General features: G+C 52.3%; 165 protein-coding genes and 4 tRNA genes (2 of these 169 cut by a window edge). 92 read left to right on the plus strand and 77 right to left on the minus strand.

Translation table 11 applies throughout. The features are described from left to right. Together DCC81_RS20250 and DCC81_RS20255 are read left to right on the plus strand one after the other, a co-directional pair. Positions 1–226, plus strand: the 3' portion of a protein-coding gene (locus tag DCC81_RS20250) for an ABC transporter ATP-binding protein (RefSeq protein WP_108688506.1). 407 nt of this gene lie to the left of the window's left edge; 226 of the gene's 633 nt are visible here — the last part of the coding sequence; the start codon falls outside the window, past its left edge; the stop codon is at positions 224–226. Further along, positions 223–1,323: a hypothetical protein gene (locus tag DCC81_RS20255; RefSeq protein WP_108688507.1), complete on the plus strand. Its 1,101-nt coding sequence runs from the start codon at positions 223–225 to the stop codon at positions 1,321–1,323. Before DCC81_RS20250 ends, DCC81_RS20255 begins: the two co-directional genes overlap by 4 nt. 48 nt (positions 1,324–1,371) lie before the next feature. Here the strand turns inward: DCC81_RS20255 and DCC81_RS20260 are convergent, their stop codons facing one another. Further along, the gene (locus DCC81_RS20260; RefSeq protein WP_133177739.1) at positions 1,372–1,779 is read right to left on the minus strand and encodes an SDR family NAD(P)-dependent oxidoreductase; all 408 of its coding nucleotides are present in this window, start codon (positions 1,777–1,779) and stop codon (positions 1,372–1,374) included. Here DCC81_RS20260 and DCC81_RS20265 point away from each other — a divergent pair. After that, positions 1,765–2,145, plus strand: a complete 381-nt coding sequence (locus DCC81_RS20265) for a winged helix-turn-helix transcriptional regulator (protein WP_108688509.1) — start codon at positions 1,765–1,767, stop codon at positions 2,143–2,145. The genes DCC81_RS20260 and DCC81_RS20265 overlap by 15 nt on opposite strands. Before the next feature lie 153 nt (positions 2,146–2,298). On the opposite strand, the gene DCC81_RS20270 is transcribed toward DCC81_RS20265, so the two are convergent. The 6 genes from DCC81_RS20270 to DCC81_RS20295 form a co-directional block, all read right to left on the minus strand. Next, positions 2,299–5,091, minus strand: a complete 2,793-nt coding sequence (locus DCC81_RS20270) for a M16 family metallopeptidase (protein WP_108688510.1) — start codon at positions 5,089–5,091, stop codon at positions 2,299–2,301. 27 nt (positions 5,092–5,118) lie between these two features. Continuing rightward, on the minus strand, positions 5,119–6,288 hold the full coding sequence (locus tag DCC81_RS20275) for a TlpA disulfide reductase family protein (RefSeq protein ID WP_108688511.1): 1,170 nt from the start codon (positions 6,286–6,288) through the stop codon (positions 5,119–5,121). Between the two features lie 82 nt (positions 6,289–6,370). Then, on the minus strand, positions 6,371–7,831 hold the full coding sequence (locus tag DCC81_RS20280) for a RagB/SusD family nutrient uptake outer membrane protein (protein WP_108688512.1): 1,461 nt from the start codon (positions 7,829–7,831) through the stop codon (positions 6,371–6,373). 12 nt (positions 7,832–7,843) lie between these two features. Then, positions 7,844–11,131, minus strand: coding sequence for a SusC/RagA family TonB-linked outer membrane protein (locus DCC81_RS20285; RefSeq protein WP_165806668.1), 3,288 nt, complete (start codon positions 11,129–11,131; stop codon positions 7,844–7,846). 290 nt (positions 11,132–11,421) lie between these two features. Further along, positions 11,422–12,549, minus strand: a complete 1,128-nt coding sequence (locus tag DCC81_RS20290) for a FecR family protein (protein WP_108688514.1) — start codon at positions 12,547–12,549, stop codon at positions 11,422–11,424. A gap of 62 nt (positions 12,550–12,611) precedes the next feature. Next, positions 12,612–13,208, minus strand: a complete 597-nt coding sequence (locus DCC81_RS20295; protein ID WP_165806669.1) for an RNA polymerase sigma factor — start codon at positions 13,206–13,208, stop codon at positions 12,612–12,614. Positions 13,209–13,482: 274 nt separating this feature from the next. On the opposite strand from DCC81_RS20295, the gene DCC81_RS20300 reads away from it, so the two are divergent. Beyond that, a complete protein-coding gene (locus DCC81_RS20300) occupies positions 13,483–14,253 on the plus strand; it encodes a lipopolysaccharide kinase InaA family protein (RefSeq protein WP_108688516.1) in 771 nt (256 codons plus the stop codon). 94 nt (positions 14,254–14,347) lie between these two features. Here DCC81_RS20300 and DCC81_RS20305 read toward each other — a convergent pair whose 3' ends face one another. After that, positions 14,348–16,243 carry a twin-arginine translocation signal domain-containing protein gene (locus DCC81_RS20305; protein ID WP_165806670.1) on the minus strand — a complete coding sequence of 632 codons (1,896 nt, stop codon included), beginning with the start codon at positions 16,241–16,243 and terminating at the stop codon, positions 14,348–14,350. Positions 16,244–16,375: 132 nt separating this feature from the next. Here DCC81_RS20305 and DCC81_RS20310 point away from each other — a divergent pair, with 132 nt between their 5' ends. Further along, the gene (locus DCC81_RS20310) at positions 16,376–18,532 is read left to right on the plus strand and encodes a DUF5703 domain-containing protein (RefSeq protein ID WP_108688518.1); all 2,157 of its coding nucleotides are present in this window, start codon (positions 16,376–16,378) and stop codon (positions 18,530–18,532) included. A 140-nt stretch (positions 18,533–18,672) separates the two neighbouring features. Then, the gene (locus DCC81_RS20315; RefSeq protein WP_108688519.1) at positions 18,673–21,807 is read left to right on the plus strand and encodes an AsmA family protein; all 3,135 of its coding nucleotides are present in this window, start codon (positions 18,673–18,675) and stop codon (positions 21,805–21,807) included. Between the two features lie 185 nt (positions 21,808–21,992). Here the strand turns inward: DCC81_RS20315 and DCC81_RS20320 are convergent, their stop codons facing one another. Continuing rightward, entirely contained in the window at positions 21,993–22,394 is a 402-nt protein-coding gene (locus DCC81_RS20320) for a hypothetical protein (RefSeq protein ID WP_108688520.1), read from the minus strand. Positions 22,395–22,596: 202 nt separating this feature from the next. Between DCC81_RS20320 and DCC81_RS20325 the strand changes: the two genes are divergently transcribed. Both DCC81_RS20325 and DCC81_RS20330 read left to right on the plus strand, forming a co-directional pair. After that, a complete protein-coding gene (locus DCC81_RS20325; RefSeq protein ID WP_165806672.1) occupies positions 22,597–24,474 on the plus strand; it encodes a sensor histidine kinase in 1,878 nt (625 codons plus the stop codon). Further along, positions 24,461–25,105, plus strand: coding sequence for a response regulator (locus DCC81_RS20330; RefSeq protein ID WP_108688522.1), 645 nt, complete (start codon positions 24,461–24,463; stop codon positions 25,103–25,105). Before DCC81_RS20325 ends, DCC81_RS20330 begins: the two co-directional genes overlap by 14 nt. 57 nt (positions 25,106–25,162) lie before the next feature. Here the strand turns inward: DCC81_RS20330 and purT are convergent, their stop codons facing one another. Further along, positions 25,163–26,335, minus strand: a complete 1,173-nt coding sequence (purT, locus tag DCC81_RS20335; RefSeq protein ID WP_108688523.1) for a formate-dependent phosphoribosylglycinamide formyltransferase — start codon at positions 26,333–26,335, stop codon at positions 25,163–25,165. 115 nt (positions 26,336–26,450) lie between these two features. Here purT and DCC81_RS20340 point away from each other — a divergent pair, with 115 nt between their 5' ends. Further along, on the plus strand, positions 26,451–26,864 hold the full coding sequence (locus DCC81_RS20340; protein WP_108688524.1) for a YybH family protein: 414 nt from the start codon (positions 26,451–26,453) through the stop codon (positions 26,862–26,864). On the opposite strand, the gene DCC81_RS20345 is transcribed toward DCC81_RS20340, so the two are convergent. Next, complete coding sequence (locus tag DCC81_RS20345) at positions 26,861–29,113, minus strand: tetratricopeptide repeat-containing sensor histidine kinase (protein WP_108688525.1); 2,253 nt, start codon at positions 29,111–29,113, stop codon at positions 26,861–26,863. The genes DCC81_RS20340 and DCC81_RS20345 overlap by 4 nt on opposite strands. A 123-nt stretch (positions 29,114–29,236) precedes the next feature. Continuing rightward, a complete protein-coding gene (locus tag DCC81_RS20350; protein ID WP_165806673.1) occupies positions 29,237–31,090 on the minus strand; it encodes a DUF3472 domain-containing protein in 1,854 nt (617 codons plus the stop codon). Positions 31,091–31,609: 519 nt separating this feature from the next. Here DCC81_RS20350 and DCC81_RS20355 point away from each other — a divergent pair. The 5 genes from DCC81_RS20355 (at position 31,610) to DCC81_RS20375 (ending at position 40,761) form a co-directional block, all read left to right on the plus strand. Continuing rightward, positions 31,610–34,828 (plus strand): SusC/RagA family TonB-linked outer membrane protein, encoded by a 3,219-nt coding sequence (locus DCC81_RS20355; RefSeq protein WP_165806674.1) that lies wholly within the window; start codon positions 31,610–31,612, stop codon positions 34,826–34,828. Positions 34,829–34,848: 20 nt separating this feature from the next. Next, complete coding sequence (locus tag DCC81_RS20360) at positions 34,849–36,420, plus strand: RagB/SusD family nutrient uptake outer membrane protein (RefSeq protein WP_108688528.1); 1,572 nt, start codon at positions 34,849–34,851, stop codon at positions 36,418–36,420. Positions 36,421–36,446: 26 nt separating this feature from the next. Continuing rightward, a complete protein-coding gene (locus DCC81_RS20365) occupies positions 36,447–37,166 on the plus strand; it encodes a fasciclin domain-containing protein (protein ID WP_108688529.1) in 720 nt (239 codons plus the stop codon). Between the two features lie 3 nt (positions 37,167–37,169). Beyond that, a complete protein-coding gene (locus DCC81_RS20370; protein ID WP_108688530.1) occupies positions 37,170–38,255 on the plus strand; it encodes a DUF5007 domain-containing protein in 1,086 nt (361 codons plus the stop codon). A gap of 163 nt (positions 38,256–38,418) precedes the next feature. Further along, a complete protein-coding gene (locus DCC81_RS20375; RefSeq protein WP_108688531.1) occupies positions 38,419–40,761 on the plus strand; it encodes a histidine kinase dimerization/phosphoacceptor domain -containing protein in 2,343 nt (780 codons plus the stop codon). Here the strand turns inward: DCC81_RS20375 and DCC81_RS20380 are convergent. Next, the gene (locus tag DCC81_RS20380; protein WP_108688532.1) at positions 40,758–41,867 is read right to left on the minus strand and encodes an acyltransferase family protein; all 1,110 of its coding nucleotides are present in this window, start codon (positions 41,865–41,867) and stop codon (positions 40,758–40,760) included. The two genes, DCC81_RS20375 and DCC81_RS20380, sit on opposite strands and share 4 nt — an antisense overlap. 147 nt (positions 41,868–42,014) lie before the next feature. On the opposite strand from DCC81_RS20380, the gene DCC81_RS20385 reads away from it, so the two are divergent. Next, on the plus strand, positions 42,015–42,974 hold the full coding sequence (locus tag DCC81_RS20385; RefSeq protein WP_108688533.1) for a quinone oxidoreductase family protein: 960 nt from the start codon (positions 42,015–42,017) through the stop codon (positions 42,972–42,974). Between the two features lie 20 nt (positions 42,975–42,994). Here the strand turns inward: DCC81_RS20385 and DCC81_RS20390 are convergent, their stop codons facing one another. Together DCC81_RS20390 and DCC81_RS20395 are read right to left on the minus strand one after the other, a co-directional pair. Further along, complete coding sequence (locus DCC81_RS20390) at positions 42,995–43,972, minus strand: phosphotransferase (RefSeq protein ID WP_108688534.1); 978 nt, start codon at positions 43,970–43,972, stop codon at positions 42,995–42,997. 5 nt (positions 43,973–43,977) lie between these two features. Continuing rightward, on the minus strand, positions 43,978–44,964 hold the full coding sequence (locus DCC81_RS20395) for a hypothetical protein (protein WP_108688535.1): 987 nt from the start codon (positions 44,962–44,964) through the stop codon (positions 43,978–43,980). Between the two features lie 133 nt (positions 44,965–45,097). On the opposite strand from DCC81_RS20395, the gene DCC81_RS20400 reads away from it, so the two are divergent. Next, the gene (locus DCC81_RS20400; protein WP_240613034.1) at positions 45,098–46,042 is read left to right on the plus strand and encodes a sugar phosphate isomerase/epimerase family protein; all 945 of its coding nucleotides are present in this window, start codon (positions 45,098–45,100) and stop codon (positions 46,040–46,042) included. Positions 46,043–46,095: 53 nt separating this feature from the next. Here DCC81_RS20400 and DCC81_RS20405 read toward each other — a convergent pair whose 3' ends face one another. Next, on the minus strand, positions 46,096–46,752 hold the full coding sequence (locus tag DCC81_RS20405; protein WP_108688537.1) for a spermidine synthase: 657 nt from the start codon (positions 46,750–46,752) through the stop codon (positions 46,096–46,098). A gap of 110 nt (positions 46,753–46,862) precedes the next feature. Further along, positions 46,863–47,921, minus strand: a complete 1,059-nt coding sequence (locus tag DCC81_RS20410) for an alpha/beta fold hydrolase (protein ID WP_108688538.1) — start codon at positions 47,919–47,921, stop codon at positions 46,863–46,865. A gap of 240 nt (positions 47,922–48,161) precedes the next feature. On the opposite strand from DCC81_RS20410, the gene DCC81_RS20415 reads away from it, so the two are divergent. The 5 genes from DCC81_RS20415 to DCC81_RS20435 all read left to right on the plus strand — a co-directional run bounded on the left by DCC81_RS20415 (position 48,162) and on the right by DCC81_RS20435 (position 52,790). Then, positions 48,162–49,577 (plus strand): aldehyde dehydrogenase family protein, encoded by a 1,416-nt coding sequence (locus tag DCC81_RS20415; protein ID WP_108689262.1) that lies wholly within the window; start codon positions 48,162–48,164, stop codon positions 49,575–49,577. 228 nt (positions 49,578–49,805) lie between these two features. Then, a complete protein-coding gene (locus DCC81_RS20420; RefSeq protein WP_108688539.1) occupies positions 49,806–50,072 on the plus strand; it encodes a hypothetical protein in 267 nt (88 codons plus the stop codon). A 306-nt stretch (positions 50,073–50,378) separates the two neighbouring features. Next, positions 50,379–50,807: a rhodanese-like domain-containing protein gene (locus DCC81_RS20425; protein ID WP_108688540.1), complete on the plus strand. Its 429-nt coding sequence runs from the start codon at positions 50,379–50,381 to the stop codon at positions 50,805–50,807. A 24-nt stretch (positions 50,808–50,831) separates the two neighbouring features. After that, positions 50,832–51,503 carry an ArsR/SmtB family transcription factor gene (locus DCC81_RS20430; RefSeq protein ID WP_108688541.1) on the plus strand — a complete coding sequence of 224 codons (672 nt, stop codon included), beginning with the start codon at positions 50,832–50,834 and terminating at the stop codon, positions 51,501–51,503. A 15-nt stretch (positions 51,504–51,518) separates the two neighbouring features. Then, complete coding sequence (locus DCC81_RS20435) at positions 51,519–52,790, plus strand: MFS transporter (protein WP_108688542.1); 1,272 nt, start codon at positions 51,519–51,521, stop codon at positions 52,788–52,790. A 6-nt stretch (positions 52,791–52,796) separates the two neighbouring features. On the opposite strand, the gene DCC81_RS20440 is transcribed toward DCC81_RS20435, so the two are convergent. Beyond that, positions 52,797–53,783 (minus strand): aldo/keto reductase, encoded by a 987-nt coding sequence (locus tag DCC81_RS20440; protein WP_108688543.1) that lies wholly within the window; start codon positions 53,781–53,783, stop codon positions 52,797–52,799. A 148-nt stretch (positions 53,784–53,931) separates the two neighbouring features. Between DCC81_RS20440 and DCC81_RS20445 the strand changes: the two genes are divergently transcribed. Beyond that, the gene (locus DCC81_RS20445) at positions 53,932–54,834 is read left to right on the plus strand and encodes a helix-turn-helix domain-containing protein (protein ID WP_108689263.1); all 903 of its coding nucleotides are present in this window, start codon (positions 53,932–53,934) and stop codon (positions 54,832–54,834) included. Between the two features lie 55 nt (positions 54,835–54,889). On the opposite strand, the gene DCC81_RS20450 is transcribed toward DCC81_RS20445, so the two are convergent. Both DCC81_RS20450 and DCC81_RS20455 read right to left on the minus strand, forming a co-directional pair. Beyond that, positions 54,890–55,951: an NHL repeat-containing protein gene (locus DCC81_RS20450; protein WP_108688544.1), complete on the minus strand. Its 1,062-nt coding sequence runs from the start codon at positions 55,949–55,951 to the stop codon at positions 54,890–54,892. Next, the gene (locus DCC81_RS20455; RefSeq protein ID WP_108688545.1) at positions 55,923–56,972 is read right to left on the minus strand and encodes a sterol desaturase family protein; all 1,050 of its coding nucleotides are present in this window, start codon (positions 56,970–56,972) and stop codon (positions 55,923–55,925) included. Before DCC81_RS20455 ends, DCC81_RS20450 begins: the two co-directional genes overlap by 29 nt. 293 nt (positions 56,973–57,265) lie before the next feature. Between DCC81_RS20455 and DCC81_RS20460 the strand changes: the two genes are divergently transcribed. The 3 genes from DCC81_RS20460 to DCC81_RS20470 are packed head-to-tail and all read left to right on the plus strand — an operon-like array spanning position 57,266 to position 60,808. After that, positions 57,266–58,324, plus strand: a complete 1,059-nt coding sequence (locus tag DCC81_RS20460) for a sensor histidine kinase (RefSeq protein ID WP_108688546.1) — start codon at positions 57,266–57,268, stop codon at positions 58,322–58,324. Beyond that, entirely contained in the window at positions 58,321–59,034 is a 714-nt protein-coding gene (locus DCC81_RS20465) for a LytR/AlgR family response regulator transcription factor (RefSeq protein ID WP_205686394.1), read from the plus strand. The genes DCC81_RS20460 and DCC81_RS20465 overlap by 4 nt, the downstream gene beginning before the upstream one ends. A gap of 31 nt (positions 59,035–59,065) precedes the next feature. Continuing rightward, complete coding sequence (locus tag DCC81_RS20470; protein WP_108688547.1) at positions 59,066–60,808, plus strand: CocE/NonD family hydrolase; 1,743 nt, start codon at positions 59,066–59,068, stop codon at positions 60,806–60,808. 5 nt (positions 60,809–60,813) lie between these two features. Here DCC81_RS20470 and DCC81_RS20475 read toward each other — a convergent pair whose 3' ends face one another. Continuing rightward, positions 60,814–61,719, minus strand: a complete 906-nt coding sequence (locus DCC81_RS20475; RefSeq protein ID WP_240613035.1) for a pseudouridylate synthase — start codon at positions 61,717–61,719, stop codon at positions 60,814–60,816. Between DCC81_RS20475 and DCC81_RS20480 the strand changes: the two genes are divergently transcribed. Beyond that, entirely contained in the window at positions 61,720–62,223 is a 504-nt protein-coding gene (locus DCC81_RS20480; protein WP_133177740.1) for a hypothetical protein, read from the plus strand. A 190-nt stretch (positions 62,224–62,413) separates the two neighbouring features. On the opposite strand, the gene DCC81_RS20485 is transcribed toward DCC81_RS20480, so the two are convergent. Continuing rightward, the gene (locus DCC81_RS20485) at positions 62,414–63,643 is read right to left on the minus strand and encodes a hypothetical protein (protein WP_108688550.1); all 1,230 of its coding nucleotides are present in this window, start codon (positions 63,641–63,643) and stop codon (positions 62,414–62,416) included. Between the two features lie 161 nt (positions 63,644–63,804). On the opposite strand from DCC81_RS20485, the gene DCC81_RS20490 reads away from it, so the two are divergent. Then, entirely contained in the window at positions 63,805–64,143 is a 339-nt protein-coding gene (locus DCC81_RS20490) for a zinc ribbon domain-containing protein YjdM (RefSeq protein ID WP_108688551.1), read from the plus strand. A 146-nt stretch (positions 64,144–64,289) separates the two neighbouring features. Here the strand turns inward: DCC81_RS20490 and DCC81_RS20495 are convergent, their stop codons facing one another. Further along, on the minus strand, positions 64,290–65,066 hold the full coding sequence (locus DCC81_RS20495) for an SDR family oxidoreductase (RefSeq protein ID WP_108688552.1): 777 nt from the start codon (positions 65,064–65,066) through the stop codon (positions 64,290–64,292). Positions 65,067–65,265: 199 nt separating this feature from the next. On the opposite strand from DCC81_RS20495, the gene DCC81_RS20500 reads away from it, so the two are divergent. Beyond that, complete coding sequence (locus tag DCC81_RS20500) at positions 65,266–65,628, plus strand: winged helix-turn-helix transcriptional regulator (protein ID WP_108688553.1); 363 nt, start codon at positions 65,266–65,268, stop codon at positions 65,626–65,628. Positions 65,629–65,997: 369 nt separating this feature from the next. Further along, a complete protein-coding gene (locus DCC81_RS20510) occupies positions 65,998–67,104 on the plus strand; it encodes a TlpA family protein disulfide reductase (RefSeq protein WP_133177741.1) in 1,107 nt (368 codons plus the stop codon). 175 nt (positions 67,105–67,279) lie between these two features. Here the strand turns inward: DCC81_RS20510 and DCC81_RS20515 are convergent. After that, a tRNA-Leu gene (locus DCC81_RS20515) sits at positions 67,280–67,361 on the minus strand. 99 nt (positions 67,362–67,460) lie between these two features. Here DCC81_RS20515 and DCC81_RS20520 point away from each other — a divergent pair. Further along, positions 67,461–67,889, plus strand: coding sequence for an acyl-CoA thioesterase (locus DCC81_RS20520; protein ID WP_108688556.1), 429 nt, complete (start codon positions 67,461–67,463; stop codon positions 67,887–67,889). Positions 67,890–67,946: 57 nt separating this feature from the next. On the opposite strand, the gene DCC81_RS20525 is transcribed toward DCC81_RS20520, so the two are convergent. Further along, positions 67,947–68,330 (minus strand): hypothetical protein, encoded by a 384-nt coding sequence (locus DCC81_RS20525; RefSeq protein ID WP_133177742.1) that lies wholly within the window; start codon positions 68,328–68,330, stop codon positions 67,947–67,949. A 296-nt stretch (positions 68,331–68,626) separates the two neighbouring features. On the opposite strand from DCC81_RS20525, the gene DCC81_RS20530 reads away from it, so the two are divergent. The 3 genes from DCC81_RS20530 to DCC81_RS20540 all read left to right on the plus strand — a co-directional run bounded on the left by DCC81_RS20530 (position 68,627) and on the right by DCC81_RS20540 (position 70,606). Then, entirely contained in the window at positions 68,627–68,986 is a 360-nt protein-coding gene (locus tag DCC81_RS20530) for a SnoaL-like domain-containing protein (RefSeq protein WP_108688558.1), read from the plus strand. Between the two features lie 141 nt (positions 68,987–69,127). After that, positions 69,128–69,886: an MBL fold metallo-hydrolase gene (locus DCC81_RS20535; RefSeq protein ID WP_108688559.1), complete on the plus strand. Its 759-nt coding sequence runs from the start codon at positions 69,128–69,130 to the stop codon at positions 69,884–69,886. Positions 69,887–70,102: 216 nt separating this feature from the next. After that, entirely contained in the window at positions 70,103–70,606 is a 504-nt protein-coding gene (locus DCC81_RS20540; protein ID WP_108688560.1) for a hypothetical protein, read from the plus strand. 20 nt (positions 70,607–70,626) lie between these two features. On the opposite strand, the gene DCC81_RS20545 is transcribed toward DCC81_RS20540, so the two are convergent. From DCC81_RS20545 to DCC81_RS20555, 3 genes are read right to left on the minus strand one after another with little or no spacing between them, the layout of a single operon-like run. Continuing rightward, on the minus strand, positions 70,627–72,222 hold the full coding sequence (locus DCC81_RS20545; protein ID WP_205686395.1) for an MFS transporter: 1,596 nt from the start codon (positions 72,220–72,222) through the stop codon (positions 70,627–70,629). Then, positions 72,206–73,276 (minus strand): HlyD family secretion protein, encoded by a 1,071-nt coding sequence (locus DCC81_RS20550; RefSeq protein WP_108688562.1) that lies wholly within the window; start codon positions 73,274–73,276, stop codon positions 72,206–72,208. The genes DCC81_RS20545 and DCC81_RS20550 overlap by 17 nt, the downstream gene beginning before the upstream one ends. A 1-nt stretch (position 73,277) precedes the next feature. Next, positions 73,278–74,603: a TolC family protein gene (locus DCC81_RS20555; RefSeq protein ID WP_108688563.1), complete on the minus strand. Its 1,326-nt coding sequence runs from the start codon at positions 74,601–74,603 to the stop codon at positions 73,278–73,280. 101 nt (positions 74,604–74,704) lie between these two features. Between DCC81_RS20555 and DCC81_RS20560 the strand changes: the two genes are divergently transcribed. The 10 genes from DCC81_RS20560 (at position 74,705) to DCC81_RS25880 (ending at position 93,816) form a co-directional block, all read left to right on the plus strand. After that, on the plus strand, positions 74,705–75,490 hold the full coding sequence (locus DCC81_RS20560; protein WP_108688564.1) for a helix-turn-helix transcriptional regulator: 786 nt from the start codon (positions 74,705–74,707) through the stop codon (positions 75,488–75,490). 149 nt (positions 75,491–75,639) lie between these two features. Further along, a complete protein-coding gene (locus DCC81_RS20565) occupies positions 75,640–78,066 on the plus strand; it encodes an ABC transporter permease (RefSeq protein WP_240613036.1) in 2,427 nt (808 codons plus the stop codon). A gap of 61 nt (positions 78,067–78,127) precedes the next feature. Next, on the plus strand, positions 78,128–78,796 hold the full coding sequence (locus DCC81_RS20570; protein WP_108688565.1) for an alpha/beta hydrolase family protein: 669 nt from the start codon (positions 78,128–78,130) through the stop codon (positions 78,794–78,796). Positions 78,797–78,970: 174 nt separating this feature from the next. Further along, a complete protein-coding gene (locus tag DCC81_RS20575) occupies positions 78,971–80,089 on the plus strand; it encodes a 5-(carboxyamino)imidazole ribonucleotide synthase (protein WP_108688566.1) in 1,119 nt (372 codons plus the stop codon). 5 nt (positions 80,090–80,094) lie between these two features. Further along, entirely contained in the window at positions 80,095–80,589 is a 495-nt protein-coding gene (gene purE, locus DCC81_RS20580) for a 5-(carboxyamino)imidazole ribonucleotide mutase (protein WP_108689266.1), read from the plus strand. Between the two features lie 487 nt (positions 80,590–81,076). Further along, complete coding sequence (locus DCC81_RS20585; RefSeq protein WP_108688567.1) at positions 81,077–81,592, plus strand: DUF4402 domain-containing protein; 516 nt, start codon at positions 81,077–81,079, stop codon at positions 81,590–81,592. A gap of 77 nt (positions 81,593–81,669) precedes the next feature. Further along, entirely contained in the window at positions 81,670–82,548 is an 879-nt protein-coding gene (locus tag DCC81_RS20590; protein WP_133177743.1) for a fimbrial biogenesis chaperone, read from the plus strand. A 188-nt stretch (positions 82,549–82,736) separates the two neighbouring features. Then, positions 82,737–90,620 (plus strand): T9SS type A sorting domain-containing protein, encoded by a 7,884-nt coding sequence (locus DCC81_RS20595; RefSeq protein ID WP_108688569.1) that lies wholly within the window; start codon positions 82,737–82,739, stop codon positions 90,618–90,620. A 70-nt stretch (positions 90,621–90,690) separates the two neighbouring features. Further along, the gene (locus DCC81_RS20600) at positions 90,691–91,161 is read left to right on the plus strand and encodes a DUF4402 domain-containing protein (RefSeq protein ID WP_165806675.1); all 471 of its coding nucleotides are present in this window, start codon (positions 90,691–90,693) and stop codon (positions 91,159–91,161) included. A gap of 6 nt (positions 91,162–91,167) precedes the next feature. Continuing rightward, the gene (locus DCC81_RS25880) at positions 91,168–93,816 is read left to right on the plus strand and encodes a carboxypeptidase-like regulatory domain-containing protein (protein ID WP_240613037.1); all 2,649 of its coding nucleotides are present in this window, start codon (positions 91,168–91,170) and stop codon (positions 93,814–93,816) included. Between the two features lie 620 nt (positions 93,817–94,436). Here the strand turns inward: DCC81_RS25880 and DCC81_RS20610 are convergent. The 3 genes from DCC81_RS20610 to DCC81_RS20625 form a co-directional block, all read right to left on the minus strand. Continuing rightward, positions 94,437–95,924 carry a hypothetical protein gene (locus tag DCC81_RS20610; RefSeq protein ID WP_108688571.1) on the minus strand — a complete coding sequence of 496 codons (1,488 nt, stop codon included), beginning with the start codon at positions 95,922–95,924 and terminating at the stop codon, positions 94,437–94,439. Between the two features lie 747 nt (positions 95,925–96,671). Beyond that, positions 96,672–96,753: transfer RNA gene (locus tag DCC81_RS20620), tRNA-Leu, on the minus strand. Between the two features lie 118 nt (positions 96,754–96,871). Then, positions 96,872–97,684 carry a 2,3,4,5-tetrahydropyridine-2,6-dicarboxylate N-succinyltransferase gene (locus DCC81_RS20625; RefSeq protein WP_108688573.1) on the minus strand — a complete coding sequence of 271 codons (813 nt, stop codon included), beginning with the start codon at positions 97,682–97,684 and terminating at the stop codon, positions 96,872–96,874. 112 nt (positions 97,685–97,796) lie between these two features. On the opposite strand from DCC81_RS20625, the gene DCC81_RS20630 reads away from it, so the two are divergent. The 5 genes from DCC81_RS20630 (at position 97,797) to miaA (ending at position 102,852) form a co-directional block, all read left to right on the plus strand. Beyond that, complete coding sequence (locus DCC81_RS20630; protein ID WP_108688574.1) at positions 97,797–98,924, plus strand: glycosyltransferase family 4 protein; 1,128 nt, start codon at positions 97,797–97,799, stop codon at positions 98,922–98,924. Positions 98,925–98,934: 10 nt separating this feature from the next. Continuing rightward, positions 98,935–99,507, plus strand: coding sequence for an L-threonylcarbamoyladenylate synthase (locus tag DCC81_RS20635; RefSeq protein ID WP_205686396.1), 573 nt, complete (start codon positions 98,935–98,937; stop codon positions 99,505–99,507). A gap of 142 nt (positions 99,508–99,649) precedes the next feature. Then, complete coding sequence (locus tag DCC81_RS20640; RefSeq protein WP_108688576.1) at positions 99,650–101,092, plus strand: CCA tRNA nucleotidyltransferase; 1,443 nt, start codon at positions 99,650–99,652, stop codon at positions 101,090–101,092. A 117-nt stretch (positions 101,093–101,209) separates the two neighbouring features. After that, the gene (locus DCC81_RS20645; protein ID WP_108688577.1) at positions 101,210–101,791 is read left to right on the plus strand and encodes an IS1096 element passenger TnpR family protein; all 582 of its coding nucleotides are present in this window, start codon (positions 101,210–101,212) and stop codon (positions 101,789–101,791) included. 164 nt (positions 101,792–101,955) lie between these two features. Further along, positions 101,956–102,852: a tRNA (adenosine(37)-N6)-dimethylallyltransferase MiaA gene (miaA, locus tag DCC81_RS20650; RefSeq protein WP_108688578.1), complete on the plus strand. Its 897-nt coding sequence runs from the start codon at positions 101,956–101,958 to the stop codon at positions 102,850–102,852. Positions 102,853–102,943: 91 nt separating this feature from the next. On the opposite strand, the gene DCC81_RS20655 is transcribed toward miaA, so the two are convergent. Further along, positions 102,944–104,509 carry an OmpP1/FadL family transporter gene (locus DCC81_RS20655; protein WP_108688579.1) on the minus strand — a complete coding sequence of 522 codons (1,566 nt, stop codon included), beginning with the start codon at positions 104,507–104,509 and terminating at the stop codon, positions 102,944–102,946. A 108-nt stretch (positions 104,510–104,617) separates the two neighbouring features. Further along, entirely contained in the window at positions 104,618–105,532 is a 915-nt protein-coding gene (locus DCC81_RS20660) for a hypothetical protein (protein WP_108688580.1), read from the minus strand. 417 nt (positions 105,533–105,949) lie between these two features. On the opposite strand from DCC81_RS20660, the gene proS reads away from it, so the two are divergent. The 3 genes from proS to DCC81_RS20675 all read left to right on the plus strand — a co-directional run bounded on the left by proS (position 105,950) and on the right by DCC81_RS20675 (position 111,363). Next, positions 105,950–107,425, plus strand: a complete 1,476-nt coding sequence (gene proS, locus DCC81_RS20665) for a proline--tRNA ligase (protein ID WP_108688581.1) — start codon at positions 105,950–105,952, stop codon at positions 107,423–107,425. 258 nt (positions 107,426–107,683) lie between these two features. Continuing rightward, positions 107,684–110,605 (plus strand): sensor histidine kinase, encoded by a 2,922-nt coding sequence (locus DCC81_RS20670; protein ID WP_108688582.1) that lies wholly within the window; start codon positions 107,684–107,686, stop codon positions 110,603–110,605. Then, positions 110,602–111,363 carry a LytR/AlgR family response regulator transcription factor gene (locus tag DCC81_RS20675; protein WP_089713214.1) on the plus strand — a complete coding sequence of 254 codons (762 nt, stop codon included), beginning with the start codon at positions 110,602–110,604 and terminating at the stop codon, positions 111,361–111,363. The genes DCC81_RS20670 and DCC81_RS20675 overlap by 4 nt, the downstream gene beginning before the upstream one ends. Before the next feature lie 189 nt (positions 111,364–111,552). Here the strand turns inward: DCC81_RS20675 and DCC81_RS20680 are convergent, their stop codons facing one another. Beyond that, positions 111,553–113,091, minus strand: coding sequence for a trypsin-like peptidase domain-containing protein (locus DCC81_RS20680; protein ID WP_108688583.1), 1,539 nt, complete (start codon positions 113,089–113,091; stop codon positions 111,553–111,555). 234 nt (positions 113,092–113,325) lie between these two features. Beyond that, on the minus strand, positions 113,326–114,315 hold the full coding sequence (locus tag DCC81_RS20685; RefSeq protein ID WP_108688584.1) for an aldehyde dehydrogenase family protein: 990 nt from the start codon (positions 114,313–114,315) through the stop codon (positions 113,326–113,328). A gap of 94 nt (positions 114,316–114,409) precedes the next feature. On the opposite strand from DCC81_RS20685, the gene DCC81_RS20690 reads away from it, so the two are divergent. The 4 genes from DCC81_RS20690 (at position 114,410) to DCC81_RS20705 (ending at position 117,121) form a co-directional block, all read left to right on the plus strand. Further along, positions 114,410–114,757 (plus strand): 4Fe-4S dicluster domain-containing protein, encoded by a 348-nt coding sequence (locus DCC81_RS20690; protein ID WP_108688585.1) that lies wholly within the window; start codon positions 114,410–114,412, stop codon positions 114,755–114,757. Between the two features lie 156 nt (positions 114,758–114,913). Continuing rightward, entirely contained in the window at positions 114,914–115,906 is a 993-nt protein-coding gene (locus DCC81_RS20695) for a D-alanine--D-alanine ligase (RefSeq protein WP_108688586.1), read from the plus strand. Positions 115,907–115,951: 45 nt separating this feature from the next. Continuing rightward, complete coding sequence (locus tag DCC81_RS20700) at positions 115,952–116,749, plus strand: PASTA domain-containing protein (protein ID WP_108688587.1); 798 nt, start codon at positions 115,952–115,954, stop codon at positions 116,747–116,749. A 63-nt stretch (positions 116,750–116,812) separates the two neighbouring features. Continuing rightward, positions 116,813–117,121, plus strand: a complete 309-nt coding sequence (locus tag DCC81_RS20705; RefSeq protein WP_108688588.1) for a rhodanese-like domain-containing protein — start codon at positions 116,813–116,815, stop codon at positions 117,119–117,121. 88 nt (positions 117,122–117,209) lie between these two features. Here the strand turns inward: DCC81_RS20705 and DCC81_RS20710 are convergent, their stop codons facing one another. The 6 genes from DCC81_RS20710 to DCC81_RS20735 form a co-directional block, all read right to left on the minus strand. Continuing rightward, positions 117,210–117,494: a hypothetical protein gene (locus tag DCC81_RS20710; protein ID WP_133177744.1), complete on the minus strand. Its 285-nt coding sequence runs from the start codon at positions 117,492–117,494 to the stop codon at positions 117,210–117,212. Between the two features lie 39 nt (positions 117,495–117,533). Then, positions 117,534–118,727, minus strand: a complete 1,194-nt coding sequence (locus DCC81_RS20715) for a hypothetical protein (RefSeq protein WP_108688590.1) — start codon at positions 118,725–118,727, stop codon at positions 117,534–117,536. Between the two features lie 9 nt (positions 118,728–118,736). Continuing rightward, the gene (locus DCC81_RS20720; protein ID WP_108688591.1) at positions 118,737–119,546 is read right to left on the minus strand and encodes a type 1 glutamine amidotransferase; all 810 of its coding nucleotides are present in this window, start codon (positions 119,544–119,546) and stop codon (positions 118,737–118,739) included. Positions 119,547–119,705: 159 nt separating this feature from the next. After that, the gene (locus tag DCC81_RS20725; RefSeq protein ID WP_108688592.1) at positions 119,706–120,806 is read right to left on the minus strand and encodes a carboxylate-amine ligase; all 1,101 of its coding nucleotides are present in this window, start codon (positions 120,804–120,806) and stop codon (positions 119,706–119,708) included. 109 nt (positions 120,807–120,915) lie between these two features. Next, positions 120,916–122,121 carry an ATP-grasp domain-containing protein gene (locus tag DCC81_RS20730; RefSeq protein ID WP_108688593.1) on the minus strand — a complete coding sequence of 402 codons (1,206 nt, stop codon included), beginning with the start codon at positions 122,119–122,121 and terminating at the stop codon, positions 120,916–120,918. Between the two features lie 86 nt (positions 122,122–122,207). Beyond that, a complete protein-coding gene (locus tag DCC81_RS20735) occupies positions 122,208–122,918 on the minus strand; it encodes an esterase family protein (RefSeq protein ID WP_240613038.1) in 711 nt (236 codons plus the stop codon). 144 nt (positions 122,919–123,062) lie between these two features. Between DCC81_RS20735 and DCC81_RS20740 the strand changes: the two genes are divergently transcribed. Continuing rightward, on the plus strand, positions 123,063–123,821 hold the full coding sequence (locus DCC81_RS20740; protein ID WP_108688594.1) for an alpha/beta hydrolase: 759 nt from the start codon (positions 123,063–123,065) through the stop codon (positions 123,819–123,821). A 91-nt stretch (positions 123,822–123,912) separates the two neighbouring features. Here the strand turns inward: DCC81_RS20740 and DCC81_RS20745 are convergent, their stop codons facing one another. Continuing rightward, the gene (locus DCC81_RS20745) at positions 123,913–127,140 is read right to left on the minus strand and encodes a TonB-dependent receptor (RefSeq protein ID WP_108688595.1); all 3,228 of its coding nucleotides are present in this window, start codon (positions 127,138–127,140) and stop codon (positions 123,913–123,915) included. A gap of 364 nt (positions 127,141–127,504) precedes the next feature. Here DCC81_RS20745 and DCC81_RS20750 point away from each other — a divergent pair, with 364 nt between their 5' ends. After that, entirely contained in the window at positions 127,505–128,713 is a 1,209-nt protein-coding gene (locus DCC81_RS20750) for a bifunctional 3,4-dihydroxy-2-butanone-4-phosphate synthase/GTP cyclohydrolase II (protein ID WP_108688596.1), read from the plus strand. 184 nt (positions 128,714–128,897) lie between these two features. Here DCC81_RS20750 and DCC81_RS20755 read toward each other — a convergent pair whose 3' ends face one another. The 5 genes from DCC81_RS20755 to ggt all read right to left on the minus strand — a co-directional run bounded on the left by DCC81_RS20755 (position 128,898) and on the right by ggt (position 137,681). Next, on the minus strand, positions 128,898–133,658 hold the full coding sequence (locus DCC81_RS20755) for a translocation/assembly module TamB domain-containing protein (RefSeq protein ID WP_133177745.1): 4,761 nt from the start codon (positions 133,656–133,658) through the stop codon (positions 128,898–128,900). Between the two features lie 216 nt (positions 133,659–133,874). Continuing rightward, complete coding sequence (locus DCC81_RS20760) at positions 133,875–134,738, minus strand: TraB/GumN family protein (RefSeq protein WP_108688598.1); 864 nt, start codon at positions 134,736–134,738, stop codon at positions 133,875–133,877. Between the two features lie 58 nt (positions 134,739–134,796). Further along, positions 134,797–135,222, minus strand: coding sequence for a hypothetical protein (locus DCC81_RS20765; RefSeq protein ID WP_108688599.1), 426 nt, complete (start codon positions 135,220–135,222; stop codon positions 134,797–134,799). 28 nt (positions 135,223–135,250) lie between these two features. Beyond that, positions 135,251–135,802: a DUF1572 family protein gene (locus tag DCC81_RS20770; RefSeq protein ID WP_108688600.1), complete on the minus strand. Its 552-nt coding sequence runs from the start codon at positions 135,800–135,802 to the stop codon at positions 135,251–135,253. A 139-nt stretch (positions 135,803–135,941) separates the two neighbouring features. Further along, positions 135,942–137,681 carry a gamma-glutamyltransferase gene (gene ggt / locus DCC81_RS20775; RefSeq protein ID WP_108688601.1) on the minus strand — a complete coding sequence of 580 codons (1,740 nt, stop codon included), beginning with the start codon at positions 137,679–137,681 and terminating at the stop codon, positions 135,942–135,944. Positions 137,682–138,397: 716 nt separating this feature from the next. Here ggt and DCC81_RS20780 point away from each other — a divergent pair. The 15 genes from DCC81_RS20780 to DCC81_RS20855 all read left to right on the plus strand — a co-directional run bounded on the left by DCC81_RS20780 (position 138,398) and on the right by DCC81_RS20855 (position 177,768). After that, entirely contained in the window at positions 138,398–140,614 is a 2,217-nt protein-coding gene (locus tag DCC81_RS20780; protein ID WP_133177746.1) for a hypothetical protein, read from the plus strand. A gap of 11 nt (positions 140,615–140,625) precedes the next feature. Then, on the plus strand, positions 140,626–141,717 hold the full coding sequence (locus DCC81_RS20785; RefSeq protein WP_133177747.1) for a hypothetical protein: 1,092 nt from the start codon (positions 140,626–140,628) through the stop codon (positions 141,715–141,717). A gap of 45 nt (positions 141,718–141,762) precedes the next feature. Beyond that, positions 141,763–147,504: a PA14 domain-containing protein gene (locus tag DCC81_RS20790; protein WP_108688604.1), complete on the plus strand. Its 5,742-nt coding sequence runs from the start codon at positions 141,763–141,765 to the stop codon at positions 147,502–147,504. 78 nt (positions 147,505–147,582) lie between these two features. Then, positions 147,583–148,017 carry a hypothetical protein gene (locus DCC81_RS20795; RefSeq protein ID WP_108688605.1) on the plus strand — a complete coding sequence of 145 codons (435 nt, stop codon included), beginning with the start codon at positions 147,583–147,585 and terminating at the stop codon, positions 148,015–148,017. Positions 148,018–148,065: 48 nt separating this feature from the next. Beyond that, positions 148,066–151,557 (plus strand): hypothetical protein, encoded by a 3,492-nt coding sequence (locus DCC81_RS25415; protein WP_133177748.1) that lies wholly within the window; start codon positions 148,066–148,068, stop codon positions 151,555–151,557. Positions 151,558–151,578: 21 nt separating this feature from the next. Then, positions 151,579–152,328: a hypothetical protein gene (locus DCC81_RS20805; protein WP_133177749.1), complete on the plus strand. Its 750-nt coding sequence runs from the start codon at positions 151,579–151,581 to the stop codon at positions 152,326–152,328. An 82-nt stretch (positions 152,329–152,410) separates the two neighbouring features. Beyond that, entirely contained in the window at positions 152,411–160,927 is an 8,517-nt protein-coding gene (locus DCC81_RS20810) for an RHS repeat domain-containing protein (protein WP_165806676.1), read from the plus strand. After that, positions 160,917–161,516: a hypothetical protein gene (locus tag DCC81_RS20815; protein WP_108688609.1), complete on the plus strand. Its 600-nt coding sequence runs from the start codon at positions 160,917–160,919 to the stop codon at positions 161,514–161,516. Before DCC81_RS20810 ends, DCC81_RS20815 begins: the two co-directional genes overlap by 11 nt. Positions 161,517–161,730: 214 nt before the next feature. Continuing rightward, positions 161,731–162,369 carry a hypothetical protein gene (locus tag DCC81_RS20820; RefSeq protein WP_108688610.1) on the plus strand — a complete coding sequence of 213 codons (639 nt, stop codon included), beginning with the start codon at positions 161,731–161,733 and terminating at the stop codon, positions 162,367–162,369. A 643-nt stretch (positions 162,370–163,012) separates the two neighbouring features. After that, positions 163,013–165,946 (plus strand): hypothetical protein, encoded by a 2,934-nt coding sequence (locus DCC81_RS20830; RefSeq protein WP_133177751.1) that lies wholly within the window; start codon positions 163,013–163,015, stop codon positions 165,944–165,946. A gap of 101 nt (positions 165,947–166,047) precedes the next feature. Continuing rightward, entirely contained in the window at positions 166,048–169,266 is a 3,219-nt protein-coding gene (locus DCC81_RS20835; RefSeq protein WP_133177752.1) for a tail fiber domain-containing protein, read from the plus strand. A gap of 120 nt (positions 169,267–169,386) precedes the next feature. Beyond that, a complete protein-coding gene (locus tag DCC81_RS20840; RefSeq protein ID WP_133177753.1) occupies positions 169,387–172,335 on the plus strand; it encodes a tail fiber domain-containing protein in 2,949 nt (982 codons plus the stop codon). A 5-nt stretch (positions 172,336–172,340) separates the two neighbouring features. Continuing rightward, positions 172,341–174,533, plus strand: a complete 2,193-nt coding sequence (locus DCC81_RS20845; RefSeq protein WP_108688615.1) for a beta strand repeat-containing protein — start codon at positions 172,341–172,343, stop codon at positions 174,531–174,533. 5 nt (positions 174,534–174,538) lie between these two features. Further along, positions 174,539–175,180 (plus strand): DUF5977 domain-containing protein, encoded by a 642-nt coding sequence (locus DCC81_RS20850; RefSeq protein ID WP_108688616.1) that lies wholly within the window; start codon positions 174,539–174,541, stop codon positions 175,178–175,180. Positions 175,181–175,260: 80 nt separating this feature from the next. After that, entirely contained in the window at positions 175,261–177,768 is a 2,508-nt protein-coding gene (locus DCC81_RS20855) for a M14 metallopeptidase family protein (protein WP_108688617.1), read from the plus strand. Positions 177,769–177,772: 4 nt separating this feature from the next. On the opposite strand, the gene DCC81_RS20860 is transcribed toward DCC81_RS20855, so the two are convergent. The 8 genes from DCC81_RS20860 to miaB all read right to left on the minus strand — a co-directional run bounded on the left by DCC81_RS20860 (position 177,773) and on the right by miaB (position 187,051). Next, positions 177,773–178,375 (minus strand): redoxin family protein, encoded by a 603-nt coding sequence (locus DCC81_RS20860; RefSeq protein ID WP_165806677.1) that lies wholly within the window; start codon positions 178,373–178,375, stop codon positions 177,773–177,775. 54 nt (positions 178,376–178,429) lie between these two features. After that, entirely contained in the window at positions 178,430–179,404 is a 975-nt protein-coding gene (locus DCC81_RS20865) for a YihY/virulence factor BrkB family protein (protein WP_108688619.1), read from the minus strand. Positions 179,405–179,528: 124 nt separating this feature from the next. After that, complete coding sequence (mltG, locus tag DCC81_RS20870; RefSeq protein WP_108688620.1) at positions 179,529–180,593, minus strand: endolytic transglycosylase MltG; 1,065 nt, start codon at positions 180,591–180,593, stop codon at positions 179,529–179,531. Between the two features lie 251 nt (positions 180,594–180,844). After that, positions 180,845–181,192: a preprotein translocase subunit SecG gene (secG, locus tag DCC81_RS20875; protein WP_108688621.1), complete on the minus strand. Its 348-nt coding sequence runs from the start codon at positions 181,190–181,192 to the stop codon at positions 180,845–180,847. A gap of 6 nt (positions 181,193–181,198) precedes the next feature. Then, entirely contained in the window at positions 181,199–183,706 is a 2,508-nt protein-coding gene (locus DCC81_RS20880; RefSeq protein ID WP_108688622.1) for a hypothetical protein, read from the minus strand. 21 nt (positions 183,707–183,727) lie between these two features. Continuing rightward, a complete protein-coding gene (gene lptE, locus DCC81_RS20885) occupies positions 183,728–184,234 on the minus strand; it encodes an LPS assembly lipoprotein LptE (protein ID WP_165806678.1) in 507 nt (168 codons plus the stop codon). 99 nt (positions 184,235–184,333) lie between these two features. Beyond that, positions 184,334–185,584: a sigma-54 interaction domain-containing protein gene (locus tag DCC81_RS20890; RefSeq protein WP_108688624.1), complete on the minus strand. Its 1,251-nt coding sequence runs from the start codon at positions 185,582–185,584 to the stop codon at positions 184,334–184,336. A gap of 36 nt (positions 185,585–185,620) precedes the next feature. Continuing rightward, positions 185,621–187,051: a tRNA (N6-isopentenyl adenosine(37)-C2)-methylthiotransferase MiaB gene (gene miaB / locus DCC81_RS20895; RefSeq protein WP_108688625.1), complete on the minus strand. Its 1,431-nt coding sequence runs from the start codon at positions 187,049–187,051 to the stop codon at positions 185,621–185,623. A gap of 175 nt (positions 187,052–187,226) precedes the next feature. On the opposite strand from miaB, the gene DCC81_RS20900 reads away from it, so the two are divergent. Both DCC81_RS20900 and DCC81_RS20905 read left to right on the plus strand, forming a co-directional pair. Beyond that, positions 187,227–187,583 (plus strand): hypothetical protein, encoded by a 357-nt coding sequence (locus DCC81_RS20900; protein WP_108688626.1) that lies wholly within the window; start codon positions 187,227–187,229, stop codon positions 187,581–187,583. 35 nt (positions 187,584–187,618) lie between these two features. Continuing rightward, positions 187,619–188,146, plus strand: a complete 528-nt coding sequence (locus DCC81_RS20905) for an ORF6N domain-containing protein (protein WP_205686397.1) — start codon at positions 187,619–187,621, stop codon at positions 188,144–188,146. Between the two features lie 716 nt (positions 188,147–188,862). Here the strand turns inward: DCC81_RS20905 and DCC81_RS20915 are convergent. Continuing rightward, positions 188,863–188,935, minus strand: a tRNA-Gly gene (locus tag DCC81_RS20915). 142 nt (positions 188,936–189,077) lie between these two features. Between DCC81_RS20915 and DCC81_RS20920 the strand changes: the two genes are divergently transcribed. Further along, a complete protein-coding gene (locus tag DCC81_RS20920; protein ID WP_133177754.1) occupies positions 189,078–189,617 on the plus strand; it encodes a hypothetical protein in 540 nt (179 codons plus the stop codon). Between the two features lie 189 nt (positions 189,618–189,806). Here the strand turns inward: DCC81_RS20920 and DCC81_RS20925 are convergent, their stop codons facing one another. From DCC81_RS20925 to DCC81_RS20935, 3 genes are read right to left on the minus strand one after another with little or no spacing between them, the layout of a single operon-like run. Continuing rightward, positions 189,807–190,313, minus strand: coding sequence for a hypothetical protein (locus DCC81_RS20925; protein WP_108688629.1), 507 nt, complete (start codon positions 190,311–190,313; stop codon positions 189,807–189,809). A gap of 27 nt (positions 190,314–190,340) precedes the next feature. Further along, positions 190,341–191,120: a (Fe-S)-binding protein gene (locus DCC81_RS20930; protein WP_108689269.1), complete on the minus strand. Its 780-nt coding sequence runs from the start codon at positions 191,118–191,120 to the stop codon at positions 190,341–190,343. 19 nt (positions 191,121–191,139) lie between these two features. Continuing rightward, positions 191,140–192,456 carry a (Fe-S)-binding protein gene (locus DCC81_RS20935; RefSeq protein ID WP_108688630.1) on the minus strand — a complete coding sequence of 439 codons (1,317 nt, stop codon included), beginning with the start codon at positions 192,454–192,456 and terminating at the stop codon, positions 191,140–191,142. 136 nt (positions 192,457–192,592) lie between these two features. Here DCC81_RS20935 and DCC81_RS20940 point away from each other — a divergent pair, with 136 nt between their 5' ends. Continuing rightward, the gene (locus tag DCC81_RS20940; RefSeq protein WP_108688631.1) at positions 192,593–193,090 is read left to right on the plus strand and encodes a phosphoribosyltransferase family protein; all 498 of its coding nucleotides are present in this window, start codon (positions 192,593–192,595) and stop codon (positions 193,088–193,090) included. A 126-nt stretch (positions 193,091–193,216) separates the two neighbouring features. Here DCC81_RS20940 and DCC81_RS20945 read toward each other — a convergent pair whose 3' ends face one another. After that, entirely contained in the window at positions 193,217–194,944 is a 1,728-nt protein-coding gene (locus DCC81_RS20945; protein WP_108688632.1) for a phospho-sugar mutase, read from the minus strand. Between the two features lie 184 nt (positions 194,945–195,128). Here DCC81_RS20945 and DCC81_RS20950 point away from each other — a divergent pair, with 184 nt between their 5' ends. Continuing rightward, entirely contained in the window at positions 195,129–195,800 is a 672-nt protein-coding gene (locus tag DCC81_RS20950; RefSeq protein WP_108688633.1) for a protein-L-isoaspartate(D-aspartate) O-methyltransferase, read from the plus strand. Between the two features lie 75 nt (positions 195,801–195,875). Here DCC81_RS20950 and DCC81_RS20955 read toward each other — a convergent pair whose 3' ends face one another. The 3 genes from DCC81_RS20955 to DCC81_RS20965 form a co-directional block, all read right to left on the minus strand. Beyond that, positions 195,876–198,464 (minus strand): TonB-dependent receptor domain-containing protein, encoded by a 2,589-nt coding sequence (locus tag DCC81_RS20955; RefSeq protein ID WP_165806679.1) that lies wholly within the window; start codon positions 198,462–198,464, stop codon positions 195,876–195,878. Positions 198,465–198,769: 305 nt separating this feature from the next. Further along, on the minus strand, positions 198,770–199,324 hold the full coding sequence (locus DCC81_RS20960; RefSeq protein ID WP_165806680.1) for a DUF445 domain-containing protein: 555 nt from the start codon (positions 199,322–199,324) through the stop codon (positions 198,770–198,772). A gap of 387 nt (positions 199,325–199,711) precedes the next feature. Continuing rightward, a tRNA-His gene (locus tag DCC81_RS20965) sits at positions 199,712–199,785 on the minus strand. A gap of 268 nt (positions 199,786–200,053) precedes the next feature. On the opposite strand from DCC81_RS20965, the gene DCC81_RS20970 reads away from it, so the two are divergent. Continuing rightward, entirely contained in the window at positions 200,054–201,268 is a 1,215-nt protein-coding gene (locus DCC81_RS20970) for a hypothetical protein (protein WP_108688636.1), read from the plus strand. A gap of 162 nt (positions 201,269–201,430) precedes the next feature. Here the strand turns inward: DCC81_RS20970 and DCC81_RS20975 are convergent, their stop codons facing one another. Further along, entirely contained in the window at positions 201,431–202,528 is a 1,098-nt protein-coding gene (locus DCC81_RS20975; protein ID WP_108688637.1) for a lipase family protein, read from the minus strand. A gap of 107 nt (positions 202,529–202,635) precedes the next feature. Between DCC81_RS20975 and aspA the strand changes: the two genes are divergently transcribed. Next, on the plus strand, positions 202,636–204,042 hold the full coding sequence (gene aspA / locus DCC81_RS20980) for an aspartate ammonia-lyase (RefSeq protein WP_108688638.1): 1,407 nt from the start codon (positions 202,636–202,638) through the stop codon (positions 204,040–204,042). Between the two features lie 249 nt (positions 204,043–204,291). On the opposite strand, the gene DCC81_RS20985 is transcribed toward aspA, so the two are convergent. Together DCC81_RS20985 and DCC81_RS20990 are read right to left on the minus strand one after the other, a co-directional pair. After that, positions 204,292–204,816, minus strand: a complete 525-nt coding sequence (locus tag DCC81_RS20985; protein ID WP_108688639.1) for a 5' nucleotidase, NT5C type — start codon at positions 204,814–204,816, stop codon at positions 204,292–204,294. A 105-nt stretch (positions 204,817–204,921) separates the two neighbouring features. Then, on the minus strand, positions 204,922–207,381 hold the full coding sequence (locus DCC81_RS20990) for a hypothetical protein (RefSeq protein ID WP_165806681.1): 2,460 nt from the start codon (positions 207,379–207,381) through the stop codon (positions 204,922–204,924). A gap of 147 nt (positions 207,382–207,528) precedes the next feature. On the opposite strand from DCC81_RS20990, the gene DCC81_RS20995 reads away from it, so the two are divergent. After that, complete coding sequence (locus tag DCC81_RS20995) at positions 207,529–208,755, plus strand: BaiN/RdsA family NAD(P)/FAD-dependent oxidoreductase (RefSeq protein WP_108688641.1); 1,227 nt, start codon at positions 207,529–207,531, stop codon at positions 208,753–208,755. Between the two features lie 3 nt (positions 208,756–208,758). On the opposite strand, the gene DCC81_RS21000 is transcribed toward DCC81_RS20995, so the two are convergent. Together DCC81_RS21000 and folK are read right to left on the minus strand one after the other, a co-directional pair. Continuing rightward, complete coding sequence (locus DCC81_RS21000) at positions 208,759–209,385, minus strand: deoxynucleoside kinase (RefSeq protein ID WP_108688642.1); 627 nt, start codon at positions 209,383–209,385, stop codon at positions 208,759–208,761. 22 nt (positions 209,386–209,407) lie between these two features. Beyond that, the gene (gene folK / locus DCC81_RS21005) at positions 209,408–209,890 is read right to left on the minus strand and encodes a 2-amino-4-hydroxy-6-hydroxymethyldihydropteridine diphosphokinase (protein WP_108688643.1); all 483 of its coding nucleotides are present in this window, start codon (positions 209,888–209,890) and stop codon (positions 209,408–209,410) included. 93 nt (positions 209,891–209,983) lie between these two features. Here folK and sppA point away from each other — a divergent pair, with 93 nt between their 5' ends. The 4 genes from sppA (at position 209,984) to DCC81_RS21025 (ending at position 214,444) form a co-directional block, all read left to right on the plus strand. After that, positions 209,984–211,747 carry a signal peptide peptidase SppA gene (gene sppA / locus DCC81_RS21010; RefSeq protein ID WP_108688644.1) on the plus strand — a complete coding sequence of 588 codons (1,764 nt, stop codon included), beginning with the start codon at positions 209,984–209,986 and terminating at the stop codon, positions 211,745–211,747. 316 nt (positions 211,748–212,063) lie between these two features. Beyond that, on the plus strand, positions 212,064–213,161 hold the full coding sequence (locus tag DCC81_RS21015) for an ABC transporter permease (protein ID WP_108688645.1): 1,098 nt from the start codon (positions 212,064–212,066) through the stop codon (positions 213,159–213,161). Positions 213,162–213,230: 69 nt separating this feature from the next. Beyond that, on the plus strand, positions 213,231–213,818 hold the full coding sequence (locus tag DCC81_RS21020; RefSeq protein ID WP_108688646.1) for an SRPBCC family protein: 588 nt from the start codon (positions 213,231–213,233) through the stop codon (positions 213,816–213,818). Positions 213,819–213,937: 119 nt separating this feature from the next. Then, positions 213,938–214,444 (plus strand): DUF2911 domain-containing protein, encoded by a 507-nt coding sequence (locus DCC81_RS21025; protein ID WP_108688647.1) that lies wholly within the window; start codon positions 213,938–213,940, stop codon positions 214,442–214,444. Between the two features lie 245 nt (positions 214,445–214,689). Here DCC81_RS21025 and DCC81_RS21030 read toward each other — a convergent pair whose 3' ends face one another. The 3 genes from DCC81_RS21030 to DCC81_RS21040 all read right to left on the minus strand — a co-directional run bounded on the left by DCC81_RS21030 (position 214,690) and on the right by DCC81_RS21040 (position 216,935). Beyond that, complete coding sequence (locus DCC81_RS21030; protein WP_108688648.1) at positions 214,690–215,964, minus strand: sensor histidine kinase; 1,275 nt, start codon at positions 215,962–215,964, stop codon at positions 214,690–214,692. Between the two features lie 9 nt (positions 215,965–215,973). Further along, positions 215,974–216,648 carry a response regulator transcription factor gene (locus tag DCC81_RS21035; RefSeq protein ID WP_108688649.1) on the minus strand — a complete coding sequence of 225 codons (675 nt, stop codon included), beginning with the start codon at positions 216,646–216,648 and terminating at the stop codon, positions 215,974–215,976. Between the two features lie 74 nt (positions 216,649–216,722). Further along, on the minus strand, positions 216,723–216,935 hold the full coding sequence (locus tag DCC81_RS21040; RefSeq protein WP_108688650.1) for a hypothetical protein: 213 nt from the start codon (positions 216,933–216,935) through the stop codon (positions 216,723–216,725). Positions 216,936–217,153: 218 nt separating this feature from the next. Between DCC81_RS21040 and DCC81_RS21045 the strand changes: the two genes are divergently transcribed. Next, a complete protein-coding gene (locus tag DCC81_RS21045) occupies positions 217,154–217,378 on the plus strand; it encodes a hypothetical protein (protein WP_108688651.1) in 225 nt (74 codons plus the stop codon). Between the two features lie 21 nt (positions 217,379–217,399). Continuing rightward, entirely contained in the window at positions 217,400–217,603 is a 204-nt protein-coding gene (locus DCC81_RS21050; protein ID WP_108688652.1) for a hypothetical protein, read from the plus strand. Positions 217,604–217,673: 70 nt separating this feature from the next. Here DCC81_RS21050 and DCC81_RS21055 read toward each other — a convergent pair whose 3' ends face one another. Next, on the minus strand, positions 217,674–218,771 hold the full coding sequence (locus tag DCC81_RS21055) for a Gfo/Idh/MocA family protein (protein WP_108689270.1): 1,098 nt from the start codon (positions 218,769–218,771) through the stop codon (positions 217,674–217,676). 20 nt (positions 218,772–218,791) lie between these two features. After that, the gene (locus tag DCC81_RS21060) at positions 218,792–220,942 is read right to left on the minus strand and encodes an outer membrane protein assembly factor BamB family protein (protein ID WP_108688653.1); all 2,151 of its coding nucleotides are present in this window, start codon (positions 220,940–220,942) and stop codon (positions 218,792–218,794) included. 111 nt (positions 220,943–221,053) lie between these two features. Between DCC81_RS21060 and DCC81_RS21065 the strand changes: the two genes are divergently transcribed. Then, positions 221,054–221,785: a DUF481 domain-containing protein gene (locus tag DCC81_RS21065; protein ID WP_240613039.1), complete on the plus strand. Its 732-nt coding sequence runs from the start codon at positions 221,054–221,056 to the stop codon at positions 221,783–221,785. Positions 221,786–221,794: 9 nt separating this feature from the next. Here the strand turns inward: DCC81_RS21065 and DCC81_RS21070 are convergent, their stop codons facing one another. After that, positions 221,795–222,220, minus strand: a complete 426-nt coding sequence (locus DCC81_RS21070; protein WP_108688654.1) for a Fur family transcriptional regulator — start codon at positions 222,218–222,220, stop codon at positions 221,795–221,797. Positions 222,221–222,418: 198 nt separating this feature from the next. Between DCC81_RS21070 and DCC81_RS21075 the strand changes: the two genes are divergently transcribed. The 3 genes from DCC81_RS21075 to DCC81_RS21085 are packed head-to-tail and all read left to right on the plus strand — an operon-like array spanning position 222,419 to position 225,847. Beyond that, the gene (locus tag DCC81_RS21075; RefSeq protein ID WP_108688655.1) at positions 222,419–224,512 is read left to right on the plus strand and encodes a TonB-dependent receptor; all 2,094 of its coding nucleotides are present in this window, start codon (positions 222,419–222,421) and stop codon (positions 224,510–224,512) included. A 30-nt stretch (positions 224,513–224,542) separates the two neighbouring features. Beyond that, complete coding sequence (locus tag DCC81_RS21080; RefSeq protein WP_108688656.1) at positions 224,543–225,112, plus strand: hypothetical protein; 570 nt, start codon at positions 224,543–224,545, stop codon at positions 225,110–225,112. Between the two features lie 6 nt (positions 225,113–225,118). Further along, complete coding sequence (locus DCC81_RS21085; RefSeq protein ID WP_108688657.1) at positions 225,119–225,847, plus strand: hypothetical protein; 729 nt, start codon at positions 225,119–225,121, stop codon at positions 225,845–225,847. Positions 225,848–225,967: 120 nt separating this feature from the next. Here the strand turns inward: DCC81_RS21085 and DCC81_RS21090 are convergent, their stop codons facing one another. Next, positions 225,968–226,390, minus strand: a complete 423-nt coding sequence (locus DCC81_RS21090; RefSeq protein WP_108688658.1) for a Fur family transcriptional regulator — start codon at positions 226,388–226,390, stop codon at positions 225,968–225,970. Between the two features lie 387 nt (positions 226,391–226,777). Between DCC81_RS21090 and DCC81_RS21095 the strand changes: the two genes are divergently transcribed. Beyond that, positions 226,778–227,176: a MerC domain-containing protein gene (locus DCC81_RS21095; protein ID WP_108688659.1), complete on the plus strand. Its 399-nt coding sequence runs from the start codon at positions 226,778–226,780 to the stop codon at positions 227,174–227,176. A 52-nt stretch (positions 227,177–227,228) separates the two neighbouring features. Here the strand turns inward: DCC81_RS21095 and DCC81_RS21100 are convergent, their stop codons facing one another. Further along, a complete protein-coding gene (locus DCC81_RS21100) occupies positions 227,229–227,879 on the minus strand; it encodes a metal-dependent transcriptional regulator (RefSeq protein WP_108688660.1) in 651 nt (216 codons plus the stop codon). A 102-nt stretch (positions 227,880–227,981) separates the two neighbouring features. On the opposite strand from DCC81_RS21100, the gene DCC81_RS21105 reads away from it, so the two are divergent. Further along, positions 227,982–230,261 carry a TonB-dependent receptor gene (locus DCC81_RS21105; RefSeq protein ID WP_165806682.1) on the plus strand — a complete coding sequence of 760 codons (2,280 nt, stop codon included), beginning with the start codon at positions 227,982–227,984 and terminating at the stop codon, positions 230,259–230,261. Here DCC81_RS21105 and DCC81_RS21110 read toward each other — a convergent pair. Then, positions 230,258–230,686, minus strand: the end of a protein-coding gene (locus DCC81_RS21110; RefSeq protein ID WP_205686398.1) for an ABC transporter ATP-binding protein. Its footprint extends 1,428 nt past the window's final position; the window shows 429 of its 1,857 coding nt (coding positions 1,429–1,857); the start codon falls outside the window, past its right edge; its stop codon occupies positions 230,258–230,260. The two genes, DCC81_RS21105 and DCC81_RS21110, sit on opposite strands and share 4 nt — an antisense overlap.

Genomic DNA, 230,686 nt, shown 5'->3' on the forward strand with positions numbered 1-230,686 from the left:
GTCCCTGGCCCTTGCCTTCCTGGGCCAGCCGGACTGGATACTGCTGGATGAGCCCCTGATCACCATGGATGCCGCTGCATTGGAGGTGTTATACCAGTGGATCGCTGCATGCAGGGCGGCCGGTGTGCACTTCATACTATCATCGCACCAGGCCCTGGATGCCACGTTCCTGCCGGGTTTACAAACCCTGGTGGTGGAAGATAAAACTGTAAAGCCCCTTGCATGAAAGCCCCGCTCACCCATGTGCTCATCCGCAGCATTGGTAAAGGATTTTACCGCGTACATGCGGGTATGTTGCTTTTCTTTTTCATTGCCGCTATCAGTTATTGCTTCTTTATTAACTACGCCGGCACTTTGCCTACGGAAAGTATTTCATTGGCCAACTTAGTGCTTACGCTGGCCTTCATTACCTCGCCATTCATGATGGTGGCAGCTTTCGTGGTGTGGGCGGTATACACGGGCAAAGCCTGGCAATACACCATGGCTCAACTGGCCCTGCCGGCTAATCAATATTTGTTTTACAGCGCCACGGCTTTTGCAAAAACGCGCCAGTGGGCCAGCTGGTTCCTGCTGCAGTTGTTCCTGCTGCTGCCGGCGCTGTGTTATAGTGGGTTTGCGCTGGCGCTGGGTATCCTGTATGGGCATCTGCTCCTGCCTTTGCTGGCGTTGTTGTACCTCCTGCTACTCACGGGGGTGAGTGCGGCGTATTATGTTTTGCTGGCCAACCGGTTGCAGGGGAGTGGCCGCACGCTGCGCTGGCTGGCCCGCCTGCCCAAGCCTTATTTCAGCTTGTTCCTTTACCAGCTGCTGCACCGGCATAAACTTTCCATTGCGCTGGTAAAAGGCTTGTCCCTGGCGGTGATGGCGTATGTGGCCCTGTATGGGGTAGATGATTTCCGGGCCTTGCAGATCGTGGTGTTACTGATGGTGATGGGGCATTGTTACCTGCTGCTGCAGGAGCAGCGGTTTGAAGTTTTGCAGTTACAGTTTGGACTGAATTTTCCGTATAGCCGTTACCGTTTGCTGGCGTTTATGTGCCTGCGTTATACGGTGTTGCTATTGCCGGAAATAGCGTGGCTGTTGCGTTTCCGTATGAGTTGGGGACTGCCGGCTGCCGGCTTCCTGCTGGCCATGGTAATGGCTTTGCGCTGCTGGCTGTATGTAATAGGACCGCATGCGGGCCGCTACCTGCGCGGGGCGTTTACGTTCTTTATCCTGGCTACGCTGGGGATCATGGGTGGCTTGTTATGGCCCATTATGTCAGGATGCCTGGTCTTTTCACTGGTGGTGTGTGCCATCAAAAAACTGCGGCTGCTTTCCTGAAAACTTAAAGCCCCTGCAGTGGCTTTAAGTGGCGGAAAGAGGGCAGGCCTACCAGGGAATAACGGCCTTGTCGCGGTAGAACTGGCCACTGGGGCTGCCTTTGGGCAGGTGTGCGGCCCACACAATGCCGGCCGCACTTTCGGGGATCGGACGGGCGCCGCGATCTTTGTAGCCAGGGTAAGTGTCGGTAAAGCCGGGGTCAACAGCGTTCACCGTGACACCATCCGCCGCCAGGTTTTTCGCCGCTTTGAGCGACAGGCCGTTCTGGGCCAGTTTGGCCACGGAATAAATACCGATGGTGTTGGGCACGTGATGAAAGCCAAACACCGCATCGTCATAAGAACCGAGACCGCTGGTCACGTTAAGGATGCGGGCGTGCCGGCTCTTCTTGAGCAGGGGCAGCATGGCCTGCATCACCCGCCAGGTGCCTACCACGGTGAAATGAGAAAGACGCAATCTACCAATAGCCTGAACGCCACTACTATCATTGAAAATTGTGGGATGGCCATTTCCATGACCATTTTTGGCGGGCGCTGGAAGCCGGCTATCCTCTTTTACCTGAGTGAGGGCCGCATGCGTTATGGCGCCCTCCGTGCGGCCATCCCGGGCATTTCAGAGCGCATGCTCATACAGCAGCTGAAGGAGTTGGAGAAATACGACATCGTGCGCCGCATTGCCTACCCGGAGGTGCCGCCGCGCGTGGAGTATGAGCTTACAGACAATGGTCTTACACTGGTGCCCCTGATGAAAGCCATGTCTGCCTGGGGAGAAAGCCAGCGGGAAAACATGGCCCGTTTCCGGTTTGCTGCAGTGGAGCAATGATCCGGCTACATTGCGCGGCTGGGGTGTGGTGGCTGGTTTGCGGTGAATGGAGGAAGTGAGGCAGTGGAGCGGAAATGACGATGGCGTTGTTAAACCATTCAATAAGCAGTGGCTAAATAACCGTCGCTTATTGAATGGTATTATTTGATCAACCTAGTGTTTACTTGTTTCGGGCAGCAACGCAAATATGATCCGGTTCTTGTCGCTGTAAAAGAGATCTGCCGCTTCCGTCAGGGAAGTTACATCGAGGCTGTCGGCCTGCTGTTGCAGTTGCAGCACCTGTTGCGGGTCTTCCTGGTTCTCATACTGGCCGGAGAGATAACCCAGCCAGAAATTATTGTCCTTTAGTACCAGTTCCAGGTTCTTGCTGTAGGCTGCTTTGAATTTGTCTACATTTTCTTGTGAGGGCCCGTTGGCGCTCATCTCCTGCATTAGTTGCCCCACGCGTTCCACCAGGTGGTCTACGTTGCCGGGGGCACAACCAAAAGATACGACCATGGCATAGCGGCTTTTGGGCAACTTGTTATACTGCACCTGCACCGCGGGGCTGTACACTTCCCCTTCGGCTTCGCGCAGGTCTTCCGTGAGCCTGATCTGCAGGATGTCTCCCAGGGCTTTTAACTGCAGGTTATGCAGCTGGCTGTACGGATAATCGCCGCTGTATACGATCCGTACCAGCGCTTTATTTTCCAAACCTTTGTATACTTTCTTTATCCACTGCCCCGTGGGAATGTGAATGCCCAGGTCGCGTGCCTGTTCCTTTTTGTAGGTAGCGGGCAGTGCACCCAGGTATTGCGCTATCAGCGGGGCAATACTGTCTGTATTGAAGTTACCTACAAACACGAACGTGAAGCCGGCGGCGTCGCTGAAGCGTTCCCGGTAGATATCGTAAGCCCGCTGCAGGGTGATCTTGTCCAGCTTTTCCGGGGTAGGCGGACCACTGCGGTAGCTGTAGTTGCCCATCACCTGCGCGATGGTGTCGCTGAATACATTGGTGGGATCTGCGAGCCGGTTCGTCACCATGGCTTTGGCACTGCTGATCGTACTGGCAAACAGTGTGCTGTCGCGCCCAGGCTGGGTAAACTGGAGGTAAGCCAGCTGCAGCGCGGTTTCCAGGTCTGCCGGGGTGGTCACCCCGCTGAGGGTCTGGCTGCGTGGCTGTATATTCGCACTTACGTTTACCACTTTGCCGGTGAGCGCCTGGTTTAGTTGTATGGGGTTCAGTCCTGCCAGGCCAAAGCGGCTTACCAGGCCAGCTGCTGCCGCGGCGGCGTCAAAATCATTATCATCGTACAAAGAGGTGCCACCGCTGCTTACCCCGCTGAAACGGATCTCGTTGTTCTTAAAATCAGTGGGTTTCAGGATCACTGTTACGCCGTTGCTCAGTGTCAGCCGGGTGAGTTGCAGGGATGCCACGTAACTGCGGTCTGTGATATGCCCGGGCAGGGGCTTGGTGGTCATCAGCGGGCGTTGGAGGCTGTCTTCCCGGAAAGGCGTGAGCGGTTGTGTGCGTACCGCCTGCATCCAGCCACGCACGGTGGCTTCACCGGGCAGTTGTGCTTTCACCGCTTCCGGTGCGGAGAGGATGATATCCAGGTTTTTGTTGTCCAGGTAATGCTGCAACAGTGCGTTGATATCCGCCAGCGTAATGCCGTTGATATGCGACGCGGTAAAGGCCTGTTCCCAGCGTATGCCGGGGGCGGCTTCCTGGTGGAGGAACAGTTGCTGGTATTCCTTTACAAAATTGATGGAAGGCGTTTTATCCTGCTCCTGCAGCGCTGTTTCCAGGGTGCGCAGGTAGCTGGTCTTGGCGCGGGCCAGCTCCCCGGCGGTGAAGCCGTAGCGGCGCACATTTTCCAGGATCTGCCAGGCCTGTGTAAAGCCCTGTTCATATTGCCCGGGCTTAAGCGTTACATCAAAAAAGAAAAGGGACAGCCCGCCCAGGAAGGGTTGCAGGCCTGCATTCATATTAGCATATGCCGGTTGCTGTGCACGGCTGATGGTGGCATAACGGCGGGAGGAGAGCATTTGCAACAGCAGCTGGCGCTGCACGAAACAGAGGTAATCCGCCGCGGTCACCATCGGATCGGCCTTTTGTTTGAAAAGCAATTCTATTGCTGCTTCCGAGGCTTCTGCATCCGTTACCGCCAGGAACTGAGAACGGCCGGTAAGGGCTACTGCATAAGCAGGGCGGGGCCTTTCCGGTTTGGGATTTTCCAGGTCGGAGAATTGGGCCCGCACCATTGCTTCCGTTTTCACCGGGTCAATATCACCCACCACGATCAGTGCCTGCAGGTCCGGGCGGTACCAGTCGTGATGGAACTGCCGTATCACGGCGGGTTTAAAATGTTTTAACACGGTATCCAGGCCAATGGGGATACGGTCTGCGTAGCGCGAGTGGTTCAGCAGCACCGGGTAGTACTGCCTGCTCATGCGGTCTTTGGCGCCTTTGCCCAGCCTTTCTTCTTCCAGCACAATGCCTCTTTCTTTTTCAATTTCAAGACTGTCCATCGTAGCTTCCTGTGCCCAATCGCGCAGGATGCGCAGGCCATCCGGCAGCATGCCGGCCGGAACGGGCAGCTGGTAAACGGTTTCATCGAAACTGGTGTAAGCGTTCAGGTCTGCACCAAAGCGCACCCCTGCTTTCTGGAGGTAGTTCACCAGTTCATTTTTAGGGAAATGCGTGGAGCCGTTAAAGTTCATGTGCTCCATGAAATGTGCCAGCCCGCGCTGATCCTCATTTTCCAGGATGGAGCCGATCTTATTGACCAGGTAAAGCTCCGCGCGCTGCTGTGGTTGTGTGTTGCGGCGGATGTAGTACGTAAACCCGTTGGGCAGGCGCCCGGTGTGCAGGGCGGTATCTGCCGGTATTTCCTGGGCCTGTCCGCGCAGTGCGCAGCACAGGCCCAGGGCCACAACGGGGAGTGATAAAGTACGGAACAGCATGGGTTGTTTTTTTGATGTTTTATGCTGCTAGTGCAGGATCTCAGACAGTTTTTGTTCCAATGCATCGCCCCGCAGGTTTTTGGCAATGATCTTTCCATCGGGGCTTACCAGGAAGTTCTGGGGAATGGAAGTAACACCGTACATGGCCGCCACATCACTGGTCCACCCTTTCAGGTCGGATACCTGCTTCCAGGGCAGGCCGTCTTTTTCAATGGCAGCCACCCATTTATCCTTTTGCTTGGCCACATCCAGGGATACGCCCAATACCGTAAAACCTTTGTCTTTGTAAGCTTCAAACGCCTTCAGCACATTCGGGTTTTCTGCGCGGCAGGGGCCACACCAGCTGGCCCAGAAATCCACCAATACATACTTGCCTTTATAGGAAGAAAGGCTCACCGGGTTACCGGCGGGATCATTCAGGGTAAAGTCCATGGCAGGAGTGCCTAATGCTGTCTTTTTAGCAAGGGCTTCTTTTTCTGCCTGTTCCTGCTGCCGTTTGGCGTAAATGGTTTTGATGGCGTTTTCCACGGTAGCCTTTGAAGCAGCCGGCAGCACGGTCATCAGCGTATCCACCTGCTGTGTGCTGGTAAGGGGGCTGCTAGCTACGCTGTACACCAGGTAAGGCGTGATTTGCGCACCGGGGTGTTGCTTTGCATAGGCCGCCATCTCATCATTCATGGGTTTAAACAGGTTGGATACGCGGTACATTACCTGTTGCTGTAACTCCCGGTCAGTCTTGTATGCCGCGGAAGCCGTGATCCTGCGGAGGCTGTCCGTTACCAGCAAAGTGTTGTGGATAGCCTGTTTGTATTGCCCGTCTGCTATGGCTCCGGGGCCGCTTAAGTGAAAATTGGACAGCGCACTGTCTGCCGTGAGCTCCGTGTTGCCGACACCCAGCACAAAGCTCATGCGCTCACTTACCGTTATGCTGATGCCCTGGTTCTGGGCAATCCTGCGCGGTACGATCCATACACTCTGGGCCTCCGCAATGCGGCCGCTGAACTGGAAGTTGCCATCCTTTACCACCGCGCTGTCCAGCTGGCGGGGAATGAAGCTGCTGTCGTACAGGAGGTACAACGTGGTGTAAGCCTGCGGCATATGTGTGAGTTTGCCGCGGAGGGTAAATTGTTTTTGTTGTGCCGCTGCTGGCAGTGTCATGGCACAAAGCAGGGCCATGCCTAAATTACGTATAGTCATTTCCGTTATATTTATAAAATGGGTCAACAGGGCGGGCGTTTTTTACACACCCGTTGCTGTTGTTGACCACTATTTAAAAAAACTAGTTCTGGTAACCGGTGTTCTGGTGCAGGTTCAGGTCCTGTATCAGGTCGTTGCTGGGCAGGGGCCACAGTGCTTTGAAGCTGGCCCAGGTGCCGCCGCGTTTTTCTGCTACGGCGGTCATTACATTATCAATGGTGCCGCTGCGTTTCAGGTCAAAGAAACGCTGGCCGCCTTCTGTGAAATATTCCACGCGGCGCTCCTGCAAAATGGCTGTGAGCAGGGCGGCCCCGCTGGCGTTAGTATTGCCCAGGCCTGCGCGGTTACGCACCGTGTTCAGGTCTGCCTGCGCGCCGGCCAGGTTGTTGCCAAGGTGGGCGCGGGCCTCTGCGCGGATCAGGTATTGTTCTGCAAAGCGCAGCTGTACCGAGTTTTCAGGGCCTGGCGTAGCAGAGCGGTACTTGTTGATGAGGTAGAAGGTATCTGCAGGATTGCTTCCGCCGGCGGGCGCTATCGCGGGGCGCAGCCAGTGGGAGAAGCGGTTGTCGCCGCTTTCAAAAGCCGCTACCAGTTCATCGCTGGCCACGTAGCTGATGCCGTATTTGAAAGGTGTTTCGCCGGGTTGCATGGTAGCAGGTGTGGAGTTGTTGTATTGTGCAAAATCGTAAGTGGTATTTACCGTCGCCCCGGGGATGCTCATCAGCGCCAGCTCCCATACGGATTCCCGGCTACCCACCAGGAATACGGAATCCAGTGCTTCCAGGTGGTAGGTCCCTGTGGCATTGATCACCGTTGTTGCCTGGGCTTCCGCGTTGGCCCAGTCTTCGTTGTAGAGATAAGCCCTTGCCAGGAGGGCCGTTGCGGCAAGCTTGTTTGGCCGCACACGGGCGGTGGTGGGCAGGCCGTACCCGTCGCTGTAATTATCCGGCAGCAGTGACTGGGCTTTCAGCAGGTCTGCGATGATCTGTTTGTACACGTCTGCCTTGGGGCTGCGGGAAAGATGGTTGTTGGTTTGCAGATCAGAGGTAGTGGCCAGAGGCAGATCCCCGTAAAGATTGGCCAGGTGGAAGTACATCCAGGCGCGCAGGAAGTAGGTTTCTCCCAGCCACTGGTTCTTGTGCTCAATGGCCGCGGTGGTGCTGTTCAGTCCTTCCAGCGTGGTATTGATGCGCCAGATCTGGTTATAGAGACTGCCCCATTGGCCCACGTTCGTTCCTGCCAGGTCGTTCAGGTAGAAGGCCTGGTTTTGCGGGTTGGTGGTGAACAGGTTGCGCAGGTCATCTATGTAGCCGGCGGTACGGAAGGGAATGGATTCCGGCCCGTTGAATTGTAGCATGGTGTACATGTTGGCAAAGTTGCCGGTGGATGCCGCCCCGGCGGAAGCGTCGGATACATAGGCCCCGTTGCCGGCTATCTGGTCCACCGGGAGCGGGATCTGGAGGTATTTTTTACAGCTACCCATTGCTGCCATTACCAGGGCGCCCAGGAGCAGTTTCGTTGTATGTGCAGTGAATCGTTTCATGTTTGCGCGCGTTTAAAGATTAATACTGAGGCCACCAGTGAGAATGCGAAGCGGCGGCATGCTACCCGGTGTCAGGTTTTCGGGGTCCAGGCCACCTTTATATTTGGAAATGGTGAGCAGGTTCTGGGCCTGGAAGAACACGCTGGCGCCGGTCATACGGGCTTTCCTGACCAGCTTGGGCGACAGGCTGTAGGAGAGGTTCAGGTTACTCAGGCGGGCGTAGGTGGCGCGCTCATATGCACCCGTGCTGAGTGCAAAATTGCCTTGCCCCAGGATGGCCGCAATGCCTTGCGATACCTTGGGTACGTCCGTATGATCGCCGGGATGTTGCCAGCGCCGCAGCCATTCCGTTGTGGTATTGACATTGAACTGGCCGGGCATCTGGGACTGGGAGCCCAGGAAGTTCCTGCCAATGCGGTTCCTGAATTCGAAGAACACATCCAGGTGCAGGCGGTTGTAGGTAAAACTATTGCCAATGCCGCCGAAGTATTTTGGCGCAAGATCCACGTACTGCGTTTTATCTTTTACCTGGTCCAGTTGCACCGGCGAGAGGAAAGGCGTAAACGGGCCTTTATCTCCTTTGGCATTGATATAAGTATAACTACCGGTTTCAGGATCTACCCCTGCATAGTTGTAAAGCTTCTGCAGGAAGGGCGATTTGCCGATCACATAGGAAGTGCTCACCGCGGAGGTACTCAGGCCGGGATAGGCCACCAGTATGGATTTGGGGATGGTCATGTTAATAGTGGTAGACCAGGTGAAATGATGATTCCTGACATTATAGGTAGTGAGGCTCAGTTCCCATCCACTGGTGCGGATCAGCGCAGGGGAGTTCAGCGGGTATTGTGTAAAACCGGTTACAGACGACAGGAAGCTGGTCACCAGCTGGTGGGAGGTCATGTCGTTATAGTAATCACCGTCAAAGGTGATGCGGCCTTTGAAGAACTCCAGGTAAAGGCCCAGTTCCCGCTTTTTGATCTGCTCCCATTGCAGGTTGGGATTGGCCAGGCGTGTGGGCGTAAGGCCCGCTACACCGCCATAGGAGCGGGTGGTGGAGTAAGTGGAAAGGTACTGGTAATCCTTGATGCCATCATTGCCGGTGATGCCGTAACTGCCACGCAGTTTACCAAAAGAGAGGCCGGGAACCTGGTCTTTCACCCAGGGTTCTTCGGTAAAGATCCAGGCGGCGCCTACGGAGCCAAATGCGCCGAACTGTTTATTCTCTCCAAACTTGGTAGACCCGTCGTAGCGGCCATTAAGACTGAGCAGGTATTTATCAGCCCAGTTGTATTTGACAATACCAAAATAACCCAGGTTGCGGCCGGGTGTCTGGCTATAGTTAGCAGTCACCGTTGTCGCAAGGGATGGATTGTACAGCAGTGCATCGCCAATAAAACCGGTGCCGGAAATAGAACTGTAAGGATTGAATTTATCCACGAGGGTCACCCCTACGCGGGTGTCCATGGTGCCCTTTTTGCCGAGCTTAAAGGTGTAGGCAATGTTGGGGTCCAGTGTCCAGGTGCGGATGTTGTATTCCCCGCGGGCGGAGTTAATGCGTAACGCCACATTGCCTACCGGCTGGAAATAATCCGTAGGCGCCGCCCGGAAATCCCGTCCCATCAGGAGGTTGTAGCCGATCGTTGCATTGAAGGTAAGCCCTTTCACCGGCTCATAACGCAGCACGGTATTGCCCAGCAGGTTATTGGTGGTACTGTTGTACAGCAGCTTGATGTCTGAAAGCAGGTTCTGATTGCTGCCGATGTCGCTCCAGTTTAGCTGCCCGTCCGGCCCCAGCAGGGGTGGCGCATTGGGGGCCAGGGTGGAGATGCCCAGGTTGGAAAGGTCGCCTGGTTTGGTGTTATTCATGTTGGAAGAAAAACCACCGGACATATCGAAGTAGAATTTCTTGTTGGGCGAAGTGCTGTTCAGGTCAAAGCGCAGGCCAATGTCCCTGGTATTGCCGCCCCCCAGTTGCACGCTTCCCTGCTGGTGGAAAAGCCCGCTGATGCGGTAATTCACCATCCCATTGCCGCCGCCGTAGGCTGCGTTCACCTCTGTATTCACCGGGTGCAGGCCGGTGGCGTAGCGTTGCCAGTCCGTGTAGCGGGTGGTGTCCCAGGTGCCATTCAGGTCCAGGTCTGCGGCCTTGGGCTGTGCGTTGTCATTGGCAAAGGCTTCGCGCCGGAGGGCCAGGTATTGCTGGGTATTGAGCAGCTTGGGCATGCTGCCGCGCATGGATACGCCGCTACGCGCATTTACCGAAAGCTGGGGTGTGCCGGCCTTGCCTTTCTTCGTGGTGATGAGGATCACCCCGTTGGCCCCGCGTGAGCCATAGATAGCGGTAGCGTCTGCGTCTTTCAGCACCGTTACACTTTCTATTTCAGAAGGCGACAGGAAGTTGAGCGCACTGCCGCCCTGGGATATAACGTTGTTCAGATCTCCGTTGTTGAGGTAATTCAGTGTTTCATTGGCAGGGTAGGTAACGCCATCCACCACGAAGAGCGGCTGGGATAAATTAAAGCTGCTGTTGCCACGGATCTGTGTTACGTAAGACGCATTGGGCAGGCCGGAGTTCTGCGTGATATAGAGTCCCGGTACGCGGCCCTGGAGGGCGGAGAGCACGTTGGTCACCGGGTTGATGCTGATCTCTTTGGCCGTTACCGTTGTTACGTTACCGGTGAGCAGGCGCTTGCTGGTCTGGCCGTAAGCGAGGATCTGTACCTCGTCCAGGGCGCTTACGTTGTCTTTCAGGATGATGTTGAACGGGTTGGCCAGTTCCTTGCCGGTGATCTCCCGGGTGGTGTAGCCAATGAAAGTCACGACCACTACAGATCTTTCCCGGTCAGGTACGAAGAGGGTGAACTGCCCTTCGTTGTTGGTTACCGCGCCGGTACTGGTATTCTTTACCTTCAGCGTTACGCCGGGTAAAGGATTGCCTGCTTCATCGGTCACTTTACCAATGAGTACAATAGGCTGTGCTGCGCTGATGGGTTTATAGAAATCCATGTTGCGGTGGGTGATCACCACCGTGTTGTCGATCACGGCATAACGCAGTGGCAAGGCCTGGAAACAGGCGTCCAGGGCCTCCTGCAGCGTGGCGTTGTGAATGTCTACGTTTACATGCGGGGCCTGCCTTACCAGGTCCGCATTGTAAAAGAACGTGTAACCGCTCTGTTTTTCGAGTTGGTTTAAAATGCTTTTAAGACTGGCATCCCTTTCGGAAAGGTTGATATGTTGGCTGAAAACGGAAGCGCTGACGTGCAGGCATCCAATGAGTGATAGAACACTGGTTAATTTCATAACCACAAAGATTTTTTTGCACCGGCGCAAAGTGGCCAGTGATAAGGAAAAACGGGAAATTTCCATACATTTGTTTGGTTTTGGGCTTTTGGTTGATAATTAGTTTAGACAATAGCTGTTAGCGATCAGTCCCTGACCTTTTTTCGCCGGCATGTGGTCGTAACACATGCCGGTTTTTTTGTCATTGACCAATTTAATTCCAGCACAGCAGCGGTGCTGTGCAATGTGTTGGTATGGATGAAAAGTTGTGGTAAGGCGGAATGCCGTTATGGCGGATCTTTTGGTTGATATTATCTCAATATGATCTTTCTCCCTTCTATTTTAAAGTTAATGCCACTGGCGGCCAGCACCTGCAGGGCGGTAGAGGCCTTTACGTTGCGGGAGATCTTCCCGCTGAAGCGCTCTGCCGGCAGGGGACCGTCAAACACCACGTCTACATCGTACCAGCGGCCCAGCTGGCGCATGATGGCGGATATGTCTGCATTGTTGAAGGCAAACTGCTCATGCTGCCAGGCCATGGCGGTGGCGGTATCTGCTTCTTTTACCAGGCTGAGGTGCCCTTTGCCGAGCAGGGCCTGACTACCTGGTTGTAACAAGCAGGAGTCCTGCAGGCCCATCACCCGTACGCTCCCCTGGGTAAGGGTGGTGGTGATCACCGGTTCGTCGGTGTATGCATTTATATTAAAGTGAGTGCCCAGTACATCCGTTCTTTGCTGACGGGTGATGACGTGAAAAGGTTTGGCCGCATCGGGGGCTACTTCAAAGTAAGCCTCCCCATCAAGGGTCACCGTGCGTTCATTGCCGGCAAAGTAGACCGGGAAACGCAGGCTGGAAGCGGCATTCAGCCACACCTTGGTGCCATCTGTCAGCACTATTTCATAAGTGCCGCCCCTGGGCGTGCTGATCGTGTTCATGATGCCGGCATCAGCCTTGGAGGCCGGGGCATCATTGTTATAGCGGATCAGCCCATTGGCCTGTATTGCTTTGCCGGTAGGTACCAGTGCGCTGACATTATTTACCAGAGAAATATGCTGCCCGTCCTCCGTGATCAGCGTGGCGCGGCGGGTGCCGGGTGCAAGGTCTGCGGCGGCAGTCACGGCCACTGGCTGCACTGGCTGGCGGTACTGCTGAACGTAAAGGACACCTGCGCCGGCCACCAGGATAAGGACGGCTGCGGCTATGGCCCGCCAGTAACGGCCCCCCCTGCGTTTCACTACCCGCAGCGGCAAAGCCTGCCCGGTAGTGGATTGCAGCCGCTGGTGCAATTGCATTTCCTTGTTATGCCATTCCCTGTCATCCAGTACGGGTTCTTCCCCGTGTATGCTGTCGTACCACGCTTCAATAAATTCCTGCTCGGCCGGCGTAGCCTGGCCGGCATTATATTTTGCGATCAGTTGCCTGAGTTCTTGCAGTTCCAAAGCGCGCTTTTTTAATTATCAGGTAAGGAAAGAAAAAGTACTAAGTAGGCCTGAATTTTTTTTCAAAGCTGGTGCAGCCCGGAAAATAACAGGAAGCCCATTACCAGCAAGGGATTTTCATAGCGGCGGATGCGCTCCCGCAGGCGGGCGGTGGCCGCATGCAACTGGTTCTTAACAGTTTGTTCGGAAAGGGAAAGCTGCCCGGCGATGGCCTTAATAGAGAGGTGCTGGTCGCGCCGCAACAAGTAGATGGCGCGCATGCGCTCCGGCATGCGGTCGGTTTCTTCGGAGATCACAGCCTGTAGTTCTTTATTCACCAGCAGGTTATAACCGGAGGGGGCGCGGTGTTCCGGTTGGGCTGCTACTTTCATGGCATAGCGCAGGCGTACTTCGTTCTTCTCAAAATGCTGGAGTACTTTATTGCGCAGGATGCCGTACAGGTAGGGGAGCAGGCGGGTGTCCGGCGCCAGCTGGTCCAGGTTGTGCCAAAAGGCTATATAGGTTTCCTGCACCAGGTCCTGTGCGAGGTCGTCCTGTTGTACTTTACGGAAGGCTTGCAGGTAAAGGGATTGCCAATACTGGCGGAAGGCCAGTTCAAAAGCCTTGTGCCGGTCGGAGCCGGCGGTAGCCAGTATGTCGTCGTCGGGAACATGCACCATAATTTCGGTCGATCGCCCGGTAAGGTACATATTATTTGGGGCAAATACCCCGGGGATATACAACATTTTGGCCGGGATCATCCTCCATGGAATTTGCTGCGCCCACAAAAAGGAATCAATTTTGTTGTGTATCTTAGTGGCCGGTTTTTTCCACCCTGCCTTAACCTGCAACTATGCCAGACCGGTTTCACCGGCCAGGATTTCCTTACACTGCAACGCTGACAAGACACGAATCATCAGAACAATTTTTTACCTGTAGCACAAACGAAGGACCATGAGCGTTCACATTGAGGTAGCGTCCCATTATGAATTTCTAAGAGCGTATGTAGAACAAATACCGGCCAGCTTTAACAGTATGGGAACCGCCGTGCACTCCGCACGGAACGTTATACGCGTTGATATACAAAACAACATAAAGCTGGTGATCAAATCCTACCGGCAGATCTACATCTTTAACCGCTTCTTCTATGCCAATATAGTGCCCTCCAAGGCCAAGCGCGCTTTCCTGTATGCCCAAAGGCTGATCAGCAAAGGGTTCCAGACACCCACACCGGTTGCATACATCGAGTGCGTAGATAATGGATTAATGCGGGACAGCTATTTTATCAGCACCTACATAGATTACCAGCCATTGAAAGACATTTACCAGTTGCCAAGGGAAGAGGCTTTGCAGATCCTGGACCAGCTGGCCGCATTCACCTGCCACCTCCATGCAGCAGGTATTTATCACAAGGACTATTCCATCGGCAATATCCTCTTTAAAAAGAACCACGAAGGGTACTACGATTTTTCGCTGGTGGATAATAACCGCATGCGCTTTGCCAAGGGCTCGTTTGCAGACCGGATGAAGAACCTGCGCCGCCTGGACCTGCCGTTGCCCATGCTGGCCTATTTCTGCCAGCAGTATGCGCGGGTGAACGGGGAAAATGATCTGCTATCGCTCACTACCATGCTGAACTACCGTAAGCACCGCCTGGTGTACCGCACCCGTAAGGACAGGATGAAGCATATTTTCAGGTGGTTTTTACCGTTCGGACAAGCGTGATCCTTTTGGTTTAATAAACTGTAAGTTGTTTGCACGAGATCAAACACCGCGCAGGCATATAGTGCGGCGTTCTACGCCTGCAAGGCGTTGGCCGTTATGCAAAGGAAAGCCGCACATCCAGGTGCGGTGCGTTTGTATAAAAAGGTAATGCTTCCAGGCCGGGCACGTAGTTGAAAATACGGGAGCCGGTGGTGGAGGCTAATTGCAGGGGCTTGTTTGTAATCACCTGCAGGGTGCCGCCATTACGGGCCAGGCGTATGCTTTTGCCATGGTGTTGCAGTGTCTCCGTGGAAGGGGAGATGAGTGGCAGCCAGGTTTTTACCTGTGTGCTCCCGTTATGGGAGTATTGCAGGCGTACGCCGGTGGGGGTAAACTGGTAGACCAGCTTACAAAGGATAGCGCCGGTGGGGGGTGCCTGCTGGTCTTTGTTTACCAGCGCTGCATGCACGGTTACCGTAACGGTATCCCCTTTGGTGCGCGTTTCCATGCTGGCGCCAAAGTCATTGATATTCGTATATGTGTTACCGTTATACTCCAATGATATGCGCGGTGTAAGCGGTAGGCTGTGTGGATCTTTATCTTCCTGCATGTTGTGGGCTTCGTACAGCTGGTATTCGTTCATACTGGCGCAAAGCAGGATGCCTGCCGTTGTGTGCCACAGCATAGACAGTGCACCGCCGCTGGCATGGCCGGCTTTGTAGTCTTTATAATCACGGTCGTACCCGGTGATGGTGGCGCGGTATGGGCCGGTGGCCACGAGGCCTGTTTGAATATCAGCGAAGAAACGGCTGCCGTAGGCCTGCTCCCGGGGCAGCTTTACCGGCGCAAAAGTAGGCGGGGGCTGGGGAATGCCGTGATCCAACAAGGTAACCTGTGCCTTTAAATGACAGAAAGTATGGTGCAGGCCCGATGTAACTCCATGTGAAAAATAATGCGGCCCGCCATACAGCAACCCATCATGGGTATGCCGTTCCAGTAACTGCGTATTACGCAATGCTGCCATATAAAACTCCGGGGACTGCCCGCCCAGCAAGGCATACGCCGGCTGGCAGCCGTCGGAGGTGCGGCTGCCCCAGTAGGTCCATTTATAATTACGGGTGCCCCAGCTGTTGTCCCATCCACCATCCGGCAGCATAAACTGCAGGTGTGCCTGCATGCTTTCCTGCACTGCTTCCAGCACTTCCCGGTCACTGGTGTGCAGGGCATAGAGCACCAGGTTAGGGAGCGATTCTTCTACGTTGTAGCCCAGGTCTACGGAGTAGCAGCCTTTGGGGCTGGGTGTTTTGTAAGGCGTTCCTTCGCCCGTTAGCAGCTTATCTTTTTTACTGATGAAGGTGATGGCCTGTTTTGCAAGGCTGGCGGCCTTTTCCCGGTATTGCGGTCTGTCCAGCAGGTCTGCCAGGAGGGCCAGTGCATAGGTGGCCGAAATGGGATAGTTGATGTTACCGTATTCAATGTTGAAGTTGTTATAAATGAAGTCACCTGCTCTGGCAATGCGTTCCTGGAGGGTTTTCCGGAAGGAATTGTCCAGCAGTTGCCCGTGGTTTTTGAGGGCTTCCGCCAGTGCTATACTGCCAAACACGGTGGTGCCTTTCCAGGAGCCTTTTTCCGGTTCGTTCAGCCAGGAGCCGTCTTCCTGGCTCACGGTCCTTTCCATCCAGTTGTAGAGCAGCAAGGCAGCATCCACATAGCGGTGGTCATTGTGGCGCGCAGCCAGGTGCAGGAAGGGGTAAATGCATTCCCCCATGCGCCCGTGTATCATGTGCTCTTCCGGGGAGATGATGGTGCCGTAGTGCGGGTGATGCTGGTCAGTGACCTGCAGGGAGCGTAGTTTTTGACCCCAGGTGCCGGAAAGGGAGGTGGCAAGGGCCTGCAGGTCACCGGCAGCAGGTATTTGCGGCCAGGCAGCAGCGAAGTGGTGGGAGAGTAACAGGCCGGCGGCGCCTGCGGTGCTGTGTTGCAGGAATTGTCTCCTGGAATAGGATGGCATAACGGGAACGGGTGTTAGTGGAAATACAATATCGGGAATTTGGCTATAATATTTTAAAGCCAGGACTGCATTTGTCCTGGCTTTTTTTATATCTTGATCCCAGGAACCCATGTAACTTTTTATGCTCCCGTTATGCATTTCAAAAAAAATCTGCTGCCGGCACTAGCCCTGCTGATGGGCTTTTCCACGCATGCCCAGCAAAAGCAGGCTTCCATGCCTGTTAATTCGCTATCCGCCTTTAATGTACAATGGAATGAGCCTGGCCCCACCGCTGCGCAATCCATGCCTACCGGCAATGGTGACATTGGCCTCAACGTATGGACTGCCGCAAACGGTGACCTGTGCTTCTTCATCGGCAAAACAGATGCATGGGGTGCCGCTGCCCCGGATGAAAAAAATAACTGGGTAAAGGAAGGCGGTGTGCTCATGAAACTGGGCATGGTGCGCGTAGCGGTGAGCCCCAGTCCGTTGGCTACAGGTGCGGCTTTCAGCCAGGTACTGCGCCTCCATGAAAGCGAAGTGCTGGTAAAAGAAGGCCACCTGCAAATGCGGGTATGGGTAGATGCCAATCATCCCGTGATCCGCGTGGAAACTGAAAGCCCCACGCCAGTGACGGTAACGGCTACCCTGCATAACTGGCGCTTTCAAAACGGCGATACGCTCGTGCCGGAAAAGACGGATGCCATCACCTGGTATCATGCCAACCCGGCTACTGCCAATGAACACCTGCAGGGCATCGTGTTTGGCGCTGGCATGGCCGGCAAAGGTATGCTGCGCAAAAATGATACAACCCTGGCTACCACTGCCGCGGTGAAGTCACAGCTGTTGTCCGTATATCCGCTCACCGTTACCCACGCAGATAAAAGCAAATGGTTGTCCGCGCTGCAACAGCAGCAGCGCACCATTGACGCACTTCCCCTGGCCCAAACGCGTGCCGCACACCTGCGCTGGTGGAACCAGTTCTGGGACCGCAGCTGGATATTCCTGGAAGGGGATAGCCTGGCCCGCAAAGTAAATGAAGGCTATGTGCTACAGCGGTACGTGACGGCATGCGCCGGGCGCGGTGCTTATCCTATCAAATTCAATGGTTCCATATTCGTGGTGGACAACCCGGATTACAAACCCAATAGAGCGGCGCCCGCACGCGCCATAGACGCGGACTTCCGCGAATGGGGCGGCCAGTACTGGTTCCAGAACACCCGGCCTATGTATTGGCCCCGGCTGGCGGCGGGCGACTTTGACATGATGCTGCCCCTGTTTAAAATGTATGCCGGCATACTCCCGCATAACGCTGCGCAGGTAAAGCAATATTACCACCACGATGGGGCCTACTTTGCGGAAACAGCACCTTTCTGGGGCGGCCTGCTGTACATGGGGCCTGAAGTACCGGAGAACTGGACCGGCCACTATTTTACGCCCATCCTGGAACTGAGCATGATGATGCTGGACTACTATGATTACACCCGGGACGCGCAGTTTGCAAAAAACACGCTGCTGCCGGTAGCGGGTGCGGGCATGACGTTCTTTGACCAGCATTTTTCCCGCGATGCGCAAGGCAAGCTGTTGCTGGACCCGGATAACTCCATTGAAATGTTCTGGAAAGTGCATAACCCCGCACCGGATATTGCAGGCCTGCATGCGGTGGTCACCCGGTTGCTGGCATTGCCATCCTCGCTGACCTCCCCTGCTTCCCGTGCACAGTGGGAGCGCCTCCTGGGAGAATTACCCCCATTGCCACAAGGAGAAAAGCAAGGCAAAAGTGTATTGCTGCCTTACACCGGCCCGCAAACGGCGAAGGGGCATAACCTGGAAAACCCGGAGCTGTATGCCGTATACCCGTTCCGGTTATATGGACTGGGTAAGCCGGACCTGGAAGTGGCGGTGAATACATTCAACGCCCGGGCCTTCCGCGATAAAGGCTGCTGGGTACAGGACCCCATACAGGCGGCCATGCTGGGCATGACACAGGTGGCGAAGACCTATACTGCGTATAACCTTACCCGTAGGGAACCTGCGTTGAAGTTTCCCGCATTCTGGGCCACGGGGCATGATTATGCACCGGACGAAGACAACGGTGGCAACGGGGAGCAGGGGTTGCAGCAAATGCTGTTGCAAACAGATGGTAACAGGATCTACCTGCTACCTGCCTGGCCCAGGGAGTGGAATGCCTCGTTCAAACTGCATGCGCCACAAAACACTACGGTGCAAGGGAGGGTAGAGAATGGCAAAGTGGTGGACCTGCGGGTAACACCGGAATCGCGCCGGCAGGATGTGATCAGTGGGTTGTAACAAACACAGCGCGGTAAGCCCTGCCCAATACCGGGTCGCTAAAAGTGGGGCGGGATTTTAAAATGGGCTATCTTTGCGTGCTGGACCATTCCGTTGGTTAGGTATGCAACTTTTCGTCTATATATTTCGCCGTCATTTCTATGCGCAAGAAGCCTTTATTTAAAGCATTAAAGATTTTTGTTATAACAGTGGCCACTATTTTTGCCCTGTTGTTTTTATTACCGATCCTTTTCCCCAACACAATTGCTAACAAGATCAAGGCATGGACGAATAAGAGTATTACCGGTGATATGAATTTTTCCCGGGCACGTTTGTCTTTCTTCAACCACTTCCCGTCGCTCACGCTTACCCTGCATGATTTTACGTTGAAGGGGGCTGCACCTTTTAAAGAAGATACCCTGGTTGCTGCCAGTGAAGTGGCATTGGGCGTAAACCTGTCCAGTGTATTTTCCGGCTCCATTAAGATCGATAAGATCTTTTTGACGGAAGGCGATATTCACGTGATGGTGGACTCCGCGGGACATCCCAACTATGACATTTACAAATCGGCCCCCGCCAGCAACAACACGCCGGACAATGACAGCAGCAGTGCGTCTTTGAAGATAGAGCGCATCCAGATAGAGCATTGTAATATCATCTATGACGACCGTTCCCTGCCCCTGTACATCCGCGCCAGGGCGGTGGACTATGTGGGCAAAGGGGACCTGAGCAAGGCGCAGTTTGACCTGCAATCCGCGATCAACATCGGCTCCTTTGACCTGAGCTATGGTGGTACATCTTATATACAATCCAAGAAACTGAACGGAAACCTCATCACCAAGATCAACACCCACTCCCTGGACCTGATCTTTGAAAAGAACGAGATCCGCATCAATGAGCTGCCCGTTCAGCTTACCGGTACGTTTGGCTTCCTCAAGAACGGCTACCATATGGACTTTAGGCTAAGTTCCCTGGAAAGCAGTCTGCACGCCATTTTCAGCGCCCTGCCGCCGGAATACGTGACCTGGCTGGAACATACGGATGTGGAAGGCTTTGCAGATGTTACGGCCAGTCTTTCCGGTTCCTACATAGCCGCTACGAATATGATGCCCAGCCTGGCTTTCAACATGAAAGTACGGGACGGGATGATCACCAACGACAAAGCACCTGCTCCCATCAAGCATGCATTCCTCAACCTGGAAACCCGCCTGCCCCAGCTGAACATGGACAGCTTGTATATAAACGTGGATTCCATCTTCTTCAATATAGACAAGGATTTCTTCAGCGCCATTATCCGGGTGAAAGGCCTGCGGTCGCCGGAAGTGCATATGAAGATGAACACAGACATAGACCTGGAAAAATGGAACAAGGCCATCGGCAATAAGGACTTCGAGGTAAAAGGCCGGCTGAATGCCCGCCTGCAGGCAGATGGCAAATACGCAAAAGGAGTGGTGTACAAAGGCCTGCAGCACAAGCCGGACACGGTATTGACCAGCATCCCGGTGTTTGATCTGAAGGCTGCTTTCCGTGATGGCTATTTTAAATTTACTTCCTTCCCGGCTGCGGTGAATAATATCAGTTTTAACCTGGCGGCATCCTGCCCGGATAACGATTACGCACATACGCAGGTGAATGTGGAGAACATCAATGCTAACCTGCTGACCAATTATATCAGGGGTTTCTTCCGCATGCACAATGCAGCCGCCCCCGTGGTGGATGCCCAACTGGCGGCGGTATTACACCTGGCAGACGTGCAGCAGTTCTATAAAACAGACAGCCTGGCCATGGCCGGCGACCTGCATATGGACCTGACCACCAAGGGCACTTACCAGCCGGCCAGGCGCCTCTTCCCGGTTACCAAGGCCCACCTGACCATGAATAACGGCAGCGTACAAACGAAATACTACGCCGCACCGGTAGAAAAGATCAATGTAGACGCCACCATGACCAATACCGCCGGCACCCTGCGCAGTATGCAGGTGGACCTGAAGCCGGTGGCCTTTGAATTTGAAGGCCAGCCCTTCACCCTCAAAGCAGACCTGAACAACTTTGATGACCTGCGCTACAACATCAGCTCCCGCGGGGTGATAGACCTGGGCAGGATCTATAAAGTGTTTGCCGTGAAAGGCTACGACCTCAAAGGCCTGATCAAAACAAACCTGGCCCTGAGCGGCACCCAGCGAGACGCCACCAGCGGGCATTACGACCGCCTGCACAACAGCGGTACCCTGGTGATCCACGATGTGGCCCTCAGTTCGGAACTGTTCCCGTTGCCTTTCGTGATAAAAGACGGCACTTTCCGTTTTGACCAGGATAAGATGTGGTTCGACCAGTTCAATGCCAGCTATGGCAGTTCCCTCATCAACCTGAATGGTTACCTCAACAACGTGATCGCCTATGCATTGCAGGATCAAAAGCTGCAGGGCAATTTTACCCTGAAAAGCAACTACCTCCTGGTAGATGAAATGATGGTGAACGCCCCGGCCCCGGCAGGTAAAGCCCCGGAAAACACCGTCCCCACAGGCGCCCCCGGAGTAGTAATGGTACCGGCAAACCTGGACGTGACGCTGGATGCCGCTGTTAAAAAGATCGTATTCAAGGGTGTGAATATAGACAGCTTTTACGGCCAGCTGGTGATAGACAGTGGCAGGCTGCAAATGAACAAGACCGGCTTCAATATCATTGGCGCACCGGTAGAAATGGAGGCCACTTATGCCAGCCTTTCCCCGGATAAGGCCATGTTTGATTACCACATTAATGCCCATGAATTTGATATTAAACGGGCGTATAACGAGATCAAGATCTTTCATGACCTGGCTTCATCCGCGGCCAGCGCCAGCGGCATTGTGGGTTTGGACTACCAGCTGAGTGGCCGCCTGGATAAAAATATGAGCCCGGTATACCCCTCCATTAAAGGCGGTGGCGTGCTGTCTGTGAAGAAAGTGAAGATGAAGGGTTTTCGTTTATTCAATGCCGTGAGCAGCGCCACCGGAAAGGATGAGGTAAAAGACCCGGACCTTTCTAAAGTGGAGATCAGGTCGACCATCAACAACAATATCATGACCATCGCCCGCACCAGGATGAAGGTGGCCGGGTTCCGCCCGCGCTTTGAAGGCCAGGTAAGCCTGGATGGTAAATTGAATCTCAGCGGCCGTTTAGGCCTGCCCCCGTTGGGCATCATCGGCATTCCCTTCACAGTATCCGGTTCGCAGAGCGCGCCCAAGGTAAAACTGCGCCGGGAGCGGGATAGTGACAAGCTGGAGGAGACGGAAGACGGGGAGGATGATAATAAGTAGCGGTGAGGCATGATCAGCGTGCTAAAAAGATAAACCCCGGTCTCAAAGGCCGGGGTTATTTGTTGGGGGATTAACAGCTATACGTTCACATTGAAAGGAAGTATTGATCTCTGTATTAATACCAGGTAGCAGTTATTTGCTGTACAGGACAGCCGTCATAACTATTACATAATACCTGGTTGCAATTACTTACAGTATACTTGCAGCACCTTGTAGCTCTTATACGCATTGCCTGCGCCATAATCTACAGATGCGGTAGCAGAGCCGGTTGCGCCGGCGGCAAGGTTGGTAATGGTGAGGATGGTTTCCTCTTCGTAGGTTTTGCCGCTGGTAGTGGTGGCCTGGAGTTTAACGTATACCGGGTTGCTGCCGCTGCCCACGTCATAGGTTTCACTGCTGGTGTTCTTTACATCGAAAGTTACCTGCAGGTCGTGGAGGGCGGAAAGGTCACTGACCTTGGTTTCAGTGAGCTGCATTTTATCCGCCATGCATTGGCGTTGCGGCGTACCGGGCCCGTCTGACTTTTTGGAACAGCTGCCCAGGAATGCTGCGGCAGCCAATGCGCTATAGAGAGCGATCTTTTTCATGTTGATATTTTAGAAGGTGTGTTTAATGAATATGGTCTTTGCAAAATTACCGGCGGGGTGGGCGGTGTACAATACCAAACCATTGGTAATTTTAACTACCAGATAGTTGGTAGTTACAACATTGCCCCAGCTTTTGTATTTTTATTGCATGACCCGATTTAGCAGCATGTTGCTCCTGTTGTTAGGAATCCGCTGGTGCGCTATGGCACAGCTTTCCCTGCCACTGGATGAGCGCGCGTACACCGATAGCCTTGACAATATTTTACACCATGCCCCTTCTGACAGTACCCGGGCACGGGTGTGCTTCCAGCTGGCCGAGTACTGGCGCGGCAAAGACACTGTAAAAGCCCGCAGTTTCCTGGACCAGGGCGCCCGGCTGGCGCAGCGTTTTCCTTTGCCGCACGCATTGCATGCCTTTTATGAAGGACAGTTTTATTTCAATACGGACGCCCCCAAGGCAGCAGATGCATTTTTCCGCTCGCAGCAGCAACTGGCCGCTTTTCCCACAAAGGAGGCCACCCGGTTCCGTGCCATGGCGTGGTTCAATTATGGCATTATGCAGCGGGGTGCTAAGGGAGACGACTTCGTGATTGACACCTGGCTTACGCACGCCATTCCCCTGGCGGAGCAGGGGGGTGATGAAGATAAACTGGCACTGTACTACACGCAACTGGGCACCTTGTTGATGTACAACGCCCGGTTTGATAAAGCGCAGGTGTACATTGATAAGGGATTGACCATCCTGGAAAAACATCCGGGCTCGCCCAACCTGCTGTTTGCTTATTTTGCGGCCACCAGTAATGCCATTTACAGTAAGCATATTGCCGCCGCCAAAGGTTACCTGGATAAGGCAAAGGCCCTGCTGGCGCCTTACCCGGAGTCTGCCAATTATCCTAATTATTACTACAACGAATCATTGTACTACACTGCGGTCAATGAGTTTGGCAAGGCCATGGGCAGCCTGGATAAGGGCATTGCCATGGCCCGTAAACTGCAGCAACCACAGGTACTGCAAATGCTGGTGTTCCGTAAATACAATATCCTGCAGGAGTCTAAAGCCTATGGCCCTGCACGGCAATTGCTCCTGGACATTCTCAAAGAAGGGACGCTTACTAAAGAGGTGAACAACCGGAAGACCATTTACCAGCAACTGGCCTCCATTAACGCCAGCATGGGGGATATGAAACAGGCCTATGACTGGCAGGTAAAATACGCCACGCTGAGCGATAGCCTGCAGGAAGCCAAGCTGCAAGCCCATATCCAGGAGCTGGAGATCAAGTATAATAACGCTGAAAAGGAAAAGAAAATAGCACAACTGGAAGTTGTGAATGCAAAGGCAGCACTGGCGGCCCGCAAGAATAAACAACTGGCCGGCTTGTTTGGCATGGCCGCGGTGCTGGCATTGGTAGTGGCCTTGTTTGCTACCTGGTTTTACCGGAAGAACAAACAGCTGGCGGCTGCACAGCTGAAAACCCAGGTGGCGCAGGCATTATTGCAAGGGGAAGAAAATGAACGGGCGCGCGTGGCCCGTGACCTGCATGATGGCTTGGGCGGGCTGCTGGCAGGCATCAAGCTGCATCTCTCTGCCGTGGCCCGGCCGGAGCTGCACAAGGTCATAGACCAGCTGGATCACTCCTCCGCGGAACTGCGGCGTATTGCACATAACATGATGCCGGAAGCCCTGTTGAGCTATGGGCTGGTGGCGGCGTTGCAACAGTTGTGCGCATCGCTGGAAACGCCCGCTTTGCAGGTGTCATTCCAGCCTTTTGGCATCCAGGACAACCTGCCGCGCATGACGCAGGTGACCATTTACCGCATTGTGCAGGAAGCGCTCTCCAATGCATTGCGCCACGCACAGGCATCCAGCGTGGTGGTACAATGCTCACAGGAAGGGAGCACTTTCTTCATTACCGTGGAAGACAACGGGCGCGGTTTTGACAAGCACAGTATTTCAAAGGAGAAAGGCATAGGGCTTAGCAATATTGAACGGCGCGTGCTTTTCCTGAATGGTAAAATGGATATTGATGCGGCCGTGAATGAAGGCACCACTATAAATATTGAACTCAATGTGGCAGGATAAACAACCTATTGCTTTGGTGATCGTAGATGACCACCCGGTGGTGCTGCATGGACTGGAAACCTTGCTGCAGCAGGATGAGCGCATAGCGGTAAGGGGTGGGTTCACCACCGGCATGGAAGCGCTGGCCTTTGTACAGCAACATACGGTGCATGTAGTGCTGCTGGATATTTCCCTGCCGGACATTCACGGTGCGGAGCTGTGCCGCCGCATTAAGCAGGTGTCGCCGGCCACGGTGGTATTGGGTTTCAGCAATCATGCGGAAAGGCTGCTTATTTTGCAGCTGCTGCAAAACGGCGCCAGTGGCTACTTGCTGAAGAATGTGGCTGCGGCGGAACTGATGACCTGTATGGAAGAAGCACTGAACGGTCAGGTGGCCTTCAGCAGTGAAGTAAAGCAGATCATGGCCCGTGCTGCTGTGCCGGATGTAAAGGCAGTGGCTCCTTTGACCAAACGGGAAAAACAGATCCTGCGCCTCATTGCAGATGGCCGGACCAACCAGCAGATGGCAGATGAATTGTCCCTGAGCGTGCTCACGGTAGAAACCCACCGCAGGAACCTCATGCAAAAGTTCGAGGTGAAAAATGTGGCAGCGTTGCTGAAAGCTGCCATGGCAGAAGGATTGCTTTCCTGATGCACTCCGGCCGGCTGCGGCACAAGGGGCGCGCCCTGCCCCCGGCAGCAACATTTCTTATTTCGAGGGCTCCACCTTCACCAGCCGGGCCAGCGCTATCGCCCGTGCTTTAATAGCCTCCACGTCTGCATCCGGCTTGTCATACGTGAGCACCACGCCCATGCGGCGGTAGGGGCGTGTGGTGGGCTTACCAAACAAACGGATGTCTGCGTTCGGCTGGCTAAGTACCTCTGCTACGCCGGTGAACACCGGCTCACTGCCTTCCCGGTCCGCCAGGATCACGGCGCTGGCGCCATTGCGCTCATGCGTGATAGCTGCAATGGGCAGCCCCAATACCGCGCGGGCATGCAGGTCAAATTCGCTGAGGTTTTGGGTACCGGCCAGGGTTACCATGCCGGTATCGTGGGGGCGGGGAGACAGTTCTGAAAAGTAGACGCCTTCCGGTGCCAGGAAAAATTCCACCCCAAAGATCCCGGCGCCGCCTAGTGCCTGGGTTACCTTAGCCGCCATGTCCTGCGCTTCCGCCAGTTGATCCACGGGTACGGCCGCGGGCTGCCAGCTTTCCTGGTAGTCGCCGCGCTCCTGGCGGTGGCCTATGGGCAGGCAAAACAGCGTAGGGCCTTGTTGCTGGGTCACCGTGAGCAGGGTGATCTCGGAGGTAAAATGAACGAACGCCTCCACGATCACTTCCACCTGGTCGCCCCGCTTGCCATGCTGGGCGTAGTTCCAGGCGGTTTCAATATCTGCGGCAGACCTGATCACGGATTGTCCCTTGCCGGACGATGACATCAGCGGCTTTACCACGCAGGGCATGCCCACCGCTTCCACGGCGGCTTGCAGCGCTTCCAGTGTGCCGGCGTAGCGGTAATTGGCGGTGCGCAGGCCCAGCTCCCGTGCCGCCAGGTCGCGGATGGCGCGGCGGTTCATAGTGAAATTGGCCGCCTTGGCGCTGGGCACCACCTGTATGCCTTGCGTTTCATAATCGTAAAAACGTTCGGTGCGGATAGCTTCTATTTCAGGAACGATAATGTCGGGTTGATGTTTGGCCACGATGCGGTCCAGCTCCGCGCCATCCAGCATGTTGATGACTTCCCGCGCATCGGCCACTTGCTGGGCCGGTGCATCATGGTAGGAATCTACGGCAATCACGTATTGCCCCAGTCGTTTTACGGAGATCACAAATTCTTTACCGAGCTCCCCCGAGCCGAGGAGCATGATCTTTTTCTGCATAATCGTTGGCTTGAGGGCACAAAGCTAGGGATTTAATACAAATGCCCCCTGCATTTGGCGCGTATACCCGCCTTCTGTTCACGGGCTGGATATTATTTTCACCAAAAGTTTTTCCATGCAGGTACATGAACTAATGGACCGTTACCGCGATACGGTTTTCCGCAAAGATGTAGCAGGTTTTATGCAGTTGTTTGACCCCGCGGTGCGGGTGTTTGACATGTGGGAGCGATGGAGCTTTGAAGGCGCGGCGGCGTGGCAGGGCATGGCGGAAGACTGGCTGGGCAACCTGGGCGAGGAGCGTGTAACCGTTACGTTCAGTGAGGTGCAGGTGCGGGAAGATGCGCAGCTGGCCACGCTCACGGCCTATGTGCGCTTTGCCGCCATCAACACGCAGGGGGCGGAATTACGCTACCTGGAAAACCGCCTTACCTGGGTGGCCGCCCGCCACGCGGATAGCTGGAAGATCATCCACCAGCATACATCCTCGCCCATTGATTTTGCGAGCATGAAAGTGAGGCTGCAGCGTTAGGCATACACCTCCGCCATTTCAAACGCAAGCCGGATCTCCACGCCCTGCTTGCTTTCAATGACCAGGTCGGCTTCCAGTTGCAGGCTGAGGCCCGTGATCAGGGAGAAGCCCAGGGATTGGCTGGCAGCAGTATCAAAGTTCGGCGGCAGGCCTATGCCATTGTCTTTAATGCGGAAATGCAATTGCCTGCCCTGCTGGGTCAGCGAGATCTCCACGTTGCCGTGCTGGCGGCCGGGAAAGGCATACTTGAAAATATTGGTCACGGCCTCGTTAAGGATCAGCCCTAAAGGTACGGCCTTGCCGGTGTCCAGCATCACATCGGCCAGGTGCAGTTCAAAGTGTACGCGCTGCCAGGCGCCGAAGCTGTCTTTCAGGTAGTCCAGTATTTCCTGGATATACGTCTTGATGTTTACCAGGCGGGCATCGTCGCCCTGGTAAAGCTTTTGGTGCACCAGGGAGAGAGACTTCAGCCGGTGCTCACTGTCATTGATGGCCTGTATGGCGGCTTCATTATCGAGGAACCGGCGCTGGGAGCTCAGTAAACTCATGGTAAGCTGCAGGTCGTTCTTCACCCGGTGGTGTATTTCCTTGAGCAGGAATTCTTTTTCCCCTAACAACTTATTCTTTTCCTTCATCAGGTCTTCCAGTGTTGCGTAGGCACCACTGATCTGGTCCTGCTGTTTACGCAGGATGGTGTTGCTTCTTGTCTTAATGCGGTAGCGGTTATACAAGACCAGCAGTAACAGCAGCAGGATAGCGCATCCCACCAGGATCGACTTTTTCAGCAGGTTGTCTTTCTCAATCGTTTTAGTTTGCAGGGCGCTTTTTTCCCGCAGCAACTGGTTATCTTTTTCCTGGTTATCCAGGTCAAATTTGGCCTGCATTTCCGCCGCCTGTTTTATTTTTTCAATGGCGAAGGCGGAATCAGACAACTGGTTGTACAACAGTAAATGCTGCACGGCGCTGGCCAGGTCGCCCCGGGCAGCGTCCATGCGGAACTGCAACAGGCTTACTTCCCGGCTGGTGGGCAGGTCGCGGTAACGGGGATCTCCTGCCAGCACCCGGTCCAGGTAAGGCGCTGCTTTTTTGTATTGATGCCGGTCCAGGTAAAAGCGGCAGATCTTCATCAGGTAATTGTTCACATCATCGCCATCGCCCAGTTGATCAGCATATTGCAGGTAATAAAATTCTGCCCGGGCATCATCTCGCTGCGCCAGGTAACAATCTGCCATGGAAAAAGAAAGCGAGATCTTGTCGTGGATATCAGAAGGCGGTTGTTGCTGTTTTACCATCAGCAGGTAGTGCAGGGCTTCATCTACCTGCTGTCTTGCGGTAAGCAGGTCTGTAAGCTCGCCCAGGATGTGGTACAACAGTGCGGAAGGATAGCGCAATTGGGCCATCAGCGCCTTTTTCAGGTATACCTCCCGCTGCGCCGTATCCTTGTTGTCCTGGTAAGCGGCGGCCAGCCGCCAGTAAAAATTGCCCAGGATGCCGGAGTCTTTTGCCAGTTCCGCGGCCTGTATGGCGGCATACGCATTGGCCTGCGATTCTGCAAAATTGCCCCGCCAGTGGTTCACGGCGGAGAGCAGGTCGTACGTGTAATAGATCTTTGTATAGTGGTGGGCTTTGTAAACTTCCAGCACCTGTTTAAGCTCCTGTTCTGCCATTTTATACTGGCCCATGTTCAGGTGCACATCTGCCAGTTCTTTCCGGGCGGTTGCCGCTTCCAGTGGCCTGTGTGCGGCTTCATACAGGTGAATGGCCGTATCCAGGTAGGCTTCCCGCAACTGGAAGCTGTTATTGTTTTTACCCATATCCGTCCATACGTCTGCTTCCAGGGCCTGGTCTTGCAGTGCACGGCTGTAGGTCAGCGCCTTTTGAAACCATGCATCTTTCTTTTCATTTTCGTTAGTGTGGTAATACATCTCGCCATAGCTCATGGCTATTTCCAGGCGCTGGCGCGTCCAGTGCATGCGCTGGCAGATGCTGTCTGCTTTTGCGAGGTAGAGGATGGCGGTATCTATATCGCCTTTCAGGCTGCCGGGCCTGGACTCCGCCGCGGTTGCAATCTCCACCATCACCTTCACTTTCATGGAGTCTGTGGTTTGCCGGTTCAGGAGGGCCAGCAGTTCCCGGTTCGTAAACCGGCTACGCTGGTAGGCAGCCATCTTTGACAGGTCTTGCGCCGCGGCGGTAATGCTCACCAGCAAAAAAAAGCATAACAGATATAAGGCGTGTGATCGCTTCATGTAGTGTTGTGGTCTGGTGTGGCAAGGTTTTTCCGGTAGCTAAATTAGACAAATTGATGGCTAAAGCCAAGAAAGGCCGCTTCACACGGGGAGAAGCGGCCTTTTCATGAGGCTTGCGCCGGTTTATTGTTTGATGAATTTCTTTGTGGCGCCATTCACCGTTACCAGGTAAACGCCCGGTGGCAGCTGGCTTACGTCTATGCTGCCCGGGGCGCTCATGTTCTGCATTTTTACCCGCCTGCCGGAAAGATCGGTCACAAAAACCTGGGCATAGTGCGCATTTTTTTCCAGGGCAAACTGTACATGCAGTTGCGATGCCACCGGGTTGGGATATACCTGCATATTCTCCGTGGTGGCGGATGATGTCAGTGTAACATTTTTAAGCCCCGTAGCTTCCGTGGCCTGGGTGGCCGCCAGGCCGCTTACGGTTTCCAGCGTCCATTGCTGGTTGGCGCTGCCACTACCGCTGTAAGAATACAGGATAATGCCGGTACCACTAATGGTGCTGCTGGCAGAGTCGTCGAGGATGTAGTGATTGGAGAGGTTACTTTGAATGAGGTAATGGCCGCTGCCTGCGGAAACCAGCGTCCATTGCTGGTTTGCGCCGCCCCCGTTCAGTGTGTACTGGATAGGGTGCGTGCCCGGGGTTTGTGCGCTGCCCGGCAGGTCGATGGCTTTACCGCTGTTGCGGTTTACAATGGTGGTAATGCCGCTGGTGGCCAGTTGCCATTGCTGGCTGTAGCTGCTGCTGGATGCGCTTTGCACCAGGGTGGCGGAGTTGGCGGTGCTGCTGCCCTGCACATCCAGGTACATGCCGCTGTACACATTTTTCAGCTTGTACCAGGTAGTGCCGCTGATGGTGAAGCTGGCGGTAACCGGTGTGGCTATGCCGTTGAAGATGTCTTCCACTGTTACCCTGGCGGTGTAAGTGCCGGCTGCCAGGCTGGTAGTGAGCGTATCTGCGCGGCGCTGGGGCACTGTGTCGGTAAAAGACTGCACCACGGAGGTACCGCTCAGGATCTCCACTTTTGCGGCCAGCTGGGGGCTTTTGGTATTGTCCGTGACCCAGTTTACATAGATCTTACCATTGCTGTAAGATGCGCTTACACTGCTTACGCTGGCCGTGGTAAGCGTGGGGGCGCTGCCCTGGTTGGTCTGCGCAGGGAGGCTGAGGGTGCGGCCCCCGTTGAAGCCCGCGCTGGGTGTTACCCCGGCACCGTGTTCCATGAAGTAGGCATCTTCCGTGGCATCATAACCACTGTTAAAGGCCAGGTCATAAATACCGTTGCGGCCTGCATCGCCGGCATTGGCACTGAAGGTGCGTGCACTGTGCTTGGTCCAGTTGCCGTTTACATCCATGTTCCAGCAATCCTTGAAAAATGCTTTGCGCTTGAAACGCCCGTCCCAGTTGGCATTGCTGCCATCCCAGTTTTCCAGGAAGCAATCATTGCCAGATCCCAGGTAACCGCTCGGTGCTGGCTCGGAAAGGATGGAGGTGAGAAACCATTGGTTATTGCCGCTGCTCTGGATGAAGGTGGCAATATACAGGTTGCCGGCCGCTTTCCAGCTACGGATGGCCACCGTGTACCAGGTGTTCAGGACCCAGTTGTAAGGGTTGATGGACTGCCAGCCGTCGCCCTCGCCGCCAAAGCGGCCGGTGTACGTATTGGGCGCGGCGTAGTACACACTGGAGTAAATACCGCCGCTGGTGTTGGGGTCCCACAGGGAAGCAAGGAGCGTGTGGGAGCTGCCATGGGAGCTGTCCGGCGTTTGTTGCAGGCCGTTGTAGCCCCCATTGTAATTGTGCACGGAGAAGTATTCCGTGTAGGCAGATTGGGTGATCTTGATCCGGTGGATCTTGGCCACCGCATCTGAGGGGAAGGTGAAAAAAATGTGCTCGGAAGGGGCCGCGTTGCTCTGCGCGTGGAGCACGGTGCCTGTGAGTACCAACAGGCATGCCAGTAACGTTGTTTTCATATTTGGTTGAATAGATGGTGAACGGGGGAAACGAGGTAGAATAAGGCCGGGCTGCACGATGCCGAAAGTAGGATAGAACCTCCTCGCAAAGACACACAAACGTTTGCGTGGCCAACTCAAACGTTTGTGCATGCGTAGGGGCCGCCCGGGCATTTTTATTTTATAGAAAACAGCCCTACTTTAGTTAAAGCGCTGTTAAAGTATAAAAAGCGCGTCAACCAAAAATCAAAGCGTAAAAGCGTTTGCAGGAGGGCCACGATCACAGGCATCGTAGCGTATGAGGGATCAGCCGCCTGTAACCAACCAGATCTGATAGCTGAACATAGTTTTTTCCGTCAATCAAAGTAAATCAACGTACAAGTAACTATTGCCTTAAGGCCAACCAAACCTGTATTAAAGCCAATAGTTCATCCAAACTTTCTCCATCGCAGTTACCTGTAAATTTTCACTTTCCCCGTGAAGAACGGGACGTGGTATGTCATGTCGTCATCGAACACTAACGCTCAAATAAAAAATCAAATGAGGGTACTTGTACTTTTTCTATTCCTTTTAGGGTGGGTGCAGCTTTCCACGGCGCAGCAACTGAAGGTAACCGGTGTAGTCACCGATACTTCAGGACAGCCGCTGGTGGGCGTTACCGTGCGGGAAGCCGCGACGAAGAACGGCACCGTGAGCAGGGAGGATGGCTCCTTTGCGCTTACGCTTACTAACAATGCCGCTACACTCAACTTTTCCTACATTGGCTATGCCCCGAGAAAATTACCCGCGCAAAGCGGCCGGATGAAAGTGGTGCTGCAGCATGATGCCAAATCCAGGCTGGATGAAGTAGTAGTGATCGGTGCGCAGCAACAGAGCCGCCGCCTTACCACCGCGTCTTATTCCACTGTAACGGCGCAGCAGATCGAAAACTTACCCGCCGCCAGCGTGGATGCGCTGCTGCAGGGACGTATAGCAGGTATGAACGTACAGATCACTTCCGGCGAGCCGGGGGTAGCGCCCACGGTAGTGGTGCGCGGCAACAGCCGGGTAAACACCAATATCGGTAACTCGCCTAACGTGGCCCAGGCCCAGGCCATGAGTGGCCCGCTGTACGTGATAGACGGCTTTCCCGTAAACCCTGAAGATATTGCCAATTCCAGTGAAGATGCCAATGGTAATACCAACATTACCGGTACCAACTACCTGGCTGGCATTAACATCAACGATATTGAATCGGTGGACGTGCAGAAAGATGCCGCCGCTACCGCCGCCTGGGGCTCCCGCGGTGCAAACGGGGTGATCTATATTAAAACCCGCAAAGGGAAAACCGGCAAACCGGAATTCCGCGTGAACGCGTACGATGGTTTTACCCAGCAACCACAATTGCTGAAGACCTACACCGGTGATGCAGAAAGAAAACTGAAGATGGATCTCATACGCCAGTATGCATCGCCCTCGCAGTTATTGAGCCTGCCGCATATCCTGGTAGACAGTCTCAATCCTAACTTTAACAACAATACCGACTGGCAGGGCCTGTTTTACCGCAACGGGGCCGTACGCAATGGGGATGTAACCATGTCCGGCGCCAGCGACATAGCCAACTACCGCGTAAGTGGTAACTACTACGATGAAAAAGGCATCATCGAGCAGTTTGGTTATAAACGCTATGCGCTGCGCGGTAATTTCGGGTTCAACATCAGCCCCAAACTCAGCGCACAACTGATCGTATCCCTCTCCAAGGGGGACCGCCAGCGCGGGCGCAAGATCAATAACAGTGACGACAACACGCCTTTCAGCGGGAAAGACCAGCCGGCGTCGTTCTACCGGCTCACTGCGTTTGACTCCGCCAATTTCTCAGGCCTGTACAGCAAGTTGCGCAACCTCAATACCGATAACTATTACAGTGCCTCTTTCTCCCTTAATTATCACATCCTGCCCTGGCTTAATTATACCTTCCAGGGATCTGGTAACGTGACCAGCACCAACAAAGATTATTTTGTGCCTTCTAACGTGGATGCCATTGCCGCCATGGACCCGGATGCAGATCCCCAGCCTTCCTACGCGGAGTCTGACCAGAGCAAATATTCCACTTACTTCATGAGCAACAACCTTACGGCTTCCCGCCGCTTTGGCCAGCATAACTTGGTGCTCACCGCCGGGCAGCAGTTCAATACGGACGAATCCACCGGCAACAGCGTATCCGGCTACAATGTGCCAAATAATGATATCCACGTGGTGAGCGGTATCCCGCAATCCGACCTGGCCGGGTTCTCTTATTACAAGAAAGATGCATTGCTATCACTCATGGGCCAGTTGCAGTACGACTACAAACGTAAGTACCTGCTTTATGGTTCTTACCGTGGCGATGCCTCTTCCCGCTTTGGAGCCAACAGCAAATGGGGATATTTCCCCGCGATCGGCGCCGGCTGGATCGTGTCTGAAGAGCCCTTTATGAAAGGTGAACAACTGGGCAAGATCGTAAGCCTGCTGAAACTGCGCGCCAGCTGGGGGATTTCCGGTTCCCAGTCGTCAGACTTTTACGCGCCTTACAACTCTTACGAGGTGTCCGGTACGTACGGCGGCTCTACCGCCATACAACCCAGCTACACCAATGGTCTTACCAAGAATGACCTTACCTGGTCCAAGACAGAGCAGAAGAATATTGGTATAGACCTGTCCCTGCTGGACAGCCGCATCAACGTAACGGTGGATGCTTACGATAAAGTATCCAAGGATGATTACTACAACTTCAACCTGCCATTCTACACCGGTTTCCAATCCGTGATGTTCAACGCACATGACCTGTGGGTGAGCAACCGCGGTGCGGATATTACCATCAATACGCATAACCTTTCACCCCGCAGCAAGCTCCAATGGAACTCACAGCTGGTGTTCACTTATAATAAGAACGCCATTGCGAAGCTGCCTAACAACAACCGGACGTTTGTAGTGGACGACTGGTATGGCGTATCCCGCCTGTATGCCGTGGGCCAACCCATTTACCGCATGTTCCAGATGCAGTACCAGGGCGTGTATAACAAAGCCGGCGATATTCCTTTCAATAAGCTGACCGGTAACCCGCTTACTTACTTCAAAGGCAACCACAAAGTATCCCCCGGTGACCCGATCTGGAAAGATGTGAATGGCGATGGTGACGTATGGAGCGGTGAAGATAATGGTGACCAGTATGGCGACCGCGTGGCCACCGGCGATCCCAATCCCCGCTTTACCGGTGGGTTCACCAACGACTTCTCCTACAAGAATTTCAGCCTTTCCGTGGTGTGCACCTTTACCTGGAAACGCACGGTGGTGAATACTTTCTACCAGCAGCAGATGGACGCCATTGGTGGTAGCATCAACAACTTTGCAGAGCGCCGGCTGCCCAACCTGGATGGAGTGAATTACTGGTCGCCAGCAAAAGCAGCGGCCGATCCGAACTACAAGGCAAACTTCCCTGCTATCAACCCGTTCAGCGGTTACTTCTACCAGTTCTTCCCCTTCTCGGATATGTGGAATGTGGATGGCAGCTACTTCAAGGTGAAGTCTGTTATTGCCGGCTACAGCCTGCCCCAGCAGCTTGTTAAACCGTTAAAGCTGAAAAGCATCCGCTTCTATTCTGTGCTGGACAACCTGGTGATCATCAAGAATAAAAAGAACACCATGCCGGACCCCGAAGCGGTGGACCAGCTTGGGATCTATACAGGTGGCCTGTTTCCGCAAGCCAAGAAGTACACACTGGGCGTAGACGTTCAATTCTAGAATCAACAAAACTGCTGACGATGAAATTTTCAATGTATAAAAAACTTTTAGGGATAGCGGCTGTGGCAACGGTAATGGGCACGGCGTGCAAGAAGCAGCTGTACCAGGGGCCCATTAGCTCTACCTACAGCCAGGAGTTCTGGACATCCCAGGGCTCCGTGGAGCAGGCTGCCGTGACCATGTATGGCCAGTTCCGGGCTAACCTGCGGGCCACCCCGGGAGGCATAGACCAGATGGAAGCTGCTCATTTTGTTTTCGGCGACCTGACCACCGGCTTATTCCTGCCGGCAGGGGGCGATGTGTTCCTGAACTATGGCGTGGCTTCCCCCAAGTTTAATTTCTCTTACATCCCTTACTGGGAAGGCACCCTGCTGAACTGGTCCCGCTTTTACCAGCAGATAGCGCAGTGCAACCTTATTCTGCAGAATGTGCCCGCCATGCCGGCATCTGCATTCACTTCGGAATCCGTACGCCAGGGTTACCTGGCAGAAGCCCGCTTTATGCGCGCCTATGCTTATTTCTACATGACCCGTGTATGGGGCGATCCTGTATATGTGAGCAACACGTATAACGATGTGGATTATGGTAAAATTCCGCCCCTGGCCCGCACACCGGAAAGCCAGGTGCTGGACAGCTGCCTGGATGATCTTCGCAAAGCCGCACCGGTACTGGATTTCAGTGGAGGGGACCCTGCCAAGACTACCCGGGCAAACCGTGGCAGCGTATACGCATTGATGGCACATGTCTTTGCCTGGAAACACCAGTATGACAGCGCACATTATTATTGCCAGCAGGTGATAGACCATGGTGGCTATAGTCTGGAGCCTATGAACAGCTACACGAATATCTGGGCGGGCATGTCTTCCCATGAAAGCATTTTTGAGCTGCCGATGCTGTACAATGCCAATGATCCCAACTTTAAAGGTGGAGGCGACTGGGCGGAAGCGCAGTTCAACTGCTTTGGCACTTTCCTGAAAGGGCAGATCGTGGATGACAAGCACAGCTCCTGCTGGATTGCCCCTGCGGGCAATGACCACCTGTTTGAAGGCGTGCTTTTTGACACGGCCACAGACCTGCGTTATCATGCTGCTTTCAAGTATATGCCGGCTGGCAATGGAGACCTTGCGGGTTACATGCTCACCAAGTACACCCGCTTTGCTTACGGGGACGCTTCTGCCAAACAATATGCTTACGTGAATAATGACCTGGTGCTGCTGCGCCTTTCCGACATCTACCTGCTCAACGCGGAAGCCCTGGGCTACCTGGGCGATGTAGCGGGTGCCAAGACTAACCTGGCCTTTACAGAAGACCGCGCGGGCATCAGCAATTATAAAGCCGTCACAGACGCCTACTCCGTGATAGATGAAGCGGTGATGGAGCGGGGCCGCGAGCTGGCCGGTGAAGGCACCTGGTTCTATGACCTGGTGCGCACAGAGCCCACGCAGCAATGGCTGGAGTACATCGGCTATACGGCAGACCGCGTGCAGCCCAGCCAGAAAGGCTATTACTGGCCGCTGGATATGGCGAGCCTTTTCCCGTATGATAATCTGCTTACTCAAAATATTTACTGGGCCGCGCACAGTGGTAAATAGGCTTTACGGACTTAAAACAACTTTGTATGAAAAAACACTTTATAACTGGTATGGGCCTGTTGCTGATGGTGCTTGTTTTCTGTGCATCCTGCAATAAGGATTACATCGTGGGTGGTGTAAAGACCGATCCTAACCAGTACAAGAACACCAGCACCTATGACGTAATGAAAGGCAACCCGCTGCTTTTTGATACCGTGCTGCAATTGATAGATGCGGCGGGTATCAAGGACCAGGTGAATGCCAGTGGCACTACTTTCTTTGCACCCACGGACAACGCGGTGTACTATTATATGCAAAGCCGTACAGTGCTGCTGCAAGGCACGGTGGACCAGTATGCGAAATTTGGGCTGGACTCCCTGTTGTATTACCTGAAGAACAATATCGATGGCACCCGTGACTCACTGCAAATGTACCTGGTGCATACGCCGCTGCCTTTCAGCGCGCTGACGAACCATGGGACTAAATATCCCACCGGCCTGTTAAACGATACAGCGATCGTTTCCTATGAGTTTACCAAAGACGAGAACCTGGGGTATAACTCATTGGTGTCTAATGTGCCGCAGGTGGAATACTACACGCACCTGTGGGCGCCTTTCCCACTGGGACCTAATTTGCCGATAGATAGCATGCCTTCTGAAATTGGTGTGCACTCGCTCATGCAAACGGCCGGCGTCACCACCCAGAACGGGGTGCTCAATGTGTTTGCCACCGGGCATATCTTATTCTTTTACGGTACCAAACAATAATAAATGATGAAGCAGCAATACCTGAAGATCATGGGCATGGTACTGGCCCTCTCTGCCTGTACCAAAACAGGGGACGGATTCCTGAGCCCCACAATGCAATACTCGGTGACCACCTTCACGGTGAAGAAAGGCCAGATCGCGTCTTCCAACTCACTGGTGTCTGATGGGTCTACCATTCCCCTCACCGTAAAGTGGACCCACATCTACGATGAAAAGGGAAACATTGTAGACACGATGTTCACTCACAAATACACCGTGGGTGTATGGACCTCTGGGTACAATGCGGCTACTGACAGCAATTATGCGCTGATCATGGCCAAACGCAGTACGGAAGAACTGCCCCCGCTGATCGTCAATGAAACCAGTGGTGTGATACAGGCCAACAGTGGCACCCTGAACCTGCCCGCCGGCACTTACACCATGGACCTGGAAGTTTCCAACGCTGCGGGCAAGCAGGAACTGAAACATGCCATGACCATTGTACTGCAGGAGGGCAAAACAATAGAGACCTCGCCGGAAACCGGCAACTATAGCCTGGGACGGCTGAATGCCAATACCGCCGGCGCGCCGCCCAACTCCGGGATCTTCAACAATACCAACAATCCTTTTGTGATGGAAACCATCACCCGGTTGGCAGACACGCCCAATACGCTGCTGGTAAAGATCCAGGACCGTTTTGGCACACCGTTCAATCCCAAGAAAGGGGAGTGGAAGAAGCGCCCCGCCTCCGGCCTGAACCCGGTGCCGCCTTACCTGCAAAACCTGGAATACTATTCCCCGGATACGTACGAGGCCAGGGACGAAGGAATGTTCATCCGCTTCCCGCTTACGCCCTTCCCGATCAATTCACTGGGGAATGGCTATAACATGTACTACATCCTGCCCACCAAGTTCGTGCACATAGACAGCACCTCCTCCTGGTCTGCCAATACCGCGCCGGGCACGTATTACAAGGGGACGGCAGATAGCCATTACCTGGGCGTGTTCAAAGACGACCTGTACGATTTCTCGCTGCGCATTCCGCTGCGCATCCAGGTACCGGGATCATATGAGATCACGTTGAAGATGCTGGATGTAACCCACCGCTGATAGTTTTTAGTTCATAACGGGAGCCCGCGCAGCGTATGCTGTGCGGGCTTTTGCATTTGTACAAATGAGCCGGAATGTTGCATATTTTGATACCGGGAACGGGGCCCTGCGCTTTTCCGCGGCGGCCGGTGGAAAAGCGGTAGAAAAAGCTTTAATTTAGAGGGTGTTTCCCTTCAAAATATGGTACGCCTTCCACTACTTCGGGCGCTTCCGCGCACCGGCCCTGCTATGCGCCATATTCACGGTGCTGGGCGGCCCTGTGTCCTTTGCACAGGAGATCAACCGGGCGATGGTCAATAAACTGAAAACGGAGCTGGCGCACACCGGTGCGGATACCAACCGGGTGCGGGTGCTGGTGGAACTGGGGGAATACCAGTTGTTCAAACCCGGGGAAGCCACGGCAGATCTGGACACCGCCCGCCACTACCTGGATGAGGCGCAACGCCTGAATGACGCACTCGGCTCGGGGAAATGGGGGCAGCGCATTGAAAGCGTGAACGTGATGTGGTATATGGAAAAGGGCGATTCCCTGGTCTCGCGCCAGCGCTACGCGCGCCTGCTCCAGGCATGTGTTAATGCGGGGAACTGGGACTGTGCTGGCCTTTCAGCCCTGCGCATGGGCGTGTGGCTGAACAATGCGCCCCACAGCCATGCGGACGCCCTTCAGCAGTATGCAATGGCCACCGCATTTTACCGCGCTGCAAAGAACAAGGAAGGGGAGCTGGCCGTAGCCCGGGAAATAGCGGTGGTGCACATGTACGAAGGCCGGAACGACCTGGCGGAAACCGAACTGCTGGACGTGCTGGCCCGCTATAAAGCAATGGGCTATTCCCGTGTACAGGTGATCTACAACCTGCTGGCTACCATTTACCGCATGAAGGGTGATTTTAAAACGGGGCTGGATTACAGCCTGAAATGCGTGGAGACCATGGAGCGCACCGGCGATACCGCGCGGGCCCCCGCTTTCTATGGCGACCTGGCCCGCATGTACTATGAAGTAGGCAACCGGGATAAGAGCATGGAATATTACCAGCTATCACTGGCCAAATGGAGGCAGGAAGCCTTGCCGCACTTTGCCATGTACCTCACTGCCGGCTACATTGTACGGGATATGATCGCACAGGGGAAAGCACCGGAAGCCCTGCACCTGTTGCGTGGGCTGGTGGCGGATATTCCACCCATTACCCGCATCCAGAAAGCATGTGTGGCCCAGCACCTGGCCTATTGCTATGATGCGATGGCTGATGATGCACAGGCCGAAAAATATTACCTCGAAGCGGTGGACCTGTTTGAGAAAAAACAATTATCAGAAATATCACTGGAAGCAGAGCGCGACCTGGGTGAATTTTATATGCGCAAAAAGCAATGGGCCAAAGCTTCCGCTGCGCTGGAACGCGCGCTCACCGGTCAGCCGGATCAAACCGCCCTGGCCACCATGCGCGACCTGCACCTCATGCTCTTTACCGTGGATTCTGCACTGGGCAATTACCGCGCGGCCATCCATCACCTGCACCTGCAAAAGCTGCTCAACGATTCCATCTTTGGCGGTAATAAAACACAGCAGATAGAAGAACTGCAGGTGCGTTATGAAACCTCGAAGAAGGAGCAGGAAATACGCCTGCTCATGCAACAGGCACAATTGACACAGGCGGAGCTGGACCGGCAAAAGCTGATGCGCAATGTGATCATCGTGATGACCGCCCTGCTGCTCCTGCTCTTTATCATGGGCTTTAACCGGTATCGCCTCAAGCAAAGGAACCATCGCCTGCTGGAACAGCAACAGCAGCTGATACAGCAAAAAAATGTATCGCTGGAAAACATGATATCGGATATGGATGTGCTGCTGCAGGAAAAGGGAAAGCTGCTGGATGAAAAGGAATGGCTGGTCCGCGAGATCCATCACCGTGTGAAGAATAACATGCAGATCGTTATCAGCCTGCTGAACAAGCAGGCCGGTTATCTTTCCAATGCAGATGCAGTAGCGGCCCTGCGCGAAAGCCAGCAACGGTTGCAGGCCATGTCACTCCTGCACCAGAAGCTGTACCAGGAAGATGCACTGTCCGTGGTGAGTATGGCCGTTTACATCCAGGACCTGGTACGTGATATCCGTGAATCGTTTGACCGTCACACCCGCTTTGAATTGCACATTGCACCGGTGGTGCTGGAGGTTTCCAATGCGCTGCCGCTGGGCCTTATCCTCAACGAGGCTATTACCAACGCGCTGAAGTACGCCTTCCCCGCTGGCCGCGATGGCCGCATCCGCATTGTGCTGGAGGAAGCAGCGCATGGGGAATTGCGCCTCACAGTAGAAGACAACGGCGTAGGACTGCCGCCGGATTTTGACCTGGAAACCCACAGCTCCATGGGCCTGCACCTCATAAAAATGATGAGTGAGCAACTCAATGGCACCTTTCATATTCACAGCCATGGCGGTACGGTACTGACCATTCACTTCCACAATATGAAAACCACCGACGGGCCCACGGTCTTGCTGGCGGCAAACTAAGCCCACTTCTTTTGCAGCCACCTCCGCACCGGCTCATCGTACCACTTTAAGCAGGCATATGCTACGGCAATGGAGCCAAAGAACACGAGTGCAGCCACGGGCCAGGCCTGCGCCAGGCTTTTGTGGGTGGCACTGATCCAGCCCGTGTAGATGTAAATGAAAGGATAGTGCGTGATGTAAATGGGATAGGAGATGTTGCCCAGGAACTTACAGAAACGGGCGGCTTTGCCTGTGAGCACTGCACCACTGGCGCCCATGTAAATGATGAGGGGAAATACCAGGATGATCACGGCAGATTCGTATAAGCCATTCATCCACGGATGCTCCAGGCCACCCAGGCGCGGGAAGGCCAGTACAAAGAGCAGGAGCAGGGAGCACCACAGGAACGCGTTTTTTACGTGTGTGAGTTGGGCCGCGCGGTAGAGGAGCAGGCCTGCAAAGAAAGGATAACACAGGCGGCTGAAGCCAATGCCGGTTTGCTTCCAGTCCAGCGCCCATCCACCTATTACATCACCCTGCCCGCTGCATACGGTTTGATACACCAATGCACCGGCCGACAAAACCACCAGTACCCCCAGCAGGAATTTAGGGAAATGCCGCACCACCAGGGCATAGAGGATGTTGCCAATGTATTCAAAATAGAGGGACCATGCCGGCCCGTCCAGCGGGTGCATTTCAGACCAACCGCGGATGTCCTGCGATACCGGCAAAGGCAGCAGGGTAGCGCCGAGCAGCATACACGCGATCACCTTCCATGCTGGCACCGAGGCAATGATCGGAAAAGCAGGGGAGGTACCCCAGTAAAAGCAGATGGCGCCGATCACGGAACCCATGACCACCATGGGTTGCAGGCGGATGAGGCGGCGTTTGAAAAAGCCGGCAACGGTCATTTGTCCCCAGCGGTTGTCGTACGCATAACCGATCACGAAGCCGGATAAAAGGAAGAAAAAATCTACTGCCAGGTAACCGTGGTTGATAATAAGATTTACGGGTTCCGGTGCATGGGTTTCGCAGAGGTGGAAGAGCACTACCTGCAGGGCGGCAACGCCGCGCAGGCCGTCCAGGATCATGAAGTGGGGACGGGTGGTCGTGGAATTGGCATTCATGTCAGTAAAAAGGATTTTGGCTACAATTACAGAAAATTGGAAAAATGACGGGTAAGATAGGGAAAAGGGGGAGAAACGCTACTCACTTTTTTGATAACATTTGTTATTGTTTTCTACGCTTCCCCGGGGGTACTTTGAGAAAAAAACATGCAAGCAGCCGTAATCTATCCGCAGGGCGGAATGCCAGAATACACTACATGCCCCGAGCCGCAAGCCCAGGGGGAAGACCAGGTACTGGTCGCCGTAAAAGCGGTATCACTCAAGCATTTTGATAAAGGCCGCGCCACCGGCCAGCACTATTCATCTTCCGCACCCCGCGAGGGTGGCCGCATTCCCGGTGGTGATGGTGTATGCCTGCTGCCGGATGGGCGCCGCGTATATGGTATGGGCACCACCGGCATGCTGGCAGAAAAAGCGGTGATCGAGAAAGACCGCATCGTGCCTGTGCCGGATAACCTGGACGATGCCATCGCCGCTGCGCTGCCCAATGCCGTGATAGGAGCCGCCATGGCACTGCGCTTCAAGGCAGACATACAACCCGGTGACGTGGTGCTCGTGAACGGTGCCACCGGCTTCACCGGCAGGGTAGCAGTGCAACTGGCCAGGCACTATGGCGCTGGTAAGGTGATCGCTACCGGGCGCAATGTAGCGTCCCTGGAAGAACTGAAGTCCCTGGGCGCAGATGACACGGTGTCTCTTTTACAGGACGATGAGGCCCTGCTCACGCAATTCAAACAACTGCAGCCGGACGTCGTAATAGACTATCTCTGGGGCCACAGCGCGGAGCTGATCCTGGCCAGCCTGAAAGGCCAGGGCGGCTTTACACCGCACGTACGCTTTGTATCCGTAGGCGCCATGGCCGGCGACATCATCCAGCTCTCCGCCGCAAATCTGCGCAGCGTGAACCTTCAGCTCACCGGCTCCGGCCTGGGCGCCTGGACCCGCGGGCAGGTAAAACAATTATTCAGCACCCTCTTACCGGAAGCCTTTGCACTGGCAGCGGCAGGTGCGTTGCAGGTAAAGACCACCACCGTACCCCTGGAAAATATCAGCACGCTCTGGAACCAGGATGTATCCAACGGAGAAAGGCTGGTGGTACTCATTTAACCATTGCAACGAACAACTGGCTAACCAACTGTTTGCAACGCCGCCTCAAACCGCGCGCTCCGCATGTTGTGCAGCGCTTCGTTGAACATTGCATGTCCGTAAAAGAGCTGGCTTTTTGCACCGCGGAGATCCAGCTGGCCCGCCTGCGCCATCTCACCGATCTGGCGTAGCCGGGTTTCCTGTATTTGCGGGTATTCCGCCAGCAGCGCAGGAATAGCGGGAGCAGCCAGCTGGAACATCATCAACGCATACACGATGTAACAGGTTTGCCGCATTAAAAAGAGACGGGCCTGTTCAAATGTGCCGGGTGCATCAAAATAAGTGCTGAGCAGCGCGGCTTCCAGCTCAGGGGAGGATGCAAAGGAGTTGGCCGCAATGGCCAGGTCTGCATAACGGTCATTGGTGAAGGCTGCATCCCAGTCAATGACGTACACCTGTGTGCCGTCATAGAGCACGTTGGTGGGGTTCAGGTCGTTGTGGCTGGCCACCAGGTCCACGTGGTGCCAGGGTATTTTTGCATACCCGCTGAATACCTCATCATATAGTGCTCCCTGGAGCGTGGCCGCCTTGCGGAAACCCGCTATCAGTTGGGCAACAAGCGCCTGCATGTTACCTTGCCTGGCAAAGGGCGGCATGTCATGCATGCGGCGGATGGTCTGTGCCACGGCGGTCACCATCTCTACCGGCGAGGCGAATGCACTGCGTACTGGTTTGCCGGCAATGAAAGCACTGATGCAGATGCCCTGCGCTTCGCTGGCATACAGCACCGCTGGCGCTATACCCGCGCTGGCGGCGGCCTGCTGGCATTCGTAATTGGTGCCGGGAGCATCTAATTTCAATACATAGGCGTTGCCGGCCGCCTCCACGCGGTAAACGGTGGCATTGGAAAGACCGCCAGATAACTGGCTAACGGTAACGGGCATACGCTCAAAAGCAGCGGTCAGCGCTTCGGTTACGGCAGCTTGGCGTTCTGCGGGAATGAATTCGGGAAGTTGCATGTTAGTTATTTTTTTACAATGCTGTTGATCTCGGCGAGCAGGCGCTCAATTTTACGGGAATCGCGCAGGGTGGCGATGGGGAGGTTACCGGTTTTACCGGAGCCTGCCCGCTGATATTTGAGGCTTACGGCAGTGTGGGTGTATATCCCGTTCCTATGGTGGCGCACCAGGTGCACATCCACGATGTTGTCAAAAGGAATTTGGGTGCCGCCGGCCCAGCTGGGTGCTTTCTTTTCAATGAGGCGGGTGCGGGTGTTGAAATTGATAGGGGTGAAGAGTGTGCCCAGTATGATGGCGCCCACCACCACGCACGCGCCGCCAATGCCCCATTGCCTGATGGCCCCCATATCACTGCCCGCATAGAGGATGTAAACGCCCAGGGCTATTGCACACGTCCCCACGATCACGTTGGTCGCCTTTTTTACTTTTACCGTAAACACATCGTCCGCCCAGGTGAAGTATTCATATTCCGTGATCACGGTGGGCTGGGGTGCGGCTGCGGGTGCGGCGGCATCCAGGAATTGATGCACGGCAGGGATCACGGTCTGGCTGAAATCCTCGGCCCGCTTGTCTTTTTGGCCATAACCACTGGATACGGTAATGCCTTTGCCGTATTTGTCGGCATTGTACACCAGGCGGTATACGATACCCGCGCCGGCACCGACACGCTGTATCAATTTAATGCCATAGAGTTTTTCAAACGGTACATTCAGTACCGGTATGAATCCGAACAATACCTTGCGCATGCGCAGGGTGTTACGGTCAAATTCAATGTAGGTAAAGCCATGCAGGATAAAGCCGGCAGATACCAGCAGGGCCAGTACCAGCAGGGTATTGTACTCGGGGAGCTGGTTACCTGGCAGCAGGTGGAGCGCGGTGATCAATCCAATAAAAATGAGGCCTAATGCGCCACCAAGAATGAATAGTTGTCCGAAGGGGTAGAGTGTGATACGGTCTGCTGTAATGTTCCAGCGGGTTTTTGAGATTGACATAATTTAGTTTCGTTTAACAAATGGCGCCCAAAGGTAATGCTAAACAGTGAATTTTATCCGGTTTAGTGAAGGAGAATGCTTATATTTCATTCAAATATTCCACATTATGTACAACAGGCGTAATTTCCTACAGATGACGGCCCTTGCGGCTGCCGGCACCATGCTGGCATCCAAAGGCCTGCTGGCCAAGCCGGCCCCCGCCGCGCTTAATGCCGTGGGCTTACAACTTTACACCCTGCGTGATGAACTGGCCAAAGATGCAAAAGGCACGATCGAAAAAGTAGCCGCCGCTGGCTATGCCCACGTAGAAACTTTTTACCACTACACCACCGCTACTGCAAAAGCGGATTACTGGGGACTTACACCCAAAGAACTGAAAGCGCTGCTGGCAGCCAACAACCTGAAGACCTACAGTGGCCACTACCAGCTCAATGATTTCCTGACCCGCGGCAATGGCAATATGGATGCGCTCAAGATCCAGCTGGAAATTGCCCAGGAGTTGGGCCAGCACTACCTGGTGGTGCCCGTACCGCCCTTCATGCTCATTGACAAAATGAAAGCAGCAGACTACCAGTTCATGGCGTCCCAGATGAATAAAGCCGGGGAGCTGTGCAAAAAAGCCGGTATGCAACTGGGCTACCACAACCACTTCTGGGAATTTAAAACCCAGGACAACGGTAAAACCGGCTACGACATCCTGCTCAGCGAAACCCAGAAAGACCTTGTGATCTTTGAACTGGACCTGTTCTGGATCACCAAGGCAGGCTTCAAACCCACAGATTATTTTAAGAAGTATCCCGGCCGGTTCCCCATGTGGCACGTAAAGGATATGGACAAGAATATGCCCAATCCCATTCCTGCAGACAGCCTCAATCACGGGCATGTAATGAATATTGTGCAGTCTATCCGCTACGCAGAAGTAGGTTCCGGGGTGGTGGATTTCAAGGATATTTTTGCCGCGCAAAAGACCGCGGGCTTAAAACACATTTTCGTAGAGCAGGACAATATTTACATGAGCGATAAGTTTGAAAGCATCAAACAAAGCATCGATTACATTAAGCAACACCTGCTCAAATAATAACACGTTCTTAAAATTTTTGAAGGGCTGCATTCACCTGGATGCAGCCTTTTTTATTGCACGGCCGCATGGCATACAAACACATGGTTCACGCCAAATTCAATGACATCCGTGTCCGGGAAAGCCGCGTAGATCATGGCTTCCAGCGCCAGGAACTGGTCCCGGTCATTGCGGATATAATTAAGGATGAGGATGCCCTGGGGGGCCATTGCAGCCTGGCATTGGGCAAAGAACGCCGGCGTGCGCACGTAATCCGGCACGCTCTGTCCCAGGAAAATGTCCACGATGAGCAGGTCATAATGGCGGCGTTGCTGCTGCAGGTATTGGTATGCATCCGCGCATACCAGTTCCGCATCTGTATGTGGGGGCAGCAGTTGCGCCGCTATCTGCAGGATGCTGTCGTCCACATCCACCAGTGTGTAGCGGGGATGCACGCCATATTGGTGCAGCAGGTGCACGCCCGCGGCCAGGCCGGTTCCCAGCATAAGCACCTGGTGTATATGGGGAAAGTGGCGGCGGATGGTGGGCAGGGATTTGGCCAGGGGGCGGTATCTACGGAGATCGCTGTACAATGCGTCCTTGGTGGAGAGTTGTAACTGTCCCCGGTACAGGTGCAGGTCCAGCACGGGATGTACGCCGCTGCTTTGTGTTTGCAGCAACACAGGGGTGATAAAACTGAGTAAGCGTTTACCTGGGGTGATCTGGTGCATGATGCAAGGATTCCTGCCATTAGCATCAAAATTTGCGCCTGAAATAAATGGACAGCGGCACGCAGGCTCACGGGCCGCATGCCGCTGTTGTATATATGGAGTGATTGTATTTATGCCATGTGCGCTGCTTCCACAATGGCTGCCGCAAAGGCTTCCGGGGCTTCCTGGGGCAGGTTGTGGCCAATGCCGCCGGTGATAGTATGGTGCACATACTTGCCGGCAAACTTACCTGCATACGCCGCCGGTGCAGGATGGGGTGCGCCGTTGTTGTCGCCTTCCAGCGTAATGGAGGGCACCGTGATCACGGGGAAGACGGCCAGTTTCTGTTCCAGGGTATCGTACTGGCGTTCACCATCTGCCAGGCCCAATCGCCAGCGGTAGTTATGGATCACGATGGCCACGTGGTCGGGGTTTGCTTCCAGCTCTTTGACAGAAGCAGCGAAGGTGGCATCGTCAAACTTCCAGGAAGGGGAGGCCGTTTGCCAGATCAGCTTTGCAAAATCAGCGGTGTGCTGCTGGTAACCCTGCTGGCCGCGCTCCGTGGCAAAATAGAACTGGTACCACCAGCTGAGCTCTGCCGCGGGGGGCAAGGGAGCCTTGTTAGCCTGCTGGCTGCCAATGAGGTAACCGCTTACAGACACCAGCGCCTTGCAGCGCTCCGGCCACACGGCGGCCACAATGCAGGCGGTCCTGGCCCCCCAGTCGAAGCCACCGATAACGGCGGTTTTAATGTTCAGTGCATCCATAAAGGCAATAACATCGGCTGCAATAGCACCCTGCTGCCCGTTGCGCGGTGTTTGCGCTGCAAGGAAACGGGTGGTGCCGTGCCCGCGCAGGTGGGGCACCAGTACGCGGTAGCCCTGTATGGCCAGTTGCTGTGCCGCCGCCGCAAATGCGTGGATGGTGTAAGGCCACCCGTGCAGCAGGATAACGGGCTGCCCGTTTGCCGGGCCTACCTCCGCATAACCAACATCCAGTACACCGGCCTTCACCTGTTTAATGTCTTTGAAAACAGGGGACGGTGCAGGCAGGCGGTTGTTATCACTGGTCGTGGACAGCCGTTTGCCGGTAGCGGCCAGGCCTTGCAGGGGATTCAATGCAGCGGCCAGCAGGGTGAGGGCACCGGCGCCTAAAAAACTTCTGCGATCATACGGAGTAATTGCTTTCATGACGTTCTTTTTTATGGATCGCTGTAATAAGTGTTGGTGTGTTGGGATGATGTAAAGGTAGGAGGGGGGCAGCTTCCCGGCCAGCAGTTTTAGGGTGAACCGGGCAAATCCGGGACTGAAACAGACAAGTATATAGCTTAATAAATGAGGTAGATCCCGGAGCTTTAGCACAAAATTATTTGAGCTGTGCAACAAAATTGAGGCTTGCACCGCGATGTAGTTTTGCATAAAAACAAAGCCATGAAACAGATAGATCGTATTTACATCAACGGGCAGTTTGTAGCCCCGAAAGGAACAGCAACCGCAGACATTATCAGCCCGGTGGATGGCACCATTGCTTCCCGGCTCACGTATGCCAATGAAGCCGACGCGCAGGACGCCATTATCGCCGCCAGCCGTGCACAGGCCACTTATGCGCAATCCACGCTCCCGGAGCGCGCGGGCTACCTGCAACGCATACACGATGAGATCATGCTGCGCATGGATGCACTGATAGAAGCTACCATCGTGGAGTACGGCGCCACCCGCGAGCGCGCCAAATGGTCTAACATGCTGGCGGCTACTACTTTTACCGGCTTTATCCCGGTGATGGAAAAATATGCATTTGAAAAACCGGTCAATGAATCTACCGTGATCATGGAGCCGGTGGGCGTATCTGCCATTTTTACCCCGTGGAATTCCAGTTCCGGCTCCATCGCCGTAAAGCTGGCGCCCGCGCTGGCAGCTGGTTGCGCGGTGATCATCAAGCCCAGTGAATTCAGCCCCTGGCAGGCGCAGCTCATCATGGAAGCCATCCACGCAGCAGGATTGCCCGCCGGTGTGGTGAACATGGTGAATGGCCGCGGGGATGTGATCAGTAAAGCACTGATGGAAAGCAACAGCGTTACCAAGATCGCTTTCACCGGCTCCACCACGGTAGGTAAAATGATCGCACAGCAAGCTGTGCGTACGATGAAACGACTCACCCTGGAACTGAGTGGTAAATCTGCCAACATTATCCTGGAAGATGCGGATCTCTCCAAAGCCTTGCCCCTGGCCCTGCAGGCCATCTTCATGAACAACGGGCAGGCCTGCATTGCGGGTTCCCGCCTGCTGGTACCGGCCGGTAAACTGGACGAAGTGAAAGTGGGTTTACTGGAAGCCTATCAAACATTTAAAGTAGGCAACCCCAATGATGCCACGGTGAATATAGGCCCTGTAGCCAGCCAGCAACAATTTGACCGCATACAGCGGTACATCCAGGTTGCGCTGGATGAAGGCGCCACACTGATTGCCGGTGGCCTGGGCCACCCTGAAGGCCTGGAACAAGGGTTTTATGTGAAGCCCACGATCTTCATGGATGTAAATAACCAGATGCGCATCGCCCGCGAGGAAGTGTTCGGCCCCGTGCTCACAGTTATACCGTATCAAAATGAAGACGAAGCCATTGCCATTGCCAATGATACGGAGTATGGTCTTATGACCTACTTCAGCACCACCGATGTGGACCATGCTAAACAACTGGCCCGCCGCGTGCAGTCTGGCCGTGTGCTCATCAATACCCTGAAACATGATCCCCTGGCTCCTTTTGGTGGTTTCAAACATTCCGGCATAGGCCGCGAGAACGGAGACTTTGGCATAGAAGCCTTCCTGGAACCGAAGGCGTTGATTGTTTGATCGTACAGCGTACAGTGTACAACGTACAACGTACTTTCCCCTGTTGTGTGATGGCCTTGTTAAATTTAATGGATGATGTTGTTTGAAAATTACAGGTTTAACAATCGCGGTACGTTGTACGTTGTACACTGTACGTTGTACATTTGTTAACGGAATCTTAAAAAGCGCCGTGGCATGGCAAAACGGAATCATTCTTGTTTTACCGTACACGAACTAAAAATTTGAACCATGGCAAAGAACAACATCGAACACGTAAAGAACGAAATTCAACAGCTGGCCATCGGCAACTACAGGAGCTATCCGCAGGATTACGAAACTTCCGGTACAGCAGTAATACAGAACATCGAATCTTTGGCAAAAGGATATTGGGACAGCCGCATGGATAAAGAAATAACGCGCGACGAGCGTTTAGGTATTAGTCTCAACGATTACCAGCAATGGACCAAGGAAGCCTACGATGCATTTATGAAGGCAAACGGACATTCTTTGAACTAAAACATACCTTGGATACACGAAAGCGGGAAGATCAGTGGTGGTCTTCCCGCTTTTTTTGTAACCGGTGTAAGTGGTGATACTGGTGGTTTGCGTTCTACTGCAGGCCGTTGTGAACCTGGCCCACGTATTAAAACCCTCATTAAAAGTATTGATGAGATTGCCTTCCAGTTTACTTTCCCGGCAATGGTGGTATAGGCTTTGATGAGGGCACTGAGTGTTTGCGGTTGTCAGTTTTTCAATCCCCGGGCAAAAACCTATTCAACGAGTTTATTGAATAGTTGTTTACCTTTGAAGTAAAACGATCTCATGAAGTACATAATATCCTGCCTGTTCCTGCTGGCCGCATTCATCCTCCCCACGCATGCGCAGCAAAAAGACCCGTGGACGAGCGCCCAGTTGATGGAACCGGGTACACTGGCCGCCAGGATCAATGCCGGCCAGACCAAAGACCTCGTGGTCCTCTGCATTGGCCCCGGTGCCCTGGTAAAGGGTTCTGTGGACATAGGCCCTGCCCACGAAGCGGCCGGCTTGCAGCACCTGAAAGCCTACCTGCAGCAGGTAGACCGTAGCAAGACCGTTGTGATCTACTGCGGCTGCTGCCCGTTTGACAAATGTCCTAACATCCGCCCGGCTTTTGCAGAACTGACGGCCATGGGTTTTAAGAATGCCCGCTTGCTGGATCTGCCCCGGAACCTGAAAGCGGATTGGCTGGATAAAGGGTATCCGAAACAATAACGCCATGGCCCTCAATCCTGCCATATGAATAAGCGAGATTTCAAGGATAAGGTGTATGCAGAGCTGACCAGGGTAACGAAGGCGCTGGCCAACCCCCACCGGCTGGAGATCATAGACCTGCTGGCACAGGGCCCGTTTGCAGTGGAAGTAATAGCCGGCTACACAGGATTGTCTGTAGCCAATGCCTCCCAGCACCTGCAAACGCTTAAACAGGCAAACCTGGTGAGCATGACACGGGACGGCAATTTTATACGGTACCGCCTGGCCGGGGAAAATGTGTTCAGCGCATGGTCCGCGCTGCGGGAACTGGGCACGGCCTGCAATGCTGCTGTGGAGAAAGTGGTCACTGACTTCCGGAAGGGCCATGGTGGCCTGGATGCGGTAGATGCCATGACCCTGGCTAAAATGCTGGCAAAAGGACAGGTGATCCTGCTGGATGTAAGACCGGAGGAAGAATATGACCGCGGGCATATTCATCGGGCTATTTCCATGCCAGTGGCGCAGCTCCGCAAACACCTCGATGCATTGCCGAAAAGCAAGCTGATAGTGGCCTATTGCCGTGGCCCTTTCTGCGTGTACGCGGATGAAGCGGTGGCATTATTGAAGAAGAAAGGATACAAAGCCACCAGGTTAAATGAAGGATTCCCGGACTGGGCCCTGATGGGATTACCGGTGGAGGTGCCGGCACTGTCCTGAAAAATAGATTATGTAATGAACAGCAGTATCAGGCTGGGATTAAAAGAGAATTGGCGGCAATTCACGCTGCTGGTGCTGGTGAATATGCTGGTAGGCGGTATGGTAGGCCTGGAGCGTACCGTGGTACCTCTGGTGGGCACATCGGAGTTTAAGATAGGTGCAGATCTTGTTGTGTTTTCCTTCATCATTGCCTTTGGTGTAGTGAAGGCATTTACCAATCTTATTTCCGGTGTGCTGGCAGATAAATATACCCGCAAACGCGTGCTGGTACTGGGCTGGCTGGTAGGCTTGCCCGTGCCGTTCCTGCTGGCCTGGGGCCCTTCGTGGCGCTGGATCATTGGGGCCAATGTGCTCCTTGGCATCAGCCAGGGACTGGCCTGGTCTATGACGGTGAATATGAAAGTAGACCTGGTAGGTCCCCGGAAGCGTGGGCTGGCCATGGGATTGAACGAGGCGGCAGGTTACGGTGCGGTAGGCATTACCGCGTTGCTGACCGGCTATATTGCAGCCACACACGGGTTAAGGCCCCAGCCGTTTTACATCGGTATTGTTTACGCCGTAGCAGGGCTGCTGTTGTCCGTTTTTGTGGTGAGAGATACCCGCCCCTACGCACAATTGGAATCCGCGCAAACGCCCGTCACTACCGCAGGAGAGCCGGCACATAAACCAGGGCTGGGCTGGGTGTTCCGGGAAACTTCGCTGCGCAACAGCAACCTGTTTGCCGTATGCCAGGCAGGCCTGATCAATAACCTCAATGATGGCATGTCCTGGGGCGTATTTCCCTTGTTATTTATTTCGCTGGGCGTGGGGCTGGAAGGAGTGGGATGGATCAAGGCCATTTATCCCGCTGTCTGGGGCATGGGGCAGGTCTTTACCGGGCCGCTGGCAGACCGCATCGGGCGCAAACCGCTCATTGTATGGGGCATGTTCGTGCAGGCCGTGGGGCATGTGGTGATAGGTGCAGAGGTATGGTCTCCGCTTACATCCGGCATTGCGGGCTCAGTGCTGCTGGGCGCTGGCACTGCTATGGTGTATCCCGCGCTGCTGGCCGCGGTGAGCGATGCAGCGCATCCTTCGTGGCGGGCTTCTTCACTGGGTGTGTACCGCTTCTGGCGGGATATCGGTTATGCCGTGGGTGCTTTGATGGCGGGCGTTGTAGCCAGCCGGTTCGGGTTGATCTGGGCCGTGCATCTTGCAGGGCTGATCACTTTTCTTTCCGGGGTACTGGTCTGGGTGAAAATGGTGCCGCCCCTTAAAAAAGAGGCGGTGCACTTAAATACGGTATAAAAAGTGTTAGGCCTTATCAACCATTTTCTGGAAACTTTCCGGGTAACGGGCACCCTGGATCTGCAGTTTATCGGCTGCTTCTGTGATGGTCTTTAGTTCTGCGGCAGATAATTCAATGTTCACCGCTGCATTATTTTCCTCCAGGCGATGGAGTTTGCTGGTACCGGGGATCGGTACGATCCAGGGCTTTTGTGCCAGCAGCCATGCCAGCGCTATTTGTGCCGGGGTAGCATGCCTGGTGGCGGCCAGGTCCCGCAGCAGGTCTACCACCACCTGGTTGGCCCTGCGGTTGTCTTCAGAAAAGCGGGGAGAAATATTCCGGAAATCATTTGCACCAAACTGCGTATCCGCGCTGATAGCGCCGGTGAGAAAACCCTTGCCCAGCGGGCTGAATGGCACAAAGCCAATGCCCAGTTCTTCCAGCGTGGGAATGATCTGCTGCTCCGGTTCCCGCCACCACAAAGAGTATTCGCTTTGCAAGGCGGCCACGGGCTGTACCGCGTGGGCTTTGCGGATGGCAGTTACGCCGGCTTCAGACATGCCCCAGTGTTTTACTTTGCCTTCGCTGATCAGCTGCCCGATGGTGCCTGCCACTTCTTCAATGGGCACGGTAGGATCTACACGGTGCTGGTAGAAGAGGTCTATGTGGTCTGTTTTCAGTCTTTTCAGTGATGCTTCTGCCACGGCGCGGATGTTTTCCGGGCGGCTGTCTGTGCCTTGCGCGGGTATGCCGTTCTTAAAGCCAAACTTGGTGGCAATGACCACTTGGTTGCGGAAAGGGGCCAGTGCCTCGCCCAGCAGCTCCTCGTTGGTGCCGGGGCCATAAGCTTCGGCCGTGTCAAAGAAAGTAACGCCTGCATCATACGCTGCGCGGAGTAATTTTATGGCATCCTGCCTGTCCGGCGTAGGCCCCAGTCCAAAGCTAAGGCCCATACAGCCCAGGCCGAGCGCGGACACTTCCAGGCCACTTTTACCTAAGATTCTTTTTTCCATAGTTTTAGTTTTACAGCACAAATGTCGGATGCAAAAACGGGCTCGTACTTATACAGATCACTGGTTCTCCTACCAAGATCACAGGTGGGCTGCTGCCGTAGCGGGTGTGCAGCCGGAAAGGGTTAACTTTGGCATAGAAACCGTAGTTATGGAAGAGATTGTTAAAATAGACAGCGTAGACCTGTACAATAAATTGCGGGGCGTTCCCACCCAGCACCCGCTGGTGTCTGTAATAGACCTGTCTAAAGCACAGCTGATGCCGGCCAGGTCCTTCAATTTTGGCTTGTACGCTATTTTCCTGAAGTTACTGGACTGCGGCGAGTTGCGCTATGGGCGCCATCATTATGATTACCAGGAAGGCACGCTTGTTTTCATTGGCCCCGGCCAGGTGATCGGTGTAAAGAGAAAAATGGAGGTCGTTGCGCCTAAAGGCTGGGTAGTGGTCTTTCACCCCGAGTTAATAAAAGGCACGGCCCTGGGCCGTCACATGCAGGATTATTCTTTCTTTTCCTACGATGTGAATGAGGCCCTGCACCTCTCCGAAGAAGAACGGGAGATTGTACTGGACTGCTTCCGGAAGATCCAGTATGAACTGCAGCACAGCGTGGACCATCACAGTAAGACGCTGATCACTTCCAACATTGAACTGTTCCTCAATTATTGTAACCGCTTCTACGACCGCCAGTTCATTACGCGCGACAATGCACATAAAGGTGTGCTGGAAAGATTTGAAGCATTGCTGCTGGATTATTTCTCGGCCGGGAAACCGCAACAGGAAGGGCTGCCATCCGTGGCCTGGTGTGCACGGCAACTGAACTTGTCCGCCAATTATTTTGGCGACCTGGTGAAAAAGGAAACCGGCGTTTCCGCCCAGGAGTATATCCAGGGTAAGGTGATCGACATGGCAAAAGAGCGGGTGTCTGATATGGAGAAGTCCATCAGTGAGGTAGCGTACGATCTCGGTTTTAAATATCCCCAGCACTTCACGCGCCTGTTTAAACAGAAGGTAGGGCTGGCACCCAATGAATACCGGAAATTATACACTGCATAAAAGTGACAAGGGCTGTATCAAAAAAAGATACAGCCCTTGTTTTATCTGGGCGTCATTACACTCTTTTCAGTTTATAAGGATACACCTTCCCAGATGCCCACTGCGCCACGTACAGGTTATGATCCCGGTCCACGCACACATCATGCGGGTGTACAAAGATCTTGTCCGTCTGCGACATGGGTTGCAGTTGTCCGTCCACGTATTTCGGTTCACTGCCACCAATATTGCTGATCACTTTATTGTGTTTGTCCAGGATCGTTACAAACCCGCTGCCTTCCTTATTCATGTCCGGTGAGCGAAGTACGGCCGCATACAGGTAATCGCCCTGCACTACCGGGCGGCATACGCAGGCGCCGGGCAGGCGGATGATCTCCAGCAGCTTCCCCTCCCGGGAGAAACGCTTAAAGCAGTTGCGGGTACGGTCTGTAACCAGCAGGGAGCCATCTTTCCGGCGCGGGTCCAGCAGGATGCCGTGTGCATTGTCCAGGTGCTCGTCACCATCCCCGCGCCCGCCAAAATAGTTAAGTAACTCCCCCTTGCTGTTGTAATGCAGGATGTATTGTTCCCCGTAGCCATCGGCAATGAAGATGTCGCCATTGGATGCGATGGTGGTTTCTGTGGGTACAAATTTTTCCGGTTTTTCATACAGCTTCGCATCTGCCGGGGCATCTATGGTGAGCAGTATTTCCCCGGTCATGGTGGTTTTATACACCTGGTGTTTTACCGTGTCGGTGATGTAAAGAAATTCTGTACCATTCTCATCGTGCAAGGTGAGGCCGTGCGCACCGGGGAAGTGGTGTCCCCATGCATCCAGGACCTGTCCCCTGGTGTCGTAGACCAGCACATTGTTCTTGGTTTCGTTGGTGAGCAGGAGGATGCGCCCTTTTTTGTCCTGCACCATTTCATGGCAGTCATTCACCGGGTATTGCTGTGGCGTGCACTTGCTCCAATGCGTGTCCAGCGTGTAGCGCACTTCGTTGTGGCCGTACACTGGTTCTTTGCTGCTGCCCAGCAGGTTGTTCGTGAGCCACAGGCTGCCAATGGTGAGGGATGTGTTGCGGATAAACTGGCGGCGGGAAGAGCCGGTATCAGTTGGTTTGTTGCTGTGCTGTTTCATATAACGTGGTTTGTGGTGCAGCGATAGGCTGCTCCTGCTTTAGTGATTCGAGATAAGCCCGCCTTACTACAACGGCTGTTTTGTGAGCGCCCGTGTGGCTCCAGCCGGGCGGCATAAAAATGTAGCGTACCTTATTCCACAGGCCGGGTGCTTTCCATACATCCAGCGCCAGGTAATAAAATTCACCGAAGTAAACGTCCAAGAAGTTGCGGTTGTTCACATCCCTGGATACGCCATACTCAATGGGCAGGTTGGGTACTTCATGCTGGAAAGTACCAAACACACGGTCCCATATATTGAGCAGGTTACAGAAGTTGGTATCCATGTAGAGCGGGTTTTTAGCGTGATGCACCCGGTGGTGGGAGGGCGTTAAGATCCACCGGTTCAGGAAGCCAAGGCGCCCGTCTTTGACCACGTTTTCACCTGCGTGGATAAAGCCACCCCAGGTGCCATCAATGAACATAATGAAAAAGAGCAATGGCGGGTTTACACCAGCCAGCATGCACACCGTGGTACGGATGCAGTCTGCATAAGCACCTTCCAGGAAGAAGTGCGCATAGCTTACAGAAAGGTTCATGCTTTGCGGTGTGTGGTGCGTGGCATGCAGGCACCAGAACAAGCGTACACGGTGCCCCCAGAAGTGGTACAGGAAGTGCCCAAACTCCCAGATGATATACCCGTAAATGAGCCAGTACCACGTGAAGGTGGTTTTAAACAGTGCATACTTTTCAAACACCCCGATGCAGAATGCCACGGCCGCAATAGATAAAAAGCGGCCAATGACACGGTTGATGATGAAGATAAAAAAGGGCATGCGGTAATCTTCGATCTTGAACCGTTTGTATACAATGGCGCGTATAATTTCAATGACCAGTAAAAAGGGCAGTACGGGCGAAACAGCCCCCAAAATACCGTTTAAAGTAAGCAAGGCTTTGTAGTTACCTGTTTGATACATATCGAGCAGGGAACGCAGCCCCATGAAGCCGATCAGCTCGTCATATAGGTTGTGCATGATTTCCATACGTGGAATATTTGGTAGTTGGAAACTAATGAAAAATGAGCAATGACGGGTAGTTGGAAGGAAAGGAGTTTTTAATTATTGACAAAAGCGTGAAGAACTTGAAACATGGGGTGCAAACATAAGTAGGTGTATGTCTTGTTCTATTTGTATGGTTTGTTTTGGCCGCCAGTGATCATGCTTGGGCCGCCGTATTGCCAGGGCTACGCCTGCTGCCGCACTCACCACCCCCTTTGCCGCGCTCCGCTACTTTTCCCCCTGCCATTTCGCGGGAATGTATTTCCTTTGAGCCTGGTATGAAACAACGCCCGCATATATCCCGCTATTGGAAATGCCAGCTCATTGGCTGGTCTGCCGCTGCCTTGTATTGGGGCGTTACAGGATGGATGGGGCAAGGCTTCCGGTGGTCACTGGCGGTATCCTATTTTGTGTCGGACGTGGTGCTGTACATCCTGCTCACACATGCTTACCGCAACCTGGTGTTGCGCCTGGGATGGCAGCGGTTACCATTGCCGCAATTGTTGTGGCGCATCATTCCCGCTGACCTGGTATTGTCGCTGGCCTATATGGTCACCACTATCACGAAGATCTACCTGCTGCGGATGGCCATTACCGGGTTCTCACAGCCTTTCGCCGTGTTTTTTGCAGACAACTGGCTGCCTGTGCTGGTAGCGGGTTTGCGGCTTATGACCATTTGGGTACTGGCTTACCACCTCTATCATTATGCGCAGCGGGAGATCATCATTGCCCGGGAAAATGCACGGCTGGAAGTGATCACCAAAGAAGCCCAGCTCAATAATTTATCCGCCCAGCTGAACCCGCATTTCTTTTTTAATTCACTCAATAATATCAAGTCCCTGATCATTGAAAACCCCACTGCTGCCCGGCGGGGCGTGGACCTGATGGCAGCACTGCTGCGCTCATCGCTGTACAACGGTGACCGGCAGCAGGTAACGTTACAGGCGGAGCTGGACCTGGTAAATGACTACCTGGAACTGGAAAAAATGAGACTGGAAGAGCGCTTGCGGTACCATATTTCCGTGGATGATGCCTTGCTGGAGCAGCACCTGCCGCGACTGAGCGTCCAGACCCTGGTGGAGAATGCCATCAAGCATGGTGTATCTGTGCAGAAGGCTGGTGGTGATATAACGGTAACGGTTATACGTAATAACGGGATGATCGAGATAAAAGTACAAAACCCCGGGCAGCTGGATGTTGCCAGGTCTAACATGGGATTGGGCCTGAAGAACCTGGGCGAGCGTATACGGCTGCAATATCCTGCACACGGCGTGTTTGAGATAACCGCGCAGGAAGATGGAACTGTTTTGGCTACCTTGTTAATTCCTGTCACATGAAGCAGATCCGTGTTTTAGTGATTGATGATGAACGCGCAGCCCGCAACGAAATGAAAAGGTTGCTGGCGCTGTATCCCAGCCTGGAGCTGGCAGGAGAGGCGCGGGATGCCGATGAGGCCAGGGCGCTGATAACCACCCTGCACCCCGACCTGGTCTTCCTGGATATAAAGATGCCGGGCCAGTCCGGTTTTGAGCTGCTGGAGTCATTGCCCGAGGTGCCGGAAGTGATCTTTACCACGGCCTATGATACCTACGCAGTGCAGGCTTTTGACATCAATGCACTTGATTACCTGTTGAAGCCTATCCGCGAAGAGCGTTTTGCCCGGGCCATGGAAAAGGCGTTGCACAAGCTGCAGGAGCCTAATGGATCAAACACCGCCCTGGCGCAACGGCGCATCTTCATTAAGGACGGTAGTAAATGTTACTTCGTGGAGCTGGGCAAACTGCGCCTCATTGAATCCGCAGGGAACTATGCCTGCCTGTATTTTGAAGATAAAAAGGTGCTCCTTAAAAGCTCCCTGAGCCAGCTGGAAGAAAGGTTGGGCACAGCATTCTTCCGGGCCAACCGCACGCAATTGGTCAATACCGCTTACATCAAAGACGTTTATCCGCCAGAGAACGGCCGGATAAAGATCACCCTTCAAACCGGCGAACAGTTGGAACTGTCTGACAGGCAATCTGTGAAATTCCGGCAGGGTGGCTGGTTTTAACCAATAGCATTTCCCCCTAAAACAATTAAAGATGAAAAGGATTTTTCACCTGGCCTTGCTATGCCTTTTCCTGGCGCATAGCGGATGGGCGCAGTCTGCCCCGCAGGCAAACATTGATAGTACCTACCTGGTTAAAGACAGCATCCTGCTTACAACACCGGATGGCGCTGCATTGTCCGTGATGGTGGTGCGCAAAAGAGCCATAAAGGTACCGCTGCCCGCAGTATTGTATTTTACGATTTATACCAATCCTGCCCGTTACCTGAAAGAAGCCAAAGACATAGCAGACCGTGGGTATGTAGGCGTGGTGGCCGAAACGCGGGGCAAGCATCTCAGCCCGGATGCCATCCTGCCTTATGAGCATGAAGTAAATGATGTGAACGTGGTGATAGACTGGATCAGTAAACAGCCCTGGTGTAATGGTGGCGTGGGTATGTACGGGGGCAGTTATGTAGGCTTTGCGCAATGGGCCGCCACCAAGCACCTGCATCCTGCTTTGAAGACCATAGTGCCATACGTGGCGGCCATTCCCGGCCAGGGACTGCCAATGGAAAATAACGTTTTCCTGAATGCCAATTACCAGTGGGCGTTTTACGTAACCCACAACAGGTACCTGGACACGGCCGTGAATAACGATGAAGAGCGCTGGCGCCGGATGCGCAACACCTGGTTTGCCAGTGGTGCCGCCTATCGCAGTATTGACAGCATTGACGGGGAGGCCAATCCTTTACTGCAACGCTGGTTACAGCACCCTGCATACGATGCGTACTGGCAGCACATGGTACCTTACAAAGAAGATTTTGCAAACATCAACATCCCGGTGCTCACCATAGAAGGTTATTATGACGATGGGCAGATCTCCGGGCTGCACTACATGCGGGAGCATGTGCGGTATAACAAAAATGCGGAGCATTACCTGGTCATTGGCCCCTATGATCACTTTGGAACACAGGTGGGTGGCAGGCCGGTGCTGCGTGGGTACAAGGTAGATTCCGTAGCGCTGATCAACACCCGGGAGATCACCTTTCAATGGCTGGATTATATTTTACGGAATGGACCTAAGCCCGCAATACTCAAAGACAAAGTGAACTATGAAGTGATGGGTGCCAATGAATGGCGGCATGCGCCTTCATTGGAAAAAATGAGTGATACCACGCTGACATTTTATCTCTCCAACAAGCCAGCCGCTGGCAACTACCAGTTAGTGAGCTCCCGGCCCGCCCGCACCGGCGCCGTGTTACAAACGGTGGACCTGGCAGACAGGACCCGCTTTAACAATGATTACTACCCGGCCCCGTTGATCCGGGAACGGCTGTCGCGCAGCACAGGCCTGTATTTCATCAGCCAGCCGTTTGATAAGCCGGTGGTGGTCAATGGGGCCTTTTACGGCCATCTCAAGGCCGTGATCAACAAAAAGGATATGAACTTTGGCGTCACCCTGTATGAGGTGACGCCGGACGGGCAGTATTTTGAATTATCCTATTTCCTGGGATGCGCCAGCTATGCAAAAGATCCTACGAAACGGCAGCTGCTGGAGCCCGGCAGGATAGCGGACATCCCCTTCACCGAAACCCGGCTGGTGAGCCGCCAGCTGCGTAAGGGAAGCCGCTTGTTAGTGATGCTGGATATTGACAAGAACCCGTTTGCGGAGATCAATTACGGAACTGGTAAGGATGTAAGCACAGAAACGATAGCCGATGCCGGTGCGCCTTTGAAGATCCGCTGGTTGAGCGACAGTTATATCTGTGTGCCGGTGAATACGGAAGAACAATAAAATGCTTATGCCCCGCCGCCTAGCATAAACGCCAGGATGGGCGCACATTTCTCGCGGCAGGGCGCATAGAAATGCCCATGCTTCCAGGTGGCAGACTTGGGGGAGAGGCCCCACCAGAATTCCGTGAGGGCCAGTGGGGTGAGGCCGTGCTGGAAAGCATATTGCAGGAGCTTTGGCGCCGCGCATTCGCCCGCACCCGCTGGTGGCTGCTGGTAGCCGGCGGTTTTAAAAAGCGAGAGCAAGTTTTTGCGGCGGCCTGCTTTGTTTACGAAATGATAGTGTTCAAAGATGCGCTGCTGCAGGCGGATGGAGTGGGTTTTGCGCGCCGCTTTCAGCCGGTCTATTTCCGGTGCGTTGGAGGGTTGTTCACCCAGCGCGTGGATGGCTGCATTGAGCGCAGTGAGTTGCTGCATGCCGGCATTTACAAAGCCGCCGTCTGCCAGCGTATCAAAGACCGGCGGCACAAAACGCGCGTGTTGGTTGGCGCCCGCCAGTTTGCCGGAAAAGGCGGCCAGGTAAGCCAGTGTGCCATCCGGCTTGCGAACGGCCAATACGCCGAACATTTTCCCGGCCACACGGCCACTGGTAGTGGGAGAAAGGCCGAAGTTGTGCTGCCATTCCTGTTGGTCCCGAAGGTAATCCTGCAGCTCCATGGCGGCCAGGAGGCAGAGTGGGTGCGGGTTTTCCGAGAGGGAAAACGCCAGGTCCCGGGCCAGGGAAGCGGCGCCAGCTTCGTTTTTGAAAGGGATGCAGTACATGTTGGCAGGCAGGCTGGTATGGCTGATGCAGCCCGCGTTTACGGTGTTTTTAAAGAATGCCCGCAAAGGTACGGAATAGCCATCAATTGTGACAGGGGAGGGGCGCCCGACATTTAACAGTTCTGAAAGCGATGGATACGTATCTTTATGCATATGAAACGGATACTTTTCATAACTGCGTTGTTAGTGGCGGTCGTGGGCACAAATGCCCAGACGCCCGTTCCTTTCGGAGGGGTGAGCACCAGCCCGCTTTCGTTTGGGCGTTATAACCATGCGATCGATACCAATGGCCTGCGTTCAAAATGGTCACTGGTGAAGTATGCCAGCATTTCCACGGGATTTGTGGCGTTCAGGGGCGGCAGTGGTTCGTTTTTATCGGCTCCGCTGGGGTTGCAGCTAAACCGGCAGCTGACCGAACACCTGACCGCATTTGGTGGCATTTCCATTACGCCATCCTATTTCTATGGTAATAATGCGTTTTACCAGCCAGGCTTCAAGAATGGGAGCTTTGGCGGGAGTTATATGAACAGGGGCAGCTTTGGCACCTATCCTGCGGCGCAGGTAGGGGTGATGTACACCAATGACCAGCACACATTTTCCATTTCGGGCAGTGTGAGCGTCAGCCGGAATACTTATGGAGGGTTTGCGCCGTTTTAAATGATGAATATCCAACTGGAAAGGGATCATAAAAAAAAGGGGCTGTCTCAAAACTTCGAGACAGCCCCTTTTCATTCGGGTACCTGATGGAGAAAATTTTCGTACAGGCGATTCTCAGAGCCTTCATTTTACTTATGAGACAGCCCCTTTTTTTTATGAAAAGATGTGATCGTTTTATCGAAAAATTGCGTCAGTGAAAGAGCGTTTTGATCGTCTCTTCCTGCGAGTATCCAATGGGGCAGGCGAGGCTCCTGGTATTGGCCCGGTAGCTGCCTTGTGAGGTGTTAGGACAAGTGATCATGCGGCTACCCGGCATTTCCAGGTGCCCGTTCGGGTCCGTTCTTTTGATCCAGTTGTGTGCATATTGCAGCCAACTGTTCCGGTAGGCTTCCGGTTGCAGCGAAAGCCAGGAGATCTCATCCCACCCCCAGACGAAATGGGAAGTTGTATCCGCCACATTGGGTTTATCACTGCGGCCAAAGTTGTCAAACTCTACGAGGTAGGGCAGGTGCTCACACGGCCAGCCACTGGGAGAAATGCCGCCTTTGCTTTTGTTGTAAATGCCATCGAGGTAATTGACCTGTAGTTTTCCTTTGCAGGGCTTTTCCGGGATCTCTTTGATGCGGAGCGGGAAGGAATTAAAATCGAGCAGGCTTTTGCCATCTTTCAGCATGCCGCCGCCAGGAACGTGCGCATCCAGCAATACCCAATGCCTGCGGGCGTGCGCTTTGGCATAGTCCCTGATCTTACCGGTTATCTTTTCCCATGCATCCCTGCCGGGATCGTTCATGCCGATCAGTTCCACCTGCCCTAGGTGGAATGCCTCGCAACCCATGTTGATATAAGAACAGGCCAGGAAATAGAACCAGAGCTGTGTTTCCTGCTCAGTGATATCCGGCACGCTGCTGCCTTTGCGCCAATGGTCAACGAGTTTTCCCTGGCGGTTCAGCATGGCGTTGTAATTAAAATTCCGCGATGTTACCGGAAGACCATATGCCTGGAACACCCAGGCCGGTACGCTTACCTGGTTCACATCGGTGGTAACGATCTCGAACAGGCACCCCTGGAAGATGATATCCGGGTCGTACGCATGCAGTTCGTGGATGATGGCACGGGCAGTATCCCAGAATGCGGGCTTGTTTAACATGCTTTCACCACCCCAGCGGTAAATGGCCCTGCCAATGAATTTTGCACCAGTGTTTTTGACCATGCGGATATCATCTGCGTGATAGGGATAGGGCCGGTTGCCCTCCGGCTTATCCGGGGTAAGCAGGTATACCATGGTGATGGCTTTGTCCAGGTAGTTTTCCAGTACCTGGCGGGAAATGCCGTTTTCGTTGAATGCGTATGATTTTTTTTGTGCACCTGCCATGAAGGGGAGCAGGAGCAAGGTGAGTAATGAAGCAATGGTGCGTTTCATGAGCGTGGTTTGTTTTAACGTGGTTCCCGTAGCAAAGGAGTAAAATACGCAGAAGAATTGGAAATAATCAGTTGGATGGGGCGTCTTTGCCGGGGGGCTCTTTGTTGATAACTGGGCACAGTGCCTGGAATTTTTTATCTTTGCGCCCAAAAAATAACATCATGGCTGAATTAGCTCCCTGTCCCTTGTGCAAATCGACGTTTACTTATGAAATGGATAACCTGCTGGTATGTCCGGAATGCGGGCATGAATGGAATCCCGAGGAGAAAGAGGCGGCAACGGAGGGGTTTGTCGTGAAAGATTGTAACGGGAATATTCTCCAGAACGGGGATGCTGTGGTGACGATCAAGAATTTACCGGTGAGGGGCTCTTCCCAGAGCATAAAGGCCGGGACCAAAGTGCGGAATATCCGGTTGGTGGATAGTGATCATAATATTGACTGCAAGATTGATGGTTTTGGGGCCATGGCACTGAAATCGGAGTTTGTGAAGAAGGCGTAGGCGCCCACGTGAATAGGATCATGCCCAATGATCCGGTTATGATTTTCATCTGTTCACTTTTCAGTGATACAAATCACTGCAACGGAAGCTGCATTTTTCTAACCGGATCTGGGATGTTGTAGCTAAGTATTGGTTTTGGGAATGGCCTAAACAACGGGGCTCAGCCCACCGTCAATTAAATAATTGGCACCTGTAATATATTTTGCTTCGGGAGAAGCCAAAAACGCCACCAGGTTGGCAATTTCTTCGGACTCTCCCATTCTGCCCATGGGGACTTCGCCCACTCTATTCATCACAGATCTGAAAGCTTCATCCACTGATATATTTGACGATTGGGCGATGCCTTCAATGAAGTCCTGCATCAGGGGCGTTTTTACGACTCCCGGGGAAACTGCGTTTACGCGGATGCCTTTCGGTCCAACTTCAAAGGACAATGCTTTGGTATAGGCATTTAATGCAGCTTTGGCAGCTGAGTAGGTCATTGTCATTTCCCAAAGCGGTTGAATGGCGGCATAGGTGGAGATGTTGATAATGGACCCACTTTTTTGTTCAATCATCGCAGGGAGAAAAGCCTTGTTGAGCCGGACTGCCGCCATTAGGTTCAGCTGGAAGTCGTTGTCCCAATGCTCATCTGTCAGCGAGCTGAAACTGCCGCCCATACTGAGGTTTGCGCCAGCGTTGTTGATGATAATATCGATCTTTCCAAATTGATCCAATACTTCCCTGGCCACCTTTTCTGCGCTTTCCGGCCTTGCCAGGTCTGCAGCAATGAAATAATATCCGTTTGGATTTTCTTTCGGTTCGGTCCTCGCCGTTACAATAACTGTTGCGCCTGCACTGCTTAATTTGTCCGCAATCGCTTTCCCGATTCCTTTTGTTCCGCCCGTTACGAGGGCAATCTGGCCTTTAATAGTGTTACTCATACTGTTGATCCTTAATTTTATCCTGTGATTTAATCCAAAAAAAAGTGCTTCAGAAATGGCAGAAAACGCATGGTCTTAATTGGCGTTCCATGTGCGCTTTTCCATGTTCAAAAGTTAAAAAGTATGATTACTTTTATACGAAGATATTTGAAGCACTTTTCTTTTTTGGGAAGTGCTATGATGAACAATAGCAGTGATCATGGAGAATAATGAACCGGTACATCCATATATCTGTACCATTGAGCAGCAAGAAGAAATTAAATACGCGCAGGACGCTCTATATGTTTTAAGCGGCAAATGGCGAATGGCGGTTATCCTTGCGATCTACAACGGCAATCACCGTTACCGCGAGATCGCAAAGTGCATTCCTGGGATCACCTTCAGTATGCTTTCAAAGGAACTGGAGTTTATGCAGTTGAATAAGCTGGTTATAAGAACGGAAGACCCTGATTTTCCTAAGGATGTCACTTATACGCTATCCGGGTATTGCCAATCTTTGTACCCTGTACTGGATCATTTAATTGAGTGGGGGAAGCTACATCGCAAGACTATTTCACGTTAGGCTTTGCCAAACCCTTTTTACCGGCTATTTTTTCTGTCTTGCCTTTCTTTACTGTATTTTAGATGTCAATGTATCAATTCAAAACCTGTTAAGCACTTCATTGAGCTGATGAGGATGAATAATAGCGAATATTTGCAAGATGCAATTAATTATTGGCGCTATACCGATAAAAAGGACTATGAGTTGTTTTCACAAAAGTTTCCTCTGGCCACAATTGAAAACAGTTATTCGGAGATCGATTATATGAATAAGTGGTGTATTGACAATGAGATCACATACACGCCCACATTCTTTATAAACGGTCATCAATTGCCGCCAAATTATGGTGTATCTGATTTAAAATATTTCCTGTCTGCTTAACTTCACACATTGAAAACTTACCGGGTATTTTACTTTTTAGGGTTGGCTATTTTAGCTCCTATATCTGCCGTAGCGCAGCACAAGATGGCTGTAACTATATGGCTTCCCAAAACCGTGAAGGCAGAGGATATAAGTATTGCCTATAACAACGGTTACAAACATCATGTGAGCCTTGGGCCTAATGCAAGGAAGGTTTTTATAGAGGATACGCTTTATTCGAAATACGGAACCATCAGTATCGGAACTCGTGGAATTGATACATCGGATTTTTTTTGGGTGACGAACGAGCCTGCTGTAATTCAGATGCCAGGAAGCTTCGGTAACCGTGTATTTCAATTGGTCAACGCGCAAAATGTTAAGGGTAATACCTGGTGCGGGCTAAAAGAAGCGTGTGCAGACGCTTGGGATAGGAGAGTAGATTTTTTGAAGAAGCATCCAGGTTATAGCGGCGATTCTCTGTATAAGCTGTTTAATGAGCTGACAGTAGCTCATCGTTCATGCGAGATGAGCTATCTTAGCACGCATTCATCCGAGTATTTCTCATTTTGGTATTTCATTTCCTTCTTTTATTCGGAGGCGTTGCGTCCGGAAACGGTAATATCTTTTTTTGAGAATACCTTTCCAAAGGAATTTAAGGAAAGTTCAGAAGGGAAGATATTTCTTGAGTATCAATTGGCACGAAATAAACGAAAGTTATATAGTAAGTCTCCTGATTTTGAATGTACTACAGTTGATGGAAGCGTATATTCATTAAGCAGCTTTAAGGGGAAATATTTGCTGATTGATTTCTGGGCGAGTTGGTGTGGTCCGTGCATCAAAAATATACCGACTATCAAGCATTTAAGGGATAGTTATTCCAGGGAGAAATTTGCGGTATTAGCTGTGAGTGAAGATTTTGATTTTGTCAAATTCGAGCGTGCTATAAAGACCTATCATATGTCGGAAGGACTAAATGTTTATGGTAACTATCGCTTACCAAACCAATTTGGTCGTGCCGCAATGCCCACGTATGTATTAATTGACAGAGATGGATATATCATCTATAACAGTCAGGAGATGAAAGATTATGATCTCACCTTGCTAAATAAGACAGTTGATTCGGTGATGCAGAGATGACGTTTGGGTTAAAGTTGCTGCTTTCTACCAAACAGCCAGACGACTCCAAGAAGGGAAGATAACACTGGCACAAACTTGCAGGTTATTTGATGTGGGAGAAAGCATAAAAAAGCGTGGAAGCAAACCAGCCAAAATTAAAAAAGGCTTTGTAAGCCAAAACTTACAAAGCCTCTTGTGCCCAGAACTGGATTCGAACCAGCACACCTTGCGGCGCTGCGACCTGAACACAGTGCGTCTACCAATTTCGCCATCTGGGCATCACTGATTTGTGTTTCAGGGAGTGCAAAAGTACACGGTTTTTCCAAAGTTCCAAAAAAAATATTCAATACTTTTGCGCACACGCAAAATCAACAGCTATGGACTTTGAAAAACAATACACCGTAGATCCCGCACACATAGATGTACAGGGCATTATGGATGGCCTGTACTATCCCTTCTACATGGAATCGTGCCGCCACGATTTCATCCGCGAAGTACTGGGTTTTGACCTCGAAGAGCAGGCCCACCAGGGCGTTTTCATGGTGCTCTCCCAATATACCATCAAGTACCTCCGTTCCCTTAAAAAGGACGATGCATTCTCCGTGACCTGTACCCTGTATGCCGACAAGTCCGGCGGTCCCCGCCTGCACTTTAAGCAAAACATCGTGATGAACGGGAAGGTGATGACCACCGCGGTCTTCACCGGCACCTGTGTGCCGGCTGCCGGTGGACGGCCCTACCTGCCGGATGCCATCAAGGCCCTGGTGGCAGATGCGCCCCAACTGGAAGTGGAAACACTGAAATAGCCCCATCCACAATAGTAAATGCCGGTACTGCACATCGCGGTACCGGCATTTTGCATGTTAATGGTTGGCCTGCTGGAAGAGATATTCCACTTTATACATTTTCAGGTAAGGATCGTAAGCAGTAAGCGCTTTGTCGCTGTGGAACTGGGCTTCCAGGGCATAACGGAAACGGCTATTCGCAGCAAAGGCCGTCTCCAGGTTGTGCAGGGTCAGCTCCTGCAGCGGGCTTTGGGCATCTACACTAAAGTAGTACACCGTTTGCGGGCGGGCTATCTTTTCGCCCTGTACCAGCTTGTTGATGCTGTACAATGGGAACCCGGTGCTGTCCAGGAGGGTATACCGGTGTTTGCCTATCAGGCGGATACCAGCGGGTGTAGGAGTACGTTGCATCGTGAAGGACGATAACAGCACGATCATCGTCATGAATTGAATCTTGCGCATAAACAGTTTGACTTTTAATGTATACGGGCGCACACAGCAAAACGCCGTGGCAAAAAATAGAAACACAAATGCATGCTTCATCTCCGGAGGCATGCGCCAAAGGACTGGCTGCATACGGATGGTTGGTGATGTGAAATTAATGAATCAGTACGGATTAACAAAAGGCTGAAATTAGCCACTGTGGCGAATTCATACGTAGTGCATATGGTTGGTGCCGCAGGTACACAGCAGGGCCTGAATTATATGACGGAGGTCATAAAAATAACTTAAATTACAGGTGCTAAAATTCACCGCTCATGACAACACAAGAGATTGCCAACCGCCTGGTAACACTTTGTAGGAAAGGCGAGTTTGACACTGCACAAAAGGAATTGTTTTCCAAAGATGCGATCAGCATCGAACCTTATGAAACCCCTGATTTCGCCAAAGAGACAAAAGGGCTCGCGGCCATCGAAGCAAAAGGGAAGAAATGGGAGGAAAGCGTGGAAGCCACTTATGGCTACACTGTTTCCGATCCCATCGTGGCCGGCAATTCATTTGCCTGCACCCTGGGCATGGACATCAAAATGAAAGGGCACGACCGCATGGTAATGTCTGAGCTGTGCGTGTACAATGTAAAGGATGGTAAGATTGTATCCGAAGAATTTTTTATGTAATGACCCGCAGACGGTATTGAAAAGAGGGTGTAGTAAATGCTGCACCCTTTTTTGATGCGCCTTCCCGGATAAATAGTAACCTGTTCAGATCCTATGATCCGCAACTTATTTACCTTCACATTTCAATCAAGCTTCACCAACATGAAACTCCGCATCCTCGCAGCCTGTATGGCCCTGGTGGCCGGCACCGCCCAGGCCCAGCTGGCCCCGGCCGACAAGATCCAGACCAGCGCAGGCGCCCTCACGGTACAGCCCATTGTGCACGCCAGCCTGCTGCTCTCCGTCAAAGGCATTAACATCTATGCCGATCCCTCCGGCGATCCCGCCCTGTTCAAGGGCCTTGGTGCGCCAGACATTGTACTGATCACAGATATTCACGGTGATCACTTTGATACGACTGCCCTGGCCAGCATTAACGCCAGCAAGGCTACGCTCGTTGTGCCCCAGGTGGTGGCGGATCAGTTGCCCGCCGCCTACAAGGGCCATGTGGTAGTGCTGCACAATGGCGGCACCGCTACTGTAAAGGGTATCACCATTACTGCCCTTCCCATGTACAACCTGCCGGAAAGCCCCGCCGCCATGCACACCAAGGGCCGCGGCAATGGCTATGTGCTCACCATTGGTGGCAAGCGCATTTACCTTTCCGGCGATACCCAGGGCATCCCCGAGATGCGTGCCCTGAAAAATATTGATGTAGCCTTTGTGTGTATGAACCTGCCCTACACCATGGACGTCCCGGAAGCTGCAGATGCCGTACTGGCCTTCAAACCCAAGGTGGTATATCCTTATCACTACCGCGGTAAAAATGGCCTGAGCGATGTGAACGCCTTTAAAGAGAAGGTAAATGCAGGCGATAAAGCCATCGATGTGCGCCTGCGCAACTGGTACCCGCAACGGTAGGGTTTTTAATGATTTTTCCAGGCCTTATGGAACATTTGTTAAATGTTTCATAAGGCTTTTTTAATGCGCGTTTTGTATATGATCCTGTATTAAATTAGGATGAAGAAAGGACCTTATCCCAAAAGATCCCTGCTGCGGGGCGCTGATCCTTGATAACGCCTGCGGCTATACGTACTGTTGTTTTTTTTATTGCTCAACCTTTAAATGTTTCCCGTTATGAGCACCAGAAAATTACTTCCCTATTACGTTACCATTCTTGTTTTCATTGCCATTTATGCCGTTACCATGTTGCTGCCGGACCATGCCCTGGGCCTGCATGCCCGGCCAGGATGGAGCAATACCGGGCGCGTAACCCTGCACGCCCATATTTTTATCTATGGCCTGCTGGGCGTGCTGCTGATCCTCAATCTACTGGAAATGTTCTCTACCAACAATGATGTATTTGTAGTGCGCCTGCTTAAGACCCTCTTTACTATCCTTCTTGTATACCTGGGTAGCGGCATTGTCTTTTACTGCCTGCATTCGCACGTGTGGAACATGTTCTATGCAGACAAAGTGTCCCCGGCCCGCGTGTACCTCGCCACCATTTTGTGCTGTGCGGCCGTGGCGCTTACCACGTTAGATATTGTGAAAGTATTATTGCTGCAAATGGTGGAGCGTACCCGCATTCACGAGCGCATACCCACCTGGCTCCGTTTTGAACCGGAGGTGGAATACTGATGCCCCGATGGTTCCCGGCCCTACGCCGGCGACAATACCCGCCGCTTCAGATACACCACCGTCCTGCTCAAAAAAGGAAAGCAAAGAATAAGCAGCAACGTACCTGCCAGCAGGATAAACATCATCTCATAATAATCCATCGCAAACCGTAACTGGTTTTGCCCACCCAGGGCATTCACCAGCAGGCGGTTCGCCAGGCGGCCAGCCTGCGAAGCCGGTATGCCTTTGTGCACCAGCTGCTGGGTTTGCAGGGCCAGCGTATGCCGCACCTCGGGATCCAGTTTGGTAAGATGGTCCTGGAAAGCATTGTAGTGGCGGCCTTTGCCCAACAGCTCAAAGTAGTTGATAGCACTGATAGCCGCGCAGAAACCCAGGAAGCGCACGGCCAGGCATACCGCCGCCGCGGAGGTAGCCTCTACCACCGGCACAGAGGAAATGGAAAACACAATGGTGGGCACCATGATCATGCCCACGCCCAGCCCCTGCACAAACAGCGGGATAAAGAAATGATCTTCATCTGCCTGCGTATCAAACAGGAAGTACATGACTCCATGAAATACCAGCAAGGCCATAAAACCCGTGAGCCAGATAAAACGGATGGGGTAGCGCTGCAAAATGAGCAGGCAGGCTACGAATACGCCCACGATCAGCCCGGCAATGTTGAAGACATTAATATACGACACATGCATGGGGTCAAACTTCAGCACGGATGCAAAGAATGTATTTGTCACCCCGGAAGCAAAACGGCAGATGTACATGATGAACAGCAACAGGATGGCCACATTAAAGTTGCGGGAACGGAATACGGATAACCGCATATAAGGCCGGCGCATACGCCGCTGACGCACGGCATATACAAATCCCAGGAGCACAATGGCAATAACGCTGCCGGCTATACGCTTATCTTCCAGCCAGTAATATTCCTGCCCGTAAATAAGCACGAAGCCTGCCAGGCAAAGAATGGTGGTATAGAGCAGGAAGCTTTGCCAGTCCAGGTTGTACAGGGGGAATTTTACGTGCAGGTGCACGTTGTTCATGGTGAGCAGGATCAGGAACAAGGATGGCAGGTAGGAAAAGGCGGCGCACTTGTACAGGATATTGAAATCAAAACTATCGACCAGGTCTGCAGTTACCAGGTTGTTGAACGGTACGGTGCAGAGCAGCAATCCAAAGAATATGGAAAAGCTCACTTCCCGTGCCCGCTCCGTTCTCAGGTGCGTGAACATCAGCGTAAGCGAGAGGTTCACCATCGCGCTGAACAGCATGCCTTGCAGCAGGCGCAGGGGAAAGAATACGTAGAGGGAGTCCGTACGCCAGGCTGCAAAGGCGGTAAGCGCCTGCAGGCTGGTAAAAAGAATGAAGTATTCCTTGCTGGCAAAAAAGCTGAAAAAGCGCCTTTCCAGTAAATAAAACCCCGTGTAGCCTGCATAAAACAATGCCACGGCATATTGTATGTCGGATGGTTCACAGCCGTAGTAGCCGGCCGCCGCCGGGATATTGGCCAGCGGCAGGAAAAATAATACCAGGCTGGGAAGTACGACCAGGAACAGGATGACACGGATCATCCATTCCGGAACCCAATGCCGGAATACCGGGAAGCTATTTTCTTTGTGCATGCTGGTCCTTGTTGATATAAACATTCACGTTCATGCCGGAACGCAGCAGGTCCGTTTCATTGCGCGGCCCGTCCACGCGGATGCGCACCGGCAGGCGTTGCACGATCTTCACATAGTTGCCCGTGGCATTGTCCGGCGGCAGCAGGGAAAAGCTGGAACCGGTAGCGGGTGAGAAGGAGATGATAGTGCCATGGAAAGGATGTTCCGGGTAAGCATCTGCCATGATCCGCACGGAATCACCTATCTGCATGTGGGCTACCTGTGTCTCTTTGTAATTAGCCACCACCCACTTATCGGTTTCATTATCTACTATGTAAGCCAGCACGTCACCGGCGTTGATCATCTGTCCTTTTTCAATGGTGCGCCGGCCCATGCGCCCATCGTACGGCGCAGTGACCACGGTGTAGGAGAGGTCCAGCTCATGCCGGTCCAGTAAGGCTTTCAGGCGGGTGATCTCCGCAGCTACCACGTTCTTTTCACTTTCATTGTCTGCAATGCGCGACACGGAGGCGCCATAGTTGTCGGTAGCTGCGCGCTCGTCTGCCTGGTATACGTCCAGCGTGGCTTTTACATTTTCCAGTTGCTGGCGCGTGGCAGATTCCGCGTTGTACATTTTTTCATAGCGTTCGTAGTCCAGTTGCTGCTTCCACACTTTGGCCTTGGCCGCGGCTATCTGGGATGCTGCGGCTTTGGACGACTGGCGCAGGGTATTGGTATTGCTGTTCAGCACCGCCAGTTGTGCTACTGCCTTTTCCAGGGAGGCCCGGGTCTGGTCTATCTGCAAGGTATATTCCCGGCTGTCGATGAGCAGGAGGGTGTCTCCTTTCTTTACCGGTTGGTTCTCTTCAAATTTTACTTCCACGATAAAGCCCCCTGCGCGGGAGATTACCGGGTTCACGTATTCCTGTACCTGCGCATCGTTAGTGAGCTCGTAGCGGTGGTAGTCCCAGAGTGTTTGTATGCCCCACACCAGCAGGGCCACTAAAAGCGCCACTGCTATCCAGCCGGTAATGCGCGTGATCAATCTGTCAGTGACAGTGTATTTCTTTTTCATATCAGAGGGTGCCTATCACGTTTTGAAGGAGGTAATATTTGTTTTGGGCAGCTACGCGCGCTGCTACCAGCTCAAAGCGGGTTTGCAGCACCTGTACATCCGCATCCAGCAGGTCGGTGATCAGGGAGGTATGGTTGAAGTAAGTGTTCTTGATAATGCGTGCATTCTCCGTGGCCTGGTCTATATTGGCCTTTGCCACCTGGATCTGTACCAGCGCTTCCTGGTAACGCAGGTACGCTGCTTTTACCTGCTGCCGGATCTTATCTGCCACGTCCTGGTGCGCTATCTCTTCTTTTTCCAGTTCCAGTGCCGCTTCTTTTACTTTGTGCGGGTTGTGGTACAGGGAGGAAAGCGGGAAGCTGGCCCGCACACCGCTGATGCCCAGTGAGTACAGGTGCGGGTTATAGGGGTAAAGGAAGATCTGCGGATTGGCATAATAGAAGTCGCCATAGAGGCCTATCTTGGGGCTTACATTGGCCTTTACCTGCTGCAGTGCTATCTTACGCAGCTGGGTTTCCTGCTCGGAAATGTGATAGGAAAAGGCATGCTCCATCGCGGTTTGCAGGTACTGCTCATAGGTAGCCGTGGTAAAGTCACTCATGGGGATGCTGTCTGGCATCACCGGGCGTTCATCGTCTTCGCCAATGAGGATATTCAGCTGCTGGTTGGCCAGCAGGATGTCATTGTCTATCTGTACCAGCAGCAGCTTACGGCGGGAGAGGTCCAGCTCTACGCGCAGCACATCACTTTTCAGCACCACGCCATCGCGGTAGTTTTCCCTGATCTCTTCCAGTTGCTTTTCCTGGTTTTCAATGTCTGCCAGTACCAGTTGTTTGTAGACCATTGATTTTTGCAGCTCCAGGTACCCTGCCGTAGCGGCGTAGCGGATGTCAGAAAGTGTTTGCTGCTGTTGGATACCGGCTATTTGCTGCGCTACTTTTTCTTCCGCGATCTTCAGGTTCAGCTTATTACCGTTGTAAAGATTGAGGTAAAAATCGGCGCCTACTTTATAAAGGGTATGAATTACTTCGTGTTGGCTGGGGGTATGGAAAAGGCCATTGTCGTAGACCGGGATGTTGGTGGCCTTCTCATAGTTGCCGGCTATATCCACTTCCGGGAAGCGCTCTGCCTGTGCATCTTTGAGGGATTCTCCCCGGATGGCCACCTGCTTGTTTTTCATGGCCACGGCACGGCTGTGCTGTGCGGCGAGGTCCCAAACTTCATGAAGAGAAAGGTGAAGGAGGCTGTCGCCCGGGGTGGGCGTGGGGGAGGCTTTGCCCATAGCCGGGAGGCAAAGCAGGGCGAGGGCCCAGGTAAGCTGTTTCATTTTCGCAATTGTGGATGCAAAGTTACGCCGGGATCAAATGAATCATTTTCGATAAACAGCCAACTATTTATTAATTCCGGCCAAATGATTATTTTCGGAGTATGGGACTGATAGCGTCATTACCAGAGATCAACAAGCGGGCGGCTTCCGTATTTGTCATGCATGAGAAGTCGGAAAAGCTGATCCCGCTGCATACACACAATAAAGGCCAACTGAGTTACGTGGAAGGGGGGATTGCCTACATTACTATCGGGGAGCGTACTTACGTAATACCGGCCCGCCACTATTTCTGGGTGCCACAGGGCGTCCCGCACATGCTGCGCATTGCCAGCAATGCCACCGTGCTGCGTTCTTTATACTTCTATGCGTATGATGATCATGCCAATGCTTTTTACAGCCGCCTGGGTATTTACCCCGCCAGTGAATTGCTCATTCAGATGATCAATTACACCGAGCGGTGGGATGGACGGCATGTGGACCGGCGGGATCATAATTTTGAATTCCTGGTGGCACTGAAAAACCTGCTGCCCGAGCTGAATAACAAGGCCCTGCCCATCGTGCTGCCCACTACTGAAAATGACGATATGCAGAAGATCACCCGCTACCTGGAACGTAATGTAGGAGAGGCGCTGACGCTGGAAAGCGTGGCCCGGCATTTCAATATGAGCGGGCGTTCGCTATCCCGCCTGTTCCGCGCCACCCTGCAGATCTCGTTTTTACAGTACCTGAAAACCCTGCGCATGATCAAGGCTATTGAAATGATCCTGCGCACCAAGCACCCCATCAGTGATATTGCGTTTGCGGTAGGGTATAGCAACCTGGGGGCCTTCAGTAATGCGTTTTACGAGTTTACCCAGTCCAGGCCTTCGGACTTCCGGAAAGGATGACCTGGCCCTCGTTCCCCCGTTACAAAACTGCACACCGCCTGTATCAAAACCGGACGGATGCGGGGAAGCCTAACTTTTAAGCCGCTTAAAATGAAGGGCTTGTAAACCGGCACTGCTTTCGTGAGGCCACAATAGCAAACCCGCAATGTATGATTGCCAATTACATAAAGGCCTCCCTGCGCTTCCAGGCCAAGCATAAAACATTCTCCCTGATCAATATCACCGGTCTGGCCCTGGGTACTTTATGCTGCCTCTACATCCTGTTGTATGTAATGGACCAGTTCAGCTACGACAGCCATCACCGTAATGCAGCGGATATTTACCGGGTCACCTGTGTATATGATATCAAGGCCAAGGCCACCCGGCAGCGCATTGCCACTACGGCCGCGCCTGTGGCGCCTTTGCTCAAAAAGGACTATGGTGAGGTGCTGCAATACACCCGCGTGATCCCCTTTGCCGGCATAGACCAGCACCTGCTCACCTACAACGGGAAGACTATATACGAAAAGGCGGCTTTTTATGTAGATTCCACTTTCTTCCGTGTATTTACCTATCATTTTATTGCCGGCAATCCTGCCACCGCCCTGGATGAACCGCATAGTGTGGTGCTCCTGAAGTCCACGGCTGACAAGCTTTTTGGTGCGGAAGACCCCATCGGAAAGACCTTTTACATGGAGAATGCCTATGACAACAAGATCCCTTACACTGTAAAAGGCATCGTGGATGAAAGCCTGGGCAAATCCCACCTGCACGCTAATATCTTCATCACCATGAACAGTGGCAGCGTGGGCGGTTACATGTACACTACTGATACCTGGACCAGCAATACGTATGCATCCACCTACATCAAACTGCGGCCGGATGCAGATGCCGCTGCGTTTGAACGCAAACTGCCCGCATTTATAAACCGCTACGCCGGGGAGCAACTGCGCAAGGCTGGCATTGATGAAACGCTGGTGTTGCAGCCCATTACCACGGTGCATACCACGCCCGGCTACATGGGCATATTACTCAGCCAGCCGGTAGATGCTTTGCTGCTGAAGGTGCTGGCCATTATCGCCATCATGATACAGCTGATCGCCTGCATTAACTTTATGAATCTCTCCACGGCACGTGCCTCCCACCGGGCCAGGGAAGTAGGCGTGCGTAAGGTGCTGGGCGCCGGCCGGGCTGACCTCCTGCGCCAGTTCCTGGGTGAATCATTGGCTTTTACCCTGGTGAGCGTATTGATCGCCGTACCATTGCTGGTACTGACCTTGCCCTATCTCAACCAGCTTACACAGTCTGATGTAGGCCTGTCCCTGCTGCGCAGCTGGAGGGCGGCGGGCTTGCTGGGCGCCGTGATCCTGTTTACCGCATTGTTGTCCGGCAGTTACCCGGCCCTGTATTTATCGGCCTTCCAGGCGGTGCGCATTATGAAAGGGAATTTTACGAACAGCGTTTCTGCGTCCGGCATCCGGCGCGGGCTGGTGGTGTTCCAGTTCACATTGTCCATTGTGCTGATCTCCGGGATTGTGGTGATCTATGCACAATTGAATTATATTAAACACAAAGACCTTGGTTTTGAGAAAGAGCAGCGCCTGGTATTCCAGTTGTACTCACCGGATGCGATTGCCAGGATGCCTGTGTTTGTCAACAGCCTTTCCCAGCTCAGTGCTGTAACGGCTGTGAGCAATGCCAGCAGTTTTTTAAGCAATGGTTCTTACTACTACAATTCATTTTTCCTGCATGGGCAAAAGGAATCAGCGCAAAAGGGCACCAGCTATATTATCACAGACGAACATTTTGTGACGGCCAATGGTATCAGGTTGCTCAACGGACGGGATTTTATGCGTACGGATTCCAGTAAAGTGCTGGTGAATGAAACCTTTGCAAAGATGATGGGGCTTAATGCGCAAACCGCGGTAGGCACCATTTTATACGATAACCAAAACCGCCAGGCAGAGATCGTGGGGGTGATGAAAGACTTTCACTATGGCCCCCTGCGCGATGCTATGGACGGCTTTGTGCTGTGGAAACGCAGCATGCATGATGATCCCTGGCCCATGCTTACGGTAAGCGTGCGCACTACTGATTATAAAGCACTGCTGGCAAAAATAGCCGCTATCTGGAAGCGTGACATTCCCGGTGCCCCCTTTGCCTATACCTTCCTGGACGACCAGGTGGCCAAACAATATGAAAGCGAAAGGACGACGACGCGCATCATTGATTCATTTACCATGATGGCGATCGTCATTTCCTGCATGGGATTGTTTGGCCTGGCAGCTTTCAGCGCGGAGCAGCGCCGCAAGGAGATCAGCATCCGCAAAGTGATGGGCGCCAGTGTGGGGTCTATCACGCAATTGCTGTCCATGGATTTCCTGAAGCTGGTACTGGTGGCGTTCCTGATCGCTGTACCTATAGCCTGGTGGCTGATGCATAAATGGCTGCAGGGCTTTGCTTACAGCGTGCCTTTACAATGGTGGATGTTTGCGCTGGCAGGGGCTTTATCGTTGTTCATTGCAGTGCTGACGGTCAGTTTTCAAAGCATCAGGGCAGCGCTCATCAACCCGGTGCGCAGCTTGCGGAGCGAATGAAAATGATCTGGCGTAGGCGTGGGTTTAGTACCTTTAGCGGATCAACTAAACACACCGCACTATGACCACCCGCAGGCTTTCACTCCCCCTTCCGGCCCCACAGGAAAACGTATCCGCGCTTTACATGGCGCCAGACCATCCTACGTGCATGATGACGCTGGCACATGGCGCCGGCGCAGGGATGGAGCATGCGTTCATGGAAACGCTGGCCACCGCGCTGGCAGCAGCGGGTATTGCCACCCTGCGGTTTAATTTCCCCTTTGCAGAACACGGAAAGGGCCGCCCGGACACGCCGGCGGTAGCCCATCAAACCATTGCCGCTGCCATAGAAAAGGCATTGGCATTGCAACCGGCATTGCCCTTGTTTGTAGCCGGGAAATCTTTTGGTGGGCGGATGTCTTCCCAGTACCTGGCACTGCACCCACGGAAGGAGGTGGCAGGCCTGGTCTTTTATGGTTTTCCACTGCACCCCGCGGGCAAGCCAGGCACGGAGCGGGCGGCACACCTGGCGGATGTAAAAGTGCCAATGCTGTTTTTGCAGGGCACCAGGGATGCACTGGCGCAATGGGACCTGATAGCAGCAGTATGCGCTTCGCTCAAAAAGGCAACGCTGGTAAAGATAGAAGGGGCAGACCATTCGTTCAAGGCGGGAAAGAAAGTGGATGTAATGGGAATGCTGGTAGCGGCTACAAAGGAATGGGTAGGAGGTAAGGCCCGTGCACACAAATGAGCCATCCATCCGGGGTGAGAAAATTATATATAATATTATTTAATATTTATGATGCGGGGAGCACCGTGGTTTGGGCAATGGCACAGTGCCCGGAGGCAATGGCACAGTGCCCGGAGGCAATGGCTATACCATCATTTACAATAGTTTCATACCTTTGCCTCCCAATTGAAGACTATGCTTGAAAATTTGAAAATAGGAATATTAGGAGGCGGTCAGCTGGGCGGCATGCTTATACGGCATGCCATAGATCTCGGTCTCCACATTTCGGTGATGGATAAAGATGCAAATGCGCCTTGTGCCCGTTATACGTCTTCTTTTACATGCGCCGATCCTAAATCCTATGAAGCCGTTTTGGCGTTTGGCCAGGGCCTGGATGTGATCACCATCGAAATGGAAGCGGTGAACATCGATGCCTTGCGTGAACTTGAAAAGCAAGGTGTCAGGGTTTTTCCTTCCCCCGATACAATTAAAGTGATCCAGGATAAGCTTACGCAAAAGCAATTCCTGCAGTCACAGGGCATCCCGGTGGCGCCGGGCCAGGCCATTGAAAGCAGGGATGACCTGTACCAATATGAAAGCAAACTGCCCGGCTGTCTTAAGAAACGGCGCAATGGGTATGATGGCTATGGGGTAATGGTGCTGAGGACCCCCGCAGATATTGCTACTGCTTTTGATGAGCCATCCGTGCTGGAAGAGCTGGTAGATATTAAACACGAAATTGCGGTCATCGTAGCAAGAAATGAGCAGGGCGAAGTGAAATGCTATGATGCAGTTGCGATGGTATTCTCCGGGGAAAAATTCATACTTGATTTCCAGCTGGCGCCCGCGCAGCTGCCGGAAGGGATACTGAAAGAAGCTACCGCGCTTGCTGAAAAGATAGCCAATGCGCTCCAACTTGTTGGTATTCTTGCCGTAGAAATGTTTGTGACCAAGGATGACAAGGTCCTGGTGAACGAACTGGCGCCCAGGCCCCACAACAGCGGCCACCACACGATAGAAGCCAGCACTACCTCGCAATATGAACAATTGCTCCGGGCCATTTTAGGTTTGCCGCTGGGCGATACCGGGCTTCATTTTCCTTCTCTTATGCTGAATATCCTGGAAACCGCGGCACTGAGTGCTAACAGGCAGGAGAAACTGCGTTCCCTGCTGGCTGTTGATGGTGCACACCTTCACTGGTATGGCAAAAAAGGCAGCAGGATAGGCAGGAAAGTAGGCCACGTGACCATCACGGGCAACACCATGGAAAGCGTTGTGGCAAAAGCGGAAACCATCCGGAAAATTTTAAATTGAAAAATATGAAACAGGTAGAAGTAGGCATCATTATGGGCAGCAGCTCCGATGCGCCTATCATGCGGCAGGCAATAGAAGTGCTGAAGAAATTTGACATCGGCTACGAGTTCAACGTGGTGTCCGCACACCGCAGCCCCCAGCGGATGTTTGATTACGCAGCTGCCGCGGAAGGCCGCGGACTGAAGGTGATCATTGCAGGTGCCGGTGGTGCAGCACACCTCCCGGGTATGGTAGCCGCCATTACTACATTGCCTGTGGTGGGCGTGCCCATCAAGTCTTCCAATTCCCTTGATGGCTGGGATTCCCTGCTGTCTATCGTGCAAATGCCGGGAGATATACCGGTGGCTACTGTAAGCGTGAATGGTGCCCGCAATGCCGGCTTACTGGCCGTGCAGATCCTGGCCACTGCCAACAGCGCCCTCCGGGAACAACTGGCCGCGATGAAAAAGGAAAATTACGAGAAGGTGCTCCAGCAAGATGAAACGCTGGACCGTTCTTAGAGAATGAAGAGGGTAGGAGGTTGTTGATAAAACGCCCCCTGCATAACCTGGTGAATAGCGTAGAAGATAATGCCCGCAGATAGGATGTCTGCGGGTTTTTTATGCCGTATAGCCGGCACTGTATGCGGTGCCGTTTTACCTGGATCTGCATGAAACAGCCATCCCTTTTTGAGCGTGAATGGCGCGAAGTTTGAAGACACTTTTCAAACGCAGGATCCCTTCCCGGAACTGTACGCTGGTCCGCCAGCAGACGCGGCCGGTGTCATAAACATTAAAAAAAGACGACAGTTAATATTTTGCATTACCTTCATCATAACGACTGTTAGTCCCTTGTAGCGACCGGATATGAAAACCACTTTTAATTGATATTACTGCTGATATTACTGCAGCTTGTGAAATGTTTGTCGTTAGCCGTCCATAATCCACATATTCCCCTTTTGAAGGTATATTTTTTTTCAACAGATGTTTTATCACCAAAAACCCAAGTATGAAAAAGTTCAACTGTATCTCGGCCATCACATTGGTATTTGCTGCTATTACCACCAGTGTTTCTGCGCAGGAAACTGCCTCTGCTACTGCTACCGCCACCATCGTAACACCTATTAGCATTGTGAAAGACGTGGACATGAATTTTGGTAACGTTGCCGTGCAATCCACCGCCGGGGGGACGGTCGTGCTTACCCCGGCAGGCGTGCGTACAGCTACCGGCGGTGTAACGCTTCCTTCTACGGCCACCGGGACCATCACAGCAGCTTCCTTTACGGTGACCGGTACCGGCAATTATACCTACAGCATTACACTGCCGTCTACCGCACTTACCATTACAAGCGGCGCCAATACCATGACGGTAACTAATTTTACCAGTGATCCATTAGGCGTTGGTACGTTGGCTGCAGGCACCCAAACCCTTAATGTAGGTGCCACCCTGAACGTCAGTGCTGCCCAGGCAGCCGGAACCTATGTTTCCGCTACCCCCTTTGATGTAACTGTAAACTATAACTGATCTGCCGGCCGCAAAGCCGGCTTCACACTTACATAGAACTAAATCACATCCCGTATGGCCGTATGCTATATAAAAATATGAAACCTGTAAAGTCATCGGTACGGCCGGGCATTGCTGCGGCCAGGTACCTGTGTTGTCTTGCCATCGCTGTTATTTGCTGTAATGTTGTTGCTATACAACATGCCCTGGCCCAGGGAAATCTCCTGGTAACGCCCGCCCGTGTTATTTTTGAGGGCTCCAAACGTGCGGAAGAACTGAACCTGGCAAATTCCGGGAAAGATACCGCCCGGTATCTTATTTCATTTGTAGAGATCAGGATGAATAAGAACGGCACTTTTGACCAGGTGAATGAACCGGATTCCGGGCAGCAGTTTGCCAGTGGTTACCTGCGTTTTTTTCCCCGCAGCGTTGTGCTGGGCCCCAATGAAGCGCAGGTAATAAAATTACAGCTGACCGGTGCCAGCCAGTTAGCCCCCGGCGAATACAGGTCCCACCTGTATTTCAGGGCAGTGCCTGATGAGCGGCCCATTGGAGGCGATACTGTACGTGCCGACAGCAGCGGCATCAATGTAAAGTTGACGCCTGTTTTCGGCATCACCATCCCGGTGATCATCCGCGTAGGTGAAACCACCGCCAGCGTCCAGTTATCGGAGCTTTCCGTGGACCAGGCAACCGGGCCGGAGCCCGGTTTGAATGTGTTATTTAACCGGACGGGCAATGCATCCGTATACGGCGACCTCACAGTTGATTATATTTCTCCGCAGGGCAAAGCAACACAGGTAGCGGAAGCCCGCGGGCTTGCAGTGTATACCCCTAACAGTCAGCGTTATGTTCACTTGATATTGCAAACAAAACCTGGTATTAATTTCCGGACTGGAAAACTTCGCGTGGCATATACAACCAAAACAAAAACATCAACGGAAGAATTGGCCAGGGCTGAATTGCAGCTACGATAAAAGGCAGGAAAGCCACCAACTCTGCTCCTATGGACGTGATTACAGATTGGCTTATTCGCTGGTTTTATTCCAAGAAAATTACTCCGGCACCCCAAAGCAGCATCCGGTACGCCCTCCTTTTGGCGCGCCCCGGCGCACCATGCAGGACCGTAGTGTTATGGGCGCTGCTTTTTTCTCCCCTGACGCTATTGGCACAAACCAGTTGGAAGGGGATCGTAAGCAGTTCCTGGTCCAATAGCGCCAACTGGACCGCCGGCGTGCCTAATTCCAATGTAGACGCTATTATAGGCGATGCAGCTTTTACCGGGATCTATTACCCCGTGATCAGCAGTAGCGCCAGTTGCGGATCACTTACCGTAGGAGCTGGCATGAATGCGGTATTAACCGTTTCTAAAAGCCTGACGGTAGCAGGAGATCTCGTGATCGGCGCTGGCAGTACCATTTCCCAACGCGTTGTTACGCTCACGGTGAAAGGCAACTGGACCAATAACGGCAGCTATTCCACCTCCAGCGCCAATTCCAGGGTAATCTTTGCCGGTGCCACGCAGGCCATAGAGGGCAGCGCCGTTACCGCCTTCCGTAAGCTTACCATCGGGGTAGGCAGCACCACTACCCAAAATGTGAATATGACCGTCTCCGGGAGCTTCACCGTAAACGGTACTTTTATACCGGCGGATAATGCTACACCAGTAGAGGTTTCCGGCACTGCCACCACTTCGGTAGCCGCCGGCGGTGTATTGCACGTAAAGGCCGCTACTTTTGCAAACAACTACGGCCTTACAGGTGCTATTACGCTCGCCGCAGGCAGTGTGGTAGCGTATAGCGGTAACCTGGTGAATCAAACCGTAAGGAACAACCTTACCTATTCCACCCTCCAGATCAGCGGAAGCAGCATAAAAACACTGGGTGGAAATCTTAACCTGCTTAACGCTACCACTGCTACCGCGGGCAAGATAGAAGTACTGGCCGGCACGCTGGACCTGTCTACTTTTACGGCCAACAGGGGCACCACCGTAGCGGGCGGCGGCCTTACCGTGGCTAATGGTGCCACGCTGAAGATCGGCGGTACCAATACATTTCCCTTAAATTATGGCACTATCTCCCTCGGCCTGACCAGCACAGTGGAATACAGCGGAACCAGCCAGGCAGTAGCCGCACAGATCTATGGGAACCTTACCTTGTCTGCCGGCAGCGGGACTGTTGTTAAAACCATGCCTGCCACGGACTTCACCGTATCCGGTAATTTCACCTCGAACGTGGCCGCCGGTACCGGGGTCAGTTACACTGCCGCATCTAACATCACCATCAGCGGCGATGTAAATATCGGCGCTGCCACCACTTTCAACGGCGGCAGCTTCACGGTAACTACTTCCAGCAACTGGGTCAATAACGGTACTTTCAGTGGCGGTACCGGTTTGGTAATCGTTACAGGAGGTGGCGCCTCCATCGGTGGAACAGGTGCCTATAATTTTAATGATCTTACAATAGCGGCCACCAATATCACAGCGACAGCGGCGGCTATTACCGTAGCAGGAAACTTTGCCACTACTGCACCGGGCACATTTACCCATCTTACCGGCGGCACGTTTACGATGAGCGGCGCCGGTAAAACGATCACCGGTACCGATATTTCATTTGAGAACCTTACCGTTACCGGTTCGGTAACTGCCACCGGCGCCCTCACCATCACCGGCAACCTGTCTGTAAGTGGCAGCATGAACAGCACTGCCGCAGGCGTGGTCATGAGCGGCAGCGGGAAAACGATATCCGGCACCGGCGCTATTATTTTTGGCAGCCTGTCGGTAACAGGCAGCGTTACATCCTCCACGGGATTTACCATTGGCAACAACCTGGATGTATACGGCACTTTTACAGCCAGCGCGGGCACCGCCACCTTTACAGGCAACAGTTTCCTGAACGGCACTGCCAACCTCTTTAATGTAACCCTTAACGGAACCGCCTTACAATTATCTGCTAACGCCGTACTGGGCATCGCTAACCTCTATACCGTTACCGCAGGCACGTTGAATGTAACCGCGACCGTGCCCAATACGGTGAACTTTAACGGCACCGGCGCACAAACCATACCCAGTGGTACTTTTGACCGGCTGATGGTCAGTAACGGGAGTACCAAAACCCTTGGCGGAAGCGTAACGGTGAACAGCGATTTCACCATCGCTACCGGCACTACTTTCAGTGCGGGTAGCCAGTCCATTGCCATTCTTGGCAACTGGATCAGCAATGGCACCTTCACAGCCGGCTCGGGTACCGTAACGCTGGGTGGCGCCAATAATACTTCCATCACCGGCGCTTCCACTTTCAATATCCTTACACTCAATAAAACGAATGCTGTAAACCAGGTATCCCTGCTCAGTAATGTTTCTGTAGCAACACTCAACATGAACACCGGCACGATGATGACCGGTGCCAATACTGTTACCATTACCGGAAACAGGACGGGCAATGGGATCATTCTCGGGAATATCCAGCACTCCCATAATTTTGCGCTGGGCACTGCTTATGCTTTTGAAAGCCCGAATAACACGGTTACGCTCACCGCCATTTCAATCTCCGCGTCTGTAACGATGTCCGTGAGCCCGCAGGTGGTAACAGACTTCCCTTCCGGCGCTGCCATAAACCGTCAGTATACCATTACCACCAGCGGCCTTGCCCAGGTAGCTTCTGTGCTGCGCCTACATTATGAAGATGCGGAACTGAACGGGAATGCCGAGTCAAGTCTCAGCATCTGGCGCAATACAGGCACCGGCTGGTCGGTATACGGAAACTCAGCCAGCAGCACCACCGCCAACTACGTGGAACAAATCAGTTTGCTGGGCACATTAGCAGGCCGCTACACCCTGTCCGCCACTTCAAACGTGGTACGATGGAATGGCTCTGTGAGCAGCGACTGGAATACGGCCAACAACTGGACCGTGGCCCAGGGCAGCCCATCCCGGCCCCCCGGCCCCAACGATATTGCAGAAATAGGCACCATTGCGTTCACCAATCAACCCGTGATCAGCAGCGCCGCCAATGTGAAAAGTATTTCTTTCGGGAGCGTGCAGGCCGCCACGCTTACACTCGCATCCGGCGGATCGCTGGTAACGCAGGGCAATATCACCGGGCTATGGTCTGCCAACGCCGCCCATGTCATCAATGTAAATGACCAGAGCCTGACCGTAAACGGCAGCCTCACGCTGAGCGATGGCACTGCCGGCCATACCATCCAGTTAAATATCGGGAATGGCACCGTTACCGCGGGAGCTGTGTCACAGTCCGGCGGAGCAGGTATTGTTTTTTCCGGCGCGGGCACGATGAATATTGCCAACGACTTCACGTACAGCAGCGGTACATTTACCGCCGGCAGCAGCACGGTGGTATATAATGGTTCAGCAATACAGGCAGTAGCAGGTGTTACCTATAATCACCTCAGCATAAACAAAACAGGAGGCAGCGCGCAGATCAACAGCGCCACTACTGTAAACGGTGACCTTACGGTGGCCAGTGGCGATCTGACCGTGAACGCCGCCACCACGGTAACGGGCAATGTGACCCTTAATGCAGGAGCTGCTGCAAGTGGCGGTGCCGCCGCCATAACAGTGAATGGCAACTGGAGTAACAGTGGCACATTCACTCCCGGAACAGGAACGGTCAATTTCACCGGCAGTAATGCGCAAAGTATTTCCGCATCCGCGTTTAATAATGTAGTGATCAACAAAACGGGCGGTGCTGCCACCCTCAGTGGCAATATGAGTGTCAACGGCAACCTGTCTGTGAGTGCTGGAACACTGAACCTGGCAACGTTTACGGCTAGCCGGAGCTCCCAGGGAGGGACACTCAGCGTTGCAAGCGGCGGCACGTTAACAGTGGGGGGCGCCAGCAATTTTCCCGCCAATTACTCCCAGTACCAGCTTGGCAGTACCAGCACCGTGAACTATAATATGGCCGGCTCTCAAACGGTTGCCGGGAACGTTGCTTACGGGCATCTCCTGTTCGGTGGAAGTGGTACTAAAAGCCTTGCTGCCACCGCCATCGTTAATGGCAACCTGACAATTGGCAGCGGTACTACGCTCAGTGCCGGTACATTTACGGTGAATCTTTATGGCAACTGGGTAAACAACGGCACCTTTTCCGCTGGCAGCAGCACGGTTACGCTTAATGGTGCTGGTAAAACGATCACTGGTAACACCACGTTCAACAGGCTTATGGTTTATGGCAGTTATGCAGTAGCCGGCAGTGATATTACCTATAACGGCCTTCTGCAGATAACAACCGGCGGCTCTTATGATGGTGGCAGCGGCTCTGCCACCATCAATGGCGACCTTACTAACAACGGATCGCTGATCAGCAATGGTGTTACCACTTTTACCGGCACTTCGCTGCAAACTATCCGCTTGGTGAATGCCATTGTTTCCAACTCAAGCGGCGTGATCAATTTTAACGGCAACGTATCACCGGTATTGAACTCAACCAGCACCCCCACTTTTGCCACGCTGAATATAAATAATACGGCCGGTATCAACCCAAGTGTGGGATGGACCGTACTGGTAGCATTTAACATCAGCAGCGGTGCTTCTTTCAATGGCGGGCTCCCTACCCATACGATCCGTGGCAGCTTTACCAATAACGGAACAGTAACCAGCACCGGTACACTGTACTTTGATCCGCTGGCAGCGCAGAGTATTTCTCTCCGCGGAACTGCCTTCTCCAGCACCGGCTCGGTAATATTTGGCGGCAGCGCCGCGCTTACCATTTCAGGAACGCCCACCCTGCTGACCGATGTCACCATAGCCAACACCGTTGGCATTACACCTGCTACCGGCTGGAATATCACTGGCGATCTGCATATCCACGGTAACAGTATCTTTAATGCAGGCAGTAACAATTTTACAGTAAACGGAGACCTTGAAAGCAATGGCGCGCTTAACGGCGGAACATCCACTTTTACTTTAACGGCTCCCGCCGGCATCCTAACCGGGAGTGATAGCACTATTTTTTATAACCTGGTGATCGACGGGGCGATCACCGCCGATGCGGATTTTAAGGTGAACCACAATCTTACCATCAACGGATCGATTGACGCCAGCATCGGAACGGCCATCATGACCGGCTCCGCGCCTGCCACGATCGGGGGCACAGGCAGTCCCTTTAACCTCGCTCAATTGCAGGTAGCAAAAACCGGGGCTGCCACCGTTACATTGTCCAGGACCCTCCAGGCAGTGACTGCATTGGATGTTTTAAGTGGCACGCTGGATACCGGCGATTCCACCATTATAGAGGATGCTACTGCTGGCGGTACACTATCCATTGAAGATAGTGCGCGCCTGGTTGTAAGAGGCATTCACAGCCTGCCCGTCTTTGATACTTATCAGTTGGATACCCTTAGTACCGTTGAATATGGCGGCAGCACCCAAACGGTGGCCGGCGTTACTCCTTACGGCAATCTTACCATCTCCGCTGCCGGCAATAAAACAGCCACCAGCACCTTAACCATATTGAATAACTTCACCCTGAGCAACGGCACGTTCATCCCCGGTAGTTTCACAGACACACTGCAGGGCAACTGGAGCATGACCGGCGGTACATTTACCAACACCGGCTCCACCATTTATCTTAATGGAACGGCCGACCAGGCTGTTTCTTCCACAGGCGCCTTCAACAACGTTAAAGTAAACAAGGCCACGGGACTGGTCAACCTGTCTTCCAATGCCACCATAAACGGCACGCTTACCTTCATGGCAGGAAAGATCCGTACCGGCACAAATGCGGTGATCATTGCCGCTGGCGGAACGGTTAGCGGCGCCGCGCAAAATACAGGCTGGGTATACGGCCGCCTGCAAAAAAATGTTGCGGCCGGCACCAATGTGAGCAGGACCTATGAAATTGGCGACAGCCTGAGTTATACCCCTGCAACCATGTTACTGGCCAGTGTAACCACGACCGGGAACGTAACCGCGGTAGTCTATGCGGTGAGCCATCCTGACCTGTTGTCGTCCGGCCTGAATACCAACCGGAAAGTGAAACGCTACTGGACATTTACCAACAGCGGCGTAGCCTTTACCACCGCCACCGTAACGCTTAACTGGGTAACTGCCGACGTGGATGCCGGCGCGGTGTCCTCCAATTTTAAAGTGGCGCAGTATAACGGAACCACCTGGTCGCTTCCGGCGGTGAGCTCCCCGCAGCCTACATCAATACAGGCAACGGGTTTAACGGCATTCGGAGACCTGGCGGTAGGGGAACTGGCCACCGGCGCCATATGGACCGGTGCAGTCAGCACCAGCTGGTATGTTACCGGCAACTGGTCGTCGGCCACCGTGCCCACTACCATCACCAATGTCACTATTCCTTCCGGGCTGGTTAATTATCCACTGGTCAACTCCGGGGAGGCCACCGCTAATAATATTACCATTCAACCCGGTGCCACCGTAACGGTGAGCGGTGCTACGCTGCAGATAGCCGGTGTTATTACCAGCACCGGCACCTTCACCGCCACTGCGGGCACCATTGAGCTAAACGGGGCATCAGCGCAGGTGATACCCGCTGCAACCTTTACATCCGATACGCTCCTGAACCTCACCATTAATAACACAGCGGGCGTAACCCTGCAGGGAGCACTGAATGTCAGCGGCATATTGAAAGTGACCACTGGTCAGTTGAATACCGGCGGATTTCTCACTTTATTGTCCACCGCGGCCCAAACAGCGCTGATCGATGGCAGTGGCGCCGGACAGGTATCCGGTAATGTGACCATGCAGCGGTACCTGCCCAGCGCATTTGGCTATAAATATGTCAGCTCCCCCTTCCAGGCGGCCACCGTAAATGAAATGGCGGATGATATTGACCTCAATGCTCCCTTCCCGTCCTTTTACCGCTACGTGGAAAACCGGGCATCTTCCGGATGGGTGGCCTATACCGATCCTACTGGTGTACTAACGCCCATGACGGGATATGCCGCACAAATGGGCACTTCCGGCACCCCCTTTACGATGGATATAACCGGGGTAGTGAATAACCAAACGGTGACGGCACCCACGCTTACCAATAACAATCAACCTTACACGCAGGGATTTAACCTGGTGGGCAATCCCTATCCATCGCCGGTAGACTGGGACATTGCCGCCGGGTGGAGCCGCACCAACATCGATAACGCAGTGTATTATTTTAACGCAGGCACCGCCAGTCAGTACACCGGCACGTACAGTTCTTATATCAACGGCGTGTCCAGTGATGGCATTGCCAACAACGTGATTGCGGCCATGCAGGGATTTTTCGTGCATGTTACCGACGGAACTTTCCCTGTAACAGGAGCCTTGTCTGTGAATAACAATGCAAGGATCAACAACCCATCGCCGGTATTTCACCGGGTTTCCCAAACAACACCGATGCTGCGGATCAACGCTGCTTTTGCAGACGATGGCCAGGCCGCCGATCCACTGGTTGTTTATTTTGATGAAGCAGCATCCCCGGATTTTGAAAGAACAATGGACGCCCTGAAACTGATGAATACAGATCTGGCCGTTCCCAATATATACGCGTTATCAGCCGACAGCGCCCGCCTCTCTATTAACGCATTACCACAGTTCCCCGACAGTACCGATGTTGTTGCCCTGGGCCTTAAAACAGAAAAGGCCGGGTGGGTAACGTTTACGGTGACGGACATGGTGCGCCTGCCGCCGCAACTGCACATTTACCTGAAAGACGCCGTGACGGGCAAAACACAGGAATTACAGGCATTCACAAAATACCGGGTGTACCTGGATGCAGGCACTTACGAGCAGCGCTTTTCTTTCGTATTCCATGGTGGTGCGACCAGTTCCCCTGGTGATGCGGGGCCGGTGTTCAGGGCCTACAGTGCCGGGCAAACACTGTATGCCTATTTTGATAAAGTACCCGGCGAAAAATGCCATATCACCATCTATAACCTGCTGGGCCAGGCATTGTGGCAGCAGGACCTGGCTGGCAATGGCCAACATGCAATAGGAAAGCAGTATAGCAGCGGGCTTTATATCGTTTCATTTTACGCAGGTGGTACCATCGTGTCTAAAAAAGTGTTTATCAGTAACCAGTAATAAGATCTTTAAAAGAATGATCAGTGAAATAAGTTTCCCCAGACAGCTTCTCTTCCGCTTGATATTGATAATGATACCGGTGTTTGCAGGGTATGTGACCGGGCATGCACAGGAACCGCCGCCACAGCCCATTGCGGTGTATGTAAACCCGGCGCAGGGCCTTATTTTCGGCGCGTTCTTCCAGGGATCGTCCGGGGGAACCGTGATCATATATCCCGATGGCTCGCGCTCCGTAACCGGTAGCGTGGTGCAGGCAAACCTGGGCTACCCTTTTTCCCCGGCCATTTTTGAAATAGAGGCCAACAGGGGCACCCTGATCTCTATTTTGAACGGGCCGGACGTAACCCTTACCGGCAGCAATGGCGGCTCCATCAGCCTGCATGTGGGTGCCGCCAGCACCGGCAGTTCATTTATCACAACCGCTACGCCACCCGCCAGGAACCTGGTGAGGATCGGGGGCACCCTCACGGTAGGCAGTCCGCCAGCCAATCCATCCGGTGCTTACAGCGGCGTATTTACCGTCACGTTTATACAGGAATAACACGGTATGGGAGCACGGCAGCACATCATCCTTCACTGCATTGGCAGCTTGTACCGGGTGTTCCCGGTAGGGATATTGTTTTGCGCCGTAATGCCGCTGCTGTCGTCAAAAGCAGCTGCCAAAGGGCCGGACCCGGTTTTCTATGAAACCTCCGTATTTGTAGTGGTACAGGGAATAGGAGGGGCTGAGATCCCGGCAGTGATCGCCGATGATTCCGCGTATTTATCCGTTACCGATATCTTTAATTTCCTGAAGATAAAAAATACGGCGTCTCCCCGCATGGATTCCGTATATGGCTTTTTTATTACAGAAAATGCGCCTTTCGTGATAGACCGGAAGAACAATGTGATCCATTACCGGGATAAAAGCATCTCCCTGAAGAAAGATGACCTGGTGGGCACAGAAACGGGGCTCTACCTGAGGACCGGCTGCTTTGCAGCCATATTCGGATTGGAATGTACTTTCAGTTTCCGTTCCCTTTCCGTTAAACTGGAAACGAAACTGGAGCTTCCGGCCATCCGGGAAATGCGGCAGGAAATCATGCGCCATAATATCAGCCGGTTAAAGGGCGAGTTAAAAGCGGATACCGTGATCGGGCTTCGCCGTTCCATGTTCAGTATCGGAACGGCAGATTGGTCGGTTGTGGCCACCCAGCGCCCCGAAGGAGGAAGTGATAATACCTGGGTGAACCTTGCGCTGGGCGGCACCATGCTGGGGGGCGAAACAAATGTGTCGCTGAACTATAACAATTATGCCCAGCAGCAGCTGCCCTATAGCCACGACAGCGCCGTGATAGGGCCATTTGACCAGCGGCAGCAGTACTACCGGTGGCGCTATGTTGACAATGATAACAGAGCCCTGCGCCAGGTCATTGCCGGCAAGATCTTTACCGCTTCTACGGCATCTATATTTGATCCGGTAGTAGGCGTACAGTTTACCAACACCCCCACTACTTACAGGCGCTCTTACGGCTCTTATACGCTGAGCGATTTTACAGACCCCGGGTGGACGGTGGAACTGTACGTGAACAATGCGCTGGTAGATTACACCACTGCCGATGCCGCCGGCTTCTATACATTCCAGGTTCCGCTGGTGTATGGAAATTCCGTTGTCCGGCTTCGCTTCTACGGCCCATGGGGAGAAGAACGGTCAAGGGAGGAAAATATCAGCATCCCGTTTAATTTCCTGCCTTTGCATGAATTTGAATACACTGCCAGCGCAGGCATGGTGGAAGACGGGCATCACAGCATCTTCTCCAGGCTGCAAATGAACTATGGCCTGAGCCGTAAAATTACGATAGGCGGCGGCATGGAATACCTGTCGTCCGTTGCTACCGGTAAAGCAATGCCCTTTGTGATGGCTTCCGGCCGCGTAACGCCTAATCTTTTGCTGGCAGCGGATTACACCTACGGCGTAAGAGGGCGCGGCATCCTTACCTACCGGATGCCCTCTAACTTGCAGCTGGAGCTGTATTACACCCGTTACAAAAAAGGACAACAGGCCATCATTTATAATTACGTGGAAGAAAGAAAGATCATTGTATCCAAACCTTTCCTGGCGAAAAAGTTCTCCTTATTCAACCGCGTAACGCTGGACCAGATCGTTTTACCGGAAACAAAATACAGTACGGCAGAATGGCTGATCTCCGGCGCAATTTTCCGTGTAGGCGTTAACGTAAGCACCTATGCCGTTTTCATAAATCCAGACCCGGCTTTTGTGTATACCAACCTGGCGTTTACCTACCGGATGCCGGGCGAGATTTTAATTACACCGCAGGTACAATATGAATATAACAGCAACAGCCTGATGGCAGTAAGATGCGAGCTGGGTAAATACCTGTTCCGGCATGGCTACATGAATGTATCCTACGAACGTAATTATAAAAGTAATCTTACCAATGTGGGCATAGGCCTGCGTTATGATTTTGCTTTTTCACAGATCGGCTTTTCCGGCTGGAAAGGTACCAACATGACCACCATGGTGGAATCTGCACGGGGTAGCCTGATCTATGACGATAAGACCAGGTATACCGGGTTCAGCACGCGCACAAGCGTGGGCACAGGAGGAGTGGTGCTGGTGCCGTTCCTGGATCTGAATGCCAACGACCGCCGCGATCCCGGCGAGCCGAAGGCCTATGGCCTGAAAGCCAGCTGTAACGGGGGCATGATGCTGCAAAGCCGCCGTGATACAACGATCCGGATCGTTAACATGGAGCCTTATCAGTATTATTTCATCGAGCTGGGAAAGAATAGTTTTGATAACGTTGCCTGGCGGATAAAGAAGCCGTCTATCGGCGTAGTGGTAGATGCTAACCAAATGAAGCTGGTCGAAGTACCGGTAGCCGTTATGGGAGAGGTGTCCGGGAAAGTAATACTCCAGGAAGAACATGCCATCCGGGGCATGGCCCGCATCTCCATCGGGTTTTATAGGAACGATTCCGTACTGGTGGCCCGCACCCAAACAGAATCAGACGGCTTCTTTGACTACATGGGCTTACCTCCTGGCAACTATACGGTAAAAATAGATCCGGTACAATTGCAGAAACTTGGTATGGAGGCAGCTCCTGCAAAACTGCCGTTTACGATAAAGCTTCGCAAGGATCTGGATGGAGATGTGGTGGAGGGATTGGAACTGCGGCTGCGCAAAATTCCGTGATCTGCTAGCCCTATTTCTTCCGCAGCACAGTACCACCATGGGTTGCAGGTGTTCAATACGACGCCTGAAAAAACTGCCAATGGTCATTTTCTACCAGCGGTCGTCATAAGCATAGCCTACCACGAAGCCGGATAATAAAATGAAAAGGCCCACGGCCAGGTAGCCATAGTTGACGAGATTGTCCAAATGCGCGGTGGATAATGATTCCGCAAGGTGGAAGGTTACAACGATGATGGCTGCCACGCCGCGAAGGCGTCTAATATCGGGTAGTGTGGCTTGGTGGCCAGCGCATTATTGTTCTGCTACAGACGATGCGTTAAACCGTCCAAAATATAAGGAACTTGGACAGGCGATTAAAAATGGCTTCCGAAAATCTTAAAAAAAGCCTTGATTATCGTCGATAACCAAGGCTTAGTTAGTGCCCAGAACTGGATAAAAGCCAGCCCAGTAAGCCATATCGTTATGAACCATTAACGCCAGGTAGTTAAAGGATGGCGAGGCTAATTCACTTTATAGCAATTGGTACAGCTAATTGCTGCAGGGGGAAAGGTAACGAAAAAGTCAAAAGGTACAAATGGTACAAGTGCTAGCTTTTAAAATGAAGGCGCAGTAACAGGAGATTACTCCACGGTAACGGCGGATACGTGATAAAGGGAGCGCCCTAAATTCCGATGCCTGTAAGACACGTAAATAAGCCTGTTGCCACCATCTGCCACCGTGTTGAGCGGAGAGAAGGGCAGGTCTGAATAGTGGTCATGATTAAATGAAGGTTCCAGGAATTTCTTGGTCATGTTACCGTCTTTGCTGATATACACTACTGCCAGGCCATCATTTTTGCCACCCGGGGCTACGATGCGACGGGGCTTGGTATCTTCCACCTCGGTATTTTTCATACAGTCCTGGAAAAAGATATGAAACCCATCATTATTGTCGGGAAGTACAGCCGCGCCGGTGTAAACGCGGTAGTTCATTTCTGTTTGGCTTTTGTACACGGTTTTGGCCCAGGCCAGTTCATGGTTGGGATTTATTTTAATGACATAGAGATTGCCTGCGTCTATCGTTGCCGCATTGTGTTGAATTTTTAAGCCCCCGCTGTTAAAATCGGGGACCATGACATGTTCAACATCAGTGCTACTGGCCGGTTCCAGTGTGATTACTGTACTATGGTCCTTCAAAGGATAGCTGGTCACGAACTTTGCGCCGTGCGGGATTTTTTCCGCCAGGTCCGTTTTCTTTAATTCGGTGATCTTTTTTTGGGTGCCATCATACACGCCGCTGATAACGGTAGTAAAGTCTGCGTTCTTTCCTTCCTCAAGCAGGCCGGTAAATTGCAGGTTATTTTTATCTGCATGCCAGGCAATGTTGGTGAACAAGCCTGCCGGTATGCCCGCCAGGTGCCCGGTAGCGGCCTTTCCGGAAGGGGAGATCTGGGTAATGGTGTAATTGAAAGGATTATAGTCTTTCTTTGAATCAGATCCTTCTTCAGCGGCAATGATGTTAAATACACCATCATCAGAAAGAGCATACTGGATGTGGTCAATGTTTTTATCCGGTACATCATCCGACGTGGCAATTTTTGTTACTACTTTAAATTGTTGGTCGATCACAATACCCGTATAGGTGCCTGGATCATTTTTATGGGTGGTTCTGAATACCACATAAAAATGCGATTTATCGGGCGATGCGCCCATTGACGGGTAGGTGTTGTCATCAGCCGGTTTGATCAGGTCTGCCACCATGCTGGCCGTTCCGTCTTCCAGATGCAGTTCATACGGCTGCACGCCGTTGTCCTTATCTGCGAAGAACAGGATCAGCTTTTCACCAATAGTATAGCCTTGCAGGAAGCGCTTGCCTGCCGTAGCATCCAGCGGTTTGGAAAGCAATTGTTTTAACTGGTGGTCGTACACGCAAACGATCGCATTTCTCCCATTCCTGTATTTTAATGGGCCAAGGGGGAAGGCATACTGGAGATCCACATACTTACCCGAGGTGGTCGTAAAAGTCTGATGCATGAAATCTGTTTCTTCTGCATCGGATGTTACAAACGTGTATTGCTGGGCGCTGGCCTGCAGCGTGAGCAGGGTGAATACTAACCATAAATATTTCATAGGAAAAGGACGATTATAAGGCAAATATATAAATAATAATGTATGTAATGGAAGGAGTAAATTGCGGCCTGTGGGAAGGAGGGGGGATGGGCTGGTCTGGGTTCGCAGTCTAAAGCAGTATCCTATTTAAAGCCTCTGTTTCTTCTTTGCCTGATCGGGAGTGCCGATACTGGGATGTTTGCTGAGATAAAGATCATCAATAACTAATTCCAAAATCGTGGTATACACCGCTTCCGTTGCATCTACATCATCTTGGAGCATAATGTTTTCAGTGTACTTAAAATTGATTGCGTCGCTAGTGCCTTGACCATTTTCGACCCTTAAAACATCCAGGAAATGCTGCCGCTTCCTGCCAATTTCCACTTTTTGAATAAGGACCGCCTAAAGCCTCCTTTGCCATATTTACTTCATCACGGAAAGCGCTAAACTCCTTGATTACTTTGTTGAGAAGTCGTATGCCGGCTGATTGCATGGTTATATCGTTGCTATCAAGTAAGAACAATCCCTGGAGCCGTATATATTGGGCCTTGCTGGAATCACCACGACTTCTGGAGAGTCTGGTATTAAATTCCGCTTCAATTTCTTTATCCTAATTTGATTTCCGACACCAATCATGCCTGGCCATGCTTAACAATTTAGGGGGGTAAAATAAATATAATTAATTTATAATACTAATATTAGCCAGTGCAAATTTCAATACGGTTAAAACTTCAAAGGCCGGAGAAACTCTCCGACCTTTGAAGCTTGTGCCCAGAACTGGATTCGAACCAGCACACCTTGCGGCGCTGCGACCTGAACACAGTGCGTCTACCAATTTCGCCATCTGGGCATCACTGATTTGTGTTTCAGGGAGTGCAAAAGTAAAATCTTTCCCGGATTCTCCAAATTCTTTTTAAAAAAAAGCCGGGCTTCCGTGAAGAAGCCCGGCTGTCAATAACATCCGCTCATTATACAGATATGCTAAACTCGCGCAGGGTGTCGTTCAGGCTCGTCTTCAGATCCGTGGATGCCTTGCGCTGGCCAATGATCAGCGCACAGGGTACCTGGTATTCACCCGCGGGGAATTTCTTCGCATAGGTGCCGGGAATTACCACGCTGCGGGCCGGTACGCGGCCTTTATATTCTTTCGGTTCTGCACCGGTTACATCAATGATCTTGGTAGAGCCGGTCAGTACCACGTTGGCACCCAGTACCGCTTCTTTTTCTACCACTACACCTTCCACCACGATGCAGCGGGAGCCTACAAACACACCGTCTTCAATGATCACGGGGCTGGCCTGCAGCGGTTCCAGTACGCCGCCAATGCCCACGCCACCGCTCAGGTGCACATTCTTGCCGATCTGGGCACAGGAGCCTACAGTAGCCCAGGTATCCACCATGGTACCTTCATCTACATAAGCGCCGATGTTCACATAAGATGGCATCAGGATGGTGCCCTTGGCAATGTAAGCGCCGTAACGGGCCACCGCGGAGGGAACCACGCGCACGCCCTGGTCCTTGTAGTTGTTCTTCAGCTTCATCTTGTCGAAGTACTCCATAGGGCCTGCCTGCCAGGTTTCCATCAACTGAATAGAAAAATACATGAGGATGGCTTGCTTTACCCACTCATTGACTACCCAGCCATTTTCTATGGGTTCGGCTACACGCATCTTGCCTTTGTCCAAACAGCTGATCACATTTTTCACGGCATCGCTGTATGTCGTATCTTGCAGCAGGTTGCGGTCGTTCCAGGCCGCCTGTATTTTGTCTTTTGTATCCATTTACATTGTATTTTCAGCAAACTTACAGTGTATTGTTGAAAAATTAACGGGCAATTGTCCACGAAACCAGGCAATTTCCTGCCGGTTCCCGCGGCTTCCCTTTCCAGTCCAGATGAACATCGCATTCGACGCCAAACGCGCATTCCAGAACAATACCGGCTTAGGCAACTACAGCCGCACCCTTATCCGCTCCCTGGCTGCCGGTTTCCCGGAGCACCAATATTACCTGTTTGCACCCAGGCAGACTGCTATGTTCAACACTGCTCCCTTTCCCAACGTACATACCGTGCTGCCGGAAAAATTCCTGCACCGCAAGCTCCGCGCTGTATGGCGCAGTAAGTGGGTAACGCCGGAACTGGCCCGCCGCGGCATGGACCTCTACCACGGCCTCAGTCATGAAGTGCCCCTGGGCATTCATAAAAGCCCGGTGAAAAGCGTGGTGACCATGCACGACCTCATTTTTGAACGCTATCCCGCACAATATAACCCGCTGGACGTATTCACCTACCGCCGGAAAGCCCGCTACGCGGCCCACGCGGCAGACCGTATCATTGCCATCAGCGGGCAAACAAAGGAAGACCTGGTGTCCTTCTACCACGTAGCGCCACAAAAGATAGCGGTGTGCTACCAGAGTTGCGATCCCGCATTTGCAGTGCTGCATCCGGCCGGTGCCATCGCCGCTTTCCGGGAAAAATATGCATTGCCCGCACAGTACCTGCTCAGTGTAGGTTCCGTGATAGAACGCAAGAACCTCCTGCGGGTGGTACAGGCCCTGTATCAAAGCAAATGCCCGTTGCCGCTGGTAGTGCTGGGTAACGGTGACGACTATATGAAAAAGGTAAAGGCCTGCATTGCGCAGCAAGGCATGGAGCAACAGGTGATCTGGCTCAATGAAAAGGCCCGCATGGCCGATGCAGAACTACCCCTCCTGTACCAGGGCGCTACCGCGCTGCTGTACGTTTCCCTGTTTGAAGGCTTTGGCATTCCCATCCTGGAAGCCCTCTGGAGCGGTACTCCCGTGATCACCTCCCGGGGCTCCTGCTTTGCGGAAACCGCCGGCAATGCAGCCATTTACGTAGATCCGTTATCGGTAGAGGAAATTGGAAAGGCGATGCATGCCGTTATTGACAACACTGCGCTGGCAATAGCGTTGCGGGAAAAAGGCTTTGCGCATGCACAGCAGTTCACGCCGGAAAAATGCGCCGCCGCCGTGATGGATGTTTACCGTTCACTTTTTTAATGTAAGCCACGTGGAAGTATTTGAAGAAGACCTGGTTGCCTGCCTGGAAGCCCTGCGCGCCGGCGGCACTATTTTATACCCTACAGACACCATCTGGGGGCTCGGTTGCGACGCCACTGATGAAAATGCCGTGCGCAAAATATTCGACATCAAACAACGCCCGGCCCACAAAAGCCTGGTAGTGCTGCTGGCGGATGTGAAGTCCATTTTCCGGTATGTAGCCCATCCGCATCCGGATCTGGCTGATATCCTGGCCGCCTTTGACCGCCCCACCACGGTGATCTACGACGGCGCCCTGCACCTGGCGCCCAGCGTCATCAATGCCGATGGGAGCGTAGCCATCCGCCTGGTGCAGGAGCCCTTTTGCCGCCACCTGGTAAAGCGCCTGCGCAAGCCCCTGGTTTCCACGTCGGCCAACCTGAGCGGCCAGCCATCCGCGCCCACGTTTGCAGACGTATCGCCGGAGGTAAAGCAAGGGGTGGACTACATCGTTAATTACCGCCAGACGGACACTACGCCCGCCACCCCTTCCCGCATCGTGAAGATCAGGGAGAACGGGGAGCTGGAGGTCATCAGGGGGTGAAAATTGTCCTGTGTCTCAGGGCCTAGGTCTTGAGTCCTAGGACCTAAGACCTAAGACCAAGACTTAAACCACGTTACGCAAACCTAATTGCTCCCTTTTCCCTACCTTTGCCCTCCTTTTTTAAAGTAGTATTTTTGACCTGATGAGCCGTTCCGATAGATTCGACATCCCTTGCACAGCCCAGGAACGCCTGGTACTGGACCATGTAGCACATGCCGCCGCCGCACTGGGTGTACCGGCCTACGTGATCGGTGGCTTTGTGCGGGATAAACTGCTGGGCCGCAAGACCAAGGACATGGACATTGTGTGCGTGGGCGATGGCATTGCCCTGGCAAATAAAGTAGCGGAAAGGCTGGGCGGCAATATCCCCGTGCATTTCTTCAAAACATACGGCACCGCCCAATTGAAATATGATGACCTGGAAGTGGAATTTGTAGGCGCCCGCCGCGAAAGCTACAGCGAGCAGTCCCGCAATCCCACCGTGGAACCGGGCTCCCTGGAAGACGACCAGCTGCGCCGCGATTTCACCATCAACGCCATGGCGGTAAGCCTCAACCCGGCTGATTTTGGCGCCCTGGTAGACCCGTTCAACGGGCTGCAGGACATGGAGCACAAGATCATCCGCACCCCGCTGGAACCGGGCAAAACCTTCAGTGATGACCCGCTGCGCATGATGCGGGGCATCCGCTTTGCCTCCCAGCTGGGCTTTACCATAGACCCGGTCACCTTTGCCGGTATCAGGGAACACGCCCACCGCATCCGCATTATCACCCAGGAGCGCATTACCGATGAACTGAACAAGATCATGCTCTCCGTAACGCCTTCCGTGGGGCTGGACCTGCTTTATAAAGCCGGCCTGCTGAAGCTCATCTTCCCCGCCATGACAGACCTGGTAGGAGTGGAGACCCAGGAAGGTAAGGGGCATAAGGATAATTTCTATCATACCCTGCAGGTGATCGACAATATCAGCCGCCACACCCGCGACCTGTGGCTGCGCTGGGCCGCGCTGCTGCACGACATTGGCAAGCCGGCCACCAAGCGCTTTGAAGAGGGCCATGGGTGGACCTTTCACGGGCACGATGCCGTGGGAGGGAAGATGGTGCCCCGCATTTTTGCGAAACTGAAATTGCCGCAAAATGAAAAGATGCGCTTCGTGAAAAAGCTCGTGGAGCTGCACCTGCGGCCCATCAGCCTCACAAAGGAGAATATAACGGATTCGGCTATACGCCGTTTGATCTTTGATGCCGGGGAAGACCTGGATGCGCTGATGACCCTCTGCGAGGCAGACATCACCTCCAAGAACAAGCAGAAGGTAAAGCGTTACCTGGAAAACTTTGAACTGGTGCGGGAACGCCTCAGGGAAGTGGAGGAGAATGACCGCATCCGCAACTGGCAGCCCCCCGTTACCGGTGAAATGATCATGGAAACATTCGGCCTGCGCCCCTGCCGCCAGGTAGGAGATCTTAAAAATGCCATCCGCGAAGCCATCCTGGATGGAGAGATCCCCAATAACTACGAGGCCGCCCACACCTTTATGCTGGAAAAGGCCGCGGAAATGGGCCTCCACCCCGTAAAGCTGCCCTAAGAACAAAAAATGAAATCGCAGGATATTGGCATAAAAATGGGTATTTTGCAAATAGCAGCACGCTGCAGGCAAAAACGCCTCTGAACAACACATAGAAAACATTTAACGAAAGCATATATGCCGGTTTTGAAATTCAGGGTTTACTGGGAAGAAGATGAAAGTGTGTACAGGGATATCGTGGTGAAGCCCACCCAATCATTTTTGCAATTCCATCAGTCTATTCTTACGGCTTTTGAGTTCGATAGTAAGCACAATGCCACCTTTTTTCGCAGCAACGATAACTGGCAGCGGGGCAGGGAGATCATTTTTGAAAACGATAACGCCCCCCGCAAGGCAGCGCCCCTGCTCATGGTAGACACTGCCATTGGCGCAGAGGTAAAAACACCCAACCAGAAGTTCATCTACGTGTATGACTTTGCCAAACACTGGACCTTCCTGGTAGAGCTCATCGCCGTTTCCAAAGACGAAGACCCGAAAAAGACCTACCCCCTCATGGTGCGCAAAGAAGGCCTGGCCCCCAGCCAGTACGGCACCAAAGGCCTGGTAAACGACAAACTGGTGGAAATGGAAGAAAAATATGACCTGAACAAGGAAGGCATGGACGAAGGCTACGGCGAAGAAGGTGAAGAACGCGAGCAGGACGAAGACCAGGAAGACAGCGAAGATGCACAACAGGGCGCAGGGCTGGATGATTATTAGAATTGTACAATGTACAACGTACCGCGTACAACGTACAGTCCCGTTCTTTAAAACATATTATCGTGAAAGGCCATCTACCCTGGTGGCCTTTTCTTTTTGATTCATCCGTAATCCAGGCAAGGTACGTTGTACGTGGTACGCGGTACGTTGTACATTTTCCCATCATGAACACCGCCATCATCATAGCCGGCCCTACAGCCGCGGGGAAAACCGGGCTGGCCATCCGCCTGGCACAGCACTTTGGTACCCGCATTATCTCCGCGGATTCCCGCCAGTGTTACCGGGAGATCAGCATTGGCACGGCCAAGCCTACGCCGGAACAGCTGGCGGCAGTGCCCCACTATTTTATAAATTCCCATAGCATCAAAGAGCAGGTGAGCGCAGGTATTTACGAGCGGCTGGCCCTGGGCTATGCGGAGGAGATCTTTGCCCACAACCCCGTGGCCATCGTATGTGGCGGTACCGGCCTTTACATCCGGGCCTTTGCAGAAGGGATAGACGATATGCCCGCCATCCCCGATGCGGTGCGGGACCACGTGCGCCAGGCCTACGCAGACCATGGCCTGGCCTGGCTGCAGGCCCAGCTCCGGGAGCGCGATCCCGCCTTCTGGGCCGTGGCCGAAACGGAAAATCCCCACCGCCTGGTACGGGCCCTGGAAGTGCTGGAAGCTACCGGCCAGTCCATCACTACCTTCCGCACGGCCACGCGGCGGGAAAGGCCGTTCCGCATTATCAAAATAGGAGTTACCATTCCTAAACCGGAGCTGCATGCCAACATTCACCTGCGGGTAGACCAGATGATGGCCGAAGGCCTGGTCGAAGAGGTGCGTGCTGTGCTGCCTTACCGTACCCACAACGCCCTGCAAACGGTAGGCTACCAGGAGATCTTTGCCTACCTGGATGGCCACCTTACCTTGCCGGAAGCGGTAACCCAGATCAAAGACCACACCCGCCAGTACGCCAAACGCCAGCTTACCTGGTTCACCCGTGACAAGGCCTTCCAGTGGTTTGATCCCCGCGGGGATGACAAGATACTGTCCTACCTGCAAAGCCAATTGTAACCAGGTTATCCTCCCCAAAAACAAAACACCCCCCGCTTTCACGGGAGGTGCTTTCCTATAAGGCTTGTGTACTTTGTACACCATACAATTATTAAAACTTAAAACCAATCCCCAGCGCCACATTGGACGTAGTGGACTTGATCTCCGCCGGGCCGGGTGTGGGCACGTTAGGCTGGTCGCTACCTACGGTGTAGGGCTGGTCCTGTGCCTTACGGTTCATGTATACGTAAGTCAGGTCTGCGTAGAAGCCACGGTTGCGGTAGCCGATGCCGCCGCTGTAGTATTTACGGCTGCCATCCAGGTTGCCGGTCGCGTAGGGGTTGCCATAGTAGGCAAAGCCTGCACGGAAAGCCCACACATCGATCTTGATCTCTCCACCCACGCGCACGTTGGAAGCGGCTTTGTAGCTGTTCTTGATGTCATCCTGTACAACCTGGCTGCCCTGGTTGTCGTCACTGTTGCCGTTCTTGAATTTCAGGCTGGACGATTTGTAGTCTTCATATTCATAATCCACCGTCAGGAAGCCGGAGGGCTTGCGGATGTTGTTGTCCTTGGGCGTGAACACATAGGCGCCGCTAAGGATGCCTCTCCACGGCGTACGTATGTTATAATGGCTCTGCACATCGCTGCCGTTAAATTCATCGATGGTGCTGGCCGTATAGGTGCCGGTATTATCGGCGGTGGTGTAGTTGCTGTAGTAGCTGTCATTGAGCCACAGCCACTGGGGGCTCATAAAGGTGGCACCAATACGCAGGGCCGGGATGGGGCGGTAAATGGCGCCAATGTTGGCCTGGATACCATTGCCCGAAGTGCTCAGGTGATCTGCCGCCTCGTAGTATTTCATTGTGTAACCGGCAAAGGAATAGCCCTTGTCATTGGTTTCCCGGAATACGGAAGTGCGGTCGTATTGAATATGAGGGAAGCCTACGCTACCACCAATGTAGAATTTATCATCGTAGTTGCCACCCACTGCCACGTTATACAGCTCGCTGCGGCCGGAGGTGTAAATGGATTTTTCCTGGAGCACGCCACCACCTGCGGGATCATCATAAGGGGAAATGGTTTCCCAGGTGTGCAGCGGATTGCCGTTCGCATCATAATTGGCCAGCAGGAAACCGGTGGTCACCGCTTCCAGGGGGCCAAAGGCATAACGGGCGTCATATACGGCGCCGGTATCCACCCCGTTTAACTGCGATACATATTGGCTGCCAATGGAGGATGTATTGTTACGGCCGCGGTAATAAATGTTCTGGTTAAAATTAGCCAGCCGGTTATACCCGATGCCTACGGTCACATTCTGCCACTTGCTGTGCGGGTTCTTCTTGCGCCCGGCCAGGATGAGGCCCAGGCTGTTGATGTTGAAATTCCCCTTGCTGTCGGAGCCGGCGGTGCCCAGGTAAGTACTCTTGTCATTGGCCTGGTTAAAATTGAGGCCAAAGGCAAACTCACTGGTCTTAAAGAAGCCCACCCCGGAAGGGTTGGAGAAAATGGAGGAATAGTCGCCGCCAATGGAGCCCGTAGCCCCGCCAATGGCCTGTGCCCTGGCAGAGCCGCCTGGGGTGTATTGGCTGTATCTGAGCACGTCCGTTTTGTCCTGCGCCCGGGCAGACATAAAAGCAGCCACTATTGCAAAGGTGAATGCAATTTTCTTCATCATTTAGCACGATTTTATTAAAAACGATCTCGGGTAGGGTTATATGTTGTGGAGCGGGAAAAAAAATACCCTGGTGGAATGTAGCCAGGGTATTTTTTAAAGAGGTGAAGTTTATCTTCTGCGACCACCACCACTGAAGCCGCCGCCTCCGCCACTGCTGCGGGGAGCAGAGAAGCTGGGAGAGGGTGCGCTGAAAGTGCGGGTAGGTGCACTGAAGGTACGGTTCTGCACCGGTTGGTAGTTAGGTTGTGAGAAGGTGCGGGTGCGGCCGTTGAAGCCTGCGGATGTTTCACCTGCAGACGGTGCAAATACGCGGCGGGTGTTGCCCACGCCTACGTTAGTGGTACGGCCACCGGGATTGGCCACTACACCGGTACGGGTGCGGCCGCCAATGAATCCGCCGTTATTGTTATAACCGTTGCCGGCAGTAGGCATATTGTTGGTACGGATACGGTTTACTGTGTTAGAGTAATAATAACCGTGACCGCCGCCGTAGTAACCGCCGTGGTAGTAACCACCACCGTAATAGGGGTAGTAACCATAGCCATAAGCGTAGTAAGGAGAGTAGAAGGGGCTGTACCAGGGGCTATACCAAGGGCTGTATCCCCAGCCAAGACCTATGCCCAGGCCAAATCCAAGGCCCCAGCCATAACCCATGCCGTAGCTCAGGCCAAAACCGGAGTAAGGATAGTAGGAGTACCACGGGCTGCCGTAATAGGCGCTCATGCCAATGGGAGCGGAATAATAATCGCTGTAGCTGCCACTTACGTACTTCCCGGAGAACATGTCCATTCGACGACCATAGTCAGAATCGTATTGGGAACCGTCATCGTAAGTAACGTAGGTGCCACCGTCATCGGTGGTGGTGGTAGTGCTGCCGTTGTCTGCATTGCGGCTGGTGGCAACGCGCGAACTGCTGCTGGGCGAATTATACACATCGTCCGGCGTCTGGGCGGCTTTGTAGGCGGAGGAGCAGCTACTTAGAACCAGCGTGGCTGCCACTGCGCTATATAGTAAGAGTTTCATTTGTAAGGTGTTTACTTATTTAAGTTAACAAAATTCTCCCAAGGTAAAAGTATGCAAATTCTTAATATAATTCTCTGATAAATCTCACTTTTCCGTTTAGCTGGTTTATATTCGCAATCCTGTTGATTCTGCGCGGTTTTACCCGGTAAAAGGGATGCAAAAAATGAGCCACCGGCGTTAAACTGACACTTAGGCGTGCCCGTTATAAGGTAAAGACGTTCCAGCGCTTATTTTGTTACAACGTTTTTATAAGCGCAAAACATATTTTAGTTTTGACCTTTTTACGGAAAAGGCTGCTTTAGTCAACATTTTCGCTGTCAACAGGTTATTAGACGGCACCGGGCAGCCCGCGTTTAACCGCGCTGCCGCCCGGACACAAAAAAATCAATTTATAGTTATCTAGTTTTTCAATCAGTTATGAGCAAAGAAATTACGGCCCGTTCCGAAGATTACTCGCAGTGGTACAATGACCTGGTTTTAAAAGGCGGCCTGGCAGACTACTCTGCCGTGAAAGGTTGCATGGTGATCAAACCCTATGGCTTTGGCCTCTGGGAAGGCATGCGCGATGTACTGGACAAAATGTTCAAAGACACCGGTCACCAGAACGCCTATTTCCCGCTCTTCATTCCCAAAAGCTTCCTCAGTAAAGAGGCCGACCACGTGGAAGGTTTTGCCAAGGAATGCGCCGTGGTGACCCACTACCGCCTGAAGGTAGATGAGCAGAACGGTGGCGTAGTGGTAGACCCCGAAGCCAAACTGGAAGAAGAACTGATCGTACGCCCCACCTCCGAGACCATCATCTGGAATACCTACAAGAACTGGATCCAGTCGCACCGCGACCTGCCCCTGCTCATTAACCAGTGGGCCAACGTGGTACGCTGGGAAATGCGCACCCGCCTGTTCCTGCGCACGGCCGAGTTCCTGTGGCAGGAAGGCCACACTGCCCATGCCACTGCCGATGAAGCCATCGCGGAAACCCGCCAGATGCTGGACGTATACGCTGATTTTGCTGAAAACTGGATGGCCCTGCCCGTAGTGAAAGGCGTAAAATCTGCCAATGAACGCTTTGCCGGCGCCGTAGACACCTACTGCATCGAGGCCCTCATGCAGGACGGTAAAGCCCTGCAGGCCGGTACATCCCACTTCCTGGGCCAGAACTTTGCCAAGGCATTTGACGTACAGTTCACCAACAAGGAAAACAAGCTGGAATATGTATGGGCCACCTCCTGGGGCGTATCCACCCGCCTGATCGGGGCCCTGGTAATGGCGCACAGCGATGACGACGGCCTGGTGCTGCCGCCCCGCATTGCCCCCCTGCAGGTGGTGATCGTGCCCATTTACAAAGGCGACGACCAGAAAGCCAGGATCGACGAGAAAGTGCACGCCATCATGGCCGACCTGAAAAAAGCCGGTATCCGCGTGAAATATGACGATTCCGACAATGCCCGCCCCGGATGGAAATTTGCCGAGTACGAACTGAAAGGTGTACCCGTACGCATTGCCCTGGGTGCCCGCGACCTGGAAAACAATGTAGCTGAAGTGGCCCGCCGCGACAACAAGACCAAGGAAAGCCTTTCCCTGGACAACCTGGCCGGTACTGTTCAAAATCTCCTGGATGAGATCCAGCAAAATATTTACAACAAGGCTAAAGCCTACCGCGACGGGCACATCACCCAAGTGGATACCTGGGACGAGTTCATTGCCACCCTTGATGGCAAGGCCGGCTTTGTATCCGCCCACTGGGATGGCACGTCTGAAACAGAAGAAGCCATTAAAGAAAAGACCAAAGCCACCATCCGTTGCATTCCGCTGAATAACCCCCAGGAAGAAGGCAAATGCATCCTCACCGGTAAGCCTTCCAAAGAGCGCGTACTGTTTGCAAGGGCGTATTAGAATCGTACAACGTACAACGTACAGCGTACAGCGTACAACGTACTTTTTGATGGAAACTGCTGTGGCAGCGGGAGTGCTTTGGGTGTGAGGTAACTTATTGGGCAGTACTTTTTTATTAGTACAAGACGTTAAATAGGAGCCCCGGCACTGCATACCGGTGCTGGTGCTCTTAATACTATCCCTTGCACAAGGCTGGTTGTACGTTGTACGTTGTACGCTGTACGCTGTACGTTGTACAATTTCCATAACTTTAAACCAATGCTCTTTAAGCGCTACATAGCCCTTTGTACCTTTTTACTGACCGGGTTCATCGCCCGCACCAGCGCGCAGGGTATCCTCATTCGCAATTATAATGTGAAGGATGGCCTGGCCAATGCGACCGTGTACGGGGCCGTACAGGATAAGGACGGCTTTATCTGGTTTGCCACGCCCACCGGGGTCAGTAAGTTTGACGGGAAGCGCTTCCGCAATTATGCCAAGCATGATGGATTGCCGGACAATGACGTGTTTAAACTGGCAGCGGACAACCAGGGCCGCGTATGGTTCTTTACGGCCAATACCAAACTTTGTTACTACAGCAATAACCTGGTGCATACAGACCAGAATGATTCCTCCCTTTACATCCCGGCAAACCAGAACCCCGTTCAGTATGCATTTGACGGCGGCAACACCGTGAACACCTGGTTCCTCAACAGCGGGGGGCGGGTGCTGCTTTACAACGGCCGCACCACGGAAATGAAACGGGAAACCGGCTTGTTCTTCCTGCTGCGGAATGATACCATTTACCACCCGCTGCAAAACGCTTTCCAGCTTACCGGCTGGAATGATGATAATAATCCCCTGCAGGAGATCAAACCCACGGTGCTGGCTTACACCCAGCCGGAGGGCTATGCGCTGGTGCATCACAAGCCGGCCATCATGATTGCCAACCGCCTTTTCATTTATAATAACAACGAAGCCGCCCAGTTCTTTAACGGCGCGGACTTTGGCATTACGGACGATATCCGCTCCCTGTGCGTGGACCGTGACAACCTCTGGATAGGCACACAGAAAGCACTGTACTACATCAAGGATTATTTCCGCGGTGAGCCTAAAATGAGCCGCCTGCTGGATAACCACTATATCACCTCCATCCTGGGCGACCGTGACGGCAACTTCTGGATCTCCACCTTTGGAGACGGGGTATACAACATTCCCTTCAAGAATTTTTACTTCAACTACCTGGATAATACCAATGGCCTCGCCACCCACTCCATTTTCAGCATTTTCCGGGACCAGCGGTCCGGCATGCTGCTGATAGGCCAGAACGCCGGCTACCTCAATACCATGGACCGCAGCGGCAAGATCAGCCAGTATGCGCTGAGCGGTGGGGTAGGAGGGCGCAATAGTATCATCAGCATGCTGCCATATAATAACGATGTGCTGATAGGCATGGACAATGGCCTGTACATCTTTAACATGGCCAAGCAGAAACCCGTGCTGCTGCGCAATGTAAGCCGGTTGAAAGACATTGACGTATCGCCGGGCGGCAAGATCCGCGTAGCGACAGATGACCAGCTGCTTACCCTGGATGATAAGGTGCCACCGGTAAACTTCCCCGGGGGCATTACTTCCGTGGCCTGCGTGGATGATACCAGTTACTTTGTGGGCACAAACACCGGCCTGTATGCGGGATCAGACACCAGCGACCAGTTGCTGAGCCGGTGGACGGATCCCCGCCTGAAACAAAGCATCCGCCACCTGAAATACATCCACGGCGGCCTGTGGATAGGCACGGCAGACCAGGGCCTGTATCTGCTGCACAATGATAGCGTGGTAGCGCATATTTCTATGCGGGAAGGCCTGGCCAGCGATATCTGCCAGCAACTGTACTACGATGACCGGGGCCACCTGTTTGTGGCCACAGACCGGGGCGTGTCTGAAATAGATGTGGCCTCCCGCAGCATCATGCGCAAGTTCACTTCCAATGATGGCCTCAATTCAGATGACATCCGCGATGTGTTTTCACAGGAGAACATGTTGTACATCGCTACGTCCAATGGCCTCTGTTATTTCCGCGACAAGCAATTGCCCGCAGATACCACGCCACCCACGGTATACCTGTCCACCATCCGCTATGCAGATGTGAGCTATACCGCCAGTAGCAAGAATTTTACCCACCTGTTCCAGCGCAAGAGCTCCTTTGAAGTGGAGTTTGGGGCTATCGCCTTTGACCTGCCGGACCTGGTGGAGTACCAGTATAATTTCTCTGCCGATAGTACGGACTGGATCAGCACCAAATCCAATATCATTCCTTACCCGGACCTGCAGCCCGGGCACTATGAACTGGTGATCCGCGCCCGCAAGTACAACGGGGCCTGGAGCAAGCCGGTAAGTCTTTCCATCGACATACTGCCGCGCTGGTACCAGCAGTGGTGGGCCAGGGGCATCCTGGTGCTGCTGGGCATCCTGGCCATCGGCTTTTTCCTGCGCTACATTATCCGCCGGATAAAGCAGAGTGAAACCCGCAAGACCGAGTATAACCGCAAGATCGCGGAGCTGGAGGCCAAGGCGCTGACCAACCAGATGAACCCCCACTTCATCTTTAACTCCCTGAACTCGGTGCAGCATCTCATCCTGGAAAAGGAAGAGAAACAGGCCCTCAACTTCCTGGCGGACTTTGCCACGCTGATGCGGCAGATGCTCAACAACTCCCGCAAGTCTTACATTTCACTGGAAGAGGAGATCGCCTTCCTTACCCGTTATATCGAGTTGGAGAAGATGCGCTTTGCCAATGCATTCACCTACCACTTTAGCCTGCAGGCCTCGCTGCGGGACTACACGGTGTACATACCGCCCATGATCATACAGCCCATCCTGGAAAATGCCATCAAGCATGGCCTTGCGCCCAAGACCAAAGCGGGTTACCTGGAGATAAGGCTGGAGATCGCGGATGATATGCTGTATGTGTCTGTAGACGATGATGGCATAGGCTGGGAGAAGGCGAACAGCCTCAAGTCTGGCCGCCTCATAAAGCATGAAAGTACCGCGCTGAGCGTGATACGTGACCGTTTGCAGATTATCAAATCTTTTAATGGAAATGTTGGAAAGTTGGAAATTATTGATAAATTTAAATCCGGTTTGGGGTCAAAAGAGGGCACCCTTGTTGAGATCCTCATTCCTATTGTAAAGATGCTATGAGTAATATTAAAGCTGCCATTGTAGACGATGAAGTCCGCAACATCCATATTTTGAGAAACATTCTCGAGAACTACTGCAAAGATGTGACAGTAGTTGGCGAGGCTCAGAATATTCATGATGCGGCGGAGATGATCAAGAACAACCCGATAGATGTACTGTTTCTTGATATCGAGATGCCACCGCACAACGGGTTCCAGCTGCTGGAGATGTTTCCGGTACTCAACTTCGAAGTGATCTTCATTACTGCTTTCCAGGAATACGCCCTGCAGGCCATTAAATTTGCCGCATTGGATTACCTCCTCAAACCGATCAAGGTGAGCGAGGTGGAAGACGCGCTGGAAAAAGTGAAGAAAAGCAAGAAAGGCCGCCTGAACGAACTGGCCTCCATCCTGAAAGACTACGTAAAAAATAACGACAACGCCTTTTCCAAGATCGTGATCCCTGTTAACGACGGCTATAACGTGATCGATCTGAAAGACATCATTTACTGCGAAGCGTTTGACAGCTACACCAAGATCCAGCTGATCAACAACGTATCCCACCTCATTTCCAAATCACTGAAGGAATACGAGGAAATGCTGTCTGACAAAGGCTTTTACCGCGTGCACAAATCCTTCCTGATCAATATCCACCATATTGTGAAGATCATCAAAGGCCTGGGCACTTCTGTGATCATGAGCGACCAGAAGAACATCCCCATCTCTTCCCGCAAGAAGGATGAGTTTTTCAGCCAGCTTAAGGGCGTGATCAACCTGTAATTCGGATTTCATTTTCAAAAAATACGGACAAGGAGCCTGGGCGGAAATGCCCGGGCTTTTTTGTTGGTGATGGCACAGGAACGGATCCCCGTTTCCCGTTTGGCGGGGAGGCCATCCACCTCCTGAAAACAACAACGCACCGGCTTTCACCAGTGCGCTGCTCCTTACTTAAATAAACCCTTACAATCTTTATAAAGCCACACCGCTGCCGGCGTTGATGTTATAGTAATATACCCCGTCTGCATCCGGGTACACACCCTGGAGCTTCAGGCTGGGGCTCTTTTCCAGTGCGTGTTGCAGGTCGTCCACGGTGTTCACATTAGTGTTGCCGGCTTTCAGGATCACGAAGCCTTCTTTCATATTGGTCTGCTGTTGCAGGATGCCGGAGCCAATACCGTTCACCAGCACACCACCGGTTACACCCAGGCTGGCCGCATCTTTACGGTCCAGGGTGCGGAGGTCTGCGCCCAGTTTGTCCAGTACGGTGATCTTTACCACGTCCGTATTGCCGTTAATATTTTTCAGCTGTACGTTGCGGGTCACTTCTTTGCCGCTGTGGAGGTAGGTGATGCTGATCTTATCGCCGGGCTTAAAGCGGGCGATCTGTTCGGTCATTACCGGGCTGGAGGGGGTAGCTACACCATTTATCTTGGTGATCACGTCACCCTTCTGGATGCCTGCGGTGGCGGCGGCACTGTTGGCCAGCACCCCGGCTACCACTACGCCGTCTGCATTGCGGGAGATGCCGGCGCTGGCCAGCTGGTCATCGCTGAGCATGGCCAGGCGCGTGGGGTCCAGGTAATTAACGCCCAGGTAAGCGCGCTGTACGTTGCCGTATTTCAGCAGGTCATTCACCACTTTCTTCACCAGGTTTACGGGGATGGCATAGGAGTAGCCGGCGTAAGAACCGGTGGGAGAGGCAATGGCAGAGTTGATACCTACCAGCTCACCATTGGTATTGATCAGCGCACCGCCGGAGTTACCCTGGTTCACCGCGGCGTCTGTCTGGATAAAGGATTCGATGGCGGAATTGCGGCCGGCGCGGTTAATGCCGATGCTGCGGGCCTTGGCGCTTACGATACCCGCTGTGACCGTGGTTTCCAGGTTCAGGGGGTAGCCGATGGCCAGCACCCATTGGCCTACCTGCACATCGTCAGAGTTGCCATAGAGCACATAGGGAAGATGTTCCGCATCAATTTTAATGAGGGCCAGGTCTGTACCGGCATCGGTGCCGATCACTTTGGCCTTGTAAGTTTTGTAGTTGTCGTTGAGGGTCACGGTGATCTCGTCTGCGCCGTCTACCACATGGTTGTTGGTCACGATGTAGCCATCGTCGGAGATGATCACACCGGAGCCGGAGGCCATCTGGCCGGGCGTGTAGTAACGGCCGCCGTTTTCTCCATCGCCGCCGTAATCGTCGCCGAAAAGGTCCTGCAGGATGCTGCGGCTGCGCTGCAGGTTACTGCTGATCTGGCGGGGATTGGTCTTGGTCTTGATGTGTACCACACCGGGTACCGCCACATGGGCCGCTTCTGTAAAATCTACCGGGCCCCCGGCGCTCACCTTGGTGCCGGGCATGTAGCTGGTGTAATTAACAGGAACAGCCTGCGAGCCGTTCTGATACTTGCCTGCCACGCGGGGTTGCATGTATTTGCTGTATACAAATACGCTGGCCAGCGCGGTGGCTGCACTGATAAGGATAGTTGCCGCTATTTGTCTGAGTTTCATATGATGGAGTTGTTTTGTGCGAAGAAACGGGAAACAATCTGTATGCCTTTGAACCCAAATATAAAGGCTGAGTTTAATGCTTTGTTATCTCCTCTGTTTACTTTAACACATTTTTAGAGCAAACGTTAAAAAAAATGGGAAAATTGTCCCGGTTGGTTGATTTATGGGGGCTTTATAACGACAAAATGGCTGCCCCGGGGAACAGCCATTTGCCAAAATTTATCTGTCAAAATATCAGAGACCCGCCAGGAAATCCATGGTGTCCACGCCGTCGGCATAATCATCCAGCTTGGGATACTGGGCGGTGCCAAAGGGGGTAAGGCCTTTGCCTACAATGCATTGCAGGTGGTCATTGGCGGCCAGTTCCGCCTGCAGCACGGTAACATCGTCGTAGAAGCCGTAGTGCAGCACGCTTACAGCAGAGAACACGCTCTCCTGCTCATTGAGCAGGAGGGCGCCGGTGCTCATGTAAGGCGTATTGTTCAGCAGGAGCAGGGCCAGGTTGTAGTCGTAATTGTTCTTATACTTGTGCAGGTCCGCCAGGTCATTGTACCGTTCCAGGGCCCTGATAAGGGGCTCAAAGTTATAGCCCTTTGGTACAAATACCTTGGTCACGTTGCGGCAGCCCAGGCCAAAGTACAGCATCACGTCGTCCGCCAGGAGGGAGAGCTCCCCGGGCGTCTCTTCACCGGTGAGCACCGCCACGGAAGTACGGTTGCGGCGGATGATATGGGGGTAGCGGCCAAAGTAATATTCAAAGTAACGGGAGGAGTTGTTGCTGCCGGTGGCAATGTAGGCGTCACAGCCTTTCAGCACCTCGGCGGTCTCCGTGTGGCCGGCCAGCTCCGGGTACCATTCCTCCAGCTTTTGCAGCAGGTGGGGCAGCAGGATATTGTCTTTAGACGACAGCTTGATACGGAGGCGGTGCCCGCTCAGGAAGCCGCACAGCCAGTCGTGGAAGGCTACCAGGGGAATATTACCGGCGGCTACAATGCCCAGGGTCTTGGGCGCCTGTGTTTCCGGGTATTTAGCCAGCCAGGCCTCCAGTGCACCGGCCTGCAGGAAATAGCGGCAGATATTTTGTATGGCCAGATCCGTGAAGGCGGGTGTGAACCACCCGTTGGCGTGCCCGGCCCGCCTTTTGGCGGTTTGCAGCGCCGGATCATCAGACTGCAGGTATTCTCCCAGGCGTACCAGGGCGGCTATTTTTTGAGATCTATCCATCAAACGATTTAAAAATTCAATTTTTTTAAATAGAGATATTCTATTTTTGTTGCAAAATTAATGGCTTACTACCTTAAACAAAAAAGTTTATATCATGGCAATTAAGATCACCGACGAATGTATAAATTGCGGCGCCTGCGAGCCTGAATGTCCGAACAACGCAATTTATGAAGGCGGCGTGGAATGGGCTTTGGCCGATGGTACCAGCGTTAAAGGTACCTTTACCCTGATGGACGGTACCACCATGGATGCCAACCAGCGCAATGCTCCGATTGCAGTAGATGCTTATTATATCGTTCCCAATAAATGTACAGAGTGCCAGGGTTTCCATGAAGAACCGCAGTGCGCGGCCGTTTGCCCGGTAGACTGCTGCGTACCTGACGAGATGTACCAGGAAACCGTAGAGGCCCTGCTGGAAAAGAAAGCAGCCCTGCACGCATAATTTTATCTGTCTGTACGTTTATACAGGAAGCAAATCATTTTGGAGTCCGGCCATGGCGCCGGACTTTTTTTATTACTTTACATCCCGCCACAAATACTTATACAGAATATTTAATACTTGGCACAATTAATTAACTTTACCCGCTTATAAACAGGTATGAAAAAGAATATTGCGATAGTGGCCGGTGGCTATTCCGGTGAATTTGAGATCTCCGTACAAAGTGCGGCTACCATTGAAAAGAACCTCGATGCGGCCCAGTACAGCGTGTACACGATCGTGATCACCCACCAGGGCTGGACTTACAAGGCGGCTGATGGTGTTACCTATAACATTGACAAGAATGATTTTTCCCTGGCGCTGCCCTCCGGTAAAGTGAAGTTTGATGCCGTGTTCATCGGCATTCACGGTGCCCCGGGTGAAGACGGCCGCCTGCAGGGTTATTTTGATATGCTGGGTATTCCCTACACCGGCTGTGGTGCGGTAACTTCCGCGGTTACTTTCAACAAAGCATTCTGCAATAAGATTGTGAAGGAACTGGGCATCGTGAATATTTCCAAATCTGTGCACGCCCTGTACGACCAGCCCGATACCTGGAGCAATGTACTGGAACACCTGGCATTGCCCGTGTTTGTAAAACCGGCGGAAGGAGGCAGCAGCGTAGGCATGTCCAAGGTAAAAACGGCGGAAGAAATGCCCCAGGCGCTGGAAAAAGCGTTCCGGGAAGACAGCCAGGTGCTCATTGAAGAATTTATCAAGGGCCGGGAACTCACCATTGGCGTGTACCGCGGTGCAGATGGCAAGGTGACACCCCTGCCCATGACGGAAGTAGTGACCACCAAGGAATTCTTTGACTACGAAGCCAAGTACACACCCGGCAAAACCAATGAGATCACGCCTGCCCCGGTAAGCAGCGATATAACGGCGCTGGTGCAAAAAACAGCGGTGGCCCTGTACAATAAACTGAACTGCAAAGGCATTATCCGTATAGATTTCATTTACCAGGAAGATGCCGGTAAATTATTTTTCCTGGAGGTGAATACCATGCCCGGCCAGTCTGAGAATAGCCTGGTGCCGCAACAGGTGCGCGCCGCCGGGATGACGCTTACCAAATTTTACGGCATAATATTGGAAGCGTGCATGAACAAATAAATTGTATCCCTGGTTCCAATTATCACTCACTTATAAGTTTTTGCTGTGTTTGAATTTATTACCAAACGCTCTTTTTTCATTAACCTGCTGGCAGCCATCGTGCTGGTTTTCCTGCTGGCCTTTATTTTCTTCTCCACGCTGGGCATTATCACCCATCACGGCCAAACCATCCAGGTGCCCGATATCCGTGGCAAAAACCTGAAGGAAGCCTCCGCAATCCTGAGCAAGGCCGGTTTTGATGCGGTAGTGCGCGATTCCATCTATGCCGATACCCTTTCCCCCCTGGCCGTATACGACCAGGCCCCGGAAGGTGGCGCCGTGGAGAAAGTGGGCCGTACGGTATATCTTACCATTAACAAGACCGTGGCGCCCATGGTGGCCATGCCGGAACTGGTAGGCCTTACCTTCCGCAGTGCGCAGATGACGCTGGAAAGCCGCCGCCTTAAAGTGGGAGACACCAGCTACCAGCCGGACTTTGCGACTAACACCGTTCTGAAACAAATGCTGAACCACAAGCCACTGAAGGCAGGCGCTGAAGTGCCGGAAGGCAGCGCCATAGACCTGGTGCTGAGCAGCGGCACCGGTAGCATTGAATATCCCGTTCCCAACCTGGTAGGCCTTACCTACGCGGAAGCCCGAGAAGCCCTTACCGCCAGCAACCTGGGAATAGGCGTGGTACTGACCATGGGAGCCGTGAGCGATACCGCTGGCGCCTTCGTGGTAAGACAATCCCCTACGCAGGTAAATAACCTGGGGGATGCCAATACCGTACGTGCGGGGCAGGCCATTGACCTGTGGCTCAGTTCCTCCAAAGGTGCTGCAGACAGCACCGCTAAGCCCTAGGCATTGGGCAGGTGCTGCAAAATGCTTACATTCGGTATCTGAAAAAATTTAAAACAAAGGACTATGCAAGATATTACTGCCGCAGAACTGAAGGCCCGCATGGATGCCGGCGAAACCCTGCACATCGTTGACGTGCGTGAGCCGCACGAACATGAAGATTTCAACATCGGTGGCCTGTTGCTGCCCCTGGGCGACATCCGCAGCCTGCAAACAGAGCCCATCGACGACTGGAAAGAACAGGAAGTGATCGTTTACTGCCGCAGTGGCGGCCGTAGCGGCCAGGCCTGCATGGTGCTGGATAGCCTGGGCTTTACCAACACCAAGAACCTGGTGGGTGGTATGCTGAACTGGGAAAGCACCTTTGGTCGCTGATTTCCAGGGTAACATCAAGATCTTATAAAACAAAAAGCATCCGGCGCAGGCTGGATGCTTTTTGTTTATGGCGGTTTTAGCGTGAATATCAGGAAAGGTTGCGCAGCAGGTACCACATGGTGCCCAGGGGCATGAGCATGCAAACCACTGCCATGGCAATGCAGTACAGGAACACGTCCTGCTCCATCAGCTTGCGGATGCGCAGGATCACGAAAACGCCGGCCAGGCCCACACTCAGCAGGGTGAAGCTGGTCATGATGCCCGCCCCGATGGTGGCGTTACTTTCGTTATAGCTGTTGAGCAATTTGTAAGCAACGGCCACGGCCACCGTTTCCACGATGGTGTAAATGGCCATCATTCTTGTATACTTCATAAGCGATGATTCAGTGGGCGCAAAGTTACGGGCCGTGTATTACACTTCAAAAAATCCCGCGCTGCCACCTACCCAGGTATCCTGCGCATTAAAGTTCACGCCGATCATAGCCGATTTGCTGATGCGTACCAAACTGTGTACCAGTGCAGGTTTGGGAGCCCCATCGGGCCAGGCATACATAAGGCGGATCTCACACTTGGCGGGTCCGGTGGGTGTTTCAATGGCGGGTGTATAAGCTACTTTGCGTTGCAGGATCCATTGGGATGGATCTTTGATATCCGCCACATGCTGTGGCGTTACATTGATAATAACACCCTGGCCTGCATAGCTGAAGAGGGGCTTCAGTACATAGTTTTCCAGGTCTGCGGGCAATGCGCTTACGGCGTGCAGGAAGCGGCTTTCCGGGATATACGCATGCTGCAGTAAAGGCAAGGTATATTTGCTGATGCGGTAAAACCAGTTAGGATGCGGTACCCAGGCTACCTCCAGGTCACCAAAAAGATGGGGGACGTTTTGCAGGAAAGCTTTTTGTTTTTCCAGGTCTTCAAAGATCACGCGGTTATAAATGCGCTTTACGCGGGTCTTTACACCATCACGGAGATAGAAGAGCTGGCGGTCTTCCTGTATGAGGTCCGACACACACACCGGGCGTATGCCCAGCTGGTTTTCCGTGGCCAGGAAATCAACGAGTGTTTTTTGTTGTTGGGGTTTTACTTCCAGCAGTATCACGTGCTCCGGCGCTTCACCGGCCAGGATGGTCTGTTGCAGGAAATCATAATAGCGCTGCGCATTCCAGCCGGGAGGGAAGTTGTCCGCACCGGCGGGCATGTCAAAGTGGGCGCGGAACTGCCGGCCCATTAATTCCTGGAAAGCAAACAGGCTGGGAAAGCCCTGCAACTCTATCAACTGGGGTTCCAGTTCACCGGCCGCATTACGGCAGGCAGCAAAATCAATGATGATAAAGTGGCTGTGCCCATTTTCGTTGGCCACGCGGAAACCCGCCGGGATGGCGCCTTCTGTGCGTTCCTTAAAATCGGGGCGCTGTATCACGGAGATAATATGATCCGCAGCATCCAGCATCTTATCCCGTAGTGTTTTAGGGATAAATACCGGTGTTTCCGCAATGCGGAACGGCGGGCGGGTGCGGCCTTCGGCGGCAATGCCGTTCAGGAAGGCCGCGTATTTTTCAGCGGTGAACTGTGCGTTGTAAGCAGCACGGAGTTGTGGGACCATACGGATGCGTTAAACGTTCACCCCGGCAAAAGCCTCATCCAGGAAGGCCGGGATGAAGTGGTCGTGGGTAAACATGATCTTATCTGGATCGTTGAGTTGTTCTATCATGCTGTCGTATTTCTCAGCACCATGCTCTTTCACTACATCCCAGCGTTTTTCAGGCTGTAGCAGGTATTTGCGCATGCCCGGTGCATCTGCCTCGGGATGGAATTGTGTGCCCAGGAAGTGTTCATTAAAGCGAATGGCCATGGTAGCACGTTCCAGCGCCACGTGGGGGCGTTCTTTTTCCAGGGCCAGTACTTTGGCGCCATGTTCCGCCAGCTTTGCCGCATTGATCGCTACCACCTGCCAGCTGCGGCTGTCTACGATGTAGAAAGGATCGGGCAGGGTCTGGAACACGGGCTCTGCCACCCCGGCTTCGGTCTTGTGTACGGGAAATACCCCAAAAGCGGGGGAGCGGCGCTTGCACACCTTGCCCAGCTCCCACCTGCGGCACAGCAGTTGGAAAGAGTGGCAGATGAGCAGCATCTTCTTAGGTACGGCGGCGGTGGTATTGTATTCCAGCAACTGGTCTACCAGGCTGAAATACTTTTGTTCCCATTCACTGCCTTCACTGTCCAGCGGGCTGCCAGGCCCTCCCGTAGAGATATACAGGTCGAAAGAAAGATCTGCCATCTGGTTGTGCGTCCGCACGTCTAATTCAACTGTTTCCAGGGGAATGCCTTGCTGCTGGCTGTATTGCTGCAGTATTTCACGGATGCAGCGCATGCCTTCATTGGCTACGCCCTGGTACATGTCGAGGATTGCTATACGTTTCATGTTTAAATAGTACTAGGTCTTAGGTACCAGGTCTTAGGTACCTTTAAGAATTTTCAAGCAGCACAATAGCTGGCATCACACCTAGTTTATGTTAGTTTTAAAATTAAAATCTCATTGCCCGCAAAAGCCCGGTACCTCTAAGGCCTAAGACAATTCCCATCAATATCCTTCCAGGAATTTGGCCTGGATAAAATCCACTACGGCCGGGAGGTGCTGGGTTTCCTGGAATACGGCCAGCTGGGCGTCAGCGCCGGTGCCGGTTTCGAGGATGTCGCGCACGTTGTTGATGATGTGGCGGCTGCCCAGTTCATCCACCACGTCGTCTATGAAGTCCAGCAGCTCGTAGATGAGGGCGCGGGTGTTCACTTCCATTTCTTTGCCGAAGTCTATCAGCTGGCCATCCAGGCCATAGCGGGAGGCCCTCCATTTGTTCTCGTTCACCAGTGCACGGTTGTAGATGATGAAGTTCAGGTTGTGCATGCGCAGTTTGTAGATCTTGGCGCAGATGGCCTGGAACAGGGCCGTGATGGTGATGGTTTCGCGCACGGTGAGTGGCACATCGCACACGCGGAACTCAATGGTATCAAAGAAAGGGTGCACGCGCAGGTCCCACCATATCTTCTTGGCATTGTCTATACAATTGGTCTTGATCAGTAGTTTGATGTAGTTATCGTATTCTTCAATGCTTTCAAAAAAGTCGGGGATGCCGGTGCGCGGAAACTTGTCGAACACCTTGGTACGGAAGGATTTGAAGCCGGTGTTGCGGCCCTCCCAGAAAGGGCTGTTGGTGCTCAGGGCAAATACGTGTGGCAGGAAGTAGCGCACGGAATTAGCGATGTGCAGGGCCATTTGCCGGCTTTCCATGCCCACGTGCACATGCAGGCCAAAGATCAGGTTAGAGCGGGCGGCGTCCTGCATTTCATTTACGATCTCAAAATAGCGCGGATGATCGGTGATGAGCTGCATTTCCCACTTGGAAAAGGGGTGGGTGCCGGAGGCGCCTATACCGTAACCAAGATCGCCCGCTATCTGGGCAATGGTCTGGCGCAGCAGGGTGATGTCCTGCAGCGCTTCGTCAATATTGTAGCAGATGCGGGTGCCTACTTCCACCACGGCCTGGTGCATTTCTGCCTTTACCTGGTCTTTGATCACTTTGTGGGCCTGCTCCACGATGCTTTGCTCATGGGAGCGCAGCTCGCGGGTGGTGGGGTCCAGTACCATATATTCTTCCTCTATACCGAGGGTGAAATTTTTAGACATTGGCAGAGAATTTCCAAAAAACAATTTCCAAAGATCAAATTGCGGTTGTTTTGGCGGCTGCAAAGGTACGGCTAAAAATGGTGGTTTCCCTGCATCCGTGGCGGCTACGCTATTTCTTCTTCCTGGTCACCTTCTCGGTTTTCTCCTTTACTGCTTTGGCTGTTTTAGGTTTGGCAGCAGCGGCTTTTTTGGGCGGGGCTGCTTTTTTAGCAGCCTTGGGCAGTTCAAAAGCCTCTATGGGTGCGCTTTCACCGCCATCGGCAGCCGGTGTGGGCTCTGCAAAAAGGGCTTCGCTGGTCTTGGTTTTAGGAGCCGCCGCTTTCCTGGCGGGCGCTTTTTTAGGACCGGTGGCGGGCGCTTCGGTGGAGAGCTGTACGCGGCCCACAGCATCGCGCAGGTAGTGGCCCCAGGTCAGGTTGTCCTGGCCGGGCACTTGTGCCTGGGCGCGGGCAATGGCGTAATTAGCGGCGGTTTCCACCACCCAGTCAAAGTTTTCCTGGCCCACGGAGTGTACGTCCGCATCCGGTGCAGGGTTGCAGAAATCAATGGCGTAGGGAATGCCATCGCGCACGGCAAATTCCACGGTATTAAAATCGTAACCCAGGTATTGATTGAGCTTGATGGCGTATTCTTCTATCCTGGCCAGCAGCGCGGCATCCACGTCGTAATTGGCATCATAGCGTTTGGCCGGTTCGTTGCGCGGCTCATAGTGCATGATGCGTACCTGGTCTCCACCGATCACGTATACCCGGAAATAACTGTCGAAGATGATCTCCTCCTGCAGCATCATTACTAACTGGCCGGTTTCCTTATGTTTTTCGTAGAAGTCCGCTTTATCCCACAGCTTGTACACATTCTTCCAGCCCCCGCCGGCAAAGGGTTTCATGTAAGCGGGGAAGCCCACGTATTCAAAAATGGCGTCCCAGTGAAAAGGGTACACCAGGTTGCGGAAGGATTCATGGGCGGTATTCTCCGGCAGGGCGTACGAGGGCAGGAGGGCAGTGCGGGGCACGGGCACACCCAGCTTGGTGGCCAGGGCATTGTTAAAGAATTTCTCATCCGCGCTCCACCAGAAGGGATTATTGATCACCGCGGTGCCGCCCAGGGCTGCATTCTTCAGGTAAGCCCGGTAAAAAGGCACGTCCTGTGAAATGCGGTCGATGATCACTGCGTAGCCGCTATCTGCGCCTTGCGCCAGTTGGTCAATTTTTACCAGTTCAGCAGTAATGCCCTCTGCATGTTTGCTGTTGATCTTCGCCACCAGCGCCTGGGGGAAGGTGTTTTCCTGTCCGAAGAGAATGCCGATTTTTTTCATTTTGAAAGGTTTGAACCGTTTAATTTTTGGGTGACTGGATTGGTGGACATTTATAAGGCGGGGAATCTGGTCCTAGGACAACCAATTTACATGAGCGACAAATAGTGCGGCAGCTGTGCTTTCCACAGGGGCCAGTCGTGGCGGGCCTGGGGGCGGATGTCCAGCCAGTGTTGAATGTGTTTGGTGGACAGGATCCGGGAAAAATTTTCATTTTCCGCCAGGCAGATATCATATTCGCCGGTGCCCAGGATGATGCCCATTTGCCAGAGCGCGGGGTCATTATCGCCGGGTACAAAATCCACCGGGTTGTTGTAAAACACGTTATCGTCATAATAGCCATCCAGGCGGAAACGCACGTCAAATACGCCGCTCAGGCTAAAGAGATAAGATACGGCGCCTGGGTAGCGGAACGCAAAATTGGCGGCCTGGTAGCCCCCGAAACTGCATCCTGCCACGGCAATGCGGTCGTAGCCGGATTCCCCGCGGATGCGGGGCAGCAGCTCGTTGTGCAGCATGGCATTGTAACGGGTATGGTTATGTGCCCGCTCCGCAGGGGGCACCTGCTTGTTATACCAGCTCCAGGCATCTACGCTGTCGGGGCAGTACACTTTTACCAGCCCGTTGTCTATAAACCAGGCAATGGCGTCAATGAGACCATTGTCTTTACTTTCATAGTATTTCCCCATGGAAGTGGGGAAGAGGATTAACGGGTGTCCACGGTCTCCGTATACCAGCACATCAATTTGCCGGTCCAGGGAAGGGGCGTACCATTGGATATAATTTTCGATCACCGGCATGGATTTGTATAAATATACGCAGAAATGTGCGTGCAGTCAACCCATACTTCCAGGAATGCCATTTGTACATTAGAACGGCGCATTCCTGCAACCATAGCGGTCTCCGGACTGAGTGCCCAGTTTATTTTTTTGTAACTTGTCGCCATGAAAATTTTGGAAGAGCGCCTGACGCTTTATTCCAGCTACCTGCTGCGGGAGGTGGTTGTAGATTGTTATTTTATGGAGGGTATGGCAGGCCCGGTACAGTTGCTGCTTCTCAATGACGGGCAGCAGGCCCCCTTGCTGGACCTTCCCGGCAAACTGGCCAAACGCCCTGCTGATAGGCCGCTGCTCATAGCCGCCATCCATGCGGGGCCCCAGCGCCTGCAGGAGTATGGAACGGCCCGGGTAGTCAGCGAAAAAGGGCAGGGCCTCAAAGCCACCGCCTACACGCGCTGCGTGGTGCGGGAAATATTGCCATTCCTGGCCGCGCATTTTACCACCCTGCAATTTGACCAGAAAAACTTTGCGGGTTTCTCACTTGGCGCCCTCTCTGCATTGGATATTGTATGGCAGCACCCGGATGTGTTCCGGGCCGCCGGTGTGTTCTCCGGCGCATTGTGGTGGCGTAACCACGCACTGGGCGAAGGGTACAGCGATGCAAAGCACCGCATCATCCACCAGCTGGTGCAGCAGAAAGGATTCCAGCCGGGCTTGCGGTTTTTCTTTGAATGCGGCACAGACGATGAAAAAGCAGACCGCAACGGGAATGGCGTGATAGATATGATCGATGACACGCGGGACCTGATCTCCGTGCTGAAGGGGTTGGGGTACACGGATATAAAATACCTGGAAATAAAGGGCGGGCGGCATGATGAAGCTACGTGGAGCAAGGCATTGGTGCCTTTCCTGGAGTGGCTTTGAGGGGCTTTATCCTAACGTTTACATAACGCCTTTACATAAAAAAACCGGGCCTTTACGGACCCGGTTTTTTTATGTCGTTATAACGTTCAGATTAGAAAGAATATCTCAGACCGATCTGCATGTTGTAGCGGGAGTTGAAAGTAGAGTAACTCCAGGGCTTGTTGGTGTATTTGTTCAGACCAAAAGCAGGGTTGAAGGTGAACAGCGGGTGGCTGGGATCAGTCCAGACCTGGCCGTTGGCAACGCTACCAGTAGCAACGTTAAGCGGCGTAAACTCCTGGTTGCTGGCGTAGTAAGAGTGGCCCCAGTTCTTGCTGAACAGTGCACCGATGTTGAATACATCGAGAGACAGCGCAATGGTGTGTGTCTTGGCGATGTTAAATTCTTCCACCAGTTTGAAGTCGAAGTGATTTTCCCAGGGCAGGCGGGCTGCGTTACGCTCGGTGTTCTTGCCTACGTGATCTTTCAGGTAAGAATTGGAGTTTACGTAAGCCATCCATGCATCGTACTGCTGCTGTGCCGTGTAAGAAGTGGTGTTGTTCACTTTGTAATTAGCTACGAAGGAAGCAGCGCTGCTGGGCACAAACAGGAGGTCAGAACCAGCGGATGCAGATACGGAGTTGGAAGTAGCGGTACGGGAAGAACCGTCGTCACCATTCAGGTCACCATACAGTACCCAGGATACCACCTGGCCGGAAGTACCGGAGTACACGAGGCTCAGGTTAGTAGCGAACTTGCCGTATTTGAAGCGTTTGCTTACAAAAGCCAGGATGCGGGAACCAGCATCATAGTTGCTGTGGGCCAGGTCCAGGTTGTTGTTACCGTTGATGTTATAAGCATAACGGTAGTTAGAGAAGGCCTGGGAAGAAGTACCGTCATTCAGGGAATAACCGTGGCCGAAGCTATAAGAGGCGCGGCCATACCAACCGTGGCTGAAGCTCTTCTGGAGCACAGCGCTCAGGTTGTAGCTATAACCCTTGGTGGTGTTGTCCAGGTAAACTACGTTGCCGAAAGTATTATCCACCTTGGCGCCGTAGAACGGACGGCTTACGCCTTCCATGGTCACTACGCCATTGGCACCCGCCAGGTTAATGTCCTTGTAGAGGATGTCCTGCAGGGTCTTGGTGAACACACCTTCCAGGGTACCTACGAAACCGTAGGGCAGTTTCTGGTCAATGGCCAGGTTAGCACGGAAAGTACGGGGATATTTAAAATCGTGTGCGGTTACGTCAATTTCAGTTGCGGGCGGGGTAGCGCCGGCAGCAGGCTTGGGCTGGTAGGGCGTAGTCGGGTTAAACGTTACACCGGCAGTTGCCGCCTGGGCTTTGTTAAAGTTGATAGAGCTGGTAGCGATACCGGTCTGGGAATACTGGTTAGACAGCCATACCAGGGGTACGCGGCCTGTGAAGATACCTACACCACCACGCAGCTGGGTTTCACCTTTACCGGTTACGTCCCAGTTAAAACCAATGCGGGGGGAGATCAGCAGGGGCGTCTTCGGCATCTGGTTGGTAGCAACATCGTATTGCTTGGCCAGGGCAGAATTGTTGAAGTAGGGATTCTCGTCAGGCTTGTTGAAGAACACCGGCATGTCTGCACGGATACCGTAAGTGATCTTCAGGTTTTCAGTAACACCAAATGCATCCTGTGCATACAGGCCAAACTGCGCCATATGTACAACAGCCGGGGCCAGGTCACCGTTACCCTTGTTAGAGTATTTGGTGCTGTAGGCGTTCAGGTTAGTGTTAGCTTCAAAGTCTGCGATGGAAGAATAACTATAGCTGCCCAGTACACCACCCAGGAACACGTTCTTGGTGTTGTAGAACTGGTTATCCGTACCTACTGTGATATTGTGTTTACCAGCATAGATGGTAAAGTTATCAGTGATGGTGAAGTTGTTCTGGTCCAGGGAGTTTGCCTGGGAGAACGCTTCTGTACCGAAATTATAGGTAGCACCGGCATCGGAGATCTTCACAGTGGGGAAGGGAGAACCGGGGGTAGCGCGCTTATCGCGGGTAGCGTTGAAAGTAACGCGGGCCACGTTCGCAAATTTGTTATGGATGTTGGAGTTCAGTTCCACAACGGTAGAGTTGAACGTGCTGTTGAACTTATAACCGTTGTTGTAGAAGCTCATGGAACTTTGGCTATCGCTGATCACGTTGCTCCAGCCTTGCAGATAAGAGTGGCGAACCGTCAGTTTGTTGTTGTCATTGATGTTCCAGTCTACACGCGCAAAGATGGAGTTGGACTGGCGCTCGGTGTTGATGCCATTGATCGCACCCACATCATAACCATAAGTTTTCTTTACAAAATCGCTCAGGGCCTGTGCGGTCGGTACATCGATAGCGCTGCCGGCAGAACCGGGCTGGTTATCAATGGGAGCAGAGCGTCTTTCGCCTTCCACGTTGATGAAGTAGAACAGTTTGTTCTTGATAATAGCACCACCTACACGTGCACCTGCGGTCCAGTCGTGGAAGTCGCCATATTTAGCGCGGGTATCGGGGCTTTTGCCCACGAAGTTCTGGTTCTGGTTGTATGCATAAACAGATCCGTGTACTTCGTTGGTACCGGAACGGGTTACGGCGTTGATACCACCACCGGTGAAACCGCTCAGGGTTACATCGTAAGGGGAGAGTACTACCTGTACCTGTTCGATGGCGTCCAGGGGAATGGGGTTCAGGCCTGCCTGACCACCATTGGTACCGGAGCTGGCCAGACCAAATACGTCTGTAGCGTTGGCACCGTCCACGGAGAACTGGTTGTATTTGTTGCTTTGGTTAGCAAAGGAGATACCTGCGGTGGTACCATCTGCGTTGGAACGTACCTGGGCCTGGGGAGACAGGCGGGCAAAGTCGTTCACGTTGCGGGTGATGGTGGGCAGGGTTTGCAGCTGCTGCTGGGAAACGTAAGTAGAAGTACCTTGTCTCTCGGGGTTGATCACTGCATTTTTCTGGTACACCACCTGTACTTCGCTCAGGTTGTGGGAATCATCTTCCAGCACAGCGTTCAGTTTGCCGGGCTCACCCAGCTGCAAAGAGATGTTGTCATAGGTACGGGCTACATAACCGATATAGGTAATATCGATCTTGTACGGTCCGCCAACTTTCATGTTAGCGATGTTAAAGCGGCCGTCAGCCTGGGTTACTGTACCATAAACGGTACCGGAGGGAGTGTGAACGGCCTTTACAGTGGCACCGATCAGGGCCTGGCCTTTGTTGTCTTTCACCGTACCGGTAAGACTACTGGTAGTTGCCTGCGCAAACGTGGCAATGGAAACAAATACCAATGCCAGGGTGGACAGAAGTTTACTCAATCTCATAAGAGCTTATTGATTTGATTAACGGCGCAAAGATCACGAAATCATTTGGCAAAATTTTAACTCGGTATTAACAAATAGTTAAGACATCATTAGAAACTAAATTGGATTTTATTTTTTTATATAGTATCTAAATGGCTAAACGGGGGCATTGAATGAATACACATGAAGAGTAGTTATAATTTTAGAATTTCAAATTGAGAATACTTCTATTATAAATGATAAATGTCATGTGAATGTCAGCCATGAATGCGCCTCTCCATGGCTGTGGCGCCCGGGACTATACACCAGGATAGTGGTGTATATTAACCGTGTAAATGTGGTAACTTTGGTGCTCAAACCTTAAGATTTAGCGGAGGAACATATTATGCTGGATTCAATTGCATCGGCCATAGAAGATATAAAAATGGGCAAGCTGGTCATCGTAGTGGATGACGAAGACCGTGAAAATGAAGGCGACTTCATTACCGCCGCCCGCAACGTAACCCCCGAAGTGATCAACTTTATGAGCCGCCATGGCCGTGGGCTCATTTGCGCACCGCTCTCTGAAGAACGCTGTGTGGAACTGGGGTTGCAACCCATGGTGGTAGACAATACAGCGCTGCACCAGACACCTTTCACCGTATCAGTAGACCTGTTGGGCCACGGCTGCACCACCGGCATTTCTGCCTCAGACCGTGCCAAGACCGTGCAGGCACTCATTGACCCCAACACCAAACCGGAAGAACTGGGTAAACCCGGTCATATTTTCCCCCTCAAAGCCCAGAAAGGCGGCGTGATCCGCCGTTCCGGCCATACCGAAGCTACGGTAGACCTGGCCCGCCTGGCCGGTTTTGAGCCCGCCGGTGTACTGGTGGAGATCATGAACGAAGATGGTTCCATGGCCCGACTGCCCGAGCTCATGGAGATCGCGAAGAAATTCGGGATGAAGATCATCTCCATCAAAGACCTGATCGAGTACCGCCTGCAGCAGGAAAGCCTGATTGAAGAAGAAGTGAACGTACATATGCCTACCAAATACGGCAACTTTGAACTGTATGCCTTTAAACAAAAGGACAGTGGCGAGATCCACATGGCCCTGAAAAAAGGCGACTGGAAAGAAGGCGACCCCGTACTGGTACGCGTGCACTCCTCCTGCTTCACCGGCGATATCCTGCACTCCATGCGCTGCGACTGTGGCGAACAACTGCAGGCCGCCATGCAGATGGTGGAAGAAGAAGGCCAGGGCCTTATATTGTATATGAACCAGGAAGGCCGCGGCATAGGCCTCATGAATAAACTGAAAGCCTACAAACTCCAGGAACAGGGTCGCGATACCGTGGAAGCCAACCTGGAACTGGGCTTCAAGAACGATGAGCGCGACTACGGCGTGGGCGCCCAGATCCTGCGCAAAATGAAAGTGACCAAGATCCGCCTCATGACCAACAACCCGCGCAAACGCGTAGGCCTGAGTGGCTATGGTCTTGAAATTGTAGAGAACGTGCCCATTGAAATACATCCGAACGTGCACAACCAGTTTTACCTGCAGACCAAGCGGGATAAGCTGGGGCATGATATTTTGAAGGGGACTTTGTAGATCGTACAGCGTACAACGTACAACGTACAACGTACAGCTCTTTACGGAGGTAGCTGAATCAAGCTCAACATCTCATCTGTTATAAGAACTTATAAAGCGAAAGCCGCATCGGGATGATGCGGCTTTCGCTTTTATGCTTCGCGTCAATGTACGTTGTACGTTGTACGCTGTACGTTGTACAATTTTAATTCGGCGCCTTCTTTACATTAGCACTCGTATCTGCCAGGAAACGTTGCTTTTCTTTTAATACACGTATGGAGTCCTGCTCGCGGAGCTGGCGGCGGTTGTAGAAAAGCTCCCGGAAGCGGTTGTACTCGCGGATGTAGGAGAGGCCCAGGCCGGCTTTGGTGCGGTTGGCCAGGTAGTACACATCGTAATCGCTTTTACTGAAGGCGTTCACGCGGAAACGGCCGTCCGCCGTGAGGAGGTATTCGAAGCGGAAGTCGCCGGCAAAGCGGTTGGACTGGGCCGCGGTAGCGGTTTTGCCCCAATCATAGTCGCCGCCCAGGTACAGACGGAAGCGGTTGTTGAATAAGTTGCTGCTGATGCCTGCGCTCACTTCGTTGCGGTCGTTGTTGGAATTATCCACGTTGGTAACGTTGTAGGCGCGGTAGTTCAGGTTCAGGTTGAAGCCATTGCTCTTGGTGAGGTTTGCGGTGATGTTATTGAGGATGGCGCTGGCCTGGGCAGAGAGTGCCTGGCCCACGCTGTTCTTGCCGGTTACGCCCACGTTCACCGCGGAGGCCACGCCGGTGCCGGATTCTTCGGGGATGAACTGGTTGGCCAGCAGCAGGCCATACATCTGGAGCAGGGCTTTGTTCTGGTCCCGGTTTATTTCGGCCAGCTTGGCGGCTACGCCACTTTCGTAAGACACGCTGCCTACGTCCGGCAGCAGGATCTGATAGCCGATATCCGGCTGCATCAGCTCCCCGTGCAGGGTGAGCACAATGTCTACTTTTTCCGTGCGGGTGGCCAGTTTATCCGTGCCGGCGGTACCGGGAACGGAGAGGTTGTACAGGCTTACCTTGGGCAGGGAGTAGCGGGCGGTGATGTTCATCTTGGCCGCCTCGGGGTCCCCGTTCCAGGTGAGGGTACTGTTCTTCTCAATATCAAACTTCCAGCTGGCCAGGCGCTGGAACGTAAAGTTGTACGACCCGTTGTTGATCAGGTAATTCCCTTCTATTTTAAAGTCGCCGTCCAGGTTGGCGGTGATGGCCAGCTGGCCGGAGCCATTGGCAGAGATCACGTCGCCGGTGCTGGCGTCCAGGATCACATCTACCTGGGCGTCCGGATTAGCGGCTACTTCCAGGCGGACATTCAGTTTTACGTTGTCCTGGTGGCGGGGTGGCTTCACGGTGTGGCCGTATTCACGGAAGGTGATGAAGTCGTATTTACCGATATTCTTACTGTCCGACATGGGCAGGAAAATATGGGTGCCGGTCATGGGACGGTTCACCACGCGCAGTTGCAGGTCGTTGATAGGACCGGAGAAATATACTTTGCCGCTGGCGATTACATCGCCATAATAGAGATCATTATCATCCGCCTTCGTGTTGAGGAACACGAATTTATTGGTGCTGATGTCGAAGTCGAAATTCAGTTTATGAAAATGGTCGTGCGAGATGTAACCGTTGCCCTGGGCGGTATTGTTATTCTTATCGACCAGGGTGAATTTGCCAAACTCTATGAGGTTATCATCCAGGTTGATGTTCAGGTGCGGGATGCGGTATCTGGTGCCGATGTAGGGCACTTTTACACCAATGCTATCCACCGTAACCTGGCCGGTAACCGATGGCTGGTCCGTGGTACCGCCCACGCGCAATTGCCCATTGGCCACACCGGAAAGGTCCGTCACATAGTCGCTCACATACGGCTCCAACAGCGCCAGGGACGTGCCGTTGAGGTCTATGGAACCCTGCATTTTGTTGTGCAGCGCGGTGAGGCCGGCGGTGCCGTGGATGGCGAAATTGCGCAGCGGGTTGTCTGAGTGTACGTCTACCCCCAGTGATTCCTGGTCATGATCATAGTGCGCCTGCAGGTCCAGCTTCCCGATGGAGTCATTATCCACGCGGAACTGCTGTACGGTGAGGTTGGCATCCCCATCCAGGTTGGACGACAATTCGCTGATCTCCAGGCTGCCGTTGGCCACGCCTTCAAAGCGGGTATGCAGTGCTTCCACGGGAATGGCGTCTGCCAGGTTCAGGTTTTCCACGTTGATGGTCACGCGGGCATCATCGGGATTGTATTCGTTGGTAGAAATGGTGATGTTCTGGTCATTGCGGGAAATGCGGAGGTTCTTGATGGTCAGGAAGTGTTTGGACCAATAGATCTCATTGCCCGGTGTAATATTCCACTGGCGGTCGTTGTAGGTGAAATTGCTGTTCAGGAAGTTGATATGGGCGCCTCCCTGCGTGGTGATCACCTTGGCATAAAAACCATCCATGTTGCTGCTGTCTGTGGCATTGAGATCCACTTTGAGGTAGGAGGTGTCCTGCCGTGAGTTGACCAGGATCAGCGGGTGTTGGAACAGGACCTGGTCCTTGTTGAGCACCTCGCCCATGCTGGTGCTCACGTTGATATGATTGAGGTCACCGGCGCTGCGCAGGTGCAGTTCTTTTACGCCATAGTTATCATAACTGGCGCTGGGCACCATTACCTCCAGTTTTACGTTGCCGCTGTTTTCCGTATTGAGTGTACCTGCAATGGTGGTGCCATTGAAGCCGTGGATGTGGGAGTCAAAGGCGCGGATCAGTTTTTCCACCTGGCCAAATTCAAAGGCGAAGTTGAAGTCCTGGTGTATTTCCGTGATCTCCGGCTCCAGGAAGAAGTTGGGATAATATTTATACAGCAACATCTGGAAGGTCTGCGGCAGCTGGCGCAGGCTGTAGTTGCCCTTGATGAAGCCGTTCACCTCGTTGCCTTTCATGCTGAGCATCTTCACGTTATTGCTGTCGCGCGAGGTGCGGACAGACAGGGAGTCAAACTCCACGCGGGTCTTGTTCTTGAACAACGACACATCGTACACGCGGGCCGTTCCCTCAAAATCATCAATATTGCCCCCGGCAAAATCCAGGGCTACGTGGGCCTGCAGCGTAATGGAGTCCTGGGTAAGGTGGAGGGCTTTGAGATCGCTTTTGCGGATGTCTGAATTAAAATTGAAGAGGGGCAGTTTGCCGTTAAAGTCGATGGTGCCGGCAAAGTCCATGTCCAGGTTAGGGTCATGCACGGTAACGGAGCCATTGAAGAATTTGCGGTTCAGTTCCCCCTTGGTGCTCAGGTCGTGGTAGGTATAATCAAAGAGCGTAATGCTTTGTATATCCGCTTCCACGGTGGATTTCAGCGTATTGAAGTTAAAGCCGTTGCCATTTACCTTGGCATCCATGGTCACCGCATCCAGGTTGGGAATATCCAGGAGGGCGCCCAGGTTAAAGTTATCCGTGCTGATGTTACCGGAGTACAGGGGTACATCGCCGGCGGTCTTGAAGTTGATATCGGAATTGAAATTTCCCAGGTTGGTATTGAATTTCCCGTAGGCTACGAAGTCGTTGAAGAACCCGGTGTAACTACCTGTGAAGGCCAGGCTGGTAATGCGTTCCAGGCGGAGGTTATCCACGCCTTTGAGATCGGGTGCATAGTTCATGATGTCTGTGCCATTGGTGGTGAGCTGTGACACCTGGGCGTCGATGAACGATTCATCCACTTCCGGCAGGCCACGCAGTTCCACGCTGGCTTTGAGGTGGGTGGGGCCGGATTCTATGTCCAGGTTCTTGCCGGAAAGATTTGCCACCGGGCCATGTACATCCCCGTTTACGCGGAATTCCTTTTTCCAGCTACCCAGCACCGGGGCAAAGTACGCAATATCGTCTGAGTGAATGTGTGCATCGCGGAAGGTGGCCTTCATGATCACGGAGTCCACGTAGTAGCTCATATCGTCCAGGCTATTGTACTGCATGGTATAATAGTCGCGGATGCGGCTGCGGTTGGTCTGCAGGTCCAGGTGTTTGAACTCCATTTCCGTGGGCGACATTTTCCAGCGGCAGGTGAGCTTCTTCACTTCAAAGCCACTGCGCTCCCTGGTTTCCAGCTTCAGGTCTGCCAGGATGCTGTCTTTCACCACTTCGCCATTGGTGAGCGACAGGTTGATGCTGTGAAAGCGGATATGGTTGGGCGCAAAATAATTATGGAGGATCTCCGAACTGTCTTCCAGGTTGTCCAGCCCAAAGAGGCCATCATTGACCTGGAGCGATTTGAGTACCACGCTCCAGTTGGCCTCGTTCCACCGCAGCGTGGGATGGGCGGGCTTGATGGTGGTATCGTTCAGGACGTGTTGTGGCGGAATGGTATCGTGCCGGCGCAGGGGAGAGGCCGGGTAGTCCGTGATGATGAAGCTGAACTTGTCCAGCAGTACCTGTTGCAGGTCCAGGTGGTGTTTGGCCAGGTCCAGGTCGCGGGCGTCTGCATAAATGCGGGCGGCGGCGATGTTCCAGTTTTCACCGGCCCATTCATCGATCTGGTTTATGCGGATATTGCGGAGATTGAGGGTTTTGAAGTCGAGGTCCACACCACCGGTAGTGCTGGTGTCGGGATTGGGATTGGCAAAGGCGTCCAGCAGGAACTGGTAGTTCCAGTTCTTTTCTTTAGGGGTGCGGTGCAGGTAGATGAGGGCATCGTCCATGCCTACATACTTGATCACCGGCCGGTGCTGGAAAAAGAACCAGTCTGTGATGCGCACATTGAGGGACCCGGCGTAGATGAGGGTGTCGTGGTTGCGGTCTTCCAGCAGCACGCCTTCCAGTTTCATGCGGTTAAACAGGGAAAAGTCCACGTTGCGGATCTGCACCTTGGTTTTGAGGCGGGTGGAGAGCCGGTCCGTGGCCTGTTTGACCAGGAAGTTCTGGACGGGGGAGAGGTTGATGAGAATGGCCACCATCACCAGTAAAGCCACGATGCTTAACAGGACGATCCTCGATATTTTACGAAATTTTCTCAGTGCTGATGGGTTTAGTTGGCAAAGATCAGTTTTCAGGGGGCAAATCCCAAATGAAATACCGGTTACTGCGGTGAAACGCCGGGAGGGGATAGTATATTTTAAGAGGGCGGATCTGGTGTGGGCAGGGGCGGCCTTGCCCCGGCAGGCCGGTGGTGTATTCCCCCAGCGTGGTTACCGGACCGGCGTTAATGTATAACCTGCTTTGCGCAGTAATAACAGCAGCCCGTCTTCCGTGGCCAGGTGCAAGGCGCCGCAGGCAATGAACACCGGCCTTTCATGGATGGCCTTTTCTATTACGGGCATCCAGTTTTGATTACGTTTTACGGTCAGGTATTTGGTTTCCTTTGCATCGATCTCGTTTTCCAGCGCGGCCGCTACCAGGGAGTCCATGCGCTGGTGGAGGTAAGCCTCCCGCATGCGGCGGATCTCATCACGTGCCAGGTCCATATCGCTCACGGTACGCATAAAACTTTGCACCTGGATACTGTCCGGCACTTCATCTATGCTGGCCATTTCTGCGGCTACGGTTTCCAGGCCCAGTACCGGGTGGCCCAGCTTTTTGGCGGCCAGCATGAGGTCTGTTTCCAGGCTGGATTGGGGAGAGCAGGGCAGCATTTTGGAGATCAGCATGGCGGAGGGCAGGAATAATTTGAATTGCGACAGCAGTTGTTCCAGGTCGGTATGCAGGCTGTCGCGGAAGTAGGCGGCGGCCAGGGCCAGGTCGGCCGGCCTGAATTTATCTTTGATCGTTTCCCCGTCCTTCAGTTTCAGGGCCTGTATCAGGTCTGCCTGCATGTTGGGGTCGTCCATTTTTATTTCCAGGTAGAGGGCCTCCGTATTTTTCAATGCATCCAGTTGGGCTGGTGTGAAGGGGGCATCGCCTTTGCACAGCACGTGCATGGTGCCCATGAGGTAAGAAGGTTGTTGGAGGCCGTGACCACTGATCTTCCAGAACATGGCATTGTCGCCGGTTTGGGCAAGAGCGGACAAGAGGGGACAGGTTAACAGCAGCAGGGCACAGCAGAAACGCTTCATAATGGCGGGTTGAGGTCAAAGAAAAGCTCCCCGCGGCGCAGGGAGCGTATATGATAAATTAATGATCTGATCTTTTGCACAACAGGATGAACTTATAGTCTTCCCCTTGCACTTCCATATCAAAATGGTCTGCATCCAGGCGGGTGATGGTGACCAGGTGCTCCGATTTGCGGGAGCCGTCGTTGCCGGTCACGGAGATCACCTTGCCCCCGCTCAGCAGCTGGTAGCGGCCGGAGTCGGGCTTATCACCGATGGTGGCGATGAACAGGTTATGGTCCAGGAACTGGTAGTAGGCATTGCTGTAGTAGCCGCTTTTAAATTCCTTGGCCTGGTTTATCTGGGTGATGTTGTAGGAATCTTCCGGCGGCACCTGCACATCGTATACTCTCCATATTTTGTGTTGCAGCAGTTGCTCTGTGCTGCCGCTGCAGGCGGTGAGCAGCAGGGTGGCGCAGCAGGCCAGCAGGAGCCGGTATTGCTTCATTCGTTGGGATGTTTTGGCGGTAAATATATTACTTATTTTTTTGCGCCATCCACTCGTTGAATGCCTGGGAGCTGCCGTCGCCTTTGGGAATAGAAAGGCTTTGCCAGGAGGTACCGGCCAGCATTTTGCCCAGGTACACGATCTGGCCTACGTGATAGGGATAGTGGGCCAGCTGACGGTTCAATGCATCCACCACAGTATGCGGCTCCTGGCGGATGTATACCGTCTTTTCGAAATCGCCCGGCTGCAGGGCTTCAATGGCCTGCAGGAGGCAGTTCCAGCCTTTTTCCCACAGTGCTATCATGTCTGCTTTGCTGATCGCCGTGTCGTCTTTGAACTCCGCGTCCCGCTCGCGCCAGGGCTTTTCACCATCGGTGGTCAGGAAATCAGTGAAGCGCGACAGCATATTGCCAGCTATATGTTTTACGATGATGTAAATGCTATTGGGCTCACCGAGCGGCTGCCAGTGGATGTGGGCTTCGTCCAGTTGGGCAAAGGTGCGCTCACCCAGTGTTTTGTAAGTGAGCAGGCGTTTGGTAAGGCTTTGTTTGTAAAGCGTAGCGAGGTTAGATTGTTCCATGGCGGTGGAAGTTAGTTATTGTTTGTTAATTGTGATGGCAGGTTGTTGTAATGACGTGATAAATTTAACCGCCTTCCCGGTTACTAAAATTGATATTTATCAGTTTAGCCAGTCCATCCATAACGGTTCACCTGCACAGTTAGTATCCCGCTGCGGCGTCGTCCCCCCGGTGGTCGCCCACGGCGGTGAGGGTCCCGTCTGCATTGGCCAGGATGGCTTCCGTGCGGCCTATCTGGGAGATAGGTAACAGGTGGTAACCCATGGCTTTGAGGGCGAGACGGGTACTGTCGGGGAAGCCTTTTTCCAGGTCCACCTCGTCCGGCAGCCACTGGTGATGGAATTTCGGAGCATTCACCGCTTTGTCCAAAGGCAGGTGGAAATCCAATACGTTCACGATGGTCTGGAATACGGATGTGATGATGGTAGAGCCGCCAGGGGTGCCAGTTACAAGGTAAGGCTGGTCGTTTTTGAGCACAATGGTGGGGGTCATGGAGCTGAGCATGCGTTTGCGCGGTGCAATGGCATTGGCCGCGGTGCCCACCAGTCCAAACATATTGGGGGTGCCGGGCTTGGCGCTGAAATCATCCATTTCATCATTGAGGAAAAAGCCGGCGCCTTCCACCACCACGCGGCTGCCGTAGCCGTTGTTGAGGGTAGTGGTCACGCTTACGGCGTTGCCATGGGCGTCCATTACACAGAGGTGGGTGGTTTGCATGCTTTCATGACCGGGGGCGCCGGCTTTTACCAGCTGGCTGTTGCCCGCTTTAGTACTGTCGTAATCCTGCATGCGGCTGGCCAGGTAAGCGGGGCTGGTGAGCTGGGCTACGGGCACCTGCACAAAATCCGGGTCGCCGAGAAATTCAGCACGGTCAGCGTAGGCGCGGCGTTCTGCTTCAATCATCAGCTGGGTGCTTTTTAAAGATTGAAAGCCCCAGGCAGACAGCGGGTATTTCTCCACCATGCCCAGCATTTGTTGTATACCAATGCCGCCGCTGGAGGGCAAGGGCATGGTAAGGATCGTATAGCCGTGGTAGTTAAACATGACCGGGGCTCTTTCCACGGCTTTGTATTGTTTAAGATCTGCCAGTGAAATGATGCCGTTGCCTTTTTGCATGGTGGCTACCAGGCGTTGGGCGGTTTCTCCTTCATAGAACCCGGCGGTCCCTTTGTCGCGGATGAGGCGCAGGGTGTGGGCCAGGTCTTTTTGTATCAAGGTATCACCGGCTTTCCAGGGAGTGTTTTTGGTGAAAGCGGTGGGATAGGGATTGAGGCGGCGGAAATCTTTGGCGGCGGCGTTGAGGTCGCGCGCTTCCAGTTCTGTGATGGCAAAGCCTTTTTCTGCCAGTTCAATGGCGGGAGCGATGAGCGTTGCAAACGGCAGTTTGCCGTAGCGGTGGGCTGCAAAGAGCCCGGCTACGGTGCCGGGCACGCCGCTGGCCATGCCGCCGTAGAGGCTGAGGGTGGAGATGGCGTTGCCAGCGCTATCCAGGTACATATCGCGGGAGGCCTTGCTGGGCGCGGCTTCGCGGTAGTCGATGCTGATGTTTGTAAGTGTGGATCTTCTGGAGGGGCGGCCCTTTTTTTCGGGGACGGGTGTGTTTAAATGTGCTACCAGGAAGCCACCACCGCCAATGTTGCCAGCGGCGGGGTATACAACGGCCAGGGCCAGTTGTGTGGCGATGGCGGCGTCTATAGCGTTGCCACCTTGGCGGAGAATGCGCAGGCCGGCACTGGCGGCGAGGGGGTGGGCGCATACCACGGCGGCTTTTTGCGCGGTGATTTGTTTTTGTAGGGTGTAGTGGAATGGGTTTGTGGACTGGGCTAGGGTGGTGGATGCGCAGAGCAGGGTGGTGAGGAGGCAGTATGTTGTCCGGATCATAGGATGTAGTTATTGATTATTGAAGCGGCTTACAACTCCGGTTGTAAAATGTATTTGCCGGAATGTTTAATAACATTGAATATTGTTTCAAAATAAGTGTTCACACGTTTGTGGTAAATAGTGGCTTCATTGGGCGCCCTGGAGAAAACAGCAAACACCATTCCAGGAGGAAATCCCATCTGCATCAGCATCCCATCAACGTTCCAAAGAATTGGAAATTAACAAAGAATGTTAATAATTAAATTATCAAAACCATTGTTTTTTTGAAATTTCTAACGTTATCTTTGACCCGGATGAGAGTCCCTGTATATTGCCTATAGAATGAAAGTTATCCCGTTACCGTGTATCCCGAATGAGCGTTTCATAGGAGTTTATCCAGGATTTTTTGAGTATCCATAACGTTTACAATCCAATTTACCCACAGTATGTCATTAATGTAATGTGTAGTTAACACCACCCCGTAGCCATACTCATTTTTAATATCATGCAGCTTTTTGTGCCCATGTCATGTTATTAATTCATGTGTCTGTATACCTGTGCTTTGCAAGACGCTATTGCGCCTTGATGACTTTCTATTGCCTTTAGTTTTTTAGTGCCGTATTGATCGTAATACCGTGAGAAAGTGCGCCTATTCCATATTGTTCCTGCTGTTTGCAACCGTGATTGCAATGGGGCAAACAGTGCCTGGCGGGCAAGCTATGCCTGGCAAAAAGAGAATGGATGTTACCGTGCCATTCGCAGGCAATGGACAACAACTGGCCGACAGTGAATTTATGTTTGTTACCGCCGTTTGCAGCAGGTTAAATATCATGCCCATCCTTGTTAAATATGAAACTGTGAAAGGTTACTGGGAGCACCAGCGCAAGCCTGGTGTTACAGGTCCGGTGCGGCCTCCATTCCTGGTGGTGCATGGGAATGTGATGTATGACCTGTATTATCAATCCAATGCAGATACCCCCTATCTGCAGAAAGAATCTTACCAGCATACATTGACCACGGTGCTGACCGTAAAAGTAAAGGATCAATATCCCATGCACGTGGCGTTCACAACACGTATGGGTAACTCCCCGCTATACCGTAACCTCACGGATTTTAACCTGCAATTCACCAACCGCGATTTTAAAGATATGCTGATGCAGCGCGCCCAGGGATGGGACGGCCTGCGGCTCAAGCAATGGAAATACCTGGACAGCCTGAAAGGCGTGATCAATGCAAAAGAGCAGGAGATAGGGCGGCTGCAACACTGGGACCAGGATCCTTCACAACTCCTGAAGCTCATCCAGATACGGGAACGCCAGTTGTATGGGCGGCTCAATGATTCCATTGGCCGCCTGAAAGACTCCCTGGCCGGGCGTTTGCACGGGCCGGATAGCTTGCGGCACGACAACGGTGCAGACTCGCTGATGGCGCGTTACAAAGCACAATACGAGGAGAACAAGCAGAAGCTGGACTCCCTGCAGGCAGCACTGGCTAAGCTGCAACGTCTTTATGATGTGAAGAACCGGCAGTTTGGCGGGGATAAGAAACAGCTGCTACTGGGTGCACTGAACGGGCGCGGGTCCAACAAGGAGATGGCGGATAAACTGGAGAACATGAACCTGCCGGATTCCGTGCTGCCAAAGGGTTACCGCCAGTTGCTGGCCGTCCGGTCTTTCGGTATCGGGCGCACCATGGTGAATTATTCGGAGCTCACCGCAAAGAACATCAGTGTGCTGGGCATGCAGGTGGAGTATAATCCTTCGTATTACTTTGCATTTGCCACCGGGGTGGTGGACTACCGTTTCCGCGACTTTGTTTCCACCCAGAACAGGACACATCAATACCTCAATCTTATCCGCATTGGTACGGGCAATAAGGACCGTAACAATATCATCCTAACGTACTATACCGGCCGCAAGCAGTTGTATAATTTCAACACCACGGTTACAGACAGCACGCCCATTGCCCCGCAGGACTACCGCATCATGGGGCTTTCGCTGGAAGGGCATTGGGCGCTGGGTAAAAATACATCCATCACCGGAGAACTGGCCAAGTCGTCCCTGCCTTATTACGCAAGGGCGGAGCACGGGGAGAGCGTGATGGGCAGCGTGTTACAGCTACACGATCACACCAATGAAGCCTATTCCATTAAAGCTATTTCGCTGATCCCGCAAACGGGTACGCGTATCAATGCATCCTATAAAATGATGGGCGCCAATTTCCAGTCGTTCAGCCTTTATACTACGGGTTCCAGGCAAACCGCCTGGAATGTGCGGGTGGACCAGCCTTTCTTTAAGCAGCGGCTGATGCTCACGGGTGCTATTAAAAAGAATGAGCAGGTAAACGTCTACCAGTTGCTGAATTATAACAGCAGCACGGTTTTCAAGAGCCTGCAGGCTACCCTGCGGATGCGTAAATGGCCGGTGCTCTCCGTGGGCTATTTCCCCAGTGAACAGATCACCAAGCTGGGTGACGGACGCCTGGCGGAGAACCAGTTCTATACGCTGGTGGGCACGGCCAGTCATTTTTATAAGTACCACCACATCATGATGAGCACGATCCTGTCGTACACGCAGTTTTACAATAAACAAGCGGATACCAGTTTCCTCTACTTCAACAGCAAGAATATTTTACTGAACCATACGGTATTCCTGGATGCTTTCACCATCAATGGCTCTTTAACGGATGCTATCAATACAGACTATAAACTGTATGGTATTGATGGCAGTGTGCAATGGAAATTGCGTTCCTGGCTGACCGTGGGTGGAGGAATGAAATACAACTGGCAAACCACCTACAACGTGGCGCACATAGGGTACACAGGCATGTGCCGCGTTGTGATCCCGAAAGTAGGAGAGCTGGCGCTCATGGCGGACAAGGGCTTTGTGCCAGGGGTGAACCGCCAGTTGGTAGCTAATAATACCGGAAGATTGACCTATACCAAGACATTTTAAATATGAAGAACATGAAATACCGGCTGCTGACAGCCCTGCTTTTATGTGCAGGCCTTTTTACGAAGGCGCAGATCAGTATGACAGCGCAGGTACCGGCTGCCGGGGTGCTGCAAAAAGCGCAGTTATGGAATATCCTGCTGGTGTCGGCCAGTGAACAGCCGGTGGATGTGCGTATCATTTTGCGTTTGTCTGACCCGCACACTAACCAGCCCATTCTCACCGGGGTGTCCCGCACTTTTACGCTGACCAAAGGTGCGCGCCAGGTGACCGTGCAGGATGCCGGGCCTGTCGCTTACGAGTACCTTTCGCCGAATGTAGACCGCAGCATTAATGGGTTGCTTACCGTGGGCAACTACCTGGCATGTTACAGCCTGGAGGTGGTGAATATCAAATTCGGAGAGCAGGCAGTGGAAGATTGTGTGCCCTTTGCCGTGGAGCCGCTGGCACCTCCTATGCTGAATATGCCGGCGGATAAGAGCCAGCTGGATGCAGTGTTCCCGCAATTTACCTGGTTGCCGCCGGCGCCGGTGAATGTGTTCACCGACCTGAATTATGACCTGTTGCTGACGGAGGTGCGTACGGGCCAGAGCCCGGATGAAGCCATCCAGCAGAATGCGCCGGTGTTCACTTCCACGCATATTAAGGACCTGTATTATAATTATCCCGCATCCGGTGTGGCGCTGGATACTTCGAAGACGTATGCCTGGACGGTCATAGCGCGGAATGCGGCTGCATTTGCGGCGCAAACGGAGGTGTGGACGTTTAAGTTGAAGGGATTGCCCGGGAAGCCGCATTTACCGGCGAGTGCTTATGTGCAGTTGCGCAAGGAGCTGGATGGTAACGTGGCGGCACTGAGTGGTAGCCTGAAATTCTATTACATGAATGTGCCGGGGGATAAGCGTGTGCACTACGAGATCATTGGCCTCAATGAACAGAACACGGTGGTGGGCAGCGGGGAGGTGAACCTGCAGCCGGGGGATAACATGCTGGAACTACCGGTGGAGAAGGGGATGCGGCTGTCGTCGCAGAAGACTTACCTGTTCCGGGTGCTGAACTCGCGGAATGAGTACTGGCAGATGAAGTTTGTTTACAGCCAGGAGTAAAAATTGAATCAGAAGATACCTTATACCAAATAAAATAACGTTACAATGATATTGGCGTTTTCGGAAAAGCGGAAGAAGGCGATTGCGTGGATGATGTTGGGGATGATCTATTTTGAGACGGTGGTGCCGCCGGTGGCGATGGGGGCGGGGCGGCGTTATGCTCCTGCTGTTAAAGAAGTGGTGACTACAGCTATTGGTAGCTATTTTACTTCATCCAGGCGCGTTGTGAGGGAAACCGGCAGTGTTGCCGGCCTGCGGCCGGAGAAGAAAGCGATGGGGATGCCGCCGAAGACGGAAGACCTGGGAGGGCCTACCCAGCCGGAAATGACTGCATTTACACCGGTAGGGGCGGATAAGATGGTGGATCTGTTTAGTGGGGATTTTTCTTATAATATTCCGTTGATGGACGTGGGGGGGTATCCTATTGCGCTGGGGTATAACAGTGGGATTACGATGGATCAGGAAGCCAGTTGGGTAGGGTTGGGCTGGAATATCAATCCGGGAACCATCACGCGTAACCTTCGTGGTCTGCCGGATGATTTTAACGGGATGGATTCCGTTATGAAGACAGCCCATGTAAAGGATAATAAGACCTGGGGCGCCACCGCAGGTGCTGACCTGGAGATTATGGGATTCAAGAACCCACCGAAGTTACCAAACGGCGACAGTCTTAATATTTCACTTGGGTTGTCAGGGTCACTTGGGTTGTTTTATAATACTTACCGTGGATATGGCATTGAAAGTTCGTTTGGCGCCAATATCAGTGCGGGGTCAAAGACCACCGGCAAGCTTACCGCGGGCCTTTCTGTGACCAACAACTCTCAGGAAGGGATCACGTTGTCCCCAAGCCTTGGCTATTCCTACGCAGCTAAAAATGCCGAAGAAAATGGTGGCTTTAGCGGCAGCCTTAGTACCAGTTTATCTTACAACACGAGAAGTGGCATGAAGGCGTTGTCGTTTTCAGGAGGAATTAATTACTACCGTGGCTCAGATCGTATTCAAAAAGCACAGGAGGACGTAGCTGCAAAAAACAGCTCTGCATCTTTTGCCGAACGTACGGTAGGCGGCTTTTCCCAAATCGGTACTGTAATGTCCAGTGCTATAACATATGCGTATCCGACCTTTACCCCTACGATCAACCTCCCGTATACCAGTAAGATGATGACGTTTACAGCAAAAGTGGGTTGGTCTGAAAAAGTGGTGCATCCGTCCCTGTTTGTAAGCGGCTATTTTACCACGCAGAAGATTGCTGACGAGGATACGACGATGTATCTGCCTGCATTCGGCTATATGAATTTTCAAAACGCTGGTAGTAACGCATCTGCCTTAATGGACTTCAACCGGGAGCGTGAAATTGCCTACCGGGAATCGCCACCTGTACCAGCCATTGCCATTCCCGGCTATACCTACGACGTGTTTACTATGTCTGGCGAGGGAACAGGCGGTTCTTTCCGTCCTTATCGCAGTGATATTGGGTATGTGTTTGATCATTATATGAAAACGCACGACCAGTCTGACCGGTATAGTGGTGATGTTGGTTTTGGTGACATCCTGCACGTAGGTGCCGACCTGGATTACACCCGGGCTTATACGGAGACGGGGCCCTGGAAAGCCAACAACCCACTTGCACTTACTGCTGCTTTTACAAAGTCAGATCGCGACTACGAGGCTGTGTATCTCAAAAATCCTGGTGAAACGACCGTTAATCCGCGTACATATTACGACGCTTTGGGAGGTGATGACGTTGTGGCTCCAAAGTTGTTCCAGGCCAGTAAGTCATCACTGATCACAACTACTAATTTGCTTACCCGCTATGCCAATGGTAAGAAGAAGGGGGAGGTAAACCTGGCTGGCGGTAATGCTATCAAAGGCCCCAGGGATAAACGTTCACAGGTGATCAGCTACCTCACTGCCGGTGAGGCCAGCGTGGTAGGGCTGGACAAGTATATTGAGAATTATGGTGTTAACAAATTTACCATTCAGGATTGTAGCATGAAGCCTCCCATGGAAGAGGAAACGAGCCCACATGGGATTGTTGTAGAGTACTATGCGCGTGAAAACTTTAATAAGTACCTGTTCTCGACTAATACAGATACCGTTTTCAATTTTTGGGATAGGGGCGCCTGGTCGCAAAAGATGCTACAACCAGATGAGAATGGTAAAAATGGTGGGCTGGAGCATTTTTCTGCAAAATTATATACCCGAATTAAAGTACCTGAAACAAGAGATTATGACCTCTATGTCAATGGAGATGATGGCATCCGTGTTACCTTAAATGACTCCTTGATACATAATAGTTTTTATGATCATTCTGTTTTTACAAAAAACGGAAAGAACGATGATTCTGTATATCGTGTTTATCTGGAAGCTGGCAAGTACTACAATCTTAAAATAGATTATTATAATAAAACAAAGTACGCACAGCTTTACTTTCACGTTACCAGGAATGGTAGCTACATCAATGACGGGAGTGTTTTCTATCTGCCTGTTAATGTTGACTCGTTCATCATGACACATCCCGATACCACAGCATTAGTAAAAGAAAAGCGTGTGAATGAGTTTCGCAGGGGTAATCATATTTCAGAGATAGATGTCCTGAATGCTGATGGGCGCCGGTATGTATATGGTATCCCGGTGTATAACTTGTTACAGAAAGAAAAAACATTTGCCGTTGACCACAATCGTGGTAATGTCCAGGAAGGAACTGTAGCGTATAACCCGGTAGATGCAACTACCGGCAATACGAACGGGACCGATGGTTACTATCAGGATGAGGAGATGCCGGCTTATGCGCACTCTTTCCTGCTCACTGGTGTATTGTCGCCGGATTATGTAGACGTTACCGGAAATGGTATTTCTGATGACGATTTAGGTAGTGCGGTTAAGTTTAAATATACAAAGACAGCGGGTTTATATAATACTTACAACTGGCGCACACCTTATGTCACTGCCCCGCTCACTGCCGGCTATAACGAAGGCCTGCGCTCAGATACCCGCGATGACAAGGCCAGCTATGTGTATGGGGAAAAGGAATTGTGGTATCTCAATTCTATCGAGTCCAAGAATATGGTGGCCACATTCCTGTTGGAAGATAGGTTGGATCAGATCCCGATGAATGAAGACGGCACGAAGAACGCCAGCAATCACGCGGCTAAGCGTCTCAAAGAGATTGCACTGTATACAAAAGCAGACTTCCTGAAAGGTGATACCACGCATCCGGTAAAGAAAGTTCACTTTGAGTACAGCTATGAATTATGCAAAGGCATTAACAAACCTGTTAATGATTCAGGCAAGCTTACGCTCAAGAGTGTATGGTTTGAATACAACGGCAACAAAAAGGGCAAGCGTAACGCATATGTCTTTAATTATAACAATCAGAATCCCAATTACAACGCGAAGTCGTTTGACCGTTGGGGCAACTTCAAAGATCCGTTGCAAAATCCCGGTTCTTCAGCCCAGAACCTGATCACTAATGCCGAATATCCATACAGCCTGCAAGACAGCGTGAAAGCGGCGCTGAATGCGCCCGCCTGGACCCTTGATTCTATCATTTTACCATCCGGTGGCCGCATTAAAGTTACCTACGAAGCGGACGACTATGGGTATGTGCAGAACCTGAGGGCCACCGCAATGATGAAGATCCGAGGATTCTCCGTGGCAGCTCCCACTACATTGAGTGATCTGAGTAATCATCTTTACGATGCAAATGAGAACGAGTATGTAGCAGTGAGTGTACCGGATGCAGTGTCTTCCAAACAGGATGTGTATAATAAATATCTCTATGGATTGAACCGTGACATTTATTTCCGGCTCAATGTAAAGATGCCGTCAGATAAATTTGGCAGCGGGTATGAGATGATTCCCTGTTATGCCTCGTTAGATCCTGGTAACTATGGAATGATCGATGCACACACCATTTGGTTTAAGATCAATGGGGTAGACAACAAGGGAAATGAGCCGGGTACTTACAGCCCCTTGTCCAAGACCGCTATCCAGTTCCTGCGAAACAACCTGCCATCCAAAGCATACCCGGGATCCGACGTGGGGGATGACTTGGACGGGGTTGCGGCAGTGAAGATGCTATACGCCATGAGCCAGAACGTGATGGAGATGTTCAGAAACTTTGATAAGATGACCCGTTCCCGGAATGCAGTGCAACAAATAGATACTTCCCGTTCTGTAGTACGGCTGGCGGTGCCAGATTACAAGAAATATGGCGGTGGTTTGCGTGTAAAGCGCATCGTGATCTATGATAACTGGAATGCGATGACTAAACAAAAAGAATCTACCTATGGCACCGAATACCAGTATACAACAATAAAGGAAATTAATGGCGTAAAACAGGAGATCAGCAGTGGCGTGGCCGTTTATGAGCCTATCCTGGGCGGCGAAGAAAATCCCTGGCACCAGCCGGTTGAATATGAAGAACAATCTGCAAAACTGGGACCTGTAACGATGGGATACATTGAAAAGCCATTTGGTGAATCATTCTTCCCGGGCGCCTCTGTTGGGTACAGTACGGTGCGTACGCACTCCATAAAAACCAAGAATACACGCTCTGCTAACGGGTTTGAGGAGACAAACTTCTATACGAGTTATGATTTTCCCATCATCACAGACTATTCCCTGCTGGATCCCGAGACCAAGTTGGTTTATAGGCCTAAGCTGTCTAATTTTCTGAAGATCAATGCTGCACATCACCTGGTAATGAGCCAGGGTTTTAAAGTGGAACTCAATGATATGAATGGAAAGGTGAGATCACAGGCCACCTATGCCGAAGGAGAGACAGACCCGGATAAGGCGCTCAGCAAAACCACTACCTACTATAAGGTGGATGATCAGAATGCCACCTTTAAACATCTTAACAATACCGTTTTTGCAATGGATAAAACGGGCCATATTGATACGGTTGCACAGGTAGGAAAGGAACTGGAATTGATGATGGATATGCGGGAAGAGCGGTCTGTAACCAATGGACTGAACTGCGAGGTGAATGTTGATATCTTCTCTTTTGGTATTCCGCCTGTACTGGGCATTCCATCTTTGTATGTCATTCCCACGAATGAGGAAAACATTTACCGCTCTGTTGCCGCCACGAAAGTTATCACCCGCCATGGGATCGTAGATAGCGTGGTTGCCGTAGATAAGGGCAGTAAAGTGGTGACGCACAACCTGTTATTTGATGCAGAAACCGGCAGCGTGATCTTGTCCGATGCACAGAATGAATTTGGTGACCCCATCTATAGTTTTCAGTATCCCGCTGGATGGGCATACGATGGTATGGCTGGAGCCTATCGCAACATTGATGTAATCATTGATCACGCAAACATCCGGGATGGCAAACTGGTACCTGCAACAGGAATGGCCAAAGATACCAGCTACTTTGCCTCCGGCGATGAGATATTGGTATACACTCATAATGTAGTGGCAGGAGACGTTTGTAACCCCGTGTTGGCCACCTTCCCCGGTACAGACAAAATATGGGCGATTGACGCCAATGCACTGGTTAAGCAATCCACACCCAACTTGTTCTTTATGAAGCAGGACGGCAAGCCTTATACGGGCAACGATGTTACCCTGAAGATCATACGTTCCGGAAGAAGGAATATTGCCGGTACGGCCGGAGCAGTGACTATGCTGGCCAACCCATTGATGAGGAGTGCAGGTGGATACCAACTGAAGATAGATAATAACTCGAAGGTAATAAGCGCTGCTGTTACGCAATACCAGCAGAACTGGCAGGTGGAGGACAAAAAGAAGAGTAAGGTGGAATGTGCCAACAATTAACGAAAGTATTAAGCAACGTTCAATAAGAATATTATGCAGTTATTGAGATCAATCGCGCTGTTAGTATTGTGCTGCGGGATGATAAATATTGGAAAAGGACAACAGGTGTCCACGGGTGCCGACCTGACCGGTAACTGGCGGCTGGCGCGCATGGAATACCTGGTACTGCCCGAGAAATCTGAAACACCGCTTGAACGGAAGACAGTGGCCGTTCCGGATTCCCAGTTCCTGGCGCATGATTTTTTGCCATTGCTTTTTGTGTTCAGGGATAGTGCCTGTGTTATAAGATACAGTGGTGGTACGGAGAGCGGTACCTACCAGGCACGGAATACAGAGTTGGTGTTTAAGAATGCGCAGGCCACCGGGCACCATGCACGTGCCTTCTTTACCTACCGTATACAGGATGGACGGGTGTTGATCCTTAGTAATGACGGGGTTAATCATTACCAGGATTCGGTAAGGAAAGTACCTGTACGGATGCGGTACACTGCATATTATATTAAAGGGAGCTGATACTACCTACCAGGCGCGTTTTTTCGTTCAAGGTTTATTCTTTTATAAATGAAGCATCTGAATTTTAGTCTACATAAATATAAATGTACCCGGTTGGTGTTAGCGTTGTTCCTGCTGTTGGGGCTGACACGGACCTATGCCCAGCAATGCAGTTGGACATTATCGGCAACATCCACGATGTCTACCTGTGAAGCCAATGGCAAGGTGACATTAGTGCTTTCCGGTACTGCAGATGGGGTAGTGCAATATTCACTAACACCCATTGATACGGGACATTACGGCGTGCCGCCCACCACCGCCTCCGTATTGGAAAATATCCATCCTGGCACTTACAGGGCTACGGCCACCGGGGTTTGCCAAGGTAGCGTGGTCTCTGCGTCTACCACGGTAACGGTAGCGGGATCATATGTAAATATGCAGACTACAACGACGGTGGTAAGCGACAATCTTTATAATTGTAATAACGGTAATATATTGGTGTCCATTAGCGGAGGCTCACAGCCTTATACCATCCATGTTGCCGGGCCTTCCGGGTACACCGGGCCCGCTACGATTGGCGCTACCGGCAATACAAATCTCACCGGGCTTACTGGCGGTACTTATCAGATCTCCGTCTCAGATAATTGCGGTGCTACGACAGCATTGCAAACGGTGACCGTTAATACTATTGGTCCCCTTACCCGCGCTTACCTGGTTTTCCCTGGCGCAGCTTCGTCCGGCCAGTGTAACCAGTTAATTGTGTCTCCTCCGTGGGTTTCATTGAATGGTTATGCAAACCAGATCAGCTACCGTTCTGCTTACACAGGTATAAGCGTGGGTAAATACAGAAGCTCCAATGAAAATGATACCCTTCAGCTTCCAGCGGGAAAGACGGTGAAGGATATGATAGGCAGCTATCTGACTTACTATGTCTACCCGAACTGTGGTACCGTGATCATTGATAGTGTGCAGATAAGTGCACCTCAGCTTCAATGGTCCAGAACACAAACTTGTGATACTACCTTCGATTCTGAATTTTGGTTATCCGGGTTGGTGTGTTATCCTGTCGCTATCACCACGAAAAACCTGCTTACTAACACTACCTTCATCGATACTTTACACGTCGTTAATGAAAGTTCAGCCATACGAAAACTCTCCTACGGAAGTTACACGATATCTTATGTTACGGCTGATGGGTTTGTGGACACCCCGTACGCCAATCAACAAGTATTGGCCCCGGTAGTACCAGCTCAACCCTACCGCATCCAGATCCTGCAAAACGGCCCTGGAGAGCATGGGCATAACCGGGCGGTGGCTTTCCGTATCACCAGAACAGATGGCGCAGACGTACCAGCCGGTACCAAGGCAGCGTTTATTACGGGCTCATCTCAATATGTTTATAGCGCCACGTCGTCCTACGCCAGCCAGGTGATGGATATCTTTGGCACCCAGGAAGGGCTTTACTACTATCCGGGCAGTTTTGTCTTCAGGGTTACAGACGGTTGTACTGGTGCGCCCTACGATTTGTCGATTACTGTATTGGAGGAAGACGTGTGCCACTACAGCTGGGACAGCGTTTATAGTATTGCAGCGAAAGTGGTGCCCGATTGCCAGGGATGGGCGCTGACCCCAAAAGGATATGTAAACAAGCATAACGTAAATCAACAAGTGTTTTATCGATTGCTAAGCTGCTCCAATCCTGATGCTGTTTTTAATAGCAGCGTATCAATCCCCGACGGAGGTACATTTATCCTTAAAGATCCGGGTGTTTACAGAGTTGGGATGGCTACATTACAAGGTACCGGTATTGAAGAGGATTATGCAACGGAATCAAATACAGAACTGGTCAATATTATCTCACCCATCTCTTTTTCCATCGACCAGGCGCTGGGTTGGGTTTGTCCTGGAAAGAGCGACAGTTCCGGAGCAATCATCGTGACGGCGAAGGGGGGTGTCCCTAACACAAGCGGGACCTACCTGTACAAACTTGCACTGGCAGGACAAGCGCAAGCCGGACCTTACCTTGATTCCAACTATACCGGGCGTTTCGAACCAGCTACTACCGGTGCAAACTATCGTTTAGTAAAAAATCATAATTACGAAGTGTGGGTAGGAGACGAATGCAAGGCCAGTAAGATACAAGGGGTACAGGTCCTGGATTTTGCGACCGCCCAGGTGGCTAGCTCAGACAAACCTGAGTATTGTTACGGTGATGATGTGATGCTATCCGTTATCAATCTTCCAAGTAAAGCTACGACCTTTAGGTGGACCTATCCTGATGGCGAAATCAGTACCGTACAGAATCCGTTCATCAGCAATGTAGATGCCAATGATGCCGGTGTGTATCATGTCGTGATCAGCTCAGATATTTGCGAGAATCCCATCCTGGCGGATGTGAACGTGGTGCTGGCTCCTTATATTATCTCCTGTTACAGTGCTGTTACTGATACCAGCGTAAACCCGTACGCCTATGGCTTACTTGGTAACTGGCATCAGTCTACGTCCTACGTATATTATGGCGCACGGGCGTCCAGTGACCCTGCAGGCCAAACAGATATCCGCCATGATGGCACCTTTGCTGATTTTACAGATTTTCTTTCTTTCTGGAGCGACCAGGATGCCGGCAAAACCGATACTACGAAATGGGTCTGGAACGCCACCAGCACCATGTTCAATAAATATGGATTTGAATTGGAAAATAAAGACCCGCTGGGGCGGTATAATGCCGGTATCTATGGATATGATGATGCATTGGCGGTAGCAGTGGTGCAGAACAGCCGTTTCCGGGAAGCTGCTTTTGATGGATTTGAAGATTATTATTTCAAGAGCGGCAATTGTGACGAGGCCTGCCCCGCGTCCCGTTCTTTTGATTTCTCCCTGTTTAAAAATAAACTCGATTCTACACAAAGCCATAGCGGACGCTATAGTATGCGTGTGGTATCAGGCGACAGTGTGGGCATAATGGCCAATGTAACTGATACAGACCTGGAAGGGAGCACTCCCTCTTTTGTATATGGCTATAATACTTGTATCGGAAAAAATGGCTTGCAGTCTGTACGTACAAACGCTAATATCCTGGTACCGGTGTTTGAACCAATGGGGAACAAACAGGTATTAATAAGCGCATGGGTGAAGGAGGCGCAAAACTGCCAGTGTACCAGTTACACCAACAGCCAGATCCACATCGCCTTTAAAAGCTCAGACAATGACAACGCCACTATTGTTATTGCCAAGCCGGCTGGCGCTATCATTGACGGCTGGCAGCGCATTGAGCAGGTAGTGACGTTGCCACCACATACCGTCAGCTTTAGTGTGGCGCTTGAAGCACTCGGCAGCGGAGCGGCTTATTTTGATGACATCCGTATCCATCCCTACAATGCCAATATGAAGTCTTTCGTATACGATCCGCAGAACCTGCGGCTGATGGCGGAGCTTGATGAAAATAACTATGCAACTTTCTATGAATACGATGATGACGGCACCCTGATCCGGGTAAAGAGGGAAACAGAACGCGGCATAAAAACGATTACAGAAACGAGAAGTGCATTGATAAAGCAATAAAAGTGTAAAATAATGAGGAAGTTGAAGAAGATAGTATTGGTAGTACTGGGTATCCTGGGCTTAAGTATACCGGTGGCGGGGCAGGTGGAAAATGATACCACGAAACTGTTCCAGGCCATGGCGGAGCTGCAGTCTATGTATAAGGACCGTTACATTGGGTTTGACTTGAAGTATAAATATACCAGCGAAGCTGATCCCAAAACGGTACTGGACTCTGTGCAGGGAAAGATGTCTTTTTACGGCGCCCGCTATTGCTACCAGTTGGAGAATATGGAAATGCTATCTAACGGCACCTACAATGTGGTGCTGTTCAAAGATGAAAAGTTAATGTACGTAGCGCGGGCGTCTTCGTTGGTGGCCTCAATTGATCCGGTGGCACAGGTCAGGGAGATGATCCGTAGATCGGGCGCCACCGGCTATTCGCTGGAGGAGAACAATCAGGAGAAGAAATTGCATATCCACTTTGTAGCCGGAGGGCCCTGCCGCCAGATGGACATTGTAGTGAATAAAAAAGAACAGCGGGTGGTGGAGATCCGTTATGTGGTGAAAACAGAAATGCTCACCCAATCACCAGAAACCGCCGCGGGAAAAGTAGATCCGGCTTACGGAGACTATGCGGTGGTGACTGCAAGCTTTGAACATTATCGTGCATTGACAAATGATGCGGTGGCCCTCGACGAACACCGGTATTTTTTCAAAGAAGGGGAAGTGCTGAAAACGGCGCCAGCCTATCGTGAATACAAGATTTTCAGGGGTTCTCCCAACCTGTAGCCATTTGGGAGTGCCTTATACCTTATCATGAGTGATCTCATCAGTCCCCGAACCTTATAGAAAGAAAGAAATGAAATTTCGTTTGCCAAGCCTGATAAAAATATTGCTGTTGCTACTGCCGGCAGTAAGCTTTATGCCTGCCTATGGTCAATACGCGGACGGCCCCTCTGTGCGTAGCAAGCTGGATGGAGCCGCCGGTCAGTTGGCGGCAGATTCTGTGGCAACCACGCAGGATAGCATTTATTTCAATGCTTCGCTGGCAGCGAAGCTGGACACGCCCTATCATGTAAAGAACCTGGTAAATTTCAGCATCAACGAGTATTCAAGGGTCCTATTGCCGGTACAATTCACCGCCAGTGTGCAACTGCGGATCTACTACCTGCGGCCGGATAACGTGCAGGATTCTATGGATCAGACGCTTACCATTAATTACGATACCGCGCAATCCTATACACAACGTAATAGTTTTGTGTTTAATGATGCCCACCAGGTAAAAGTAAAGGTGTTGCAGGTTACCGCGCCTTCCCAGGCCATAGCGGCATTGCAGGTGGAAAATGTCATGTTATTATACCCGGTGTTCAAGATCTCCTGCACGGATGATGCGGTGAAAGCGGTATACAATAATGGTGCTGCCAATACGGATTCGACGGACGAGCTATTAGTGAATTGGCCGGCAGTGACAGGGATCAATAAATATGATCTGGAATGGTCTTATATCGATTCCACTGCACTACAGTCTGGCCGCTATGGACCCGCACCTTATGATGCCCAAAAGATCTTTGCCTACAATGGCTCACGGGTAACGATTGCAGGCAACAGCTATGCAATTCCATTAATGTATGACGACGGAGGAGTACTGTTTTACCGCGTACGGGGAGTACAGGAACGGGCTGGTAATTTTAACCGCGTTGAAACTGCCTGGAGTTCTGATTATAGTAGTGGGTTGGGTGCTTATGCATTTTGCGGACACCAACGTAACCTGAACTGGCAGTCCACCGCCACTTATGCAGAGGATGGTAAACGAAAGGTGGTGGTTAACTATTTTGATGGCAGTTTACGGAGCCGGCAAATGGTGACCAAGGATAATACTACTAATACCACAGTAGTGGCAGAGTCTCTGTATGACTACCAGGGAAGGCCTACTATACAGGTGCTGCCGGCACCCACCTTAAATACAGTTATCAAGTATACCCGGAATCTTAACCAGTATAATGGAGCTGAGTATGACAAGTCTGTATACGATCATGTGGCAGATGCCATTGATTACCTGAATGGCAGTGCGCCCGCGATGGATTCCACTTCGGGAACCAATCAATATTATTCTCTTAACAATCCGGAAAAGGACAACGGTGTCAACCGGTTTATTCCCCAGGCTAACGGCTATGCGTTCAGCCAGACGGAATATACACCCGATAATACAGGCCGCATCAGCAGACAAGGTGGCGTAGGTAAAACCTTTCAATTGGGGAGCGGGCACGAGACAAAATATTACTGGGCGGCTACACCTACCCAGGAAGAACTGTATGCGTTATTCGGAACAGAAGTAGGAGACAGAACGCACTACTTTAAGAATATGGCAATCGATGCCAATGGACAGGCTTCCGTTAGCTATGTAGATATGCACGGCCGCACCATTGCAACTGGGCTATCCGGATTGGCATCCAACACCAGTCTTAGCCCGGTGTCTGATACCGCTTCTGAAGTGGTAACTGACTCGCTTTCTGGTGCCAATCAAGTGCTGGACCTGGCGCTGACAAGTACCCAGAGCGAGGTGGTGGCTAAAGAAGGTAACTACCATTTTACTTACGAACTGGCGCCTCCTGTACTAAAACGGCTGGATTGCAATAACAACGAAGTATGTTACACCGGATTATACGACCTGGAAATTAAGATCACGGATGACGTGTATAATCAGCACCTGGGCGGTGCACCGGTGGTAAAAACATTCCATAATTATGATGCTGCCGGGATCATACCGGACTGTAACCCGCAACCCATCCAGGTATCATTTGACATTAACTTGCCAGTTGGTAGCTATACCATTACCAAGACGCTCACCATCAGCAAACAGGGATTAGAATATTACCGGGACAGCGTATTCAGTAAATCAAATGTGTGCACCACGCTGGACCAGCAGATAAGCCAGCAACGCGATTTCCAGTTACAGAATCAGTGCGTGCCGGATTGCCAGAGCTGCCGGGACAGCCTGGGAACCTGGGAGCAATTCCGGGTAAACTATGTGACCCGTGCCGGCGGTGCCGCTGCCGATAGTGCCAGCTATAGGGATGATGCATGGCTGGCCTACCAAACAGCCATGAGCGAATGTGATGACCTCTGCAACCTGAAAACAGAAGTGGACGATATCCGTGCAGCCATGTTGCTCGATGTTACAGCGCCTTCCGGCCAGTATGCACAGGTGGATGATAGTAGCTATGCGTATTCTATTTTCTATCATAAGGGGCCCAATGATCTGCCACCTTATCGTAATCCGAATATTACTTACCTGGATGAATATGGTCATGCAGAACAGGTATATGATGATAATATAAACATGTTCGTGAAGCCCCAGCAATTGGATCCTGTGCAGTTTGCAGCGAAATTTAAGGGGTCTTGGGCTAATGCATTGCTGCCTTCACATCCTGAATATTGTAAGCTGACACAGTATGAAGGTTTCCGCGACAGCCAGAACTGGGATAAGGCCTTTGAAGCAGTGGATACTTATGGTGGTGCCATCCAGAAAGGATTTTTAAACCCGACCGGTAATGCCGCAATACCGTTTACAATAGCGCTTACAGACTCACTGGTGCTGGACCATCCGGGCTTCAAGGCATTGATGGAGGCACGCCTTCAACCCAAAAAGGATACGCCCTCCATGTGGAGCACTGCCACCATCTCTGTAAAGTGTGGCATGGATGACCTGGGATGCCATGTTCAATATGATAGCCCGGCATCTGCGTTTGATGCAAACAAACTTTGTGGCGGAGACCTGGATATGGCGTGGCGTAATTTCCGTTCGGCCTATCTGAATGCCAAGCGCAAGGCGATCTTTGCTTACCTGGAAAGCTTCTGTAACAGCGCTCCGAAGGCCGCAGATCTCATCAAGCGCAAAGAACCCCGTTTCTCCGATGGTGCCGCCGCGCTGACCCAAGCAGGTTATGGTGCTTACGCAGGCATGTCCAAAGCCCAGGCAGAGCAAGCCAGCAGCTCGCTTTCCCAGGGAACTTATACCCAGAACTGCCAGGATTATGCTACCGTATGGACCCAGCAACTGGCTCCCTGTAAGTATAGCCCTGATGATCTGAAAGAACTGATACCGCTGCTTACCAAAGTCTGTATGGAAGGTGCCGACAGGTCCCATCCCTATGGCGCAAGCTCCGTGGCTCCTTCCAGCTTTTACCAGTATAGGAATTTCGATGAAGTTCTCGTTGCCTTCAACCGTACGCACAATATTACCACCGACCCCTGGAACTGTAATGCAGAGCTGATCACTACCCCTGCGCCTTATAACCTGCCCACCGCGGTGTCTGATGGTCTGAGTTATACAAAGCCGGACGACTGCCAATGCGGTAAACTCCAGGACCTGGTAAGGGAATACAATGCCGTGAAGACGGCTGCAGACCTTAACCTGGCAGCTTACCTGAATCGCACACGCGGTACGGCCTTGATACAACAGGATCTGGATGTACTGCTGGATGCTTGCTCCGGATCGCAAACTGCCAATACCTGTACTTACCTGCCGAAACCAGTTACCATTCCGGCACTACTGCGCTGCGACGTGGCCCCGGCCTGCGCTACCTGTACGGATATTAACAACTTATACAACGCCTTTAAAGCACAATATCCCTCAGTGACACCGGTACAGGGTGATGTGGATAGTGTACAGGCGCTAAAAAATAACCTGTTTGTTAATTATATGAACAGCCACCTTGGCTTTGGTAAACAATTGGTGGATTACCTCTCTTTCATGGATAGTTGCAGCCATAGTAATGTGCAGGGGGCCGGCCAGCAGGTGTGCAAGCCGGATGCAGGCAAAGGAGGGCTGATCAGCACTTATTCCAACGGCGGTACGGCAGACCGTATCCTGGACATGCGCGCTACCACGGATGGCGGTTATATCATGGCCGGCTATACGAATGGCTGCGGCGCCGGGGGGAATGATGGATATATTATCCGTTCAGATAACGAGGGTAATGTAGTATGGTCAAAAACCTTTGGCGGTTTGCAGGATGATCAGTTCAACCGCGTGGTACAAACCCATGATGGCGGTTTTATCGTAATCGGTACCACATATTCTTCCTGCTACGATCTCGGCTCTGCGCTTATTGTGCGTCTGGATGACAGTGGGAATGAATTGTGGAACCGCACCATTGACATGGGAGCAGACGGAAGCAGTGGGGAGGATATCCTGCAAAGCAGTGATACCAGTTTCACTTTCGGTGGTTACCGTATCAGCCATGCAGCAGGTGGTCTTGCCACCGACTGGCTTACAGGTGCGTTAGATGCAGATGGCAGGTTGGTTTGGATGCGCATGCTGGGATCCGCAGAAAATAAAAAGACCTTGCGCATGACCTTGCGGGATGATACGTTGGTGATTGCCGCATCAATAAAAACGGGGGGCACCACGTATGATGCCGTAGTGTTGAAGGAAAATAATACCACTGGCGCTTACCAGAGCCTGGACCGTTACCCTGTAGAAGGGAAAGACCACCTGGTAACGGGTTTGGAACAGGTCAACGATGGTTACCGCCTGACGATGGGAGCACAGGATGCCGCTTCCGGTGGTAAGGTGCTGGATGTAAGCAGCACTGGTGCAGTATTGCGTGTGTTGAAAGTGACCAATGGTGCGGGAACATGGAATGCTACTTCCTGGCTAACCGTAACGCAGGGCACCAGCCTGCTTGCAAGCCAGTCTGTGGGTGGAGACGTCTATTGGACAAAGATCAATGGCGATAACACCGTGGCCTGGACCAACCGGGTACGCACGCCGAACGCGGACTATTTAAATGCCATCACGATCAATGGACGCGGTAACCTGGCCGGTGCTGGTGCACAAGGTAATGGAGGCATGTGGATGCTCGCCAGTGCCAGCGGCCGTACAGGCTGTAACGATACGATAGCAACAATAGGGGTAACGGATGTCACAACCAGCGTGACCCGCAACAGCGGCCCGGGACTTACCGATACCTTGCTGACAAGCAACTATGTGAACGCCCTGGGTATGAGCAGCAATATCTGCAGCCCCTTTGTAAACGTAGTGACCTGCCCTGGTATGGATAGCTGCTACGTGGTGGGTGCAGGCCCACTGTTATGCGGCAATGCTGTGCCGATATTCCCAACAGTAGAAGCTGCAGACATCAGTAGTTGTTCAGACAGTGCCTTTTTTGCGTTGAGTGCAGGGACAGTTATTTACAATAGCTATAGGGACAGCATACTTACTGGTTTTGAGCACGATTACCTGGCAGCAGCCATGGAGGCAATGAGCCGTGAGCATTTTGCGGTGACCCATAATGACTATGAATACCATTATACGCTGTATTACTATGACCAGGCAGGAAACCTGGTGAAAACAGTGCCACCTAAGGGAGTGGTGAAGAATCGCAGTGCAGCCTGGATAGCAAGCGTGAAAGCTGCCGTGGCAGCAGGTACCGCGCTTCCTGCACCACATACGATGGTGACGCAGTACCGGTATAATACGCTTAATGCTGTAGTAGCTCAACAAACACCGGATGCAGGACAAAGCCACTTCTGGTATGACCGTCTCGCCAGGGTTGCGGCATCGCAGAATGCGAAACAATATCTGACAAACGATTATAGCTATACACGGTATGATTATTTGGGTCGCATTGCGGAGGTGGGACAGTTGAAAAGTAGCACTGCAATGACAGACTTGATATCCCGTAACGGAAGTGCCCTTGATACCTGGATCAACAACGTAGCCAGTTCCAAAGAGCAGATCACGGTAACCAATTATGATCTACCCCACACACCGCTGGAAGGTTACTTGTGGAGCGCGGAAAACTTGCGTAACAGGGTCTCCTGGAGTGCGGTTTACAATACGGGGGCTCAATTGGCAGGTGGCTACGACCGCGCATCGGCTACCTACTACAGCTATGATGTACATGGCAATGTGAAGGAATTGCTACAGGAATTCAATTCCGGCATGACGGGAGATAATTCTACCCTCGGCCACTATAAAAAGATCGCATATAACTACGACCTGATCAGCGGGAAAGTAAACACGGTGAGTTTCAATCCTGGCCAACCGGATGCCTATTACCATCGTTACAGCTACGATGCGGAAAACCGTATCACAGATGTAGAAACCAGTCGTGATAGCTTATTCTGGGACCATGATGCATTTTACCAGTACTACAAGTATGGCACACTTGCACGTACGGTACTGGGGCAACAGCAGGTGCAAGGGATGGATTACGCCTATACGCTGCAAGGCTGGATTAAAGGAGTAAATGGCACGTCGCTGGGTGGAAGTTTTGAAATGGGGGGAGACGGTGCCACCACTGCTAAGGATGCATTTGGTTATGCACTGCACTACTATGGTGCGGGAGACTACAAACCTATCGGTGACGTAAGACCTTTTGCTGAAGCTGGTGGTAGTAATTTTAAACCGCTGTACAACGGCAACATCGGTGCTATGAGCGTGAACCTGCCCAAAGTGGGAGAGCCGCTGCAATACAATTACAGTTATGATCTGCTGAACCGTATTGTGGGTATGCAGACGGTGCGTAACCTGGATGTTGCAACCAACACGTGGACACCGGTAGCGGTATCTGACTTTGGTGAAAACGTAACCTATGATCCGAATGGTAATATCCTAACCTATAATCGTAACGGTAATGCTACCTGGGCTGGTAAGTCACTGGACATGGATAAGATGCATTATAACTACGTGCCCGGGTCCAATAAACTGGATAACATTAAAGACGATGTAGATCCAAACGCATATACCGAAGATATTGATGGTCAGGCAGATGGAAACTATGAATATGATGCGATTGGTAACCTGGTAAAGGACCAGCAGAGTAGTATTGACGAGATCAGGTGGACCGTTTACGGGAAGATCTCGGATATTCATAAAACCAATGGCGATGGTACTACGATACACTATACGTACGATGTGAGTGGAAACCGCATCAGTAAGACGGTGAATGGTGTACTCACATGGTACGTGCGGGATGCGACTGGCAATGTGATGAGTATTTATACCCGTGGCGATAATAGCGTGAACGGCGGCCATCTTACCCAGACAGAGACAGGTATTTATGGTAGTAGTCGTTTGGGTGTAGAGCAAGGGAAGAAGGACCTGGAGCAGGCAGCAGCAGGTGTTACAGGCAGCACAGATAGTGGACTGTTGTTTAATTTTCCCCGTGGGCAAAAGATGTATGAGGTTGGGAACCATTTAGGGAACGTACTGGCTACAGTGGGGGATGTTAAATTGCCAGAAAGCACGGATAATGTTACTGTAACTGGATTTGAGCCGAAGGTAAGGAGCGCACAGGATTACTATCCATTTGGGATGCAGGAGCCTGGGAGGATATTTAGTAATGCGGTGTATCGGTATGGGTTTAATGGGAAGGAGAATGACAATGAGGTAAAGGGGGAGGGCGATCAGCAGGATTATGGAATGCGCTTTTATGATCCAAGAGTAGGCAAATTTCTCAGCATAGACCCTTTGACCCGTTCGTATCCTATGCTAACGCCCTATCAATATGCTAGCAATGGGCCGATTGAAAATGTAGATTTGGATGGACTAGAAAAGTATCATTATACATTTGCGTTTGATGCTACAGGTCATACAGTGGTAAAGCTAGCGAACATTGAACATTTCTCGGAATGGCAATGGAAGCCTGCCGTGGGAGGTACTGCATTGGGATTTCAACTTTTTGAACGAATACAAGATCCAAGAAAGGAGTATATTGTTGAGTATAAGTTTAGAAGTATACTTCAGGTTGAATTTACCGCAGTGGAAGCTGACCAAACACTTACAGCAACATTTGGTACCGAAAAGGATGCGTTGAATGCGACTTGGGACGATTTTCACTTTTCCGAAGCAAGAGAACAATTTGCAAAAGGACTAGCAGCCGGGGCTGGCGGTGGGTCACCAGGAAGATTATTTAGGAGATCATGGGCGCCACACGTAGCAGAGCCGATGGTTGCACATCTTCCGGAAGAAGGCATAACATTGAAAGAAGGCACACCACAGGTTGGAAAAATGTTTAAATCGTATAAAGCAACTATTCAAGATGGGAAAATAAGTATGGTAAATTCTGAAGGGAGATTGGTAAATACAAATGGACGTTATGATTTTGTTATTACAAATGATGGCACACTGTTGATTGGAACAGGGCATTATCAAATGTCTGGTGAAGCAGAGACGGTCAGAGCTGCAGGTCAGATTAAGTTGAGAAATGGTAGTGTTGTAGAGGTTACAAATAGCTCTGGCCACTATAAGCCTTCCATTTCTGAGGGGAATCGTGGGGTTGGAATGTTGGAACAAATGGGTGTTAATATGAATAGTGCTAGGGTTACGATGTATAATTCTGATGGAACAATAAATACGACCAAGAAAAATGGGCAATAATTTTATTTTGAATAAGGCTGTAAAACAATATGTAACAAACTTGGCTGTAAATGCCCAGGAAAACGCTATTTTATTTCCAGTAGATAGGGATTTTTTGCTTCCGCATTTGAATGAAATAGAATCCCTACAATTGGAGTCTTTCTTGTATTACAATTTTGAGTTGGTGAACGATACGTACGTAAATGAATTATTCGTTTGTTTGCCTGAAGTTTGGGCGCGAGTTGACATTGATATGCTGTTGTTAATTGCTGAAAAATTTACCAATGTTCATTCCTACTTTAGTTTGATAAAGTTTACTTATAAATACATTGAGATCGACATAATTAGACTTGTCATGAAAATCGCGCAGGTTAAAAATATTGATTACCTACGTGAAATTATAGCATACCTTGAAAGGCAATGGAATGTCCTCATTAAAACAGAACTCGATAGAGAGGAGCTTATTAATGGCGTTTCAGGTGTCAGCTTTATTAAATGGCAGCAGATAAAATGGAAATTTCTTGAAGATGAAAGAGTTCAACCTGCACAGTTGATTTTAGGTGATGTTAAACAAAGCATATTTAGCGTTATACAAGAGTTTAAATCATAAGCGTTAAATTATTTTTAAATTAAATTGATTTGCTGTCAAATGTTGATAAAGGTAGTCATAAGGCCCCTTAATTGTACTGCGATTGCCTTATTAACTGTTTGAATGAAAAATAATTCGAAATACGCTATAGAATAAGGAAGAATAGTAAGCAATGCAGATCCGTTCCTATATCCGCCAATTATTGCTGTGTTTAGCCTTGTTTGTCCTAGGGAGGATGCCGGTACACGCCCAATACGTCTACAAAATAAAGGCAGATACCGTCCGCATCTACAACACCTACGATACAGCTGAACTGGTGCTCCAAAACCGCACCCAGAACGTGCTCGGCTACCTTTATAACAAAGGCGGCGGTGTTACAGAATTCCGCTTCCTAGGTGCGGTAGACTCCATGTACCGTAGAAACGACACCTTGTTCTACTACACCGCAGATGGCAAAACCATCCCGGTAAAAATGGATTTGTCAAACGTCTATGACCTCAAAGCAACCAACTTCGTTTCCGTAGCAGCCAATGACAGCGCCAACTTAAGCAAACTTCCAATACAGAAAGTTGTAGGTGTTGGTGCCACTAATGCACTGGACATGCCGGCACTCTCTAATCAGGCATACTATGGTGCTAACAGTACCTTGTATTACCAGGGCTTCGCAGTAACGGACGGTGCTGCTGCAGTAAACATGATGGTAAACTGGAACGGTGAACAAAAAGGCCCCGACGGCGCATTTATCCGTATAAAAGATGACAACAGGACAACCTGGAGCAGCTGGTGGGAACTAGTATTCAAGGACTTTTCAGACAGCATCTATGCCCGTTCTGCCAATGTTGTTCCCACATCCCTGCCTGCCTTTTATGGGTAGGACTGGAACAGTTTTGGCGGCACCACAAAAGCAGGACTTGTAACAGGTGGGATAGATGCTCCAACAGGATCAACGCTGTATTTTGGATTAAACATCCCTAATACAACCAATCAATGCGGCGCCCAGGTGCCGTTTAGAAATGGAGCTGGTTTTTTTCAGAACGCTGGAAGCAGGTGGCTATGAAAGTTGGCTGCAATTGGCCGATAGGCCTTGGACAAATGCCGGCTTCATACAAAATCAGAACACCGCAGCGCAAACGACCTCTAATTTTTGGGTGAGCGGGAATGGTGCTGTTCAAAGCCTCTCCACGGGAAACGCAGAGAATGTTTCGCAGTTCATGCTGCACATCAACAATAATGCAGGAAATAACATAAGATGGACAGCCCGGTTGTTGACGCCTGAATTAATCGCAGACACAGGATGCGACTTATACTGGGGTGCCTACACAGATGCAGGTGTTTTCTGGGCACAGGTTAAATACCAGTTGGAGTATACAAAGTCATGGAACTAGCTGGAGACTGGTGTTCCGGTCGAATTAGTTCGTCTTTGACAGGCCATAACGACGTAGTGAAGTTGGAACGTGCATGTGCTGCGGCAAGAAGATACAAAGCGAAAAGACACTGAAAGAAGAATAAGTAATACAATGAATATCCGTTCCCTGACCATGAGATGGTTAACCTTCATATTGATATTGATCGCAGGAGTACAGCATGCAAATGCGCAATATGTGTACAAGATCAAAGCAGACACGGTCCGCATTTACAATACCTGCGATACAGCCGAGTTGGTGCTGCAAAACCGCACCCAAAATGTGCTGGGTTACCTTTATAACAAAGGTGGCGGCGTTACGGAGTTTCGGGCCCTTGGTGCAGTAGACTCCATGTACCGGCGCAATGACACGCTATTCTATCATACTGCAGATGGCAAAACCATCCCTGTAAAAATGGATCTTACCAGTGTGTATGATCTGAAGTCAACTAATTATATCACCATTAATGCCGGTGATAGCGCCAACTATGGCAAACTGCCTTTGCAAAAGGTTGTCGGCATAGGAGCCTATAGCGCCACGGACATGCCACCGCTTTCCAGCCAGGCGTTTCAAGGTGTGGGGAATAAAACGTATTACCAAGGCCTTGCGGTGAGCGATGGTTCCCGGGGGGTAAACCTGATGGTGAATTGGGATGGTGAGCTGAATGGCCCTAATGGTGCTTTCCTGCGCACAAAAGACGACACAAAAACAACCTGGAGCAACTGGCGGGAGCTGGTGTTCAAAGATTATGCAGACAGTATTTATGGCCGTGCAAGCAGTGCTTCCGATTATGTCAACCGTACTGCGTCTGCGTCTGAGCCCTCTGCCATACCAGCTTTTACTGGCAATCTTAATACAGTAGCAAATACTTCCATTTCCCTGATAAGCCAGTCGGCTATCAACACACCGGCGTCAAGAACTGGTATTTTATTTTCAGGCAGCGATAATAGCATAATAGGCGGAGCTAAATTTCAATTATATGGAGGGGTGAGTCAAAATGATGACCTCTGGATCAGGTATGGAGGAGGAGGTACCTGGAATTCCTGGTATCAAATGGCATCGAGGGCTTGGACTAATGCTAGTTTTGCACCTGTTAATATGCCATTGTCCTCTGTGCTGACAAATGGGAATACAGCCAATCATAGCATCATCTTAGGTGCCGTGGGGAATACAAATCAATACATCTTTCAACTATTAAAAAATGTATCTGGCAATGACTATTCAGCCTCGTTAAGCATCTCGTCTATTGGACAGGCTGTGTTGAATAGCAGACTTTCATCTGATTTAACAACTACGAGTTTAATATCGCTTCTTCCGGGAAGCGCAGCACCCTTATATTCATCTAATAATGGCGCTACCCTATATAGTATGTGGCATGCCGGCAATGACGGTGCGGGGTCGGGATTGGATGCGGATTTATTGGATGGACAAGATGCTTCTAAGTTCATCAGCAACCAGGGAACTGTTGCGCAGATTGCTAGCTTTTGGGTCAGTGGTTTTGGGGCCGCTGCCACGCTTAATACTGGTGCTGCAACTGGCGTTATTCAATTTTCTACCAATAATGGAAGTTATGCGACTAATGGATCCGGACATAGATGGTCAATATATCATAGTGGGACCGAAAGTGGGACTAGTATTGGTAATGATTTTAATATAGGCAGGTATGATAATACGGGTTCTTTTTTAAGTTCTACTTTAACTATACAGCGATCCACAGGTAATATTGGTATAGCAACCCAATCTCCATCCGAGCGGCTGGAGATAAATGGGAATATTAAAACATCGGGTACGTTCTTCTTTAACAGATTATTATCGGACGCTAATCTTCTTGCAGATTTCCAACAAGGTTACCAACTCTATAGTGACACGGTGGGAGCGTTGGCGCCTAATGGTACCAGGGTGTGGCTTGCCGGTCCCGACAAGGGATCTGTGGTCTTTGGCCCAAGGGCTGGCCCCAGTTACCTTAATGTGATCCGTATGAAAGCCGACACGTTCCGTTTGGAAGGCAATGGTAGCAGGTGGAAAGGGATCGCGTCACTAGGGACGGATGCTTATGGGAATTTGGCCAACACAACCGGCAGTTTCATTCAAAATCAGAATACCACGATCCAAGGTAATGCCAGTTACGTGATCTCAGGCCGGGGCACTTCCCAGAGTATTGGTACCTTTCAAGCAGCTGCCGGTCCGCCTCATTGGGTGCTCTTTAACGGCAGTAATGCCAATACCGCTGTTAGATGGTCGGTATCAATGAAAAATACGGAGTCGACGAACGATAATGGTGCAGATTTTACGATCGATCGATACGACAGTACCGGGGCTATCATTGATAATGTGTTTTTTGCGAAACGGTCAACTGGCTTTATCGGCATGGGAACTTCATCGCCTGTTCAAAAATTAGACGTTAATGGCGGGGTGAAAGCTAATTCGCTGGTTACTTATGGTGGAGGAACATCCACCGCTACCTATGGGCACTATTATTTGGGAAGCGCTGCTGGTCTCGGAAGATGGCGGCTTGGTATTAAGGGACTGGAAACTGGTAGCGGCAATGTGGGGAGTGATCTCGATATAAGCCCCTACACAGATGCAGGCAACGTTAATACGTCCGTATCAGCATTTACGATACAACGTTCCACGGGTAATGTTGGTATTAATAATGCCTCTCCGTCGCAGAAGCTGGATGTAAATGGCAGCATCTATGCATCTGCCAGCGTTATTACGCCTACCGTTGCAGCTCCTACAGCTTCTTCTGATTTAACGCTTCAGGCAGGAACCGGTAGTGCTGTAAACGTTAATAGCATGCTTAGAGTATCAAATTCAGTACAGTTGCCGCAGAAAATAGTGAGTGCATCTTATACGTTGACAGGCAATGACTATACAATATTTTGTAGCGCGAGTAGTACCACTTTAACACTACCGGCAGCTTCCTCTGCCAGCGGAAGGGTTTACGAAATTGTAAATGCCAGCTCAGGCAGCGTAATAATTAGCGCTGTGCAGGTATATGCCACGGCAACCACTTCTATTCCAACAAATACCAGCTGGAGGATATAGAGTGATGGGTCTAACTGGAGACTTATATTTAGATCAAATTAAACTAATGTACTGAGAATGTACATGGCCAGTGGGCCGCATAAAAATGAATAAATAATACAATGAATATTCGTTCCCTAACCATGAGATGGTTAACTTTGATGTTACTGTTGGTTGCAGGTGTGCAGCGTGCAAAAGCACAATATGTGTATAAGATCAAAGCAGATACCGTGCGCATTTACAATACCTGCGATACAGCCGAACTGGTGCTGCAAAACCGCACCCAGAATGTGCTGGGGTACCTTTATAACAAAGGTGGTGGCGTTACTGAGTTTCGTGCGCTGAATCCGGTAGACTTGATTTATAAGTCTAACGATACGTTGTACTATCGACTGTCCAGTGGCCAGATCGGATCTGTCAAGATAGGTCTGTCTGCTGCAGAGCAAAGCAGTTCTTTTATCCTGAACCAAAATACCGCTGCGCAAACTAGCGCCAATGCGTGGATCTCTGGCTACTTCAAGGCAAATACTGGCTACCAATCTATCCGCGCTACGGCTGCTAATGGCACCGGAGACTATTCTATCCTGGATCTGGCATCCGGCTCAAATCGCTGGGGGCTTGGCAGAATGGGGCAGGAGATGGGCAGTAACAGCGGTACTGATTTCGTGATTAAGGGGTACAGTGATAACGGTACTGAAATTGGAAATTATCTGAAACTAACCCGCGTCAACAAGGATGCGACGTTTGGGGGACACATAAAAATAGGGGATAGCACTGTGACCACGGCGGCTACCTACTTCGATTACCGTAGCCTGAATGGTACTCCCATTACATCGTCTTACGGTGTCGGTTTTACTAGCGGCACATCTGGTGGCGCAGGCATGACATCGGTTTCCGGGACCGGGCCAGGCCGGAGCCTGATAGTGCCTTTTAATGGTACGGCGCCCGTATTTTCCAGCAACGGCGGCGCCTCCTGGGATACCGTATGGCACGCCGGCAATCACACAAAGGGAAATCAATTCAGCCAGGTCTTTGCTAACGGGGTAGTGTTGTCTACGCTGACTACCAATGCATCTGGTCACGTAACCGGATTGGGTGTAAGGACATTAACCCCTGCGGATATTGGCGCTGCACCCTCCAATTTGCCATTGGCCACTGTGTTAAGCAACGGCAATATAGCTAGCAACAACATTATGCTTGGCGATACCTCGAGTACATCCAACTATGCTTACTTTGTATCCCGCAAGCTGAATACAGGCGGCTATTCCCAATTTATGTCTATAGGATTGGATTCTACAGGCCAAATTGGAATGCGTAAAGCGACGCCAGGCAATTCGGGTGCGAAGGATAAAATACTTTATCTCCCTTATGGAGGTACCACATTACTGTATTCCCCGGATAATGGAACAAACCGGTATGGATTATGGCACGCCGGTAATGATGGTGCAGGATCGGGACTGGATGCAGATTTACTGGATGGAAAGGATGCCGCGGGATTTATCCAAAACCAGGCATCTTCCCCGCAGGCTGCCGCAAATGCCTGGGTAAGTGGCAGCTTATCAGCCACTACCTTATATACTTCCGCTCCTCCCGGAACACCCCAGCATTTCTTCTATACCGGAACAAATCAGCAAGTAACTACTGCCTCAAGAAGGTGGCTGTTTACTTTCGCGAATGCAGATGGAACGAATGTTGGTAGTGATTTTGCGCTGCAACGATGCGATAATACAGGAGGTGTTAGTGGCACCCCGTTGTTCTTACAACGCTCAAACGGTTTTGTGGGTATAAATAGTACTGCCCCTACCGATCAATTGACTGTAAACGGCAACTCAAGAACAATAGGGATTATTGCAGCGGAACGCCCCTCAACAGCTTCAACAGGATATTTCGCTATTAAAAATGCTAACAGTTTATACCGATGGTCGATAGGAACCTCCGGTGTAGAGTCTACGGGTGCAGCCGGTGCGAATTTTACTGTATTCGCATACGATAGTTCTGGAAACCTACTTCGTTCCAATGACTTATTCATTAACAGGGCATCAGGATTTGTTGGTATCGGTACAACAACTCCTGATGTGAAGCTTCAGGTGATAGGTTCTGCAAAATCTAACTTGCTGTATACAGATGTCAGCACCAATGTTTATCATTACTTGCGTACAGCCAGTGGCATAAATCGTTGGGCTTGGGGATCAACTGGTGCAGAAAGCACCGGAGATTTAGGAAGTAACCTTACGCTTTATTCTTTTGCAGATGCAGGGACAACAAAAGCAGCGGTAATGTCGTTCGATCGCGCTAATACGCGGGTGGGCATAAACCAGGCTGCGCCCGGACAGCGTTTATCTGTAGCCGGCTCATTTTCTGCAACAGATTCTGTTATACTGACAAAACTAACCGGCTCAGGATTGGTTAAACAGACAAACGGCTACCTAACTACAGCCGTAGCGGGTACGGATTATGTACCAGCGACTGGTGGAACTGGTTACATTCAGAATAATCCCACCGCTACGCAGAGTGCTTCTTTCATTATCAATGGTACCGCTTCCTTTAAAACGGAAGCTTATACGGGCTCCATCTATCAAAACCAGGTCACGTCCAACTATCGTAGTGGCATGTATGTGCAGTCAACCGGAAGCATAAACAACGTGTTGACTGGTGCGCCGGCAAACGGTTTCATGTGGCGATGGCTTTCTGTCGACAGCGGAACGCTCAATTACACGTCGGACGCAAATGAAAAAATGCGCCTCACTTTTGATGGAAGATTAGGAATTGGCACGAACAGTCCGGGTACTACGCTGGAAGTGGCGGGTGTAGCCGCCGTATCCGGCAGCGCAAATGCATTTATGTGGACCGACAGAACGCTTGCCGGCAACAACAAATGGCAGTGGTATTCCTCCGGCGGAAGTACTTACCTGTTCGATGGACTGAACCAGGTAAACCGTGTTGCAGTGTCTAATGCCGGTAACGTGGCTATTGGTAAGGACGCTGCGACGGCCGGTTATAAGCTGGATGTTAACGGTTATGTCCAGTCTACCGGCTTCTACCAGTCATCCCTCCGTAGCCTCAAGAAAGACATCCAACCTTTCACCGCTTCCGCCACAAAAATCTTGGATTCCGCACAGGTGCGCACCTTCGTTTATAAAGCAGATAGCGCCAACATAACCCACATCGGCTTTATTGCAGACGAAGTACCGGATGCCATGGCATCTCCCCAACGACAAGGTGTAGACCAGGCAAACACCACGGCATTGCTGGTAAAAGCCCTGCAGGAAACTACCGCCCGCCTGGAAGCCATGGAAAAGCGCGTAGCCGAACTGGAAAAACAATTGAAAGAGAAAAAATAGATATTGATTAATATGAATTGCCACTCCCTTGCCTTCAGATCCCTGGTTGCCTTAGTGTGTATGTTTATCAGCGTAGCACCGCTTCGGGCTCAGTATGTCTACAAGATAAAAGCAGACACGGTGCGCATTTACAACACCTGTGACACCGCGGAGCTGGTATTGCAGAACCGCACACAGAACGTAGCCGGGTTTCTGTATAACAAGGGGCAAGGTGTTACGGAATTCCGGTCACTGAGTGATAGCTTTATCCTGAACCAGAATGGCAGTAAGCAGCCGGCAAACTTTAGCATTAGCGGAAGTGGTGCCGTTGGCGGCAGCCTGAATGCTGGCACCTGGATGGTCGCGAAAGCAGGATTTTATGCAGACCGGAACACGGTTTCATCAGGGACTGTTGGATACGCATTGCGTGATTCTACTTCCCGGATGCGCTGGGGTATTGGTACCCAGACACTGGAAACCAGCGGGGATGTAGGAAGTGATTTTTCAATATTCCGTTATCATGACAATGGTTCCAATATTGCAGCATCTGATTTCGTGATCCGGCGCCTTAATGGCAATGTGGGTATCCATAATGCATTACCCGCAAATACCCTGGATGTAAATGGTACAGGGTTCTTTAGCGGGAATCTCTCCTCAAATGGCATATTTACGGTTAGCGGCGGAACAATTAGCATGGCGAATGCCTCCAGTAACATGCTCATGTTTCCAGGGAATAACGTGAACAGTGCTCCCGTTCACGGCGTCAGCCGTAGTACCGGTACCAAGGTGGTACTATTCCCAAGCTTTTCAACCCTGAACACAGACTACGCCATAGGGGTGGAGGATAATAATATGTGGCTCAGCGTACCCGGTAATAAAGTCGGTTTCAAGTTTTATGCAAACGATACGGCTGTGTCAAAGATAGATGGCCAGGGCAACGGGGAGTGGCTTGGCCGCGGCCGTTTCGGCGGCTCCAGTAGTTCCAACCAGATCATAGGGGCCGGCCCCGCTGCAGAAGTACATTACGTAAATGGGAGTGCACTCTTTCAGGGGTATGACCGTACTGCGGGTGCCTACCTGCCTGCAATGATAACGGGCGGCGTGGGAAACACTACTAAATCGCTGCTCCTGAATAGCGCGGGCTATCAGTTCTTAAACCTGCCCAATGCCGGCCTCCTGGGAACTGATGCCAGCGGTTACCTGAAGGATGTAAGCACGACAGAGAACCTGAATACGGTAGTGCATCGGGGCGACGCTACAGATGCTTCTATCACAATTAATCCCCATGGAAATGCCTTCAGGTCGCTGCTGGTGTACCGGGACTCCGATACTTCCGTAACATATACCACATTCGGAAACAACCGCACAGCTGCTACCATAACGTTTATACCAGACACCAGTAAAATATCGAAAGCCTATAACATCAGCGTTGGAGCAGGAACGCTTACTTACTATAATGCCGGCCAGTCAGAAAATATATGGAGAAGTTCCAACCACGTACCTGGCGACACCATCAATATTTCCACAATTGCCGGCAGTGTATTGAGTAGCATTGTCACAAATGCAAGCGGGCATGTGAAATCCGTTTCTACGCGTTCATTGTTACCCTCCGATATCGGTGCTGCTCCTGTAAGTGGTGATACCAACTACATTATGTCGCAAACGGCAGTGGAGCAACATGCGAGTTTTTGGATTGACGGCCTGGCCAATGTAGGAAGTGTGACGATTGGGCATGGAGCTGATCCTTCCGCGGCTTTGCTTATTGCCAAAGCCGGTTTCGTAACCTTCTTGGATAATCGGTATAAATATGGTAACCGTGATCATAAGTTTCTCCGTGTAAACGACGTTGGCCAGCTGACGCAGGACTCTGTCCGGTGGGCGGATCTATTCTCAAAACCTACTACCTTGAGTGGTTATGGGATTACAGATGCCATTCAGAATCAGGTTGCCAGCGCGCAGCATGCATTCTTCAACATCGACAGCTCCGGTACAGCAAAGCTGTTTTCCGCGTATAATAGTGTTACTGGCGGAAATGCAGGCTTTTCAGTGCAGTCAGGCGGTGGTATCCGTTATTTTATCAACATTTACAATGGTAAAATGCTGATCGGCGGAAATGGGATGTGGCCAGGTACCGCACCTATAACCATTGCCTATGCAGGGCTTGACAGCGGAAATGTAGGCATCAATACGCCGTCTCCAACTGCAAAGCTCCATGTAACGGTAATGAGCAACACCCAGCAGTCACTGTACCTGGATCAGAAAGGAAGTAATCTGATCGTGGCGCCATCTTCCGGAGGAGGCACTGTTACAAAAATAGATAATACACTCGGCGGGCTGGCCTTGCAAGCCAGCACCGGGGCTGGCAATATGGGCATAGGTCGTGGCCCTACGACTTACGCAAAACTATCTGTGCTCGGCGTCATCAGCTCTGCCCAGGGCGGCTTCCAGTTGGATAGTGTATACACAGAGTCACCCATGAGGATCTATTCTAATAATGGTTCCGGCCATATTGATTTTTCCGCCCACAGTGCCAGTACCAATAAATTTGGCGTATCCATGTACGTGCCGGATAACACGGGTGACTTCCGCATTCAAACCGCACCGGTGGTTGCAGGTACGGGCACGCTATCTTATACGGATCGCGTTACGGTACTGAATAGTGGTAAGGTGGGCATTGGCACCACAGCGCCAGCAACAATGCTGGACGTTGTGGGCGACATCCATGCCTCTGGTGCCATCACTGCCACCAGCATCACTCAGACTTCGCTGCGCAGTCTCAAAAAAGAGATCAAACCATTCACCGCTTCCGCCCTGAATATCCTGGATTCTGCTCAGGTAAGAACGTTCATCTTCAAAGCCGATACCACTAATACAACCCGTATAGGCTTCATTGCTGACGAAGTGCCAGATGCAATGGCCGCTACCGGAAGAAAAGGGGTGGAAGAAACAAATACGGTGGCCTTGCTGGTAAAAGCCATCCAGGAAATGAAAGCAGAAATGGATGCCATGAAGGAAAAGGTTTCACAAGTGAATGCCTTGGAACAACGCGTGCACGACCTGGAAATACAACTTGAAAAAAAGAATAAATAGATACAATGAATATCCGTTCCCTCAACCTGAAGTGGCTGTTTGGGCTGTTGCTTGTTACCCTTAGCGCGCAAGTGGCAAGTGCTCAATATGTGTACAAGATCAAAGCAGATACTGTACGTATTTACAATACTTGTGATACTGCAGAACTGGTGCTGCAGAATCGTACGCAGAATGTATTGGGCTATCTTTACAACAAAGGCGACGGTGTCACTGAATTCCGGGCCCTGGGAGCAGTGGACTCTATGTACAGGCATAATGATACCCTTTTTTATCGTACCGCTGACGGGAGGACAATTCCGGTGAACATGGATATGGAAACGTTCATCCGGAATCAAGGTACAGTTGCTCAAAACGCCCGGTTTAACATTACGGGGTCGGGAATAGCGGGCGCTTTCTATTCCAGGTTAAATACGACATCCTCTGGAACCATCAGCTTTTATATGCAAACAGCGGCTTCGGCTCCACGATGGAATATTGGCACCTATAATGTAGAAACCGGCGTAAACGACGATGGAGCAGATTTCAGCATCTGGAATTACAATAACGCAGGCGCAAATATTTCCCAACCTCTCAGGATAACCAGGGCAACTTCTGCTGTGACGTTAGGAGGAACGTTAAGTATTTTTAATATTCCCGCCAGTACATCAGCAGGTCCGTTCTTAATCAGTAACGGGAAGCAGGTGCAATCGCGAACGGCGGCACAGGTGCTGTCGGATATTGGTGGTGCGGCTGCCTATGATTATGTTAATAGAACAGCGTCTAATACCGATCCAACCAGTATTACTGCTTTTACAGGCGACCTTAATACATTGGCCAATACCTCCATAGCGCTCCTGAGCAGTGCCGCCACTAACAAGCCCTCATCCGGTACTGGTTATTTGTTTTCAGGAGGTGATAACAGCAGTATAACACCTAATAAATTTCAACTATATGGTGGGGTTAGCTTGAATGATGATGTCTGGTTTAGGTACGGTACATCTGGTGGTACCTGGAATTCCTGGTACCAGATTGCATCGAGAACCTGGGCTAACGCTAATTTCGCGCCGGTAACTATGCCGTTGTCTACAGTGCTTTCCAACGGCAACACCGCGAATAACAATATGGTGTTAGGTGCCGCTGGGAATGCAAGTCAGTATATTTACCAGGTAATAAGAAATGTGTCCGGCAATAACTATTCTTCCATACTTGGGATAGGTGATCTCGGGCAAACGGTGATCAGCGGCAGAAATTTGACAAACCAGGCTACGGCAAATTATATATCCCTTATGCCAGGAGCTACAGCTCCCACATATTCTCCGAATAATGGAACTAACACCTATAACATATGGCACTCCGGTAATGACGGCGCAGGATCAGGACTAGATGCGGACCTATTGGACGGCGTAAGTGCGTCCGGATTTATAAGTAACCAAATAGCGACTCCGCAAAACGCCGGTTTTTGGGTAAATGGTTTCGGGGTGGCAGCTACATTGAATACCGGTGCAGCAACAGGTACTATTCAATTCTCAACAAATAATGGGACTTATGCAGCTAACGGCTCAGGGCATAGATGGTCTATATATCATAGCACAGCTGAAGCTGCCGGTAATGTTGGTAATGACTTCAACATTGGCAGATATGACAATGCTGGTGCTTTTATGAGCTCAGTCTTGACAATACAACGCTCAACCGGTAATATTGGTATTGCCACACAGACCCCCTCCCAAAAATTGGATGTAGCAGGAAGTATAGCGGCATCCACCAATGTAATAACGCCTACTGTAACCACCCAAACAATTAGTTCCGGGGGCGGTACTACCAGCCTTTCCCTACAGTCGGGAAGCACGTTGACGCTTAATCCGGGAACCAGCATGGTCAATGTCAACGGTAGTGTGGTTGCCACCGGCTACCTGACTGCCGGTACGGCTTTAACCGTGACGTCAGGATCTGTGCAGCTTCCTTGCCAGGCGGTTAGTGCGTCTACTGGATTGGCAGGTGCTTACACCACAGTTGTTAATACAAGCGGCATAACATTGACATTGCTCAGTGCATCTTCATGCAAAGGAAGGATCTATGAAATAGTCAATTCCAGTACCGGTGCGATAACCATAAGTTCTGTACTGGTATTTGGAACTGCAACCACTTCCATCCCGGCAAAAACCAGCTGGAGGATCCAAAGTGATGGGACCAACTGGCAGCTGCTGTCCCGCTCAAATTAATTTTTATGAAACTATTCCTGTTAGTAATACTTAACTTCTTTTTTACCCTGTCCGCCATCGCGCAGATCAATGCGCCCAATCAACTCGTGCCTCACTCTGCCATTTACAGCAATGTAACCTCCGGGCGCTTCCAGAAAAAGACCACCGGCACGTTACCAAATGATAACCAGTGTGTCACCACATCGGAGGTGAAAACACTGGTATGGCTGCAGGAAAGTTACCTGCCCGCTACCGCCAATCAGTTACCTACCTGGCAGCAGCTGGTGCCTTATTTTGCCAATACCATGCAAACCCAAACCTTCCAAAAGACTTGTGCTGCCGGTTACACCGGCAGTTACGTAATTGATACCATTCCCGCCGGAACCTATGTTGATTCGACCTTGGCTAATGCAAATGCCAAGGCACTGGCCGACCTGGCAGCAAATGGGCAGAATAATGCCAATAACAAAGGTACCTGTACCACCACCTGTGTGGGGGTTGATAAGAAGATGATCAACGGGGTCTGTGAAACTGCCGTGAGAACCTGTGTCCAGTCGCTTACAGTCACTGCTACAAAATATCAGAATACCTATCACTATACCTGGAGTGACGGTTCCATCAGCGATGATTTTACCGTAACCGAATCCCAGCCTTGCATAATGCAATAACAATCATAAAACTTCCATAGCAGCCTGCGCGGGGAAACCTCCACAATTCCTTATCTTCACCCCAAAACAACCCTACTTCCATGCGCAGGCTCCTCCTCCTGGCCGTCCTCCTGCTCGCCCTCACCGCACAGGCACAAACGACCAGCCTTCAATCTCCGCAACAATTCCTGGGCTACACCCTCGGCACCCAGTACACACCCTATTACAAAGTAGAAGCCTACTTCCGTTACATCGCCGCAAACGCACCGAATGTACGCCTCCAGCAATATGGCACCACTTACGAAAACAGGCCCCTGCTGCTGGCGGCTGTCAGCGCCACGGAAAACATCAACCATCTCGAAGACATCCGCCAGCAAAGCGTTGCCGTGGCCAGTGCAAACGGCAAATTCGCAGACAACGCCCCGGTCATTGTATGGCTTAGTTATAACGTGCATGGCAATGAAGCCTCCTCCACGGAAGCCGCTATGCAAACCCTCTACGAACTTGCCAATCCCGCCAACGCCCGTACCAGGCAATGGTTGCAAAACACCGTGGTGCTCATAGATCCCTGTCTCAATCCCGATGGGCGCGAGCGCTTCGTGAACTTCTATAATCCAATACGCCGCAAAATGCCGGATCCCGTGCGCGCTACCCGCGAGCACCAGGAACCCTGGCCCGGCGGCCGCTCCAATCACTACTACTTTGACCTGAACCGCGACTGGGCCTGGCAATCCCAGAAAGAATCCCAGCAACGCCTTGCGGCGTACAACCAGTGGATGCCCCAGGTACACGTAGACTTCCATGAGCAACAACCGGACGGGCCTTATTATTTTGCACCGGCTGCAGAGCCAATGCATGATGTAATAACGCCCTGGCAGCGCAGCTTCCAGGTGACCATCGGGAAGAACAATGCAAAATATTTTGATGAGCAGGGCTGGTTGTATTACACCCGCGAGCGTTACGATCTTTTTTATCCCAGCTATGGTGATACCTGGCCCCTCTACAATGGCGCCATTGGCATGACCTATGAACAAGCCGGCGGCAGCCCTTCCGGCCTGGCAGTGCTGCAGCGGGATGGGGATACGCTGACCCTCGGTGCCCGCGTAGCTCATCACTTTACTACCGGCATGTCCACCATTGAAGTGGCATCCCAACAGGCAAAACAGATCAACAACGCCTTCCAGGAATTTTTTGTGAACGCCGCCCAGCACCCGAAGAACGAGTTCAAAGCTTACGTGGTAAAAGCCGGGGGCAATAATGAAAAGCTGCGCAACCTGGCGGCTTTGTTGCAGCGCAATCATATCCAGTTTGGGTATGGTGCTGCTACCGGCAGCACATCCGGCTATAATTACTTTACAGGCAAAACAGAGAATTTTTCCATTGCCCCGGAAGATATGGTCATCAGCGCCCTGCAGCCACGTTCCACCTTGCTGCAGGTGCTTTTTGAGCCCAATTCCCACCTCACAGATTCTGTGACCTACGATATTACCGCCTGGGGCATCCCCTTCGCCTACGGGCTTACCTCGTACGCGCTGAAAACCCCGTTGAAGGCGGCAGCGGACTCCCTGCCTGTGCATCGTTACCAACGCATGGCGGCTGGCCATCCCTACGCTTACCTGGCACGCTGGAACAGTGTAAAGGATGTGAAATTTCTGGCAGGCCTGCTGGCAAGGCATGTGAAAGTACGGTATGCAGAGGTGCCGTTTGGCGCAGGTGGTAAAACCTATCCTGCCGGCACCCTCATGATCACCCGCAGCGGCAATGCCTTCCCCGGCTTTGATACCACGATCACCTCCCTGGCCGAGCAAATGCAGATAGAGCTGGATACCACAGCCACGGGCTTCGTGGACAAAGGATCGGACTTCGGTTCTACCAGGAACCGCTACATCAAACCGCCCCGCGTAGTAATGCTGGCAGGCAGCAATGCTTCGTCGCTGAAAGTAGGGGAGATCTGGCATTACTTTGAGCAGCAGATCGATTACCCCATTTCCATCGTGAATGAAGAAGACCTGCGCGACCTGGATTGGGAGGAGATGGATGTGCTTATCCTGCCCAGCGCCGACTTTACCATCCTCGGCTCCAAGGCCACTACAGATCGCCTGCGCAACTGGATCAGCGCCGGTGGGCGCCTCATTGCCATGGGCCAGAGCGCGGCAGATCTCTCTGTGACCGGCGACTGGGGCTTTCATCTTAAACATGACCCGGACATCGCCAAGCCGGATCCTTACCAGCATATCAAACCCTATGCAAACCGGGAGCGCGAAGAGCTTAAACAAACCATCCCCGGTGCCATTTACCGCATTCACCTGGATAATACACACCCCCTGGCCTTTGGCTATGGCGATGAATATTACACCCTCAAAGTGAGCGATGATATTTATGAGTTCATGGACCACGGCTGGAACGTAGGCTACCTGAAGAAAGACAGCTATCAGACAGGGTTTGTAGGCGTGGATACCAAGGCCCGCCTGCAGGATGGTATGGTGATGGGCGTAAAGGATATTGGCAACGGCGCCCTGATCATCCTGGCAGATGATCCTGTATTCCGCGCATTCTGGGAAAATGGAAAGCTGTTGCTGGGAAATGCGATCTTCCTCGTGGGACAATAGGAAATTATTTCCGCTTCACACTGCAACCCACATCATCACCTTTATGATCACTGATGGACTTGCCCTCAGCAAGGGCTTCCAGGGCATTTTGCAGGTAGTGCACCTTTACCTGCGCCGCATTACCCGGGTTGTCGTCAATGCCGCCGCTGTATACCAGCCGGCTGTCCTTGTCAAACAGGAAACAGTCTGGCGTATGGTCTGCGCCAAAGACATCAGCCAGGTGGGAGTCTTTGTCCAGGGCATAGGGCCATTTAAATCCCTGGGCCTCCGCATATACCTGCATGGCGTGAAGTGATTCGTTGACCTCCCGGTCGGCTTCATTGGCATTGAGAAGGATTACACCAATATGATGCGCCTGTGCGTACTGGCATACGGTGTTAGTGCGGGCCTGGTTGCGCAGCACATAAGGACAAACGTTACTGGTAAACATGATCAACAGCCCGTTAGTGCCCATGGCCTGGTGCAGGGTGGTTTCCTGGCCGCAGGCGGTGCGCAGGGGCTCATCGGCATTGGGTAGATAAGCGCCGGTAGGCAATGCCAGCGTGGCACCAGTACGTGGTAAAGGCAGGGCTGACAGCAGCAGCAAGCTAACTACAACAGCTTTCATAGGAGATGGTTTTAGGGAACAACTCATGTAAATATAACGAAATTATTTAATAAATCAACGGGCGCCGGCACCCTCGTTGACCTCCATCTGCCCCGCCTTCGTTATATTCCGCATCTCCTTCAGCACCCGTATCGCCGCATTCAGTTCAAACCCCACCAGCAGCACAAATGAGTTCAGGAAAATGTACAGCATCAGGATCATCACCGTACCAATGGAGCCATAAATGCGGTTGTAGTTATTGAAATGATTCACATACCACCCAAACCCCAGCGTTACCAGGATCATGAACGTAGTAGCCAGCATAGCCCCTGGCGTAATGTAGCGCCAGCGCTTTTCCACCGCCGGCCCAAAGTGGTACAACAGGGCAATGATGGAAAAGAACAGCAGCACAATGATCACCCAGCGCGCTATGTTGATCACGATGCGCACCCGCGCATTGCCGATGTGCAGGTACTCCAGCACATAGCGCAGCAAAGCGCCCTGCATTACCAGCAAAGCCAGCATAATGATAAAAAGGATCACTAAAAAGAAGGTAAGCCGCAGCGCCATCAGCCGGTGCTGGTACCACTTGCGCTGCCGGAAGCCCGGCAGGTCTTTTGAAAAGGACACCAGGATGCCCATCACCGCATTGGACGAGTAAAAGAAACCCACCAGGAAGGAGATGGACAACAATCCATTGTGCTGGGTGTACATGAAATCGTGGATCATGCCCTGCACGATCTTGAACGTGTTGTAGTTCGGGGTAATGTCTGCCGCCAGTTCATAGAGGGTCTTCTCCACGTTGCGCAGGGGGAGCAACGGCACCAGGGTGAACAGGAAGATGCAGAACGGGGGAATGGACATCAGGAAGTTAAAGGAAATGGCGGCTGCCCGGCTATTGAGACTGCGGTTCCGGGTCTGGGTGCCAAAGAACTTCACCGTATCGTACAGGGAGCTGCCCTCAAAGCCACGCAGGAACAAACGCTGCGAACTGCGTTTTACCCACCGCAGCGGGTGGAAATTGCGAAAGAGGGAACCGGTTTTGGTCATAATAAGTGATGGTCAGGGCATGACGGTATGAAAAAAAGCAAATCTAGTAAATAATTGATTATCCAGCTGTTAAATGCTGCTAATGACAAATTTACTATCAAGCTGGCATGCCCTGCAATGGGTGCTAAAGGCCCCTGGCATCGAGGGCTGCATGGTACTTCCGCGCATTTTCGAGGTGCTCTTCGTAAGTGGCTGCAAAGGCGTGGTGGCCCGCCATATCAGCCCGGGCACAAAAATACAAATAATCAGTATCCGGGGTGTTCAGCACAGCCTCCAGCGTTTTTACGGAGGGAGTGCAGATGGGGCCCGGGGGGAATCCCTTATGCAAATAAGTATTGTAAGGCGATTCAAAATGCAGGTGCTCGGACAGGATGCGGCGCAGGGCAAAGTTCTGTAAACTGAATTTCACCGTCGGATCGGCCTGCAGCAGCATGCCTTTGCGGTACCGGTTCAGGTACACGCTGGATATGAGGGGCTTTTCATCATTGGCATTGGTTTCCTCCTCCACGATGGAGGCCAGGATGGTCACTTCATTCTCACTGAGCCCCAGGGCGCTGGCCTTGGCCTTGCGGTCGTCTGTCCAGAAGTCGGCGTGGGCCTGCTCAAATTTTTCAAATACTTTCTCCGCGCTGGTATTCCAGTAAAACTCGTAGGTGTTGGGCACAATGGCGCACATGGCAGTGTTGGTGTCCAGGCCAAACTGGCGCAGGTACACCGGGTCTTTCAGCATGGCACGCAGCGCGGTGGAATCGGCCTCCAGGTTCTGGGATACCTTGCGCACAAAGTCGTTTTCGGTGCGCAGCTTGTTGATCACCAGTGTCACCGGGCTTTGGCGGCCGGAGCGCAACAGTTTTACAATTTCAAAGTTGCTCATGCCCCGGGTTACCTGGTAACGGCCGGCCTTCACCCGGTTGGGATAGTCCAGCTGCTTGGCCACCCAGTCAAAGCTGTTTTCGTTGCGGATAATGTCCTGGTCCCTCAGGCCTTCCAGCACATCTGTATAATGACTGCCGGTACGGATGTAGAAATATTTCTTATCGCCAAAGGCGCGGGTGTTGGGGCCAAAAACACGGTAGGCCAGGTATACGGCCGCGCCGGCCAGGATGGCGCATGCAATTAAAATTCCTCTCCTGATCCAGATCCTGTTGCCCTTGTTCTTTTGTTTCTTTTTGCTGACTTGTTTAGCCATAATAAAGATCGGTTAATGTCTGACGGTCTTTTCCCGGTTCAATGAATATTAACGTAATTGAATGCTTAATATTTTGAATATTAAGCATTTATTTGCTTTGATAATAAATTGATAAATATCTGATTAAGAATGATTTAGATAGGATAGCCGACTAAATAGCCTAATTACTGTTCCCCGTGGATCATTCCTCTCACATAAAAAAGCCTCGCTTGTCACGGCGAGGCAATTTATAAATCGTTGATAATGATCTGTTATTTCGCGGGCTGTGCGGGCGGCGCAACCGGCGTAGTATTGGCCGGGGCTGCGGGCAGGGGAGCCGGTGCCGTTTTGGTAGTCGGGATGTAAGGCTTGTTACCGTCAGTAGCGGCAGTGCCTTTGCCGGTAAAGAAATAAGAGGTGAGGCACAGTACCAGGATAATGGCAGCCAGGATCCAGGTGCCTTTTTCCAGTACGTCGGTGGTCTGGCGAACGCCCATTACCTGGTTACCAAAGCCACCCAGGTTGCCAGCCAGGCCGCCACCTTTAGGATTCTGTACCAGTACGAAAAGGCCCAGCAACACGGCAGCCAGCACGACTAATATTCCAAATACAATTAACATAAAATGCTACTTATTAATATCTGATTGTAATTCGTTGATCTTTTGCGCAAAATAAGCGCTTTTGCCCGGATTAAGCAAACTTAATTTTTTATATATCTGGATGGCTTTCTGGTGCTGGCGCTGCCGTGCCCAGATCTCGGCCAGGGTCTCTGACACGATGTCGTCATCCAGCATGATGGACTGCAGGGCCATCTTTTCCACGCGCTCGGAAATGCCGGATTCTTCTTCCTCTTCATACACGCGGTGCAATTGCTCATGGTACCAGTCTTTCTGCGTTTTTTCCGCAAAACTGTCTTTCATGGTACGCAGCCAGTTGGTGAAACTTTTCATTTCCTGCTCGCCTTTTTCACTCATTTTTTCGGCGGCTACCGGGTCTGCCAGTTTTTTGTATGCAAAATAATCCTCGCTGTAAAGGGGCTGGAAGGTCAGGTCGGTTTCTTCCGGCATTTCCAGCGGGTATATTTTAATCGGTCCTTCCTCGTAGTTTTCGGGCCCTTCTCCTTCGGTAAGGTGCTGGGGCGCTGCATCCTGGGCGGCTGTTTCTGGTGCCTGGGCAAAGGCTTGCACTGGCGCTGCTTCCTGGTCGCTTGTTTCCGGTGCCTGGGCAAAGGCTTGCGCTGGCGCTGCATCCTGGGCGGCTGTTTCCGGTGCATCGGCAAAAGCCTCTTCTGGCGCTGCATCCTGGGCGGCCGTTTCCGGTGCATCGGCAAAGGCCTGTTCTGGTGCAGCGGCTGAAACGCTTTGCTGTGGCGGCATCCAGGTGGTAATGATCGGTGCATCTTCCGCTGGAGCAGGCAGGGTGCCAGGTACCGGCAGGTGGTCATTGATCGCATCAGATACCAGTTGGATATCAGATGCCTGCAGTTCCTGTTCTGTGATGTCCGGCGTATTTGCAGCGGGCACGTTGCTGGTAAATGCCGGCATTGCGGCTGTGGTGTCGCCGCTGGTAAAGGCAGGCTCGTTATCCGCCAGGGTGGCGGCTTCGGCGGCCAGGGTAGCAGCGGGATGTACCGGGGTTTCTTCCATGAAATCCGGCAACCCTTCCGAGGCTGTTTCCAGCGTAGCTTCCAGGCCTTCTTTATCTTCGGTTTCCACGATGGCTTCGCGGGCGCCTGTTTCCAGGGCCTGGGCCAGGGTGGCGGCGTTTTCCTGGCTTACTTCACCCAGGGTGGGGGTTGCTTGCTGCGCATGGGGAGGGGCGATGGCGCCTGTTTCCAGGGTGGCATCTGTTGCCTCCGGAGCTGCGGGTTGCGTTGCCTCCAGGGTTTCCGCAGCGGCAAAGGCGCCTGCCTGCAGGGTATCTGTAAGGCTTTCGCCGGTATTTTCTTCTACGGTAAAACTGTTCTTCAGGGCTGCCAGTTCATCCTGGAAGCTGTGCACATTGAAGTTTTGCAACACGGCGGCTTCTGCTTCGCTTACAGATTGGTCTGTAGCGCCCTCTTCGGCGGTATCTTCGGATGCCAGCAGGCTTTGGCGGAAGGCTTCCATCCGCAGGCGAAAATCGGTGTTGTCCGGCTGGGACGCAGGAACTGTGGCAGCGGGTGTTTCCACGCTTGACTGCTCTGGGAGTGCGGCATCAGCAGCGGTTTCACGGGTGTTATGCCCGGCTTCTTCCTGTTCCTGTTGTGCTGCCAGTGAGCGGCGGAAGGCCTCCATTTCCTCGTGGAAGGTAAGGCGGGGCTTTTCATCTGCCGGTGTAATAGGTTGGGTAAGAGCTGCTGCCAGTTCTGGTGCGGTGGCACCAAAGGAGCCGGTAGTGGTTTCCAGGATGGCTTCCGCGTGGGAGGCCTCATACGGCGCTTCTGCCGGATGGGCGGGCGTTTCAGTGGCTTCCTCGTTGAGGGTGGTTATGGCTTCGTAGGCTGCTACGCTGATCTGACCGGCTTCCAGGGTATCCAGTGTATGGGTATCGGGGGCCGGTGCAGCCGCGGGTATATCTTCATCTGCATGGATGGCTTCATAAGCATCCACACTCAGGTGGCCGGTTTCCAGGGTATCCAGTGCGTGCGTGTCCAGCAGGGGCTCCGGTGTTTTTTCACCGGCAGCGTCCGCTGCGATGGCTTCATACGCGGTCACGCTGATCTCGCCGGCTGCTGCCAGTTCTTCCGTTGCTTCCGGCGTAGGTTCAGTGAAGGAAGGGAGTGTGGTCGCCTCGCTCCATGGGGCAGCACCAGCGTTGGCAGTGGCTACCAGGTGGTCAATATGCTGGGCAGCCGTGGCTTCGTCTGTAACTGCTTCATTTTCCGGCAGGTCAATAACCGGTGCCGGCGTTATCACGTCCGGGGGGGATTGAACAAACTGGTAAAGGTAATGCGGAGCACTGGTGTAAAGCAGGGCTTTGATCACGGCTTCGTGCTGCAGGTCGCTGCTGCGCTGGTAGGCACGTTTGGCCAGCAGGGCCCTTGCCCCCGTGAAAAAGGGGTAATCGGTCACCAGTTTTTCCAGTTCCCATTGCGTTACCTTTTCCAGGCCCGGCTCTTTAAAAATATGTTGAATGATACGCTGTGCGGTCATACAATAAATATAATTTTTTTATTACCAGTTGGCAAAAGCACGGTTGAAAATATCGTCCGTCATCTGCGGCACGATGGTCTGGTCCAGCAGGCTGTTCTCCACGTCAGACGGGAGTTTACTGGCCGGGAAGTCTGCCGAGCGGCTGAAGGACTGTTGGTAGCCTTTTTTATCACCCACACGCTTTACAAAAGTGATGTTGATGGTCACCGTAAGGCGGGAGGTGGCCGCCTGTTCTGTGTTCACTACCGCGGCGTTGGTAAAAGTATAACTACTGATATATCCTTTAAACTCGTAATCAGCATTGGGCTCATTCACCTGGGTAAGACGGGTCTGGGAAGTGATCTTGGTCTTCAGGGCTTCCGTTACCTTCTGGCTGAGCAGCGGGTTATTCAGCGGGGCGCGGTTCTCAATAAACGTCACGTTCACCGTTTTAGCCTCCGGGTCAATACTGGCGCCGGTTGTAGAGTAATTTACCTTGCATCCGCCCATCAGCAATACTACTGCCAGAAGGCCTAAGCGTGTTTTCATCCTGCCCATTTGATTTCGTGTAAAGGTATTTAAATTGTTAGATTGATAGATTGCTAAATTGTTGTAATGATAGCGGGTTAATTATTAACAATCTAACTACTACTCCGCAATATTATACTCCTTCAGTTTCCGGTACAGTGTACGTTCGGAAATGCCCAGGTCTGAAGCCGCATCTTTGCGTTTGCCCTTGTGTTTCTTGAGGGCTTTTACAATCAGTTCTTTTTCCTTGTCGGCTATGGACAGGGTTTCTTCTACTTCTTCATGGTGGTCTATGATGTTATGATCCGTTTGAAGGATGATAGGCTGCATGGGCTGGGACACGCCCAGGGCCGGCTGCAGGGAAGCAGCTTCTGCGGGCTGGTAATTATGCAGCACCGGGTTATCCTGGAAGGAGGTATTATGGGCCAGGTTGGGATTTTGCAGCACATCGAAGAACATTTTCTTCAGTTCTGTTACATCCTTTTTCATGTCGAAGAACAGTTTGTAAAGAATGTCCCGTTCATTGGAAAAATCGCTGTTGCTGCTGCTGTTGGCATTGGGGGCCAGCATGGGCAGGCGGTTGGTCACCGGCTGCTCCGGCAGGAAGCGGCGCAGTTCCTGGGCATTTACCTGCTTGTTCTGCGACAGTACGGAGATCTGCTCCGCCATGTTTTTCAGTTCGCGGACATTGCCTCTCCAGGGATAGTTCACCAGGATCTGGCGGGCCTCTTCATCCAGCTGGATGGAAGGTGTTTTATAGCGCTCCGCAAAGTCCACGCAGAACTTGCGGAACAGCATGGGAATGTCCTCCTTGCGGTCGCGCAGCGCGGGCACACGGATGGGCACTGTGTTAAGGCGGTAATAGAGGTCTTCGCGGAACTTGCCATCCTGTGTAAATTCCAGCAGGTCACGGTTGGTAGCGGCAATCACGCGCACGTCCGTTTTCTGCACTTTGGAAGAGCCCACGCGGATAAACTCGCCGGTTTCCAGTACACGTAGCAGGCGGGCCTGGGTACCCAGCGGCATTTCCCCGATCTCATCGAGAAAAATGGTACCACCGCTCACGGTTTCAAAATATCCTTTACGGCTGTCCACCGCACCGGTGAACGAGCCTTTTTCATGTCCGAATAATTCAGAATCGATAGTGCCTTCCGGGATGGCGCCACAGTTCACCGCAATAAAAGGGTGGTGCTTGCGGGCGCTCAGGGCGTGGATCACCTGGGAGAACACTTCTTTACCAACGCCGCTTTCCCCGTTGATAAGCACCGTCAGGTCTGTGTTGGCTACCTGTATGGCTACTTGCAGGGCGTAGTTAAGCGCAGGGCTGTTGCCGATAATACCGAATCTGTTTTTTATTGCTTGTATGTCCATTATTCCTGCGGTTTGTGTTGGTTAAAATGTATGTGCTTACAGTGCGGTAGCTGTTGCTGCAATGAGGGTACCGGAAGTACAGTCTGTCACCGTTACGTGTACATACTGGCCCTTCCGGAAATTGCCCTTCGGGAATACCACTACTTTATTCTGGTCGTTGCGGCCAAAGAGATGATCGGCAGAACGCTTGGAAGTGCCTTCTACCAGTACTTTGAAGGTTTTGCCTACATCATTGCGCATGCTTTCTTCACTGTGGCGGCGGTGTAGTTCCACTACTTCGGCCAGGCGGCGTTTCTTTTCCGCTTCCGGTATATCATCCTGGTAGCGGCGGGCGGCCAGGGTACCGGGGCGTTCGGAATAGAAGTACATATAGGCCAGGTCGTACTTCGCATATTCCATGAGGTTCAGGGTGTCTGCGTGGTCTTCCTCCGTTTCTGTGCAGAAGCCGCAGATAATATCGGTGGAGAGGCCGCAGTCCGGCAATATTTCACGGATGCGGTCTACTTTTTTGAGGTACCATTCCCGCGTATAAGTGCGGTTCATGAGCTGCAGGATCCGGGTGCTGCCGCTTTGCAGGGGAAGGTGGATGTAGTTGCAGATGTTCTCATACTTAGCCATGGTAAAGAGCACCTCATCGGTAATGTCTTTCGGGTGGGAGGTGCTGAAACGCACGCGGAGCAGGGGATCTATTTCCGCCACGCGGGCCAGCAGCTGGGCAAAGGTCACGTGGTCCGTGGAGTTAGGATCGGCGTCCTTCGGGGTCCAGTAGTAGGAGTCTACGTTCTGGCCCAGGAGGGTCACTTCCCGGTAGCCGTTGTTAAATAGCTCACGGGCCTCGGCTACGATGGAATCCGCATCGCGGCTGCGTTCACGGCCGCGGGTAAAGGGTACCACGCAGAAGGTACACATGTTGTTGCAACCCCGCATGATGGATACAAAACTGGTAACACCGTTATTATCCAGGCGGATGGGGCTGATATCGCTATACGTTTCTTCGCGGCTCAGGAGCACGTTCACGGCTTTCTGGCCGGTTTCTGCCTCGGTAATGAGGCTGGGAAGGGTGCGGTAGGCATCGGGGCCTACTACCATGTCCACCAGTTTTTCTTCTTCCAGCAGCTTGTCCTTAAGACGTTCGGCCATGCAGCCCAGCACACCTACAAGCATGCCTGGTTTTGATTTTTTGTAGCGGCGGAATTCCGTGAGCCGTTTGCGCACGGTTTGCTCCGCCTTCTCGCGGATGGAGCAGGTGTTGATCAGGATGAGGTCGGCCTCTTCCGCGTTGCGGGTGGCGCCAAAACCCTCTTCGTTGAGGATGGAGGCTACGATTTCACTATCGTTGAAGTTCATGGCGCAGCCATAACTTTCTATGTAAAAATTCTTCTTAAAGGAAGCGGTGCTTGCCTGGTGCGGAGCATAGGCTTCACCCTGCCGGGTTTCATCGTGCGTCTTGTCTGCAATTTCTAACATTGGCCAGCCATTGAATTTAGGAGGGCAAAAATACGCTTTTTAATGAAATAATGACAGATTGGCAGGAAGAAAGCCAGCTATTTTCCGGGGAAGTGAAGCGGGGGCTAAAAGCCAGTAAATTTAGCTTGTTTTGCTAAAAATATTAGTATTTTGCAAACCTAAACCTGGAAAGTGTATGGTAGAGCTGGAAGATATCCGCATGGGCAATTATTTCGCGCACGGCCAGCGGGTGATTGCGATCACGGAGGAGCACTACGCCCGGTTACCTGCACTGGCGGCGGAACTGGAGCCTCTGCGCCTGATCCCGAAGAAGCTGTTCAGCCTTGGATTTGGTACCATCCGGGCCCAGGATTATAACGGGTTTACCAAGACGTGCAATAACGTGGAGGTATTTTTGAAAGCCGCCCCCAAACAACAGTGGACCGTGCATGTGGGCGGTGCGCTGAAAACACGGTCTGTAGAGTATGTGCATGAGTTGCAGAATGTATGGTATTGGTTATTTGCGGAGCCTTTAAAACGGGTGAATGAATAGTTGAACATCGTTTTTAATCTTAAAAACTACGAGCAATGCGTGGACGGGAGAATGCGGTAATGTTACCGGACGAATCTGTCATGAGCAAAATACTGCTGATCAGGGGTAAAAGGGTAATGATCGACAAGGACCTGGCGGAATTGTACGGTATTCCCACCAAGCGGCTGAATGAACAGGTGAAACGTAACCTGCAGCGCTTCCCCGAGGATTTCATGTTCCAGCTAACAGCCGGGGAGAAAGCGGAGGTGGTCGCAATTTGCGACCACCTCAAACGGTTGAGGTTTTCAGCCGCCCTTCCTTATGTTTTCACGGAACATGGCGCCGTGATGCTGGCCTGTATATTGAACAGTGACCGGGCCATCGCGGTGAATATCCAGATCGTCCGCATTTTTACGCGCATGCGGGAAATGGTCCTCACGCATAAGGATATCTTATTGAAGCTGGATCAGGTGGAAAAACGTTTAGCTGGCCATGATGAGCAGATAGCACTTGTTTTTGAATACCTGAAACAGTTGCTGGCGCCGCCGCAGGAGCCGAGGCAAAAAATTGGATTTTTGCAATAGAACGGGGAGGGGCGGCGGCTGGAAGCCGCGTCCATCCATGCTTTCCGGTAAGGCTTTATAATTCAACCGGCAAGGACAAAAAGGAGGTGGTCGCAATTTGCGACCACCTCTGGTGCGGGAGGGTTTCATTCAGCCCTGCTTTGCGGTAAGGGTTTATATTCAACCGGCAAGGGCAAAAAGGAGGTGGTCGCAAATTGCGACCACCTCTGGTGTGGGAGGGTTTCATTCAGCCCTGCTTTGCGGAAGGTTTTATATTCAACCGGCAAGGGCAAAAAGGAGGTGGTCGCAAATTGCGACCACCTCTGGTGTGAGAGGGTTTCATTCAGCCCTGCTTTGCGGAAGGCTTTATAATTCAACCGGCAAGGACAAAAAGGAGGTGGTCGCAATTTGCGACCACCTCTAATGCCGGAAAATTTCATTCAGCCCCGTGTTTTACGTAACAGGCAGCCGTGGCGCTGCGGTTTGAACGATGGGCCCTCCGTGTTGAAATAACAGCACGGTCATCACGGTACGTATTATCCCTTCCATGCGTAAAGGCGTTTACCCAGGTACTGCCTGAAATGAAAGGAGGCTGCATCATTTCTTTGATGCAGCCTCCCTGGGCGTATCTTTTGTAATATTTCCGGCAGGGCCCCTCATCAAAGCATTGCGCAGGAAACTGGAATTTGCAGGTATGATTTCCAAAAGGTAGAAATTGAAACTGGAAATTCCCGCAGAGCGGGGAACGGGGCTCGAACCCGCGGCCTCCAGTTTGGGAAACTGGCGCTCTACCAACTGAGCTATTCCCGCTTTTGAATTTGTGATTGCAATAATACAAATTTGAATCATTATTTCCCCATTCCTGCAAAGAAATCCTTCACCGGGAAGGTACCGGTGGTTGGAGAAACCCATATTAAAACATTAACTTGGGCCCACCACCATTCGTCCCGCTATGAAGAAACTATGGATACTATTAGCGACGCTATTGCTTACACCGCTGGTCGCAGGTCTTTACGGCATGCTGCACGACCAGCTTTCCTATACCCTCAGTGCTGAATATTTTACCCGGTTCAAATTTATTCAATTCAGGCTGGAAGGACAGCTGGATAAGCCTTACCGCCTGCTGGCCGCCATCGTGGGCTTCCGGGCCACCTGGTGGGTGGGCATCTACCTGGGCGTGGTGCACGGCTTCACGGGATTAATGCAAACAAGCCCCCACCGGATGTTTGTATCCATCAGCCGGGGCATTTTACTTAACCTGCTTACCGTACTGGTTACCGCCCTGCTGGGACTTTACATCGGCTACCAGCTGCCCCAAACCGGCACGGGCTGGAGCCTGCCGCCGGGGCTTACAGATCCCAGGGATTTTATTGCCGTAGGTTCCATGCATAATTTCAGTTACCTGGGCGGCGCCATCGGCGCACTGGTAGGAGCAGGATATCAGGTATATTATTACTACCGGCAGCGGTATTTGCTTACACGCCTTGCATAAAAAGGGGAAATCTCATAAATAAAATGAAGGCTCTGAGAATCGCCTGTATGAAAATTTTCTCCATCAGGTTATCCGAATGAAAAGGGGCTGTCTCGAAGTTTTGAGACAGCCCCTTCCTTCCATTGAATGATTTAGCAGGATCTTATCCCGTGGCAGTGTGCCGGCTTCCCAAACCGGGGGCCTGTATTTTTAAGATACTTTTGCCAGCCGTGTCTTCAGCCAGCTTTCCCCCAAAGGCACCAGCCATCTGGTTTCCAGCTCTGCCTTGGTTTGCACCGTGTTGTTCAGGTAAAGGGTATCCATCGTCACCTTTCCTTTTTCCAGTGCATATGGCAGCTGTACCATCGGCAGCAGTTGCACTTTCCCATCTACCAGGAAACCCAGCAGCAGGCGGTCAAAGAGGTTTACATCATATTGCTGTTCCAGGCTTTTGATAATGCGCACAGAACTATCCGTGCTGCAGCCACTCACGCCGGCCTGGCTTTCATCTGCCAGGATCACGATCACCTGGTTGAAGAACAGGGCACCCCATCCTTTCACTTTATCCCCGTGCGATAGCCACTGGGCGGTAAACTGGTGCAGCTGTTCGTTGATCTCCTTTGTTTCCTGTTCGCCAAAAGGGCGGTTGCTCTGGTATATCCACACCCGGGACTGCGGATGGAAGTCCGCGGGCAGTTGTTGTTGAATTGTTGACATGCGGCAAAGATACGAAGTTGTGGATACTTACGCCATGTCCTGGGCTATCAGCTCGGCAATGTCCAGCACTTTTACGCTGTCTTCCTTGCCTTGTTCCTTTACCCCGTCTGTGAGCATGGTCATGCAGAAAGGACAATTGGCTGCTATCACGCTGGCCCCGGTGCCTACTGCTGCTGCGCCCCGTTCAAAGTTGATGCGGGTGCTGCCTTTCTCTTCTTCCTTGAACATCTGCGCCCCGCCGGCCCCGCAGCAAAGGCCATTGCTCCGGCAGCGCTTCATTTCCACCAGTTCTGCATCCAGCAGTTGCAGTACCTGGCGGGGGGCTTCATAAATATCATTGGCCCTGCCCAGGTAGCAGGAATCGTGGTAAGTGATCTTTTTGCCTTTGAAGCTGCCGGCTTCCTTCATTTTTATGCGGCCTGCGTCCATAAGTTGTTGCAGGTAGGTGGCATGATGGACCACTTCATAATTACCACCCAGCTGGGGGTATTCATTTTTCAGGGTATTAAAGCAATGCGGACAGGCCGTCACGATCTTCTTTACCCCATACCCGTTCAGTACCTGGATATTGTTGTACGCCATCATCTGGAACAGGAATTCGTTCCCTGCACGCCGCGCCGGATCGCCGGTGCAGCTTTCCTCCTTGCCCAGGATGGCAAAGGGAATGCTGAGCCGGTCCAGTATGGAGGCAAAGGCCCGTGTGATCTTCTGCGCACGCTGGTCAAAGCTGCCCGCGCATCCCACCCAGAACAGTACTTCCGGGGTTTCCCCGCTGGCAGCGTATTCCGCCATTGTTTTTATTTGCATGTAATCAGATTTGTCAGATTTAACCATTTACCCACGCATCCCGGTCGTCGGGACTGAATTTCCAGGGGGCCATATTGTTTTCTATGTTGCTGAACATGGCATTCCATTCTGCAGGGGCACTGCTTTCTTCCATCACCAGGTGGCGGCGCAATTGCGTAATGATGTGCAGGGGATTGATGCTCACCGGGCATTCCTGTACACAGGCATTGCAGGTGGTGCAGGCCCTCAGCTCCTCCTCACTGATATAATCGCGCAGCAGGGACTTGCCATCGTCCTGGAAGCCGCCATGCTGGTCTATGATCTTGCCCACGGCCTCGGCACGGTCACGGGTGTCCATCATGATCTTGCGGGGCGACAGTTTTTTGCCCGTGATATTAGCCGGGCAGGCTGCCGTGCAGCGGCCGCATTCTGTGCAGCTGTAAGCATCCAGCAGGTTTTTCCAGGTGAGGTCAAAGATGTCCTTCGCGCCAAATTTGGGCGGGGGGCCATCGCCGGCAGGCGCATTGGCCGCCAGGCTGGGATCCATCATCAACTGTACTTCATGCTGTACTGCCGGCATGTTTTCCATCTTACCCTTTGGGTTCAGGTCTCCGTAGTAGGAGTTGGGGAAGGATAATAAGATATGCAGGTGCTTGGAGTAAGGCAGGTAGTTGAGGAAGGCCAGTACACCCAGGATATGCAGCCACCAGGCGCCCCGTTCTATGAGCACCAGCAACCAGCTGGAAAGCGGGTTGAAAATGGGCATGAGATGGCCGGATACCAGGAATGGACCGGTGGCCGCATAATGGCCATAATGGCGGATCTGCAATACCTGGTCTGCCGTGTTCATGGTGAGGAAAAGGGTCATGAGCACGATCTCGGTGATCAGGATATAATTGGCATCGCTGCGCGGCCACCCATCCAGGTCGTGCCCGCGGAAACGGCGGATGTGTAATACATTCCTGCGGATAAGGAATACCGCGCAGCCAATGATCACCAGCACGGCCAGCACCTCAAAAGCGCTGATCAGCCAGGGATACAGCCCGCCCAGGATGGGACTGAAAAGGCGGTGTTTGGCCAGCAGGCCATCCAGCACGATCTCCAGTATTTCCAGGTTAATGATGATAAAGCCGGCATATACAAAGAAGTGGAGTACAGCTACCAGGGGCTTGCGGAACATTTTCTTTTGTCCCAATGCCAGCAGCAACAGGTTGCGCCAGCGCTGGCCGGGGTGGTCGGTCAGGTCTACATCGCGGCCCAGGAGGATGTTACGCCGTATCTGGCGGGCCTTGCGGGCAAACAGGTAAACGGCTGCCACAAATACGACGAGGAAAACAATTGCCTGTACAATGTGCATAGCTTAGATTTGACGAATCGAATATAATGTTTTTTATGTATGCAAGGCCTGCGCCGGTGTAAAGCGCGGTCTACGTGGAATGATGCGTGACAATGTGTGCAATTTATGTATTTTTACCCCTCGTAAAATCAAGGATATGAGTACCCGCAACATTATTTTGCAACAGGATAGCATCAACAAAAAACTGGAACGCATTGCGTACGAGATCTATGAGCAGAACAGTGAAGAGCAGGAGCTCATCCTGGTAGGCATCTGGGACCGGGGCCTTATCATTGCCCACCGCATTGCCAGCATCCTGCGCCACATTGCGCCCTTTAAGATAGAAGTGATTGAATTACACATCGATAAACAAGATCCGGGTGCCGTGAAGCTCTCTGCCACACCGGACTTCAACGGGAAGATAATCGTGCTGATAGACGATGTGGCAAACTCTGGCCGCACCATGCTCTATGCCCTTAAGCCTTTCCTGGATTACCATCCCCGGAAGATCCAGACCGCCGTACTGGTAGACCGCCAGCACAAATCTTTCCCGCTGTCAGTAGACTTTGTAGGTTACTCCCTGGCCACCACCCTGCAGGATATGGTGATGGTGGACGTGGAGGGCGAGCAGATACTCAGTGCTTATTTGATCTAGGCAGCTTGTAAAAATGGAATTGAATGCGCCGCAACAGGAATGGTTGCGGCGTTTTTTTGCCCCCAAAAAAGGCGGCCTTTCTGAAAAGGCCGCCTGTGTTATGTTTGCAGTCAGGTGATCAGCAATCTATTTCAGCTTCATGTCCTCAATAATACCCTTGATGCGTTTTTCGATCTGCGCATCCACGGCGTCAAACTGGTCTGCGGAGGGCAGGTGTTCATGCACGCTGAAGTAGAATTTGATCTTGGGTTCCGTGCCGGAAGGGCGGGCGGAGATCTTGCTGCCGTCTTCCAGGAGGAATTGCAGTACATTGGACTTGGGCAGTACGATGGCTTCTGTGGCACCGGTTTTCAGGTCCTTGATCTGTTGCAGCTGGTAGTCATAGATCTTAGCCACGGACACCCCGTCAATGACTGTGGGCGGGTTTTCGCGGTAGCCGCGCATCATGGCGTCAATTTCTGCCACCCCGTTCATGCCTTTTTTGGTCAGGGAGATCAGGTGCTCTTTGTAGAAGCCGTATTTAACATACAGGTCTATCAGTTGCTGGAACACGGTCTTGCCCTGTGACTTGGTGTAGGCGGCCATTTCGCAGATCATGGCTACGGAAGCCACGGCGTCCTTGTCGCGCACATTGTCACCGATCATGTAGCCATAAGACTCTTCCCCACCGCAGATGAATTTCTCCGCCGGTTCTTTCTTGCGGATCAGTTCTGCGATCCATTTGAAGCCGGTGAGCACATTGTAGCAGTTGATATTGTTCTTGGCGGCAAATACGTCGATCAGGTCAGAGGTTACCACGGTCTTGCACACGTAGTCCGTCTTTTTGGCCAGGCCTTTGGCTTTGCGGCCTTCAATGATATAGTTGAAGAGCAGTACGGCGGTCTGGTTGCCATTGAGCAGCACCCATTCTCCCTTGTGGTTCTTAACGGCAATGCCTACACGGTCTGCATCGGGGTCTGTACCCAGGAGGATGTCTGCGTCCAGTTCCCTGGCTTTTTTAAGGCCAATGCTCATGGCTTCCGATTCCTCGGGATTGGGATATACCACGGTGGGGAAGTTGCCGTCCGGTTTGGACTGTTCTTCCACCACGTGCACGTTGGTAAAACCAAAGCGCTGCAGGGCGGGGGGAACCAGCATGATACCGGTGCCGTGGATGGGTGTATAAACGATCTTGAGGTCGTGCTGTTTTTCAATAACATCGGGGAAAATGCTCAGGCCTTTCAGCATGGTGAGGTAGGCGTCGTCAATTTCTTTGCCTATGAGAGTGATCTTGTCTTCGCCGCCGGTCCATTTCACTTCGTCAATGGAGGTGATCTTTTCCACTTCCTTGATCACGTTCTTGTCATGGGGCGGGATAAGCTGGGCGCCGTCGTCGAAGTAGGCCTTATAGCCGTTGTACTCCCGCGGGTTGTGAGACGCGGTGAGCACAATACCGCCCTGGCAACCCAGGTGGCGGATGGTGAAGCTGAGCTCCGGGGTGGGGCGCAGGCTTTCAAAGAGGTATACTTTAATACCGTTGGCCGCCATTACATTGGCCGCAGTTTCCGCAAAAAAGCGGCTGTTGTTGCGACTGTCGTGCGCAATCGCTATTTTCACTTCACCGCCGGTGAAGGTTTGGTTGAGATAGTTGGCAAAGCCCTGGGTGGCCAGGCCTACCGTGTACTTGTTCATCCGGTTGGTACCCACGCCCATTACGCCGCGCAGGCCACCGGTGCCAAATTCCAGGTTACGGTAAAATGCGTCCGTCAGCTCTTCGGGGTGATGTTGCTGGAGGTCCTTAATGGCCGCAACGGTGTCGGCGTCATAGTTGCCATTTAACCATTGGTCAACTTTGCTTTGAATATTTACATCCATAACACTTGAATTTATAAATCCTTGTAAAGTAAGTAACACCGGGGGTAAATTCCAAATTTCACCAGGGCTTTCCGGGATTTATGGGCTCAAAACCAGTGCCACGCCCTTGCAGGCGCCGGTGTGGAAATCTGTTGTGGAAATCGTTAGTTGGAACCAGACCACCTGAATCCGTAATTTTGTAACTATGAACAGGGGATACCAAAGGGACTTCACCGACAATTACAGACACAAAGGTTTACGCAAACAGCTGGTAGACACGATCCGGCAAAAAGGCATTACAGACGAAAACGTGCTGCAAGCGATCAACAACATTCCCCGGCACTTTTTCCTTGACACTGCTTTTGAAGGCATTGCCTACGAAGACCGGGCCTTTCCCATCGGGGAAGGACAAACCATCTCCCAGCCTTATACCGTGGCTTACCAGACCCAGTTGCTCGAAGTGAAACCCTTTGAGAAAGTGCTGGAAATAGGCACCGGCAGCGCTTACCAGACCTGCGTGCTGGGAGAGTTGAAGGCCCACGTGTACACCATTGAGCGCCAGAAAAAGCTGTTTGACCTGGTGAAGCAATTTAGCTTTAAATCAAAGTATCCAACGTTAAGATTTTTTTACGGTGATGGCTATGAAGGCCTGCCTACCTATGGTCCTTTCGATAAGATCCTCGTTACCGCCGCCGCCCCGGAGATCCCGGAAAAACTGCTGCAGCAACTGAAGCCCGGGGGCAGGATGGTGATACCAGTAGGAGAGAAGGACGTGCAGCGCATGATGCGTTTCACCAAGATCAGTGATGCGGAATTTGACCAGGAGATCTTTGCAGATTTCTCCTTTGTGCCCATGCTGGCAGGAAAGAATTTTTAGGCGAAGCGTTTTAAATACGGATAAGGCCCATCGCATTTGATTGCGATGGGCCTTATTATTTGAAAGAAAGTTTTATTAAAAGGTCTGGAACTGGTCGTCTGACTGCTGGTTATTGCTCTTTTTGCGTTTGAACAGGTTGTTGTCAAACTTACCAAAGCGGTAGGCAAACGTGAGCTTCACAATGCGGGATTCACGCTTGCGCATGTAGTCCTGTTCAAATTGCGGCGTAACCTGGGTAAGTTGGTACTGGCGGGTGTTAAACACGTCAGACAGGGCCAGGGTAAGGGAAGCTGCCTTGTTCTTAAGGAAATCCTTTTTCACAGCCATATCCACACCGCTGAAACCTTTGATCTTGCCCTGCGCGGTAGATTGGGCCAGCTGCATGCCGCCGCCGCCGCCACCACCGCGGCCACCGCCACCACCGCCTGTACCGCCGCCACCATTGGGCAGTGCCACGGAAGGCGCCTGGTAGGTACCGTTCACCTGCAGGGTAAAGTTAGCCGGCAGCTTGGTCTCTGAATTGATCTTTGCCATCCAGCTAAAGCCATTGTTGGAGTAGCTTTGGTCACCGGATTTCACCGTCAGGTTGGTCTGGTAGAGATTTACGTTCGTAGTCACATCCCAGCCGCGGATGATGGTGTTCTTCATAGTCAGCTCCGCACCGTAAGAGTTGTCCTTGTCTGCATTCACATAATGGGTCAGCAGGGTGTCTTTGCCAATGGCATCGCTCACGGTGGTGATCAGGTCTGTGGTATTGCGGTAGTAAAGGGTAGCCAGGAAATTGCTGCTTTTCCAGTTTTTGGCGTAGGAAAACTCGAAGCTGTTGGTGTATTCCGGTTTCAGGTTCGGGTTACCCTCGCGCTGGTTCTGCGGATCGCTGTAGTCGCGGTAAGGGATGAGCTGGAAAAAGTTGGGGCGCGTCACACGGCGGCTGTAGTTCAGCTGCAATTCCTGGTCATGGTTCAGTTTCTGGCTCAGGAACAGGCTGGGAAACAGGCCGGGACGGCTCTTCGTAGGTTTGAAGTGCTCATTGGCGCTGGGAATTTCGCCGGAGTATACATATTGTTCCCCGCGCAGGCCTACCTGGTAGCCAAACTTGCCAATGGTGTTGGCATAGTTCAGGTAACCGGCATAGATCTGCTCACTGTATTTATAATCGTTAGACAGCAGCGGGTTGAATTTGCTTTCCTGGGTGGTGGTATCAATATCAAATACGTCGTACGTGCTGGTAAAATTGCGGAGAGTGGTCTTCAGACCCGCTTCCAGCTTGCCGTTCTTGCCAATGGGATTGGTATAGTCGCTCTGGAGGGTGATGAAGCTGGTTTTGCCGGCTGTGTTATTATCCTGGTACACGGGCTGGCCCAGGTTATTGCCCAGCGGGTCCTGCGCCTGGGTGATGAAGTCCCCACCGCGGTGCAGGCGGGAGAAGTTGGCATTCGCGTCCACCGTCAGTACCTGGCTGGGTTTTGCAAAGTTGTGCGTGTAGTTCAGTGCCGTGGTGTAGTTGCGGAAGCTCATGTCTGTGTTGGTCACACGGTCACTCAGGTTGGTGATGTCATGGCCTGCATCCTGGAAGGTGCTCAGCAGGTTGTCGTAGTTCTTGAAATCACCGGCCACAATGTTCTGCGACAGGGAGACCGTGTTCCGGTTGTCGATGGAATAGTCAGCCCCAAAGCGGCCAAACTGGAACAGCGGTTTGCTGTTATTGTGGTCATCCTGGTTCAGGTAATTGAGCGCGGAACTGCTGTCGGCAAAGTTGGTCCGGTGCGTATAGCCGTAGCCGGTGGAGTGGTTAGCGTTGATCGTGTAGTTGGCAAACACGTTCCATTTGCCCTGGCGCACGGCGATGTTGCCGCCGGCATTGTACCGGTTGCCGTTAGCCACGCTGGCGTTCACAGAGCCGTTAATGCCCGCCTTCTTATTTTTCTTCAGCACAATGTTCAGGATGCCGGACATGCCCTCGGCGTCGTACTTGGCGCTGGGATTGGTCACCAGTTCCACGCTTTCAATGGCGTCTGCGGGAATCTGGTCCAGCGTGAGGGTGGAGGGCTTACCGTCCACGAAGATATTGGGCGATGCATTGCGCACGGTTACGTTGCCGTCAATGTCCACATTCACTGCGGGCACGCTTTTCAGCACGTCTGTGGCGGTTCCGCCCACGCTCACGAGGTTGCGGTCCACGTTGAACACTTTTTTATCAATACCCATCTGGAAAGCACTTTTCTGGCCAGTCACTTCTACCTCGGCCAGGGCTTTCACGTTCGGGCTCATTTTGATATTGCCCAGGTCCTGTTCGGCAGTTTGCCCGGTGATCAGTATTTTTTTCTGCAGGCGGTTATAGCCCATAAAATCAATGCGCACCAGGTAGGCGCCCATGGGAAGGTTTTCGAGGCTGAAGTCGCCGTTGGGTTGCGACAGCATGCCGGTCACCACGGAGCTGTCTTTGGCGCGGAGCAGGGCTACGGAGCTGTAAGGCACGGGTTTACCGGTAGTGGCATCCAGCAGTTTGCCGTAAATATGCCCGATGGCAGGGCCCTGCGGGCGCTGTGCGCCGCCACCCGGCCGCTGCGCCGCACCGGCCGGGCGGCCGCCCGGCGCCTGTGCATGAACGTTCATCTGTGCGGTGGCGATCACGATCGCCGCCAGCGCTATCCATTTTTTCATCGTTGATAATTGCATTAAATCCTCACTCAAATTTTTTGGATCGTTGATCAAAACTACAGGTTGCGCAAAACGCGCTGCGGGTGATTGTGATAAATGGATGTTGAGGCACTCCCGGGTGTTGAAAATGGGATGGGAAGGTCTTAACAGTATTTAACAAAAGCCGCGCCCCATAAGCGATTGCAAAGCTATGACGGCAGTTTTTACCGGTAATTAAAAGGGCATTAAAAAACGCCGGAACCTTATCAAAAGGGCGGCGTTTTAACAGTAAATAACAGTCCTGATTTCAGGGATGAATGGCAAACGCTTTATGCACAAAGCGCAATGCACAGTTGTACCAGGCCAATGAGCAGCCCGATGATGGTGCCCATCCACAACATTTGCTGTAGTGGTTTACGCAATTTTTCGCGCACCGCGGTTTCCACGGTGGTGATGTCGAGGGCGTTGATCTTATGTTCCACCAGTTGCTGGATGTTCAGGTCCCGCTCCAGGTTGTTTACATACTGGTTGATGAGGATGGGGAAGAGGTGGTCCAGTTCCGCCACCAGTACGCCTTTGATCTGGTTCACGGTGCTATCGCCAATGAACATGGCGAGTACGGGCATGGCTTTGGGGAGTTTTTCCCGGAGGAAGGTATCCAGGTGGGTTTCCACCACGGGCATAATGGCCTTTATCTGTGCCGGGTCAGTGAGTTTGGTCCGGATGGCGTCGAAGGAAAAGAGCTGGGTGGCAACGGTGTGGCCAAGTTCCCGGGCCAGTTGTTGCTGGTATTTCGGGAAGGCACGGAAGAGGAGGCGGATGGAGAACCAGTTGGTGAACCAGCCGATGAAAGCGCCGAGTAAAGGAATGCAATACAATAACATAGGGGGCAAAGATAAAGCGTGGCAGGAGAACTTCCGCGATTGGTTTTTGAGAGGGTGGTAACGTGCTTTGTTATGATGTACGCTGGCGCTGCCGGAGCATTCGATCGGGTCTTCGCGTTCTTGTCGGGTGCTTGTCCTGACCTCGCATGCAGCTTTCATTCTTCGCATGCTTAATTTGATGTTCATATTCCCCCGCCGGTCAGCAATTTACTGCTCCGAAGCCTGGAAATTGATCCCGGGCCCCGGACTATTCCCTGCCGCGCAAAAAACCGGAAACACCTGCATTTTCGCGCTCAACCTGCACTATCTTTTGTCACAGAAACTTCAAAAATCGATCTGTCCTAAACAAAAAAAAGCGCCTGCTTTTGCAGACGCTTTTTGTGTTTGGGTGGATGAAGGGGCTCGAACCCTCGACCCTCAGAACCACAATCTGATGCTCTAACCAACTGAGCTACAACCACCGTTTCTTGTTTTGCGGAGTGCAAAGATAAGAGAATATGTTTCAGGTTTCCAAATTTTTTGAAAAAATTTCTCCTCAGGAAAACGTAGACGAGCTCGCTGCTTTTTAGAAAAGCCGCGCCCGCTGCGATGTTGGGGCGGGAAAAACATTTATATTTGTTGTCTACTAACTAGCCCGGCATGTACGCATGCTGGGCTTTTTTTGTCTAATGGTGCCTCGAAAGCGAACCCAGGATAAGTCAGGTAGTTAAAATAATAATGCTAAAGACTATGGATCAACTGAAGTTAAAACTGAAAGAGTATTATCAGCGGTACCAGCAAATGGACGCGAAAACCAAACCGGCAGCAGGACATGGTGACAAAGAACAGGTGGCCGATCTGGAAAATGATATCCTGTCACAATTTGGCTTGCCGGCGTCTAAGAGATTTGTGCAGATCCTGCACGACTTTGTTACCCATCGCCAGTTCAACGACCAGCTGGTAGATTATGTGAGCAAGAAGCTGAAAACCGCCGCCAGCAAGTACCTGCTGGCTCCCGTGATGTCGGACATTGAGCAGCTCTCCCATGCCCGCGACCAGAAACGCAGCGCCTACGATGTGCTGCCGGAACTGGGCTATCCCATCAACGAGTACAGCCTCTACCTGGTGGGCGAATTGCTCTACAAACGAAACATGAGCGCCACAGACATCCTCGATGAACTGCAGCGCGTACAGCACTTTGACGGCTGGGAAGACCTGTTGCTGGTAAGCAAGACCAATAATTACAAGGAAAACGAATTGTACGTGAAACTCCGTAAACACGACCTGCGCTTCATGGATGAATTCCTGCAGTACATGCGCAAACAGGCCGCCGGTGCCAATGCCCACAAACGCCTCACGCCCGCGGAAGAAGGCTATGAGCCCAACTACCGCACTGTAACCAAACTGCTGGTGGAAGACATCGTGTTTGATAAAGACACTACACCCAGCATCTTTGGTAAAGTGCGCATCAACGGGCGCCTTACCCGCGTGACCATCGGCCTGGAATTTTCTGAACTGAACCAGATCCTCATGTCCAGCGATGAACTGGGAGTGGAGATCAGCAGCCTGATTAAAAAGAAACTGAGCAGCCCCTCCGTGGAAAAACCCATGGTGATTGATATCCGCGCACAGTTTGGCCAGGAACTGAAGCTGGACAATTGCTACCTGGAGGTATACAAACCCCAGCACCGTGACCGGAAAAACAAGAACAAATGGGTGGAAGACAAAGATCCCTTTTACTTCGTAGACAAGATCCTTTCCAAGAAGGAATTTGAAAAACGCAGCAAGGAAGTGGAAGTGAAACAAAAGATCCAGGAATGCCTGGAACTGATCGGGGGCTCTTATGTGTATTACCAGCGCCTCCGCCGCCTGGATATCACAGACGAGGAAGCCAAGCTGCGCGCTGGCCTTAGTGATGAACTGCTGTTTAAGTTATCTTACTTCCTCAATAAGTTGAAAGAGTAGGTTTTTCAATTTCGGTAAAAAGCCGGTAGTGCGCAGCGCTACCGGCTTTTTTATGCCGCGGGGGATCGTCTCCCTGGTCCCCTCCCGCGGGGCCGGTTGCGCAGGCCAGGCTTCGTGCTCCTGCATGATTACCGCAGGTGCCATGCATCTTTCCCTAAAGCCTTACTCCGTAAAGCCCGTCCCATACTGCTTATGCAACAAATACAAATACGGCTTCAGCGCATGATGCACAAATAAGTTCTTCCCATCAAACGGGAACCGCGCATAATATCCCGCATCCGGCTGCAGGATCACAGGGCTGCCGGCTGTCATGTAGGCATTGCTTTGCATAAAATGCGGCTGCACATAGCCCGGCATTGCTTTATGCACCCGCTTTCCCAACGTGGGGCCCAGGGTGCGCGCCATGCGCCGGCTGGCCCTGCGTGAGCTGCCATTTAACCTGCCATACATATAACCCAGCGCCCAGCGCACGGGTATTTTCTGTTGTTTCAAAATGGGTTTTATCCGGGAAAAGGGATTGATGGTATTAAAGTCGTTCGTGGTTTGCAAAGAGAAGGGCGTTTCCGGCACCCAGTCCCGCGCGTTCACTACGCGGAAGGCCCATCCATTGCGGGTCAGGTCGTCAAAATCGTAGGCATAATAAAGATTGCCCGGTTTGGGGGCAGCGCTGCAATAGGTTTTGTATACAATGTCTTTGGGCATATCCGGATCGTCCAGGTAGCCCAGGTAGGAGCGGAGCAGGAAGGCGATGGCCCCGCCCTGGCTATGGCCCATGATGATAAATTCGTGTATGCCTTGCCGGTAGCATTCCTTGATATGGCGCACAATATCCGGTGCCATGGAGCCCACGCCGATCATCCAGCCCACGTGTACATAAGCACTGCTGTCTTTTGCCACTTTGTAGTGGAAGTCCGTGCTGTCGTTGAGGTGAAGGGTGCCCGCCGGCGCGATCATGCCGGCATAGAAATTTTCCATCCAGGATTCCACCTCACCGATGGTGCCACGGATGCTGATCACCCCTACATTGTCTGGCGTGATCCACAGGTCCCACCGGTTGTGTAAACCTGTGACGGGCGCGCGATACACCAGGTGCGACACCGGGGCGGGGAGATAGGTATCGTGCCAGGGCGTATCGCTCTGGCGGCCGGTGATCAGCATCAGTTCTTCATATTCTTTGGGATCAAAGCCGGGACGCAGGTGCTGGCCGGGAGATGAAAGGGCGTAAAACACCAGCAACAGGCATAAAGGAAGTAACTTCATATTTTGAAATTAACTGACTGTACGGGATTTAACAAATTGAATACCGGGTTGCGCAAGTGTGCAATGCTAAACTTGTCTTACATTTAGCCACACAATTTCTAAATCATATGGCCACCAGACTAGAACACGATTTTTTGGGTGAGCGCGCTATCCCACAGGACGTTTATTACGGTATACAAACCCTGCGATCCCTGGAAAACTTTCACATTACCGGCATTCCGCTAAAATCAGAACCGTTATTTGTACAGGCCCTCGGCTATGTAAAGAAAGCCGCAGCCATGGCCAATAAGGAACTGGGCGTGCTGGACGCCGGCATTGCAGATGCCATCATCAGGGCCAGTGACCGTGTGATCGCCGGTGAGTTCAATGACCAGTTCCTGTCTGACCTTATCCAGGGCGGCGCCGGTACTTCGGTAAACATGAACGCGAATGAAGTAATTGCCAACGTAGCCCTGGAAATGATGGGCCACCAAAAGGGTGAATACAAATACTGTCATCCCAACAATCATGTCAATTGCTCGCAATCCACGAACGACGCTTATCCTACGGCGTTCCGCATAGCCATCATCAATAAACTCACGGCTTACACCCAGGCCCTGGGCGACCTGGCAGACGCCTTTGCGGCCAAGGGGGTGGCCTTCCACGGAGTGTTGAAGATGGGCCGTACCCAGCTGCAGGATGCAGTGCCCATGAGCATGGGCGATGAGTTCCACGCCTTTGCTACCAACCTGCGGGAAGAACTGTCCCGCATTGAAGACAGCAAGCGCCTGATCTCCGAGATCAACATGGGCGCTACCGCCATCGGCACCGGGGTAAATGCGCCCGCGGGTTATGCAGATATCGTGACCCGCCACCTGGCCACCATCACGGGCCTTGACCTGAAACTGGCTACTGACCTGATAGAAGCCACCTACGATGCGGGTGCCTATGTACAGCTCTCCGGTGTGTTGAAACGCACAGCTGTAAAGGTCTCCAAGATCTGCAACGACCTGCGCCTGCTTTCTTCCGGCCCCCGCGCCGGTCTCAATGAGATCAACCTGCCGCCTTTGCAACCCGGCTCCTCCATCATGCCCGGCAAAGTGAATCCCGTGATCCCCGAAGTGGTGAACCAGACCGCTTTTTACGTGATCGGCGCAGACCTTACCGTCACCCTGGCTGCGGAAGCCGGCCAGCTCCAGTTAAACGTGATGGAGCCTGTGATCGCCTTCTCGCTTTTCACTGCCATCACTTACATGACCAATGCCTGCGTAACGCTCCGCGAAAAATGCGTGGAAGGCATCACTGCCAACGCAGACCATACCCGCAACATGGTGATGAACAGCATAGGCATTGTTACCCAGCTCAATCCCATCATTGGCTACGAAAAATCCGCCTCCATTGCCCGGGAGGCCCTGCAAACCGGTAAATCCGTGCATGACCTGGTAGTAAAAGAGCAACAACTCATCACCCAGGAAAAGTGGGACGAGATCTTTACGTTTGAGAATATGAGTAAGCCCGTGTTTATAAACAGGTGATCGTACAGCGTACAGCGTACAACGTACAACGTACAGCGTACAACGTACAGCGTACAGCGTACAGCGTACAGCGTACAACGTACAACGTACAGCGTACAACGTACAACGTACAGCGTACAACGTACAACGTACAACGTACAGCGGATAATAAATCGACCCATAAAAGAAAAAAGCAACCCGTTTCCGGGTTGCTTTTTTTATCGTGCGTGATAGTACGTTGTACGCTGTACGCTGTACGTTGTACATTTTTCACAACAACTTCTTCGCCACATCTTCCCAGTCCTGTACGCGCTCGTAGCCTTGCATGTGCACGTTGTGGTGGCCGTGGTAGAGATAGGCTTTGCCTTTGAAGTTACTGAAGTTGCGGGTCAGGTCATCGATCATGAAATCTGTCTGTACAATGCCCTTGTCACCACAAAGGCAGTACTGGCGCCAGGTCAGGAAGGGGAGTTTTTCCTGCAGCCAGTCAAACTTGTCGCGCAGGCTGTTGGGAAATTCCATGGCGGCGGATACGATGTATACCTTGTATTTTTTGTTCAGCTGTTCAATGACTTCCACGGCGTTGGGAAAAGTATCCAGGTCGCGGAAATAACCGGGGGTGTGCAGGTATCGGTGAATGGTGCCTTTCCTGTCTTCCGGGAGGGCTTCCGCCAGCGTGCGGCCGTGCAGCTCTTCCTCCGTAAAGGTTACACCAAAATCGCGGTAATACCATTCCCGGGCTTTCTTCATCGGGTCCGCTATCGTTTCATCCATGTCTATTGCGATGCTGAGCATAAGTCTTGATTTTTTGTACAACGTACGCCGTCAGGCAGATAATGCAGGGCATCCGGCGTACGCGGTACGTTGTACACTGTACATTGCACGTTGTACGATTTTTAATTAAAACACCTTCACGGCACGTCCCACGTTACCATCTTCACTCATGCCTTCTGCCACTACGCGGAAATGTTTTGTATAGTCGTTGTTGTAAAAGCTAACGGTAGCGGTGTGGGTGGCCGGGTCTATGCGCACGTCCGGGCTCCAGAAGAGCGTGAGGCGCTGGTCCGGCAGGGAATTGAGGGGCGCGGCCACGGAATAATCGGGGGAGTAGAATTCCCTCACCAGGGCGTAACCGGCCTTCTTGAATACCGCAAAGTCCTTGAAACTGCCGTCTGTGCTGTTGAAAGGCGTGCTGCCTTTGCCACTGTCGCCACGCTTCATGTACACCGCGATGGCGCCATTGGAGCCGTTAAAGCCGCCCATGAACGGCGGGCGGAATACCTTCACCATCGCAATGTCAGACACATTCATAGTGGAGAGCATTTGAATGTCCGTGGGCATTTCGTTCAGGTAAAAAGTGGGGCTGCCACCTCTCCAGCTGATGCTCGGGTTACTCAGGTCGCCGGTGATCTGCAGGCCGGCTACGCGGCTTTGCAGGTACTGGAAAATGTTCTGGTACATGGCCGGCTGGTTGGTCAGGTCAAACACAATACCATCGCCGCCGGAGAACATGCCACTGGTATAGCGCTTGTCCAGTTCCTCTTCCGGTTTGATCTTTTTCTCTTCCACTTTTACTTCCTTCAGCTGTATGGGCTGGCTGGTCATGCTGGGCACATTGCGGTTCACGCGGTTGCCCTGTGCGGCTGTGGCCAGGAAGTTTTTCAGCACAGTATTATCAATGGGAGGCGGCAGCAGGTAAGGATAAGGCGTTTTCACGGGCACGCTGTAATCAAAGAAGTGGTCCGTGAATTTCACCGTAATGTCTGTGAAAGCCTTGGTGCCAGCGCCTTTGTAGTAGATCATGGCGGTGTCTTTAAAATGGGCGTTCTCCAATGCAAACTCACCCAGGCCGGTCACTGGTACCTTGGTATACAGGCTACTGCTGTCCACCGGCACCTTGATGATCATATCCAGCTGGCCGCCCATCATGGGCAGTTTACCCCCGCTGGTATAAGCCGTACCGCCAATGTTGATGCCGGTCTCATACTCATAGCGCTGCTTGGGGAACTGGTTATTGAGGATGGCCTTCCAGGCAAATCTTCTCCAGCCGTTGGTCATCATCACCAGGTCCAGTTGCTGGTTGGTGCTGTCTTCATTGTTTTCAAAATATTGACCGGCATCTTTGATATAACCGGTCAGGTCGGAGGAGAGCAGCAGGCTGCTCACAATGTTCTGACGGTCGGGATTTTCCACCACTTCATCTGCATCGGTCACTGCTACGGAAATGTGTGCCTGCAGGCTGTCCGGTACCTTGATGGTAAAGGAGTTCAGCGTGCGGCGGTTCTGGTTAATGGTGCCTGCTTTCAGGCCCAGTTGCATGGCGGGCTGTTTTACAAAAGCCAGCCGCTCTGCGATGGGCGTACCATCTTTCCTGAACAGCGTGATCTGCAAAATGCCGGAGGGCAGCTGGCTGGTGGGAATAAAGCCGCTGATCTTGCCTTCCTGCACATTGAGCAGGGCGCGGTACACCAGCTGCTGCTGCATGCTGGCCACCACCAGCATTTCATTGTAAGCATCGGAAGTAGTGGGGCCGGTGAGGGCCTGGAAGAACACGCGGGGGCCGCGGTTAAAGACTTTCAGCGTAGCGCCGTCACTAACGGCGGGAGGCAGGAAGAGCATCTTCATGCCGCCGGCGGCATTATTCACAATGGCGCTGTAGTTTTCGCCGGGGGCAGGGGTGAGGGTGAACATGCCCATGCCATCATGCTGGGTCTTGATCTCTGCCACGTTATTGCCTTTGCTGTCTTTTACCTGGCCGGTTACGGCAATAGGAAGGCCCTGTGCGTCAATGGCTTTGAAGGCCACCTGGCAGGCCGCGCCGGTCACCAGGTTACCTCCTTCGGGGAAGAGCTGCACGGCAAAGTCGGTGCTGGCCGGAGGGGTAGCGCCAGTGGCCTTTGCCTGCTGGTCAAAAATGGTGATGTTCTTATAAAAAAGGAAGTGGGTGTCAAAGTTGAGCATCCAGGCCGTGTAGGCGCGGAGCTGGTACTGGCCGGATTTTACAGTAGCGGGGATCACCAACTCGCCGGGTGCGCCACCACCTTGTACGCCCAGCATTTTCTTGGTTACGATGGAGCCGTCCCTGGCGATCAGTTCCACGTAAAGGTTGCGGGCTGTAAGATCGGGCAGGTTCTGCATGGTCAGGTAGGCCTTGAACCAGATGCTTTCGCCGGCGGCGTAGTAATCCTTATCTACATGCAGGTACACCTTTTCCTGCGGGAAGTGGGTGGCATACTGCTGCAGGGCATTGGTAATATTATCCGGCCACTCGCCTTCGGGCAGGAAGCTGAACAAACAGAGCAAACTGATGCTGATGGCGGGTGTTAGCAGGTAGATTCGTCTCTTGATTCGTTGTGGCAAGGAGCGAGGATTCATCATGGTCTACAAAAGTTATAATAGGCTGCCACGCGGGCTACAAATAGTAACAACCGTTAAAACAGCTTAATATTGTGTTTTGAAATTATGGCTACAATAATAGCAATTATTCCCCTGAAATGTATTGATTAGATGAAGCACAGCAGATTGGTGGTGATAGGCGGCGGCGCGGCCGGATTTTTTTGCGCAGTGAATGCAGCACGGCTCCACGCTGGGCTGGAGGTGGTACTGCTGGAAAAGACCGGTAAGTTGCTTTCCAAGGTAAAGGTCTCCGGCGGCGGGCGCTGCAATGTTACGCATGCCGCGCCAGACCTGGCCTACATGGCCCGGCGCTACCCGCGGGGACAGCATTTCGTAAAAAAAGCCTTTGGCCATTTCTTTGTGCCGGATACCATCGCCTGGTTTGCCGACCGGGGCGTGCAGCTGAAAACGGAGGCAGACCTCCGCATGTTTCCTGTAACGGACGATTCCCAAACCATTATTGATTGCCTGCTGCAGGAAGCAGACCGGTACGGGGTGCGGGTGAAGACAAACTCCGAAGTGCTGGCCATGCACCGTACGGCCGCCGGCCACTGGCAGCTGGACCTGGGCCAGGGCAACACCCTGGAGGCAGACGCCGTGTGCGTGGCCGCAGGCGGTTATGCGCAGGCAGGGAAATTTGCGTGGTTGCAGGCGCTGGGTCACCGCATTGAAACGCCGGTGCCATCGCTCTTTACCTTCAATATGCCGGGTAATCCCATCACGGCCCTCATGGGCGTAAGCGTGCCGGAAGCCCAGGTGAAAATAGCGGGCAGTAAACTCCAGGAACTGGGGCCGTTACTCATTACCCACTGGGGCCTCAGTGGCCCGGCGGTACTGCGGCTCTCGGCCTGGGGCGCCCGGGAGCTGTTCACTAAAAATTATCATTTCACCGCCATCATTAACTGGACGCCGGCTTACCACGAAACCAGCATGCGGGAAGCATTGCAGGCGGCCCGGGGCCTGGGAGGACAAAAGATGCACTCCAAGAACCAGTTTGGTCTTCCATCGCGCCTGTGGCAGTTCCTGCTCACGCAGGCCGGTATCCCGGAAGACATGCGCTGGGCGGATATGCCTGCCAAAGCCCAGCAGCAGCTTACCAAACTGCTTACTGCCATGGAATGCCCGGTGGCCGGCAAAACCACTTTCAAAGAGGAATTTGTGACCTGCGGCGGCATTCAGCTGGCCGAAGTGGATGCTAATACGATGGAAAGCAAGAAAGCCCCGGGACTGTTCTTTGCCGGGGAAATACTGGATGTAGACGGTATTACGGGGGGATTTAATTTCCAGCACGCATGGACCAGCGGCATGCTGGCGGCGCGGCATTGTGTGAAGGGATGACAGCTATTCAAAATAATGCACCCCCGGTGTATATTCCCGTTCCAGTGCATCCAGCAGTCTTTCAAAATCGTCAGGGTTGTGCATGAAATCCACCTTGGTAGTGTCCACCATCAGCGTGCGCATGGGATGCTGGCGGATGTATTGCATATACACGTCATGCACACTGCTCAGGTAAGCGTCCGGGATATTCTGCTCATAGCTCCGGTCGCGCCGTTTGATGTTTTCCTGCAACTTGGGTATGGGCGCATTCAGGAACACCATCAGGTCTGGTTGCAACAGCTGCGGATTGATGATATCGAACAGCTTGTTGTAGAGGGAATACTCATCTTCGCTGAGTGTGATCTTGGCAAACAGCAGGCTTTTAATAAAGAGATAGTCAGACACGATCTTATCTGCAAAAAGATCTTTGGTCTGCAACATCTCCTTGAGCTGCTTGTAACGTTCCGCCATGAAGAAAAGCTCCAGCGGGAAGGCATACTGCTGGGGCCTTGCGTAGAACTTGGCCAGGAACGGGTTGTCCGCAAACTCTTCCAGGATCAGTTTTGCGCCGTAATGCTTTGCCAGGCGGCTGGCCAGCGTGGTTTTACCTGCGCCGATGTTGCCTTCTATTGTTATGAATTTATAATGCACGAATAAAAATTTCCGGTTATTGCTATTGCACCTTACGTACTTCCAGCGTATCTGAAGTCTGTTCCAGCAACTCCACCATATTCCTGCCTAACAAGGGATGTACCCAGTCCGGCGCTATTTCCACGATGGGTACCAGCACAAACCGCCGGTGCTGCATTTGGGGGTGGGGCACTTTCAGTGTGGGCGTTTGTATAATGGCGTCGTTATAAAAAATGATGTCGATATCGATCACCCGCGCCCCCCATTTCTCCCGGCGTATACGGCCAATGCGGTGCTCTATCTCCAGCAGTTTTTCCAGCAGGGCAGGGGCTTCCAGCACGGTATCTATGAGCAAGGCCTGGTTCAGGTAAGCGGGTTGTTCCACCTTGCCCCAGGCGGCCGTTTCGTACAGGGCCGATGCTTTGCGTACCGGTCCTGCTTCTGCATGGATAAGGCTTACTGCCTGCTGCAGGTGTTGTTCCCGCGGGCCCAGGTTGCCACCTATAACTAATATTGACTGATTCATGTATATTTAAGACGGCAAAAGTAGCCATATTCCTTATTTTTGACACACATTGTCTGGAATTTCGACGCAATTTCCCGGCCTTATCTTTCATCTATGCGAAATTTCTTAAAAATCTTCCTGGCCTCGTTTGTGGCCCTCCTGGTCTTCTCCGGCTTTGCTTTCTTTTTCCTCCTGATCCTGATCGGTACCGCCACCGCTCCCAAAAAGACAGTGATCGGCGCAAACGCGGTACTGGTGCTGGAAACCAGCCAGGCTTACAAAGAGCAACACGTTTCCGGCAACCCGCTGAACAGCTACATTGGCCGCCCGGACGATGCTGCTACCGGCCTGTATGACGCGGTGCGCCTCCTCCGCCACGCTGCCTACGATGATAAGATCAAAGGTATTTACATCAAGGTGGATGGCAACGCCGCCGGCTTTGCCACCAATGAAGAACTACGTAACGCCCTGCTGGACTTTAAAAAGACAGGTAAGTTCATTTACGCCTACGGCGAAGTAATGAGCCAGCACGCCTATTACCTGGCTTCCGTGGCAGACAAGATCTATCTCAATCCCAAAGGCGGCCTGGAATTTTCCGGCTTTGCCGTGCAATACGCCTACCTCAAAGGCCTGCTGGAAAAACTGGAAATTGAGCCCCAGATCTTTTATGACGGCAAGTTCAAAAGCGCTACAGAGCCCCTGCGCGAAACGCAAATGACAGAAGCCAACCGTATCCAGACCACCGCATTCCTTTCCCAGTTGTATGGTCACTACCTCAGCGGCATTGGCGCACAACGTAAGATCGATACCGCTGCCCTGCATCAATATGCCAACGAAGGCCTCATCCAGGAATCTGCAGACGCCCTCCGCTACAAACTGGTGGACGGCCTGAAATACGATGACCAGGTGATGGACGAACTGCGCAAAAAACTGAACCTCGACGGGAAAGACGGCTCGGTGAACTTCGTATCCCTCAATCAATATGATAAAGCCACCGATATTTCTGCCACCGGCGACAGCAAGATTGCGCTCATCTATGCCCAGGGCGATATTGTGGGTGGCAATACTGACGCTGAAGGAAAGATCAGCAGCGGCGCTTACCTGAAAATGATCCGCAAGGCGCGGGAAGATGAGGATGTCAAAGCCATTGTGTTCCGCGTAAACTCCGGTGGCGGCAGCGCCCTGGCTTCTGAAGTGATCTGGCGCGAGCTCACCCTGGCTAGAAAAGTGAAACCCGTGGTAGTATCCATGGGCGATTACGCAGCCTCTGGCGGGTACTACATTTCCTGCATGGCGGATTCCATTTTCGCGCAGCCCAATACCCTCACCGGTTCCATCGGCGTATTCGCCGTGCTGCCCAACCTGGGAGGTTTCTTTAAGAACAAACTGGGTGTCACCTTTGACGGGGTGAAGACCGCACAATACGCAGACCTGGGCACCGTGAGCCGCCCCATGACCGACGGTGAAAAACACCTGATGCAACAGGGGGTAGACAGCACTTACGCTGCCTTCAAAAGCCGCGTGGTGGCCGGCCGCAGGCTGAGTGGCGCGGTGGTAGACAGCATTGCCCAGGGCCGTGTATGGAGCGGGGAAGATGCAAAGCGCATCGGCCTGGTAGACCGTATCGGCGGCATTGACGAAGCCATCAAATGCGCTGCTAAACTGGCCCACGCAGGCACTTACGAGCTCCGTGAATATCCCAGTGTGAAAGACCCGCTCACCCGCTTCTTCAGCCACTTTGGTGACGACGAGTCTTCCACCCGTATCCTCAAAAGAGAACTGGGTGAAAACTACGATCTATACATGCGCATCAAACACCTGAAGGAAATGAGCGGCCAGGTAGAGGCGAAGATGCCGTTTGACCTGCTATTCAATTAAAAGGAATCATAAAACGTTGATGGTTAAGCAGTAAAATCACGTTGTCAATGGGTAAAGCGTAATTGCCAGGTTGATATATTTTATAAGTCTTTAATATAAAGCAGGCCAATCCGCAGGGGTTGGCCTGCTTGTTTAGGCCGGTCTGCTGCTTTGGGAAGCCCGGTTCTTTGTTTGGGAGGAATTGAAATTTGAACATTGCCACGGGCCAGTTTCCTTTGATTTTTAGCTATTGAAGCCCGGAAATTATTTTTCCGGGGATTTTTGCCTTTTGTTTAGTTAGTTTTACACGATTTTTTTAACAAGACAGCTAGGATCTATGAGTGCGCAGTATAACCAGTGGAGAGCCATGATAGCGGTGATGAAGGCCAGTCTCCGGGCCATGTTCCGCAGCCCTTCCGCTGTAGTGTTTACCTTGGGGTTCCCGTTGGTATTTATTTTAGTGTTTGGCTTCATCGGCACAGGCAGGGAGACCGTTACTATTGGGTTTAGCCAGGGAACGGATACTACCAGCATTATGTATAAAGCGCTCTGTGGCAACCCGGCCCTGCGCCTTACTAAAGACAAAACACCCGAAGAAATGGAGGCAGATATGCGCAAAGGCCGCATTACCGCCATTCTCGACATCACCACCATTGCGCCGCCGCCCCAGCCCAAATACAAGGTAACGGTGCGCACTTCCACCTCCGGTGCCAATAAGATCGATTACCTCTGGTCGGTGATCAATACCACCACCAGCCGCATAGACGACCGTTTTAACCCGCGCAGTTCCGTAGCGGAGCTGCATACAGACAACGTGCCGGGCCGCGCTTATACCATGATCGATTTCATCCTGCCTGGTATGCTGGCATTTTCCCTGCTCAGCGCCGCGGTGTTTGGAACGGCTTTTCTGTTCTTTTCCCTGCGCCAGACCCTGGTACTGAAACGCTTTTTTGCCACGCCTATCCGCCGCGGCTACATCATCGTGGGCGAGGGGCTGAGCCGCATGCTCTTCCAGCTCATCGGCTCCATCGTGATCATCGGCCTGGGCCACTTTGCATTCGGGTTTACACTGGTGCATGGCTGGGTCACTTTCCTGGAAATGCTGGTGCTCTGTGTATTTGGGCTGGTGATCTTCATGGGCTTTGGCTTTGTGATCAGCAGCATGGCCAAAAGTGAGAGTACCATTCCGCCCCTGGCTAATATTATTACCATGCCCCAGTTCCTGCTGGCCGGCATTTTTGTAAATGTAGACGCATTCCCGGCCTGGTTGCAGCCCGTGTGCCGCGCCCTGCCGCTTACCTACCTGGTAGATGCGCTGCGCAAAGTGGCTTTCGAGGGCCAGCACCTTTGGAACGTAGGCTTGGAAATAGGCGTGCTTACCGTGTGGGGCATCGTGGTGTATGCAGCGGCCGTGAAGGTCTTCAAGTGGGAGTAGTCCTGCCTGCAACAGCTTACTGGCCGCGGTTTCGCGGCCTTTTCTCTTTTTCTGAAACCTATTCTTTGTATGCGTTTTTTCAAGTTATTCCTGATCAGCGTTTTCGGCCTGGCCGTGGTGATCTTTCTCTTGTCCCTGCTGCTGCCGCCCAATGCGGTAGTGGAGCGTATCGGCGTCATTGAATCGCCCAAAGACACGGTGGCCGCCCACCTCACAGACCTGCGCCGCTGGAAAAGCTGGTATCCCATGTTCCGGCAGGATACCCTGTTCCAGTTGCAGATCTCCGAGCCTGCCAGTGGTGTAGGCGCCTGGGCCCACTGGACCAGCAAAACAGATGTTACCGATACCGGCCGCCTCACCATCACCGGCATTGACGACCGTGGCATGCATTACCACCTGGCCACCCGTGGCGGGCAGCATGCGGATGGCGGCTTTGAAATAAAGAGCACCCCGGATGGGAACGGCACCGCGCTGCACTGGTACGTGACCTCCCACCTGGGCTACCTGCCCTGGTGGAAGTTCTTTGGCTTCGTGGCAGACCGTGTGCTGGGCCCGCAAATGGAAACGGCCCTGAATGCCCTGCGTGCTGATTGTGAGCACAGCATCGTGCCCAAACAGGTGCAGCCGGCAGATAGCGCGGCTGCACCGCAGCCCTGAGTAAAGCCGGGAGTTAAAAAGGATGGCCGGCAAAAATCATTGTTACCCGGAAGCGCCAGATGCAAAGGGTTTTCGTAATTTAAGGGCGCATTTAGCAATGCTTCACTCAAAACATATTTATGAAAACACTGCGTTTCTTACTCGTCATGCTGGCTGTAGCAACTACCAGCACCGTGTTTGCACAGGACAAGAAGCCCCGTGCCAGCGCGCATTCCACCGTTGAAGGCGCTAACATCAAGGTTACCTACGGTCAGCCCAAGAAAAAAGGCCGCGACATTTTTGGTGGCCTGGTTCCTTACGGCCAGGTATGGCGCACCGGTGCAGATGAAGCGACCGAGATCACCTTTACAAAGGATGCCACCTTTGGCGGCAAACCCGTAAAGGCCGGTACCTACACCCTGTTCACCATCCCCACCGCCACCGAATGGACCTTCATCCTGAACGGTAAGCTGGGCCAATGGGGTGCTTACGATTACGAAAAGAACAAGTCACAGGACGTATTGTCCGTGAAAGTGCCTTCTTCCAAGGAATCCAAAGTCACAGAAGAATTTACCATCACCCTGCCCCCGGGCAAGCTGGTGCTGGATTGGGACAAAACACATGTTGAAGTACCCGTGAAGTTTTAAAGTGAATTTTTTTTAAAGGAAGACCGCCTGTTTGGGCGGTCTTTTTTTTTATCCCAGGTCTTAGGTCCCAGGTCTTAAGTCCTAAGTCTGTAATGCGCTTGGGAGATCTGCGTGTATGCTATAAACAGAACAATTAAAACTTTGAGAGCCTGGTACCTGGGACTTAAGACCCAGGACCTAATTTCAGTACCTAGGACCTAAGACTTAAGACCTAGGACCTGGTTTCAGTACCCAGGGCCTGATTTCTACGACAAAAACTGCACTTCAAAACAATGCAAGCCTTCCGCATAGTGATACCCGAATTTCCATCCCTGAGCTTCGCAGATCCTCGCTACGATGGCCAGTCCCAGGCCGTTGCTGTCCTGCGCATAGGCGTGATATTTTTTGAAGCGTTCAAACTGGTGGGATACCGGTAAGGCCGGCAGGTCGCTCGTGTTTTGTACTGCGAAGTGGTGGGCGTCCAGGGTAATGATGATCTCCCCGTTTGCCTGGTTGTATTTGATGGCATTGCCCAGCAGGTTGCTCACCAGTGTATCCGCCAGCACCGGGTGCAGGGGCAGGGCGCGCGGGGATTGTATGTCCAGCCGCACCGCAATTTGTCTTTCCTGCAGTTGCAGGTCAAACAGCTGAAGGTATTTTCTGATCACCGCTTCCAGGGAAATGGTGTTCTCCGTGGCGTATTGATGGTTCTCGATCTTGGCGAGGAACAGGAGGTTATGGGTGAGGCGCGACAGCCGCTGCAAGGCATCGCTGGTTTGCAGTACGGCCTGGCCCTGGCCCTGGGTGAGGGAAGGGTCCTGCATGAAAAGCTCCAGTTGCTGCTGTGCAATAGCGAGCGGCGTTTGCATTTCGTGGGCGGCATCTTCCGTGAGGGATTTCATGGCCTGGTAGTCGCGGTGGATGCGGGCCGTCATCTGGCTCAGCGCATTGTTCAGGCGACGGAATTCCTGGGTGTTGCTGGGTGCCAGGGTAAGTTGGCCCAGCTGCTCCAGTTGCAGCTGCTGCATGCTTTCCAGCGTACGGTAAAAAGGGCTCCACATGCGCCGGCTCAGGGCCCAGTTCAGCAGCAGGATGCAGCCCAGTAAGGCCATGAAAATAAAGGCCATGGCCATGCCGATGTTGCTGAACCAGTCTTCCTTTTCCAGCAAAGACCGGCGCATCGTCAGCACATAATCCTTACCCTGCACCGTTACCAGTTCTTTACGTTCGCGGAAGGGCACGTCTTCATCATCCACTTCCTGGAAAAGCATCACGTCGTGCGTTTTTCCAAAATGCTGATGATGATCTGCCGGGCCTGCGGGCGCTATATCAAAGGGCTGGGTGTGTATGTTCAGTACCGCGGGGTCCAGGTCCGGCGAGGCCAGGTACCGGCGCCAGTAGCGGCTGTCGTTTTCCAGCTCTTCATCGGTTTCATGTTCCAGTTGGTTATTGAGTTGCTTGTACAGCACAAAACCGGCACCGGCCATGAGGGGAGCCAGCAGCAGGGAAAAATAAAGCGTGGTTTTGGTAAGCAGGCGCATAGGTGGGCATTAATCAGAGAAGCGGTAACCGGTGCCGTATACCGTTTGTATATAGTCCGGGCTACCGGCGTCCAGCAGCTTGCGGCGCAGGTTTTTGATGTGGGTATAAATAAAATCGTAGGTACCGGCGTACAGGTAGTCGTCTCCCCATACATGCCCTGCCAGGGCGGATTTGGTGACCACACGGCGTTGGTTGGCAATGAAGTACATGAGCAGCTGGTATTCCTTGCCGGTGAGGTCCAGCGGGGTCTCATTTACATAAGCTACTTGTGAAGTGGTGTTCACTTTGATCTCGTTAAAACCCACCACCGTATTGCCGTTGAATCGCTTGCGCCGCATCAGGGCGTTCATACGGGCATTCAGTTCGGACAGGTGAAAAGGCTTGGTCAGGTAGTCGTCTGATCCCAGCTCCAGCCCCCGCAGCTTATCTTCCAGCGCATTGCGCGCAGAGATGATGATAATGCCTGCACTGGCATCCAGGGATTTCAGTTCTTCCACCAGCGCCAGGCCGTTGCCATGCGGCAGCCCTATATCTACGATCATGCAGTCGTAATCAAATTCCGCTATCTTGTCCCGCCCTTCCGGGAAGTCATGTGCTGCGGTGACAACGTGCCCCTGCTGCTCCAGGTATTGTTGCATACTGGTGCTGAGGGCCGGTTCGTCTTCGATGATCAATACTTTCATAATTTTACCGGTTCTATCAAAGATAAACCTTTAAAAGCACGAAAGTGAAGCCCTATTCTGTAGCGGGCCTGAAGCTAGGAGCGGCGGCGGTCAGACAGTACCAGCACTACGCCCACAATGGCTACAATGCCGCCGGCGTAAGTGGGCCAGCCTATCCATTTGTTTTCCTTTTTGTTTATTTCCACGGGGCCCAGGTCTACTACCTTCTTTTCCGTTTGTACAGAGAAACCGCGGATCACGATCATGGCTATACCCGCGATGATGAGAACAATACCCAATGTCTTCATGTTATATAGATTTAGCAATATGCAGGCAATCGCTGCGCCAGTTTTCAGCCTGGGCTGCACCCCGGGGTGGGAAATAATTCCACAAGCTAAGCCTGGAAAGTGTGGAATTACCTGCAAAAAGCCCTTTTCCGGTATAGATGGTTTTTTGGCACAGATTTGTAGTGGTTTAATTAAACCATACACAACTAAAAACAAGAACCTTTAAACGATATTTTTGTATGAACAATGGCATCATCACTTTAGACTTCGATCTTAAGATCTGCTATTATTTTAACCAGCATTCCAACATGATCCGCGCCATCGCGGTAAGTGATAACCAGGACGCCACCCTTGCTGCTTTGGAACGTTTTAAAGATGAGAACCGCGCCGGTGGCTTTGAATGGAACGAGGCCATGGAAAACCGCTTCAAACACGTGGCCCGCCGTTATTTCAGCGAAAATTAAAGAACAACAAATACTTACTGCATGCCTACATTTATGCACTCATCCGGGGATCACAATACTGCGGTGAACCTGGACCTGGTAAAGAACATCCGCCAGGAAACCATTGAAGGAAAAAAAACACTGGTGTTCGTATTTGATCCTTCCTTTATCGTGGAGTGGTCCTATATCGATAATGCACATTTTGAGAATGATGTGCGGCGGCTGCAGGACAACTTTTTCATTTGATTTTGGATTGTCTGCAAGGACTAATTTGAGATCGGGAAAGGCGCACTTGCAAGTGCGCCTTTCTTTATGCTTATACTTTTTCCTGTTGCCCGCTGTCCAGGCTGCGGTAGATGGCTTCAATCACCTTCATATCCTTCCTGCCTTCTTCGCCGGGTACAATGGAAGGCGTGCTGGTACGCACGGCCGTGGCAAATGCATCCATCTGCGCGGCCTGTTGCGTAATATGGGGAAAAGGCATCGGGCCCTGGGATGTTTTGCCGGCCAGGCCTCCATAGCCATACGCCGGTGATATTTCAAACCATCCTTTCGGTGCGTCCGCGTGCAGGATGCTGGCGTTTTCATTATAGCTCGTTTTGCAATTGGCGATGCATCCACCGGGGAATGCCATCTGCCAGTACACCGTTTCTTCTACTTCGGTAAAAAATTCCGGCCGGGTCTTTTCCTGGCGGGCCTTTACCCATAGCGGCTCTTCGCCGGTTACGTAGCGGGCACCCTGTACCACGTACACGCCCATGTCCATCAGCGGCCCACCACCGGCCAGTTTCTTTTTCAGGCGCCAGGCAGAATTGTCCGTGCCGCCATACACAAAACCATTGCTGGAGTGAATTGCTGTTACCGGGCCATAGACTTTCTGTTGGCCCAGCCGCATCATTTCTTTATTGAAGGGCTCAAAGTGCAGGCGGTAGCCAATGGAAAGCAGCCGGTTGGCCTGTTTGCAGGCGCTGATCATTTCATCACATTCCGCTACGCTCAGCGCCATGGGCTTTTCACAGATCACGTGTTTGCCTGCCTTTGCCGCGCGGATGGTGTATTCTTTATGCAGGAACACCGGCAGCACCACGTATACAATATCAATATCGGGATTGTCTGCAATGCTGTCAAAATCCTGGTAGTTGTAGATATTCTTCTGCGGGATGTTGTATTTGTCCGCCCAGATCTTTTCCTTGGCCGGCGTCCCGGTTACAATACCGGCCAGGTAACAGTTTTTAGTTTCCTGCAGGGCTGGCGCCAGCTGGCCGCCGGCGTAGCTGCCCAGGCCTACCAGGGCAATGCCCAGTTTTTTTTCCCGCGGGCTGCAGGCGGCCAGCAGCGGGTGGGAGAGCAGGGCGCCGCCCAGTCCGAGGGACAGGTTGCGCACAAAACGGCGACGGGAAGGTTGATAAGTCATGGCAGTGGTATTTTGGATGATCATTTTTGCGGCAAAGCAAATGCCATATACACATCATTGGACGGCAGGTGCAGCTTGCCACCACCACAGGCAATGAACACGTACTGGCGGCCGCCAATGGCCGCTACGGCTGGTGTGGCAAAGGCGGGTGCCGGCAGCCGGGTTTCCCACAGTACTTTACCCGTGCGCTGGCTGAAGGCGCGGAACATGCTATCGCGCGTAGCGCCAATGAACAACAAACCGCCGGCGGTAGCTACCGGTGCTCCATAGTTTTCCGTGCCCGTGTGCCGGCCGGGGTAGCGGCCGTCTTCGCCCAGCGGCACCTGCCAGGCATACTGTCCGGTGTTCAGGTCTATAGCGCTCAGCGTGCCCCAGGGTGGGCGCAGGGCCGGGGCGCCGCTCTTAGACAGGAACTTATTGTAGCCGGTAAAGGTATAAGGCAGCTCCTGGAACGGATCGGGCGGTGCGGCCGGCTTGCTGAAGGGCTGCTTTTGCAGGTCCGGCAGCTCCAGAATGTAGCTGGCAATGGCCTTTTGCGTTTCCGCATCCAGTTGGCTAAAGGCGGGCATCATGCGGCGGCCGGTGTTGACCAGGTGCAGGAAGGAAGACAGGTTGTATTTTTTATTCACGTTGATCAGCGAGGGATAATTGCCCGCACCCTTGCGGTCCGGTCCGTGGCAGGCCATGCAGTTGCTGCGGTACAGGCGTGCGCCGGCATGCGCAAAGTCTTCATGGGTGGCGGCTTTCGGGGCCGGTGTCATGGTTAGTACCCAGGCCATTTCATTGGCATTGAGGTACAGCATACCGGTGTTGGGATCTGCAGCCGGCCCGCCCCATTCCGCGCCCCCGTCAAAGCCGGGCAGCACCACGGTGCCCCTGGTGCTGGGGGGCAGGAAGGGAGAACCATATTGCAGGGTGTCCAGCCTTCTTTTTACCTGTGCATATTCACTGTCAGATAGCAGGGGATTCAGCTCTTCGGGGCTGAAATGCTGCCGCACAAAGGGTTTTGGCGTACTGGAGGTGGGTTGTGTAGGCCAGAGTTTTTCTCCTTCCAGGGTACTTTGATCGTCCACTTTCGTTTCCTCCACGGGGTATACCGGCTTGCCGGTGGCCCTTTCCAGCACAAAGATGAAACCCGTCTTCGTGGTTTGTACCGCTACGTCTATGGGCTTACCGTCCTTGTGAATGGTGAGCAGTACCGGCGGGTTCGGAAAATCACGGTCCCACACATCGTGGTGGATGCCCTGGAAATGCCATACATGCTTGCCGGTAGCGGCATCCAGTGCCAGCAGGCAGTTGCCGTACAAGCCGCTGCCATGGCGCTTCCCGCCGTAGAAGTCAAATGCTGGTGAGCCCACGGGGCAGAAGAGCAGGCCGCGTTCTTCATCCAGGCTAAAGCCGCTCCATACATTGGCGCCGCCTATGTGTGCATAAGCGGTGCTGTCGTCCCAGGTTTCATAGCCCGGTTCTCCCGGCTGGGGAATGGTGTGAAACGTCCACCGGATGGCGCCTGTGCGCAGGTCGTAGGCGCGGATGTAACCAGGGGCAGCGGCCGCATTTTCAGACACGCGGCAGCCCATGATGAGCAGGTCTTTATACACCATGCCCGCCGTGCTGGCGGTCACGAACAGGTCTTGTGCGCGGGCGCCCAGGCCCTGGTGCAGGTCCACGGCGCCATCCTGCCCAAAGCCGGGCTCCAGGCGGCCGGTGGCGGCATTTACACACAGCAGCAGCGGGCCTACAGTGTAATAGATATGCTTTGCTTTTCCATCCGTCCAGTAGGTGATGCCCCGGCAGGTATTCTGGAATAGTTTACTGCGTATAGCCGTGGGGGTGGTAGCGCTGTCAAACGGGTTGAACTGCCAAATCCGCTTGCCGGTGAGTGCTTCCAGCGCAATGAGCTTTAGCTGGGGTGTGGTGGCATAGAGCGTACTGTCTATGATCAGCGGGTTGCATTGGATCTCTGAGTGGGCGGCCGTGTCTGCATCGCCGGTGTGGTAGGTCCAGAGCGGGCGGAGGGCAGCTACATTGCTGGTGTCTATCTGGGCCAGGGAGCTGTATTTCTGGGCGTCCGGGCTGCCGTTATACACGGTCCAGGTGTCACGGGCGGGAAAATGGGGCTTACACGAGAAGAGGGCTGCGAGTAGCAGCACGGGGACAAATTTTTGCATGCGTGGAATCCATTGTGAGCTTTAATGTAGAAAATATCCCTGCTATTTGCAAGCTATTTCCCGGAAAGGCATCAAAATTGCGGCAACTGTGCGGCCACAAAACGAAAGATGATGATGAAATACCTGATGCTGCTCTTATTACTGGTATCCGGGCCCTCTGTGCTGGCGCAATACAATGATAGTACGCATTATTACATCCGTTATGCCTCCACGGGCTCTATCAATAGTACAAACGAAGGGCATTCTTACCTGCTGAACAATGCTTTGAAAACCGGCATTAAGAAATCCCGCTTCTCCCTGAATGGTAACGCCGGGTATGTTTACGGGCAGCAGGATAGCAGTATTACCAACAACGACTTTGGCGCTTCCATTGATTTTAATTACAAAAGCTCCCTGCCCAAAATGTACTACTGGGGCCTGGCCAACTATGATAAAAGCCTTTCCCTGAAGATCAATGACCGCCTGCAGGTGGGCGGAGGGCTGGCTTACAGCCTGGTAGAAACCAAGAACAGCATGCTCAATATCAGCGATGGTATTTTGTATGAAAAGAGTGACCTGTTCCTGGAAGATACCATCCATGATGTGTACCATACTTTCCGTAATTCCCTGCGCCTGCAGTACCGCTTTTCCATCCACGACATGATCATTTTTGACGGGAATAACTTCTATCAGCCATCCTTACAGAATGGAGGCGACTACATTTTACGCTTCGCGAACAGCCTTTCCGTAAAACTCTACAAGTGGCTGTTGATCACGGCTACCATGAATTATAACCGGAACAGCCGTACGGAAAAAGAAAACCTCCTGTTTAATTATGGGATTACGTTTGAGAAGTATTTCTGATAAGGCCGGCTACCTGGCGATCGCTGCCCTGCATTTCCTGCACACGCCTTTCAATATCATATCCCTTCCACTGGCCTCAAACCCTTCCGGTACGCAGGTTTCCGGCACCGGCGCTTCCGGTATACAGGTAAGCTCCTTACACTGCACACATAAAAAATGCTGGTGCGCCTGCTGGTGCACATCTGGTGGATGCAACGCGTAATATACATTCGTATCCGCACTGGGCACGGTGTGCAATACACCCCTGGCTACCAGCACCTGCAGGTTGCGGTAAATGGTGGCACGGTCCGGTTTGTACGTGCAGTAGCGTGCTATAGCGCCCTGGTCCAGCGCGGCGGAGGCACAGAGGAACGCGTGTAAGATCTCCAGCCGCGACTGGGTAACCGGTAGCTTGTAGAATGAAAGGATCTTCCTGCTCTCCCGAAAAGATGTCATATGAAAACCATTAAATGCAACTATGTTGTAAATGTAATACTGTTTTTATTAGTTTTTAATTAAAATATTATTGCAAATGCAACTTAATTGCAAAAAGTAATTTAGTTTTACACCGTATTCAATTTGTAAGGGTCTCATCTAAAAAACTGCCGGTAACGGCGGCTGGAAATCCTTTGCCTTATTGGGTCCGGAAAGGTTATGAAGCAGTATTTATTCATCGTATTTATAGTAACAGCCGGCCAGGCAGGGCTTGCCCAGCAGCGGGATTCGCTGAAGCAGGCGTCCCTGCATGAAGTGATCATACAGGGCAGCGGTCCGGCCGCGAAGCCTGTTGCCACGGCCACCCAGGTGGAGCTGAAAAATGTGCAGTTATTCCAGACCCGGGGCAATTCCCTGGGAGAAAGTCTCAAGAGCATACCGGGCCTCAATAGCATTCAAACCGGGCCCTCTATTTCCAAACCTGTGATCCACGGCCTGCACAGTAACCGGGTATTGATCCTGAACAACGGGGTACGCCAGGAAGGGCAGCAGTGGGGGAGTGAGCACGCCCCGGAAATAGATCCCTTCACCGCGGGCCATATCTCCATCATCGAAGGCGCGGCCAGTATCCGCTATGGATCAGATGCTATGGCAGGCGTAGTGTTGCTGGAGCCAAAGGCGTTACCGGAAAATAAATTGCTGGGCGGCACGGTAAGCCTTACAGGAGCCAGCAATGGGCGCATGGGTGCTATGTCTGCCATGCTGGAGGGCGCGGGCACACACCAGCTGGAGGGCCTGCAATGGAGGATGCTGGGCACTTTCAAACGGGCGGGCAATTTCCGTACGGCACACTATTACATGGAGAACACCGGCTTGCAGGAAGGTGACTATGCTGCCACGCTGGCCTACCACCGCAGGCAATACGGGCTCTCGGTCTATTACAGCAGCTACCACACAAAGCTGGGTATTTTCTCCGGCTCGCACGTGGGCAACCTGCAGGACCTGGACTCCGCCTTTGCCCGCCCACGGCCCATCACGCCGTCTTATTTTTCCTATAAGATAGGCCGCTCTTACCAGGTGGTGCACCATGATCTTTTTAAAGCAAACGGCTATTACAATTTCAATAACGGTGGTAAAATGGAACTGGTCTTTGCCCGCCAGAAAGACCTGCGCCAGGAGTATGATGTAGATTACCCGTACAGTAATGATCCCGCGGTGCTCCGTGCGCCCCAGATCAGTTTCCAGATCATCACGCACACAGCAGACCTGCTGTATCACGCACCCGCCAAAGGCCCGTTCCATACTTTGCTGGGCCTTAGTGGCAGCACGCAGGGTAATGTATTCAGCGGCCTGCGTTACCTGGTGCCTAACTTCCGCAACTACAGCGGCGGTGCATATGCAATAGAAAAGTATACCCGCGGCAAACTCACGCTGGAAGCGGGTTTACGCTATGACTACCGCTGGCTGCGCGTATACCGCCGCGATGAGGCCACGCTCTATCTCTACCAGAATACTCATACCTATGCCAACGCTACCGCTACCGGCGGTGCCACTTACCAGCCAGGCGGGCGTTTTTCGGTGAATGCCAATATCGGTACAGCCTGGCGCGCACCCAGCGTGAACGAGTTGTACATCAATGGCATTCACCTCAGCGCCGCTGCTTATGAGCGGGGCGACAGCACGCTGTCATCAGAACGTTCCATTAACACCACCCTTGGTCTCAAATACACCGCGCCTAAACTGTTTGTACAGGTAACCCTGTACAATAACCAGATCAATCACTACATCTACGCAAAGCCATTGCTGCAGTCCATCCACATCATCAGCGGCACTTACCCGCTGTTCCAGTACACCCAGCAGGACGTGCGCCTGCGTGGTGTGGATGCAGAAGCCGACTGGGACTTTACCAAACACCTTACCCTGGTGTCTAAAGCAGCGGTGGTAAGGGGTTTCAATAAGAGCATCCACGACTGGCTGGTGTTTATGCCGGCAGATCATTTTGATAACCAGTTGCAATATCATTTTACATCCACCAGCACCTGGCTGCAACCGTATGTGAGCCTGCAATATGCTTACACGGCACGCCAGTCCAGGGTGCCGCCCCACAGTGATTATGTAGCACCGCCGGCGGCCTATGGCCTCTGGAATGTAAGCCTGGGCAGCGACATCGCCATTGGCAAAAGAACGCTGCGGGCCGACCTCACGGTGAACAACCTTACCAACGTGGCCTACCGTGATTACCTGAACCGGTTCCGCTATTACACAGACGACCTGGGAGCCAGTGTAGTACTGCGTTTGAGCACCAGCTTCTAAAAATCAATCAACCCAATAAAAACTGGAAACATGAAAAAGAAAACCAGCATTCCCTTGCTGCTGCTGGCAAGCGGCGCCCTGCTGATGCACGCCTGTAAAAAGGATGAAAAGGCGGTGGCGCCCCCCGTGCCAGGCAATGAATTTCTCACTACGGTAAAAATCCGTGCCGTGAACACGCAGGACCCTGCGGATGTACAGGTGGCTTCGTGGACAGACACCACGCTGATTGCCCACCCGGCAGATAGCATCAACACGCCGGTACTGAACCTAAAGGCCCATGCCACCTATAATGCGGAAGTACTTTTCCTGGATGAAACGAAAAGCCCCGCCGGCGATGTTACATCAGAGATCAGGGAACGCCAGAACTATCACCTGATCTGCTTCAGCGGATCTACTAGCCTGCCCCTCACCGTGAAACGTACAGACCTGGACACAAACTCGCCTGCGCTGGAAGTAGGCCTGGAAGACCTTTTCACTACCGGTGCCGCCGGTACAGGCCAGCTGAATGTGCAGCTGCGCCACCAGCCCAATGCGAAGAACGGCAGCTGTGAGCCCGGTTCCACGGACGCAGATGTGACCTATACCATCAACATTAAATAAGAGACCATGAAGCGCATTTTTATACTACTGGCCCTGTTGGGTGCTTTGCAAACACAGGCCCAGGACCAGCCACAACCCGCCACAGGTGCGCATAGTTACCTGGGGCTTACCGGCGGGGCTAGTTTTCCCCTGGGCAATTTTGGTAAAGGAGATTATAGCAACGATAAATCCGGCTACGCCGGTACGGGCTTTAACATTGGCATTACCGGCGTGTATTATTTTAAGCATTCCCACTTTGGCGTTGGCGGGGTGGCATCCCTGGCCCGGTATGGTTTTAAAGGCGCCCGATCGCTGGCAGAGGGTTACAAGGAAGCCTTTGATATTGACAGCTCCACCGTGTATGTGCATGGGCATCACCAGGCACTGAATATCCTGGCAGGCCCTTACTACTACTTTTCTTTCGGCAGTAAACTGGGCCTGGATGTACATGTGTTAGGAGGGATTGTAAATGCAACGCTGCCGGGTTTTGAGGTGTTCATTGAAGACCAGGAAGGCAATAATTTTTCGCAGGAAAAAGTAAAACAAAGCGCCTTTGGCCTGCAGGGAGGCGCGGCATTGCATTACAGCGTGTGCAGGCATTTCAATATTTTTGTGGGCGTGGATTATAACTATTCCAACCCGTCTTTCGCTATCCATAACGTGAACCGCCCGGTAAATGCCGGCCGTAAAATTGAAACCTACCACCAGCCCCTCACATCCCTGCAAACCAATGTGGGACTGGCTTATAGCTTCTGATAAGTTTGGATTGTCATTTTGGTTAATACAGGTTGAACAAAGAAAGGAATATGTAAGCATCCGGCCGGAGGGGCTGGTATAAGTCTTACATATTCCCTTTATTTTTGAATGAGGGACCTCTTATTGCTGCACACCGCAATCCTTGCAGGTGCCATACACCACGGTGTGCTGCCCTGCTGCTTTAAAGCCCCGGGGCACTTTCACCGCGGGCGCTTCCGTTTTTTCCAGGCAGAACATCTTGCCGCACTGCTCACAGTTAAAATGCACGTGGTTGTCTACATGATGGCCGTGGCTGCAATCGTTCTTGCAGAAGGCAAAGCGGGCTACACCGGCCTGGTCTACCACCTTGTGCACCAGCCCCGCTTCCTCAAAATCATTCAGCACGCGGTACAGGGTAATGCGGTCCGCATCTTCTATACTTCCTTCCAGGTCCGCATGGGAGAGGGCCAGGTGGTCTTTAGACAGGATGCGCAATACCTGCAACCGTACTGGTGTGATCTTCAGTCCTTTCTCCCGGATGGCTTCTTTAATATCCAGTTCCATGGTGGTTCATTTCCTGCAAAGTTAAGCATTGTTGTAAATGCAATTGTATTAAAATTGCAACATTGTTGCTATCTCCCCGGTGGCCGCCAAAGGGTGGAAAAGCCCGCCCCCTTCCATCCACTTTCCCAAAAGAAATAAATGCAACCTTGTTTCATTTGTTTAATTGAATTACATTTGCAACATAATTGCATTTGTGGTATGGCTCAACCTGGCCAGTACCCCGATAAAGCACAGCGGCTCCCTGATCTTGCCGCCTGCCTGCTTACGGATGAAGAAGTGAAACAATCCCGGTTGGGGATCCCTTTTACAGACCCCTTCCCGCAACATATTTGATAATCCATACCAGTAGCCGCGCCCCGGTAGCGGCTACCGGCAATAACAGGTCTTATGCCATTCAAAGATTTCTTAAAACCAAACCCCGATGCCCTGGGCATCGCAGCATCCCTGCTTTGCGCGGCGCACTGCATTTTATTGCCGGTGCTCTTTACCTCGCTGCCCCTGCTGGGCGTGGAGCTGTTAAGGAACCCACTGCTGGAATTGGCCACCATAGTGCTTTCCATGGGCATAGGCGTATGGGTGTTGTGGCGTGGCTACCGCCAGGGCCACATCCGCCGCTGGATGGTAGCGGGCTTCATTGCGGGCCTCACGCTCGTTACAGCGGGCAATTTCATGGATACCACCATTGCGGAGGCACTGCTTAAATTTTCCGGCGCCACCCTCATCGTCACCGTGCACGCTATTAACTGGCGCCAGCACAGGCGCCGCTGCGAAGTGCATAAACACTGACATGCATCCACAATGCCAGCCTACAGGCCGGCGGAAGTATGCTGTGCAGAATTTACATCACCAGCAGGTTCTGGCAAACGGTATAACTAAACACTGTATTGTTCTTCCCGTGCAGTACCACAGACATAGACTTGTCAAACGGCTGTATTTCTTTTACTGCTATGGTAGCGCCAATGGAGAGTTGCAGCGCATCCAGGAATTTGAGAAAGGCAGTTTCGTGATTCAGCACCCCGCTGAGGGTGTACTGCTTGCCGGGCGTGCAGCTGCTGAGGGGCACTGCTTTTACCACCGGCAGCTTACCGTTGGCATCGGGGATGGGCTCCCCATGCGGGTCAAACTTGGGATGGCCCAGCATTTCATCAATGCGGTCAAAAAAACGGTCGGACTGGATATGTTCTATCTGCTCTGCAATGTCGTGCACCTCTTCCCAGCCCAGGCCCATCACTTCCGACAGGAAAAGCTCTGTGAGCCGGTGTTTGCGCAGGATGTGCAAGGCCTGCCTGCGCCCTTTTTCCGTCAGCTCAATGGCCTTATACTTCTCATAACGCACCAGTTTCTTCTCCGAAAGTTTCTGGATCATGCTGTTCACCGTGGGCATTTTCAGCTCCAGGTGGGTAGCAATATCCTTTACCGTGATCTCTGTTTTTTCCAGTGAAATCCGGAACAACGCCTTCAGGTAATTTTCTTCCGTGAGTGTCATCATCCGGTAAATGTATGGGATTTCAATAATTCCAGGAAAAGACGGTTTTTAAAATTAATTTGTTAGATTATTCTAACTTTATAGTTTTGTTGATAAATGAATAGTATGAAAAACGGATGGATGGCGCTCTGCGTCTGCTTTTGCCTGCCCGCCACGGCCCAGGTGACGGGCACCGGCGCCCACCCGCAATCCCCCACGGTGACCCAATTGCATGAGGGGCAGGACACCAGTACCCGCCCCACAAAGACGGCCAATTTACGCGAGGTGCTGGTAAGCACCGGCGCCACCCGGGCCATTTCCATCCGCGAAAATCCCATCGCCATCAGCAGCGTGCCTGCCCGCAAAATAGACCGCGCCACGGAGGCCAACCTGGTAGATGCCCTGGTAAAGCAAGTGCCCGGCCTCAGCGCGGTGAAAACAGGCCCCAATATTTCAAAGCCCTTCATCCGGGGCCTGGGGTACAACCGGGTGCTTACCCTCTACGATGGCGTGCGCCAGGAAGGGCAGCAGTGGGGCGATGAGCATGGGCTGGAAGTGGATAATTACAATGTGCAGCGCGCAGAGGTGGTCAAAGGCCCCGCCAGTCTTATGTTTGGCAGTGATGCACTGGCGGGCGTGGTAAGCCTGTTCCCCCATGTGCCTACGCAGGAAAACGGGCGCCTGCACGGGCGCTGGCTCTCGGAGTACCAGGCAAACAACGGCCTCATTGGCAATGGCCTGCGCCTGGGCCAGCACAAGGCATCCTGGCTGTGGGAGGTGAGGGGTGCGTACCGCATTGCCAAAAATTATAAGAATAAAACAGATGGCCCGGTGTACCTCACGGGCTTCCGGGAAACAAACGCTTCCGCCATGGCAGGGTATACTAACGGTAACAGCTATACGTATTTGAACGCTACCTTGTACAACAACCTGCAGGGCATTCCCGACGGCAGCCGCGATTCCCTGACCCGGCGTTTTACCCGCCAGGTAGCGGAAGGTGCCGGGGATGATATTAAGCATCGCCCCATCGTGCCGGATGCATGGCTGCGCAGCTACACGCTCAGCCCACTGCACCAGCACATCCAGCACTACCGGGTGTATGCAAACGGCCACTACCAGCTGGGGAGATCCCTGCTGGACGCGGGTTTGGGCTGGCAGCAAAATATCCGCCGGGAGTATAACCATCCCCAGGACGTGCAGCAGGCCGGCCTGTTTGTAAAGCTTACCACTCTGCATTACAGCCTGCGGTATGCGCTGCCCCCGCTGCATGCCATTGAAATTACCCTTGGCAGCAACGGCATGTACCAGCAGAACCGGCATGGCAATGCTACGGACTTTCCCATCCCGGACTACCGCCTGCTCGATGCCGGCGCTTATGTTTTTGCAAAATGGAAATCCGGCCGGTGGACATTGAGCGGGGGCCTGCGGTACGACCTGCGTTCCCTGCGCAGCCATGATTTTTACCTGGCCCATGATGCACGCACCGGTTATCTGCGCCCGTCAAAAGACACGGTGGGCGCAGTGCTGCAGTTTCCGGCACTGGGCCAGTCTTTCACCGGCATATCACTCAGTGCCGGGGCTACCTGCCGGCTGAATGACGTTGTTTCCCTGAAAGCCAATATGGCAAAGGGCTACCGGGCACCAAACATTACAGAGATCGCGTCTAATGGGCTGGACCCTGGTGCGCACATCGTGTACCTGGGCAACCGCAACTTTGTACCTGAAACCAGCTTGCAGGAAGACCTGGGCGTGCTGCTGGATGGAGCAGGGTGGGAGGGCAATGTGAGTGTGTTCAACAACCAGTTATCGCACTATATTTTCCTGCAACAAGTGCCGGAAGAAATAGTGCAGGGTAATAAAACGTACCGTTACATGCAAAGCAAAGCCTGGCTCTATGGGCTGGAAGCCGCAGTGGCACTGCATCCTGTGGCATGGAAGGGCTGGCACTGGGATAACAGCCTGGCACTTACCTATGGCTACAACCGGGATGATGCTTACCGCCATGCGGGGCTGCAAGGGGCTTACCTGCCTTTTATACCACCTTTGCAGTGGCATTCAGAAATGGGTAAAGAATGGGTGCTGCGCCATCCCATCCTGCCTTCCCTGCATGCAGGCGCAGACCTGGAATATGCCGGTGCGCAAAACCGCTACCTGGCACTGGACCAAACGGAAACGGCTACACGCAGTTATGCATTGGTAGGCATACAAATAGGTGGCAGCATTTGCTACAGACGGGAAAATCAATTCCAGTGGCAGTTCCAGGTCAATAACCTGCTGGACGCTACCTACCAGTCGAACCTGAGCCGGCTGAAATACTTTGAGTATTATGGAGCTTCGCCTAATGGCAGGTCTGGCATTTACGGCATGGGCAGGAACATAACGGTAAAGATCATCCTGCCCTTTTAGCGGTAGCCTGCTGCCTGGAGGTGAAACAGTTCTGCATAACGCCCGTCCCTGGCCAGCAGCTCTTCATGGCTGCCTATTTCCAGCACGGTGCCTTTTTCCAACACCATAATGCGGTCTGCCATGCGCACGGTAGAAAAGCGATGGGAGATGAGAATGGCAGATTTGCCATGCGTAAGTTCTGCAAAGCGCTGGAACACTTCATACTCGGCCCTTGCATCCAGTGCAGCGGTGGGCTCGTCCAGGATGAGCACCGTGGCATCGCGCATGTAGGCGCGGGCCAGGGCTATCTTCTGCCATTCCCCGCCGGAAAGGTCTACCCCGTTGTTAAAGCGCCGGCCCAGGGCCTGCTGGTAGCCATTGGGCAACTTGGCCACCACCGTATCCGCCAGGCTTTGATGGGCGGCATCTTCGATCAGTGGTTCATT

Origin of the sequence: Chitinophaga parva, from assembly GCF_003071345.1 — a bacterium.
Taxonomy (GTDB): domain Bacteria; phylum Bacteroidota; class Bacteroidia; order Chitinophagales; family Chitinophagaceae; genus Chitinophaga; species Chitinophaga parva.

What these genes read in the sequence shown, in the direction of transcription:
- DCC81_RS20255 (WP_108688507.1), top strand. Translation starts at nt 223, where the DNA reads ATGAAAGCCCCGCTCACCCATGTGCTCATCCGCAGCATTGGTAAAGGA.
- DCC81_RS20265 (WP_108688509.1), top strand. Translation starts at nt 1,765, where the DNA reads ATGAGAAAGACGCAATCTACCAATAGCCTGAACGCCACTACTATCATT.
- DCC81_RS20270 (WP_108688510.1), bottom strand. Translation starts at nt 5,091, where the DNA reads ATGCTGTTCCGTACTTTATCACTCCCCGTTGTGGCCCTGGGCCTGTGC.
- DCC81_RS20275 (WP_108688511.1), bottom strand. Translation starts at nt 6,288, where the DNA reads ATGACTATACGTAATTTAGGCATGGCCCTGCTTTGTGCCATGACACTG.
- DCC81_RS20280 (WP_108688512.1), bottom strand. Translation starts at nt 7,831, where the DNA reads ATGAAACGATTCACTGCACATACAACGAAACTGCTCCTGGGCGCCCTG.
- DCC81_RS20285 (WP_165806668.1), bottom strand. Translation starts at nt 11,131, where the DNA reads ATGAAATTAACCAGTGTTCTATCACTCATTGGATGCCTGCACGTCAGC.
- DCC81_RS20295 (WP_165806669.1), bottom strand. Translation starts at nt 13,208, where the DNA reads ATGGTGCATGTTCCCGACGACGACATACTGGCTACCGCCGGCTCCGAC.
- DCC81_RS20300 (WP_108688516.1), top strand. Translation starts at nt 13,483, where the DNA reads ATGAGCGTTCACATTGAGGTAGCGTCCCATTATGAATTTCTAAGAGCG.
- DCC81_RS20305 (WP_165806670.1), bottom strand. Translation starts at nt 16,243, where the DNA reads ATGCCATCCTATTCCAGGAGACAATTCCTGCAACACAGCACCGCAGGC.
- DCC81_RS20310 (WP_108688518.1), top strand. Translation starts at nt 16,376, where the DNA reads ATGCATTTCAAAAAAAATCTGCTGCCGGCACTAGCCCTGCTGATGGGC.
- DCC81_RS20315 (WP_108688519.1), top strand. Translation starts at nt 18,673, where the DNA reads ATGCGCAAGAAGCCTTTATTTAAAGCATTAAAGATTTTTGTTATAACA.
- DCC81_RS20320 (WP_108688520.1), bottom strand. Translation starts at nt 22,394, where the DNA reads ATGAAAAAGATCGCTCTCTATAGCGCATTGGCTGCCGCAGCATTCCTG.
- DCC81_RS20325 (WP_165806672.1), top strand. Translation starts at nt 22,597, where the DNA reads ATGGCACAGCTTTCCCTGCCACTGGATGAGCGCGCGTACACCGATAGC.
- DCC81_RS20330 (WP_108688522.1), top strand. Translation starts at nt 24,461, where the DNA reads ATGTGGCAGGATAAACAACCTATTGCTTTGGTGATCGTAGATGACCAC.
- purT (WP_108688523.1), bottom strand. Translation starts at nt 26,335, where the DNA reads ATGCAGAAAAAGATCATGCTCCTCGGCTCGGGGGAGCTCGGTAAAGAA.
- DCC81_RS20340 (WP_108688524.1), top strand. Translation starts at nt 26,451, where the DNA reads ATGCAGGTACATGAACTAATGGACCGTTACCGCGATACGGTTTTCCGC.
- DCC81_RS20345 (WP_108688525.1), bottom strand. Translation starts at nt 29,113, where the DNA reads ATGAAGCGATCACACGCCTTATATCTGTTATGCTTTTTTTTGCTGGTG.
- DCC81_RS20350 (WP_165806673.1), bottom strand. Translation starts at nt 31,090, where the DNA reads ATGAAAACAACGTTACTGGCATGCCTGTTGGTACTCACAGGCACCGTG.
- DCC81_RS20355 (WP_165806674.1), top strand. Translation starts at nt 31,610, where the DNA reads ATGAGGGTACTTGTACTTTTTCTATTCCTTTTAGGGTGGGTGCAGCTT.
- DCC81_RS20360 (WP_108688528.1), top strand. Translation starts at nt 34,849, where the DNA reads ATGAAATTTTCAATGTATAAAAAACTTTTAGGGATAGCGGCTGTGGCA.
- DCC81_RS20365 (WP_108688529.1), top strand. Translation starts at nt 36,447, where the DNA reads ATGAAAAAACACTTTATAACTGGTATGGGCCTGTTGCTGATGGTGCTT.
- DCC81_RS20370 (WP_108688530.1), top strand. Translation starts at nt 37,170, where the DNA reads ATGATGAAGCAGCAATACCTGAAGATCATGGGCATGGTACTGGCCCTC.
- DCC81_RS20380 (WP_108688532.1), bottom strand. Translation starts at nt 41,867, where the DNA reads ATGAATGCCAATTCCACGACCACCCGTCCCCACTTCATGATCCTGGAC.
- DCC81_RS20385 (WP_108688533.1), top strand. Translation starts at nt 42,015, where the DNA reads ATGCAAGCAGCCGTAATCTATCCGCAGGGCGGAATGCCAGAATACACT.
- DCC81_RS20390 (WP_108688534.1), bottom strand. Translation starts at nt 43,972, where the DNA reads ATGCAACTTCCCGAATTCATTCCCGCAGAACGCCAAGCTGCCGTAACC.
- DCC81_RS20395 (WP_108688535.1), bottom strand. Translation starts at nt 44,964, where the DNA reads ATGTCAATCTCAAAAACCCGCTGGAACATTACAGCAGACCGTATCACA.
- DCC81_RS20400 (WP_240613034.1), top strand. Translation starts at nt 45,098, where the DNA reads ATGACGGCCCTTGCGGCTGCCGGCACCATGCTGGCATCCAAAGGCCTG.
- DCC81_RS20405 (WP_108688537.1), bottom strand. Translation starts at nt 46,752, where the DNA reads ATGCACCAGATCACCCCAGGTAAACGCTTACTCAGTTTTATCACCCCT.
- DCC81_RS20410 (WP_108688538.1), bottom strand. Translation starts at nt 47,921, where the DNA reads ATGAAAGCAATTACTCCGTATGATCGCAGAAGTTTTTTAGGCGCCGGT.
- DCC81_RS20415 (WP_108689262.1), top strand. Translation starts at nt 48,162, where the DNA reads ATGAAACAGATAGATCGTATTTACATCAACGGGCAGTTTGTAGCCCCG.
- DCC81_RS20420 (WP_108688539.1), top strand. Translation starts at nt 49,806, where the DNA reads ATGGCAAAGAACAACATCGAACACGTAAAGAACGAAATTCAACAGCTG.
- DCC81_RS20425 (WP_108688540.1), top strand. Translation starts at nt 50,379, where the DNA reads ATGAAGTACATAATATCCTGCCTGTTCCTGCTGGCCGCATTCATCCTC.
- DCC81_RS20430 (WP_108688541.1), top strand. Translation starts at nt 50,832, where the DNA reads ATGAATAAGCGAGATTTCAAGGATAAGGTGTATGCAGAGCTGACCAGG.
- DCC81_RS20435 (WP_108688542.1), top strand. Translation starts at nt 51,519, where the DNA reads ATGAACAGCAGTATCAGGCTGGGATTAAAAGAGAATTGGCGGCAATTC.
- DCC81_RS20440 (WP_108688543.1), bottom strand. Translation starts at nt 53,783, where the DNA reads ATGGAAAAAAGAATCTTAGGTAAAAGTGGCCTGGAAGTGTCCGCGCTC.
- DCC81_RS20445 (WP_108689263.1), top strand. Translation starts at nt 53,932, where the DNA reads ATGGAAGAGATTGTTAAAATAGACAGCGTAGACCTGTACAATAAATTG.
- DCC81_RS20450 (WP_108688544.1), bottom strand. Translation starts at nt 55,951, where the DNA reads ATGAAACAGCACAGCAACAAACCAACTGATACCGGCTCTTCCCGCCGC.
- DCC81_RS20455 (WP_108688545.1), bottom strand. Translation starts at nt 56,972, where the DNA reads ATGGAAATCATGCACAACCTATATGACGAGCTGATCGGCTTCATGGGG.
- DCC81_RS20460 (WP_108688546.1), top strand. Translation starts at nt 57,266, where the DNA reads ATGAAACAACGCCCGCATATATCCCGCTATTGGAAATGCCAGCTCATT.
- DCC81_RS20465 (WP_205686394.1), top strand. Translation starts at nt 58,321, where the DNA reads ATGAAGCAGATCCGTGTTTTAGTGATTGATGATGAACGCGCAGCCCGC.
- DCC81_RS20470 (WP_108688547.1), top strand. Translation starts at nt 59,066, where the DNA reads ATGAAAAGGATTTTTCACCTGGCCTTGCTATGCCTTTTCCTGGCGCAT.
- DCC81_RS20475 (WP_240613035.1), bottom strand. Translation starts at nt 61,719, where the DNA reads ATGCATAAAGATACGTATCCATCGCTTTCAGAACTGTTAAATGTCGGG.
- DCC81_RS20480 (WP_133177740.1), top strand. Translation starts at nt 61,720, where the DNA reads ATGAAACGGATACTTTTCATAACTGCGTTGTTAGTGGCGGTCGTGGGC.
- DCC81_RS20485 (WP_108688550.1), bottom strand. Translation starts at nt 63,643, where the DNA reads ATGAAACGCACCATTGCTTCATTACTCACCTTGCTCCTGCTCCCCTTC.
- DCC81_RS20490 (WP_108688551.1), top strand. Translation starts at nt 63,805, where the DNA reads ATGGCTGAATTAGCTCCCTGTCCCTTGTGCAAATCGACGTTTACTTAT.
- DCC81_RS20495 (WP_108688552.1), bottom strand. Translation starts at nt 65,066, where the DNA reads ATGAGTAACACTATTAAAGGCCAGATTGCCCTCGTAACGGGCGGAACA.
- DCC81_RS20500 (WP_108688553.1), top strand. Translation starts at nt 65,266, where the DNA reads ATGGAGAATAATGAACCGGTACATCCATATATCTGTACCATTGAGCAG.
- DCC81_RS20520 (WP_108688556.1), top strand. Translation starts at nt 67,461, where the DNA reads ATGGACTTTGAAAAACAATACACCGTAGATCCCGCACACATAGATGTA.
- DCC81_RS20525 (WP_133177742.1), bottom strand. Translation starts at nt 68,330, where the DNA reads ATGCGCAAGATTCAATTCATGACGATGATCGTGCTGTTATCGTCCTTC.
- DCC81_RS20530 (WP_108688558.1), top strand. Translation starts at nt 68,627, where the DNA reads ATGACAACACAAGAGATTGCCAACCGCCTGGTAACACTTTGTAGGAAA.
- DCC81_RS20535 (WP_108688559.1), top strand. Translation starts at nt 69,128, where the DNA reads ATGAAACTCCGCATCCTCGCAGCCTGTATGGCCCTGGTGGCCGGCACC.
- DCC81_RS20540 (WP_108688560.1), top strand. Translation starts at nt 70,103, where the DNA reads ATGAGCACCAGAAAATTACTTCCCTATTACGTTACCATTCTTGTTTTC.
- DCC81_RS20545 (WP_205686395.1), bottom strand. Translation starts at nt 72,222, where the DNA reads ATGCACAAAGAAAATAGCTTCCCGGTATTCCGGCATTGGGTTCCGGAA.
- DCC81_RS20550 (WP_108688562.1), bottom strand. Translation starts at nt 73,276, where the DNA reads ATGAAAAAGAAATACACTGTCACTGACAGATTGATCACGCGCATTACC.
- DCC81_RS20555 (WP_108688563.1), bottom strand. Translation starts at nt 74,603, where the DNA reads ATGAAACAGCTTACCTGGGCCCTCGCCCTGCTTTGCCTCCCGGCTATG.
- DCC81_RS20560 (WP_108688564.1), top strand. Translation starts at nt 74,705, where the DNA reads ATGGGACTGATAGCGTCATTACCAGAGATCAACAAGCGGGCGGCTTCC.
- DCC81_RS20565 (WP_240613036.1), top strand. Translation starts at nt 75,640, where the DNA reads ATGATTGCCAATTACATAAAGGCCTCCCTGCGCTTCCAGGCCAAGCAT.
- DCC81_RS20570 (WP_108688565.1), top strand. Translation starts at nt 78,128, where the DNA reads ATGACCACCCGCAGGCTTTCACTCCCCCTTCCGGCCCCACAGGAAAAC.
- DCC81_RS20575 (WP_108688566.1), top strand. Translation starts at nt 78,971, where the DNA reads ATGCTTGAAAATTTGAAAATAGGAATATTAGGAGGCGGTCAGCTGGGC.
- purE (WP_108689266.1), top strand. Translation starts at nt 80,095, where the DNA reads ATGAAACAGGTAGAAGTAGGCATCATTATGGGCAGCAGCTCCGATGCG.
- DCC81_RS20585 (WP_108688567.1), top strand. Translation starts at nt 81,077, where the DNA reads ATGAAAAAGTTCAACTGTATCTCGGCCATCACATTGGTATTTGCTGCT.
- DCC81_RS20590 (WP_133177743.1), top strand. Translation starts at nt 81,670, where the DNA reads ATGAAACCTGTAAAGTCATCGGTACGGCCGGGCATTGCTGCGGCCAGG.
- DCC81_RS20600 (WP_165806675.1), top strand. Translation starts at nt 90,691, where the DNA reads ATGATACCGGTGTTTGCAGGGTATGTGACCGGGCATGCACAGGAACCG.
- DCC81_RS25880 (WP_240613037.1), top strand. Translation starts at nt 91,168, where the DNA reads ATGGGAGCACGGCAGCACATCATCCTTCACTGCATTGGCAGCTTGTAC.
- DCC81_RS20610 (WP_108688571.1), bottom strand. Translation starts at nt 95,924, where the DNA reads ATGAAATATTTATGGTTAGTATTCACCCTGCTCACGCTGCAGGCCAGC.
- DCC81_RS20625 (WP_108688573.1), bottom strand. Translation starts at nt 97,684, where the DNA reads ATGGATACAAAAGACAAAATACAGGCGGCCTGGAACGACCGCAACCTG.
- DCC81_RS20630 (WP_108688574.1), top strand. Translation starts at nt 97,797, where the DNA reads ATGAACATCGCATTCGACGCCAAACGCGCATTCCAGAACAATACCGGC.
- DCC81_RS20640 (WP_108688576.1), top strand. Translation starts at nt 99,650, where the DNA reads ATGAGCCGTTCCGATAGATTCGACATCCCTTGCACAGCCCAGGAACGC.
- DCC81_RS20645 (WP_108688577.1), top strand. Translation starts at nt 101,210, where the DNA reads ATGCCGGTTTTGAAATTCAGGGTTTACTGGGAAGAAGATGAAAGTGTG.
- miaA (WP_108688578.1), top strand. Translation starts at nt 101,956, where the DNA reads ATGAACACCGCCATCATCATAGCCGGCCCTACAGCCGCGGGGAAAACC.
- DCC81_RS20655 (WP_108688579.1), bottom strand. Translation starts at nt 104,509, where the DNA reads ATGATGAAGAAAATTGCATTCACCTTTGCAATAGTGGCTGCTTTTATG.
- DCC81_RS20660 (WP_108688580.1), bottom strand. Translation starts at nt 105,532, where the DNA reads ATGAAACTCTTACTATATAGCGCAGTGGCAGCCACGCTGGTTCTAAGT.
- proS (WP_108688581.1), top strand. Translation starts at nt 105,950, where the DNA reads ATGAGCAAAGAAATTACGGCCCGTTCCGAAGATTACTCGCAGTGGTAC.
- DCC81_RS20670 (WP_108688582.1), top strand. Translation starts at nt 107,684, where the DNA reads ATGCTCTTTAAGCGCTACATAGCCCTTTGTACCTTTTTACTGACCGGG.
- DCC81_RS20675 (WP_089713214.1), top strand. Translation starts at nt 110,602, where the DNA reads ATGAGTAATATTAAAGCTGCCATTGTAGACGATGAAGTCCGCAACATC.
- DCC81_RS20680 (WP_108688583.1), bottom strand. Translation starts at nt 113,091, where the DNA reads ATGAAACTCAGACAAATAGCGGCAACTATCCTTATCAGTGCAGCCACC.
- DCC81_RS20685 (WP_108688584.1), bottom strand. Translation starts at nt 114,315, where the DNA reads ATGGATAGATCTCAAAAAATAGCCGCCCTGGTACGCCTGGGAGAATAC.
- DCC81_RS20690 (WP_108688585.1), top strand. Translation starts at nt 114,410, where the DNA reads ATGGCAATTAAGATCACCGACGAATGTATAAATTGCGGCGCCTGCGAG.
- DCC81_RS20695 (WP_108688586.1), top strand. Translation starts at nt 114,914, where the DNA reads ATGAAAAAGAATATTGCGATAGTGGCCGGTGGCTATTCCGGTGAATTT.
- DCC81_RS20705 (WP_108688588.1), top strand. Translation starts at nt 116,813, where the DNA reads ATGCAAGATATTACTGCCGCAGAACTGAAGGCCCGCATGGATGCCGGC.
- DCC81_RS20710 (WP_133177744.1), bottom strand. Translation starts at nt 117,494, where the DNA reads ATGAAGTATACAAGAATGATGGCCATTTACACCATCGTGGAAACGGTG.
- DCC81_RS20715 (WP_108688590.1), bottom strand. Translation starts at nt 118,727, where the DNA reads ATGGTCCCACAACTCCGTGCTGCTTACAACGCACAGTTCACCGCTGAA.
- DCC81_RS20720 (WP_108688591.1), bottom strand. Translation starts at nt 119,546, where the DNA reads ATGAAACGTATAGCAATCCTCGACATGTACCAGGGCGTAGCCAATGAA.
- DCC81_RS20725 (WP_108688592.1), bottom strand. Translation starts at nt 120,806, where the DNA reads ATGTCTAAAAATTTCACCCTCGGTATAGAGGAAGAATATATGGTACTG.
- DCC81_RS20730 (WP_108688593.1), bottom strand. Translation starts at nt 122,121, where the DNA reads ATGAAAAAAATCGGCATTCTCTTCGGACAGGAAAACACCTTCCCCCAG.
- DCC81_RS20735 (WP_240613038.1), bottom strand. Translation starts at nt 122,918, where the DNA reads ATGCCGGTGATCGAAAATTATATCCAATGGTACGCCCCTTCCCTGGAC.
- DCC81_RS20740 (WP_108688594.1), top strand. Translation starts at nt 123,063, where the DNA reads ATGAAAATTTTGGAAGAGCGCCTGACGCTTTATTCCAGCTACCTGCTG.
- DCC81_RS20745 (WP_108688595.1), bottom strand. Translation starts at nt 127,140, where the DNA reads ATGAGATTGAGTAAACTTCTGTCCACCCTGGCATTGGTATTTGTTTCC.
- DCC81_RS20750 (WP_108688596.1), top strand. Translation starts at nt 127,505, where the DNA reads ATGCTGGATTCAATTGCATCGGCCATAGAAGATATAAAAATGGGCAAG.
- DCC81_RS20760 (WP_108688598.1), bottom strand. Translation starts at nt 134,738, where the DNA reads ATGAAGCGTTTCTGCTGTGCCCTGCTGCTGTTAACCTGTCCCCTCTTG.
- DCC81_RS20765 (WP_108688599.1), bottom strand. Translation starts at nt 135,222, where the DNA reads ATGAAGCAATACCGGCTCCTGCTGGCCTGCTGCGCCACCCTGCTGCTC.
- DCC81_RS20770 (WP_108688600.1), bottom strand. Translation starts at nt 135,802, where the DNA reads ATGGAACAATCTAACCTCGCTACGCTTTACAAACAAAGCCTTACCAAA.
- ggt (WP_108688601.1), bottom strand. Translation starts at nt 137,681, where the DNA reads ATGATCCGGACAACATACTGCCTCCTCACCACCCTGCTCTGCGCATCC.
- DCC81_RS20780 (WP_133177746.1), top strand. Translation starts at nt 138,398, where the DNA reads ATGGATGTTACCGTGCCATTCGCAGGCAATGGACAACAACTGGCCGAC.
- DCC81_RS20785 (WP_133177747.1), top strand. Translation starts at nt 140,626, where the DNA reads ATGAAATACCGGCTGCTGACAGCCCTGCTTTTATGTGCAGGCCTTTTT.
- DCC81_RS20790 (WP_108688604.1), top strand. Translation starts at nt 141,763, where the DNA reads ATGATATTGGCGTTTTCGGAAAAGCGGAAGAAGGCGATTGCGTGGATG.
- DCC81_RS20795 (WP_108688605.1), top strand. Translation starts at nt 147,583, where the DNA reads ATGATAAATATTGGAAAAGGACAACAGGTGTCCACGGGTGCCGACCTG.
- DCC81_RS25415 (WP_133177748.1), top strand. Translation starts at nt 148,066, where the DNA reads ATGAAGCATCTGAATTTTAGTCTACATAAATATAAATGTACCCGGTTG.
- DCC81_RS20815 (WP_108688609.1), top strand. Translation starts at nt 160,917, where the DNA reads ATGGGCAATAATTTTATTTTGAATAAGGCTGTAAAACAATATGTAACA.
- DCC81_RS20820 (WP_108688610.1), top strand. Translation starts at nt 161,731, where the DNA reads ATGCCGGTACACGCCCAATACGTCTACAAAATAAAGGCAGATACCGTC.
- DCC81_RS20830 (WP_133177751.1), top strand. Translation starts at nt 163,013, where the DNA reads ATGAATATCCGTTCCCTGACCATGAGATGGTTAACCTTCATATTGATA.
- DCC81_RS20835 (WP_133177752.1), top strand. Translation starts at nt 166,048, where the DNA reads ATGAATATTCGTTCCCTAACCATGAGATGGTTAACTTTGATGTTACTG.
- DCC81_RS20845 (WP_108688615.1), top strand. Translation starts at nt 172,341, where the DNA reads ATGAATATCCGTTCCCTCAACCTGAAGTGGCTGTTTGGGCTGTTGCTT.
- DCC81_RS20850 (WP_108688616.1), top strand. Translation starts at nt 174,539, where the DNA reads ATGAAACTATTCCTGTTAGTAATACTTAACTTCTTTTTTACCCTGTCC.
- DCC81_RS20855 (WP_108688617.1), top strand. Translation starts at nt 175,261, where the DNA reads ATGCGCAGGCTCCTCCTCCTGGCCGTCCTCCTGCTCGCCCTCACCGCA.
- DCC81_RS20860 (WP_165806677.1), bottom strand. Translation starts at nt 178,375, where the DNA reads ATGAAAGCTGTTGTAGTTAGCTTGCTGCTGCTGTCAGCCCTGCCTTTA.
- DCC81_RS20865 (WP_108688619.1), bottom strand. Translation starts at nt 179,404, where the DNA reads ATGACCAAAACCGGTTCCCTCTTTCGCAATTTCCACCCGCTGCGGTGG.
- mltG (WP_108688620.1), bottom strand. Translation starts at nt 180,593, where the DNA reads ATGGCTAAACAAGTCAGCAAAAAGAAACAAAAGAACAAGGGCAACAGG.
- secG (WP_108688621.1), bottom strand. Translation starts at nt 181,192, where the DNA reads ATGTTAATTGTATTTGGAATATTAGTCGTGCTGGCTGCCGTGTTGCTG.
- DCC81_RS20880 (WP_108688622.1), bottom strand. Translation starts at nt 183,706, where the DNA reads ATGACCGCACAGCGTATCATTCAACATATTTTTAAAGAGCCGGGCCTG.
- lptE (WP_165806678.1), bottom strand. Translation starts at nt 184,234, where the DNA reads ATGAAAACACGCTTAGGCCTTCTGGCAGTAGTATTGCTGATGGGCGGA.
- DCC81_RS20890 (WP_108688624.1), bottom strand. Translation starts at nt 185,584, where the DNA reads ATGGACATACAAGCAATAAAAAACAGATTCGGTATTATCGGCAACAGC.
- miaB (WP_108688625.1), bottom strand. Translation starts at nt 187,051, where the DNA reads ATGTTAGAAATTGCAGACAAGACGCACGATGAAACCCGGCAGGGTGAA.
- DCC81_RS20900 (WP_108688626.1), top strand. Translation starts at nt 187,227, where the DNA reads ATGGTAGAGCTGGAAGATATCCGCATGGGCAATTATTTCGCGCACGGC.
- DCC81_RS20905 (WP_205686397.1), top strand. Translation starts at nt 187,619, where the DNA reads ATGCGTGGACGGGAGAATGCGGTAATGTTACCGGACGAATCTGTCATG.
- DCC81_RS20920 (WP_133177754.1), top strand. Translation starts at nt 189,078, where the DNA reads ATGAAGAAACTATGGATACTATTAGCGACGCTATTGCTTACACCGCTG.
- DCC81_RS20925 (WP_108688629.1), bottom strand. Translation starts at nt 190,313, where the DNA reads ATGTCAACAATTCAACAACAACTGCCCGCGGACTTCCATCCGCAGTCC.
- DCC81_RS20930 (WP_108689269.1), bottom strand. Translation starts at nt 191,120, where the DNA reads ATGCAAATAAAAACAATGGCGGAATACGCTGCCAGCGGGGAAACCCCG.
- DCC81_RS20935 (WP_108688630.1), bottom strand. Translation starts at nt 192,456, where the DNA reads ATGCACATTGTACAGGCAATTGTTTTCCTCGTCGTATTTGTGGCAGCC.
- DCC81_RS20940 (WP_108688631.1), top strand. Translation starts at nt 192,593, where the DNA reads ATGAGTACCCGCAACATTATTTTGCAACAGGATAGCATCAACAAAAAA.
- DCC81_RS20945 (WP_108688632.1), bottom strand. Translation starts at nt 194,944, where the DNA reads ATGGATGTAAATATTCAAAGCAAAGTTGACCAATGGTTAAATGGCAAC.
- DCC81_RS20950 (WP_108688633.1), top strand. Translation starts at nt 195,129, where the DNA reads ATGAACAGGGGATACCAAAGGGACTTCACCGACAATTACAGACACAAA.
- DCC81_RS20955 (WP_165806679.1), bottom strand. Translation starts at nt 198,464, where the DNA reads ATGAAAAAATGGATAGCGCTGGCGGCGATCGTGATCGCCACCGCACAG.
- DCC81_RS20960 (WP_165806680.1), bottom strand. Translation starts at nt 199,324, where the DNA reads ATGTTATTGTATTGCATTCCTTTACTCGGCGCTTTCATCGGCTGGTTC.
- DCC81_RS20970 (WP_108688636.1), top strand. Translation starts at nt 200,054, where the DNA reads ATGGATCAACTGAAGTTAAAACTGAAAGAGTATTATCAGCGGTACCAG.
- DCC81_RS20975 (WP_108688637.1), bottom strand. Translation starts at nt 202,528, where the DNA reads ATGAAGTTACTTCCTTTATGCCTGTTGCTGGTGTTTTACGCCCTTTCA.
- aspA (WP_108688638.1), top strand. Translation starts at nt 202,636, where the DNA reads ATGGCCACCAGACTAGAACACGATTTTTTGGGTGAGCGCGCTATCCCA.
- DCC81_RS20985 (WP_108688639.1), bottom strand. Translation starts at nt 204,816, where the DNA reads ATGCTCAGCATCGCAATAGACATGGATGAAACGATAGCGGACCCGATG.
- DCC81_RS20995 (WP_108688641.1), top strand. Translation starts at nt 207,529, where the DNA reads ATGAAGCACAGCAGATTGGTGGTGATAGGCGGCGGCGCGGCCGGATTT.
- folK (WP_108688643.1), bottom strand. Translation starts at nt 209,890, where the DNA reads ATGAATCAGTCAATATTAGTTATAGGTGGCAACCTGGGCCCGCGGGAA.
- sppA (WP_108688644.1), top strand. Translation starts at nt 209,984, where the DNA reads ATGCGAAATTTCTTAAAAATCTTCCTGGCCTCGTTTGTGGCCCTCCTG.
- DCC81_RS21015 (WP_108688645.1), top strand. Translation starts at nt 212,064, where the DNA reads ATGAGTGCGCAGTATAACCAGTGGAGAGCCATGATAGCGGTGATGAAG.
- DCC81_RS21020 (WP_108688646.1), top strand. Translation starts at nt 213,231, where the DNA reads ATGCGTTTTTTCAAGTTATTCCTGATCAGCGTTTTCGGCCTGGCCGTG.
- DCC81_RS21025 (WP_108688647.1), top strand. Translation starts at nt 213,938, where the DNA reads ATGAAAACACTGCGTTTCTTACTCGTCATGCTGGCTGTAGCAACTACC.
- DCC81_RS21030 (WP_108688648.1), bottom strand. Translation starts at nt 215,964, where the DNA reads ATGCGCCTGCTTACCAAAACCACGCTTTATTTTTCCCTGCTGCTGGCT.
- DCC81_RS21035 (WP_108688649.1), bottom strand. Translation starts at nt 216,648, where the DNA reads ATGAAAGTATTGATCATCGAAGACGAACCGGCCCTCAGCACCAGTATG.
- DCC81_RS21040 (WP_108688650.1), bottom strand. Translation starts at nt 216,935, where the DNA reads ATGAAGACATTGGGTATTGTTCTCATCATCGCGGGTATAGCCATGATC.
- DCC81_RS21045 (WP_108688651.1), top strand. Translation starts at nt 217,154, where the DNA reads ATGAACAATGGCATCATCACTTTAGACTTCGATCTTAAGATCTGCTAT.
- DCC81_RS21050 (WP_108688652.1), top strand. Translation starts at nt 217,400, where the DNA reads ATGCCTACATTTATGCACTCATCCGGGGATCACAATACTGCGGTGAAC.
- DCC81_RS21055 (WP_108689270.1), bottom strand. Translation starts at nt 218,771, where the DNA reads ATGACTTATCAACCTTCCCGTCGCCGTTTTGTGCGCAACCTGTCCCTC.
- DCC81_RS21060 (WP_108688653.1), bottom strand. Translation starts at nt 220,942, where the DNA reads ATGCAAAAATTTGTCCCCGTGCTGCTACTCGCAGCCCTCTTCTCGTGT.
- DCC81_RS21065 (WP_240613039.1), top strand. Translation starts at nt 221,054, where the DNA reads ATGATGAAATACCTGATGCTGCTCTTATTACTGGTATCCGGGCCCTCT.
- DCC81_RS21070 (WP_108688654.1), bottom strand. Translation starts at nt 222,220, where the DNA reads ATGACATCTTTTCGGGAGAGCAGGAAGATCCTTTCATTCTACAAGCTA.
- DCC81_RS21075 (WP_108688655.1), top strand. Translation starts at nt 222,419, where the DNA reads ATGAAGCAGTATTTATTCATCGTATTTATAGTAACAGCCGGCCAGGCA.
- DCC81_RS21080 (WP_108688656.1), top strand. Translation starts at nt 224,543, where the DNA reads ATGAAAAAGAAAACCAGCATTCCCTTGCTGCTGCTGGCAAGCGGCGCC.
- DCC81_RS21085 (WP_108688657.1), top strand. Translation starts at nt 225,119, where the DNA reads ATGAAGCGCATTTTTATACTACTGGCCCTGTTGGGTGCTTTGCAAACA.
- DCC81_RS21090 (WP_108688658.1), bottom strand. Translation starts at nt 226,390, where the DNA reads ATGGAACTGGATATTAAAGAAGCCATCCGGGAGAAAGGACTGAAGATC.
- DCC81_RS21095 (WP_108688659.1), top strand. Translation starts at nt 226,778, where the DNA reads ATGCCATTCAAAGATTTCTTAAAACCAAACCCCGATGCCCTGGGCATC.
- DCC81_RS21100 (WP_108688660.1), bottom strand. Translation starts at nt 227,879, where the DNA reads ATGATGACACTCACGGAAGAAAATTACCTGAAGGCGTTGTTCCGGATT.
- DCC81_RS21105 (WP_165806682.1), top strand. Translation starts at nt 227,982, where the DNA reads ATGAAAAACGGATGGATGGCGCTCTGCGTCTGCTTTTGCCTGCCCGCC.